Origin of the sequence: Aquimarina sp. MMG016 (assembly GCF_018100805.1) — a bacterium.
In the GTDB taxonomy this organism is placed as follows: Bacteria; Bacteroidota; Bacteroidia; order Flavobacteriales; family Flavobacteriaceae; genus Aquimarina.
In genome coordinates this window covers 115344-346029 of sequence record NZ_JAGJEA010000002.1, presented here as the reverse complement: position 1 = coordinate 346029, position 230686 = coordinate 115344, and the positions used below count along the sequence as shown (strand labels likewise).

Here is a 230686-nt window from a genome sequence, read left to right as displayed (position 1 = left end):
TTTCTAACTGCTCTTGTTTTAAAACTTAGTTGAAACTTAAATTCTGTTTCAGAAAATTCTGAAGCTTCGTCTACAGAATTAAGAGGATTATCGCTAACCGGAAAATTATTTATATACGTAGTATAATTTGCAAATAAAAAGTAAACTGGTTTGTATGGTTCAATTCTAAAACGGGTGATAGTATCACTTTGAATTTGCCATCTTTTGGATAGACTTCCTTTAGAATCTTTTAGAATAATTTGGCCATATCCTAACGAAGATGCTAAAACAGTTATCAGCGCAATAATAAATACTCTCATAAATTAATAAATTTCAATGTTTATTATTGATGGGTACTCACCAGTTATTTTTAACAAATAAAAAAGCGAGCAAAAATATAGATTCTTACTCGCTTTTATGATCGAACGATCAATTATTTATTTTTCTATACCTTCTAAATCCAGCATAAATGCATAACTTAATGCAGTACGTTTATATCGTGCGAAGCGTCCTGATGCACCTCCATGACCGGTTTCCATATCACAGTCCATGATAAGTAAGTTATCATCTGTCTTTAAATCTCTAAGTTTTGCAATCCATTTTGCCGGCTCCCAATATTGTACCTGACTATCCCAATATCCAGTAGTAATAAGAATATTTGGATAATCCTTTGCAGTTACATTATCATATGGAGAATAAGATTTCATATACTCATAATATTCTTTATCCTTTGGATTTCCCCACTCATCAAACTCAAAAGTAGTTAGTGGTATTGTTTCATCCATCATCGTAGATACCACATCTACAAAAGGTACTGCTGCTACAACTCCATTCCACAGTTCTGGTTTCATATTTAGGATAGCTCCCATCAATAAGCCACCTGCACTGCCTCCTTGGGCATACAGATGATCAGCACTTGTAAAACCTTCTTTAACCAAGTAGTCTCCACAATCAATAAAGTCAGTGAATGTATTTTTCTTTTTTAATAGTTTACCATCTTCATACCAATGTCTTCCCATTTCTTGCCCTCCTCTAATATGAGCCATTGCAAATACAAATCCACGATCCAGCAAACTCAATCTGGTAGAACTAAAATAAGGCTCTGTACTACTGCCGTAGGAACCATAAGAATATAATAATAAAGGAGTATTTGCACTTCTTTTTACTCCTTTCTTATACACTAAAGAGATAGGTATTTTTACTCCATCCCTAGCTGTTGCATATAATCTTTCGGATACATAATTATCTTTAGAGAAGTTAGGATCTATTACTTCTTGCTCTTTTAATACCTTCTGCTCTTTACTATCCATATTATAATCAATTGTACTGAATGGAGTAGTTAAAGAAGTATATGAATAACGTAAAATATTAGTATCAAAATCTAAATTTGTTGAAGTGTACGCCAAATAAGCCGGATCGTTAAACTCGATATAATGATCTTCTTCCCCATTCCATTTCATAACTCTAATGGTACTTAAACCATTAACACGTTCGCCAAGCACAAGGTTATTTTTAAAAACAGTAAAATTTTCTAATAAAATATCTTCTCTGTGTGGTATCACATCCTCCCAGTTATCTTTTGTGGTAGCAGTAATTGGTGTTTTTACCAGCTTAAAGTTTGTAGCATCGAGATTGGTTTTGATATAAAAATGATCACCAAAATGTGCAACATTATATTCTAGATCTCTTTCTCTAGGTTGAATAATCTTCCATTCGCCATCAGGAGTATCAGCATCCAGATATCTATATTCTGTAGATAGTGTTTGATAACTACCTATGATTAGATATTTATCAGATCTTGACTTATAAATAAAAGTACTAAAGGTTTCATCTTTTTCTTCAAAAACTAATTCATCTTTTGATTGATCAGTACCTAATACATGCTTATAAATTTTATTAGCCCTAAGTGTTACAGAATCTTTAGAGGTATAAAACACCGTTTTATTATCATTTGCCCAAACTGCCCCACTAGTTGTATTATCTAACTTATCAGAAAGCATTTCACCCGTTTCTAGGTTTTTGAAATATACAGTATACCGTCGTCTGGAAACCGTATCAACTCCATAAGCTAATAATTTATTATCAGGACTTACAGATCGCCCTCCTAGTCCAAAATAAGAAAGACCTTCAGCCATCTCCGGGCCATTGAGCATAATTTCCTCTTTAGCACCTTCCTCTAATTTTTTACGACAATATAACGCATAATCCATTCCTTTCTCAAATCTAGAATAGTATGAATACCCATTGTCATTATATGGAACTGAAGCATCATCTTTTTTAATTCGACCTACAATTTCATCATAGAGCTTTTTCTGAAGACTATCCGTATGTTTCATTGCGGCGTCCTTATAATCATTTTCCGCATTCAGGTAATCCAATACATCCTTAGTCTGTGTATCAGGCGTTTCAGCATTTTTTTGCTTATCGCTTAAACGCATCCAGAAATAATTATCAATACGAGTATCTCCATGTGCTTTTAATTCTTCAGCTACCTTTTTTGCCACAGGAGCTTCTATAGAATGATGTGGCCTTACTGTTGATTCTTCCTTTTCTTTTTCTTTACTACAAGCTGATAACAATACTGTAAAAGCAAAAAGTGAATAGACGATTCTTATTTTCATATGAAATTTTGATTGATGTTAATTATATTTTTAAGAATTTATATATCGCAATGTAATTTAAAAAAAATAAAAAATGATAGTTTAATCAATGTTCACTTATCATAAGTGTTCCATTAATATATAAACATAAACACTAAAAAAACAAAAAACGCTTACTAAAACTATGTAGCAAGCACTTTTGTAATAAGTTTTAATACTTTATTTATCTCAAAATTAAAACCGGAATATTTAATTTATAAATCAAATCATTTATACGACTTAATCCAAACCATGAAGCATTTTCATTTTGCTTTCTCGGAATACAAAACAATTGAGTATTTGTCCCGGTAATATAAGAAGCAAGACCATCTAACGCGTTTTCTCCTTCAGAGAAGGTATAGGAAACAGCCCATTTTTTATTTTGTTCAGTGGTAACACTCTTGTCTGAATTGTTTGGGTTACGAATTCTAAAAAACCGTATAGGGTCTTCTTCATTTGTTTTCAGGTCACTAATAATTTCTAGTCCCTCTTTATGTATTGTTTCTCCATAAACACCTAAAGAAATATCATCAAAACTATGGAATTTGTTATCTTCTCCAGAAATAAGAATATTTGCATTACACTCTTTAAGTACAAATTTGGTAATATCTGGTTCTAAGAAGTTCATCAAATTATTTTTTCTTTTCCCTAATATCACTAAATCCGGCTTTACACTATCTATTTTATCTTTAATGGCTTGTTTGGCATTACCATATGAAATCTGCAACGTAATAACAACTTTTTCTTCTTTCTCTATTTCTCTTATCAATTTCATCAATTTGGATTGCACATTACTAGTATCCTCCTGAATAGCGCGCATAGCAGAAAACTGATTCTCATATTTAGCTACATCCGCAGGAGATTTAACATGAAATACTTCTACCTTGCCATTTATTTCTTTAGCTAAATGTACCGCATTCTTTAATGCTGCTTCTGATGCCTTAGATAAGTCCATTAGAACAAGTAAATGATATTTTGATTTTTTAGAATTCATAATAATTGTTTTAAATAGGTTATACATTGTGGACTTTATCGATACCAAAACTAAACAAACTGATAGTCATATCTCTAAAATAATACTAATACTATCAGTATTGAATAGTTTAACTGTATATTAATATAAGTATAACTAAAAATTCTAATTTTTGCTCTACTAAAATCAAAAAAGTAAATATTTCAGAAGCTTATTAATACTCCCTTTTTATCTCTTCTATTGTTAAAAAAAAGTTTTGATTATTTTCAAAGATATTGGTAGGGTATTTTAGGAATTAACTGTTACTAATTCAAGAAAAACAAGTTTACTAAGCTCCGTAAAATACAGTATAATAAAGCCTTAACACTTTTTAACTAAAGTTTGTCACGTTTTAGGGTTTTATGACTTATAGAAGTGTATAAATCAATATATAAACTGTTTTTTTCTTAGTAAATTTAGTCATATCGCCATATCCTATTAGACTAAACTAACAAGAATGAAAAACAAAAATTTTGGATTAAGTGAAGCATCATTTGAAAAACTTGTAGCTGATCTAAAAAGAAATGACACTCATTTCTTTGAGCAAGTATTTCTTAAGCAATTTAGTGAAACATTAAAATATTTGCGTAGAGAATACAGAGCATCACACGAGGATGCGTATGATGCCACAATGGACACATTAATCGAGTTTAGAACTCGATTTATAGATGGAAAATTACGGTATGGAAACCTTCGCTTTCTTTTCACTAAAATGGCATCACAAATGTTATTGAGAAACAAACAAAAAGGTGCTACAGATTTAGAAGGTCAAATAACCTTAATCGATGAAGAACATAAAGAAGTTATAGATACTGATGAATTAGGCAGGCTCAAAAAAGCCTGGCAAACTCTGGGAGAATCATGCAAACAATTGCTCACCTGGCATTATTATGGAAAAATGAAGTTAACTGAAATCGCTGAAGAACAGCAGAAAAGTCCTGCAACCATAAGAAAACAGAAAGAGCGGTGTATTAAACAACTAAAGGATCAATTTGGTCTAAAAACAATGGTTAAATTATGAAAGAGAAATTAAATAAACTTTCGGATCCAAATATCTCAAAACAGGAAGAGGATCAAATCTTAGAACAGGTATTAAAAAAACAATTTGACAATGATCTAAGGAACAAGTGGAAAGAAAAGCTTGATCATGAATTCGGGATCAAAAGAAATAAAAATGGTTTTACGAATAAAAAATATTTAAAAATATTTATTGCTACGGCTGCTAGTATAGCATTAATCATTGGTTTGCAATTATTTAACACTACTCCTTCTGATCCTTATGTATTAGCACAACAATATCTTAATGACCAAGAAATAATACACCCAGGAGCTACAAAAGGTATCTCTGATGAAAATGAGAACAGAGTATTAGCAATCCAAATGTTCAATAGTAAAGATTACGAACAGGCTGCTTCGTATTTCCTAAATCTTGAAGCTCCTACCGAAGAAGACACCTATTACTATGGATTGGCATTACTGCTAAATAATCAATACAATAAAGCTATTGTAAAGTTCGAAGAAAACAGAACAAATAGTAGCAAATACATACAAGAATTGAATTGGTATCAATCTATTGCTTATCTGCTTAATAAACAACCCAATAAAGCTTCATCCTTATTAAAACAAATCAATAACACCGACTGGAATTATGAACAAGCTCAACTGCTATTGGAAAGAATAAATTCAAAATAATACAAACAAAAGACCATACTATTTAATTAAAACCAGTAACCTTACTTGAATATGAAAACGCTAAAACACATTCTATCATTCATTATTTTTATCTTTTTACTAACTCCAATTCTTGGGCAACAAATCGGGGTATCAAATTCTGAAGCAATATATAATTCTAAGCTCAATGACGATGACGATGATGACGATGATGACGATGATGACGATGATGATGATTGTGACGACAATGACTGTATTATCAAACATCCTTCGCTTTATTTTGTAAAATTAGATCCGGCCATTACCCAAAGTCAGGTTGATAACTTATTAGCTGAATTAAATTCTGAAGAAATCTGGTATCGACCTGAAATAAATTTGAGACTTTGGAATACTGCCATTTTTCCTTATACTACACAGGCAGGTCAAACAGTAACCAATATAAATGGTCAGGTCACTAGTGCACAAAAAAAAACTGAAATTGATGGTGCTAGCTTTAATATAGGACACACAGTTCCCAGAACTCCTGTAGATATAGTTGATTTCTGTTTTGAGAATATTGCCCTACAATATGCTGCAGGTACAAATCCAATAAAAATTTCAATTTTTGACACTGGTATTACCCAAACTGGAGGTAGTTTTCCTGGCTACAATTTTCATATTTCGTCATATACAGGATATGATTATATAGACGATGATCAGATACCTGATGATCAAAACGGCCATGGTACTCATATAGCAGGTAGTATTCATAATCTGTTGAGTTATGGAGTTAATCCTTCTGCTGTTTCATTTGATATAAGAAAAACACATGATAGATTTGGTCAAGGATTTGTTTCTAACCTAATTCCAGCTATTCTAGATGCGGTAAATGAAGGTTCTAATATTCTTAATTTTAGTTTTAGTTATCAGAATTATAATGTGAATCCAACAGGAAAACCTCTTAAACTGGCAATAGATTATGCTGAACAAATGGGTACCTTAATTATTGCAGCAGCAGGTAATACCAATGAAAATAATGATACGGATAATATCATCTCATTCCCTGCCTCCTACCCTAATACCAATATTTTATCTGTGGCTTCAACTTCTTGTGATAATAAGTTAAGTAACTATAGTAGTTATGGTCAATCCTCTGTTGATGTTGGTTTGTTAGGAGAAAATATTCCTGGTCCAGGTTTAAATGGAGATGTGGTTTATCAATCAGGAACTTCGTTTTCATCAGCAAATGTTACTGCATTTGCAACTATACTTGCAACTTATCAAACTACTTTTAACCCACAAAATATTAAATGCAGTCTGATAAATACATCTACTACTTCATCAGATTTATTTGAAAAAATTGCTGCAAATGGTGTTATTAACTTTCCTGAAGCATATAATCAATTGGCTAATGGTTGTAGCGCCCACAGAATAACTTCTGTTACTCCTTCAGCATCTACCACCACTTTATTTACTCCTAATCCTTTTACAGAAACTCTCCAAATGCATATACCCAATGGACCTAATAAACCAACCCATATTTCTGTGTATAATCAAAGTGGTTTATTAATGTTTCAACATCAAATAACCTCTAATGTTATAAAAAAGAGTATTATTAATTTAACACAAACTCAACGACTACAACCCGGTATCTATTTTGTAAAAATACATACCAGAAACCAAGTAGATACTCGAACTGTAATAAAGAGGTGATTTTTCCCTTGTTTTACCAAAAAGCTGTTAGAAAGTGTTCTCTAACAGCTTTTTAAGTTTTAAATAGTATTAACAATAACGTTTTAACATTTCACTATATTAGTAATTAGAAGTGTTGCTTTGACACTACAATTGCTTAACTATTAGCTATGATCTTAAAACCCCACTTCATTTTAATTATAAGTTTTTTCACTTGCCTCATTTCGGCTAAAAATCAAACGCCCAACACCACATATTTTGAAAAACACTACCAAAAAATTAATCAAAATATTAAGGAAGAAAAAATAGAAGACAATTTCAAATTGATTGAAAAACTAATAAAACAAAAGGAATATCAGGATTTAGATTGTTATTATAAAGGAAAAATACTTCATAAAATTGGAGTATCATATTATTTACTTAACCGAGAATCTGAAGCTATTGCCTATTTTAAAGATAAAGTTTTACATGTTTGGAAAGATTGTTCTATTGTTCCTCCTTCTGAAAGAGCTAATACCATTTACAACATTGGAGTTTCTTATCAATATCTTAATGAGTTAGAATCCGCCAAAGAATATATTGATCAAGCTCTTTATATTTTTGAAAATGATCCTCAGTATCCTCGTCTTAAATTAGCTAGAAAGTATCATGGTGTTGGTAAATTCTATCAAAGTCTCAATGATACTTTTAGATCTGAATTATACTATCAAAATGCTATTAACCTTTACAAAGAACAAGATGATGCAAAAGCAAAAGAATTCGAAACAATAAATGATCTTATCACCATGAGTATGGAATTCAAGGAGTTCGCTAAAGCTAAAATATATATTAAAGAAGCTTTAATAATTCACCAGAACTTTCCAGATGCTATTCCTCAACTAGATCTGGCTTTAATCTACTTAAATGCAGGAACTACATATCTGGGACTAAAAGAATATGATATTGCAAAAAGAATGGCAAAAAAATCCTTGATCTTACTGGATGAAAAAAAAGAGCCTTTCTATTATTCCATTGCCTTGGAGTTAATTGCAATGATCAATACAGATCTAAAGAATTTTAACCAGGCGGAACAGCATATGAATAAGGTCATAGAAATACGAAAAAAACTATCTCAAAAAGGAGAGTATAAAGACGCAATTTCCAGAGCTTATGAAAACCTATGTGATATTTATATCAGAAAAAAAGACATCTCTAAAGCAAATCTTAATTTGGACAAAGCGTTTGATTTCCTGCTTCCTCGAGGAAGTTTTGATACAAATCATTTACCAATTATAAGAAAATCAAAAATATTAGATGATAGACATTTAATCCGATTAATAGAACTAAAAGTAAGAATATTTAAGGCAGAATATCAAAATTCAAATGATATATTGTACCTTAAAAATGCGCTAAGAACCCAACATAAAATTGATTCTGTAATTAATCGTAGTTTAGTTTCTTTTCAATTCGAACAATCTAAATTAGGTTTTCTGGATCTAAAATTTGAGCACTATGGTAAAGCTATAGAAGATGCCTTAGAGCTATATCATATTACTGGTGATCGCTTTTATCTAGAAGAAGCATATTACTTTTCGTCAAAAACCAAGGCTATTGTGCTTCAATATGAATTAAATCAGAATAATGCCTTTAAGTCTAATGTTTCTGAAGAAATCCTAAAACGTGAAAAAGCATTGCGAGAAGAAATGAATAAACAGCAAACACTTCTATTAGAAGCTACTATAAATCAAGATTCATTATTACAAACGTTCACAAAAGCGCAATACGAATTAGATACTTACCTGACAGAGATCGAGAAAAAAGAGCCAAAATATTTTAAAGAAAAATATGCCTTTATTCGTCCACCTAAACTAAAACAAATACAGAAAGATCTCCCAAAAGATATAGCTGTAGTAGAATATTTTATTGCTGAAAATATGATATACAGTTTTTGGTTAACTCATAAATCTTTTTTCCCAATTTCCATCCCCTATACCGATGAAATCAAAAAAAAATTAGATAGCTTTATTATTCAATGTCATAACCCAAATGAAGAAGTATCAAAGCGTCAGTCCAACATAATTTTTGATACATTTCTGCGACAAGGATTAAGTACAATTCATAAGGATATTAATCGTATATGCATTATCCCGGATGGAAAACTGCATAAATTGTCCTTTGAAGCATTAACAACCATTAATAAAAATAATATTTCAAAATATCTGATCGAGGATTACACAGTATTCTATACCTATTCCATATCATTATTGTTTCGTGATCATCAACAAAATCAATTACAAAACTATGTTGGTTTTGGTTCTAAGTATAGTACTACACTTAATCAAAAACTAAAAGCTCGTAAACGTTTTTTTGGAGACAATAACTTAATGCAACTTGCCTTATCTCAGGAAGAAATAAATCGAGGAGCTGCTATTTTTGATGGTAAAATATTCACTAATAAAAATGCCTCTTTAAAAAACTTTTTGGAACATGGACCAGACGCTGATATCATCCATTTATCCTTACACGGTTTGGTTGATGTAGATGACCCCAGTAGATCGTGTATAGTCTTTGATGATCATCAAAAAGAATTTATACTTTCTCCTCAAGACCTTTATGGAAATCGATTGCAAGCTGATTTGGTATTACTGAGTGCGTGTCATTCTGCTAGTGGTAAAATTTATAATGGCGAAGGTGTACAAGGAATGAGTAAGTCTTTTCTTTTAGGCGGAGCGCATAATATTATGTCTAGTTTATGGAATGCCTCTGAAGCTAGTTCTATGGCAATTACTACTTCATTTTTAGAAAACATACACGCAGATCTTCCGGTAGATGAAGCATTACATCAATCCAAACTAGATTATCTTTCAAAAGCTGAACCTAACAAAAAACATCCATACTATTGGGGTAATTTTATTCTTCTCGGGGAAATTGATTCTTCTTCAAAATCTACAAATGTTTTAATTTGGAGTATCATTATTGGGTTATTGCTAGTTATTATCTATGTAATTAATGGTTCTAAACCAGGAGAAAAACACTAGCCTAACTTCTATCTATTTTCTTTAATCAAACAACTTTTCTATTTTTTTCAAAAAAATTAAATAAAGTTAGTCACACTATTGGTTTTTACCTCTTATAAGGAAAACAAGTATTAACCAATATAAATAGTATCGTGGCTAAACAAAAGAAAATACCGTTAAGTATTACACTCTTTATTTTTTTAATTGGGACTTCTCAAGAGGACTTAAAATTATGGACTGGCTATAGTGCACAAGCAAGGGTAACTAAAGAATGGCGAATCTCAGCAGGTCAATTACTATTGTTTAGTCCTGAGTTTGTAGAGCTATCCTCAATGCAAAATAGTGTTAATCTTACGTATAGATTGAATAGTAAGATAAGGTTTGGCACAGGATATCTCAGGTCATCAGATCCTTCAGATCCTGATCAGGAAGCTAGAAATAGAGTTACAGCACGTTTTGGACTAAATATGAGACTCGGTAAGGTTCGTTTTAACAATAACCTTAGAGGAGAATGGCATTTTCCCGAAAGAAGCAAATTTGAATATCGTTTACGACATGGATTACGTATACATAGAGGTAGCTGGGGATTACCTTGGAAAACTACCCCTTTTATAAACAACGAAGTTCACTATTATCTTTCTGGAAAACCGTTACAATACAGGGACGAAGAAGGAGAAAAAGTGGTTAAGCAATCTCCTGATGGATTACACGCCTATAGATTCACTATAGGAATACGTTTTAGACCATTCAAAAGAGCCAATGCCAGTCTAAGTTATATGAGACAAACAGAATTTAATATTGGCAGTAAATATCGCGAAATCAATGTTGTTGATCCAAGGAATGGTAGAGTACGTAGGTCTTTTAATCATTTTTCTGTATTGATGTTTCGATTTTCATATCAAATTCATTTTAACAGAAAGTCTACACGATCAGCTTCAGCATCTAATTTTCAAACATTACCCCAGCATTTACTATCAAAGGAAAAATCTGAATTCCTAGTAGATTCAGATCTTACAAAAGCAATTCATAACTGATTTTAATTTTTAACCAATTTATATATACTATGAAAACTATTAAGAAATCTAATATCTGTAAGAACGTAATCAACTACAAAGTTGATAAAACAATAGCTAAGAATTATCAACCTGTAGCTGGAGATGTAGCTATTTTTGAGGTAGTAAGTATAGGATCTCTAAATGCGATTCAAGACCATCAAGGAAGAAACTGCTATATCTTTGAAGGAGATAAAATCATGCTAACATTTGGTAATCGCTATGCCAGTAACCAATTCGAAGGATATATCCCTGAAGGATATCAGATGGAATATGATTTAATAGGTAAAGGTGGTGTTACAGGTATTGTAGTGTCTATGTATTACAAATTAGAGGTAAAAGGTCCAACAAAGCTTAGGCTGATTGGATTTGCTACAGATAAAGAAGATAAAGTAATTAATACTACTTATCATCATAGAAAGCCTATAAAATTTGACGCGCAAAAAGTCAGAAATTTTAAAACCATATTATCGATAGGTTCAAGCATGGATAGTGGAAAAACTACTACAGCAGCTTATCTATGTAGAGGATTAAAATCTTCTGGATTCAATGTAGGTTACATTAAACTTACAGGTACTGTTTTTAATAAAGATCGCATGCTTGCCTATGATTGTGGCGCTGATGTAGTGAGCGACTTTTCAGAATTTGGCTTTCCATCTACCTATTTATGCTCTCTGGAAAGCATGATGGATCTCTATGAAGGATTGCTATCAGATATGTCTAAACATAATCCTGATTATGTAGTTATAGAAGTAGCAGATGGTCTATATCAACGAGAAACAAGTATGCTAATGGAAAACCCATTATTTACAGAAACCATTGATCATGTCATTTTATCTTGTAGTGACAGTCTAGCAGTTAATACAGGTATCCAGATATTATCTCCTATTTTCAATGATCGTTTATTTGCACTTGGTGGTTTATTTACCGGTAGTCCATTATTAGTAGCAGAAGTAGAAAAACAATGTGCCATACCCATACTTACCCTAAGTAAATTGCTACAATCAAGTGAATTGACACCACTACTTTCAAGTAAGGTAGATGTTGCTGTATAATATTTAACCTAATTTTTTGATTATGAAATATTCACAACAACAGGCCATATTGATAAGTATATCTATCATCGTATTGATATTATCACCAATATTAGAAAACTGGGCTAGTAAACCAAATGATAATTTTCCCCTGTCTTACTATCCCATGTTTTCCAAAAAAAGGAATGCAACCTATGGTTTATACTATTTCGTAGGATATGATTCAAATCAGAACCGTTATAAAATCCCTTATAAATTAGCAGGGACAGGAGGATTTAATCAAGTACGGAGACAAATCAAAAAGGCAGCTAGGTCTGATAATGCAAAAGTATTTACACAGAAGGTCGCAGAGCGAATTGCTGCTAAGAAAAAATATCCTTATGCTAAACTAAAGCGTATTGAATTAGTAAAGGGGTATTATCATTTAGAAAAGTATTTTCTAAAACTAGATACACTTCCCGTACACGAAAGAATTGTGGTTCACTACAAAATTGAAAGACAATGAAGATTTTTTTAAAAACAATACGAGATTACTGGTTTATTAAAGTACCTCCACAACGACTAGCATTATTACGCATTGCCACAGGCTGCTTTAGTTTATGGTATTTGTTTTCCAGATTCGGTATGCTCCAAAAAATGGTTAAAGACAAGGAAGCTTTTGATCCTATTGGGATATTGAATTGGATGGATAAACCACTGCCTTCAGAGGTTTTCTGGTGGATTAGTTTAGGAATCCTTATCCTTAATATATTATATATCATTGGTTGGAAATTTAAAGTTACAGGACCAACATTTGCCATAGTAGCTTTATTATATTTTACATATCGCAATAGCTGGTCAATGATTTATCATAATAGGAATGCGCTTGTTTTACATATTATTATCATAGGATTAGTAGCTTCTGCAGATGCTTGGTCATGGGATTCATGGAAAAGAGAAAAAAAAGATATCAAAACCCAAAGAGCCCATTGGCAATACGGATGGCCTATACAATTAATCTGTGCGGTTACAGCAGGTTCTTACCTATTAGCAGGAATTGCTAAACTTGCAGGTGACCTTGCCTGGGAATGGGCTAATGGAAGTGCCATGCGTTCTCAGGTAGCCGTAGATGCTATACGAAAAGAAATGTTAGGCTCCGAATTCACTCCCCTATTCGACTTTTTATTTGAGCATACCTGGTTATTTCTTGGTATGGGTATTTTAACCTTTATACTGGAACTGGGATCACCACTAGCTCTGGTAAAAAGAAGATGGGGAATGGTTTGGGCTACACTTTCTTGGATGATGCACTGGGGTATATTTTTCATTATGGGAATAAGTTTCCGTTATCAAATGAGCGGATTGATATTTTTATCATTCTTTGAACCAGAAAAATTATGGAAACCGTCTAAAAATCAAGAATTAGAAATGTATTCTAATCATAATGATACGGATTCAACATCCGGGCCAATAGTTTTATTTGATGGAGTATGCAACCTCTGTAATGGATGGATTCGATTTATCCTAAAGAGAGAAAAAAATCAGTCATATCGTTTTGCTTCTTTACAATCAGAAACTGCAAAAAAATTATTACATAAAAACTATTCTTCTCAAAACCTATCATCCATCATACTCATAGATAATGGTACTGTATATCAGAAGAGTGATGCTATTTTACGTATCTGTAGAAATTTAAACTATCCTTGGAATATGATCTCTATATTATTAATAGTTCCTGTGGTTCTTAGGAATCTGGCATACGATTTTATAGCCATCAATAGATATAGATGGTTTGGTAAACAGCAACAATGTGAAGTACTAAGTCCTGAGCAAAAATTTAGATTTTTAGATTTATAAAACAGATAAAACAAAAGAGAAAAATAACCCCAAAAGAGGTTCAAAAGTTCTTTAGAGGTTTTGATCTTCTTACCTCTCAATTGTAAATAACCTGATTAAGAAAACAACTATGTTAAACAGCAAATGGAGTATCATTAGTGGTTTTACTCATAAAAATATAATCCTGATTAGTTTAGCTATACTTACAGGATTATGTTATAATTTATTAACCATTATGATACCAATTAGTATTGGTAAATTCTATGAATTGAGTTTTGGTTTTTCTTCACATAGATTAGCAGCCTTTAAGTTTGTTCCATTTATGGATGCCCCTGATTTTAATTCCTTTTTATTGTTTTTCTTCTTTCTGGTTTTATTACGATTACTATTCGAATATTTAAATCGTTATGGTATAGCTTTGGTGGGAGAGCGTTTTAGCAAATTACTGCGTGAACAACTTTTTTCTAATCAATTACAAATAGCTATGAGTGTATACGATAGTAAAGGCATTGGCAAATATCTGTTACGATATAGTGGTGATTTAAAGAGTATTCAAAATTATATAAAAAATGGATTAATACGTTTTGCTCAGGATGTGGTATTATTATCTACTGTAGTTGCAGCGATTGGATATTTTGATATACATTTAGGTATTATCATTGCAGGATGTATTCTCAGTTCTTCAGTTATGCTATGGTTAATTAACAAAGCCTTGTATAAAGCTTCGTTAGAAAGGCGTAACAAACGTTCAGGGATGCTAAGTTTTGTTAATACTCGCTTACGAGGTATTATATCTCTAAAAGCATTTAATAAATACCAACCAGAAGAAAAACGATACCAAAAACGATCTAATGATCTTTATGACATTGGAAAACGATATGCAAAAATTGTAGCTTTACTTCAGTCAATTATTCCAGCGATTACCTATGGTATGTTAGGAGTTATTATGTTTTATGTATTTTCATCTACACAAGGTTCTGATAAATTAAGTGGTTCTTCCCTACTCGTTTTGATTTTATTAATCATTTCAATACTTCCTGTACTCAGACGCAGCCTAAGAGTAAGTATTATATGGAAACTTGGAGATATTTCTTTTACAAAATTGATTGACATTTTTAATTTACCCAAAGAGAACCAACTGCCCTTTGAGGAGATATCATTAAGTACAGAAGAAATTATTTTTAAAGATGTTAGTTTTGAGTATCCTAATACCAAGAAATCCGTATTTAAAAATTTTAGATTGTGCATAATTCCACAAAGTACTACCTTATTTCAAGGAAAATCAGGCTCAGGAAAATCCACATTCATAAGATTATTACTTAAGCTAATGTCTCCGACCAAAGGGCAAATTTCTTACGGGAACCTAAAATGCAGTGAATTATCGGAAAAGACGATTAGAAAAAATATTTCTATAGTTTCTAAAGACTTTCCTTTATATGGAAGAGACGTATATGAAGCAATTGTATATAATCGAAAAGATCGTAATAAAGAAAAGGCTGAACTCCTATTGGAGCACTTACAGCAACATGAAGACACGCAAAACCAACTAAAGTTAGATAGCAAAATCGGAGATCTGGGATGTAACTTAACTTCTGGTCAACAAAAGATACTAATGTATTGTAGAGCATTACTTACAAGAAAACCTATTTTGATTATTGAAGAACCCCTAAAAGAGCTTAATAGTAAAACACAACGGTTACTTTTACAATTACTAACAAGTATACAACAACAAAGAACATTGATTCTATTAGATGATCATGAAGTAAAAGGTTTTCATATTGATAAAATATATTATTTATAATATTAATTCTAGATAGAAAGGTCCTAATCGGATAAGTAACTATGAGAAGGAAAGTGCAACGTATTATTTTTGCAACTGCTTAACACAAAGCAATTAGTTTTCTTGTACTTTTACGACCATTACAGAATTAATAATTACACATCTTATGAAAAAGACTCTTTCAGTTTTAGCAATATCAGTACTTATTGCAGCTTGTGGGACAACCAAGAATACTACAAATAAAACATCAGAAACTCCAAAAAAAACAATTAATCCAGTAACTTATGCTAGTACCATTACCGCTGAGGATTTAAAAACAGCTTTATATACTTATGCTTCCGATGATTTTGAAGGTAGAGAAACAGGGCAGCCAGGACAGAAAAAAGCAGTTAACTTCTTAAAAGATCATTATATAAAGTATGGAGTTCCAGCAGCAAAAAGTGATGGTAATTATTTTCAGGAAGTTCCTTTAGATCTTATGGAAGTTCCAGATGTAGGTTTAACAGTTAATGGTAAATCATTTACCTATATAGAAAGCATGGTATCTTTATCAGCTGGTAAAACTGCTGAGTTCTCCACAGAAGAAATAGTCTATGCAGGGTTTGGGATTGACGATGAAAAGTTTTCAAATTATACCAATATTGATGTAAAAGACAAAGTGATTCTCATAAAATCCGGAGAACCAAAAAATGAAGATAGTACTTTTAAGGTTTCTGGTACTGCAGAAGCTTCAAAATGGTCAAATATGAGACAGCAATTTGCCGCAAAACGTGATGCTGCAAAGGCAAAAGGAGCTAAAGCTGTATTGTTTTATTTCCCAGAAGTATATCAAATGGTTGCACAACGTTTTGGAAGCGCTTCCGGAGCAATGTCTTTATCAGGCAATGAAGAAGAGTCTTATTTTTTTGTTGTAAATGATGATTTAGCAAAAAGTATCGTAAAAGATATTACTACGAACAATGAGGCTAAGTTAATACCCGTGAAGTTTTCTTTGAATTTTAAAAATAATGCTCAGCAAATATCTTCAGAGAATGTTGCTGCATTTATTAAAGGATCTGAAAAACCAAATGAAATTATTGTGATTTCTGCTCATCTAGATCATGAAGGTATAAAAGATGGTAAAGTATATAATGGGGCTGATGATGATGGATCAGGTACAGTAGCTGTGGTGGAAATTGCAGAAGCTTTTGCAAAGGCTGTTAAAGATGGAAATGGACCAAAACGTTCCGTATTATTTCTAAATGTAACCGGTGAAGAAAAAGGGCTTTTAGGTTCTCGTTATTATACTGATATTGATCCTATTTTTCCACTAGAAAATACAGTTGCTAACTTAAATATTGATATGATTGGGCGTACAGATCCTAAGCGAAAAGAAGGAAGCAGTAACTATGTATACCTGATTGGTAGTGATAAATTAAGTACTGAGTTACATAATATTTCTGAAGAAGTAAATACCAAATATGCAAACGTTGAATTGGATTATACGTATAACGATGAGAACGATCCTAATCGATTTTACTATCGTTCTGATCATTATAATTTTGCAAAAAATAATATTCCGGTAATTTTCTACTTTAATGGTACTCACGATGATTATCATCAACCTAGTGATACACCAGATAAAATTCAGTATGACTTATTAGAAAATCGTGCAAGATTAGTATTCTATACAGCTTGGGAATTAGCTAATCGCGAAAATCGTATTATAGTAGATAAAGCCAAAACTAAGTAATAATTTAGTGCAATACGAGATCAAAATTAAAAGAAAAGGCTGCCTTTTGGCAGCCTTACTTATAATGTCACATCATACATTTATCGAATAGCAATTTTGTGATTCGTTTCTCCTTCCGGAGTTTTAATGCTATACATATAGATTCCTGATTTAAGATTATATTTTGCAGGATCCAAAGTAATTACTTTAGACTCTCCATCATTCATCAAACCATTAAATAAAGTTTGTACTTTTCTTCCTTGTAAATCATAAAGAATTACAGTGGCGTTTCCTCTTATTGTTGTAGAAAATACTAGTTCAGAAGTCTCTGAAATGCTCTGCGGATTAGGGTAACTATATGCTGCTACAGGAATTTTTTGATATAATTCAGCCAGCACCATATCTTCTAATGCCTTAAGATCTTGAGAGAATTCTGATTTCTGTCTGTCAGCAGAAACAGAACTTAATGCGAATGCAGTATTTACATCTGTTAGATCAATTCCTTCTACCTCGAAAAACTCTCTAAGGCTGTATATATCCCTGGCATACTCCATATTTACAGTATTTGCATCTCCAAATGCTCCTCCCGGAAATACTCCGGCTTGTGAGATAATTGGTCCGCCTTCATCCATAATAGAAAATACATTATTCTGAACAGAAGTATGGAAATTTCCTAAATAATGTCCAATTTCATGTGAAGTAATATTTCCAACTACCTCTACTATCAAATCTTCAATGGATACACCATCTGCCAGCGGAACATTGTTAAGCGATACCGCAGAATTAGGGTTGTCACTACTGATTATATCCATTAAAAATATGGCCTCATCAGTTAAGCTATAATTACCCGGATCAATTGCATTAGCGATACCAATGGTTTGAATTCCAGATTCTTCTACAGTTCCACCAATAATCATTTTTCCGTAAGGAATTCCTGCTCGTTCCAGAAAATCAGGAATACGTTCTCCTAATAAATCACTACCATAATCACTAATAATTTCTACATCAAAGTTAGGATTAAGACCCGATTCGATAAAATCCTTCTCTAAATTTTCTCGTACTACTCTGGTCGCTTCAAAGGCTAATCTAAGACGATTACCACGTGTATCTCTTATGCCCCAATTTTCAAGAAAATCACCAAAAGGAGATAAAAAACGTTCTTTATCCAATTCAGGATCACCCACTGCTACAGAGTCTGGTACATTAAAAAAATCTCTTTGCTTAAAATCTGCACCTGTAAAATCTAGATAGATATACTGTTTTTGTCCTTTGTTGATTTCTAAACCAGGTCTGGAAGAAACAATATCTGCGCTATATGGACCAAAATTACCACTTATAGAAATTGTATACGTTCCGTTTTCTGGTGCGATATATGAAAATGTAGTTTGCCCATTTAGTGGTAAAGGAGAACCTTCTATAAATCTATTTCCAAAAGCACTTGTACCAACCGCTTGCTGACCATTAGGAAAAAATAATCTAGCAGTAGAATTAGATAAAGCGGCAACAGCTACTCCAAATACATCTCCTTTTTCTAACTGAAACGAATAAAAATCTGTCTCTGTTTCTCCATAGAAACTTACTGCAAAATCATAGTTACCCTCTACTCCTACACCAGCTCCGGTTCCAGAATTGAGTGGGTCTACCAAACCACCATTAACCACAATCACTGTTTCAAAATCATATAACCCAAAGAAATAATTACCATCTACAGGTGCAATGAATCTAAGAAAAGTGGTTGGTGTTGGAGCTGCATCAAAATCAATGATCTGACCTTGCTCGTTAAATAAAACTACCAATGGATTTACCAAAGATGAGTCCGTAGCAAAAGCCCTAAACTCTACAAGCTCTGAAGCTTTTAGAGTCACTCCATAAAAATCATTATCGCCGGTTGCAGTACCTGATGATCCATGAGGTCCGTCACCAATAGCCGTAGAACCGGTAATAGTTGTAAACTTATCATCGAATGTAAGGAAATTGGCCAATGGAATTGATCCATTATCCTCAGTTGGAGTAATAGAATCAATAGTAAATTCAGGAGGGGTTAATTGAGTCAAACCTCCTTGAATGGTTACTCGATTAATTTGATCAGCACCACTACCAAAATTAGAAATCGATTGTGCGGTAGCTTGAGTATCATTACTACTTTCGTTATCACCTTCAATTTCGGTAATTACGTTAGATCTAAGATTTTTGTTTGTAGGACGGTTTTTTATAACAGCCTGAGCTTCTTTATAAAAATAATTATTCCATTCTTTATAACTACCCTTGTCGGCATTATAACTATTAAATGGATTTACCCCTCCAGGCCATACCAGAGTATTAGATGATCTTCTGGTTGCTCGTTTGTTTACATTCTTTTGGTTGTAATGCTTAGCATAAGCTTTAAGATCCTGTGCTGCTGAAGTTGAAGTCTGTAATTGTTGTGCGATACCATCTTGCACTAAGAAAGCACATAATACCGCAAACAAGAATAATTTGAGTCGTGTAGTTTTTCTAAATGACATGTGAAAAAAGTTTTAAAAGTTAATACTAAAATTTCATTAGCATTCCAATTACTTTTTTCTAAATATTCATATGTATTTCCCCAAAATGTTTTGAACAAATTCTATACCAATTTATGTTCAAAAAAAGAAAATGTTACTAGTAAAACTCTTATAATTATGTTAATTATGATTTTTTACAAGAAAACTATAAAAAAATTAAACCCTTAAAATCAGATGGTTATCAAGTTATTTTTTTAAGGCATAAAACGAAACACTATCGTTTCTAGTGTTATGAATGAAGTAATTTTCGAATTCACACAAAGATGTATATTCATAATAATCTCTTATCATATCGCCGTTTATATCTATTTCTAAACCTTTTCCATAAAAAATAGGAGTTACAATTCGTTCTCCATCTCCTCTATTCTTATAAACAATTAGGTATCTGGTTTTATCAGAACCGCAATTAATATCTGGTAGTGGAGATTGACCCATTTCATATTTTTCACACTTACTTCCAAAGGGACCATATTGATATACTGGATATGCTTGATTATCGCAATACAGAGAATCACTAGATGAAAGGACAAAAAACTTAGCGAGGTGCACGTTTGACCTGTCGTGTGGTATAAAATAACCTTTTATCAAATTATAATTAGAAATTTTGATTTTACTTAGGGGCATTCTACGTGGACTGCAATAATAGTCTGCATTAATCACATAAGATGAAAATAATACAAGAATATAAATAGTCAAAATTGATTTCATGGTGATAACTTCTTTAAATATATCGTATCCAAAGTAACTTCATTTCGATTCGAAGATGTAAAACCACGATTATTATAATTTATAGTATCAGTATTGTATCCTGATTTTTTAACCACATAATGAAATACAAATGGCTCTTGTGCTTTTTTCTTTCTTTTTTAGTTCCAGTATAAGTTTTAGATGTCTCATACTATCTGTATTACCTTCTTTTATACATATTTTATTCTCACCATCATCCAATCCATAATTGCCAATTTCTGCATCTGACAGCATTATTTTGGTTGTCGCATCAGCTGCATAAATGTCTAAGTCAATATTTTGTTGAGGCTCTGAACAATCCCGAGCTGCAAATACAAAAAGAAAATAAAGGATAAAATATTTCATTTATCCCTCCTTGTTCAACAATATTTTGTAATCCGCAGTAGTACCGGATTTACCTACAGTCTTTTTTCCTAAAAATTGTTTTACAATTATTTCTTCTCCTGTTACACCATCTAGTTTAATCACAAATCGACCTTTTATCTTTTTGTATTTTCCATTAAATTCTAATTCCCAAAAAGGAGGTGTATTTTCATCTGTATATCGAGACACTCTTATAATGTCTTTTTCTAAATCACACTCATGTTGAGTAAGATATGCCTTGATTTTATCCCAGTGGAATACAAAAGGTTGATCATAATCTACTTTTTTATCAAGTTCTCCCTGCTCATCATAATAACTCCAAGTATTACAGTCGAACTCGTTGTGGTAAAACCGCCCCTGTATTTTTAGTTTACCACTGGAGAAAAACCTAAAAAAATCTCTAAAATCATCAGCTGCTTTATATTTGATTTTTATGAACCCTCCATCATTAAGTCCTCCAGATTCTTCAACTGTATACCCATCATTTGTTGTATAAATATAATTCCCTTCTTCATCCTTGTTTTTATTAAATCTTTCTATGTCAAATGTTTCCATGGTATTTTGCTGTATTTTTGATCCATTTATCTTTTGAGACAAATGTTGATTTTGTTGTTTATTACAACTTAATAGAACTATAAAAAATGTAATAAAATAGGTTTTCATGTTATTATTCTTTGTCAAGGTTCTTATGAAGTACTCCCCATTGCCATTGCCAAGTACTTATCACTGGTATAGGAGGAGTTGCAATATCTGAATAATCCATAATATTATCAGTCTTATTTTGCTCAAAGGTAAATTCTCCATCATCATCAAAACTATGATATAATCCCATAGCATGAAAAGCCTCATGAGCCAAGGTACTATCGGTTAACCCAGGCTTTAAAACTATCACTGATCTTGATGCCTTAGGTGCAGGGATATCATAAGCTCTACCATACAAACCTCCGTCTTCTTCATTTATAAAATATATTTTATAGTAGTCACTATAGTCTTTTTTAATGCCACTTGCTAGTGCAGTATTTAAATGATCTTGAAAAGCATCAGTACCAGCATTCTTTAAAGTACTACCATTAGAAAAATTTGTATTAAAAGTGGAATCCGTTGACAAATCAAGTTCAACAGTATTATATGAGGGTTTGGCTAAAGCCTGAATCATATATTTATTTAATTCTTTATCTCTTCCACTTATAACTGTTGCTTTAGGTCTTCCCGAACCAGACAAATCAGTTTTAACTTTAACAAAAACTACATTAGTTTTATATCTATTTGTCTTATCATTAGCTATAACCTTTAACTTTCCGGCAAATTCTCCATCTGCCAATACTTCTATATACTGATCAGTAGAAAATTCTTTAATACACTTAATCTCCAAATCATCAGGTAAGGTCTTTTTTCCAACAGTTTTATGAGACACTTCTTTTTTACTAAGAGTAAACAATGTATCATCAAACTTATATTCTATCTTCTGAGCATCATAATCTTTTACTTCTACTTTTAAAGAAAATTTAGCACTTTTATTTGGATAAAGAGATAAAACAGGGACAAGATAAATATCCTTAGGTTTTATAGGGTGCGGAAGCTGTTCAAATTTTTTACCAAGCTTTACATATTCTTTATCATCCTGAACAAAACTTCCTGTTTTATTGCTACCTATGATATTTTTGTACCATGAATCACCAGGTTTTCCTGTATCTCCCATACGCATCCAATCAAATCCATACTCACCTTTATAGTTGTTATGTGTTCTAAAATTCACTAAAACTTTTGGCTTTGGAATGATTTTCAGAGAAGAACTAGTTTTACTAGATCCATTATGCTGAACCCTAGCTATCAATTTATCAATATCTGCTTTTTTAAATTCTTCCCATTGCTCTTTAATTTCAAAAGGAGATAATTCTACAATACCATCGCTGCTTATTGATTCAGTAAATGATAATTGCTTTTGGCCGCTATCGAATTCTGTTCCATCTTCTTTTTCTATGGTAATTGTAGCTGTGCTGCCTTCCGGATTTTGAATTTCTGCAATTAGTGATGCTCTTTGGGTAACCCTAATTTCAGTAATGTTTTCTTCTTGACTATCACTATTTACCCAAGCAATTCTCGTGATTTGAGTTTGAGGAGTCTCTAATGTAGTCACGGGAACCGCCTCCTCTTTAAAAGGATTATTAGGATTCCAGGCTTTTTCAAAGATTTGATCACGTACTTTTTGAATACCTGGTGATAGGGTAAGTTCCATGCGCAAAGGTTCATTGCCGGTAGCACTAAAACTTTCTGTTAACCCTACACAATGGCAATTGGCAAATTCAAAATCAAATAGTTTTCTAAATCCATCACGATCATAAAATCGCAGATATCCCTGATATGTTTGATGATCTGCAAACATCCAATCATAGAACAATTCATCATTCTTGGTAGATTCCAGGATAAAATGAAGTTGACCACCATTTACACTGGTCTTAGGACGACCGGTATGATCAATAAGTTGTCGGTATAGGAATGAGCTATTTAATACATTTCGCTCTTCGCCATTAATAAATAATTTTGCCTGAAAGGCCATAGGCTATTCATTTTTAAAGTATTCTTAAATCAATAGTGGGGATAACTACATCTCCAAATTAACTAAATATTATAATATGAATAAGAATAATACTAATAATTTTTGTTGAACATCAACACTTTATCGATCAATGACCATTGAATAAAAATGTATGTAGGAAACATTTTAAAGATTTAATTACAAGTATTCCCATTTTCTACTATACCCTCCGGAGTATCAGAATTATTATTGATACAGATGTATCGAGCAGCACCGGTAGGTTCATATACAGTATTATTCATTACTTCCACATTTTGATGGGTACCAAACAAACGGATACCATCACTTTCATTAGGTCTTATGATATTACTTACAATACGAGTATTAAATACATTACCTACTTCCATTCCCCCATCTATCTCATTACCTATAAAGGTAATGCCTCTAGAATTGGAAAAAGTAACAGCTCTACTATTTATAAAGGTATTATCCTCTAATACTACCTTTTGATCTTTGTGTTCTTCGGTATTATTAAGATTTACGAAATAGACATGAAAACCTTCTGAAGTTATTGTGTTTTGAAGAACCAAAACATCATTTGCCTCGGTATTAGTAGCCTGGACTCCATTTCCGGTAACAGAAATAGTATTATTTATGATTCTAGCTTGCCTAGCACCTCTATTAATTTGGATACCACCTCCACAATCTGTTATAGTATTGTCATGTATATACGCATCTATTGATCCTGCAGCAATACCCAAGCTATACCCAGTAATTATATTACCTGCAATTTCATTATCAAATACGGTTTCTCCACTTCCTGCGGCAAAGATCGCCCAGCTATCTGCTGCGCTTCCTGATGCAGTGAATCTATTATTACTCACTTTGGATCCCGAAACCAGAGAGTATACTACTCGTGTTCCAATATCATTATCTTCTACGGTTAGGTCTTGCCCAATAGTTAGTGTTACAAAACCTCCTCTGCTTCCGGTTTCTGTATTACCCCTGATCTGAACATCAAAAACCTTTTGGCGTTCCATCAATACTCCATTATCATCTCTAAACCGATCCGGTTCAATATTAATGGCATAACCAACTTCTCCTCCATCAGAATTGGTAGAAGGCATACCATTATTAATAAAAGTATTGCCTTCGATAAGAATATCTCGCCCATCAGTTAAGGCAATAGACATTCTTCGTGAATCCTTAAATACACAGTTACGTATAACAACACCATTGGTAGGATTATAATTAGGATTAAAAGAAAATCCAAAAGAATATATTGCAATTGACCCTACAGATCCTTCTTCAAAACGTATTCCATCTACGGTAATATTTCTTCCTGAATGAATATGAAATAAATGGCTTCCTTCCTGACCATCATCATTTGGTGAATATATACGTTGATCACGATCCCCATATAATGTTCCTCCTTTTATAGTTACATTTTCTACATCCCTTACTGCCAGAATTGTGCCTCCTCTTGTTCCTGCCTCTCCCGGAAATATACGTAGATGCGTTTTATCAGTCATTTCTAACGTAAAATTAGAAGGAATATTCACCGCTTCCAGCGAAGGATAAAAATTCTGGTCAGAGGTAGTACTGGTAACCTTGGTAACTTCGAAAAAAGCATTTAGTTTGTTGATTAAAAAGGTGGTCGCTCCAAGGTATTTGGTTAAAAACATCACTCTTTCTAATATTTCAGTATTTTGCAGTGCTATATCAGAAATTGTACTTCCTTCTACCAAATCCCATCTCAAAGCATAAAACTTAAAAGTTGGATCAATTAATTGCACATCGCCTTCCAGTGTAAGTTTTGAATTTAGTAATCGCCCATCAATCCGTCCTCCACCAGTAAAATTAAGTGTACCATTAATAATATCACCTTTATCAAACTCAAAAATCACATTTTCGGGTAACGTAACAGTTTCCCCTCTAAGATCTAATACACAATCAATAACTAATGTTTGATTAACTGTAACATCAGAGAGATCAAAATCACAAGGTGTAGTAGATGTATTCTCAGGAAGTTCAGGATCGGCAATAATCAGTGATGGTAAGTCAGTATCCAGACTTTCATTACTACACGAAACTATAACAATAGTAAAAACAATCAATAGATAAGGAAATAAGCTTTTCATTTGGGTGGTATGAGGTTAATAATTTGTGATTGTATAAAGTTTATGTCAAAAAACATATTAATGTTACCTTTTTGACACTACTTTATTCAGTAATTCCTCTCACTACAATATAGAATATGGTGGAAACTATACTTAAACTAAGGAGAAATATACCATAATTTCTGGTGTGTTTATTAAACTTATAACCTTTACCATCAGGGTATTCTTTTTTCCTCAATAAAATATATAATCCCGTAATAATACCTAACCAAGTAAGTGAAGGAATAATCAACAATATTTTAGCAAAAATGGGGATCCCATGTTCTTTTTCTTTTTGTTTGTAAAAGATCAAGTAGAACGGAAAAACAAACAATAAAACGATAATGATAACCAATAATATTATTTGCCAGGGGCCAATCATTCCAAATAGTAAATTCATTAAATACAAAATTATGGTGTAGTTATTTATATAACTTGTAATCTAAAACAATATTACAATAATTAAGGAGGATTGCAAACCTATACCATAATAGGTTAAAGTATTATATTATTTAATAATAAGGTTTTTCTTAAAAAAATAATTCAAAAATTGTGAATATCTATTTTGAATCACACTCTTCAGAAATTCCTTTAAAATTTATATTCGCATCCTAAAAAATAATTATATGAGTGCAACCTGGTATGAGTGCAAAATAAAGTATAGAAAAATGAATGATTCTGGAGTACAGAAAGTAACTACTGAGCCTTATTTGGTAGACGCTGTATCCTATACAGAAGCAGAATCAAGAATCAATGAGGAAATGTCTGCCTATATTAGTGAAGAGTTTAAAATCACAAATATAAAAGTTGCAAATTTTGCTGAGATACACCCTTTTGAAAATTCTGACCGTTGGTTTAAGTCTAAAGTCTCTTTAATTGCTTATGATGAAGAAAGTGGTAAAGAGAGGAAATCTAATATGTATTTATTGGTACAAGGTAATGATGTTAAAGAAGCTTTTGATAACACTAATATTGTAATGAATGGTACTATGGGTGATTATACAATTCCTGCGATTGCAGAATCTCCTATTATGGATGTATTTGCTTATTTCTCAGGTGAGGAAGGAGAGTTAAGTCGAATTGAAAGGTTCAATACTATAAAAAACTCTGTTCCTGAAGTCGAAGAAGAAAAAATAGAAACCGAGACATCACATTCCGAAATTGATGACACTACTGAAGTTGAAGAACAAGAAGATCCTATAACTACATTTACTCCTGTAGAAGTTCCTATGGCAGTATATGATGAATTTGGAGAGGAGGAGTAAACAACTCATCTCTCGGCTTAAGAGCCTCAACCTTTGGAATTATCTTATCTTTTAGGGTTGAGGCTTTTATAGTTATACAATAAAGATTATTTTACACCATTCCAAATATCCAGGTATATCTTCCACTCTGTATTTACCTTTTTCCATACTATTACATACTTCCCTTTCCAAGTTACTTCTTTACCATCAATCTTTTTGGTAACACCTTCATAATATCCATAATCATAGGCTGTATTATCAACTATTCTGATTTCATCAGGCATAATTTTATGATGAATGATATTAACTCCTTCCGGTAAAGTCCAATAATTTATAATGGCAGGTTTACCAGCCAAAATCTTGGTGTTATTTGGAAATATCTTGGCATCATCCGTATATGAGTTTCCAATTTTTTGGTATGATGAACTCATTACATACCTTGAAAAATCCTCTAGGTTTTGTAGAATATCTTCAATTTCATTTTTATCTCCGATATAGGTTTGGGCTGTGCTTATATTGCACGATAAGCAAATAAGCAATACACTATATAATATTTTCATATGGTTGTTTTTAGTTATTGTTATTTTCAAAAGACTTTCTATAGTAAATCTTACTTACTATCTTCCATTCCCCGTCCACTTTCAATAAATTCATATAATCTATAAACATAAAGTTCGGATATTCTATTTCTAGCTTTGCACTAGCGGTATTTCCGGATATATTAATATAATCGATACGAGTTTTTCTATTCTGTTTAGGTCCTGGTTTTATTACTTTCTTAAAGAATTCAAGCGCATTTATTTCCATATATTTTCCTCCCCTAATTCCTCTCATTATCGCATTAGGGTGAAATGCTTTTTGTACGGTTTCAAAATTGTTATTCGTTCCACCATCCAGGTAATACGATACAGTTTGTGCTACCAGTTTATAGTCATCACTTTGTGCATGTATAGAAGCTAAAGAAGTGGTAAGTAATAAAAATGTTAATACAATAGTTTTCATCATCTGTTTCGTTTTTTAAGGTTTTGTATATTAATTTGATTGTTGAATTGTTTCGATAATCTTTTGAGCCACCAATGCCGAGGCTGTGGGATCCTGTCCTGTAATCAATCTACCATCAATGGTATAATACCCATCCCAACCTTTTTCAGAGTATACAAAGGAGCCCCCATTTTTTCGAATGGTTTCTTCAATAGAAAATGGAAATTGCTGATAATACTTAGCTTCTTTATTTTCGAATTTATCCGGGAAACCATTGACTTTCTTCCCTTTATAAAGGTAACTCCCATCGATTTTTGTAATATTTACGATACCGGCTGTTCCATGACAAATAGCAGATACTACTCCATTATTTTCATAAACTTTTCTACTTATACTTTGTATAGTCTTATTTTCTGGAACGCCAAACATTGCCGCTCCTCCTCCACTATAATACACAGCTTTATAGTCTGAAGCATTTATATCTATTGGTCTCTTAGTGTTTTTAAGCAAATTCATGAATGTAGTATCATATAGGTACCTTTTTTGTATAGAATCTGAAGTTTTGATATACCCAATAGGAATAGCACCACCTTTCGGACTAACAAAATCTATCCGATACCCTTCTTTAACAAATACATCATAAGCCAAAACGATTTCCGCAAAATGATTAGCAGTATTGATATCAGTATCACCATAGGTATGCTGATTAGATGTAATAAATAAAATTTTACCTGCAGAGTTTTTATGTTGTTCGTGAAATGAAGTTTCACAACCCCATATCAGAAAAGCAATAAAAATAAATGATATTGTGTTTCGCATACTGAATTTATTTATCAGCAAATTGAAACTTCTTGATCAAAATTGATTTATGAATTATAAAATAGAAGTTCGGTTTTATAAAATAGTACTAAAAAAACTAGTGTTTTTCTTTCTTATATTGATTTGGAGTCAAACCGGTAATCTTTTTAAAAGCAGTAAAAAAAGTAGACTTAGAATTAAAACCACATTCATAACCTATAGCTTCTGTGGTAAGGTTGTCCTCTATGGTCAATAAACGTTTTGCTTCCTCAATTCGATACTTATTTATAAAAAGAGAAAAACTCTTACCCAAATTATCATTTAAAAACTGAGAAAGATAATGTGATGGTACTTTTAATCCATTAGCCACATCCTGAAGCTTTATATTTGCGTTTTTATATAACTCTTGTTCTATGATCATAGTATGAAGTCGCTCTTTAAAAGCTATAGCTTCATCCTCGCTAATTTTTTTGTTTGCATATTTAACTTGATCTTCAAAAAACATGGTGTTCTTTTTTCTCTTGAAAATCCAGAACAATACCAACAGATAAAAAACAAAAGAAAAAGAAAGAGCACCGACAATATAAGATGTATAAGAGCCAATGTTATATCCTAACCAAATCAAGGTAATCCCAATAAAAATACTAAGTACCCATATGTCTATATCTTTTAGTTTGGATTCTTTAGAAAAGAGTTTTTTTAATATTGACTTAAGAAATATGCCGGTAATAATGATATAGATAAACCATTGAAGATAGATCAATTTTATTATATATCCTGCCCATAGTCTTCGGTATTCCCAATAAGGATATAGCACACATAGCACAATTAGTACAAATGCAGCCGGTAGAATATGTAGTAGCCACGTATTGGATTTTTTATCCGAAAAAACTGCTGTACTATATAAATACAGAAAAGGACCGATAAGTACACAAGCAGAGAGGCCGATTTGAATAAATAACTCAGATAACTGAGGGTTAAAATAGAAAAAAATAGATTTAATTATTCTTACACTTAATACAAACAGCAAAGCCGAAAGAAAATAACTAGATCGTTGTTTCTGTTTAGTAAAAAAACCAAAATAAAGACTTAAAAACAACCCATTAGATGCGCCTAAAGCGCTAAACAAAAAAATCAATTGCTGCTGTACATCCATATCTGTATTTATGGAGTAAATATAAAAAGTATCTTTTAGATATTAGAGGTTCAAAAGTCTCTGGATACAATTCTTTATACAATTACTCTGCTACACTTCATTATAACTCGAAATAAATAACAATTCTTGCAAATCCCTATGAAACCTTACCCAAATACACCCAGTGACCATTTTCTTTGATAAATGAAGAATGCTCATGGATGACTTGCAAAGTGCCTTGTTCATAATAAAACGCCTTAAATTCTACTGTGCCTTCTGTATCTTTTGACATTCCCTTTGATGTATGCAACACTTCTAACTTGATCCAATTAACCGATTTGGTTCATTGTATAATAGATTTCTTTTCTTTAGACGAAGGTCTGGTAGCACTATAATGGCTTTTCATCAGATAATCACCCTTAGCTAATACAAAAGCACTATAGCGGGATCTCATTAGGTCTTCTGCAGTAGCTGCATTCATAATATCCTGATGAACTTTTCCACAACAGGCATCATACGGTTTTGTTAAGCCACAATAACAATTACTCATTAGGAGTTTCTCTATTTTTTTGTTGATGCATCTTTCGAACTAAAGCTTTTAATCGTGCTGCCCTCTCTTCTTTTTCTTTTTTGAGCTTATTCTTTTTGCGCTGCATTAGTTTAGCATGCTTTGCTTTATTATGTGTGTTTTTTTCCTTTCCTTTCTTAGGCATATTCCATTCACTTATGGATTGCAACATACAATTATTTTCAGACTTAATATAAAATATCTTATTGGCCATACATCTGTTATAAATGCTGTGAAATTGGAGATTTTGTACCCTGTTTAATAGTACTATAAACCTGATAAAGCACTACATGAAACCGCATTTATGGTAAATAATATGACTCTATTTATAAATACTCCACATTTCGCTCACCGTGTTTTCGTAAGTAGCTATGTATGATTTTGGCAGTATGGTAAGTGTGTTTTTGAGCAACCAAATAATTTTCGCATTCTTCTAAACTAGATACTTGTTCTGAAAGACTAATAAATCCATAACCTTTATAGATACCGTCTCTAATCATTACAAAACTCTGTTCATCTGCTTCCCTACCTTTTTCTCTGATTACATAGGTCTGCTTCTGCTCTTGTAATTCATGTAGTGCTTGTTGTGCACGAATGTTATATAATGCCACAGATTCTCGATCATCGCATACGCCCTTGCAGTTTTTTATTTTATAATGTGAGCAACTGCCGGTTATGTTCTGCAAATTACAATACTTAGGGCATAAACGGTGATCTTCGCATAGGCGCTCTAACCGCTCTATTGCTTCAGTTTTATGATAAAAGATCTCCGATGGATTATCATTAATCGTAGCCTTATCAATGGCTAATTGCACAATTCCTTTTCTATTGGTATAATGCATGATCCGATAGGTAGCTGCCGGTCTTTTTTGCGCTATATTATACTCTGGATAGTGTTTGCGGATTTTTTCGGCTTCAGATAATAATGCAACCAACTCATTACCTGTCACCTCATAATCAATTGCATAAGTGTTCTGACCCAAAGCATATTCTCTATTCTTTTTGTCATAAAAATGACTGGTCACTCGTTGTTTTATGTTTTTCGCCTTTCCGACATAAATAATTTTATCTTTTTGATCCTTGAATAAATAAATCCCTGTTTCCTCAGGTAATTGATCAATATAGGATCGGTTTAAATGTGGTGGTAAAGTAGCTTGTTTAGATCGAGCGTTTAAAAATGAACTAATAACCTTGTAATTCGGATCTAAGGATAAAATTCTCTGAAACAAGATTACTGTGGCATCGGTATCACCTTCTGCTCTGTGCCTACCCTCTAAAGGAATGTTCAGCGTATTGCAAAGCCTGCCTAAACTATAAGATAGTAATCCCGGAATCAGTTTTCTGGCTAGACGAACTGTACATAGTTTCTTTCGGGTAAAGGCATGCCCAAGGTTTTTAAACTCTCCACGAATTACATTGTAATCAAAATTCACATTATGTGCCACAAAAATGGCATCCTTAGTCATCTCCAGAATACGGTCTGAAATTTCCTCAAATCTTGGAGCATCGCGAACCATATCATTATCAATACCGGTAAGGCCAGTAATAAAAGACGGAATATTTTGCTCGGGATTGACCAACGAAGTGAATTTATCGATGATCTGGTTACCACGTAATACTACTATACATATTTCTGTAATGCAGTTACCGGATATTCCTTTTCCTGTAGTTTCTACATCAATTACAGCATATAGTTGGTCTTGCATAAGATGATAAATTTTGCTATCTGCAAAACTACAATAAAAAATGACAAAATGGAATTTATCCTATTAAATGGAATTTTTCCAAATACTTTAAAACTATCCCCTATTCATATACAATATATCCATAATTCCTAAACGCTAAACAACTACTAATTTCCTAATTCCAGCTGGTTCTTGACCAGATTAAAATAATCCGCTTTATGCTCGACTAGTTCCTGATGATTACCACTTTCTACTATTTCACCATTCTTTAGTACAATAATCTGATCTGCGTTTTTTACCGTACTTAATCGGTGTGCAATGATCAATACTGTTTTTTGCTTAAAAAACCCTTGTAGGTTATCGTGTATTATTTTTTCGTTTTCGGCATCCAATGCACTAGTGGCCTCATCAAAAACAATATAGTGAGGATTTTTATAGACTGCTCTGGCAATAAGAATTCGTTGACGTTGACCTCCTGATATTCCATTACCTGCTGCACCTATTTTGGTTTTTAGTCCTAGCGGTAAAGACGATATAAAATTTTCTATATTGGCTATTTTAATCGCATGATTTAGTTTATCAACATCGATATCTTCATCACCTGTCGCGATATTACGCGCTATAGTATCCGAAAAGATATATCCATCTTGCATCACGACTCCGCAATTCTCACGTATACTTTTTGGAGAAATATCCAAAATATTATCATGATTAAAATGTATCTGCCCTTCTGTAGGATCATAGAATCTAAGTAATAATTTCATCAGTGTGGTTTTGCCGCTTCCACTTGCACCTACTATGGCGGTTATCTTACCTTCAGGAATGCAAAGATCTATATCTTTTAGTACTTCTGGAGACATTGATCCACCATACCTGAAGCTTACATTATTCAGGTGGATTCCTCTCTCGATTCCGTTCTTTTTATAGGTATTAGACCTAATAATAGGTTTCTGCCCTTCTTGCTCTTCTACCGGATGATTTTGTACTTCGTTTAATCGTTCTAAACTTAATTTAGCATCTTGCAACGATCTAAAGAAAGTGATCAATTGATTGATCGGTGAATTCATCTGGCCAATAATATACGATACACTCAATAGTGCCCCTAATGTCATCTTATCCTGAACTACATAGGTCGCTGCTAAAAAAGTAACCAGAATATTCTTTAATTGATTTATAAACTCAAAACCAGAAAGCTGAATCTGATCGATTTTAAGTATTCTAATATTTAATTTAAAGAGTTTTTGTTGGATCTTCTCCCATTCTTTTCTTTTAAAATCCTCAAACTGATTGATTTTCATCTCTGTCACCCCATTAATAATTTCATAAATGGATTCCTGATCCTCACTACGCTGTTGAAAACGATAATAGTCTAATCGCTTACGTTTCTTAAGCCAGAAGAAAGACCAACCTACAGCAATAACAGTTAATAAGAGGTATACTAAAAATATTTTATGATCATAATACCAGAATACTCCGAAGAAAACAGCAAATGTTATTAAGGAAAATAATGTGGTAAGCCCTTGTGATGTTAAAAACTCTTCTATCCGCTCATTATCCTGTATACGCTGAATAAAATCTCCTTTCTTTTTGGTATCAAAAAACTTAATCGGTAACTGTAACATCTTCTTTATAAAATCTGAAATGATAGTAATACTAAGATGTGTACCCACATATAACATTAGCCAGTTACGAAAAATATCTATGGTAATCGATCCCAGGAAAACCCCTAGCTGGGCAGAAAGAATTAAAAACACAAAATCTATATCTTTAACATTCACTCCTTTATCAATCAATAATTGAGTAAGAAATGGAAAGATTAATGTTAATCCACTACCTATCAATAATAAGAAGAACATATAGGTAAGTTGTTTTCTATAAGGTTTTAGAAAACTAAACATATACTTTATAGATACTTTTTCTTTTTTCACCGATTCTTTTTCATGAAACTCTTTTGTTGGAAACAGAAACAATATAATACCTTCCTCATCTCCACATAACCAAGATTTCTTGAAGTTTTCCTCGGATAACCGAACTACTCCATGTGCCGGATCGGCCACATGATAAGTATATCCATCATTAAAAAGGTTTTTAGAGATCTTACGAAGAACTACAAAATGATTTTGGTTCCAATGTACTATACAGGGCATAAAGTCTTTATTGGCTTTGAGATCCTCAATACTAATTTTTGAAGAAACTACATCCAGGCCTATCTCTCCTGCTGCTTCTCGTATCCCACTTAAAGAGACTCCTTCGCGAGTAATCGCAGAATTATCTTTTAAATATTTTAAGGGATAGTTCTTTCCATAACTGCTGGCTACCATACTTAAGCAAGCTGGTCCGCAATCCATATTATCATGCTGGTGTGTAAATTGAAAAGACATTTTATTATTTGATTTTTGAGGTTTGGATGATCTATTGAATCATATTAAGACACATTCTTTATTTTAGAATATGTATGGTTCTCTTAAACAATTTCTATTGCTTTTTTATCATAAAGCAGACCTAGAAAATAGAGCCCCGCATCTACCGGCCAATCTTCTGAGAGCTTTTTAATTAATTCATCTACAGCGATAACTTCATGAGTATTTAATCTTTTGATAATATTTTCTAATTCAGGATGGTATTTAATTTCCATTTTATATCCTCTGGCAAAAAATGTCAATTCGTCTTCGAATTTTACAGAATAAATCTTGAAAAATTCTGGAGTTTTGATCTGCTTGCCGGCCAAAATGCCATAGTCTTCATCTAAATCAAAGGTTTCTTCCGCTTTAAGCGTTAAAGGTAGCCCGGACCATCCTCCGTTACTAAGGATAGCAAGCCTGTACTCTTTACTTACATGATCCAGAATATCCAGAAAACTAGTTTCTCGATGAAGGTTCTCGACTGCTAATAACGGATGTACATTACTGGTATCACTATCTAAAGTTAGTACCGTATCATCTTCATTAATATACTGTACCTGCAAGGATCGAAACATGGCCTTTGTATACGTATCTTTGGTCGGGTTATTAAACCATAATGTTACCGCAACCGATAAATCACCAGAATATCCTAAATGCCATTTATTCCAGGGCATATAATATACATCTCCTGTGCTGAATTCATATTTCTGAGCATGCTTTAATAATGGTTTGATATTGGTATTATTAGGTTTGGACTGTGCTAATTCTTCGTATAAATCTTCTTCCCAATTGTACATGATTTTATCTCCTGGTCCTAAATGAAAATGCATTACATTTTCTCCTCTTCTATCTTGATGAATGCCTAGTGGTGTATATCCGTAATTACCAATAAATATAGTACCGTCTAACCCTAATAATGGATATCCCATTTTCTGGATAAGTGGATCTACCATTTTGCGAAGCATTTTTGCCATTTCATTAGAATACTTTTCGGTGAAATTGAGGATAATGGCGAATTTCTGGTCTTTAAACATCCGGGCTGCATATTGTTCCATATTTTCATGCTCCAATGGAGGTGGTTTATTGAATATATGTTCCTTAACATAATCTTCATTCTGCTCTTCACTGTCCAAATAAAACCTAAAGCCTTCTATATTAACATTGTGCTTATACATATTCCTAAGAATTGTTAATACCTCAGCATTTAACTTATTTACTTGTTTATCATTTAGGGTATTACTAAAGACTTTAGTTTTAGTGAAATTTTCATTTTCAACCAGAAAATTATCCCACCATGCTTTACTAAAATGTTCCGTTTTTTTGATTATTTTTTCCATAATATTATCTTTTAATTCCTTAGAGAGAAATCAGGAGAAATAAATCCTCCCGATTCCTTCATTATGGTTCCAACTATTAAAGTGTTGTAGTGAGTCTGGTTTTGATCTTCACTTTTACTTTTACTTTAACTTTATCTCTACCCCCTACGATTTGTGTTTCTTCTAGTGGAGATAACGTTTTTACATTTAAGAACTCTCTGGCATTGAATTTTTGATTTTTCATTTTGATAAAATTTAATATTTAGATAATTGAATCACAGTTTACAGACATTAGATTCCTTGTTGGTCTCAGCTTGCAAGCATTATCTTAACTTCAATACGATCCCTGTACAACTGGTATAATCAGCTATAATTAGATGTATTAAACAGTATGTTTTTACTTAATTCACCCTCTCTTTTTCTACTTCATTCTTGGCTTCCCGATCTTCTCTATCGATCTTCTTGCCTAGATTGTAGGACATTGCAATTTTAAAATTTCGGGTATCATAATAATTTTGAAAACTGGTTCTTAGATTATTAGAAACTCCAATATATTCTGGCCTACTACTGCTCAGTATATCATTGGCAGCAATCGTAATCTGGAGGTTCTTATCCAAGAAAAACAGTTTTAGGGAGGCATCTAGTTGGGAAAACGCGGTGTTTCGATCCAAATTATCTACACCATCAGATGCTACTATATAGGTAACATTAGCTAAAATGTTATTGTCTTTTTGTAATACAATGTCACTACTAATAAAACTTTCCAGGTTCCATCCGGACAAAGATTGATTGGTGATCGGTATCTTTGATTCAGCATGACTATAATAGATATTCAATGCAGCATTAACAGATAACCAATCCCACGGTTCTATCGATACCATCTCAAACAGTCCTATGATATCAGTTTCTATAAAGTTTCTGGCCACGATCATCTGAGTATTGGTGGCTTGATCAACGTCTGTAACAAACTCGAATCCGTCAGAAAGTTTAGAATAATAAATTGAATTTATCCAATTGTCTCCATGTGCATATTCTAATTCTATATTAGTGGTGAATGAAGGCTGTAGCATTGGATTACCTTCTGAGAAAGAAAATAATGAAGAGTACCATCTGAATGGGTTTAACCACCCAAAAGTAGGCCTGTCTATTCTCCTTCCATAGTTTAATGATAGCGTATTATCATCATTAATCATATATAACAGATATGCTGTGGGAAAAAGTTCTGTGTACGAGTTTTTGTTAATTTGATTTAGTGTAATAGAATTTCCTTCTAATTGAGTGCTTTCCATCCTTAACCCTAACTGTGCTTCCCACTTTTCTCCTATCGCCTTGCTAGCAGACACATATAAAGCCTGTGTATCTTCTTTATATTCGAATTCATTACTTTGCATTGGGTCTATTATCGGAATCCCTGTGGTTAATTCATTGAATAGCACTCCATTTTTGGTATCTGTAAAGGATAGTTTACCCCCATAATTAAAATTGACATCTTTTATAGGATGCTGCATATCTATATTGACAGCATAATTAGATATATCCTGATCCCCAATATTCTGTGCTGCAAAAAATGAATTAGGAATTGTCGCTCCATTCGCAAAAAAGTTGTTGGATGAAAATATCCTTTCGTCATCACTCCTGTATTTAAAATAATCCACATCCAAGGATAATACCCTACCAATTGTATCCATCTCATAAACCATATGATAGTTTATAGAATTGTAAGCTCTTTTTCTATATGTTTTAGACCTGGTAATGATCAATGAATCGACTAATCTCGTTGCTACATTTGTGAGCGTAGTTCTATTATTTTCTTCTATATTAGGTTCATTATAACTTCCTAGAAGTTGAAATCCTGTTGTTAGTTTTTCTGAGAGTTTATAATCTACCCCTAGCTTATATCCCAAAGCATTGGTAAAATCTCGTGTTTGATGCTGTTCGAACCAAAATTGTTCCGGATAATCTATATAGTACTTTTTATCTGGTGCAATTGATCCCTTAGTATAGTTAACATCAGAAAATAAGGTAAGTTTATTCTTCTGATATGTAAACCCCATACCAAAATTTCCGGTAGGATATGAAGCCTGTTGGTATGCCGATCGAATTGCCAGGTTCCAACTATCTTGCCTACTCTTCTTAAGCTTAATGTTGATTAGCCCACTATTGCCTTCTGCTTCATACTTGGCAGGAGGATTGGTAATTACTTCTATACTCTTAATATCATCAGACTTGATAGTTTTAAGAAAATTGGTTAAATCCTCTCCTGAAAGTTGAATGAGTCTATCATCAACCAGAACTCCCATACCACTTTTACCAATCATTGAAATCTGATCATTCTGGACTCGTATTCTGGGAGTGACTTTTAGTGCATCCAAAGATGATCCTCCAGAGGCTGAGATAGATTGCTCTACATTAAATACCAATCTATCTACTTTTCTCTCGATAAGTTTCTTCTCGGCTGTAATCACTATTTCGTTTAGTTGAGAAGCATCCTCTTGTAAGGTGATTTCTCCTATAGTAAGATCTTTAGAAACTGTAATACTACTGCTATATTTTTTATACCCTATAAAAGTTATAGTTAAGACATAATCTCCTGGCTCAACCTCTAATAAAAAAGATCCTTTTTCATCCGTAATAGTACCTTTTACAAACTCATTATTACTATTGGTTAATACTACGTTAGCAAACTCTATATAGCTTAATGAGTCTTTTACAGTTCCGGTAATCTGATGCTGTGCGAAAATGCAAAAGGGAAAAAATAAAATTGTGAAAAATTGATTGCTCTTTTTCATGATGTTCTTTATTGTGATAGTTTTTCATAAAACCTGTAGCAGTTTTACGATTGTAAATTTATATGGGTAGTAATTTTCTTGAAAGAGAGCTTTGCCCTTATTTGGATAGTGAAATAGATTCTTTTGTACAGGACAAATAACTGAAGAAATACTTGGTCATACGTAGTATAGATTTAGGGATTTTTTCCTAAAAAATATTAGTCAAAACACGGTTTACTATACATAGAATTTTCAATATTTTTTAAACCCTGAATATCAATAAAAACAGAGTGAAACAAGAGGTTAACCGAAACCAAAAGGTTAACATCTCTTCACTATTTTTTTATATTTTTTGTTTCCATACAATTTTTTTTACCTAAAAACCGAACGCTTTTATACTAAAATCATAAAGCTAAGGTTATACTATACGCATAGAATTATGTTTTGAGTGTCCCCCTTGAATACTGTTTATTTTAAAAAGTAAAAACCTAAAACATTAATCTTATGAAAAGTGAACTGAAGTTCTTAGGAGCGGTATTTGTGTCATTTCTTTTATTTTATTGCTCTGATGATGACCCTTCTGGTAATCCAAACCCAGATCCGGACACAACCGATGCTACTACAACCTTAATTAGTACCTTAAGTGTGCCTTGGGAATTAACCTGGGGACCAGATAATTTTCTCTGGGTAACAGAGCGAAATGGGAAAATCAGCAGAATTAATCCGGATACAGGTGATCAAATAGATGTAATCACCATTAATAATGTAGCACAAGTTCAGGAAAGTGGACTATTAGGAATGGTGCATCATCCAAATTTTAATACTGATCCTTATGTATACACGGTATATACCTATAGACAAGGTAATGATTTGGTAGAACGATTAGTGCGTTTTACATATAGCAATAATGTCTTATCTGATGAAATAACATTGCTAGATAATATACCGGCTAATAACATTCATAGTGGTTCTCGTATACTCATCACTCCTGACCTTCACCTAATGATGACCACAGGAGATGCAGGGAATACAAATCTATCACAAGATATGAATTCATTGGGTGGTAAGGTTCTTAGACTTAACCTGGATGGCAGTATACCTAGTGATAACCCTTTTCCTAATAGTTATGTTTATAGTGTAGGCCATAGAAATGCACAGGGATTAGTACAGCTTGCCAATGGTGAAATTTATAGTTCTGAACATGGCCCTAACACCGATGATGAGATTAATCGTATTATGGCAGCTGCTAATTATGGATGGCCCAATGTAAGAGGAGTGATTGATACGCAAAGTGAACAGGATTTTAATAATACCACCCCAACGACTGAATCTATTTTTAACTGGACGCCAACTATTGCTCCGTCCGATCTGGTATATTATACTGGTAGTCGAATTCCGCAGTGGACGAATAAGTTAATAATGACTGTGTTAAAAGAACAGCAGTTAATTGCGCTGACCTTAAGTGCTGATGGAACTACTATTGTTAATGAAGAAGTATTCTTTTCAGGAGATTTTGGTCGTATTCGAGATATTGCAGTGTCTCCAACCGGGCGTGTTTTTATAGCAACTAATGGAAATTCGTATGGGGATACGAGTGCTACACATCGTATTATAGAGATTAATAAGATTGAATAAAAAAGATCTATTTATCAATAGTTACTTTATTATCTTTTTTTAATTCATTCAAAATAAGGAGAGTTGTGGGGTCTCCGTGCAATGTTAATTTATTAATAACTTCTTCTAAATGTGCGCTATCTCTTAAATGAAATTTCATAATCAAGCAATCTTTACCAGTTATCCTTGTACAGGACTCCATCTCAGGATAATCACCTAACGTATCAATAAATGGTTGAAAATTAATTCTGTTTACACTCATCATAATAATTGCAGAAAGCAGCCATCCAAGTTTTGAAGGATTAACCTGTGTTATATATCCTGTAATCACCTCAGCATCTTCTAACCTTTGTACACGTTCTGCCACTGCAGAAGGAGAAAGTGCTACTTCTCTACCAATCTGGGCAAATGATAAACGTGCATTTTTTTGTAATAATTCTAAAATTTTTCTGTCCAAATTATCTCTAAGCATATAATCGTTGGTTTTTATACTGAAATAAACATTTTTCATTTGTAAAAACAAAAATATAGCAATGATTCCTCTTCGAAGTATCCATTTTAACATATAACTTTGAATTAGTAAACTTAATAAAACAAGTCAATATGTTCGGAATTATCAACTTTAGCACTTTTTTAATTGCAGGTATTATCCTTAATCTCACTCCTGGAGCAGATACAATGTATATTCTGGGAAGGAGTATTTCTCAAGGAAAGAAATCTGGAATTATATCCGCTCTAGGAATAGCATCCGGCGCTATCTTACATTGTGTTTTTGCAGCCTTAGGCTTATCCATTTTATTAGCAAAATCTGCATTAGCCTTTGATATTGTCAAATATACCGGAGCTCTTTATCTTATCTATTTAGGAGTTATTTCTTTACTTTCAAAATCTAAAGCTAATACCCAAAAAAACGAAGAAGGAAACGATAAAAAAATAAAATATTCGAAGATTTATATTTCAGGTGTTTTTACGAATCTTCTTAACCCAAAAGTTGCTCTGTTCTTTTTAGCATTTTTACCACAGTTTATAAATCCTAACTACGCTAAAGATTCTTTACCATTTTTGATTTTGGGTATTACCTTTGTGCTTACAGGTACAATATGGTGTCTTGTATTAGCTTTATTTTCTGCTAGGTTAGCCTCTATGATTAATAGAAATCCAAAAGTTAAATTATGGTTGACAAAAACAACTGGAGGTCTTTTTATTCTATTAGGAATTCAAATGGTGTTGCAAGATTAATAAATAAGTAGAGATATCTAAATACCTGTTTTAAACAATTGGGGCAACTGCTCCATCATCTATAGGTATGGGTATAATTGTATCCATATCAGCTAATCCAATAGTTTTTAAAAAGTCATTAGAAAACAACTTTTGCATTTCTGGAGAAAGCAATTTATTTCGTTGTGCTTTCCAGGCATCTGCTTTATCACTAAACATATAGTTTACCAAACCTGGAAATCCCCAATCTGCATTTTTACCCCAATGCATAGTGAATTCTATGTTATGTTGTTGCAAGACTTGTATCATCCTACGAGAGAACTCTTTTAAACTCATTAATTTTCTACTTTTTTCCCATAATACTCCATCGATCTCAATCACACAACTAATAGGAAACTTTGTAAACGCCATAGTGGCCTCAGATTGTTTTACAAACCTCATCGCGAATATTCCAGGGATTGGCCCTTCATTTATTGTAAGATCTGTCAATATTTTTAAAACTTTTGATGAATCTTTATGGTCTACACCAAAAGAACAGGCAAAGGCGGGACCCTGATATGGAGCATCCCAAAAGGTCTCATACAGAGTGCCTAAGGTTTCTTCATTAACCTCCGGAAGAATTGTTTTTTCTAATCGTTTAATAAACCAGGGTATCGCCTTTGGAAATTTTTGACTAATATTAATCAAAAGATAAATCAAATCCCTATATACTGATTTCTCTATGGTGGTAAAAGGATCCGGATATGGTGTAGCATATGCTTTTTTATACATTGCTTCCACTACATACTCAGGATCATCTACATACTGATTAATAAACACTTTATAATGATATGGTCGGTTAGGTTTTCCATGGGCATCGGTTTCTTCGGGAATTATAAACCCAGAATTTTCGAAATCCATGGTATCAGCCATTTTCAAGGCAATATTCTTATCGATTTTTCGCACATAACGTTTCAGTAAAAAACGATCTTCGGCTTCAATAACTACTCCATGTATAAATCCAAAAGATCCTAAACTTACTAAGGCTGCATTGAACGTGTCATCATCTCTTATCACTCTTGCTTTAATTTTATAAGCATAAGCATCTGTAAGAGCAGGTTTAGTCTCTCGTTCTATATATACTATATCATCGTCATTAGGTCCAATTATCAGGTTTAATCCCACAACATAATCTTGTACAGAACCTACATCTAATGCAGAACCGTGCACCCCTGTGGAGATACATCCAGCAATAGTCTGTCCATTACTGGCCCCGGTTGTCTTTAGAGATTTTCCATGGGCACCCAAAGCTTGAGAGATTTCTTTTATAGTATTTCCACATTGAAAGAAGAACAGATTGCTTGGATCATAGGATGAATCAGAATGTACTTCATCAGATAGAATAGGAAGGTCGATATTCATATAACTATTAAAGTGCATTCTATCCGAATGATGCGCAATATTAGACATAGACCATCTAGACCCATAAGCACGAAATCCATGATTATGATCTTGTGCCTCTTTAATAAGTCTTTGTATCTCTTTTGCAGCATCATTATATCGATCTATAGAAGAAGGCATATTTGTTTTTCCTTCTAACTCTGTAATCTGTAGCATTTTTAATCTAAAAGGACCATTTCTATGTAAGGTATCCCATTCAGATTTTTGAAAAGTTGTTGTAGTTGCCATTGGTTGTTTAATTTTCAGTTTTCATACAAACATATTTTACTCTTACCTTTCGCTTATTCCCAAAAGTGACAAGGTATAATAGTGATCCACCAAAAGTATTTTTATATTCTACAGAGTGTAATTTTCCTGATGAACATCCCTCCCGTTGTGTTCGAAGACCAATAGCATCGGTAGTTGTGCCGGCTTTGATCACTGTATCTAGTATGATGACTCTTTTATTTCGATAATCATCATCGTTATCATTCATAGGATCAGGATTAGGAGTACCCATTGTACTTACTATCTTCACAGAATAGCAAGAAAAACATAACAGTACTAAGCATAATACTCCGAGTCGTTGTAACCATTTAGTAGTTATCATGATGTGTGGTTTATAATATTAGTGTCAAAAATCAGATATAAGTAAACATATGTTCTACCGGAACATATAGTATGACGACTGTAAAAAACACGGGGATTGTATTATCTAAAACACAGCTTAAAAGTACTTATAAATATCAAATCATATAAGAGGAAAAAAACCCTTTTTTCTGTAAGCTTTATCTCAAAATATATTTCAAGTATTATAAGATAGGTAATTGACTAAAAATGCACACTGTATACAATGTGCAAGTCAGGCCAACACTCGTACATGCTCATATAACATCTGTCAAAAACACCATAAAAGAATTAAAACACATCGTTAGTATACGGTAAAATTCCCCTATAAAACAGGGGTTTATACTTATATTATATCGTTATATACTTTCATAAATTGCATAGCATAAGAAACGACTTATTGTAAAGTCTAAAATTAAAACTCAGATAAAAATTAATATTAATAAACCTAAATTTTTTAAGTTATGTCAAATGCAACTTCAACACAAAATCCAGTAATTAATGAACAAGGGTCTGCTTCAATCGATTCTGGTCAATTTGCTACCTGGAACACAGCTAATGGTTCTGCCTCTACTATTACTATTACAAATCCTAGTAGAGCAAATACCTTAACTTTCACCATAACAGGAGCGCCAGATGGTGTACACTGTTTTGATAATGGGGTTTCTAAACCTATCAACAGTCTATTTAATATTCCGCCAAATTCTCCATCCTATAGTGTAGTTGGTAATGGGGATTTTAAAGGAGCGGTAGTAACTGTTTCAAATATTACAAATGCTCAGAATGATGCACCTGCACAGATCCAGGCTCAAACTACAAAAAGTTAATATGAAAAAAGGGTTGTGTATGCATTACATAACCCTACTTTTTTTATTTTTTGCATGTACCTATGTAAACGCTCAAAATTCATCAAAATCCAAACTGGATACCGTGGCACTTTCACGGAATGAATATGCAGAATTACAGACCAATAATGGATCACAATGCATCTGTTCTATTAATAATATCAGTAAAGCTCAGGAAGCTACTGTGGTCACTACAGGGGATACGCAAAACATAAAATTTAACGATAGTACCAATTTTAATGGTATTCATGTTCTGAAAACACGACAACAAATCATCGCGGTTGCTGATTTTAGAGGCAGCCAATTGATTGTATCGAATCTTTCTCCTTATGAGGTAATGGTCATTGTATCCATTTTATGTCCTAAGGGTGAATAATGCCATAAGAATTTCAAAATAGTTTCGAGCTAATCTACACCCGATCACAACCTTGAAATTCATTTTGGTATAGTATTTATTTACGTCACACACAGATTATTCTAATATTATGGGATCAACTCAACATAATACCGAGGGTACCCTTTTCAGTAATGTGAACTCAGGAAATCCGTCATTATATATTAATACCTCTCCAAATTTGGGCTCCTGGTCAGCCATTGTGTTACCTAAAAAAGCTACGTATACAGACACTACCCTTACCTTATCAAAAGCAACAACATTAAAAGTGTATTTTCTTTTTGCAGAAACTGCTCCTGAAAAAGAAAACATAATCGAATATATTGAAAAAATACGTACATATTTAGAAAAATATCGTGAGCAGTTTCAGGATAACCTGACGACTGCATGGCTTACTGAAATTAATGCTGATCCAACTAATAAAAATGTTATCGCAATTAACTTTTATGTAAATTCTCAGGGAGTTATCAAAGTTAGCCAAACATTTAATTATACGATGGGAAATGGTTTTGCTACACTTTCTATCCGTAACAATACTAAAGTATCCTTTATTCCTGAAGGTGCTGCAACACAAATACAACTGGACTATAATTCCAACAGTCCTAATATGTCTTTTAACAGCAAAGAATATGGTAGTGATACCCTATTAAATAAAAACATATCCATATCATTTACTCAGTTTGCTTGTGGTGCTTTTGGATTTCCTTTGGGATTCAACCTGAAAAATGATTTTAAAGCTTTCTTTTTGGAAACCTGTTATTATCATACAGATTCAACAGATGATAGCATCAAAAAATATAATTATCCTGTTTTCAAACCGTTATCTGATACCGAATACGCTATGACCCAAGCAGCTATAGATCCTCTCGATATCAGTAATTCGACCGGTCTACGTACTTATTTTGCATTTACCGGAATAACTTACAATACCAATAACAGTACATCAGTTCCTTGCTGTCTACCTAGTTATTTTTCTCTAAATACTGGATATCCAATAATTCTATGGCCAAAAGTAGATCTCATAGAAAACAGTAACCCTGATAATAACCAAATACCTTCTGTTCATAGTTCAATACTTATTATTTCTCCTAGAGATTATAAAGAAACTGAACGTTTCTATTTGCAACCAGAAGGAGATTTCTTTATGGAACCCGGAGCTGATCAAAAAGATTATGCAGATGAAAATGGGCAATTCGATTTTTTGCCAGGGCTATCTGGTACAGAAACTATTTCATTTACACCCTATTCTAATAAAAATGGAGTTCCAACAGGAGATACCTTAAGATTTAAAAGTAAAGAACCTGCTTACGCTCCAAATTTCCCAGCACAAGAACTCTCTCTGACGAATCCAGGCACAAATGACCCTACATTAGATAAAACCTATCTAACAGGATGGGCGAATATTATTTCTGAGATTTCAGAAAATGTACAATACGTTTCTCAACCCGAAGGAGCTTCCTTATTTGCTAAAGATCACGGAGTAAGTCAGACTTTAAATGGTAAAGCAAATGTATTAGGGTTTTATGAACCCAGTGTAGATATGCCTCAGGAAGATTTTTATGTTCCTATCGCTCCATATTTAGCAACAGAAGCTAATCCACAGTTTCCTGGAAATGAAAACCTGACTTCATTTGAGTCTCAGGTACTGAGTAAAGAGCGAAAAACACTCATCGCAAATCAATTAACAACAGCTAGAGTATCAAAAAGTGCTGCCAAAAGAGACAGGTTACTTAATAATACAGAAAGCAACTATACCAGTGCAACAACTCCACAAGGTTTAATCGCTCATGTTAACAATATTGGTTCCTGGAGTTTACTTAATCTGGGGCAAAATGATATCCACCCAGGAGCTACTCCTGAATATTTATATCCTGAGAATCAGACTCCAACAGATCCTGCACAATATCAGATGAGTTTTATCAACTTATCTAATACATTACAAAGTGCATTTATGACCAATCAGCAATTTCTAGTAGTTACACAAAACAATCACTTGGGTAAACTATTCTCCAAATACGATAAAGAAGGAGGTCAACCTACCACCGAAGCAATCTTTAATAACAAAATGTCTATTGAAGATTGGCCTTTTCATATAAATGTAGGAATAGAAAACACATATGCTGATTATAATAATGTGTTGATATTTAAATTCTGCAACGGAACATTATTAGAAAAAGTTAAAAACCCAAAAACCTGGACACAACCTAATACATTTAATACTGAAGGTGTTAAAGACCCTGCAAATGCATATCAACAACTCATAGCCATCTCCTCCTGGGTACAAAACTACATGCAAGAAGCAGAGGAAGCTTACCAATATGGATTAGATCATCCAGAAAGTAATCAAGCTATTCTATACGAGAAATTTCATAACATAATCAATAATGAGCACTGGAATGGAATATTGGTTCTTAAAGCAGATATTGATTTAAAAGAGTTTCCTCAACAATTAAAAGGGCTCATTTCTGGGATAGATCTCAATAGGTTTAATGCTCACCATTTTGGAATCGAAGTAAATAAAGTAAATGCCAAAGGCCTGGTACAAATGGAAAAGAACAGCTCTCTTTTTGGGTTGATTAACTATTTGGACACCGCATATCAACAACAACTCATGCAAGGATTGAATGCCAATAAACCAGTACCACCACTTGCGGGAGCTACCTATGATTTTAAAGTGCTTCAATTGCAAGTACTATTTGAGAACACGGCTATTAAATTCTTTCAGAGTAAGGTACAATTAACTATGAATAACCTATTCTCTGACACTGTCATTGGTACAAATAATCGATATGGGGCTAAAACTTTAAATACAATAGTATTAGATGGTACCTATCAGGATCATGATGGTACACCTGTCTACGTTTTTGAAAATACAGATGATAACTTGTTTTATTTTGACAGCAACCTACTTAAAAATGTAGAGATCACAAAAATTCAGTTCAATACCCTAACCACAGATCCGAAGGCTACTCATATAGAATCTCGATTCTCAATGTGGGGATATTTGAACTATGCAGTCATGAAAACGATTATCCCAGCAACTGTAGATAGTGAAGAGACAAGTGTTACAATGGACGCTTTTTCATTTGGTAAAGGAGATGGGACAGATACCGATATCATCGATGGATTAAACTATAGCAATTTATATATAGATATGGCATTTGATATTGCCACACCTACGGTGGTGTCATATGAATTTGATGCTTCAGAGATTGTATTTAATTCTAACTTAAGCTCCACAAGATCACTTAGCCTGTATCCAAATTTTGCATTACAAATCAATAATTTGATTAGTGGTAATGATGATACACTACCTTCTGGTATGGGATATCTCAATTTAAGCCTTCCCGGAATCAATACCACGGGACTCTCCGGGGATTGGTACGGGCTAGAAATGACCTTAAATATGGGAACTCCAGGTGAACTGGCTTCTTCCTTGGACTTTAATGCCAGTTTATTAATCGCTTGGAGTCCGGGAAACAAAGCTACAGACACTGCCTATAATGCATTTGTAGGCATTAAACTCCCTGGTACCAGTAGCAATGCTAAACTACTTAGTCTACAAGGAGTACTAAAATTATCTATAGACACACTGAAATTAGAATATGTTGAAGCCCAGCAGTCTTACTTGATGACTTTAAGTAAGATCGCATTAAAATTTCTGGGAATACTTAAACTCCCTCCGGGAGGAAGCACCAACTTTTTGCTGTTCGGCAATCCTAATCCGGGAGCCACAGCAAAAAGCCTGGGTTGGTATGCTGCATATAATAAAACTAAATCTTAGACCATGGCTAGAGTACTCTATTGGAACATACAGCAGTTTGGAATTAATAAGGTCAATAGCCCCTATTTTAACAGAAGACAGATAGGTAGTACGCTAAATATGCAACAAGCTTCTACTCAACGATTACAGTATATAATGAGTACACTTATTGCTAATGTGCCTGATATTTTTGTGGTAGTAGAGACATCAACAGGTGCTGGAGCAGAAGGGTCATTGATAACAGCTGGAGGACAACAGGGAGCACTGTATTTGTTAGGTAGAATACGAGCAAATGCAGCAATAGCAGGAAATTGGAGGTTAGTTCCTCCACTTATTTTGGGACAAGGAGGAGTAAGCGAAGGTATTTCTGTTTATTATAATAGTGCTAATCTGCACTTTAGCGGTCCCTGGGGATGGCAAGGAGCAGCAAATCCTTCTGATTCAGTAGCCAATATAGGAGCAGGAAATTTAGTTGCTTACGCCCTACCTTGGAATAATTCATTACCAGCAGTAGCCGTTCCGGCAGGATCTAATATTAATCCCGGGATTAATTCTAATAGACTAGCGGGCCAATGGCAATTTAGAGGAGCTCCACCACTTGGAGGAGGCCCAGGTCCGTTACTCAATTTTCCAGCAATAGGTAATAGGCCTCCTTTTTTAACCACATTTTGGGAACCAGCTGGTGGAAGGACTATTAAAGTTTTTGCTTATCACGCTCCACCGCATAATCCTGCTGCTAGAAATGGAACAAATACAATTTCTCAAATCCATGAAATAAATAATTTAGGCGCTAATGAAGTTGCCGTTGTTGTAGGTGATTTTAATGTAGATATCAATAGTGCAAATGCAGCAGGAGCATATAATAACTTAATAGCTGCGGGATATGCCAGACACATCAATCCATCCCCTGCTCCTGCAAACTACCCCGTTCAGGGATATGTAGCAACACATATGAAACATAGTTACAGAAATGGAGCAACTCCCTGGAACACCAATGGATACCCAGCATATGGATATGCAGTAACCCAATATATGGGAAATAATACCAGTAGTATTGATAACATACTAACAAGATATGGCGGAGGAGGAATAGGAGCGCCAGCCAATATGACCATAGTAAACCGAGTAGCAGGTTCTCCATATAACAGAGTTATGCCAATTCCTGCAGGAGCAGTTCCTGGAGCGCTAGCTTATAATTCTGCTATGGTTCTAAATGGAATGGGACAACCAGTAGCATTACCATTAGCAGGTGTTGTACCGGGAACAGTTGGGGCCTTAAGTAATTTTAGAGGTTGGAACAACTATGGACATATCAAGAGTGCCAGCGATCATATGGCTTTAGTAATAGATATATAACAGCACACACCATTGTATTATGAGTCTTTCAAATTTAGTAACCACTTTTAGAGATCAAGCAGCCGCCAATGATGGTAATATTACTATCAATGCTGCAACTTTTACGGATTCTCAATTGACTCCTCCAGAAGGCCTAAATGCACTATTGACCATAGGATACCAATTAGCAGAAGATACTTTTTTACTAGTTGATACCTCAGGTACTTCAATTCCGGATCCGGCAGAAAACACATTAATAATACAAAACGCCACCGCTGCTGTACTCAATGTAGATAAAACCAATACAGAAGTTACATTAGCTATAACCGCTAATGACAGTGGAGATGTTGAGTTTACCATACAAATCGAATTAAGCGACTGGACTTTTAAAACCAGTTGGAAATATATGACAGGTGGCGTTTTTGATGGCATCCCTTATACATCACCTGCCTTTATATTTAGCACTAAAGAAATAGCAGAATATTCTTGGCAAAAAAACAACATTGCTCTTACTACAGGGCAAAATTTTGCTTCCTTAATAACATTATCAGAATGGTTGGCAGAAACTACTAAGTTTTTAACCTCCTGGTCTATTTCTACCAAAATACCATTATACGGCACTATCGACCCTTCCAAAGTAAATAATGAGACCTATCTTTTTCCCGATATGGATATATTGGCTCCGATTGGTGTCGATCCTATATCATTGTTATTTCTAGAAGTAAGTAACCCGGCAATTGGTTTTGTGATTGAATCCGTTGTGGAAAAGGACAATCCTGAAAATAATTTGTTGCAAAGTAACGCATCTGACCCCTCAGATGACGAACCGGATGAAACCGTAGTACAAACACCTTTCCTGTTTTTTCAGTTAAAACTTCATCTTGGAGATAAAATACCTTTGGATTTTAGAGCCAGTATAGCTCCAGGTTCTTCCTTTTTTATGATTTCAGTTGCTTCAGAACCAGATAGTGCAGTTACACCACTTGATCTATTTTCTCTAATGGCAGGAAATAATTGGTATGAGAACATTCCGCCGGTACTACAACAATACCTTAGCGCTATAGGTTTTAAAGGATTCATTGCTGCTATCAACCTGAGTGATGGAGTACAATTTAATAGCGTTTCTACAACCGTTGGATCAACTAAACCCTGGGTATTGTTTAATAATTTCAGTATTGAAGAGTTTGATGTAAACTGGCTAATTACTGAACCAGAAACTATCAATGCCCAAACATTGTTTTTTACATCACGGGTTAATTTTTTCCCAACGATATTTAAAGGAGGATTTGATGTAGAAATCACTTCTGACCTCACCCTATCCGCCGCTTTTGATGGTACGGTTTCTATTAATGATCTATTGACTGCAGTAACAGGAGGGTTTATCAAAATACCTGAAAGCCTTGTTAGTATTGTATTTACAGGTTTTGGTATCAATATGGATATTAACAGTAAATATTATGCATTCTTTGCTACTGGAGATATTGCCATTAATATTATTACCAATATTTCTTTAACGGATGCATCATTACAACTTACCTCAACCTCTCCCGTGGATGGAAAAGGAAGTAATGTATATACTGCTGCCATCAGCGGTCTCTTTACTATTGGAGATTTAATGCTGCAATCTGCAGTGAATTATAATTCTTCTACAGAAGATGGTGGATGGGATTTATCTATTCATATGCCCGCTGGTTCTAAACTAGATCTGGGACAATTAATGGATGGATTATTTAAAAAAGTAGGGTTTGAATTGCCTACTAGCTTTTTGCCAGCTGATTTAGCGATTACAAGTTTTGATCTTACTGCTGATATCCCTAATGGAAAAGAAAAGGGTTCTTACGAAGTAAAAACTAGTATAGAGTGGAAATTTACTTTCCCCATCATCAACCAAAAAATAGATATCAGTGCGGCTTTGGCATTAAAATATGATGCCAAAAAAGCTGAAGGGAAGCAATATTCTGGAGGAGTAATGGGAAGCATTCTTCTTGAATACTTTAATGCCCAGGTAAATATTGGATATAATTTTGATGGTGATGATCAATTATTAATGATCGAATGGGAAGGGTTTGTTGCTACTTATGATGTTTCTGGTGAGAGTAAAGTCATCACTTTTGAAATTAAGAACTGGAGTGTAGGATCTTTACTAACATCATTTATGAAAATGTTGTTTGATCCTAATTTCGAATTAGATGCTCCCTGGGATGTACTGAATAAGATAAGCCTAGATGGATTCAAGGTGACATATGACCTGGAAAATAAAGATGTAACAGTTAATTATAAACTACCTAAAAGTCTCGATTTAGTATTTATTACCATCGATGGAATCAAACTTACTAAAAATGCACAAGGGGTTCAGATTTCTTTTACTGGTGATTCTGTAGTACCTGAAGTTAAAAATAGTGGATTATTTGATGAAAAAGGACGAGATGTAAAAGACATGCCAGAAGTTCCAGGGCAAGGAAATCAATATTTTGATCTCCGCTTACTAGCCATGGGGCAACATGTGCAATTAGAAAATGTTGCACAATACCAAACGATTAAAGAGGTAACTGATAAAATGGGAGAAGCTTTTGAAACTCCCGAGAATGGCAAGGTACCCATTGGACCGGGATCTGGTAATTCACTACTTTCTTTTAATGAAAACTCTAATTGGTTGATTGCTACCGATTTTGGTATATTGAATGCTGGTACTAAAGAAAAACCTGTCTGGACATTAGAAATGCAGGCAGTATTCAATGACCCTAATTTATATGGCCTGCGCATTGCTATGGCAGGAGATAAGGCAAAAATATTTGCCGGTTTGGATTTTGAGATTATGTATAAAAAAATCTCAGATGGTGTTGGTGTATACCAGATAGCACTTACCTTACCAGATGCATTGCGTTATCTACAGTTTGGAAGCGTAAATATTACTCTTCCATCTATTGCATTAGCTATTTATACTAATGGTGACTTTATGGTAGATATAGGGTTTCCGTATAATCTGGATTTCTCCAGGTCTTTTACCATTCAAGCTATAGTTCCTCCAGGAATTCCGGCTATGGGGTCGGGAGGATTCTATTTTGGAAAGCTAAGTAGTACTACAACCAAAAAAGTGCCGCAAACCAATTATGGAAATTTTAATCCGGTGATCGTCTTTGGAATCGGTATGCAAGTTGGTATTGGATACAGCGTTAATTATGGTGTCTTAAAAGCAGGGTTTAGTATTACCATTTTTGGTATTCTGGAAGGAGTTATCGCTACCTATCACCCATATCAGGGAGCCCTTCAGGAAAATAATAAAACCGAAGTAGCAACTTCATATTATTACTGGTTACAGGGAACATTAGGGTTAATCGGAAAACTATATGGTTCTCTGGATTTCGGAATTATTTCTGCAACGGTTAATATTACTGTAAAAGTTTATGCACAAGCAACCTTAGAAGCTTATAATAAAATGCCTTTGGCTATTGTAGCATCGGTAGATATAAAAGTTTCAGCAAAACTTAATCTTGGGCTCTTCTCTATTAAAATTAACTTTAGTTTCAAAGCTGAAATACGAACAGATCTGACTATTGGTACAGATCAAACCAGTATGGCTCCATGGAATAGACAATTGCAAAGTTCTTTTAGTGAAAAATCATTGATATACGCTGCAAAATCAAGCCAATTGACAGTTCTGCCTATAAAAGCAATGCATTATAATACTAAACTGGTAGCCAATAAAAAAGAAGAATTACCAACACTGAATATTTATTTTATTCCACACCTTACGGTAGCAGGACCTGAAAATGGTAATCTAAAAGATCAAACCGCTCAATATGTGACAACCTTATGGATTGACGCTCCTGATGCAGAAAATCCTGACAGTAGTACTATTTCATCGTTTGAATATCTAAGCCAAGATTTCTTCAGATGGTTGATACAAAATTATGTTGATGAAACCGGTACCGAAAGTACAAGAGCAACCGCAGACGAATCAGCAGTATCTATAGATGACCTTCAGGTGTTATTAGCATTATTATCAAATGAAGAAAATCCACTTCCTATCCCTACAGATAAACTATTAGCATTTCTCCAGTATACATTTAAAAAAGTTAATATTCAAAATGTTACAGAGGCTTCTAAATTAGATACCGCAGCAGTATTCCCAATGTTTTTTGATCTGGAATTATCGGTTCCGGATGCTGGGGTAGATATTGATTTCAGTAATTATAATATGGCTACAGATAAATACCTTTCTGAAGTGAAAAAATGGTTTGCACAGTTGGCGGTAAAAGTATCAGAAGAAAATAACAACGTGTCTATGAAAAAGAGTGCTGCTGTTGTTGAGCATTCTCTATCCACTTTTGTTTTCGAAGATTATTTTGTTCTTATAGGTAAACAATTAATTGGCTATGCTGAAGATGCGCTAAAAAATTACACATATCCTTTAGCTAAGGGTAATAGTCTTCACGCCATGACCGAATGGGCAAATAGCATCAGTACAGCTGATGGTGTAACCAATACTGTTAGCATTACAGATCTAGCCAAAGCAAATCAATCTCATCCGCTGCAAAGCGAAACTCCAATCCATATCACAGGAGTGATGTATACTGTTTTAGACAAAGATGATTTTATTTCGATCGGTGCTAAATACGCACTAGAAACTGCACTTCTTATCACTCAGAATGCTGTAGTTCCCGGATTACTTCAGGTTCAGGAAATTACATTTGGGTCTAACACTTATACTGTTAAAGCTACTGATACCATCACAGATGTAGCTACAGGTTTGCAAACCACAGTTTCTGATTTGGCAAATAATAAGGATTTTCAGCAAAAAACCTTATTAACTATAGACGCTGTATTAATCATCGCTGCTACAGACTATATTGCCAAAAGCGAAGACACATTCTCTTCTATAGCTAGTACGGTATACAATAATATTTCTGTTTCTGATCTGCTACTTCAGAATCAATCTGTTCCTGGATTATTTATTTCTGGCAATTCATTTGTCTACGATACTACTACTTATGAAATTGTACCCGGAGACACTCTCGTTGGTATAGCCAAAAAACTGAGTACATCTACAAACCCTGTAACAGTTAATGATCTTGCAAATGATACTACGGTGCAAAGGTTACAAGTACAACCGCTGGGTAGTTTATTAATTCAACCTTTCATCTATATAACCAGTGCATTCGATAACCCTGATGATGCAGATACTTTAGGTAAAATTGCACAAAAATACAGCACCACTGCACAAACCCTGGGAGCTAATTATAGTAATCAGCAACAGGATGTTCTATTCTATGCTTTAGGTAATCATAGTACGACAAATATCCCAGGCTTAAAGTGTCTTGATGTTCAGAGTATTCTGGATTATTTTAAAGCTAATCAATCTTATACGCAACTATCTGGTATGGTATCCCGATACCAGCTTCATGGAATGAGGTTACCTACTACCCTACCTGGATTAACTCTTCATCCAGATTCTCCTTGTACCGGAGATGATTGTGCATTATATCGCTTGACAGGACAGCAATTCGAAATTCCTGCAGATGTTAAAGAAGGATTTACTATAAATTTGATCAATACTACTTTGGATTGGTTAGAATTTAATGGTCAACCCCCTTCTCCTGTAGATCCTAAAAAACCTGACGGACCTAAAAAAGCTACCTTAGGTGTAATATTGACTAAAGAGGATATATCGCAGATTTCCACAGTTATCGACTATGCTCAAAAAACAGGTATTCAACCTGATATTCTGAAGTTATCACAGATGACTCCATACAATTTAATACCGGTACAGTATACCTTCCAAACGGTGACTCAATGGAGCACTTCAGGAGTGGTGAAATTACCATATGGTAACCAGGGAGATCAAGCAGATGTTTCCCCGTTAATATGGAATTTCCCATCTGGGCTTTTACAACAGATTGCATTACCTAAACAAGCAGGATCTGCTTTTGACATTCAGATAGGTACGTACAATGCTGCTAAAGGTGTCATGGATTACAAAAAATCGGATTATTATGGATGGTCAACATTATTAGAAATAGATATTAAAAAACAATCTAATGATAATGCTGAAGGAACTAATCCTTTTACGTATGAATTGATAGGCGCTAACGAATCAGGTACCCAAATATTAGAACGTTTATTAAGGCAATTAGATCCTAATTCGAGTAATAATAACAGAGGTATTATAGAAGATATTCAATGGTTATACGAAGGAAGCGATGGGTTATTATCCGTTGGAAATATAAACATGAAAACATTCATTGTTCAATCCAATCTCTCTACAGAAACTAATCCTGCACAATCTTCTGCTGCATTCATGAAAATGGCAGTTGAATCTCCTGAACCTAATGGCGTTCTGAACACCTTATACGATTTCATCAAATTCCTATGGGAGTGCAGTATTACACGATCCGGTGGATACTATCTGTTATATAATGAAACTGAAGGTGATTCTGGTTTCCCAGATGCAGTTTTTGATTCATCAGACAATGCAAAAATCTCATTATTAGTTACCTATAGTAATTCATACGATGACATACTCAAAGATTTTATGAATTGTGCTATAACTGGAGATAAAATTGATACATCATCATCCATTGTCTATGCAGAATCCAAAGCTCAAAAAGATCTTAGTTATACAACTACATCCCCAAATGAAACTCTGCAAAGTATAGCTGCTCAATACAATATTTTAATCAGCGAACTAGCTATACTCAATGAGACTGAGGTTCAACTCAACACGAGTTCTGATCCAATTGTATTGAAAGGTTTACAATATGAAGTTGGACTTCCTACTGATACTCCTTCTAATACCTTGACTGCAATTTCAACTTATTTTGGCATAACAGAAGATAGTATTAAGGGAGCAAATCCTGATATTACAAATTGGGATGATTTGCCAGTATGGCAATTGCTAGAAATTCCTGAAGTAATATATCAAATAACTACTGGTGATGGTACTCCAGGTAATACAATGAAAAGTATAGCCAGCTACTATTTTACCGATGTAGATACTTTATCTTTTATGATCAAAGATAGTACTGTTTTTGCAACAGGTACTGCATTTAGTATTGTAGATCAGGTGGTTCATAAAGTCTCTTCTATACAACAAGGAAGTGCTGGTTTTGAACTAAAACGTACCAATCCAGGTACTCCTTCTGATAAAAGTAGTGATCCTGGTTATGCTAATACTTACTTGAACAACCTTTATAATTTGTTGAATTACCAAGTGATAGCCAATAGATATTTTAAAAAGAGTATCGTTGGACTGCCATCCGGACCAGTTAATACTGATGAACAAGACGAAACGAATCCCGAACAACCATGGAACTACAATCAGGTTATCCCAATCGCACCATATGCTATAGATAATCCAAATATGTCTTACCCTACCGGATATCCGCAAAAGGATGGTAATCCATACCGAGGTATTGGAAATACATTACAGGTTCACTTTGATTGGGTAGATTACTATGGTAATGAGACTGTTACACCTTTTAGCAACCCAGAATTAAACACAAAATCACCTCTTAACAACCCTCCTATAAAAGTTGGATATCTGGATGAGTTAAAAGGTTTTTCTCAATGGCCGAGCCTGTTTACTACCTATGATGTAAAATTGGAAAGTGGTAATGATCCTTCATTATTATTGAATTTCTCATTTGATATTAGCAGATATCAAAATACAGATGGTAAACCATGTGTATCAGATCCTAACGACTCTGATGCTCCAGATTATCAAAAAAATGCTCTGCATGATCTAGCAATATATACCAATATCTACTATCAGATTAATCAGTATAGCCCATATGAAAAAAACAAAAACACTGTCACACTTACACTTAACACTTCTCTGGTTCCAGGTGTAGAAAACAATGTTTCGTTAGATCCAATCAATACTTTTGTAAAAGATATATATAGCTATCTATATGCTATAGCGTATTGCCATACTATACCCACAGCCCCTAAGATGAAACCTATTACTCAAACTATAGGTGCTTCTGATCTAGAAACTGCTTCCATTTTTGAGCTAACGGTAATTCTTAATATGGTAAGAGATCTATCTTTTGTTAATGATGATTTCAAAGATAGTTCATCTGTAACATCGGCTCGTACAACAATTCAGCCTAATACATATATTCCTGATGGAGGTAAGAAAAACAGTGCGGGAGAAGAGATTCAAAAACATTCGCTAACAGAATTTGCTGTTAATTTTGAAAAGACCTTCTATCAGGAAAACGAATATGTTCTCAAAATAGCAACAGGTGTTGATGACGTGCTTGCTGGAAGCCAAAACAGCCAAGCTATTTATGTGGTGAGAATGGGGCTAAAACCTGATAATGGTATCTACTGGAATGTAGAACCTTCTGGATCTTATGAGCTTACTAATAATTCTATTGCTAAACTAACCTCCTCAGGTGTTCCAACGATTATAACTGATAAAATTAAAACTCTGATAGGTACGATATATTCAAGCCGTATAAGTTTTGATACTGCATTACTAGAATTGTTAAACGAAGAAGAATTCAAAACATATCAAGTACGGATTTATACTTATAGCTTATTGAATGCAGCTTTCTATGCTCCATTGCCTATTTCTACAAGTTTAGCTTCTAAAAAGGATGTACCACTTTGTGATTATGTTACTGGAAAAGGGTTGGATTGTGAAAACGGAACTGTAAAGAATTTCACCGGAATTGATATGGATATATGGGGAAAACAATGCCTGGATGCTATTGACCTGTTTCTTAGCTCAGAATTTGCAGTTCCGGGATTCCTTGTAGATCAACTAAAATCTGAAGAAGAAAAAACTTTCTTACAACAACAAGGCATCGACGCTGACTCTTTCCTGGAAGCTATAACCGAAGCTAAATCATCATTGGCTGAAACGATCTCAACCAGAGTAGCACCAATCCTAACAGCTCCAGAAGTAAATCCATCTGGAACATTAAGTGCACAAGAAAAATTTAAGCAGCAATTACTAATTCAGCTGGGAAACACATATTCCATAAACGCAGTAGTACAAATGCAAGTTACTACAGCATCTGGAATAAAACGAGAATATAAGGATCAAATCGCTCCTCGACTATATGGAACTCCTGGTATTACTGATAGTACGAAAAAGGACAGTAAATTATACTCTATTTCAAATGCCAAAATACAGTTGGATTTTGACGAAGGACAAAAAACTTCTGACCTTTCTTTTATATTTTCAACCAAAAATGCAAAAGAATTCTCTACTGTATCTCTGGATATGGATTATCAGATCACTCACATAGAATTTGATATTACAGATGTTCCAGATGTCAAGGGGTATCAAGCATCACAATGGTTAACTTTTATTGTTCCGATTAATTTAGCCGATACTGTAGAGCCGGATTTTGATAATTCACCACTTCAACAACCATTGGGAACTGTTGATATCCCAATTGTATTACGTAATTACCCAAAACCTCCTACTTTGACTACACAAGAAGGATTAGCTGTCTCTGTTAGTGGAGATACTACTAAAGAAATTTTGGAAAAAGCATCAGAATGGAATTTTACCTATACCTATTCTGAAGATCAAGCTGCTCAGGATCAGATTTATTCTGATATTACATTCAATACTTTCGATAGCCAGCAAAATATGGTTATGGGTAAAAGTAGTTCCAGAAACTTGTTTAATGATATGGCGCAGATGATCAGTGTATGGATACCTGTGCTCAATGATATGACTAAATATCTAACACTAATATCTCCAACATCAGATGAAAATGATACAAATCTAAATAATGCATTTTTTGCAATGCAGGCTATGGTTCAACTAACTAATAACCTTGCTTTAGCTTGGGATCAACACAATAAGAATACAGCATTTTTTAAATCACAGCAAAATACAATCAGCTCGTATGATTTTATTATTCAGCAGAAGGAAGATCCACATTTTACAACTACCTGTCCTTGCGAAGGAGATGAAGAGTGCAAACGTTTGGTGGTGACAATAGTACCACCAAAGGAAATGCCTGAGTTAGATAAACAATTATTTATGAATGAGTTAAGTATTCAGGAAGCCGAAATACCTAATACTCCAGTAATTAATATTAAAGATTATACACGAGAGCCAGCAACTGATGAATCAGGAACTCATATTGAGAACTCATATTGGTATGTAAAAGATCCAAAAGCAAAAACAAAAGAGTATTTAGGGTATCCATGTTCTTTCGAAATTCCGGATCGAACTGTTGCCGTAGATGGATTAAATGTACTACAATTCCAGAATACGTGGGCAGGAATTGCCGTTATACGAAACGAAGGATTGGTAGAAGATAATCCAACAAATACCAATTTCATATACCGTACACCACTCGTTCGATTCTCGAATAAGTTAATTCCTCTACTAAGCAATAGCTCAGAAATTAATATTGCAAAAATAATTAATGAGGACGGAAGTACGTTGACATTGGCAGATCACCTAGCAACATTCTTTAAAACCTTCTTTACTTATGATGAATTAGCAGAGCAAACCATTAAAATAAGTGGCTCATGGAACTATTTTTTACAGGATATATGCGAAAGCAGTTTGCCTCCTATTCAATTACCTGTATTATTATACACACCTTTTTCATTTGAAATTCCTAAAGATTATGAAATTCCTGAAGGAGGATGCGTTGGAGAGATTACAGCCGATACAGCTTTTGTATGTCAATTGGCTGAAGCCTTGGAGAAGTGGTATCAGGAAAAAATGCCATCGACAAGAGATGCATATTTTTCATTTGACTTATCTGTATTCTCTGCGGTTACAGAAACTCAATTACCACTGATCCAGTTATCAAATCTAGTTTTACCATATAAAAATATTAAAGGGTTATGAAAAACAGATGAAACTTTATTGACTCCCGGAAATAGCACTTCTTACTATTGTCTGTAGTTTAAATATAGTATAGGAACTAATGTAACAACTCATTAACACTTGCTCTTACTAACTAAACCTATATTTGATATCTACCAATTTATAAATAAATATTTCAATGAAGACAGTTTGTATATTCCTGTGTGCTTTAATGTTTATTTCATGTCAAAAACCAATAGAGTTAAAAGTCGAAAAAGAAAAAGTTAAAGCACAGATTCAACTAGTTCAAGAAGCACATTATAATAAGAATGCTGATCAATTTTATGCTCCCAATGGAGACTCTTGGTATGATATAAGAGGTGGTCAGGTAAGTATTAAAAGTAAAGTAGACGCCATACCTGGAACACAATCCTATCTAAATGACATGGTATTTGATGAATTAAAAGAAACGCATCCTCCTGTTATTGAAATTTCTGATGATGGAACGATGGCGAGTTATATCGGTGCACTTATTGTTAAAGGTAAATACAACAGTAAGCCTGTATTCTGGGTAGTTTCATGGCAAAGTGTGCTCAAGAAAATCGACGGAGAATGGAAAATCATTAGCACTGCTAATACTGAAGCTCCTAAAGAAGATGCTTCTGTAATCCTTGATAAAGCAAAAGAGACTATCGGAAAACTTAATCAAAAAAGTACAATATACGCTATGGCCAATTGCACAGGTCCAATTGGAAGCTTTAAAACTCTAGTGGTTTCTGATACAGAAAATGGTAGAATGGAACAACGTACTAACGCCAAACATATTATATTAAAACAAGGTAAGTCTAATTCCTGGACATTTGATATTTTAAATCAAAAAATAAATAATACCCCTAATGAGCTAACCAAACAGTTTATAATAGGTCATGAGTTTCATTGGATTAGTTTAAGACCAGAAGATCGATTTAATACTCCCGTTTTTAAAGAGTTTACCGAATTTAAAGGGGAGACTGCTTTTAAAATTGAATTTAAAGATGCGATGAAACGGACAGTCCACTTCTATTATGCATTTGATGATTACACTCTCTTAGGAATAGAAAATCCAACTGATACAGAAGAAAATAAAGTTAGAGTACTCTTTGAAGATTGGAAAACAATAAAGAATATTAAAGTATTTAACAAGGTAGTTATTGAAGAAGGTGATAAAATCTGGCAATATGACTTCACTGATATTAAAATTAATACAACATTATCTAAAGATATTGAGAGTAAGGAAATGTTTATTAAATAATGAGAATCAAATGGTTTAGTTTACCCTATTACCTCACCAGCTTTTTTGACTTTTTTACCTGCTAAATTACCAAGCCCATCATAGCTGGCATATTTATACAAATCGTGTAGTGTTGGATAGTTAAAAACACTACCGATTAAGTTATCCAGCGTTTTTTTCTCTTGTACCAATTGCATTCCGTAGTGGATTAGCTCAGTAGCTATATATCCTATGATATGAACGCCAATGATGGTTTTAGATTTTTTTTCAAAAATCAACTTAAGATATCCATTATCAGTATCTCCCATAATCATTCCCCGAGCTGTATCTCGATAATAACTATATCCTACGCCATAATCAATATTCTGTTCAATCGCCTGTTCTTCAGTAACTCCTACCATAGAGACTTCTGGTACGGTATAAATTCCATAAGGAAATATGGCTGCTAGCGATTCTAAATCAGCTGTATCAAACATATGTGTTATAGCAATTCTACCTTGCTCCATACTTGTACTAGCTAATGCCGGGAAACCAATAACATCACCGACCGCATAAATATTGGAAATGTTGGTTTGAAATTTCTCATTAACTAATACAGTCTCTCGTTCTCCTGTTTTTAAACCAATACTTGCACAATTAAGCCCTTTGATACGCCCACTACGACCAGCCGCAAAAAGAAACATGTCTACATTAAGTGTCTCCCCAGTTTTTAATTGTAAATGTAACGGTTCGGCTTCATTTTCTGGAACATCAAAACCAACTATAGAATTATTAAACAAAATATTGATGTCATTTTTTTTCATCTGAGATACTAAAGCCTCAGAAATTTCATTGTCCAAAAAACCCAGAATTTTATCCCTATCATTCACCACAAATGTTTTAACTCCCATCGCGCCAAATATAGTAGCATACTCACAACCAATTACTCCCGCTCCAAGTACACAAATAGATTTCGGAAAGCGTTTAATACTAAGTATAGAGTCCGAATCCAGAACGCGTTTATTATCAAACGGTATATGCTCCGGATGATAAGGATAAGATCCTGTCGCAATAAGAATATATTTTCCTTCTATAGTTTGTTCTAATTCTCCTGATATTTTTATGTGATTTGTATCTACAAAGCTTGCAAAGCCTTCAAATACTTCTATTTCATGTTTATACAGGTTATGCTTTACAATTTTATGCATATGATTGGTCACCACATTTTTTCGATATAAGAAATCATGTACTCCTGTTTCTCTTCCTATTTCCTTATCAACACCAAATATTCCTTTTTGATATACGCCAGAGAGATATAATGCTGTCTCCTTAAGTGTTTTAGATGGTAATGTCCCTGTTTGAACTCCAGCTCCTCCATATTGATGTTCTTTTTCAATCAGAGCTACTTTATGCCCAAAATATGCAGCTTTGGCAGCCGCTTTTTCTCCTGCGGGTCCGGAACCAATAACGATAAGGTCAAAACTTTTCATATACTAGTAACTTTTATAAATTATTCATAGCTATTTGTAGGGTATCTATTCGTTAATTGAATAGTAATTATTTTGTTATCATCTGAGTAATATCATTCCAGGTTTCGGTTTTCTTATCCACAAAATTTTGACATTTCTGATAAAAAATTTGTATCGCCATATCCTTAGGATATTTTTTATATAAATCCGAAAATACCGAAGCAGCTTCGATGATTTTTTTATCTTTTATAAATTCTATGCCTTTATTATAAGCCTGAAGTGATTCTATTTTTTTTGTTTCTTTAGAAGACAAAAATTCATAGACGGATAAGGTTTTAGATTTACCTTTTACGTTAACCTGATCCAAAAACCTATATTTAAATAAACCTTTATCCTCTATCTTAGAAACTGTAGCTTCAGTAGCAATAGTTTTAGCCTGGTAATATTTGGTCAATCCTTCAATTCTAGAGGAAGTATTTACGGCATCAGAAATTACAGTCGTTTCTAGTCTTTGTGCATGACCTATTGTACCTAAAATCAATTTTCCGGTATGAATACCAGTACCTATTTGTATCTGCGGTTTATTATTTTTTTTCAGTTCTTTATTAAATTCTTCTAAAAAATCTTCAAACTCAAATACAGTCTGTATAGCTTGATCAGGAGCTTTAGGAAAAAGTGCCATTACAGAATCGCCAATAAATTTATCTATAAACCCACCATTACGTCTAATAATTGGTACAATACCACTAAGATAAGCATTGATGAAATCAAAGTTTTCCTGTGGACTCAATGCCTCTGAAATTTTGGTAAACTCGCGTATATCAGAGAAAACTATAGTCATTTCACGTGCTACTTGATCTCCAAGTTTGACCTGTTCGATACTATCTCTTCCCAGATTATTAAGAAACTCTTTAGGAACAAAACGACTATTGGCCTCACTAAGACAAAATAGCTTTTTGTTAGCATTGGCTAATTCTGCAGTACGTTCATCTACTTTTTGCTTAAAAAACTTAAGCCTGGAAATTACTTCATCTTTTAGAAAGGAAAAATTTAGAGTAAGACGACCGACCTCATCATCTGTACGTACAACAGGGTGCTCGGTCTCTAAAGTAAATTTGCTGTCTACAAAATGTGTTATATGTCTGGTTAACTCTGTTAAAGGTTCTGTAATCTTTCTGGAAATATAATTACTGATTAAAATACTTACTACAATTAATACAATAGTAATTATTATAAAATATAATGTCAGGCGATCAAATTCTTTCTTTTCCCAAAGTTTTGTCAAACTCACAATAGTACTAAAATCAGCTTCCGCTACTGTAATACGCTTATCAAGTTGTTGTTTTAAACCGGAATTATCTTTGATACCAATGGATTGATCTAATTCAGCTAGCTGTAAAAACTTTCTATGATATCCATTAAGATAATAGAGTATTCTTCTCTTTCTGGATCTAGCAATACTCTTATCCGTTTTTATGTCTTTTCGTATCGTATTTACTAGTTTTGTTAATTTAGTAACATAAACTTGTTCATTCCTAATAATATAATCTTTTTCATTTCGCCTAAGCGAAAGAATATCCTCTTTAGATATCTCATCTATTTTTTCTAACCAGTGCACATCTTTGCGCATTGAACCTTCAAGATTATAATCTTTATATCCGCGAGCTTGAATCTGGGTAATAACAAATAAAAAAACAGAATCTATTTCGGTAATATGATTTTCTAAAGTATCTACCCTATATGCCAAATCCTTTTCATCAGAAAAATCAACCTTTGATAATTGAAAACGGGTACTGTCCAAAAATGTTAAATACTGATCAAGATATTCACTGTCTCCAGTGCTAAAGAATTTTTGATTTTTGGTTTCGTAACTAAAGAAGTCTTGTTGCGCTTTCACACTTTTAAGTAACAAAACATAGGAATGTTCTATAGTTTCGGTCCTTTTTTGAATATGCTCTCTTTTTTTGAGATATGTGTACGAAAGTACAATAATCAATAAGCTAAAGCTAATGAAAACCAGAAACCAAAATAACAAACGATGGCGGAAAGTTCGAAACATCTGATTATTACCTTAAACTTCTATAATTTAAGCTTTTATTTTGGATTTTCAGATGTTTTTTCACAAACTTTTTTAATAAGAATTAGGTATTATGAAGCCTTATTAATATCTTATACAGTATGATTTTTAGTTTAATCTTAATAGCGCACTGGGGAGGTGATTTTGTATTTCAAACCTCTAAAATGGCGATAAGAAAAAGCTATAAGCTTAAATGGTTGTTATTGCATGTTCTTGCATACACCACAGTTTTATTGGTATTCAGCTTATTTTTGTTTTCGCTAAAGATTGCTATTATGTATACATTAATTAATGCTATATTACACGGAGTCACTGACTTTTTCACTAGTAAACTGACAACAAAATATCGCAAAACTCCCAGGGTGTTCTACCCTATCCTTGGTTTAGACCAATTGATACATACGATTACATTATATCTTACTTTTATTCATAAAGACTCCTTAGTCTTATTTTTATAAAGACGTTGTTTTAAGACGGATTATCTGTTACAATTGATTCAAAAATCACAAAAAGAAGGAAATAACCTTCATTAAAAAGTAGAAATATTCTTTCAAAAAGTAACATACCATATTGTTATTCAATATTTTAACACAATTACATTTGGTTAATTATGGCAAAACCGTATTTTAGCTATCCCCTTATTTATTAAAATTGATAGCTTATGCAAAAAACTACTCTCGTAGAGCAGTTCAATGCTCAACAACTTATTGAGAAATATCATGAAATCTGGAATAAAGGTATCCACCTAAAATCCATTGATGATAGAAATCGTGATTTTTACTATAGTATTTTTTATGTAGATTTTCTATTCGTAGAAGTAATATATAATAAACTTAGTGGAGATATTATGTCTATTAAAAGCTTTACAGATGTAAAGAAGTTATTGTATTATTTAAATGAAGATTTTTCATAATTTCTATATACTACAATTTTTTGATGTAATAATTTAGGATGCTCTGAAGTAATTTTTTATTTTCAGAAAATCGTTATTTCCGTCTATACCATATATTAAGTATAAGTCCCGTAATTACCAATAACGTACCAATAATACTTAGAAAAGGATATACATCCCCAAACCAGATGGCTCCTACAATCATCGTAAAGATGACTTCTACATATTTTAGAGAAACTATTTTATTGGTTGCTTGTGACTGGAAAGCTTTAGTCATAAATAATTGTCCAAAATACCCAAAAACACCTAGGCTTAACAATAACGCCCATTCTATTCCTACAGGTGTTGTCCAATAAAACATAGATAACACCCCTCCTATTATTAAAGATATCCACATAAAATAGTTAACAATAACTACAGGATGATCACCAATACCAATTTTATTAATAATCACATAAACCATACCGCTAAAAATAGCAGAGCCTATTATTAATATCAGTCCTAATGTACTAATATTGGGGTCAAACCCCTTAATCATTAATACTCCTGCAAATGCCATTAAGAAGAAAATCCACTGTAATGGTTTTACTCTTTCTCTTAAAAAAAACACTGCAAAAATGGTAGCAAATATAGGAGCCATATAACGCAATGATACTGCAGACCCTATAGGCAAGTAGTTAACTGACACGAAAAACAATCCCATAGAAGTAACACCAACCAACCCCCTTAACACTAATAATTTTCTTTGATTTCCTAGCTTAGGAATTTTATGCCAGGATAAATATCCCATAGTAAAAAACAAAGAACCAATTGCTCTAAAAAATACCAGTTGCCCTCCTCCAAAATGTGCCAAATATTTAACTAATACATTCATTAATGTAAAAGCTACGGCACTGAGTAGCATGAAATAAATCGCTTTTTTCATCCAGCTGATAAAGATACATACTTTTGAGTATTTTGATTATTATTTCTTACCGTTTAAAGCTGTCAGCGTCTTTATCGTTTCACGGCTTTGGCACGATAATAGGTATGGGTTAAATATATTTTAGTACATTAGTTTTCTATAACACCCAATCTATAATGAAAAAGCTGCTCCCTACGCTACTGCTTTTTTTAGCTCAATTTGCTTATTCACAGACGACCATAGTCGATTCTGTTAAAAAATCCCCTATATCCTATGCTACTATTTCTTTTGGCAATGGTAATGGTTTATTTGCAGATGCCGATGGTAATTTCCGATTTTCAAAAAAATGGTATTCTGATATTGATACTTTATATATTTCTGCTTTAGGGTATAAAGAATTAGCAATCAGTACTACTAATCTTCCTAAACAAATATTATTAGTTCAAGATGTTGCTGAACTTAAAGAAGTAGTAATTGTAGGAGAACGAAAAAGAAAATACAAGACCAAAAAACTATCTTCTGAAGTACATAAAGATTATTTTAGGTGTTGGTTACCAACCGTGGAATCAGAAATCGCAGTATTCTTTTCTAAGCAATCCGAAAAATCTACTAAAATTGCTTCAGTATATCTTCCGGTAAAGATGGAATCTTCTAATCGAAACTCTGGAAAAGTACAATCTTTCTCTACATTATTCAAAATGCAATTTTATCGAAATAATAAGGGGCGACCCGGTAAAAGATTGGCATATGAAGATATTATCTTCAGAGTCACAGATAAAGATAAATCTAATTTTGAACTAGATATATCAGAGTATAAAGTTTTTATTCCAAAAGAAGGAATATTTGTTTCTATACAAGTATTAGGATATTCTGATAAAGAAGGAAAGCTCCAACAAACGAGAAAATATAGTGAGATTGAAACCAGAAAAGGTATCGTCAAAGTATCCACTACTTTCAGGCCCCTACTTCCGTTTACAGATAAAATTGTTGGAAATAGAACATTCACCAGAAGAATTTTTTTTAAAAATAGAACCTGGCAACGTTTTGATAAAAAATATAGTGCTATGAACAACCTTATTCAAACCAATCATGTGAATTATGGCATGGGGTTAAAGTTGTATTTATATCAAGATTAAATACCTCATATCACCTATCTTTTACTCGATACACAAATTTTAAGCCACTCCAATCAGCATCTACGGCACAGACTTTAACATCTACTAATCCAATATCCAGTAGATATTCTCGAATGGGTTCTCTCTTAAGGTCTGTCGGGATTTTTGAACTTCCTTTAGGCCAACTTACCCATAGTAAACCATTTTTATGTAACGCAGATTTATATTTTGTAACAGTTTCTTGCAACTCATCCATGGTCGTACAAAACAAATGTATGAAGTCTGTACTTTCAGTTTTGAATTCTTTTACCTCAATAGTCTTATCCGGAAAATCCGAAAACAAATCAAAATAATGATCAGGCTTATTATAATACAAAACTGTATATCCTTCTTTGATTCCTAATTTTTTGGCCAAAGGCGTTCCGGAATATCCAGCAGGCATAATCTTATGGTTTTTAAAAGTTAAGTTTTGAGTTAAAAGTAATGATATCTAAATATAATGAAGTTTTAGTAAACATATTCCTTGCGGATATTATTAGACAAGAGATTGCTAATATTATATCTTAAAACGATTGTATAGCTACACAAAGTTTTTTACATTCGGCATCAATTTGATAACACAATACACATCTCTATATGCAAAATACTGCACTTACCGAAACTCACACAGCACTAGGTGCCAAAATGGTTCCTTTTGCCGGATTTAATATGCCTGTATCCTATGAAGGTGTTAATATAGAACACGAAACTGTACGTAATGGTGTTGGTGTTTTTGATGTATCTCATATGGGAGAGTTCTTGATTACAGGGCCAAATGCTTTGGATTTAATCCAAAAAGTAACTTCTAATGATGCATCTAAACTTATTGATGGAAAAGCACAATATAGCTGCTTACCGAATGATAAGGGAGGAATTGTTGATGATCTGATCGTATATAAGATTGCAGACGAAAAGTATTTGCTTGTAGTAAATGCCTCCAATATTAAAAAGGATTGGGATTGGATCAGCAGCCATAATACGATGAATGCCGAAATGCGCGATCTTTCTGATGATTACTCTTTGCTCGCTATTCAAGGACCAAAAGCAGCAGAAGCAATGCAATCCTTAACTTCTGTTGATCTGGAAGCGCTTAAATTCTACACTTTTGAAGTAGCTGATTTTGCAGGAATTGAACATGTAATTATTTCTGCCACAGGATATACCGGTAGTGGCGGTTTTGAGATTTATTGTAAAAACGCTGAAGTTAAGCAAGTTTGGGATAAAGTATTAGAAGCTGGTGAAGATTTTGGAATCAAACCTATTGGATTAGCAGCTAGAGATACCTTACGACTGGAGATGGGATATTGTCTATACGGAAATGATATTACGGATGAAACTTCTCCTATTGAAGCAGGATTAAGTTGGATCACTAAATTCTCCAAAGACTTTATTAATGCTGAAGCTCTTGCTAAAGAAAAAGAACGCGGTGCAGATCGTAAACTTGTTGGTTTTGAACTTGATGAACGTGGGATTCCTCGACAAGGATACGATATTGTTGATGGTAATGGCAAGACTATTGGAGTAGTAACTTCGGGAACGATGTCCCCATCATTAGGAAAAGGTATAGGACTTGGTTATGTACCAACAGTTTTTGCAAAACCGGATAGTAAAATTAATATTCAGGTACGAAAAAAGGCTATTCCAGCTACGGTTGTTAAATTACCTTTTTATAAAGGGTAGTTTATTACAATAAAAAATAGTATTGTTAAGTTTCAGGGTTACGAAAGTAAATTTGAAACTTAATTTTTTTTAAAAAATAATTCAATTGAAGAAAATCCTCATCATAGGAGCCAGTGGTTTTATAGGAAATGCAATTTATAAAGAGCTGAACTCCTACTTTGATACCTATGGAACGTATCGTACTGATAATGATTTCTTTGAAAAAAATCAAAAATTCTTTCAGTATGATATGGAGCTAGAGGATATTTCTATTCTTCTCGATAACCTTAAACCTACGGTAATTATATCTGCAATTAGAGGTAACTTTAATTCACAATTAGACATGCATCAAAGGATCATTGAGTGGATTAAAAAACATAAGTCAAAACTTATATTCATATCCAGTGCTAATGTATTTGACTCCTTTAGCAACTACCCTTCTTATGAATATGATAAAACACTAAGTGAAAGTGTTTTCGGAAGATTTAAGATCAAAATTGAAAACGCTTTAATGCGTCTTCCTACTCATAAATATGTAATTGCTCGAGTACCTATGGTTTTTGGTGCCGGAACACCTAGAATTCAAGAATTAAAAACACTACACGATCTGGAGGCACCTATAGAAATTTTTCCTAATGTGATTCTTAATGTTACTTCTATATCTAAATTAACACAACAAATGCATTATATAATTAATCGCGGAAAAAAAGGGATTTTTCATTTGGGTAGTACCGATTTGATTTATCATTTTGACCTGATTAAGGAAATATTTGACAAACTAGAGCTTAATGATCCTATCTTTAAACAAGTATATGATTCTAACAATGATCGTTATCTAGCGGTTTTACCAAAAGATAATATGTTGCCTAAAAACCTGCAAATCACAACCCAGGAAGTAATAGAATCAGTATTGGTAAAGCCTAAATAGAATTGTTTACTCATAAAAAGAGGGATTGCACCGCTAGGTACAACCCCTCCTCATAATTACAAAAAATAATCACTCTCTATTTTGTAATTTTTATGTAAAACTTTTCAAGTATTATTGACCTTGACCCAAGGAATATGCTCTATTTCCATCAAAAGTGTATAGGTTTTCAGTCTTTATAGTATCAATTTCCATCAAAATAGATTGTTGTAGTATGGAAACGATATCCTTTTTATCGATTTGTTTTTCTTTTTTTCCTGTAAACCTACAGCGCCAATGATCTGTGCAGAATGTTTCATCAAATCCATTAGGCCATACCTTAACACCTCGATTCGTAATCATTGTAAGTTCAACCGAATCATTATTAAGCATTTGTAATTTATGAGCGAGGTCACCAGGATATTCCCCTCCCCAATCCACAAATATGTCTACTCCGACTAATTCTTTTTTTGGAGCCTTCTGTCTTTGATAGTGAGGAATATGAATGAGTGTTTCGTCTCCATAAGAGACAGCAGAAAGTGTATTAGGATTTTCTCCAAGGTTATCGATAACAGCTTGGGCAAACTCTTTAGTACCTACCTTCTGTTTACTAATTCCTTCCTTGTATATATCATATGTATGAACTCCATCTTCTATAGTTTTAAGCCAAGCATTCTGTATTTTTTCTGCCACCGCAGATTGTCCTATATGATTGAGCATCATAATTGCTCCCTGGAGTAATCCTGATGGATTGGCCATATTCTGACCTGCCCTTCGAGGTGCTGATCCGTGGATAGCTTCAAACATAGCACATTCTTTTCCTATATTAGCTGATCCTGCTAAACCTACCGATCCTGCAATCTGAGCAGATACATCAGATAACACATCCCCATACAAATTAGGCATAACTACTACATCAAACGCTTCAGGGGTATCTGCAAGTTTAGCAGCTCCAATATCTACAATCCAATGTTCACTTTCAATTTGTGGGTAGTCCATAGCAATTTCATCAAAAACCTTATGAAATAGGCCGTCAGTTTGCTTCATAATGTTGTCTTTGGTAAAACAAGTTACTTTCTTTCTATCGTAGGCCGTAGCATACTCAAAAGCATAACGTATTATTTTTTTGCATCCTGGCACACTAATCAGTTTAAGACATTGCACTACTTCCTGGGTTTGCTGATGTTCTATCCCCGCATAAAGGTCTTCTTCATTTTCTCGAATAATTACTACATCCATATTAGGATGCTTAGTTGAAACAAAAGGGTGTAAGCTAGTACACGGTCGAACATTGGCAAAAAGCCCTAAAGATTTTCTTGTTGTAACATTTAAACTCTTATATCCTCCTCCTTGGGGGGTAGTAATTGGTGCCTTCAAAAAGATTTTATTCCGTCTAATAACTTCCCAGGCTTCATTAGATATACCTGCAGAATTCCCAGAGAGGTATACTTTTTCTCCTACCTCTATCTCTTCGGTTTCAATCTCTGCTCCGGCAGCTTCAAGTATTGATAAAGTGGCATCCATAATCTCCGGCCCTATTCCATCTCCTCTGGCAATGGTGATCTTCGTCATACGCTGTTGTTCTAATTGAGCATTAGTCTTCTCTTTCCTTTGTGTAGCTGTGATATCAATCATTGGTTTTAAATTTTAGAATTCATACTACAAATATCTGAAGAGCTTTTCATTTATTTTTATTTATGTTTTATATCTGAATCATAAATATTTTTAATGAATTGTAATTTTTCGAGCTGTAATCCTTTACCGTATCATTTTGTACATATGTTTTTAAACACCTGTTCAAAACACTGATTCTTAACAAATTCATAATCATTATTTATGAGTTCGTTTTTCATAGTATCTTTGTAGTATGATTCAAGAAGGGAAAAAAATTATATTATTTGATGGAGTATGTAATTTATGTAATAACGCGGTGAATTTTATTATTAAGCGTGATAAAAAAGATGTTTTCAGGTATGCTTCGTTACAAAGTGAAATTGGTCAGGAATTAATTAAAGATAGAGGTATTGATATTTCTAGGATAGATTCGATCTTATTGATTAATCCCGGAGAAGCTTATTATCATAAGTCAACAGCTGCATTACATATCGCAAAACAACTATCAGCAGGTTATCCATTACTTTTTGTTTTTATTGTGGTTCCTAAATTTTTCAGAGACTGGATTTATGATATCATTGCCAAAAATAGATATAGGTGGTTTGGAAAAAAAGAAAGCTGTATGATCCCTACCCCAGAACTTAAAGCACTGTTTATTGATCAAGCTAGTTAAGTAACTTTTTTCTAAGAAACAATTTTAGTATATGATTGATCTACCTTACTGATTTCTTTACCTAACTTGTTCATATTATCTACATGTACAAATACTAAACAAAGTATTGTAAAACATATTAATATTATGGGTAACAACAATCGTTTCATTTTATCTTGGGATCAAAATAATTCGGGAGCAAAAAAAGACCATCCTTTTATTACGGTTTAAAAGTAATATTGAATATGCTGTTTTATATCGGTAATTCTAGAATTCGTAGATATCTAATTAGAATTCGTAGTAATTATAATTTTAATAGCAATTAAATCTGATTAATAGAATCCTTTTGATAAAAATATATCTCTTTCCTGCTAAGAATATTTGATTATTAAAAGCAAAAGCCATCTTACATAGTATAGCAAGACAGCTGTCGGTAGATTATCCGTTATTTTTTGTTTTTATTGTATTTCCTAAATTTTTTAGATATTGGATCTACGAGATCATTACCAAAAAAACATATAAGTGATTTAGCAAAAAAGAAAGCGATATGATCCTAACTCCAGAACCTAAAGCATTGTTTATTGATCAACGATAATGGTATCACTATCGGTCATTCATTTAGCTACAATTTCAGTTTCTGTAGTTTTATGTTCTTTTATCAATTCTAATTGAGATTGTTGTTTCTCTCTCAATTTAATTGATTCTGCTTCTAATTTATTTACATTATCAATATGCACTATACCTAAACATATAATTGCAAAAGATATTAAAGCCAAAGGTAGAAAAAGCCGTTTCATAATGTCAAAGTTTATTAGCGTGAATTGTATAATCCAAATGTATTCATAAGGATAATGCTAAGTAAGGGGACTTACACTAAAAATACTATAGGTGTTTTCCCCTATTTCCTATAAACTTAATTTTATAATCCCACAGCTCATTCCCTCAATCAAAATATTGGTTCCCTAAATGATTATTTTATTTGGGTTGAAGGTAAAGTAGTTTCGTATAGTAACTAAAATGATACGATATGAGAATCTACACACTATTACTCCTGATGCTTTCCATAATTGCATCAGCCAACACAGGAAAGAAAGAACAATCCACTATCGAAGAAGTAACTGTATACCTAAATGGCGCACAGATAAAAAGAACAGCTTCAATCGATTTGATACCAGGTACTAATGAAATTGTATTACACGATCTCTCTCCAGGTATAGATGAGAATAGTATACAGGTTTCTGGGTTAAAGAATACCTCTATTCTATCAATTAATTTTAATATCGATTACCTCGAAAAGAAAAAAGATTCTGAAGAACTGGAATCCTTAAGAAATCAATTAGAAACTTCATTGTTGAAGAAAAACACACTTCAAAACATATTAGCTGGACTTAGTCAGGAAAAGAAAGTATTAGACAATAACCAACGTATTAGTAGTGATAATGTTGAACTTTCATTAGAAAAAGTAAAATTAATTTCTACATATTATCGTGAGCGTTCTGTAGAAATACAAAATGAAACATATCGTATAACTCACCAGATCAACGAATTAGAAGATCAAATTACAAGTATAAGTCAGGAAATTGATAAATTGGATGATCAAACCAAAGAACAACGTGGTGAAATTAAACTAAAGTTAGATGCTCCAATAGCGACAAATTTGATTTTAGAAATACGATATAACGTAGCTAATGCAGGTTGGTTTCCGATCTATGATATCAAATCCAAGGATAGCCAAACACCTCTAAATGTAGCTTATAAGGCTAATGTATACCAACACACAGGTACGGATTGGAAGAATGTAAAAGTAACTTTATCTACTGGTGATCCGAACACTAATAATATTAAACCAAGTCTGAATACAAAATACTTAAACTTTACCTATGGTAATTATAGAAAAGCCAGAGCCACCAAAAGAAATGCCTATCAATATAATCCAACTATAAGAAGGGTTACAGGTATTGTCAGAGATGATCAAGGGCGTCCTTTACCTGGAGTTAATATTATAGAAAAAGGAACTAATAATGGAGTAACGACTGATTTTGATGGTCAATATACTATCAATATCCAAAGTGGTAATGAATTATCATACTCCTATGTAGGATTCTATAATGAAAGTATTCCTATCCATTCTGCACTGATGAATGTTAAGTTAAAAGAAGATTCAAGCGTATTGGATGAAGTTGTGATTAGAGGTTATAGTTCTTCTTTAAGAGGAAAGGTCGCAGGTATCTTTGCAAACAATAAAAAAGAAAAAGAAGATTATAATCAAGTAGTAGAAACTAAAGAAGAAGGATTAACCAACACTAAATTCAAAATCAAAAAGAAATATAGTATCGATTCTAATAATGATATTACAATAATAGAAATCGACAAATTCGATATGAAAGCGGATTATAGGCATTATGTAGCACCAGAATTAAATGAAAACGTATTCTTAACCGCAAAACTGGGTAACTGGGAACAATTTAATTTACTAGCTGGTGAAGCAAATATTTATTTTGAAGGGAGCTATGCCGGGAAAACTAATATTGACCCACTGGCTACAACAGATAGCCTTACCATTTCACTAGGAGTAGATCCTAATATCATTATAAAGCGTGAGCAATTAGATAATTTTAAAAGTAAATCCTTTACCGGTAGTAATCGTATTGTTAATCGTGGGTATAAAATTAGCATTAAGAACAACAAACAAAATAAAGTTTTTGTAACACTACAAGATCGTATACCTGTATCGCAAAACAAGGAAATCAAACTTGATGAAATTAATACCACTGATGCAGAATATAATGACAAAACAGGTATCATAACATGGAAATTAGATATTTCATCCAATAAAAAGGTAGAAAAACAATTCTTTTATCAGGTAAAATATCCCAGAAAACAAAGAATAAACCTTTAACGTTCGAAGGTTATTTTAAAGCCATCTAAGGGTTGATCATCTACCGTAAAAATAAGAGGTGTGACTAAGGCAAGTGTTCCCAGGCTATTTTCATTAACAATTAGTTCTAAAGCAGAAGTATTAGCAAGAGCATTTATGGAATATGGATAGGTACCAGATGCTAAACCTGAATATACTCCTGTTATGGTAGTATTATTGGCTATTGTTACCATCTTAGTAGATTCATTAAAAGTCCAGATAATAGTTCCTTTTTCAAAATCCTGATCGACCCCGGCAAAACCACCTTGAACGTTGATAAGGTTCCATACTCCATTTATTTCAAAACTAAATGGGTTATTAGAGTTATCATCATCATTACTACAACCAAAAATTATAAAAAGAAATAATATAGGAATAAAAAAAAGACGTCTCATGTGTTTTATATTGGATGTTATCTATTACAATAGATGAAACGTTTTGCCATAGGTTGCGTTATACAAGTATAAAAAGAATGTCATTGAGGAAAAAAGATACCAAAAACACTTATCTATTCTGCTAAACCTTAATCCAATGAAATTGCTATCCGTTCTATTTCATCCAAAAGCGCAAGCAAATCCTCTTCCTTGGTCAAAGGGTTCATAATCGTAGTACGTAGATATAGCTCGTCATCTATCCTGGTTTGCACAATATAAAACTTACCTGAAGTAATCAAAGTCTGCCTGATTGCGGCATTAAGTGTACTGAGGTTTTTTCTATCAGAATTAATATATCTAAAATTAATAATGTTAGCTTCGGGTGTTAATGCCAATTCAAAATTCGTTCGCTCTTTTACCATTTGAGCAAAAACCGAAGCTAAACCATATAATGTATCAATATTTTGTTCAAATATTTCCTCTCCATATGTTTTTAGAATAGCATATACCTTAATCGACATCATTAACTTGGTGCATTCAAAAGTTCGTTTACCGGAATTGTACCATTCTTTTGTATGTTGCGAATCCCATAGATATTGTGCTTTCTGCTCAAACGTTTTATAAGCATCTTCAGCTTTCTTAAAAATCAACCCAGTATTCAACGCCGGAGTCATTAACATCTTATGAAAATCAATCACCACAGAATCTGCTCTAGAAATCCCGTCAGCCAAATGCTTATATTTTTCTGAAAATACAACACCGGCACCGTGAGCACCATCAACGTGAAACCATAGATCATTTTGTTCCGCAAAATCCGCGAGCGTATTTAAGTCATCATAAGATCCTGTTGCTGTAGAACTTGCACATCCAATGATGGCTATAATATGTAAACCTTCAGATTGAGCTTTCTGCAAATATTCATCTAATAATAATGTATTTATTTTAAAGCTTTTATCTACCGGAACTTTAATAATTCCTTCTTCTCCTAAACCAAGAATTCTTGCTGCCCGATCAATACAATAATGTGATTCTTCTGATACCATAACGGCTAGTTTTTCCTGATGTCCATTTTCCCAAACAGCTGTTGGAGCTTTTGCTTTTCGTGCAGCTAACAAAGCTGTCAGATTTGCCAGACTACCTCCAGAAGTAAGTACACCTGAAGCCTCATTAGTGTATCCAATTTTATTAGCAACCAAATCTGTAACAATCTTTTCAATCGCATTGGCTGCCATACCCATTTCATAGACACCTGTACCATTGCTCAATAAATCAGAGATCAATCCTGCTAAACTGGAAATAAAAGCAGGTACTGCAACCTGATGACCTATATATCGGGGATGGTGTACACTAATAGAGTTCTTTACTATCTTTTGAAATACATCTGCGATATCAGAATCAGAAGAAAAATCTTTTTGCCAGTACGATAACATATCCTCAGGGTCCTGATAAGGTAAAACAGGATGATCCTGATCAACTTGGACACGTTCCAGATGATCAGAAAGTAAATCAATCATCTGGTGTCCTATAGCTCTAAAATCAGATGGATCATATGCTTTTTCTAAGATATTTTTTCTTGCTACTAAATCTTTCATATTCAATCAAATTAATTCCTAAGTTCAAAATTAGTCATCTATATTTATAATAAAAAATACTTATTTTTGATAAATTAATAACAAAAATGCATTAATGAATATTCGACAACTTAAAAATATTCTAGTGTTAGCAGAAAAGCTAAATTTCACTCGTGCAGCAGAAGAATTGAATATTGTACAGCCAGCACTCAGCAGACAAATAAAACAATTAGAAGATGAAATCGATGCAATTCTATTTAAAAGAGATAAGCGCAATGTTGCACTAACTCCTGCAGGAAAGTATTTTGTGACTGAAGCTAAAAAATTGGTTGCTCAAATCGAACGAATGGCTAAACAAGCTTCTGATATACATCATGGGGAAGTTGGTGAGATCAGGATTGGATTTACACACTCTATTATGCAAACCATCTTACCAAATATCCTAAAAACGATAAAAGAAGAAATACCTGGTATAAAAACCATTCTACATGAGATGAACAACAGAGATCAGTATTTAGCTTTACAGCAAAATGAAATTGATATTGGTTTTGCTACTAACCCTATGGTTCCTGTTAACCTAAAAAGTAAAATACTACACATTGATAACTTTGTAATTCTTTTACCAGAAGAACATCCTGTAGATGCAACCAATTATAAAGATTTTTCTGTTTTCTCAAAAGAAGAATTCATTTTCCCCACTGTATCGGATGGGCCAAACTATGTACATATTTTAGAATCTATATGTGTAGAAGCCGGTTTTACACCAAAGGTTGTTCATGAAACAGATTCTGCAAGTACCAGTTTTAGGCTCGTCGAAGCCGGATTAGGGATTTCATTAGAACCCATATCTTCATTATACGGACATGAATTTCCTATCAAAAGTATAGAGCTAAAAAATATTAAACAGAAAGCTAAGCTTACTATGATGTGGAACCCTAAGCGAGAATCAGAATATCCGGAATTATTCAAGCTATTAAAAAATTGGAAAGTGGATACCTTATCCTAACTCCCCATCATAATTATCATCCCATTCCTTTACATGAGGTTCACCTAGTTTATCAACAGATTTTGCTACAATCATAGATACTGTAGCATCTCCTGTTACGTTAATTACCGTTCGCATCATATCTAAAGGCCTATCTACTGCAAAAATTAATGCCAGTCCAATTGGTAATTTATCTGACGGAAAACCAATAGCTTCTAATACAATTACCAACATTACCATACCTGCTCCAGGAACCGCAGCTGATCCTATAGAAGCTAATAAAGCAGTCAGAACTATAGTAATTTGATTAGAAAATGTCAATCCTTCAGGCCAAAGTACTTGCATAATAAAAACAGAAGCAACCGCCTGGTACAAGCTGGTTCCATCCATATTAATGGTGGCCCCAACTGGCAATACAAAACTAGAGACCTCTTTATCAACACCAATATGTTCTTCAACTCTTTCCATCGTTACAGGAAGTGTCGCTGCACTGGAACTGGTAGAAAATGCTAACAATTGTGCCGGACTAATTTGTTTTAAGAACCAAAGTGGTGATTTTTTAGTAATCATAGAAACTAAAATACAGTAAAACACGACCATTAATGATAATCCAGCCACAACAACTAAAGCGTATCTCAATAGCGCTAATAAAATGTCAGGATCATCTGAAGTGACTACCACATTGGCTAATAATGCAAATACTGCATAAGGTGCTGTAAGCATGATCAAATCAACCATTTTTAGTACCACTTCATTTAAACTATCAAAGAAATTCTTAAGAGGCTCTGATTGTGATGGTTTTACTAAAAGCATGCTAATACCTAAGAAGATAGAGAAAAAGATAACCTGAAGCATCATCTTATTATCGCTCATAGCTTTTACAGCATTCTGTGGTACCATATCTACTATAAACTGTAAAGGCCCACTTTGCTTTTGATTTCCTGCTTCAGCAATACGCTCAGCTATTTTAGCATTGCCAGCATATTCTGTGGTTAATTTTTCTATGGTCCCTGGTGTAATTCCATTACCTGGTTTAGTAGTATTTACGATCAATAAACCAATAGTAATGGCAATAACCGTAGTAATAATATAAATAACTATGGTTCTTCCACCAATAGTTTTAAATTTTGAAATATCTTTTAAATCCGAAATTCCTTTAATCAGAGAAGCCAAAATTAAAGGTACTGCAATTAACTTAAGAAGATTAACGAAAATAGTTCCAAATGGAGCTATCCAATCACCAGTAAAACCTTTTCCCCAGGATATTGTTGTCATTATAAATCCGAATACTATACCTAGTAGCATTCCGATCATAATCTTCCAATGCAGTGCTATTTTCTTCATGTGAATATTTTATTTTTTAAGCCAAACAGTGCCGAAGATATAAATTAAAAACAAAAAAACGGCAACCCGATTAAGATTACCGTAACATTAACTGTTTTTTTAGGTGTTTACTTTTTGATAGTTCGATTCATCAACCAATAGTCTACCAATACTAATGCTGCCATAGCTTCTACAATAGGTACAGCTCTAGGCACAACACAAGGGTCATGTCTTCCTTTTCCTTGCATATTCACCATATTACCTTCTTTATCGATAGTTTCCTGATCTTGCATAATAGTAGCCACAGGTTTGAATGCCACATTAAAATAGATATCCATTCCATTAGAGATGCCTCCTTGGATTCCTCCGGAAAGATTAGTTTTGGTGGTTCCATCTGCATTAAACAAATCATTATGCTGACTGCCTTTAAGCTCTGCCCCGGCAAAACCACTTCCGTATTCAAAACCTTTTACTGCATTAATAGAGAGCATTGCTTTACCCAATTCAGCATGTAATTTATCAAACACAGGTTCTCCTAATCCAACTGGTACTCCAGAGATTGCACAACTCACAATACCTCCCACCGTATCACCTTCTTTACGAATCTGCTTGATATATTGTTCCATTTCGGTAGCTTTCTCAGTATCCGGGCAACGAACAATATTACTTTCTGTTAAAGAAAAGTCAAGCTCAGTATGAGGTTTATCTAATTTAATAGCCCCAACTCCGCTTACATACGCATTGATTTTTAGATCAGACAATACTTGTTTTGCAATAGCTCCAGCTACTACTCTACTAGCTGTTTCTCTAGCTGAAGAACGTCCTCCTCCGCGATAATCACGGACACCATATTTTTGATCATAAGTATAATCTGCATGTGATGGTCTATAAGAATCTTTGATATGAGAATAATCTTTAGATTTTTGATTTGCATTTTTAATCACAAAACCAATTGGAGTTCCAGTAGTAACTCCTTCAAAAATTCCTGAGTAAAATTCTACAGTATCTGGTTCTTTACGCTGTGTTACAATGGCAGATTGCCCAGGTTTTCTACGATCCAATTCAGCTTGAATAGCTTCTAAGTCTATTTCTACTCCTGATGGGCAACCATCTATAATTCCTCCGATAGCTACTCCGTGAGATTCTCCAAAAGTTGTTAACTTAAATAAGTTCCCAAATGTATTTCCTGCCATTGACTACAAATTTTCAACAAATGTAGTTGTTAATCTCTAAAAAATTGATAGTAATATGATAGAAAAACTAGTGTTTATATGCTGAAAATTAAATCAATTTCGGATTTATCCGTCTTTTTTTAAACAAATTTAAATTTGTCCGATGTTAGATTCTTTATCAGAGAAGCTTTTGAATTAAATAAATAGAAAATGTACAATGTTTACTGACATATAGTTGTCACAAACTCCATATAAATTTACATCTAAAACGTCTTAATAAACACTCATGGCAGATCCTTTAAAAAATGTATATAACACAAGATTTTTTGAACAATTCACTACTATTCTAAAAAAAGTATATCCTCAAGTAAATATAGAAAAGTTCATGTCAGATATATACTGTAATGATTGGGAGGATAAGGAACTGAAACAAAGAATGTATCATATTTCTCAGGTTATGTATAAATACTTGCCTCAGGATTATGAGACTGCAACAAATTTAATTATACGAATGGTAAACTTACTCAAAACCAAAGAAGAAAGTACATCTTTTGAATTTATGTTCCTACCTGATTTTGTTGAAAAATATGGTTTAGAAAATTATTCAACATCTATAAAAGTCATGGAAGAGATTACACAATTTACAAGTTGCGAATTTGCTGTAAGGCCCTTTATTATTAAATACCCAGAACAAATGGTTCAACAATTAGTGATTTGGTCAACTCATAAAAATTCTATGGTAAGACGTTTGGCTTCTGAAGGGTCTCGACCTAGGTTACCCTGGGCAATAGGATTACCTAAATTTAAAAAAGACCCTACTTCGATCATTCCAATACTTGAAAACCTGAGAAATGATCCATCAGAAATGGTAAGGAGAAGTGTTGCCAATAATCTGAACGACATATCTAAAGACAATCCCGAAGTTGTAATTAATTTAGCAAAAAAGTGGAAAAGTGATTCCAAAGAAACTCATTGGATGATAAAACATGCCTGCAGAACATTATTAAAAGAAGGGAATTCAGAGGTTTTAGGATTATTTGGTTTTGGTTCTGTAGAACATATTAAAATCAAAAGCTTTAAGATACATACCCCAAAAGTAAAGATCGGTGAGTATCTGAAATTCTCTTTTACTTTACTTAACAAAAATAAAGAAGCTTCAAACATAAGATTAGAATATGGTATCTATTATCAAAAAGCAAATGGTACGCTATCCAGAAAAGTGTTTAAGATTAGTGAAAGAACCTATAATAAGCAGACCATTACAAAAATTAATAGAAGACAACCATTCAAGATTATTACCACCAGAAAATTATATAAAGGCAAACATCAATTATCTTTAATTATTAATGGAAAAGAGTTTCAAAAATTAGATTTCGAACTTATATGAACATTATGAAAATCACTTTAGAATATATACCAAAGTAATAACGACATTAAAACACCAGTAATAGCAATCAAAGTTGTCATTACTGTCCAGGAACGAAATGTTTGTTTTTCGGTTAATCCGAGATATTGACCAACAAGCCAAAAACCGCTATCATTTACATGAGATAAAATAGTAGCTCCAGAAGCAATAGAGATTACAAAAAGTGCTATCTGTGCAGCAGTAAAATCTCCTGCCAAAATAATTGGTGATGTAATTCCTGCTGCAGCAATCATTGCGGTTGTGGCAGATCCTTGCAATATTCGTATTAAGGCAGCGACGACAAAAGCAAACAATAATGGATGTATATATGAGCTTTGTAATGACGAAGCCAACATCTCTCCTGCTTTAGTATCTACCAAAATTTGCTTAAAAGCTCCACCTGCTCCGGTAAGTAAAATGATAGCTCCAGCGGGTTGAAATGATTTCATTGATAGTTTTAACAATTGATCTCTGCTTGTTCCTCTCCGAATCCCCAAAATATACCAGGCAAGGAGATTAGCAATAATTAAGGCCGTGAACGGATGACCTAACAACGATATAACATAGATAACTGATTTCGGCAATAGATATTCATTCATCCAATCTCCTAAAAAAACAGTTTTTAAAACGATCAAAAGTATCGGTAACGCTATAATTGTAATAATCGTTATCGGATTAGGGTATTCTTTATCCTTCAAAATATAAGTCTCCGTATCACTTGGTAAAGTAACCTCTATTTTTTTTGAAATATATTTTGCAAAAATTGGTCCGCTCACAATTGCAGCAGGAATTCCTGTAATGAATCCCAAAATAATTACCCAACCTAAATTGGCTTCAAGAATATCAGCTACCGCTACAGGTCCGGGTGTTGGTGGAATAAAACTATGAGTAATCGCTAAACCTGCAAGTAAAGGAATTGCATATAACAATACTGATTTTTTGGTATTTCTGGCTATGGCATATACAACCGGAACTAAGATGATAAATGCAACATCAAAAAAAACTGGAATAGCGATAATAAAACCAGTAATCATCATAGCCCAGGACGCATTTTTTTCTCCTGCAAGTTGTAATATATACTTTGCTAGTCCCTGTGCTCCACCAGAATGTTCTAACATCCCTCCAAATAAAGCTCCTAAACCAACTACAGTAGCTACAAATCCTAACGTGCCGCCCATACCGTTTTTCATACTGTTAAGAATCATTTCAGGAGATAATCCTGCAATAATACCTACAAGTATACATACAATCAGAAGTGCAATAAATGCTTGTATCTTTAATTTAAGAATCATAAAAAGTAAGGCAATAATGCCTACACCTACAGCAATTAGTAATTGATAATCCATATCATTAATCTTTCCAATTTGTATGAAAGTATTCGGTTAAAAGGGCATCAACACGTTGATAAGTATGTGCGCCAAAATAATCTCGTTGTGCTTGTATTATATTTGCAGAAGATTGTGCCGATGTATATGTCAAAAAATAATTTACAGCAGTAGACATTACAGGTAAAGAACATCCTGATGTAAGTCCAATCGAGACGATTTTACTAAGTGAATCTATATTTGATTTCATTATAGTAATGAATTCCGGAAACATTATTAATGAAGTATCATTATTCTCTTTGAATAGCGCAGATATATGTTCCATAAGATCACTACGAATGATACATCCGTTAGTCCAAACACGAGCTATTTCGGATAAATTAAGATCCCAATTATATTCTTTTGAAGCTTGCTTGATAAGTTCAAAACCTATATGATGATTAAGAATACTTGCTGCTAAAAAGGCCTTTTCTAAATCCTTTAAAAACATACTTTCATCTTCTAGAATTTCAGAACTCTCCAGCTGATATACTTCTGAAGCTTTGACTCGTTGTGATTTTATTCCTGATAGATTTCTTGCCATAACGGACTCTGAAATGGTTGATAATGGCATTCCTATTTCCAGAGCCGCTTCTGTAGACCATCCTCCTGTTCCTTTCTGTCCTGCTTTATCTAATATTTTGTCTATCAAAAAACCATCTTCCTCTTTCTTTCTGAGTATATCTGCTGTAATTTCTAATAGGTAGCTATCTTTTCCTTTTTTCCTCCACGAATCAAATATATCAGCGATCTGTTCAGGATTCTTTTTTACATAAAATCTCAACAAATGATACAGTTCTGCAATACCCTGCATTTCTGCATACTCTATACCGTTATGAACCATTTTTATATAATGCCCAGATCCCTCTATCCCTATATATGAACAACAAGGATTCCCATTTTTATCTCTTGCAGCGATAGTTTCTAAGAAATTACCACATAATTCATATCCTTTCTCTGATCCACCAGGCATAATAGATGGCCCTCTTAAAGCTCCGTCTTCACCTCCCGATATTCCTGCTCCTATAAAATGTATACCGATTTCTGAAAGTAACCTTTCTCTTCTTATCGTGTCTTTAAAATGAGAGTTGCCTCCATCAATTAAACAATCTCCTTTTTCTAGAAATGGAATTAATCCCTCGATCACCATATCTACAGATTTTCCTGCATTAACCATTAATAGTATTGATCTGGGTCGCTTTATAGAAATTACAAACGGCTGTAATTGATCAAAACCTAGTACTTTTTGAGATTCTTGTTCGGTTACAAACTTTTTAGCAATGTCTACCTCTTTCTTTTCTACTTGACGATTATATACAGAAAGACGAAAGCCTTTGGATAAAATATTTTTGGACAAACCTTTGCCCATAACTCCTAATCCTATAAGTCCCAGTTGTGACACTTGTGTTTTCAATTTTAATTCTATTTCATGTATAATTTCTTCAACCGATTTATCAATATCAATTATGACACCTTGTTCAGGTTTTTCTAGAGTATTGAATTGAGAAGTCAGCAACTCCTTTTTAAAAAAGTGATTTTCTCTAGCCTGAATTCTTTTGGATATCAAATCATAATTTCCATCCAAAAAAATCCAATTTATATATTCAGCATCAATAGACTGTAAAACCTGTCTGTACTTTTGTTTCAATGCAGAGCAAGCTAATACTGCTCCTCTATCACTATTCCATTTTTTGATTTCCTCTGCAAGCTTATGAAGCCAGGGGGTTCTATCTTCATCATTTAGAGGATATCCTTCTGACATTTTTTTTATGTTAGTTTTAGGATGGAAATCGTCTGCATCATAAAATGGAATATTAAACAATTCTGCAAGTCTTTTTCCTATTGTTGTTTTTCCACTACCGGAAACCCCACAAATGATATATATTTTTTCTAACCCCACTGTTTATGTTAAAATGATTTGTATATGCTTCTAAAAAATGCTAATTTTTTAAAACACAAGGAATTAAATTAGTCATAATTTCGGAATAAAAAAAAGTAAAACCGATAGTATTAAAGAAGAAACTAAAGAAATAAATATTAATCCAGAGACTTTAATCATAAGTATTACTTTTTAGGAAAAGTATAGATTAATCAATTAAAGCTTTTCTCAAAATGCTAACAGGATGCAAGGCTTCTCTATGTGTTCCATCTTTTATTTGATGTCTACAACTAGTACCTACTGCTACAATTATAGTGTCATCAGAAGCCTTTCTAACTGCGGGAAATAAGGTTTGCTCTCCCACTTTCATACTAATATCATAATGTTCTTTTTCATACCCAAAAGAACCAGCCATCCCGCAGCATCCGGATGGAATGATAGTTACCTTGAAATTATGTGGTAGGTTTAGGTATGCAAACGTCGTTTGAATATTAGACAATGCTTTTTGATGACAATGCCCATGTAATTTGATTGTTTTGACTTCAGTTGTAAATTGATCTGAGCTAATATTTCCTTTTTCAATTTCTGAAGCTAAAAATTCGTCAATTAAAAAGGTATGTTTCGAAAGTTCTTTTGCTCCATTTTTATCATTAGCCAGTCGCAAATATTCATCCCTAAAAGTCAAAATAGCTGAAGGTTCTATACCTATTAATGGGGTTTCATCTGAAATAATTTCTTTAAAAACTGATACATTATAATTTGCTAATGTTTTAGCTTGCTTCAATAATCCTTTGGAAATAAAACTTCGCCCACTTTCTTTATGCACGACAACTTTTACTTCGTAATTCAATCGGGTCAGTAGTTCGATAGCATCAATACCAATTTCAGTGTCTAACTGATTTGTAAACTCATCAATAAAGAAATAAAGTGTTTTAATCGGTTGTTCAGGTAATAATCTTTCAAAATTATTTTTATACCAACTACGCAATGTTTGTTTAGATAATAAAGGCAAATCACGTTCTTTAGCAATACCAAAGGAAGATTTAAGTAAACCGGATGTAAAGTTATTTTTAAATAGGAAATTGGTTAGTCCAGGAAGTATTCGCCCTAAATTATTCAGTTTATTATTGTAGGCAAAGAGCTTGGTTCTATTTGAAACTCCGTTTTCTTTTTGATATTGATATTCGAATTCTGCTTTTAATGCAGCGACATCAACATTAGAAGGACATTCACTAGAACACCCTTTGCAGCTAATACATAAGTCAAAAACTTCTTTTAACTCCTTATTATTGAACTTATTAGTTTTTTCGCTTGTTGTTAAAAATTCTCGTAATGCATTGGCTCTACCTCGAGTAGTATCCTTTTCATTTCTGGTAGCTCTATAACTGGGACACATTGTTCCTCCTGCTGCCACAGGTTTACGGCAATCACCGCTTCCATTACATTTTTCTGCAGCTCTTAGAATACCTAAAGAATCACTAAAATCTAGTAGTGTGTTTATTTCTGGTTCTTGACGATTTGTTTCATATCTCAATTTTTGATCCATAGGATATGCATCTACAATCTTACCTGGATTGAATATACATTTGGGGTCAAATACCTCTTTAATCCCCTTTACAATCCTGTAATTCTCCTCTCCTATCATAAATGGAATATAACCGGCTCTTACAATACCATCACCGTGTTCACCACTCATCGAACCGTTATATTTTTTAACCAAAGCCGCTACATCATCAGTAATTTTTTTAAAAAGCACTACATCTTTATCCTTTTTTAGATCCAAAATTGGTCGTAAATGTAATTCTCCAGCTCCTGCATGCGCATAATACACTGCGCTTTGATCATACTTCTGCATTAGTTCTGTAAACTCAGAAATGTAATTTGCTAAATCAGGAATAGCTACAGCAGTATCCTCTATACAAGCCACTGCTTTTCTGTCACCTACTATATTTCCTAAAAGACCTAAGCCTGCTTTACGAAGTTCTAATGCTTGATTTATTTCATCTCCGGTCAATACCGGGTTCGCATAGCTTGAAGTTGTACTAACTAATGTTTTTATCAAAGCCTCTTTTTGATGTTCCAGATCTCGAGGATGTTTACTTCTTAATTCCAGCATTAAAATAGCAACTGGATCTTCAACAATAAAAAAACGGTTCTTAAGCTGCTCTATATTATTTTTTGTACAATCCAAAATGGTTTTATCCATCATTTCGCAAGTGTACAAGTTATGCCTCATCAAAGGTTCTACAGCCTTCATACACTCATCAATAGTTTTAAAATGTGCCGCTACCATTAGAGATTCCTTTGGTGGTAATTCATCTAACTGTAATGTGATCTGTGTTGTAAATGCCAAAGTGCCTTCACTACCTGACAAAAGCTTACACATATTGAATGACTCTGCTCCCTTGGAGAATACTTCTGAATTGATTAATTCATCGATTGCATAACCCGTGTTACGACGATGTATTTCAGGTTTTGGAAAGCTTTCCTTTATGTTTTGTTGAACATCTTCACTGGATAGTTTTTCATAGATATTTTGATATATCTTTCCCTCCAAAGTTTCTGAATTTCTTTTTTCATGAAAAGCTTCAGAAGAAATTTTAGAAAAAACAGCTTCGCTACCATCAGAAAGTACGGCATGTAATTCTAAGGTTTTATCTCTGGTAACTCCATATTGTATAGAAGTAGTTCCACTACTATTATTACCGACCATACCTCCTATCATACATCGATTTGAGGTAGATGTATTAGGACCGAAAAACAACCCATATGGTTCTAAATATCGGTTAAGATCATCACGAATAACTCCAGGTTGTACGGTAACCGTTTTTTTATCTGTATCTACCGAAAGGATTTTAGTAAAATGTTTTGAAACATCAACTACAATCCCGTCACCAACACATTGCCCAGCTAATGAGGTTCCTGCAGTTCTGGGAATAAGTCCTATTTTGTTTTCTGAAGCAAAGGAAATCAGCTTTTTTATATCATTAGTAGATTTTGGAAAAGCTACTCCTAAAGGAATTCTACGATATACCGATGCATCTGTTGCATACAATGCTTTAGTAAGAGTATCGAATTGTAAATCTCCTTCTAACTGTTGTTGTAATTGAGATAATAGCTTTTCTTTACTCATATACTTTATCTTACTAAAATTTTGTTTTTATTGGGAATAAAGGTAGAAAAATACAACATTACTTAAGTTATCAAGGGCAATAAAAATTGAGTTGAATTCATTAACAAAACCTTATGAAGAAATAGTATATGAAATAGCCATATATGGCGTTATACTTGGAATAACAATAAAAAATACTTTATGACGAAGCGCATTTTATTTATCGCAACATTTTTATTAATTTCATTTGGTTCTATCCAAGCACAAGAGATATCAAAGCATGCTATTGGTCTAAGACTAAGTGAAAGTGAAGGATTCTGGGCTGAAGCATCATACCAAGCTTCTCTAAGTTCTAACACGCGAGCAGAGTTAGATTTAGGGATTCAGGGTAGAAATAGGTACAAAGCTTTAAAACTTACCGGGATATATCAATGGGTTTTTAATATTGACGGAGGTCTAAATTGGTATGTCGGGCCCGGTATTGGTGGTGGATTAGTAGATTTTGATAACGATGTAAGAAGAGATCGAGATGATCTAGAAACTTTTGGTTTTGTTACCGGTGATGTCGGGATTGAGTTTAATTTTGACTTTCCGTTATTGATCTCACTTGATTTTAGGCCTGAGATCTATTTTGATGACTACAATGATGATGACATCAACTTTAATTTAGGCCTTAGTGCTAGATATCAATTTTAATAATAAGACAAATTAAATACTTTGTAAACCTAATAATGTTTACATTTAATCTGGTAAATACACAAATAATAGAATTTTAAAAAATCTCTACAATTATGAAAAAAGTATTTTTAGTCTTAATCATTACAGTTATTTCTACTCTTAATACCAAAGCTCAAGATATTCCCAAAAATGCTATTGGGATAAGAATATCAGAAACCGTTTCTGGTGATTATGGGTTTGGTCCCGAAATTACTTATCAAAGACAAGTTTTAACAGAAAACAATAGAATTGATGCCAATCTAAGTTGGAGAACCAATTCTTTTGTTACTACGATAAGAGGTGGTGCTTATTTTCACTGGACATATAATATAGTAGACAATCTAAATTGGTTTGCTGGTCCTGGACTTGGTGCTGGTTACATTGATTTTGACACTATTTTTGACGGTTTGGGAATAACGGTAGACAGAGATGACGAAGTGTTTCCTTATATAGGTGCTGATTTTGGAGTAGATTATCGTTTTGATTTTCCACTACAAGTTGCATTTAGCATTCGGCCAACTTATGATTTTCATGATATAGATACTGGTAATGGTGTTTTGAACGATGTTGATCAAGTTAGTGTTAATGTTGGTGTTGCTGCACGATATACTTTTAATTAGATAAACTTATAGCTACTAAAAAAACCTCTGAATTAGATTAATTCAGAGGTTTTTTTATAAAAGATGTTAACCTTTTGATTCTTAATAATACAAAAGATAAATCCTATTACACAATAATTAAGACGTGTTGAATTTTTGATTTATTTATTTTGATAATTTACTTGATAAAAACGCTATTCATATTAATAAGAATAGTGTTTTTTTTATGAAACTGATTCTAATGCACTCTCATATAAATCAATATACAAAGGCACGATATTATGGATATCAAATTTCAAGGCTTGTTTATAAGCTCCTTCTTTAAAACTCTCTAAAACTTTATCGTCCCTAAGAATACGTATAGCATTTTCAGACATTTCCTCTACATTACCAACATCACTAAGATAACCTGAAACTCCGTGTACATTAACCTCCGGGATACCACCGGCATTACTAGATATCACGGGAACCTTATTTACCATAGCTTCTAAAGCTGCTAAACCAAAACTTTCTCGTTCAGATGGTAAAAGGAATAGATCTGAGAAGCATAAAATCTTATCTATTTCATTACTATTTCCAAAAAAGATTACTTTTTCTTTTATGCCAAGGGCTTTACATTTTTTCTCGGCCTCTCTACGCTCAGGCCCTTCTCCCACCATCAATAGCTTACTAGGAATTTCCTTTTGTATATTGTAAAAAATATCCACGATATCAGTAATACGTTTGACTGCTCTAAAGTTACTGATGTGTGTAACTATTCGTTCTTCGGGTTCTGCCATTAATTCTCTCTGACAATCCGTAAAACTTGTTTTCAAGAGGTTGACATCAATAAAGTTTGGAACGACATCAATATTTTTCTTTATATCAAATAATCGAAGGGTGTCATCCTTTAAACTTTCTGAAACCGAAGTTACAATATCACTATTATTGATGCTAAATGTAACTGCTGGCTTATAATATGGATGATTTCCTACTAAAGTAATATCAGTACCGTGCAATGTTGTAACCATAGGAATATGAATTCCTTCTTCCTCTAACATTTTCTTAGCCATATACCCTGCATAAGCATGTGGGATTGCATAGTGCACGTGCAATAAATCTATTTTATATTTTTTTATAGAATCAACAAGTTTGCTGGATAACGCTAGTTCATAAGGCTGATAATGAAAAAGTGGATACTCAGGTACTGTAACCTCATGAAAATGAATGTTAGGATTAAGAAGGTTTAATCGAACCGGTTGTTTATATGTGATAAAATGAACCTGATGATTCAGTTTTGCAAGTGCAATTCCTAATTCTGTAGCGACTACTCCACTACCTCCAAAAGTCGGATAACAAACAATAGCAATATTCATTGAGCAAATTTCTTTTGGTTGCAATGTACAAGAAAATTAGCAATGCTTTTTGTTAAAGGATTTGTAAAAAAAAGCAGATCATAAGCCGGATTCTGTTTCCACCAAAGGTGAACCCTTATCATTTATCTAGACTAATAATTACTTATTAGCTCTAACCGCCTACCCTCCAACATCGGGCGCACAACCCTCAAAAGCTGGTTTACGTGGCGTTGCACCGTATAGAGTTTACCTGATTTCACTACAGCATTACCTGTACATTCTTTCTGTTGCACTTGTCCTCATCTCGCGACGGACGGGCGTTACCCGCTATACTGTGCTACGGTGTCCGGACTTTCCTCCATCTGCCTATGGCGGATGACGATAAGGTGATCTGCTTTGGTGCAAAAGTATTACAATTCTAAATTCTGAATCTTTAATTCGTAATTATTTTTTAGATGTTAATAACTACAGCATAAAAACCGAAACACACAATTTATTATTTGAAAGCAATTTTTAACTTTGTGTCGATGGAGCATTTCATAGTATCAGCGCGTAAATATAGACCCCAGACTTTTAAAGATGTTGTGGGGCAACAAGCTATTACTAATACATTACTAAATGCTATTGACAATAACCATTTAGCTCAAGCACTTCTATTTACAGGACCTCGTGGTGTTGGTAAAACCTCTTGTGCAAGGATTCTAGCAAAAACTATTAATCAAGATGGTAATGAAAATCCAGACGAAGATTTTGCCTTTAATATTTTTGAACTGGATGCTGCATCTAACAATTCTGTCGATGACATCAGAAGCCTTATTGATCAAGTACGTATTCCTCCGCAGGTAGGAAAATACAAAGTATATATTATTGATGAGGTACATATGTTATCTCAAGCAGCTTTTAATGCTTTTTTGAAAACATTAGAAGAGCCACCTAAACATGCAATTTTTATTCTGGCTACTACAGAGAAGCATAAGATTATACCAACGATTTTATCGCGTTGTCAAATATTTGATTTCAAAAGGATTACTGTTACTGATGCCAAAAATCATTTAATGCAAGTTGCTGTACAAGAAGGTATCACAGCTGATGAAGATGCATTACAAATCATTGCTCAAAAAGCAGATGGTGCTATGCGGGATGCGTTATCTATTTTTGATCGCGTGGTAAGTTTTAGCGGAAAAAACCTTACAAGACAAGCAGTTACGGAAAACCTGAATGTTTTAGATTATGAAACATATTTTAAAACTACAGATCTTATTCTTGAGAATAATATTCCACAGCTTTTATTAGAGTTCAATGAAATTCTGGCTCATGGATTCGATGGACATCATTTTATAGCTGGTTTAGCTTCTCATTTTAGGGATTTACTAGTATGTAAAAATCCCGCTACCATAAATCTATTAGAAGTAGGAGAACAAACCAAAGCTAAGTATCACGAACAATCTCAAAAAACAAGTCATCAATTTCTGATGAAAGGAATTGAGCTAGCTAATGATTGTGATCTGAAATATAAAACTAGTCGAAACCAAAGACTACTGGTGGAACTATGCTTAATGCAGCTCGCCTCTATCAGCCTTACGGCAGATGGAGAAAAAAAAAATGACAAACCCTACATAATTCCTCCCTCATATTTTAAGGAAAAAGGTATTACCCCTATAAAGGTTTCTGCCGAAATCAAAGAAAAAGTAGAAGATAAAAGTGGGGGGATTACAAAAACAATTGTAGAGCAGGAAAAAACTGACCTTACAACTACTGAAACAACAAAAACCGATGTAGCTTTAGAACCTATTACAGAAAAAGCAGATGTTACAGAAAACACTACTACTCTTGAAGTTCACCCAATTGTTGAACAAAAAACATTAGCTATTAAGAGAGAACGAAAAACATCTGGTTTATCGCTTAGTAGTATCAAAAGGAAAAAAGAACACGAAGAAAGTAAAGTTGAAAAAGTAATAGACCCAAAAAACCTTCCAACAGAGGAATTTACAGAATCAGAAATGCAAGCTGCCTGGATTGAATATGGGAAACTGCAGGACAAAAAAGGAGAAAGAATTGTAGGTTCTATGTTTGCTATGAATATCCCTACCCTTAAAGGAATTAATATTCATCTGGAACTCCCTAATCAATCCATGAAAATTGATATGGAAAATGCTCAAGCTGGTTTATTACAGTTTTTGTACAAAAAATTAGAGAACTTCAGCATTCAACTTATTATTAATGTTAATGAAGAAGCTTCTAAAAAGTACGCCTTTACTCCACAAGATAAATACGAAAAACTTCGAGAAAAAAACCCACTAATCGACAAACTAAGATCTTCTTTTGATTTAGACATATAAAACCTTTTAAGTTTCTAGTAATCAAATTAATACCGCTAAAACTGTTTATATAAACATTTCCTTTTTTAGATTATTTAAAAAGAAAACATATATTCGTTTTACGAATCAAAAGATAACTAACCAATATAAAAAATAGTGGGTTTATTTAAAAAATACAAACAGAGAAGAAAACAAAAACAAAATAGGAAAGGCAATAAAAAGAAATGCTATATCTGTAACAATACTTTTAATGAGTTTACCAAATATAACGGTGGCACAGCTAATGCGCCTATATGGCAGATTAAACTTGATGTTATCGGTAGTGATATAGATAATTTCGGGTGTGTATTTTGTGGATCTAATGACAGAGAAAGACATCTATATATGTTTTTTGACGAATTAAATCTATGGTCTCTAATTACAAATAATGAAGTCATTCATTTTGCGCCAGAAAAAAATTTAAGCCCTAAAATAGAAGAATATTCTCCATCCAAATATGTAAAAGGAGATTTATACCCAGCTAATGATACTATTCAAAAAATAGACTTAACCAATATACCTTATGAGGATGAGACTTTTGGGTTATTTCTATGTAACCATGTATTAGAACATGTTCCTGATTATAAAAAGGCAATGCAGGAAATATTTAGAGTTTTAAGACCAGGTGGGACGGCAATTTTACAAACACCTTACTCCAAATTACTAAAGAATAACTTTGAAGATGAAGGTATAAACACAGACGAACTTAGGTTAATATTCTACGGACAAGAAGATCATGCTAGATATTTTAGCGAAACACAATTTCTACAAAGTCTTATGGAGTGCGGTTTTGAACTTCAAATCGTAAAGCATTCTGATTTGTTTGATGCCGATAAAGCAACATATTATGGTGTTAATAAAAATGAAGATTTAATAAGAGTTTTAAAACCATCAACCAAATAATAAAATGATTATTTAGGAATAATCAAAACCTGATTTTATTCAAATCACTTAAAGAGTAGGTAGTAATAAATCAATCAAAGTATTAATTTTGCAATTCATATATAAAGAATATATAAATGTTAGGCCTTAAGCTCCCCACAGATCCTAGATGGGTAAATATCGTAGAAAAGAATATAGAAGAAATCCTTACAGATCATGCGTTTTGCGAGCAAAAAGCAGCATCTACAGCAATATCATTGATAGTAAGCTTTCCGGAGTATTCTGAATTGGTAGATGAAATGACCAAATTAGTTAAAGAAGAGATCAGCCATTTTAAAATGGTTCATGACAAAATCTTGGCTCGTGGTTGGAAATTAGGAAGAGATCGCAAAGATGAATATGTAAATAAATTAATTAAATTTTTTCCTAAAGGAGGAAGTAGACAAACTCATTTAGTACATCGTTTATTATACGCTGCTTTAATTGAAGCCAGAAGTTGTGAACGATTTAAACTTCTTTCTGAAGAACTTGAAGATCAAGAGTTGGCAAAATTCTACAGAGACCTTATGGTCAGCGAAGCTAATCATTATACAATGTTCTTAAATTTTGCTAGGAAATATGGTGATCGAGAAGAAGTAGATAAAAAATGGCAAGATCTACTGACTTTTGAGGCTGAAATCATGAAAGATTTAGGTACAAAAGAGACTATGCACGGATAATAAAAAAACTCATCGAAATGATGAGTTTTTTTATTATATTTTCTAAGTTTTGGATCATAATCTGTATCCAAAACTTAGCTGAAAATAACTGCTTTTTCCTTCTAGGTTCCTTATTCTAGTATTTCTATCTGTTATCGTAATTGTAGTTGGTTGTCCATCAATAATTCTTTCAACCTGTGTATCCCGAGAAACAATTATTTCTGCTTCATCTTCAAAAAGATCGTTTAACCCAATCGCATAACGCAAATTTACATAAAAATTATCTGTTATATTGACTCCTACTCCTACCGTTCCTGAAAACAAAAAAGTACCGAAGTTTTCATTTTTTTCCCATTCCCATATTTTAAACCCTACCTCAGGACCAAGATGAACATTTATATAATCTGAAATATGGTATTTAAAAACTATAGGTAATTGAAGTGCATTTACACGAAGCTCTTCATATTTATTTCCTTGGTTAGAGAATTGAATTTCAGGTTGAATTGAGAATTTCTCATTAAAATAATAATCTGCAAAGAAACCTATTACAAATCCAATCCTATTATCTTCAAACCCATCAGGAGTTTCTGCAGTTTCATTTGGCACTTCATCTGGAGTATCCGGAGCTTCGATGTAAACTTTGTCAAAAGAAAATCCTCCTATCTGACTATAGTTTAATCCTGCTCTAACCCCATATCTAACATCTTGGGCTTGTAGGACAACCATTCCAAATAGGACAAAAATTATAGTAAAAAGTAGTGTTTTGTTCATAGTATAAGCATTTGGTTCTTAGGGCAATTTAATATAAAAAATTATCTTTTTTAAAACTCATTATGCTAGATTCGGGAATAATTTGCTTTTAAATCATTGTGTTTTTGAGTTTTTCGCTATAAAGTGATTTAATAATTCCATCTGATAATCCGATCTTAGGTACATAAATTTCTCTTGCTCCACTCCACTTCATTGCCGAAAGGTAAATTCTTGTTGCTGGAACAATAACATCTGCCCTATCCTGATTTAAGTTTAATTCCCAAATCCTTTCCTCATAAGTTAATGAGTTCAATAATTTATAGTATGAACTTAAATATAAAAATGAAAGTGGTTTACCATTACCTTTACCACTATTCTTAAAGATATTATTAATATTTCCACCGGAACCAATTAATGAAACACTTGAATATGCTTTGGTATTTTCACTTATCCAATGCTCTACATCTTTCCAAATATCATCGGTCACCAAATTATTAAGCAACCTTACAGTTCCAAGTTTAAACGATTTAGAAGTAATCGTACTACCATTGTGATAAAGTGTAAATTCTGTACTTCCTCCTCCTACATCGACATATAAATAAGTAGCGTCTGTATTAATTAATTCATGAAGGTCCGTCATTGCAATGATAGCTGCCTCATCATTACCATCAATAATATCTATCTGTATTCCTGATTTTTGTTTAATTAGTTCTACAACTTCTTTCCCATTTTCGGCTTCTCTCATGGCAGAAGTAGCACATGCTTTATATCGAACAACTTTATGGGTTCTCATTAAAAGTTGATACGCTTGCATAGTATCTATCATACGCTTAATGTTTTCTTCTGAAACATTTTTGGTCTTAAATACATCTGCTCCCAATCGTATCGGAACCCGAACCAAGCTTGTTTTTTTAAATCTAGTAGTTTTTCCTTTTTCTTCGTGAATACTACTTATCAGCAATCTTACAGCATTAGAGCCAATATCGATGGCTGCATATTTTTCTATTGTCAACAAAATATTAATTTCCTAGTTTTCTTAAATAATAGTCATAGGTGGCTATTTGAGACCTGACTTTTACTTTATCGTTTCTAATATAATCATTATCCTGATCTTTGGATAATTTTCTGGCTTTGACATTATCGCTCCAACAAATATCAAAAGTATCCATGAGTTCTTCTTTTATATCATTGTCATAAATCGGACAAGATATTTCTACTCGTCTATCTAAATTGCGAGTCATCCAATCTGCAGAAGAAATATAAACTTTAGGGTCTCCGGCATTTTTAAAAATAAATAATCGTGGATGCTCTAAATATTTATCTACTACGCTTATTGCTCTAATATTCTCACTCATACCAGGGATACCTGGTATTAAACAACATATCCCTCTAATAATCAAATCAATTTTTACGCCTGCTCTACTTGCCTCATACAATTTATCAATCATATCATAATCACTAAGACTATTAAGCTTTAATTTGATTCCAGATGGCTTACCTTCATTTTGATTCGTAATTTCCTTATCAATTAGCTTTAATAGCGAAGAGCGTGTATAGTGTGGTGACACCAATAAATGTTTATATCGATTTATTTTATAATTTATTTCAAAGAATTTAAATACTTTATTAGCTTCCTTTAGGATCGCTTCATTAGTAGTAAACAAAGTATAATCAGTATATACTTTTGCTGTAGATTCATTAAAATTTCCAGTACTAATAAATCCATATCTTTTTAGTTTACCTTTTTCTTCTCTTTCAATTATACAGGCTTTACAATGCACTTTTAAACCCGTAACCCCAAAAATAAGTTTTACACCTTCTCGCTGCATTTGCTCCGCATATCTAATATTAGCAGCTTCGTCAAAACGTGCTTGCAGTTCTATTTGTACCGTAACTTTCTTGCCATTTTTTGCGGCATTAATTAACGAACTGGCTATATGAGAAATAGTAGCTAATCGATAGATAGTAATTTTAATACTTTTTACCTTAGGATCAATTGCTGATTCTCTCAGGAATTTAACTGTATAGGCAAATGTATGATATGGTGTATATTGTAAGAAATCTTTCTTAGCTATTTTATTCAGTAAACTTCCTTGTAAACTCAATCCAGGAATAGCCAACGGTTGAATTGGTTGGTAAATTAAATCCGTTCTTCCAAGATCAGGAAAATTCATATAATCTCTTCGATTATGATATCGCCCACCTGGTATGATACTATCAGAATTATCTACACCCATCTTCTCCATCAAAAAGTTGAGCGTATCCTTATCTATGGTTTTATCATATACAAATCGAACAGGTTCTCCATCTCTTCTAGACTTTACGCTACTAGATATTTTTTGGATAAAACTTTTACTTAAGTCGTTATCAAAATCCAACTGCGCATCCCTGGTAATCTTAATCATATGTGCTGAAGCACTTAGATATTCGAAAATACTAAAATTGATATGCATACAGTATCGGATCAAATCATCTAAAATGATAATATACTGTTTACCATCTTTTTCCGGGAGTACTACGAATCTATCAGTATCCTTTGGAATTTCAATTAGAGCATATATTTTTTCTTTAGTAGTTTTTTGTAAAATTTTAGAAACACGACCTTCTTTAGGTATCTTATCCTTTAATACTAACTTAACTGCCAAATAAGCTACACTATCCTTAAGGTGAGGAAATTTGTCCAGATCATTAAGAATATACGTTACTAATGCCGGACTAACCTTATTAATAAAATAGTTTCTTATAAAACTATCTTGATCAGATGTAACCTGATTTTCATCAATGATAAAAATATTATGATGAGTTAATCTTTTTTTTATGGCATCAATAGTCTTAAGGCTTTCAGACTGTTGCTTAATAACAATTTTAGTTATTTTATCCAAAAGCTTACTAGCAGTAGTCCCTTTGAGAACATTCTTACCATCTCTTCCTGCTAAATCAATTCTTTTAATCGTGGCATATCTAACTTTAAAGAATTCATCCAGATTATTGGAAAAAATCCCAATAAAACGAAGTCTATCTAATAGCGGAACCGTTTCATCAGCAGCTTCCTGTAAAACCCTTGCATTGAATTGCAACCAGCTCAATTCTCTATTAATATATTGATTTTTAGTTGTTTCTGTCATTTTTTTAAGGATTTAGGAAAAATTGTTAATAAGTTTTTTCCTACAGTAATATCTTTCCAGTTATTCTCCTTAAACTCTATGCAAACCACACCAGCAGTAGGCAAATTATCTATAGATTCACTACCAAAAAGATTTGCGATAGAAGTAAATGCGTGATTATGTCCAAAAATCATTAATGTATCAACATCATCATCACAGTTTTTAATTACTTCGATTACTTTATGACCTCCAAAATCATAAAGATCTGGTTCTAAGCTAAATACAGAATCATCAATTTCTAGATGACTTAATATAATTTTTGCAGTACTATAAGCTCTCTCCGCTGGACTACACAAAACCTTATCTATTGGTTTTATTAGTGTTTTCAAGTGTTCACCAATTAATTCTGCATCATTCAACCCTCTATTATTAAGAGGCCTTTTATCATCTGGCAAGTCAAACTCCCAAGAAGATTTTGCGTGTCTTATAAGATATAAAGTTTTCATTACCTCTATACTATTATTGTGATTACGAAGTTATAATATACAAGTTTAAGAATTAGCATTTACAATTCTAAAAATAAAAGAAAAAAAAATAGGTATTTATAAAGCAGTATATAATATAAATTCCTTTAAAGAATAACTATAAAATTCCATAACCAACGAAATAGACATTTTGTTGATTTCACAGCTAAATCAATGAAAATGAAAGCAATATCAAAATGTTTTTAATCGGTAAAAATGATAATTATATCGAAAAAGCAAGTTTTTTCTTATATAATTAATCGTTAAAAATTAACTTTGATGTACGGTTTTCCCTCAATTCAAAATGTTTACCCCAACATTATGAACACAAATTTACCATAATTAAAGGGTTCTAAAGAATAAAGTAAAAGTGGAAAAAAATATTACTAAAAACAGAAATCATACCCGATTTCAAATTGTTAACCTACTTATAGTCATATGCATCTTTTGTTCTTCATTTGTATATGGACAGGTAGAAGTGCCTTTGAGTAAACGTTCTGAGTTTACTCTTAAAGGTGATTTTAAATTTGTGTCTAACACTATTTTAGGAAAAGTAAGCAATGATGACGGATCTGGTGTTTTTAATCCTAATAAAAGCTATAATGATGGTGGACTGAATAATCAGTTCAAAATGGGGTTTATTGATATTGATGATGATCCTACTACTTTTAATTCTAGTAGTGCGGATTTAATAACTGAATCAGAATGTAATGCCATAAAACATGTGGGACTATATTGGACTGCAGCGTATGCTGATGAGAATAGAGAACATGACATAACTTCAATTAAGATTAAGTATCCTGGCCAAAATGCATATACAACAATCACCAATGGGCAGGTAATACATGATTATTATAATGATGAAGGAGCTACTTTTAAACAATATTCTTGCTATAAAGATATTACAGATCAAGTTCTTAGTTTAGAAAACCCTAATGGCACATACACTTTAGCTAATATTCCAGCCACCACCACTGAGATAAATGACGATAAAACCTTAGGTAATGGTCTTGCTGGAGGTTGGACAATGGTTGTTATTTATGAAGATACCTCTAAACCAAGAAAACGTTTTTATGTTTATGATGGTTTTGTAAATATCGATTCTAAGGCAAAACCTGTTAAATTTTCATTTGACAACTTCCAAACTATACCTAATGGAGCTGTAAATGGAAAAATTGGTGTCATTTCCTATGAAGGAGATAAAGGTATTAGAGGAGATCGTTTTCAGGTACTATCTCATCTTACCAATAAATACAAAAGCATTACGGACAGTACCAATCCAATGAATAATTTCTTTAACGCTAATATTACGGAAAACGGAAGAAATATTAAAACCAGAGTTCCTGCAAGTGAAAATACTCTGGGTTATGATGCGGATCTTTTTAATATCAGAAATGCAAATAACAATATTATTGGTAACAATCAAACTGAAGCTGGTTTTAGGTTGTTAACCGATAATGATGGATATTCTGTAATGGCAGTGGCTTTTAGTATAGAAATATATGAACCAGCTATACATATGATTAAACGCTCAATGCATGCTGATCAGAGCTATGTATATCCTAATGATTATTTAATTCCTGGTCAAGAAATTATTTACAGCCTAAAAGTTTATAATGACGGTAACGATAATGCAAAAAATACAATAATTAAAGATATACTTCCGGAAAACGTAGTATTCTCAAAGGAATCAATAGTTCTTCCGTCAAAAAAAATCAAAGTACGTTATGATGAAGAATCAAGAGCTCTAAGTTTTGACATCCCAAATAAGATGGTCAAAACAAACAGTCAGCCTTTTGAGATTAGATACAATGTTGTCGTAAATACCTCTTGTGAATCCATTGATGGCAATGGTGAAGCTTTAATCGTTGACCAGCCTGTGAGTGCAGAATTTAATGGTTCCTTAAACGAAACAAGAAAATATACTAAAGGATTTAATCATATTAACAAGTGTAATGCTCCCGATTTCTATCGCATGAAATTAGCGGTTGATATGAGCGGAATGAATTGTCCAAATTTTATAAAATATGCATCTGCACCTAAAAAAGACTTAGATACAAAAATAAAGGAGCTTAGTGATGCTGATAAAACAAATAATACTGAAACTGCTGGTATTAATGAAGAAGATATTACACAAAACAGCATCAACCCTAATCCATCGTCTGGTTTAAAATCTGATTCAAGTATTAATAAAACGATTAGTGATTTAATCGATTTAAATGAAATTTATTTTGAGTTTGATAAATGGGATATCACTCCTCGTGCAGAGGTAGAATTAAACAAAATAGTGGAGTTAATGACAAAGGATCGCCCGAATATGGTCATTAAAATAGAAACTCATTCGGATAGTAGAGGTGATCACGATTATAACTTAAACTTATCTCATAAAAGAGCAGAATCCATATATAACTACCTTGTAAGCCAAAACATTTCAAAAAACAGAATTCTATCTTACAACGGATATGGAGAGACAAAACCAGTAAATGACTGTCTTGATGGTAAAGATTGTTCTGAGGAAGAATATCAACTAAACAGAAGATCTAATTTCGTTATTATGGAATAAGGTTAGGGAGATAATCTTTCAATCTTCCAATCTTCTTTACTATTATTACTATATCTGATTCTATCGTGCAATCTATTTGGTCTGCCTTGCCAGAATTCTAATTCTACAGGTTTTACACAATATCCACCCCAAAAATTAGGCTTAGGAATTTCTTTATTTTTAAATTGCTCTTCTAATTCATTTAGTTTTCCTTCTAAAACTTCACGAGAAGTAATTGCCTCACTTTGATCAGAAGCCCAAGCACCTAGCTGACTTCCTCTAGGTCGAGATTGAAAATAAACCGTACTTTGTTGATTAGAAATTTTCTCGGCTATACCCTTAATAATTACTTGTCGTTCTAAATTTGGCCAAAAAAACGAGATACAAACTTTATTATCATTTGATATTGCTTTTCCTTTTTCAGAAGTATAATTTGTATAAAACACAAAACCTTTATTATCAAAATGTTTTAACAGAACTATTCTAGACTTTGGAAAACCATCCAACCCAGAAGTGGTAACTGTCATTGCATTTGTTTCATCAATTCCCCCCGCCTCTTCTACTTGCTTAAACCAATTCGAAAAAAGTTCAAAAGGAGAATCAGGAAGATCTTTTTCTTCCAAATAATGTTTTTCATAAGATTTTCTATAATCTTTAAGATCTCTATTCATAGCAAATCAATTCTGATGCAATTTACTTATTTTGAGCTGTAGAAGTCAATAAAGTATTTATAATTTTCACTATGCTAAAACTCAAAGACTTTACCATCATCTCCAATCTCGACCTCATCAAAAACAGTTAATGCTTCATCCTTAAATTGTTCGATATTATCATACCTAGTAGAATAATGACCTAAAATAAGAGTACCCACATTAGCCTTTTTAGCAATAGTAGCTGCTTCTATAGCAGAACTATGACCAGTGCGTTCACATAAATATTTATGGCTTTCTAAAAAAGTAGACTCGTGATACAAAACTGTAGCTTCTGTAATTATTGGTATTTTTTGCTCATCATATTTAGTGTCACTACAAAAGGCATAGCTTTTAACCGGGTGTGGATCATCTGTCAGTTCAGCATTCTTAATTACAGTACCATCATCCAAAACTACATCTTTACCTTTTTTAATAGAACGATAATAAGCCTTATCAATATCATAGTTCATGACTTTACTCATCAACAACTTTCGATCACCTGGTTTTTCTTTAAACAAAAAACCATTACAATAAACACGATGTTGCAAAGGAATGGTGCTAACAACAACCTTTTCATCCTCAAAAATCACTTCTGATTCAGTATTCGTAAGTTCGTGGAAATGCAATGGATAATCTGTCCAGGAATTGGATAACTTTAATTGCAGTGTTATTGCCTCTTTGATTCCTTTAGGACCGTAAATATGTAAAGCTTCTTCCCTACCAAGTAACCTAAAAGTAGAAACTAATCCTATTAACCCAAAAAAATGATCGCCATGAAGATGAGAAATAAAAATATGTTTTATTCTTGAAAACTTTATCTTATTTCGTCTTAATTCTACCTGTGTTCCTTCTCCACAATCGATTAAAAAAATATGATTGTTGATTTCTAAAACTTGAGAAGTTGGATTTGTAAATGTTCTTGGAGTTGCAGAATAGCAACCTAAAATTGTAAGCTTCAAAATAATTTTCCCTCTTTTTTAAATAGAACGTGAATATAATTCAATCTTATTTATTAATCTATTTATCTTCCGAAAGAATCAAAAGAAGTCAGTAAAGATATATATCCTTCTGCATTTAATTTCCTTCTATACCCTGTTGCTCCAATTACTTCGCCTTCTTTATTCAAAACTAAAATCACAGGAAAAACCCATCGTTTATTATATCGATCTGCTAACTCCTCATTCTTTTTTTGCTGCTTCTCAGAAAGTTGATTCTTTTTACGTTTGGGAAAATCCGCTTTTACCCACACAAAGTTGCTCTTTGCAAATTTTTTGAATTTATCATCAGAAAAAATATTCTTTTGCAACCTAATACATGGTGCACACCAATCAGATCCTGTAAAATATAATACAATGTTTTGATCTTTCTGTTTTGCCAAAGTTTTTGCTTCTTCAAAATCATACTTCCAATCTTGAGCTTGTAGAAAATTGAAAAACAAAAAAAACAATACGAAAGTAACTGGGGCTAATTTATTCATAACGAATAAGACGAAAAAGGATCAAATTAATTACAAAAAAATAATATTTTCTTTAGAAATCAAGATCTCTTTCTATTTCCTCCATCTCCACCAAGTCATATGCTTCTTGTAATGTAGGAACAATAGTAATTTCATCAGGAACCTCTTCATAAGAGATCTTATCAGTAACAATAACAAAAGAGTGCCTTGATGCCTTATGTTTATTGGATAACAACAAAAATTCATTGATATCATTAATCGATATTTCTTTTAAAGAAAACAGATTAATAATAATATTATCATTTTTTAAAGTATCATATTTTTTTTCTACACGCTGAACAAATTCAATTATGGTAGTTTTTTCTTGTGTAATAATTGTGGTAGTGCCGTCTTTATTAAAAATCATAAGCTATTATCGTTTAATTTTAGAAGCTAAAAGGTAAATTACTGCCATTCTCACTGCTACTCCGTTCTGAACCTGATCCAATATAATGGCTTGATTAGAATCAGCAACATCACTCGTGATCTCCACCCCCCGATTGATTGGTCCCGGATGCATAATTACAATTTCCTTATTTAAACTTTCCAATAACTTTTTATTCACCCCAAACTGCTGTGTATATTCCCTGGTCGAAGGAAAATAACTTATTTCCATTCGTTCATTCTGTACGCGTAACATATTTGCTATATCACACCATTCCAAAGCATTCTTTAGATTAGCCTCAACCTTTACCCCTAGCTTTTCTATATATTTAGGAATAAGTGTTTTAGGGCCACATACTTTGACTTCCGCTCCTTGAAGCTTTAGAGCAAAAATATTAGAAAGCGCAACTCTAGAATGCAAAATATCTCCAACAATCACAACTTTCTTTCCGCCAACTTCTCCTAAGCGTTCTCTTATCGAATATGAATCTAATAATGCCTGAGTAGGGTGTTCGTGTGCACCATCTCCTGCATTTACGATACTAGCATCAACATGCCTTGACAAAAACACTCCAGCTCCCGGATTAGGATGCCTCATCACCACCATATCTACTTTCATAGAAAGTATATTGTTAACGGTGTCAATAAGTGTTTCCCCTTTCTTAACCGAAGAAGAAGAGGCCGAGAAATTGATTACGTCAGCCGAAAGACGTTTTTCTGCTAATTCAAAAGATAACCTGGTTCTGGTACTATTTTCAAAGAACAAATTAGCAATCGTAATATCTCTAAGCGAAGGAACTTTTTTAATGGGACGATTAATAACTTCTTTGAAATGATCTGCTGTCTCAAAGATCAGGTTAATATCATCTTTGTTTAGATATTTTATTCCTAATAAGTGATCTACACTTAATTCGCTCATTCGTTACTTTATATTTAATTATTAGCTTACCAGATATACTGCATCTTCTCCTTCATTTTCCTCCCAGTTCACTTTTACTTTTTCTTGATTTATAGCATCTACCTGACGCCCTCTATAATTAGGTTGTATAGGTAAATGCCTACTGAAACGTCGATCTATCAACGTCAAAAGTTCTATTTCCTGTGGTCTACCAAAAGATTGCACTGCAGTTAAAGCCGCTCTAATACTCCGCCCAGTATACAGAACATCATCGATAAACACTACTCTTTTATCTTCTACTACAAAATCTATATGAGTCTTGTTTGCCTCAAGAGGTTTCTCACCTCTCCTGAAATCATCTCGATAGAAAGTAATATCCAGATAACCTAATTTTACATCTTCTACCTGATATTCATTCACCAAAATCTGTCTAATACGATCTGCCAAAAACGTACCTCGAGGCTGAACACCTATTAAAACAGTATTTTCAAAATGCGTATGATTTTCTATTAATTGACAAGCCAAACGGTGCAGAATAATATCTATCTCTTTCGCACTAAGAAGTATTTTTTGACTCATAATCTCCAAATGGATATCTGGAATACAAAAGTAATGAAAATATTAGATTTTTAACATTAGAACCATCTAATATTAAAATTAAGTTTTTTAAAAAGTTGGTAATCCAAAAAGATGCTTTATCTCCAATAACCAACAACTAAATGTTTAAACAAAACCAGCAGTATTATTGTTTTAAAAAACTTACAAAAGCCTAATCAAGTAATAAAAACCAGATGTTAACGCCGATTTCTATTCCTACGAACATCAACTACGTTAAAAATCATAGCAACATCTTTTATCTGAATTTCTATATCTTCATAATAATCATTAAGAGAATGTAATACCAAAACTCCTTCTTCTACTCTATGCTCTACTATTCGTTTTAGAAGTATACCTTCTTCCTTGTGCGCAATTACAAAATCCCATTTATTAATATGTAATTTACTAGTCCAGAATGTCGAATTTACCTCTCTACAAAGAATAAGATCACCCTCTAAATAACTTTCATAACTTCCGTTATCCATAGAATCTCCTTTTACCTCAAAAAACATATAATTTCCTTTATATTGCCTATCAGCTAAATAGGGTATTTTAGGAAGTTCCCCCACATAACCTTCGTTTTCAAAACCACTTAAATATCCGGCATATGCGTACTGATTAACTAAGGGAACCATCATAACTGTATAGTCATCAGTTCCAGAAGACACCAAATTATCTTGAGCACCACTCCCATTTGGTTTAATATTTTGAACCATCGACAATAATTCTGTAGGAGAAACCTTTAAAACATCTGATATCTTAAGAAAAGCTTCTAATGTAATAGGTGTTTTCTCTTTCATATAATTGAAAAAAGTACCCTTCTTTATACCAGTTTCCTCAATCAATTCCTTGATTTGTTTCCCTTTCTTATCTGCTAACTCCTTGATTTTATGTAAATCCATAATTCAATTCTAAAAAAAATAAGCACTCATACAAATTAAAAATAAGTCTAAAATAATCAACAAAATCTTATAAAAGTTTAATATTTTAGACTACATTTGTACTTAATTCATCAAATATAAATAAAATATTAAACTTAAAAAATAAATAGGTTTAAAATATTAACACTCAATAATTTTAAAACCTGCCTACAAAGAAAGCATCAACAGTTTTATTTATAAAAAGAAAAACATCAACAACTAATCTATAAAAGTGAGATATTCTATGCAGAAAGACCAAAAAATCATTAATGGAATAAAAACAGGAAATGAAAGAATATTAAAAGCATTTTACAAAAAGAACTTTTTGAGTATTAAAATGTATATCATTAAGAATTCTGGTAATAAAGAAGATGCAGAAGATGTATTCCAGGATGCTTTGGTAGTTATATATCAAAAATTAAGATCAGATTCTTTAATTTTAAACTGCTCAATAAACACTTATTTTTATGGTGTATGCAAAAATTTATGGCGTAATCGATTACGCACAAAAAAGAAAGCAATTACAACAAACACCTTTATTGAATATCACGATACTAATACCTGTATAATATTAGATGAAATAGAAATAAAAGAAAGAGAACACCTATATCGCAAGCATTTTCTTAAGCTAAGTAGTTCTTCAAAAGAAATATTACATCTTTTTTTTGAAGGAAAAAGCATGCGAGAGATTTCAAAAATTACAGGATATTCAGAAGGATATGCGAGAAAAAAGAAGTTCGAAGCAAAAAAAGCAATACTTACTATGGTATGCCGAGATAGTATATACAAAGAATTGAATACAGTATATAAGAAAAAAGAGAATACGTCCTTAATTGCAGTATAACACGTAAACAAAAGTGAGGTATTAAAAAAGACCGCTCTTTTGAGCGGTCTTTACTTATTTTAAAAAAGTATAGAGAATTATTACTTCCCTCCTTTTTCCATTTTAGCTTTAAGATCAGCTAAAGCATCGATATCACCAAGTGTAGTTTTTTCATTTGCACTTGAAGCAGCTTTCTTAGCAGCTTGTTTTACGATTTTAGCTTCTTCTTCTTTAAACATAGCAGTATGCGAAGCAACCACTCTCTTGAATTCTTTACTGAATTCAATGATTTGGAATTCTGCTTCATCACCTTTCTTCAGTTTGCTTCCGTCTTCTTTCTCAAGATGACGAGATGGAACGAACGCTACGATATCTTCGTTGAAATCTATTGTAGCACCTTTGTCTACAATTTCAGCGATTGTTGCTGTATGCTTAGTTCCTAAACCGAATTCAGTTTCATACTTATCCCAAGGATTCTCCTCAGTTTGTTTATGTCCAAGACTTAATTTACGACCTTCTACATCTAATTCAAGAACAATAACATCAAGCTTATCACCAACATTAGTAAAGTCAGATGGATGTTTGATTTTCTTAGTCCAAGAAAGATCAGAGATATAAATTAAACCATCAATACCTTCTTCTAGCTCTACAAACACTCCGAAGTTCGTAAAGTTACGAACGATACCATTATGTTTAGAACCTACAGGATATTTAGTAGTAATATCTGTCCAAGGATCTGGAGTCAATTGCTTGATACCTAGAGACATTTTACGCTCTTCTCTATCTAAAGTAAGGATTACAGCTTCTACTTCGTCTCCTACTTTTACGAAATCTTGGGCAGAACGTAAGTGTGTAGACCAAGACATTTCTGAAACGTGAATCAATCCTTCTACTCCTTCTTCTACTTCGATAAATGCACCGTAATCAGCGATTACAACAACTTTACCTTTTACTTTATCTCCAACTTTAACTTCTTTGTCAAGAGCTTCCCACGGATGTGGTTTTAATTGCTTAAGACCTAATTGGATACGAGTCTTAGCCTCATCAAAGTCCAAGATCACAACATTCAATTTCTGATCAAGCTCAACGATCTCATTTGGATGGTTGATTCTAGACCAAGAAAGGTCAGTAATATGAATAAGTCCGTCAACACCTCCAAGATCAACAAATACACCGTAAGAAGTAACATTCTTAACAGTACCTTCTAATACTTGACCTTTTTCTAATTGACCGATAATTTCTTTCTTCTGCTCTTCGATATCCGCTTCAATAAGCGCTTTGTGAGATACAACAACGTTTTTGAATTCGTGGTTAATTTTTACCACTTTAAATTCCATTGTTTTACCAACATATGCATCATAATCACGGATTGGTTTCACATCAATCTGAGAACCTGGTAAGAACGCTTCGATACCGAATACGTCTACGATCATACCTCCTTTAGTTCTACACTTTACAAAACCATTCACGATCTCACCTGTATCGTGCGCGTTATTTACTCTATCCCAAGCTTTGATCACACGAGCTTTACGGTGAGAAAGAATCAACTGACCTGTAGCGTCTTCACGTACGTCAATTAATACTTCCACCTTATCTCCTACTTTAAGATCAGGATTATAACGGAATTCATTTAATGAAATAACACCTTCACTTTTTGCATTGATATCAATAATAGCATCACGATCAGTGATGTTAATTACCGTACCGTCTACTACTTCGTCATTTAAGGTGTCAACAAAGTTTTCTGCAACTAGCTTTTCAAACTCTTCTAATTTAGAATCTGCGATAGGGTCAATACCCTCTTCGTAATTGTGCCAGTTAAAATCTTTTAAAAATTGCTCAGGATTTTCTTGTTGCGGAGATGCAGCAGGAGCTGCTTTTGGAGCCTCCACTTCCTGAACGTCAGTGTTTTTTGTTTCTTCAGACATTGAAGATAAAATTTGTATTCTGTATCTATTTGAGAATCAAGGCGAAAATTCTACAGAAGCGTTAAAATTAAATTAAAACAGTATCCTTTTTACTCTCTTACTCGCCAAAAAGGAGTGCAAAAGTACAATTTAATTTATTAGAAAACAATTATTTAGTAAATGAGTATTTTAGTTTTTTAGTAATTAAATTGTAGGTAGCTCCAACCTCTTTAAAAAGAAAATTAATATACCCCTGAAGGTTAGGTATTCTCACCTCTCACAAACTCATCAACTAAACTTAATACTTCACTATCTCAAACTCACTTCTACGATTCGTCTGATGCTCTTCTTCTGTACAGACTTTGTTATCACAATTTATAAGCGGTTGTGACTCACCAAAGCCTTCGAATTTCATTCTTCTGGCGTTTACATATCCAACTAAAGCCAGATAGTTGCGTGTAGATTCTGCTCTTTTTTCTGACAACACTTGATTATAGGCATCGGTACCCCTGCTATCAGTATGTGAGCTAATTTTTATATAAACCGTTTTGTATTTTTCTAGCTTTAAAGCAAAGTCATCTAATACTTTTTTAGAATCTGCTCGGATATTCCATTTATCATAGTCAAAATATATAGGAGGTAAATCAAAATAAAGCTTACCATTCTTTTCCACCACTGGAGGTCCGTCTTTATCAGCCAGAAGCATTTCTTTAAGTCTGGTTTTTGTTACCTCCTCTTTCTTCGTTTCTTTATTGACTTCGGTGGTTTTAGTTTTATCGGTAATATTCTCTATATCGGTATTATTATCAGAACTTGTTGTTTCATCTTTCTCTCTTTCTAGATAAACAACGTACGTTTCTTCTTCCTTCTCTTTTATTTTTAAAGGCTTGGTTCTTGTCTTATAACCATCAGCAGAAGCCTTGAAATCATATTTACCCGGTAGTACATTCTTTTCGAAAGCTGCTATAGAATCCAGCTGACTTTCATAGACAATCTCATCTTTTTTATTATACAAAATAGCTGATGCTTTTGGAATATAATTATCGGTAGCAAAATCTTTTACTTCAAAACGAGCAACATATTCTCGCGGGAAGATTTCACCTGTCTGCTCAAAAGCATAGATATCATCACCAACATTTTTACGGTTAGATGCAAAATAACCTTTGGTTTCATTATAATACGCCAAAGAAAAATCATCAAAACTGGAGTTTATTGGTCCTCCTAAATTAATAGGCACGGATAGTTTTCCTTCTTTCTGTTCAGAAACAAATATATCCATCATACCTAATCCCAGATGACCATTAGAGGAAAAAAACAAATGTCCATTTTCAGAAATATAAGGAAATTGTTCTCTGTTTTTTGTATTAATCTCAGTCCCTAAATTAATAGGCTTTCCATAAGTACCATCTAAGTTAACATCTACATAATAAATATCAAAACCTCCATAACCACCCGGCATATTAGATGCAAAATATAATTTCTTGCCATCCACACTCAGCGAGGGATGCTCAATAGAGTAGCTAATGTTATTAAAGCTCAATTTTTCTGGTACTGACCACTCACCTTCTACTTTCTGAGATTTATATAGATGAATTGCATTATTTTTTATGCTATCAAATTTCTTCTTACCTCTTTCTGTATTACTTCTAGAGATATACATGGTATTACCATCTGCAGAAAAACAAAAATTTCCTTCATGAAGTTTTGAATTAACTTTACCTTGTATAGATTCTATTTCAGATGTTGCTGCAATTTTATAAATATTTAAAAAAGGTCTATGCGTCCATTTATAATTTTTATCCAAAATTCCGTTAGACTTCCTGTCCGAAGTAAAATAAACTACACTATCCAATTTTACCGCCCCAAATTCAGAAGCTTCAGAGTTAAAGTCTACAGCTTGTACAGTATAATCATCATCTTTTAACTTAAAAGCTTCAATAGTAGAGATCGCTTCAGATGTATCTAATTCTGATTGGTTAGTATTTTTCTGATACAAAGACAAGTAAACTAATGATTTATCATATTCTCCTAATGCCGAAAGTACTTGATACATCATAAAATTATACTGATTATCATACGACTTGTCTTTACCATAAAATTTACCGGATGTTAAAATCTTCAGGTATCGATATGCTTTTCTGAACTTAAAAGTATTATAATATGAAGTGGATATATTTTCTAAGATAGGTTTCTCATACCCTTCTCTATTTAACTCAAATTCGTATTGTATAGCAGCATTAATATAGTCTCCTTTTTCGAAGAATCGATCAGCCCTGCTTTTCTTTTGAGCAAAAGAAACCTTAACAATCAATAGCGCTAATATCAGTATCGTTTTAGTCTTCATAATTTTAGAAAAATCTTGGAGATGTATATTTTTTACTGAAGTTTAATAGGTCAAAATTATAAAGCAAGATCACTTCGTGACTTCCATTATTGTATCCACCTAAATCACCTAAACTAAAATCATAAGCGTATCCAATCTTTAGATTTTGAGTAATATTAAAGCCTGCTAATGCTACAAAAGCGTCGGTATAACGATATGAAGCTCCTAGCTCGAATTTGTCGTAAAACAAAGCATTTAAGGAAATATCAAATGTTAGCGGTGCATCAATTACTTGTTTGAAGACTAATGACGGTTTCAACTTAACTTCACTCGCAACATCAAACACAAAACCTGAAACAGCATACAGATGTGTTTTTGATTCTGAAACCCCAACACCACCAATACTTACATTACTTGGTAACAAATTGGGGGACGATATTCCTAAATAAAAATTATTACTAAATAAAAACAAACCAGCCCCAACAGTCAGATCTGTTTTAGAAGAATTATCTGAAAAAGCAGGATCATCAGCAACATCAGAACTGGCAGCATCAATTTTGAAATTATTAATTCCTGCTTTCAAACCATAAGACAGCTTAAATTGATCAGAAATTCGGGTGATGTATGCAAAATCTACATTCACGTAATTGTTATTGACAGAAATAGCATCCCCAACTCTATCATTTACATAATTAATACTTAATTCTATTTTTTCACTCATTGGCATATTACCAAAAACATTAGCTGTTTTTGGAGCTCCTTCTATCCCTGTCCATTGATTTCTATACAATAGACCAGTGGATATCATTCCACTCTGATTGGTTACATAAGCTGGATTAACCGTGCTCATATTATACATATATTGAGAATACTGTGGTTCCTGCTGCGCATATACTATTGAGCAGAAAGCGATTGTCATACTTAAAATAAATCTTGTCTTCATTACTGCTTATCTGCTTAGGTAGAAACTTCCTTGGATAGGTAAATTATTTGCGAAATTAGGTTCAAAAACATAGAAATATGTTCCTGAAGGTAGGTCATCTCCTAAAGTGAGAGAAACATTACTCTCTCCTCTAAATTCTTCAGTATTCATATTACCTTCATATACCAAACTACCATATCTGTTATAAATTTTTATAACAAAATCAGGGAAAGCTTCAGGAATATTATACTGTTGATTAGGTACATCTCTTACCATTTCGAAGGTATCGTTTTGATTATTTCCATCTGGTGAAACACCATCCTGAAAATCCAAAGTACAGAACTTATCCTTGTTAGAAAACTTTTCTCCTGTATTCAAGATATTAATGGTTACAGCTACTCTTTCAGATTCACAACCATCTACATCTACATTAGCTATATAATATATTTGTCCATCAATAAGTAAAGGGTTATCAATAATTGGCATATCACTATTTAACTCCTCATACCAATTATAATTAGCCACATCAACTTCGATATCATCTAATCTTTTAGCATCCAGAATACAAAATTCTTGATCCGGAACGATTGGTTCTGGCAGATCTACAATCTGAATTGCAACAACAAGTGATGACTCATTACAAGGCAAAGCATTTACAACTACGTATCTGAAATTATAAATACCGTTGGTTAAGGTTTCGAATTCTACTACACCTTCCGGAGTTAATGCTCCTGTACCATCCGTATCTTCAAAAACTCCAGTCCTAACAGTATCTCTATCTAACAATGAGAATAAATTTACTCTTCCGTCTATTTTACAAAATGTCTCATTAACATCATTACCTATTTCTATCGGATCTGCGATAGTTATGGTAACCGTTGCACTATCGACTACATTACAACCTGCATTAGCAGGAACGGTATATACATAATTACCAGCCCCTAAAATTGGTAATGTTTCATCATTGGCATCAAATACTCCTAAATGATCAGTAGATCGATAACCAAAAGGACCTGTCCAAGTTCCCGTAGTATCAGGGTTTCCTTCTAACAAATTAAAGAGGGTCACTGTAAGATTATCAGAACATAAAGATGCTGTAGTTCCATCTCCTGCGAAAGGAGCAGTATTAATTGTCAAATCAAGGTCAGCACTTCTAACACATCCATTACCAGTTGTTGTAGTATAAGTAAATGAAAATGTTTGCGGATTACCACTATCTGGAACATCAAAGGTATCATCAATAGTATCCCCATTTTGATCTGTCCATATTCCTGTAGTGGAAATAGTTCCTCCATTAGAATCCAATAAACTTATTAAGCTAACAGAACTTTGAGTTTCACAAATACTTGTAACGGTATCTTCTCCTGGATAATCTATAGGAAAAACTACCAATACCACTTCTGTAGATAGTGCTTCACAAGGGTGATTTAAATTTAAAGATGGTTCACAAAAGTTAGCATCAAATAAGACTTGAGTACCAAAATCAGGACATAACTGTAACGGACTTACAGTATACTTAAAAGTATAGACTCCTGGAACTGTTGCAGAACTAATATTGATAACCCCTCTATGTCTTTCGGTTGGTGGTGTTATTGTAATATCGTCAAAATTAGCTTGTAAAGCCAAATCAGAAGGGCCGCTTACAAATTCCCATAACACATAATCATCAAGCTCTCTTCCATCTATATAATCGAAAAGCACACCATTTTCTTCTGTAAATTCTAAGAAATCAAACAGATCCCGTGTAGTACCAGTAATATCTTCAGGACAGCTTTCAAAAAATGGTTCCTTTTGCCTAAAAGGTTTAAGTTCTTCAAAAATGGTAAACTTTACAGTCGAAGAATCATCATTACATACACCGGATCGTTGTTCTACAGAATATGTATATTCAAACTCCTTACAACCAAATCTTGGCTCTGATGCTATTATATCATCATATAAAGTTTTTAAATTAATTGTAGAATCATCAAGACTAGTAATCTGATCACCATCTATAGTCCAGGTTCCTTCTAGATCCTCATTTAATAGGAAACGATCATCACGTAAATTTAAATCAGCATCAAACTCACCATTTTTTATACGATTTTCGCAAATATTATATTTAGATGCATATCCAGAAAATACTGGTCTAACAACAGAAACTTTAACTTCTGTAACAGAAGGAGTAATACATTGTGGATCTATACCATTTACGGTATATCTGAATAAATAATCCGCTTGATCAACCCTATCTCCTCCAGGAACATAAGGTATGGTAGTATTAAAATCCGAAGCAATTAAAGTAATACTCGGGTTCGAAGGACCAATATACTCCCAACTACCATTAAGATGCGGTGGAGGAACACCATCTAAAGAAACTAAAGTTTCAAACAAATCCAAATCAACTGGTAGTGCCGTCGAACAAGGTGTTACTACATCACAAACTTCAATATTAACTTCATTTATTCCAGCCGGTGGTAAAGCTTCTCCAGAATATGGTCCTAAAATTAGATCTACAGTAGTAATAATTCCACTAGGGCAATTAGAGTTTCTAAGAATAAATCTATAATCACTCTCTAATACTGACGCATTATCCAAATCCCATAATCTCAATATTCCTGAAGTTGATTCCAATGCAAAATTAAAATCTGGGTCAAACCATTCATCGCCAGCTTGTGGAATAATACCTGTTTCATCATACAAGTTTATTATACCATCGGGATTACCATCCGTATCAAAATCGATACTAGTCATATCACAAATAGTAATTGTCTGCGCATTATCACACTGAGAATTAGCAATATGAAAAACTAAAAACAATATGCTAAAAAGTAATAGTAACTTTGTTTTATATTTCAAAATTGATTGATTTATTCTGCGAAAATATAAATTTTCCCCATTCTTACTCGTTTTTTTTCTGAAATCCCGTTATAAACTTCTAAAAATCAGCTCTTAACTTCTAGATTTCAAAACGTTTTCAATATCACTAAGCATATATCCTTTTGCCTGGAGTAATATTAAATAATGAAATAACAAATCTGCACTTTCATTTAAGAACAGTTCTTCATTATCATCTTTAGCCTCTATTACAACTTCTACAGCTTCTTCTCCAACCTTCTGGGCTACTTTGTTTATTCCCTTTCTAAACAAAGATGCTACATAAGACTCCTCATCTTCTTGATTTTCTTTTCTACTTCGAATTACAGATTCTAATTCTGATAGAAAACCATATGTCTGCACATTATTTTTCCCCCAACATGTATCTGTACCTGTATGACAAGTTGGCCCTACCGGATCTACAGTAATTAATAATGTATCCTTATCACAGTCTATATTAATGTCTTTAAGCTTCAAAATGTTACCACTTTCTTCACCTTTTTTCCATAACCTTTGTTTAGATCGGCTGTAAAAAGTAACTTCTTTAGTTTCTAAAGTCTTTTGATACGCTTCTTCATTCATATAACCAAGCATCAAAACATTCTTGGTAGAAGCGTCTTGTATAATGGCCGGAACTAGTCCATCGTTGTTTTTATTGAAATCTATTTTCATAATTTAAGTTTGTCATTCCGCACTTGATGCGAATCTTTTTGTATTCTACTAATTTTATGGATCATAGCCTTCGCTAGGGTGACAAGCCGACTATAATCTAACAGGAATTTTATTATTCCGTAATTCGGTTTTTAAATCTTTTATTTCTATTTCTTTAAAATGAAAAACACTTGCTGCTAATGCTGCGTCTGCCTTTCCTTCTTTAAAAGTATCTACAAAATGCTGAACATTTCCTGCTCCTCCTGAAGCTATAATCGGAATATTCAGTTCTTCAGAAAGTTTAGCTAAAGCCTGATTAGCAAAACCATCTTTAGTTCCATCATTATCCATAGAAGTAAATAGTATCTCTCCCGCTCCTCTCTCTTCAACTTCCTTAGCCCATTGGAATAAGTCTAATTCTGTAGGCACTTTTCCACCTACCAAATGAACTTTCCATACTCCACCAATTTGCTTAGCATCAATGGCAACAGTTATACACTGACTTCCAAATTTGGCTGCAAGATCATTAATCAATTGTGGATTCTTTACGGCAGAAGAGTTCACAGATACTTTATCTGCTCCGTTTTGTAACAAGACATCAACATCTTCAACAGAAGAAATTCCTCCACCAACAGTAAAAGGTATATTTACTTTTTCGGCAACTCTTAATACCAGATTCGCCAATGTTTTTCTTCTCTCTTCGGTAGCAGAAATGTCTAAAAACACCAATTCATCTGCCCCTGCTTTAGAATATAGGTCAGCTAATTCTACCGGATCTCCAGCATCCCGAAGATCTACAAAATTGACTCCTTTTACGGTTCGTCCGTTTTTAATATCCAAACACGGTATTATTCTTTTTGTTAACATTTTTCTATGCTATTTTAGTTCCGTTTTTAACCTTGCGTTCCGGCTGAATTAATATTACTTCTTTATCATCTCCCAAACCTCCCAACACCAGGCATTCGCTCATCATATTGGCAATTTGTTTCGGTGGAAAGTTTACTACTGCTACTACCTGTTTCCCTATCACTTCTTCAGGAGTATATAACTTAGTAATTTGTGCAGAAGTTTTTCTAGTTCCTAATGGTCCAAAATCAATTGTCATCTTATAGGCAGGGTTTCTAACTTCACTAAATACTTCGGCATCAATGATAGTTCCAATGCGCATTTCTACTTTAGTAAAATCATCCCAACTTAAATTATTTTCTTCCATCTCATTCAATTATTTAAGATATAATCTTCCAACTGCTTCAAACTAATTCTATTTTCATAAATCGCTTTACCGATAATAGTACCTTCACAACCTAGTTCAGCAAGTTTTGGTAATTCATCAAAAGTTGAAATTCCACCTGAAGCAATAAGTTTCAGATTATTTGTTTCCGCTAAAATCCTTTGATATAACTCAAAAGAAGGTCCTTGAAGCATACCATCTTTACTGATATCGGTACATATCACGTATGAAACCCCTTCCTTTTGATACTCATTTATAAAAGGAATTAATTCCTTATCACTTTCTTCCAACCATCCACTTACCGCAATCTTCTCATTCTGAGCATCTGCGCCCAAAATAATCTTATCACTACCAAACTTAGTTAACCAGGATTTAAAGGTTTCCGGATTTTTTACTGCGATACTTCCTCCTGTTATTTGATTGGCTCCGCTTTCGAAAGCTATTTTTAGATCTTCATCGGTTTTCAAACCTCCTCCAAAATCAATCTTTAAACTTGTTTTAGAAGCTATTTGTTCTAATACCTTATGGTTCACGATGTGTTTAGACTTCGCGCCATCTAAATCTACTAAATGTAAATATTGAATTCCATGGTCTTCGAATTCTTTGGCTACCTCTAATGGATTTTCATTGTATATCTTCTTTGTATCATAATCTCCTTTAGAGAGTCGAACACATTTTCCGTCTATGATATCTATTGCTGGTATTATTCTCATTTTTTAAATTTGAAAATTTGAAAGTTGAAAAACGAAATAACTCAACTTATTTACTTTTTGTTGTTTTAATTGATGCTACTATAATTCTTAATAATTCATCAGCCTCTTTCCACAAACGTTTTGCTTCTGTTGGATCGCCTCCATTATCTCGATCAAAACTTCTAGCCAAAAACAGGATTCATCCGCCTCTTCCTCTACTATTTTTAATTTATTAATAAAACCCGCCGTTGATTTTGGTCTTTGAGAGGCTCTCCAATTTGCTCCAACTGAACTTGAACTTTTTAACAACTGAAAAACTAAATTATTATACTCTCTACTTTTAGGAAGCTTTGCACATAATTTCCAACAATCAATAGTAATTTTTTTAGTTCTCAGTTTCATATCCTTCATAGCTATCGCAATTTCACTTTTCTAATTTCCGATTTCTAAGAAGTTTTGCAATATTTTTTCACCGACCACAGAAGATTTCTCAGGATGAAACTGAGTGCCATAGAAATTATCTTTTTGCAAAGCAGTGCTATAGGTGACTCCATAACTGGATTGTGCGATGGTTTCTTCCATAACGGGTGCATAATAACTGTGCACAAGATAGATATACTCTTTTTCTGTTACTCCTTGAAACAATGGAGACTTTAATGACTCTATCTGATTCCATCCGATCTGCGGAACTTTTACACCGTGATTAAATCGCACTACATCGGTATGAAAAATTCCTAATCCCTGAGTGTCTCCTTCTTCTGTATAATTGCACATCAATTGCATGCCTAAACAAATACCTAAAACCGGTTGTTTTAATTGTGGTACTAATGTATCTAAACCAGAAGCTTTTAGTTTATTCATAGCACTGCTTGCCTCACCCACACCGGGAAAAATCACTTTATCTGCCGCTTTAATTTCTTCAGGATCATCACTTAGAATTGCTTCATATCCTAATCGTTGAATCGCAAACTTGATAGACTGAATGTTTCCTGCTCCGTAATTTATGATTACTATTTTCATTTGACTTGTCATCCTGAACTTGATTCAGGATCTTTTTAGTTTGATCTCTTATTTTATTTATGGATTCCAGTCTACGCTGGAATGACAAAAACAATTCACTAAAGCATTCCTTTTGTACTTGGTAAAATCATTTTCTCAAAGTCTCTTTTTACTGCGACTTTAATCGCTTTTGCGAAAGCTTTAAAAATAGCTTCGATTTTATGATGTTCGTTAGTTCCTTCTGCCTTTATATTAAGATTCGCTTTTGCACCATCAGTAAATGATTTAAAGAAGTGATAAAACATCTCGGTTGGCATTTTTCCAATCATTTCACGTTTGAAATCAGCTTCCCAAACCAACCAGTTACGACCTCCAAAATCTATCGCTACTTGTGCTAAACAATCATCCATCGGTAAACAGAAACCATATCTTTCAATACCAAGTTTATTTCCTAAGGCTTCGCTAAAAACTTCTCCTAGTGCAATAGCAGTATCTTCAATAGTGTGATGCTCATCTACTTCCAGATCTCCTTTCACTTTAATATCCAAATCCATTTGCCCATGACGAGCAATCTGATCCAGCATATGATCAAAGAATTCTAAACCTGTACTGATATTACTTTTACCGGTACCATCAAGATTTAATTTGATATAAATATCAGTTTCATTGGTCTTTCTGGAAATTTCAGCAACACGATCGTTCAGTTTTAAAAATTCATATATCTTCTGCCAATCATTACTTTCTAAGGCAATGTGACCATTTAACTCATCTCGTTTAATCGTAATTTCACCTGTTCCCAGATTCGTATTATCATTAATAAAAATACCTTTGGAACCTAAATTCTTAGCTAATTCCATATCCGTAAGACGATCTCCTATCACAAAAGAATTTTCCAGATCGTATTCATCAGAAAAATACTCCGTTAACAGACCTGTTCCTGGTTTACGAGTATTAGCATTTTCATGAGGAAATGTTCTATCCAAAAACACTTTGTCAAACACCACTCCCTCATTTTCAAAAGATTTCATAATAAAATTATGTACTGGCCAGAAGGTATCTTCGGGAAAGGATTCTGTTCCTAAACCGTCCTGATTAGTAATCATCACTAGTTCATAATCCAGTTCTTGTGCAATTTTTCCTAAATAAGTAAATGATTTAGGATAAAAAATCATCTTCTCGAATGCATCTATCTGCTCGTCTGCAGTTTCTTTGATGATCGTTCCGTCTCGATCTATAAATAATACTTTCTTTTTCATTGCTTTATCATTCCATTCCAGCGAAGGCTGGAATTTATTTTAATTATACTCTTTGTTATTATTGGATTCCGGACTTGATCCGGAATAACAACTACAACTGTCTTAATACTTTTATTAATTTTCTATTTTCAACTTCTGTTCCTACAGTAAAACGCAATGTGTTTTCACAAAGCGGCTGAGTCGTTCTATTACGAATTACGATACCTTCATCAAGTAACTGTTTATACCTTTTATCAGCGTCATCTACTTTTACCAAAACGAAATTAGCATCTGTGGTATAAATTTCCTTTACAAAATTTACATTCTTTAAAGAAACAACCAATTCATCTCTTTGTTTTATAATCGCCGCAACCTCCGTTTTTACTTGATCAACATTTTTAACTCGTTCTAATGCTCTTTGTTGGGTAAGTTCATTTACATTATAAGGTGGTTTAATTTTATTAAGAATACCTATAATTTCTTTTGAAGCATAACATAATCCTAATCTGATTCCTGCCATACCATATGCTTTAGATAATGTTTGCGTGACAATAAGGTTTGGATATGTATTTAGTTTATTGATCCAAGTTTCTTTTGATGAAAAATCAATGTATGCCTCATCGATAACGACCAAGCCTTCAAGGTTTTCTAAAATTTCAATGATGCTTTCTTCTGAAAAAGAATTACCTGTTGGATTATTAGGAGAACATAGGAAGATTATTTTGGTAGTTTTATCAACCGCTTCTAAGATTTTGTACACATTAGGCTCAAAATCATTAGTCAATAACACTTCTTTTTCTTCTATATTATTAATGTTAGCCAATACCTTATACATACCATAAGTTGGAGGCAAAGTAATAATATTATCAACTTTGGGTTCACAGAATGCTCTAAACAAAAGGTCAAGTACTTCATCACTACCATTGCCTAATAATATATTTTTCGTAGAAACTCCTTTTTGTGCTGCCAACAATTCCTTAAGACTACGTTGTTTAGGATCAGGATAACGATTTACTCCATTTTCGTAAGGATTCTCATTTGCATCTAAGAAAATCATTTCAGAACCGTCACTAACATATTCATCCCTTGCAGAAGAATACGGTTTCAACCCTTTTACGTTTTCACGAACTATTTGATTTATATCGAATTGTGTTGTTTTCATCTTCTATGGTCATCCTGAACTTATTTCAGGTCTCATTGTTAATTATTTTATTTTTCCTACTTTAATTAAAAAGGTTTAATCCAAAAATTATATCTATTAAAACCAATAGAATCCCAAACAAAACAGTTATAACAATAAATGTAATTGTAAGGATTATCAGGAACTTTATAAATTTCCATAAGGTCCTAGCTAAAGTAAGATCACATAATCTTTTATAGGTAAATGAATAATAAAAAATTGCAATTAAAACACTTGATGTAAATAGGTACGGGTGAATAAATAATGCCATCAAAAACAACAAAGTTGATGTAATCATAGAAAAACCTTGTATATAGCAATTGATCACTAAATGTTCAGCATAGTTATATTGCTTTCTTCCAAAAACTACAAATGCTATAAAAGTATACATAGGAATTGATAGAAAAGCAAAAAGGTTAAAATACTTCAATATCATACCCTGTGATTTCTTTTGAACCTCTATTTGCTCCTCCACGAAATCTTCAAATGCTTCTTGATTACTTTCGTTTTCCAAATTTCCAGATGAAGCATTTTTTCCTTTTGCACTATCAAATTGCAATCGATAAAAGCTTTCGTTAAGCATACCAGATGAAAACTCTACATACTTATCTGAAAAAGCATTAAAAACCAGAGTCGCAATAGTAAGACCAATTAAAAGAAAAGTAAAAGGAGGCATAAATTTCTTCCTAATTCCACTAATATAATCTTGAGCAACCTTATCCGGCGCAACCACTATTGTTCTTAAGGTTCTTAAATAAGTATTATCCCAACCAAAAACCTTGTTAAGGAATTCTTGAAATATTTTCCTAATTGTAAGCCTATCTTTTACTACTTTGGCACCACAATCCTGACAGTAATAAGCAGTTTCTGTTAAATTATAATCACAATTTTTACAACTCATTTTTTTAAAATTCCATTCATCAAATCTTACGGGTTTTATCAAAAACAGCTAACTATTTAGACTATTCAACCTTAAAGTAACTGCATTCTTATGTGCTTGCAAACCTTCTGCTTCCGCCATGATTTCTATAGCATTACCAATAGATTTAATACCTTCTTCTGATATTTTTTGAAATGTCATAGACTTCATAAAACTGTCCAGGTTCACACCACTATACTGCTTGGCATATCCATTAGTTGGTAATGTATGATTTGTACCTGACGCATAATCCCCTGCACTTTCGGGAGTATAATTACCGATAAAAACCGAACCTGCATTCACAATATTATCAACATAGAAATCCTGATCTGCAACACAAACAATAAAATGTTCAGGACCGTATTCATTGATTAACTCTAATGCTTGTGTATCCTTTTCTACATAAATAAGTTTAGAATTAGCGATAGCTGCTTGTGCAATTTCCTTTCTTGGTAAGACCGCACATTGTTTAGTCACTTCAGATTCCACTTCTTCGATAAGTTTTTTCGAAGTAGACACTAAAATTACTTGACTGTCTTTACCGTGTTCTGCTTGACTTAATAAATCAGAAGCTACAAAAGAAGCATTAGCTGTATCATCGGCCACTACTAATAATTCACTCGGACCAGCAGGCATATCAATTGCAACTCCAAATTTTGTAGCTAATTGTTTAGCCACAGTTACAAATTGATTTCCAGGTCCAAAAATCTTATATACTTGTGGGATAGTTTCTGTTCCAAACGTCATTCCGGCAATTGCTTGAATTCCTCCGACTTTAAAAATTTTGGTTACCCCGCAAAGATTAGCCGTATACAAAATAGCCGGATTTATTTTTCCTTCTTTATCCGGTGGTGAACATAAAACAATCTCTTTACAACCGGCAATATTAGCCGGAACCGCTAACATTAGAATTGTAGAAAATAATGGTGCTGTGCCTCCTGGAATATATAATCCTACCTTCTGTATAGGTCTTTTTTCTTGCCAGCAATTAACTCCATTAACTGTTTCAATAGAAACTCTTTCAGTTTTCTGTGCAGCGTGAAAAGCTTCAATATTTGATTTGGCAAGTATAATAGCTTCTTTGAGTTCTTTGCTTACTAATTGCTTGGCGTCATCAATTTCTTCTTCAGAAACCAACATCGAATCTAGCAATACTTTATCAAATTTCTCGGTAAATTGAGTAATTGCATTATTACCATTGATATTGACTTGATTGAAGACATCTAGAACTGTGCTTTCTATATCTTCTAATGTTTGCGTAGGTCTTTTTAGAATTTCGGACCAGGTACTTCTATTTGGATTATATATCTTCTGCATCTTATCTAAATTTACTACAGTACCATTTTCTCGATAGGACACACTAAAATTCCTTCTGCTCCTTCTGCTTTTAGCTCATCAAGAATATCCCAGAACTTATTCTTTTCTACAACTGTGTGTATCGAACTCCATCCTTTTTCTGCAAGTGGTAATACCGTAGGGCTTCTCATTCCTGGTAAAATTTTCACAATGCTCTCTATTTTTTCATTTGGGGCATTTAATAATACATATTTAGAGTTCCTTGCTTTTAAAACTGCTTTGATTCTAAACTGTAATTTTTCTAGTAATTTTTTGTTCTCTTCGGAAATATTGGGAGAAACTGCTAGTACAGCCTCTGACTTAAGCATTACTTCGACTTCTTTCAAATTATTTTTGAACAAAGTACTTCCGCTAGAAACGATATCACAGATAGCATCTGCTAATCCAATATTTGGTGCAATCTCCACAGAACCTGAGATCTGGTGTAACTCTGCTGTAATTCCTTTTTTATCAAGATATTCATTTACAGTATTGGGATACGAAGTAGCTATTCGTTTTCCATTAAGATCATTTATTGAGTCATACTCAAAGTCCTTTGGTACGGCCAGTGAAACTTTACATTTAGAAAAATTAAGCCTTTCTGCTATAGAAATATCTCTTCCTTTTTCGATTAATACATTTTCCCCAATAATTGCAATATCAACCACCCCGTCTCTAAGATATTGTGGAATATCACCATTACGCAGAAACATCACTTCCATAGGAAAATTACGTGTTTCAGCCTTGAGTTGGTCTTTGCCGTTGTCTATAGAAATTCCACAATCTTTTAGAATTTTTACGGAGTCCTCATTAAGGCGGCCACTTTTTTGAATAGCAATTTTAATTTTTGACATTTTTATGATCTGTTGTTATGTTTGGTCAGTTCAGAACAAGCTCTAAATAAAAAACCCGTCTGATTTGCTCAAACGGGTTTCTATATATGGTTAATTTATACACATATCAAACTTACCACGCTTGTGCGAAGATGTAAGAATGATGATGATGTAAAAATAATTTTCTCATTGTTTTTTAAATACTTTGCGAATTTATAAAAAATATTTTTCTTCAAAATACTTTTCAGCTCAAAATTTTAAAACTCCATTACGTAAAAACCGTAATTTCCTATAATTTAGATATTTAAATAGCAAATGTTAAAACATTTTTTTAACTTTAAAAGTATAATACTAACCAATAACTTATGAAATAAGCATAATATGAATTAAAAATACCCCATAAACTATGATTATTATGTGAATTCCATCTGTTTATTGAAAAATAAATTAATACAGATGAAACATTTAATTACGCTCATCATTTTTATACTATTTGCATGGCTAGGAATGTGGTGGTACTATTCCTGTAGTTGGTGTGCAACAAGTACAAATGGGGGCCCCTCTATAGTTAAAGATCAAGTTGACCCTGAAGCAGAAGCACTAGCCAAAAAAGCATATGAAGATAGCATAGCAAATGCTAAACTTTTAGCAAAAGGACTCTTTGCTAAAGATGATAGCAATCAGGACGTTTTTCGTTATCCGGATAATTTTTGGATTAACAACACTAATAGCGATGTACATATTCCTGATGCTGTGAATGATTTTAGCGATAAAATCGCAGATTATCTTGGTGAAAATCAAAATAAAGAATTAATCATTTCGGGCTATGAAACTTCAGCAGAAAAACAAAGCGGTGTCTCATTAGGACTTTCCAGAGCAAATTTCATTAAAGATATTCTCATAAAATCCGGAATTAATGGAGATCGAATTGTAACAGAAGGAAATCAACAAAGCTATAGTTACGATGCTGAAGGGAAGTTCCACGGAGGTATATTACTGAATTTCCATCCATTTAACGAATCTAGATTAGCTGAAATCGAGAAAGGGATTGCTAACAAGACATTATACTCTGGTTTTGCCCAGAAGACATTTAATCCAGATGCTACACTTTCTAATTATGCAATAGAGCTTAAAAATTATCTTAACAAATATCCTGACAAAAAAGTTCAGATTATTGGTCATACGGATGATGTTGGTGAAGAAGAAGCTAATTTATGGTTTGGAGAACAACGTGCAGAAAATGTTAGAAAATATCTTGTCTCTCAAGGTATTAATGCAGAAAAACTCACTGCTACCTCTAAAGGAGAATCTGCTCCTATTGTACCTAATAATTCTGATGAAAATCGCGAAAAAAATAGAAGAATAGAAATTATTGTAAACTAAATAACTCACAACTATGTTAGACTTTTTAAAAGAAGCAAATTGGTGGTGCCTTTTATTATTGTTATTGTTAGCCTTTTTATTAGGCTGGATTTTATCAAGATGGGCATCAAATAATAAATATAAAGCTGCGTTAGATAAATGCGAAAGAGAAAAAAATAAACTCCGAAATACAAACTTCACTAAAGCAAAAACTACTTTTTCTTCTCATCCACCTGAAGAGGTACTGGCATCTAACAATGAAATCAAAGCTATAAAAACACGCGATAGAGATGGATCTCCGAGTGGAGAAAAACCTCAATTAAACTTTGCTAGTTTTGGAAAAGCTGATGCTTCTCAAAAAGATGATCTGAAACTGATAAGTGGCGTTGGTCCTTTTATCGAAGAGAAGCTAAATGGTATAGGTATTTATACTTTTGAGCAAATTAGTAAGTTTACTAAAGAAGACATAGAAACAGTTACTGAGCTTATACAATTCTTCCCTGGTAGGATAGAACGAGACAACTGGACCGATCAAGCTAATAAACTTAAGAATAAATAGTAAAATTGTTTCTTGAAAATCAATATAATGAAGCTGTCTAAAAAGGCAGCTTCTTTTTTGTAAAGTGACGTTACTATATGATATATTTGGCAATACTGTAATTAATTATTCTTTTTTTGATTTGCCAAAGTATCAAAAAGCCTATCTATCTGTAAAGGTTTCCACAAAAAGCCATCGAAACAACTTAAATAATCATCATTATTAACCGCAGTTACATCTGCTGTTAAGGCATATATTGGAGTATGTTGATTTTCATTAACAGAACCCTTAATCAGTTTAGCAGCGTCAAAACCATTCAAGTCCGGCATATGAATATCCATTAAAATGAAGTCTACTTTTATCTTTTTTGCGATTTCTACAGCATCAAGTCCATTTTTTACTCGTTTTATTTTAATACCCCATTTTTTAAACAATTGCCCCATCACCAGAGCATTTACTTCGTTATCTTCTGCTAAAATTGCTGTTTTATTTTTAAGTTGGTCGGTTTGCTTTTTATCAATATGAATAGTTGGTTTAGCTTGTTGCAAAACTAGCTCAAACCCAAAAGTTGAACCTTTACCTTTTTCGCTGGTTAGAATTATACTACTACCATACAACTCCACTATTTTTTTGACAATCGCCAAACCTAATCCGGTTCCACCATTATTTCTTGTTGTAATAGTAGAAGGTATATAAAAACTATCAAAAAGCTTATGTTGTTCATCTATATCAATCCCAACACCTGTATCTTGAACACTAAAGTATACTCTATCCTTATTTCCTTTTGAAGACATTAACTCAATATTTATACTTACGGTTCCTTCATTAGTATATTTTATGGCATTGCTTACAAGATTTCCTAATATTTGAAAAAGTTTAGTTTCATCAAGCATATAGAATTTACTAATTGCTACATCAATTTGAACATTTAATTCGACTCCTTTTTCTAGAGCCATTCCTAAATATGTTTCTCTAATATTATTAATAAGTTCTTCAAAATTAACTGGATGCATTTCTAATTCCATTTTATTGGAATCCAGCTTGGAAAAATCTAAAATATCATTAATAATTCTCATTAAGTTTTTTGATGAAAACTGTAGAGATGTAAGTAATTTCTGATCATCTTCATCAGCTCTATCCTTAAGCATAGAAATAATACTGGTCACAGCGTTAAGCGGGGTTCTTATCTCATGGCTCATAGCAGATAAAAAAGCTTGTCGCATATTAGCGGTTTCCTCTGCTTGTTTTTTCTTTATTATGATAGCCTCTTTCTCGCGTCTAAGGTTTTCTTCTTGTTGTTCATATTTGATTTTTGAAATACGCTCATAATTTTCGATTACTCTTAATGTCTGAGAATTAATAGAAGCGTCTTTTTCTATTAAATAATTTTCAAGATATTTTAAAGCATTTTTTTGATCATTTTCACCTCGATATATTTCATAAAGAAGATGACTGGCTTTAAATTTGGTTCTAGAGAGATTATATTTTTCGCCAAACCCTACAACTTCTTTTAACAAAGTTTTTGCTCTTTCCTGCTCTCCTACTTCCAGATATAATTGTGCTAATTTATGCTTAGTCATTCCTATACCAAAAACATCATTATATTTTTCGTGTATACCCAATGCTTTTAAATAATCACTACTAGCTTTTTCATATTTTCTATTATAAGCATAAACTTTACCACGACCATAAATAGCAAAAGCAAGACCTCTATCATCTCCGGTTTCTAATTTTAGCGCTATCGATTTATTAATCACTTCTAGTGCTTCTTTAGGCTTATGTTTTTTAAGCAAAATCCCGGACATAGGATTATACACGTTGGATTCTAGATTTTTATTTTTACATTTTTTTGCTGTTTCAATTGCAATTCTATAAGCCTCAGAAGCATTATTCTCATCTCCTAAAATCTCATAAATAGTACCGAGTGATTTTTGGGTTCTGGATTGATTATGCCAGTCACTATATTTTTGATAAATAACTAAGGCATCAATAAGATAAATCATCCCAAGATGATAATTGTTAGTTTTGTAGTGTATCCCAGCTATGCTATATTTAGCATCAGCTACCCCTCTCTCATCCTCTAATAACTCAAAATAGGTAATTGCCCTTTCTGCAAATGATAAAGCTTCACTACCTCTTCCTGAAATCATGTTAAATAATGATAACATATTCAGGCTTTTACCTATTAAAGACTTATCATTTGCTTTTTCGCTTAACTCTAATGCTTCATTGGCTAGTTTTACACTTTCTTGTAGGTTATTCACCCTATGTTTATAGGATTGCTCAAGTAAGTTGGTAATTTCAGATTTTACATCATACTTTTGAGTCATAACAATAAATATGTAGCAAAATTCATACTAACAAAAATATCAATAGCGACTAAAGGTAATAAAATAATGATAAAAACATTTTTTTATTTAGAGTTGTGGTACCTTATCACGTTGTATTATAAAAATACCGACAAGTATTCAACAGCATTACTCTATTCTTATACCTACTAACTTTTTGTCAACAAAAACTTCATAAAATAAATCATTAAGTTTTTAAACTTTATAAACACATGTAATCTCTAAAAACTGTGTATAAAACAAAACCCTGAAGCAAAATTGCCTCAGGGTCTTAATCAATGATATGGTTAAAATTATTCTTTAATAAAGCGCTGGAACTGATCGCCTACATTTAACATATACACTCCCCCTTCTAGCTCTGAAACATTTATTGTATTGGTAAATTTACCTTGTTTTACCCTTTGACCTAACATATTTAATATTAAATATGGTTTTGTTCCTGAATTAGCTGTTCTAACGTTCAAGATCCCTACTGCTGGGTTAGGATAAACACTAAACGGTACAGGAGATCCTAAAAGATCTACACTTACTTCTTGCGAAGTAGTCGTCGTTCCACAAGCACCAAGGTTATTCCATCCACTAACTGTTCTTTCATAAAGTGTACCCTGGAAGGTCACTTTATCTCCCGGTTGATAGTTTTGTGTACTGTCATATGCAGGAACACCTGCACAAATATCTGTGCTTCCTCCTCCAGTGCTTCCTCCATCAGTTAATACTACTGTATCTACAGCCATATCTCCTTGCCAACTACTACCTGATGTTCCGATAAAACGTAGCTGAACAGAGTTTCCAACATAGCTCGCTAAATCAACATTAGCACTATTCCAAGCACTCCCTTGATCTCCAGATCTGCTCCAAACTTGAGCCCAAGTACTTCCGTTATCATTACTTGCCTCTAATTTTAGCTCTCCTACTGCATTTCCTGTCATATGATATCTAAATGTAAAACTAGCAGAAGTTTGACTACTCAGATCGAAACAAGGTGAATTTAGAATTGTAGTTTTACTAGGGTTATTAGGATTAGAGGTTTCTACGTAAACATAAAAACTTCCAGCATCAGCTCCTAATGGACCTGTACTATTTGAAGGAGTACCTCCTGACTGACGAATCCAATCAAAATCATCTCCTGCCCCTTGAGTCCATCCTCCTAAACCACTTTCAAAACTTTCATTATACGGGAATGCTGCAATACCTCCTGTACATCCTGAAGAACCAGTTGTTCCTCCAGTTGTAGTAACATCTAATATACTGCTAAATCCAGACTCATTACCTGCTGCATCCTTAGCTTTAACTCTAAACTGATATGCAGTATTAGCTGTTAATGAAGTAATACTGGCACTTGTTACAGTTACTGATCCAAGATTAGTATTTCCTTGATATACATCATATCCAGTCACACCAACATTATCTGTAGAAGCTGTCCAAGATAAAGTTAAAGCGGTATCAGTAACATTAGAAGAAGCCAATCCTGTAGGAACAGTTGGTGCTTGAGTATCTGCTGTACTAGTTCCGCCGGCGTTAAGTTCGATTGTATCTACAGCCATATCCCCTTGCCAGCTACTACCTGATGTTCCAATAAAACGTAATTGAACAGAGTTTCCAACATAGCTCGCTAAATCAACATTAGCACTATTCCAAGAACCTCCCTGATCTCCAGATCTGCTCCAAACTTGAGCCCAAGTACTTCCGTTATCATTACTTACCTCTAATTTTAGCTCTCCTACTGCATTTCCTGTCATATGATATCTAAATGTAAAACTAGCAGAAGTTTGACTACTCAGATCAAAACAAGGTGAATTTAGAATTGTAGTCTTACTTGGATTGTTAGGATTGGATGTTTCTACATAAACATAAAAACTTCCAGCATCTGCTGCCGATGGACCTGTACTATTTGATGGAGTACCTCCTGATTGACGAATCCAATCAAAATCATCTCCTGATCCCTGGGTCCATCCTCCAAATCCACTCTCAAAACTTTCATTATAAGGGAATGCCACAATACCTCCTGTACAACTTGAAGAACCTGTTGTCCCTCCAGTTGTAGTAACATCTAATATACTGCTAAATCCAGACTCATTACCTGCTGCATCTTTGGCTTTAACTCTAAACTGATATGTAGTATTAGCCGTTAATGAAGTAATACTTGTACTTGTTCCTGTAACTGATCCTAAATTAGTATTTCCTTGATATACATCATACCCTGTTACTCCTACATTATCTGTAGAAGCTGTCCAAGATAAAGTCAAAGCGGTATCAGTAACATTAGAAGAAACTAATCCTGTTGGAACTGTCGGAGCTTGAGTATCTGTTGTTCCATTAGAGGTAAACGATCCTGTGAATACTCCCCTACCATAAGTCGATGCTATAATTTTATTATTATTATCATCACCATTTACTGCCCAATAATCAAATGATGTTACACTTGCATCACTCATACCATTATATGATTGACTCCAATTAGGGTTAGCAGCATTAAAGTTTTTAGTTACCCATACTCCTAATTGAGTGGCAACGATGACTTCTGTTCTATCTAAAGGATTTTGTAAGATATCTCTAACAGGAATATCAGGAAGATCTCCTTCTTTACTTACCCAAGTAGCTCCTTCATCCGAAGAAAACCATACACTGGTTACTCCATAATTATGTATGGTCACCATAATATCATTGGCTGTGGCGCCTAATCTAACAGAAGAAACAGATCCTACAAATGGTGTCGTTATTCCTGTCCAATTAGCCGATCCAACACCTACATTTGTTAGTTTTATAAGACCACCAGTTGCAGTTCCTACATACCATGTATTATTTGCAAAAGGAGACGCAATAAATGCAGTTGGTTTACTGGTTAGTAAAGCATTTGTAATATTAGCTTTAGTATTAGCTGCAACATTAATCGTCTTAATTGAAAAACTACCTCCAGAAGATGCATTAGATAATAAATAATTGGCATCACTATCATATCCCATCTGATTTACAAAATCACCTGTAGTTGCTTCACTTAATAATGTAGTAGCTCCTCCCTGGCGTCTACCTCGCCCATCCCAAGGCAGATTAAATCTATAAATACGATTATTTGTAAAAGTAGCTGTCATATATTGACCATCTTTGTCTATAAAAGTATAGAATCCATCACCATCTGATAATTCTTCAGAACCATTAATTCCTGCAACTGCATTTCTAAATGCTTGTGAACCATTATCCTGTGCTCCTGCAGAAAAAATACCATTTGTATCTCCAACTCCATTTGGTCCAATAGCCGCTTTAACATATTGAGTAACGTTATAGTTATTGTTTCTTGCTCCAAAAACACTTGTACTTGATGCGTTAGATAAATTTGACGCATAAAATACACCACCGTCATTTCCAAAAATTGCCTGATTAGAATTTCCTGGTCTAAACGTCATTGCATGTTGATCAGCGTGAGCAAAAGAAACTGGTAGCCCTGACAAACCAGAGTTATTTGACCATTTTGAAATTTGACTCCAAGAATTTCCACTGTTTGAAGATCTAAAAAGATCTATCCCACCTACATATACTATATTATCATTAGTAGGATCCGCTTCTATCATTAGGTCATAAAATGATTGTCCTCTTGTGAAATCGTTACTAGGGATTCCAGCATCAGCATCATTAGGTAGTGATGTAGCCGTAACAGTTGCAAATTTATCTGTAGTCCTATATATATATACTGGACTTGTAACACCTTGAGTTAGTGCGTACATTTTATTTGGAGAAGTAGCGGAAGTTTCTAGCTCTACTCTATTTGAATCTGGTAATGGAGAAGCAGCAGCCTCGGTCCATACACCTCCATCTGAAGTACTAAAAACTCGTCCACCACCATCTCCACCGATTCCAGGTGTAGTAATTGTTCCCATCCATAATGTATTATCTGCAGCAATCTCCAAATCATTAGGGATGTATGAATATGATGTACCACTAAAATCAAATCTCATATTTGCAGACTCAATTCTATTCCATGTATTTCCTCCATCAATAGACCTGTATAATCCAGCTGTTTGTAATCCTAGCCAATTTGATGGGTTTGAAGCATTTCCATAAACATGAGCTCCTACTCCTACAAATAATTCTGTACGATTTTGAGTAGTATTGTTCCAAGCTATAATATCATTAACATAAAAAATGCCAGATAGGAATAGATTATTTGCATTAAAATTAACATCTCCTCCTCCAGCAGGCGGTATATTAAGTGCTTGCCAACTATTCCCTCCATCTGTAGAGCGGTAAACTCCATTACCTACAACATCACCTGCGGTATACTGTTCTCCAGTTCCTATATACCATATATTTGAATTGGTTGGATCCACAGTAATTGAAGTTACAGAAAGGTTTCCTGGAACATTTTGTACCCTGCTCCACTGTGAACTTGCTGATGTAATATCATTATTCACCCATAGACCTCCACTAACGCCACCTGCATATACTCTTCTATTAGTATTATCATTGGGGTCAAATAATATCGCTCTTGTACGACCACCAACGTCATTAGGACCTCTTTCTACCCAAGGATTAGTTGATTCCCCAGGAACTCTTTTTGCAAGACCTTGTTTTAATTTTCTCTGAAGGTCATAAATTTTTTCAGGTTCAGTCTTACCAGTTGAAGGATTTATCGTCAATTCCCACATTTGTTCAAAATACTGTTTAGGAGGAAGACCCTTAGCTTTTCTCTCCTTTTTTGTAAGTCTTACAGTCTCTTTAAATGGGCTGTTTTCTAAATACTCTGCATGTTTTTGTCGTAAATTGACAATTTCTGCATTCTCTTCGATTTTTTGTGATTTCTCTTTATGTGAAAGATTTAATACTAGAAGTGTAAGTGATATCAGGCTCAAACCCAATAATACGGGGCGAATAGATTTTCTTATCATTATGAAATTTAGTTGAGTTATGGCTTAAAAGTAGTTTTTTTACTGTTGTTAGCCTAACTTTACTAAGAAAATGTAAGAATTTTAACAAAAACTATGTAAGAAACTAAATATCAAAAACATCAGATTCTTGAGTCAAATCTGCACAAAATGTAAAAAGCTGCCTATGAAATTTCATAAACAGCTTAAAATCATAATTTATACTACAATTATTTATTGATTTCCTAAAATTAAAGGCATTCCATCTTTTCCTGAACCTACAACCACAACTTTAGCGTTTGGAGATTTTGCAAGTTGAAGAGTTGCTTCAATTCCTTTTTCTTTAAGGATTTTATCGGTTAAGGAAGCACTTAGAATTTGGTTAGCCACAGCTTTACCTTCTGCATCAATTTTTTGTCTTTCAGCTTCTTTTTTAGCTTTTTCTAACCTAAACTCATACTCAAGAGCTTCTTGCTCCTGCTTAAGCTTACGTTCTATTGCCTCCTTAATAGTTGGAGGTAATGTTACATCACGAACTAAAACCTCATTAAGCTGAATGAATTGATCACCAACAATTTTTTTGGTTTCTTCATAAATTTCTTTTTGGATAGCATCTCTTTTACTAGAATACAATTGCTCTGGAGTATATCTACCTACAACACTACGTGCAGCAGATCTAATAGTAGGCAACAATACTCTAGCTACATAATTCTCTCCTTTTTGCTGATGTAATAATCCTAGTTTATTATAATCAGGCTGAAACCAAGCAGAAGCATCTAATTTGATTTCCAGTCCATTAGACGAAAGTACTTGCATTTTTTCAAAAACTTCTTGTTGTCTAACCTCATATACTATCACTTTGTTCCAAGGAGCAACAATATGAAATCCTTCTCCTAACGGAGGAGCATCTGTTACTACACCTCCTCCGAATGTTTTATATAACACTCCCGCTTCTCCTGAACCGATAGTAACTGTTGATTTTGCAACAAAGATGATTCCAATAACAATTAGAATCAGAATAGGTAATCCTATTTTTGGTAATTTTTCCATAATAATTTGTGAATTTTAAATTTTAAATAAGTCCATTATACTTTCTAGCAAACCATTCTATAGCAAGTACAAGAATCAATAACCCTAAAAGATATTTCCAGTCTATTAAAGATACTATATTTTCTTTGCTTTTCTGAATAGTTTGATATCGTTGATCTTCAATTAAATCTTTAATCATAATATCATTTTGATCTAAAAAGTATGACTTTCCTTTAGTATTAGTAGCTACTTGATTAAGTTTTGTTACATCTGCATTAAGAAATTGTTGCTCTACATCATATTCTAATATTGTAAAACTACCTGATCTAGATATGTTTTCACCAATTACTGAAACTGTAAAGTCATAATTACCAGCAGATAAACTACTGAGATCTACTTCATAAGTATTATTCTTCAATATCATTGGTATGGTTTGAGTAGCTTCAGAATCTTTATTTTTAACAACTATCCTTAAGTTTCCTCGACTATCAAACTCATAATTTTTTGTAAAATATTCTGCCCGTATTTTGATACTGGCGTTTCCGTAATAAAATGATTCTGAAATAGTATTCAATCTACTTTTTCGTTTATTGGAAGCAAGATATTGAACTAATTTTCCAAAAAAATCATCAAAAGTCTCAAAGCCTTTGGTATCCAGAAAATTCTGAGCTCTCCAACGCCATAAACCTTCTCCAAAAAGTACCGCTTCTCGAATTCCATTCTCTTCAATGGTCACCATAAGAGGTTCTTCCGTAGTAATATTGCTAACTGTACGATATAATAGAGGGTCAAACGACGTATTCACATTTATATCACCAAAAGTACCTATTAGAGGGGGATACCCATCAAATCCAATATCATCTAATAAAAAAGCTCCATAATTATTATTAAACCTTGGAATATAATATTCGGTCTGCCTTGTAATTTCTTGACGATACTTATTTTGAATTTTATTAAGAAAAACCCAATCTGTTTTGGAACCAGTTATTGTAAAAAAATTCTTTCGTTGATTTTTTAATTTTTCATAAACACCACTAAATCTTGTATTTGGTTGATACAAAATAATCAATTGAAAATCATCAAGATTCTTTACTTCAAAGGGTTTAGCAATAGTTAAACTACGCCTCTCATTACTCTCAACACTCTTTTTGATTGCTCCTAAATCTGGATGAACAATATCACTAATTAATAAAACACTTGTTTTTTGATCAATAACCTCTACTGCAAAAGCTTTAGAATTATTAATTGTATTTTTTTCATTTACCAAAGGTGATAATTTAGCCACATATTTCATAACTCCTGCCCTACCTGCAGGTAAAGTAAAATTAATTACCTGCGAGTTATTTTCTTTAGAAAAAGACACTGCTTGAGAATACTGCGTAGCGTTTCCTGATTTAACTTCAAACCTCTTATTCACTTCATTTTCTCCAGAATATGTCAAAATAACTTCTACAGGAAATTTATTTTTCAGGTATGCATAGCGATTTACATTAAGTTGTTGAATTTTCAGATCCTGAACCATAACGGTATCACCAGAAATTATAGGATAAATAGCTTGCTTATGCTTAGCACTGGTGAATTGATAATCTCTGCCGTAAGTCTGATTACCATCAGTAATCATAATTATTGGTGCAATCGATTTCTTGTAAATCTGATCAAGGCCTTCTAATGCTTTAGCGATATTAGTTTGCTTTTCATCATAACTAAAAGACAATGAATCTTTTAAATTATCAGAAAAGGAATAATATCCTATATCGAATCTATTATTAAGATCACTATTATTCCGAATTTCCTGAACAAATTGAGAAACATCTTTATCCTGAGCAAGATGCTTTATAGAAGATGAATTATCTACTGCAACAACCAAAGTAGGTTTTTGTGAATAATATATCTTTTGTTTAAAAGTTGGATTAATGAGTAAAACTAAAAGTAAAAAAATGCTTAGAAAACGTAAGAAAGCAAAGAACAGATTTTTTTTGGTTCTGTTCTTTGCTTTATATAAATACTGAAATAGAGCCACAATCAATGCGATGATAAGAGCTGCTATGATCAATAAAACTGTTTCTGTTTGCATTATAGAAAATTACGATTTACGATTTTTAAAGTACTATTTTAGACATACGATGAGTATTAATAATTCGCAGAGCCAAAAAAACCTTAATTCGTAATTTAAGTCAACATTCCTCCATCAACATTCAATACTTGTCCTGTAACGTATGCACTTAGATCACTTGCCAAGAACAAACATGCATTAGCAATATCCTCCGGGCTACCTCCTCGTTTTAAAGGAATAGCTTTTCTCCATTCGTCTACTACTTTTTCGTCTAATTGTCCGGTCATTTCTGTTTCTATAAAACCAGGTGCAACCACGTTACTTCTTATATTTCTAGATCCTAATTCAAGTGCTACAGATTTAGAAAACCCAATAATACCAGCTTTTGATGCAGCATAATTAGCTTGACCCGCATTACCTTTTACTCCAACCACAGAACTCATATTAATAATACTACCTTTTCGTTGTTTTAGCATTGTTTTCTGAGCTGCTTTGGTCATGTTAAAAACACTCTTTAGGTTTACTTCAATTACTTTATCAAAGTCTTCCTCGCTCATACGCATCAACAAATTATCTTTGGTGATCCCTGCATTATTAACCAAAACATCTATACTGCCAAAAGTCTCCAGGACATCTTTAATCAATTCCTGAGCCTGATCAAAACTTGCTGCATTGCTCTGATAGCCTTTTGCCTTAATTCCTAAATCGTTTAATTCTTTTTCTAGTTTATTCGCTGCTTCTACAGAAGAACTATATGTGAAAGCAACATTAGCACCATTCTGTGCAAAAACTTCGGCTATACCTTTACCTATTCCTCTGGTTGCCCCAGTGATAATAGCCGTTTTACCTTGTAAAAGATTCATTCGCTGTGTTTAATTTGTGAAATATGATTTCAAATATAACAATTACTAATAGCTCAACAACAATAAACCCCGTGATTTCTCACAGGGTTTATGAACAATTTAGCTAGTATAATAACATCTATTTTCTATTATTATATAAAATTAAAAAAGCCTCTTAAAGTTTTATTCAAGAGGCTCTATGTTTTTTGCTTAGTTTTTTCTTAACCAAGTACTTCAGCAACTTTCTTTCCTATTTCTGCAGGAGAATCTACAACGTGTATACCACATTCTCTCATAATTGCTTTTTTAGCAGCAGCCGTATCTTCACTACCACCCACAATTGCACCAGCATGCCCCATTGTACGACCTGCAGGAGCAGTTTCACCGGCAATAAAACCTACAACAGGCTTAGTAGTTCCGCTTTCTTTTATCCACTTGGCAGCATCAGCTTCTAACTGACCACCAATCTCACCAATCATCACCACACATTCTGTGTCCGGGTCATTAATCAATAACTCAACAGCTTCCTTGGTAGTAGTTCCAATAATTGGATCTCCACCGATACCAATTGCCGTAGTAATTCCCAATCCTTGCTTTACCACTTGGTCTGCAGCTTCATAAGTTAACGTTCCTGATTTAGAAACTATTCCTACGCTACCTTCTTTAAAGACAAAACCTGGCATAATACCTACTTTTGCTTCTCCAGGAGTAATCACCCCTGGACAGTTAGGTCCAATCAAACGACATCCTTTTTCTTTGATATAAGCATAAGCCTTAATCATATCCGCAACCGGAATTCCTTCTGTAATAGTAATAATAACTTTTATTCCAGCATCTGCAGCCTCCATAATAGCGTCTGCAGCAAAAGCTGGTGGCACAAAGATAATTGTAGTATCGGCTCCAACTTCTTTTACAGCATCTTCTACTGTATTAAAAACTGGTTTATCGAGATGCGTCTGCCCTCCTTTTCCCGGAGTAACACCACCTACTACATTAGTACCATAATCAATCATTTGACCAGCATGAAAAGTACCTTCACTACCAGTAAATCCTTGAACTATAATTTTAGAATCTTTATTTACTAAAACACTCATTGCGTTATGATTTTTAATATTTTTTTTGAAGTTCTCAAAAGTAAGCTTTTGAAGATTATTGTTAAAGCAAAAGAATAAAAAAAATCTATTTTTTATTCTTTTAGATTCCTGTCTTTACAAGAATGACATTTTTAAATGAATTCGGTTATCCGAAATACCTTTAATTAAAATTATTTTAGAATAAAAGTCTCTAAATTTTCAGAAGTATTTTCTCCTTGCTGACTAATCTGATAACCTTTATATAACTTACCATCTTTTAATTCCCAAATGGATATAAAATGAGCAATAGCTTCTTCTTTGTCAGGATTTTCGATAGTCTTAGCAAAATAAGTATATCGAACGGTAACCATATTTTCCTCTGCCAAAATATGACTAATCTCACATCTAAAAGTTTCAAAAGAAGATGCCATTTGTTCTAGCATTATCTTAATAGCACTAAAATCCTTTTTACGAAAACCAAAACTACTGTTCCAGTAAAGCTCAATTTCTGGATGTAAATATTTAGAAAAGGCTTCTTGATCATTCAGTAAATCTGTTTCATAAAAAGATCTTACCACATCCTTTGCCGTATTACTACTCATTATCTTTCAATTTTTCTATTATCCCTGGAATTTGTCTTATTGAGGCAATCTCCTTATACTTTTTTCTAAAATCATCAGCTGGAGTTCCGAAATAACTCTTATTTCCTTCTAAAGATTTACTGACTCCGGATTGTGCAGAAATCACTGCTTTGGTACCAATTGTTATTCCGCTGGTTATACCAACTTGTCCCCAAATTGTCACTTCATCCTCTATAATTACACATCCAGCAATGCCTACTTGTGAGGCTATCAAACATTTTTTACCAATTACGGTATCGTGACCAATATGTACTTGATTATCAATTTTAGTACCTTCTTTTACAGTTGTATTACCTGTTACACCTCTATCTATAGAACATAATGAACCTAAATCTACATTATCTTCTATAATTATCCTTCCTCCAGAAATCAACTTATCAAAACCTTCTGGCCTTTTTTTATAATAAAAGGCATCAGCTCCTAAAACTGTTCCTGAGTGAATAGTAACATTATTACCAATTATAGTATTATCATATATACTAACATTAGCATGGATCAGACAATTATCTCCAATAACCACATTATTACCGACAAAAGTTCCTGGTTGAATGATAGTATTATCCCCAATGCTTGAAGATGGAGAAATTAAAGAAGTAGATTTCTCAAAAGGTCTAAAATATTTAGTAAGCTTATTAAAATCTCTAAAAGGGTCATCAGATATCAATAAAGCTTTACCTTCTGGACAATCAACTTTTTTGTTTATTAACACTACGGTTGCTGCACTTTCTAATGCTTTATCATAATATTTTGGATGATCTACAAATACAATATCACCTGGTGTAACCACATGAATTTCATTCATTCCTAACACAGGAAAATCAGGATCACCAATAAATTCAGAAGATATTATCGTAGCAATTTGCTGTAAAGTATGAGCTTGAGGAAACTTCATTTCTATAATTCAGAATTCAGAATTTGGAATTCTGAATTATTCTTTAATACGTTCTTTATACGTTCCTTTTTCAGTTTCGACTTTAATTTTATCACCTTCATTGATAAAAAGAGGAACCATTACCTCTGCTCCCGTTTCTACTGTAGCAGGTTTGGTAGCATTAGTTGCTGTATTTCCTTTTACACCTGGTTCAGTAGCAGTTACTTCTAATATAACACTTGCAGGCATTTCTACAGAAAGTGGCATTTGGTCTTCAGAATTAATAATTACTGTTACTACTTCTCCTTCTTTTAACAAGCCAGGAGCATCTAAAGAAGATTTTTCTAAGGTAATCTGATTATAATCTTCTGTATTCATAAAATGATAGGTGTCACCTTCTGCATACAAAAATTGAAATTTGTGTGTTTCAACTCGCACATCGTCAATCTTATGACCTGCAGAAAACGTATTATCAATTACTTTTCCTGTAGTTACACTTTTTAATTTTGTTCTTACAAAAGCAGGACCTTTTCCTGGTTTTACGTGTAAAAACTCAATAATTTTATATATATCGTGATTGTATTTAATACACAATCCATTTCTAATATCACTAGTATTCGCCATTATTTTAAATCTTAAATTTCTATTACAATATTACTTCAAACTAAATTAATTAGAGAAGTATCCTTTCATAATACCTCTTTGAGAATTTTTAATAAACTCTAGGACTTCATCTCGTTCTGGTGTCGCTTCCATCTCTGCTTCAATAATTGCAACAGCTTGTGAGTTATTATAATTTTTTTGGTATAAAATTCTATATATATTCTGAACCTCTCTAATCTTTTCTGTACTAAAACCTCTTCTTCTTAAGCCTATTGAATTAATTCCCACATAAGAAAGAGGTTCACGAGCAGCCTTTACAAAAGGAGGTACATCTTTACGAACCAAGGATCCCCCGGTTACAAATGCATGATTACCTATACTACAAAATTGTTGTACAGCTGCCATTCCTGCCAGAACAACATAATCTCCTACATTGATATGACCTGCTAATGTACTATTATTAGAAAAAATACAATTATCACCAACTATACAATCATGTGCAATATGACAATATGCCATGATCCAACAGTTATTACCAATTTTGGTTTTCATTCTATCTGCAGTACCTCGATTAATCGTTACACATTCACGAATTGTGGTATTATCACCAATCTCAGTTATGGTATCCTCGTCATTAAACTTTTTATCCTGAGGTGTTGCAGAAATCACAGCTCCTGGAAAAATACTACAATTCTTACCTATTCGAGCCCCTTCCATAATAGTTACATTAGAGCCTATCCAGGTTCCTTCTCCAATCACTACATTATTATGAATGGTAGTAAAAGGTTCTATTACTACATTTTTTGCAATTTTTGCTCCTGGGTGAACGTATGCTAATGGTTGATTCATTAGTATTTTATTATTTTGATTTTACAATTTGCGCCATAAGTTCAGCTTCGGTAACTAACTTCCCGTTAGCATAAGCGAAAGCTTGCATATGACAAATACCTCTACGGATCGGAGTAAGTAACTCTAATTTAAAAATCAAAGTATCTCCTGGTAACACTTGTTGTTTAAATTTCACCTTATCAATCTTCATGAAATAGGTAAGATAGTTTTCTGGATCCGGGACAGTGCTTAATGCCAAAATCCCACCTGTCTGTGCCATTGCTTCTACCTGAAGTACTCCCGGCATTACTGGTGCTCCCGGAAAATGACCTACAAAGAAAGGCTCATTCATGGTCACGTTTTTCATACCAACCACATGTTTATCAGACATTTCCAGAATTCTGTCAATCAATAAAAAAGGTGACCTATGTGGCAACATTTCCATAATTTTATTGATATCCATCAATGGTTCCTTGGTAAGATCAAACTGCGGAACTTTGTTTCGCTTTTCGATCTTTATAATTTTGGAAAGCTTTTTAGCAAACTGTGTATTTACAAAATGTCCAGGTTTATTAGCTATGACTTTACCTCTAATTCTTGTGCCAATTAATGCCAAATCACCTATAACATCTAATAATTTATGGCGCGCAGCTTCGTTAGGATAATGAAGTGTTAAATTATCTAATATTCCATTAGGTTTGATCGCAATAGAATCTTTACCAAAGGCTACTTTCAGCTTTTCCATAGTATCAGGACTCAATTCCTTATCTACATAGACGATAGCATTATTGAGGTCTCCTCCTTTGATTAAACCATGTTCTAACAACATTTCTAACTCGTGTAAGAAACTAAAAGTTCTTGCATCTGCTATCTCTTTTTTAAATTCTGAGAGACTTTTTAACGAAGCATTCTGAGTACCTAAAACTTTAGTACCAAAATCTACCATAGTTGTAACCTGATATGTATCAGAAGGCATTACTATGATTTCGCTACCAGACTCTTCATCGGTATAAGAAATTACATCCTTTACAATATATTCTTCTCTATCTGCTTCTTGTTCTACAAGACCTGCTTTTTCAAGAGCTTCAATAAAAAATTTACTGGAACCATCCATTATTGGAGGTTCTGAAGCATTTAATTCAATAAGAAGATTATCGATCTCAAGTCCCACACAAGCAGCTAAAACATGTTCCGAAGTCTGAATACTCACCCCGTTTTTCTCCAAATTGGTACCTCTTTGGGTATTTACCACATAATTAGCATCAGCCTCTATAATGGGATTTCCTTCTAGATCTACTCTACAAAATGCGTAACCATGATTTACCGGAGCAGGTTTAAAAGTTAATGTAACATCTTTACCTGTATGAAGCCCAACCCCTTTAAGTTGCACTTCTTTTTCAATAGTTCTTTGTTTACTTGAAACAGCGTTACTCATTATTATTTATCTTTTTTTCAAGTTTGTATACCGTATCTACAATTTTGGGTAAATTCTTAAAATGAACATAGGATTTATTAAAATCAGAATATCCTAATGCCGGAGACCCTTGAATAGCTTCTCCATCTTTTATATTTCTTCCGATACCAGATTGGGCTTGTATCCTAACTTTATCTCCTATAACTAAATGACCAGCAATACCAACCTGACCTCCTATCAAACAATGTTTACCTATTTTAGTTGAACCTGCAATACCTGTTTGTGCAGCAATTGCGGTATGTTCGCCAATCTCTACATTATGGGCAATCTGTATCTGGTTATCAAGTTTAACTCCTCTTCGTATTACTGTTGAACCTAAAGTAGCTCTATCTATAGTAGTACCGGCACCAACATCAACATAATCCTCGATAATTACATTTCCTGTTTGTGGTACTTTACTATATTCTCCTTTTTCGTTTGGGGTAAACCCAAAACCATCGGCTCCAACTATAGCTCCACTATGAATCACACAATTATTACCAATCACAGTTTCAGAATATATTTTAGCACCCGCAAAAACAGTTACATTATCCCCTAAAGTAACATTGTCTCCGATATATACATTAGGGTATATTTTGGCGTTTTCACCTATTTTGACATTTTCACCCATATAAGAAAATGCTCCAAAATATATATTGTCTCCATAAGAAGCACTATCTGAAATAAAACAGGGTTGTTCTATCCCGGTTTTATTCATTTTTACCATATTATAATACTCCAATAGCTGAGAAAAAGCTTTATAAGCATCTTCTACCCTAATCAACGTAGTTTTTATATTAGATTCTGCTTCAAAAGATTTATCCACTATAGTGATCGATGCATCAGTAGAATATATATACTGGGTATATTTGGGATTAGATAAAAAGGTTAATGAACCTTTAGTTCCTTCTTCTATTTTGGCTAATTTAGATACTTCAACGGTTTCATCTCCTTCGATCTCACCATTAAGTATTCCGGCAATTTGTGTGGCTGTAAAAATCATTAATGGCAAAAGTATAAAAAATGTGTTAATCTTCGTGCTTTGGGTAGCATATAAAATATTTAGTTACGGGTTTTGAAAGTGCTTTGAGATTAAATTGATCTGTAGCCTTAACTATATCTACTATTTTATTTGACTTATATAATATATTTATATTTTGTTTGTTTTGATGATAAGCCTGGTTAGAAATAGCTCCTGTAAATACAAAATAACGGGCTTCTTCCTCAGAAATTTTATAATCATACATAAACTTATCTATACGAGTCTGAACTTTTTGTTCGCTAAAAGCTTTCTTTTTAACCTTTATCTTAAGAAGGTCTCTATCAATAATCATTGATGATAAACGACTAAGTACAAAATCATCACACCTTGTCCATTCCTTCATAGCCAAAACAATATCATAATCATCTAATCGAGAAAAAGTCTCTAAAACTTCTAAAGTGAAATTATCTGATGTTATTTTATGCTCTAAAAAAAAAGTCAACGCCTCACTTGCATGTAACTTAATACCTCTTTCTACTAATTCTTTGGCTCGCTTAAGAACCCTGATCAATAAACTCTCTGCAACCAGACTTGTCTTATGTAGATACACCTGCCAATACATTAATCGTCTAGCCAGTAAAAATTTTTCTACAGAATATATCCCTTTTTCTTCGACTACCAATTCATCATCAACCACTGTAAGCATAGTAATCAAACGTTCACTATTAATATTACCTTCAGCAACTCCGGTATAAAAACTATCTCGTTTCAGATAGTCTAAACGATCCATATCCAACTGACCCGAAATCAACTGATGCAAAAAATTACGGTGGTACTCTCCTTTGAATATTTGAATAGCAAGCGTTAAACTACCGTTAAATTCTTTATTAATTTTCTCCATAAACATAAGAGAAATCGATTCATGATTCACTTCATTCACTATACTATGTTCCATAGCATGAGAGAAAGGTCCGTGACCAATATCATGTAATAAAATAGCGATATATAATGCATTTTCTTCCTCATCAGATATATTAACTCCTTTAAAACGAAGGACTCGCACAGTGTTTTGCATAAGATACATGCAGCCTAGTGCATGATGAAAACGTGTATGATGTGCTCCTGGATATACTAAGTATGAAAGTCCCATCTGTGATATTCTTCGTAATCTTTGAAAATATCTATGTTCTATGAGATCAAAAATTAGTTCGTTTGGTATCGTAATAAAACCGTAAATTGGGTCGTTTAATATTTTAAGTTTATTTCTTTTTTTCAAGTTTATTTTACTTTTACAAAAACAAATATACATATATGCAGTTCATAACTTGCATTTCAATATGAATACAAGTTATTTTTTGACATAAACAGAAAATAATTACGTCTTTTAGATTAATAATAGCAAAAATTAAAATACATGAGCAATATAAAAATACTGTGGGTGGATGATGAAATTGATTTATTAAAACCGCATATATTATTTCTTGAACAGAAAAATTATGATGTAACCAAATGTCAAAGTGGTACCGAAGCTCTGGAAGTATTGGATGAAGATAATTTTGATATTGTTTTTTTAGACGAAAACATGCCTGGGTTATCAGGAATAGAGACTTTATCAGAGATTAAGGAAAAAAAAGATAGTCTACCAGTGGTAATGATTACCAAAAGTGAAGAAGAATATATTATGGAAGAAGCAATTGGCAGTAAAATTGCCGATTACCTCATTAAACCTGTTAATCCAAACCAAATATTATTAAGTCTAAAGAAAAATCTGGATAACTCTAGATTGGTTTCAGAAAAAACTACTTCTAACTATCAACAAGAATTTAGAAAAATAGCAATGGATATGGCTATGGTAAATTCTTTTGAAGAGTGGGCAGATTTATATCAAAGACTTATTTATTGGGAAATACAATTAGAAGATATTGAGGATACAGGTATGTTTGAGATTTTGGAATCACAAAAAGTTGAAGCTAATTCCCAATTCTGCAAATTTATTGATAAAAACTATCCAACATGGTTTGGTGGTAATTCTGATGCCCCAATAATGTCTCACACATTATTTAAAGAAAAAGTGTTACCAGAAATTAGCAAAGATCAACCTACACTATTTGTAGTAATCGACAATCTAAGATATGATCAGTGGAAAGCTTTTGAACCGGCAGTAAATAATTACTATAAAAAAGAATACGAAACTTCATATTATAGTATCCTTCCTACCGCCACTCAATATGCACGTAATGCAATTTTCTCTGGTTTAATGCCCTCTGAAATGAAGAAAAGACATCCTGACTTATGGTTAGATGACACTGATGAAGGCGGTAAAAACATGAATGAAAATGAGTTCCTTACTGCACAATTACAGCGATTAGGCTTAAACATAAAGCATGAGTACTACAAAATCACTAACGAAAGATCCGGAAAAACACTAGCAGCTAACTTTAAGGGATTAAAAGATAATGACCTTACTGTAGTTGTATACAATTTTGTGGATATGTTATCACATAGTAAGACCGAAATGGAAGTCATCAAAGAATTAGCTTCTAATGACAAGTCATATCGATCTCTTACACAAAGCTGGTTTAAAAACTCTCCTTTGCTAGATATGATTCAACAAGCCCAACAGCTTGGTTTCAAACTCTTAATTACCACTGATCACGGAACTATAAATGTAAAAAATCCTTCTAAGGTTATTGGTGATAAAAACACCAGTTTAAACTTGCGTTATAAAACTGGTAAAAGCCTTACGTATGAAAACAAAGAGGTTTTAGCAGCTACGGATCCAAAGACAATACATCTTCCTTCAATTAATATGAGTAGTTCCTTTATTTTTGCCAAAGGAGATTATTTCTTTGCTTACCCTAATAATTATAATCATTATGTAAGTTATTACAGAAACACTTATCAACATGGCGGTGTATCTTTAGAAGAAATGGTAATCCCTTTTATTGTATTAAATCCAAGATAGTTTTATTTGATGGTTTTAGTTTATTCTTCATATTTATGATATCATAGTATAAAACTAAAACCATCAACAATTAATATACCTAATGACGATTGAATATACCCTGGATGATCTTTCAGTAGTTGCTAATCAAGTTATTAAAAATACTAAAAGCAATATTCTTCTTTTTGATGCCGAAATGGGAGCTGGAAAAACTACCTTAATAAAAGAAATTAGTAAACAATTAGGAGTTACTGATGCTATTTCCAGCCCAACTTATGCGTTAGTCAACGAATATCATAGTGTTGATAAAATTATTTATCATTTTGACTTCTATAGAATTCAGGATGAAGAGGAAGCTTTTCAAATAGGTTTTGAAGAATATCTTGATACTGATGCTTGGATTTTTATAGAATGGCCAGAAAAAGTTGCCAATTTATTACCTCTTAATGCTCAAAAAGTTGAAATAAAAGTAATAAATAACGGTAAACGAGTATTATTTTTGAGGTAAAAAGTGTTAAAAGCTACGGTTTTACAAAAATTTAACAACACCATTCATTTTCTTACATAAAATCTTATTTATTTTTATCAAGCAATATAAAGAGTATTTTAATCGGTTAATTAGGTGTTTTATCACATTTAAAAATTCATAAATACCATTTCTAAATAGTAAAAACTTGAGCTTAGAGCTTGCAAAATTACTGTTTTTTTGAATCGGTTAGTAGTTGTTTTTTCTTATAAGTTTATGGATCAACTAATTAAAACCCTAGAACAATGAAAATCACAACAATCATCTTTACCCTGTTTTTTTTAAGTAGTTATTATTCTATTACCCAAATGGATAATGACGGACAAAAAAACAGTAACGAAATTCACACTCCTCGCACACAAAATGACAAAACTAACGCACAAAACCCTTTCGCCAAAGGAGCAATCAAAGCAAGTAAAATTAAAAAACCTAAGAGTAGCTAGTATAATTATTTTACTTATATCTACAATTCCTTTTTTATTTTACATTAATGAATTATTCCCAGATTCTGTAATTTGGGAAAATTCTTTTTTTATTTATAAGAGCAAATATTATGAAAGTGTTAATGTTTTTGTCTGGGTTGTACTTGGAAAATTAATTCCTTTATTACTTTTTTTAATCTGGTTTTTCACCTGTAAACATTGGTGGTATCTTGTAATTCTTATTCCTATTGCACTATACACATTTCAATTATCTTCTATAATTATTGAAGATTCTGAGATTATTGATTATCGAGATATATATCTTTTAATACCATTTATTGGTGTTATTTTAATAGTACTACACATCATAAGAACAAAAATATTTGACCAAATACATGGAATTGATCTTTCGGAACTAAGAAAGTTTAGAAAAAAATCCTGAAAAAACTGGATATGATAGATTATATATTAAAAAAACAAATTATATCTTAATACCTCTTATCTAAAACCAAACAACATTTGCATACTATTCATTTTTATTCGTACTTTGAGTATTGAATTTCGCACAAATGAATACACCTACATCACCTTTTACTAAAGAACAGTTACTACCACAAGAAGAAATGATTGAAGTAGCTCGTAAAAAAGGTAAGCTATTTATTGGAATCCCCAAAGAAACCAGTTATCAGGAAAAACGTGTTTGCCTAACTCCAGATGCTGTTGCAGCACTAACAGCACATGGGCATCGTGTTTTATTAGAAGCCAATGCCGGAATCGGAGCTAGTTTTTCTGATCGTGATTATAGTGAGGCGGGTGCAGAAATTACTAATGACAAAACAAAAGTATTTGGTTGTCCGATTATTCTTAAAGTAGAACCACCATCACTGGAGGAGTTAGAACATATCAATCCGCAAACTGTCCTAATCTCGGCATTACAACTCAAAACCCAATCTAAGGATTATTTCCAGAATCTTGCAAAAAAAAGAATTACTGCGCTTGGATTCGAATTTATTCGTGATGCAGACGGAGCGTATCCTGCAGTTAGAGCACTAAGCGAGATAGCAGGTACAGCTTCTGTACTTATCGCATCAGAACTTATGAGTAGTGTGACTACTAATGGTTCTGGACTAATGATGGGTAATATTAGTGGTGTGCCGCCGGTAGAAGTGGTAATTCTTGGAGCAGGAACTGTTGGCGAATTTGCCGCACGTTCTGCTATAGGGCTTGGTGCTAATGTTAAGGTGTTTGATAATTCAATTACAAAATTACGATGTATTCAGACCAATGTAGGTCGACCATTATATACTTCCACCATACAGCCCAAAAATTTATTAAAAGCCTTACGTAGGTGTGATGTAGTGATTGGAGCCGTACGTGGTAAAAACCGTGCTCCTATTATTGTTACAGAAACTATGGTAGAACGCATGAAATCCGGAGCTGTAGTGATTGATGTAAGTATTGATATGGGTGGGTGTTTTGAAACTAGTGAAGTAACTACACACGATCACCCTACATTTGAAAAACACGGAGTCCTGCACTACTGTGTTCCTAATATTCCATCTCGATATGCCAGGACATCATCATTATCCATTAGTAATATATTTACACCTTATTTATTGCAGATTGGTGATGAAGGTGGAATTGAAAATGCTGTGCGATTTGATAGAGGATTGAAAAATGGGTTATACTTCTATCACGGAATCCTTACCAGCAAACCTATAGCAGATTGGTTTGATCTTTCTTATCGAGATATTAATTTATTGATTTTGTAAAAGGTACTAAGTATCAAAAACGCTAAGAATCTAAGTAGCAAAGTGACTTGTGAACTAGAATGCAAATGTTTTTTTGGGTTCTGGATCAAACAAGAGATGACAATATAATATTATTTTGTCATTCCTGTGAAGGCAGGAATTCCACCGATTCAACCGTGTAATTCTGGTAATGGATTCCAGGTCAAGCCTGGAATGACAAAAGAATACTTAAAAGTGAGCTTTGCGAACATACTCACCTCTCAATGGCTCACTAACTATTAAAAACTTTCATTACTTTTGACTCCAAATTTATAGTACATGAAACTAGCGCAACGTTTGTTCTATTACCTTGGTGGGTTTGCCATCGGACTTATTTTATTATTCTTTTTTTTAGGAGGCAAAAAAACTTCCTGTGATTATAGCCCAACCGCCAGAGTACTTAAAAACATACGAATCAAAGAAAGAGTTTTTTCTGAGCAAGCATTAACAAACATGCAGCAATATCAGATTGATACTGCTGATATTTCTCATATGCTTTTAAAAGGAAGTGTGGATTTCTCTAAAAGTAATACGAAGTTAGATTCTTGTAAAATTTATTTTATTGAAGGAGAAATTAAAAAGCAGAATATTGGCTTAATAATCAAAAATTGTGATTCTATTGCAAAAGTAAATACTTTAGAAATTATCAAATAATCAAATCAATTTTCTACCCATAACCCAAAATTCAAAATCTTCTTTTCCTATACTATAAGGATGCTCTCCTACTATTAGATAATCATTACGCTTATAAAATGCAATTGCTCTTTCATTTTGCTTTAATGCAGACAACCATAGATATTCTTGACCTTCCTCTATAGCTTTGTCAAAAATCAATTGCTGAAGTCTACTTCCTATACCCTTTGAAGAAGTTCCTTTTAACATATATAACTTCTGTAGCTTACAAGTTTTATCATTTTTAATAAAATCGGATGGAGAATCTAATTGCAATTTAGCATAACCTATGGGACTATCATCCTCTTTAACTAACCAATATATATTATGTGATTTTTGAATACTTTGAGTGATTTTTTCCAAAGAAAATGTTTTTCTCAAATACCCTTCAATATCCTCTCGATCCCTAAACAGATAGCCAAAGGATTGATCAAATGTAGTTGCTCCCAAATAAGATATATTTTCTGCATCTTCAATTTTAGCTCGACTTAAACTTATCATTCAACTATCTTTTTCTTGGATCAATATCTTTAAATTCCTGTAATAATTTCTCAAACTTATTCTTATCAACAGGCTTATATACTGTTTTATCACTTAAGGGATACTTCTCTAATGTTCCAAAAGGTCTGGTAGGTCTTTTTTCAAAACCACCCCCACAATTAGGGCAAACATTATACAATATATTATCTACACAATCCTTACAAAATGTACACTCAAAAGTACAAATCATAGCTTCATCACTTTGATTAGGCAATGGTTTATTACAGTTTTCGCAGCTCGGGCGCATTTCTAACATAATTTGTTTCGCTTAAAATTTATTGTTTATTCTTCTTAACATAATCCAACACAGCTTCTGGTACCTTGACATTTTCTGATAAATCATCATTTGACACCGCATTATAAGCTACTTGTTTAATAGGTACTACCCCTGCCCATATTGGTAAGTTATGATCGTCCGGTTCATCCTTTACTCCTTCTGCCCTAACCTTTGCCGAAGCTGTTTCAATCTTAATTTCTAAGACTAAAGTAGCGTTAAATTCCTTATCATTGGGTTGTCGAACATTATCCCAATGCCCTGGGACCATATGGTTAAGAATACAGGCTAATGCTTCCATTTTTTCTTCTGGTTCTTCTATCTTTTTTACTTTACCAAAAACATTTACCGATCGATAGTTTGCAGAATGATGAAATGCAGATCTTGCTAATACTAAACCATCTAGATGAGTAACAGAGATACTAGCTTCACCAGCTTCTAGCAAACTAAGCATCATACGGTTTTTGAGGGAACCGTGAATATAAATTTTATCCTCTTTTCTTGCATAAGCTGTAGGGATTACAATAGCTTTCCCTTCCCAAACATAACCCACATGACATAAAAAGGCATCATCTAAAATTTTATTAATCGCATCTATATCATAATTTGCTCGTTTTGGTCCTCGAACCACTTTGTTTAGTGTAGAAACTGGATATTTTGACATCTTTTAATTTTTTAATACAACCAAAACTACTAGTTTTATGGGGTATTATATCAATCCAGTTTTTATATACTTAGTAGTCCAGTTATGTTTCCTTTTAAAAATAATATCAACTTAGATCGTAACTCCAGTCGTAACCTATATCTTCAGGTATGTGATCAAATCATTAGTTTTATTAAATCCGGAAAACTACCGCCATCTATTAAATTGCCTGGCTCTAGAAAACTTGCAAACGATTTGAATATCCATCGTAAAACTGTGATTTCGGCGTATGATGAACTTATTTCCCAAGGATGGATTGAAGCAATACCGGCAAAAGGAAGTTTTGTAACGAGCACCTTGCCCATCATTCATCCTAAAAAAATTATTGAAAACTCACCCAAAAATAAATACAACAACAAAAGTGGTTTTGAATTTATTAATCGACTTCATCTATATCGCTCACCAATATTATTACCTAATACCGAAGTATTAAAAATCGATGATGGTGTTCCTGATATTCGATTAGCTCCAATTGATGAAATCGCAAGAACTTATAGAAATATTACTAAAAAAGCACATCACAAAAAACTCCTGACATATGATTCAATTTATGGAAATCTAGAACTTAGAAAAGCACTGGTAATATACCTTAATCAAACGAGAGGCTTACACATAAACGAAGATAATATTTTGATTACCAGAGGAAGTCAAATGGGAATTTATCTTGTTAGTCAATTACTACTTAATCCAAAAAAACGAATCATTGTTGGTAATACCAACTATATGACAGCTGACAACACTTTTGAAGAAGCTGAAGGAATTATTGAACAAGTCCCTGTTGATCCTCAAGGATTAGATACAATGGCTATTGAAAAGCTTTGTAAAACCAAAGACATAACAGCCGTTTATGTTACATCGCATCATCATCATCCCACTACGGTAACGCTCTCTGCTGAACGACGAATGCATCTATTGGGTTTAGCACAGCAGTATAAGTTTGCTATTGTAGAAGATGACTATGATTATGATTTTCATTATAACAATGCCCCTATCTTACCTCTTGCTAGTAATGATACCAATGGAAATGTGATCTATATTGGTGGATTTACTAAAATTATTGCCCCAGCAATGAGAATTGGATATTTAATTGCTCCAAAAGATTTTGTAGACGAAGCCGCAAGACTTCGCCGTATTATTGACAGGCAAGGAGATACAATCTTAGAACAAACTCTTGCCAATATGATTACTGCTGGTGATATACAAAGGCATTGCAACAAGGTTTTAAAAATCTACAAATCCCGTCGTGATCTGTTTTGTAAACTTCTAAAAGAAAGACTAGGAGATTGTTTTGATTTTGAAATCCCCAAAGGAGGAATGGCTGTTTGGGTGCAACTTCACAAACAATACAATTGGGATGATGTAATCTCTGAAGCTCATAAACACAACCTAATGTTAAACCCGGAATGGCGAAGGTATGATAATGATAACTCTAACCACAATGGAATTAGGATAGGGTTTGCTGCTTTGAACGAAGATGAGATTTATAGATTCATTGATTTAATGATAAAGGCAATGAAGTCAGTCAAAAAAAAGTAAAGAATATCACAATCCATTCCTATCTCGCTAAAAACTTAATCACTTCAAATAAACTTTCATCCGGACTTTCTTCCATCGGTACATGCCCGGTATTTTCAAGAATTACCAATTCTGCGTTTGGTAACTCATTAACTAAACCTTGCCCCTGCTGTAGTGGAATCCACAGATCATCTGCCCCCCATAAAACTAAAGTTTCAGCATTTACTTTTTTTAATTTCTCTACATTGCTATTATGTTGAGTTTTTATCCTATCTATAAAAGCCTGACGATTACCCTCTCTAAGCATTAGATCATAATATCTATCCACGAGCTCATCCGTAATTTTTTGGTCATCAAAATATACTTGTTCCAAGTTTTTTCGAACCATTGATTTAGGAGTTATATACCTAACTACAGAATTAATAACCGGAGTTCTGGCTAATTTAAAAACCCAAGGCGTTTTTTTCTCAGATGAAGAAGGGTAACCACTTGCATCGATAAGAATAAGCTTTTTAACTTTATCCGGATAATCCGCCACAAAATTCCATGCGATATGACCTCCTAGTGAGTTTCCAACCATATAACAACTATCTACCTGAAGTTGAGAAAGAAATTCATTCACAAAATCAGTATATGCTTTTATACTATACTTACTACTTGGATTAGGTCCTGTTAAACCAAATGCAGGTAAATCCATTCGTATCACTCGATAGTTTTTGGTTAATCCATCTGCCCAATGATTCCAGGTGTGCAAAGATGCTCCGGTGCCATGTATCAAAACTATAGGTATTCCTTGGCCTTCATCACGATAATGTACATCCATTCCGTTTATGTTTATAAACTTTGATGTTTGATTAGCATATTTCAATTTCAACTCATCAACAGGAATATCCCATACAACTAGTGAATACAGAAAAAGTAACAGCAAAGTTATAATCAAAAGAAATATAACCTTCTTTTTTCTTAACTGCGTAATGAGATTCATCCTAGTTTTTTTTAATTCGATTTATACTACTGGGAATTATGTATAATATGTATACGTATTACAAATCTAGTTGATTTTCAGATAGTAACACAAGTTTTTAGCAATCCAATTTTAACATATTATTTCCCTTAAAAAGTAATTACAAACAATTTAATACTAGTATGTTAATTTAAAAAAAATCAATAAAAACAGGTGTAAATACGCTATTTTAAATCTCCATACTTTTCGAAATTTGAGCTATATCAAAAACAAAACATTTGAAATAGTAGCTACTCCAGTTTTTTGATTGTAAACGGCGAAATCCGAAAAGCCTATATAAAAAGAGTAGGAAATAAATAAAAATGTTATGGGATTTTATTCAAAAGAGCCGGTAGATCCGGCAAAAACGACTGCAACCTATTTATGGACAGGATTAAGAACACCCGGAATCTTTATTATAAATGTAGAAGGCGATGCGCCTAATTACTCGTATGGTTTCAGCCTAGTTCGTGACCCTCATTTTGTTGGAGGATTAAAAATAGATGCAATGGGTTGGACAGGCCCATTAGGTAAAGGTACAACACCTTATAAAGTCAATGGTTCATTTCCGGGAGAGTACAAATCTAAAATTGTTATTTCCGGTTCTAATGGTGATTTTCCTATCGATGTCAAAGAAGTACCGCACGATCAAGTTGATGATTATATAAAATCAAAAGCTGGATAATTTATCTTTTAGGGATTAACGTCTAACCAATTAAATTAATAAGGTATTAATCCTAATTACAGTAATCCATTTTACACACAGGAGGAATCTGAAAATCCAATATAAAAAAGAGTAAGAAATTAATATTAAAACATATAAAAATGTCTGGACTTGCAAATGCAAATAGTGAATTAAAATTAGGTGGTGGGGCTCAATTTTGGGTTTATCTTTCACCGCAAAATGATACTGCCAAAGTAGTTAAAGGCTGGTCAGTAACTTTATCTCAAGGAAATTGGAGTGACTCTATTACTTCAGAAAACCCAACCAAACAAATAAAGACACCAAACCTTTCTGGTACATTCGATATCAAAATAACAGAGACTGATTATTCTACTAATCCTCCTAGACAGATAGATATTCCTGCACAAGCTCCTAGTACCAATAAAATTGGTTGTAATTCTAATTGTGCTTCTATGGTAGGGATAGTTGCAAATGAAAAAGGACTACCCGGTGGAGCTAATGCAAAATTTTGGACCACATGGGATGCTATGTGCGCTAGCAAGGTATCTTGATCAATTACTATCTAAAAACTAATTGAAACCCAAAAGAAAGATCTAAATATTTGTCTTTCATATTAAAAAGACCCACTTAGTTATGGCAACTAAGTGGGTCTGCAATATCATTTTTTATATAATGAAATAGATTATTTTAGGTCAAATCGATCTAGTGTCATTACCTTGTTCCAAGCTGCTACAAAGTCTTTTACAAATTTTTCTTTTGCATCGTTACTAGCATAAACCTCTGATAATGCTCTTAACTCAGAGTGAGAACCAAAAATAAGATCTGCACGCGTTGCTGTCCATTTCAGTTCATTTGTTTTTCTGTCTCTTCCTTCATATTTTTCTTTTGCATCAGAAACTGCTTTCCAATCGGTACTCATATCCAATAAATTGACAAAGAAGTCATTGGTCAAAGTTCCGGGGCTTTTGGTAAAAACACCGTGTCTGGAATTATCATGATTCGCATTTAAAACACGCATCCCTCCAACGAGAACAGTCATTTCAGGAACTGTAAGGGTTAACAATTGAGCCTTATCAATTAGCAATTCTTCTGTGGTTAATGTATATTTTGTTTTTAAATAATTTCTAAACCCATCAGCCATCGGTTCTAGTACTTCCATACTTTTTTCATCAGTTTGCTCTTGTAAAGCATCCATTCGTCCCGGAGTAAAGGGAACTTTAATAGAATAGCCCGCTTTTTTAGCTGCTTCCTCTATAGCCGCAGCACCACCTAAGACAATCAGATCAGCCATAGAAACCTTTTTACCTTTAGCATTAAAATCGCTTTGGATTTTATCCAGAGTTGTCAATACTTTACCTAATTGTTTGGGATTATTAACCGCCCAGTTTCTCTGAGGGCTTAATCGAATACGAGCTCCATTGGCACCACCTCTCCTATCAGAATCCCGGAAGGTAGATGCAGAAGCCCAAGCTGTAGACACCAATTCACTGATAGTGAGATTAGAATTTAGTATACTTGATTTTAAATCATCAATATCATTGGTATTTACTAATTCATGATCAACTGCCGGAATTGGATCTTGCCAGATAAATTCTTCTTTTGGAATTTCTGGACCAATATATGTAGTCCGAGGCCCCATATCTCTATGTGTTAGCTTAAACCAAGCACGAGCAAAAGCAGTATTAAATTCTTCAGGGTTTTCGAGAAATCTTCTCGAAATCTTTTCATAAGCAGGGTCAAATCGTAGTGAAAGGTCTGTAGTCAACATAGTTGGTTTGTGTCTTTTTTCTGAATCAAAAGCATCTGGAAATATTTCCTCAGAATCTTTGGCTTGCCATTGATGAGCTCCACCAGGACTTTTTGTTAATTCCCATTCATTATTAAATAAATTGGCAAAAAATGTATTATTCCATCGAGTTGGTGTTGCTGTCCAGATCACTTCTAAACCAGAGGTAATAGCATCTTTTCCTTTTCCTGTCTTATAATCACTTTTCCAACCAAATCCTTGTTCTTCTATACTAGCGGCTTCCGGTGAATCACCTAAATGAGATCCGGGTGCGGCACCATGTGTTTTACCCAAAGTATGTCCTCCAGCAATAAGTGCTACTGTTTCTTCGTCATTCATTCCCATACGTCCAAAAGTCTCTCGTATATCCTTTGCAGCCAAAACTGGATCAGGATTACCATTGGGGCCTTCTGGATTAACATATATAAGACCCATCTGAACGGCCGCCAAAGGTTTTTCTAGTTCACGATCACCTGTATAGCGTTCATCATCCAGCATTTTAGATTCCGGACCCCAGTATACATTACTAGCAGGTTCCCAAACATCTTCTCTACCACCGGCAAAACCAATAGTTTTAAAACCCATAGATTCGAAAGCTACGTTTCCGGCTAATATCATTAGATCTGCCCAAGAAATCTTGCTACCATATTTTTGTTTGATTGGCCACAAGAGTCTTCTAGCCTTATCTAGATTTCCATTATCAGGCCAGCTGTTAAGTGGTGCGAAACGCTGTTGACCTTCCCTTGATCCTCCGCGACCATCTCCAGTTCTATATGTTCCTGCACTGTGCCAAGCCATACGAATAAATAACCCTCCATAATGGCCATAATCTGCCGGCCACCAATCTTGTGAATCAGTCATTAAGGCAGTTAAGTCTTTTTTTAGAGCATCATAATCCAAGCTATTAAACTTTTTTGTGTAGCTAAAACCTTCATCCATAGGGTTGGATTTAAATGAATGTTGCCGGAGTACACTTAAGTCCAATTGATTAGGCCACCAATCTCTATTGGTTTTACTATCATTACTTACATTGAGTCCTCCAGATGGGCCTTCTGAGGAGAATCCGAAAGGGCATTTTCCTTTTTCGGCTACATCTCCGTTAGTTTCTTTTTGATTACATCCAGTTAATAGAAGTATCAGGCAGGTTAAGGTTGTTAAGAGTGGTTTTTTCATTTGTGTGTTTTAAGAGTTAATAAATCATTTTATTACCATTCTTTAAATTTAAAAGTAATTTTTCGTAGATAAAAAATTGATAGGATGTATAAAATTATAGTGAAATAGATAACATCTATCACCTGCTATAAAGCAATTCTTAAGAAAAAAGCTGATAATGAATTGAGTTTACCGTATACCCGATAAACTATTAAGGAAGAAAAATTTATTTTACTATCAAGTCATATTTTTCAAGCAAACCTGATAATCCTGATGTACTAAATTTAGCTTTTTTTAGTCTATTATTTTCAGGATCAATCGTAAAGTTTTCTGCAGTTCTAAAATCTACTCTTTCTGCAATGGTATTCTTAAATACTGCATTCGATAGATTACAATTATGAAATACAGAACCTGTAAGATCAGTTTCTGTAAAATCAGCTTCTTTAAGATTACAGTTATTGAATACCGTGTTTTTTAAAACAAAACCATAAAAAGAAGCAAGGTCCAGATTACATTTACCAAATTCTACAGAAAACATAAAGTCATTGCATGTACTAAAATCTAGTCCAAGCATCTTACATTCTACAAAAACTACCTCCTGAAAAGAAGTTTCCTTCATCATCACCGAGCTAAATTTACAATTATCAAATCTACATTCTAGAAAAGTAACGACAGACATATCTGTACTCGAGAAGTCACAATTAACAAAAGTGCAATTATCATATTCTCTGGATGGTAGTTTCTGATCTGAGAAGTTTTGATTTTCAAAAGTTTTATCGATAGTTAGTTGCATGATTATTTTTTAGTTAATCCTCCAAGGTGGATTCTTTCTGTTATCCCCGGCAAAGTACAAAATGATTAGATTTCCATCAGGATCTTTGAGTCGGGCTTCTCTCCATAACCAACTTTGATCAGTGGGTAGCAATTCGAACTGAATGCCTTCAGCCATCAAACGATTTACTTCTATATCTAAGTTTTCAGTTTCAAAATACACATAAACACCATCACCATCAGGCAATTCTTCGACTTGATGAATAGAAAAAGTAGCATCACCTTCCACACATTCGAACCGAGCATAATGAGGCAGAGCTTCTACGATTAATCGTAAACCTAGTTTCTTATAAAAAGTAATAGATGTTGAAACATCTAATGATGGGACTGTGACTTGATTAAGATTCATTTATAATTTCCTGCGCTTCTTTTCTTTAGATAACAAATTCAATTCTCTGCTGGTTTGTCCAGCTACCGAGGTATTTTCTTCCGCTCGACGGATCAAATATGGCATCACATCTCGTACAGGACCAAATGGTAGATATTTAGCAACATTATACCCTTCATTGGCTATATTAAAACTAATATGATCACTCATACCATACAATTGCCCAAACCATACTCTAGAATCATTCTTATCAATATTTAGCTCAGACATTATATCCATGGCTAAATAACTACTTTCTTCATTGTGTGTTCCAATAAAAACCGAAATATCATCTAGATGTTCTAGCGTATACCTCATCGTATCATTAAAATTCTGATCGGTATGTGCTTTATCTTTACAAATTGGTGTAGGATATCCTTTTTCCTCTGCACGGTCATTCTCTTTTTCCATATAAGCACCACGAACGATCTTTACTCCTATTTTAAAATCATACACCTTAGCCTCTTCGTGGAGTTTATTTAAATATTCTAAACGGTCATGCCTGTATAATTGTAATGTATTATACACAATAGCCTTTTCTTTATTATACTTCCGCATCATTTTGGATACTAATTCATCTGCTGCATCCTGCATCCAGCTTTCTTCTCCATCAATTAGTACTGCCACATCACAATCATAGGCTTTTTTACATACAATATCAAAACGTTCTTCAATACGTTGCCATTCTGCTTCTTCCTCAGTTGTTAGCGGAGTACCTTCTGTTTTCTTTTGCCAAATTAAAAATCGTCCGAATCCAGTAGGTTTAAATACTCCAAAAGGCATTGCATCCTTCTCATCTGCGAATTCCAGAAGTTCCAGAGTTTTTTGTAATACAGCATCAAATTGAGCTTCCTCTTCCTTACCTTCTACAGAATAGTCCAGAACAGAGCAAACACCTTTGGTAAACATTTTATCCACCACAGGCATACAATCTTCTTCACTTACTCCTCCACAAAAATGATCAAATACAGTAGCTCTGATTAACCCCTGCACTGGCAAATGCGCCTTGATCGCAAAGTTTGTAACCGCAGTACCGATTCGTACCAAGGGTTCATTAGAAATCATTTTGAATAAAAAATAAGCTCTTTCCAGCTCAGAATCACTTTTTAAGGCAAAAGCATTTTGTGTATTTTCAAACAAGTTATTTTGACTCATCAAAGGTAATTTTTTAGAATTCTTCAGCTCTGAAGATGAATTAATAAAATATTGATAATTTATATGTTTCCTAAGCGATTATTTTAGGATATCTGCAAATATAGAACTTGCGAGTTTATTTTATTGCAAATTCTGCTTAATTTCGCCGATGTTAATCCACGTTATATGAAGCCTATTGTTTCGAAAGATTCTGTTGTGTATTTTAATGAAGAATGTTACTCACAACTAAACACTTATTTATCAGAAACCAACCACTCCAAAATATTCATCCTTGTTGATAGTAATACTCACGAAAACTGCTTATCGCTATTTATGAGTAAAATCGAAGGGGAATATGATATTGAAGTGATCGAAATCGAACCTGGTGAAATTCATAAAAACATAGAAACGTGTAGGGGTATCTGGAATGTTTTGTCTGAGTTGGGCGCTGACCGAAAAAGTTTGATGATCAACCTCGGAGGCGGAGTGGTAACCGATCTTGGTGGGTTTATAGCATGTACTTTTAAACGAGGGATCAATTATATTAATGTTCCTACTACGCTATTAGCTATGGTAGATGCATCTGTTGGAGGAAAAACAGGCGTAGACCTTGGTAACCTTAAAAATATGGTTGGGATCATCAGCGAATCCGAAATGGTTTTGATTGACTCAGCGTACTTAGCAACGCTACCGGTAAATCAGATGTGTAGCGGTTTTGCAGAAATGCTTAAGCATGGATTAATCCAAGATCGTGAATACTGGGAAAAGATCAGGGATCTTTCTAAGCTAGAGCTTGAAGATTTGGATCAGATGATTTATGATTCTGTGGTGATTAAAAACAATATTGTTTTTGAAGACCCTACGGAACAAAACATAAGAAAATATCTCAATTTTGGGCATACTCTGGGACATGCTATCGAGTCTTTCTATTTAACGCATCCTGAGAAACCAACTTTATTACATGGCGAGGCTATAGCCATCGGTATGATAATGGAAGCTTATCTTTCTGTAGAAACCCTTTCTTTGACCACTGAGGAATTAGAGGACATCAGTGAAGTTATTCTTGCAACATTCCCTAAAGTAGATATTGCTCCTGAAGATTATCAATCCATAACAGATTTATTGATCCACGATAAAAAGAATGAAAAAGGTAATATATACTTCGTATTACTAAATACTATTGGTGAGGCAAAATATAACTGTACAGTTTCTGATGCATTGATCATGAAATCTTTCGAATATTATGCTTCGCTTTAAGGTGTTCCTAATATTTTCATACATTTAGAATTCTAAATTCACACAAAACTCAACTGCTTTGAAAAAGAAACTCTTCAAAATCTTAAAAATATTAGTTCTTAGCATTATTGCTTTGATTATTATCGCCCTAGCAACTTTATATTTTTCATTAAACGAAAAACTTCCTGAAGGCCAATCAGGTGCTGAAGCTGATCAATTTGCCTTAAAGATTCAGGAAGCCGTTCAGCACGATAAATATATGGAAACAGATTACCTACAATGGACGTTTAGAAATAAAAATCACTATCTCTGGAATCGAAAATCTAACGTGGTTGAGGTTACTATTGGAGAGGTTATGGTCAAATTAGATTTAAATAATCCATATAAAAGTTCTATTTATGAAAATGGAGCAATGACTGTAAGTACAGAGGACAATACAATAATAGAAAACGCACTGGCTAACTTCAATAATGATTCTTTTTGGATAGTGGCTCCACACAAATTATTTGATCCTGGAGTTACTCGTAAACTAGTTACATTAGAAGATGGTTCTAAAGGGTTATTAGTTACCTATAGCTCGGGAGGAACCACTCCGGGGGATTCATATCTATGGAAAGTTGATCAGAACTACCTCCCTACAAGTTATCAAATGTGGGTGTCAATTATTCCTATCGGTGGTATAGAAGCTACCTGGGAAGGCTGGACCACTACAGAAAGTGGTGCTTATTTAGCCCCGGAACATAAACTACTAGGTTTTGGAATCCCTATTTCTAATCTTAGGGCGTGGAATGAATAGATGAGTATTAAGTACGGCAGTAGCCAGTATTCAGTAGGCAGTACTAAATAATATACATCAAAACAACAAAGACACGTAAAACTTAAACAACAAGACCAGTAGTACTACCGAAATAACATTAAGGATGAATCCTGCTTTTACCATTTCGGATACTTTTACATACCCACTGGCAAATACAATCGCATTGGGCGGTGTTGCCATCGGTAGCATAAACGCGCAACTGGCTGCCATCGTAACTGGAATTAACAGGTGCAGCATGGGTATATCCAACCCTATTGCAATTCCTGCAACTACAGGAACAAAAATGGCGACCAAGGCTACATTACTCATCAATTCTGTCATAAAAAGCATAAAAACGATCAGTAATAGTGTCACTACCAGTAAGCTTAGGCCTTTATTCTCGGCAATGGTATTGGCTACCAATTCTATCAAACCTGCGTGAGACAAACCACTTGCCAGTCCTAATCCTCCACCAAAGAGAATAAGGATTCCCCAAGGGAGTTTTTGAGTATCTTTCCAAATCAAGGTAAACTCTCCTTTGCTCAATTTAAACGGAATTACAAACAAAGCAAAGGCTCCCATCATACTAATACCGGTATCCGATAACTTAAGCCCTGGAAAGAAACTATTAATCGTAGTTCTGGAAATCCATAAGAATATCACTGCACAAAAAATAGTAAGCACTCTGCGCTCTGTACGTTTTATTTTACCAAGCTTTTTTAGCTCTTGATCTATCAGATCTTTGGATGCCGAAAAATTACCGATCCGATTCGGGTAAATCCATTTTACGATCACAGCATAAACAATACCAATCATTAAGACAGAAAAAGGCAAGGCCAGCAACATCCAGTTCAGGAATGAAATCTCGATCTGATATTCGTTTTCCAAAAAACCAACCAATACAGAGTTTGGCGGTGTTCCGATAATAGTTGCTACTCCCCCTACATTGGCAGAAAAAGCAATACCCAACATAATACTTAATGCAAAATTGCGATCATTCTTAGTAAAACCATCCTCATCATCCACCAATAGTTGTATCACGGATAAAGCAATGGGCAACATCACCACGGTACAGGCTGTATTACTAATCCACATACTCATAAAAGCTGTGGCAATCATAAACCCGAGAATGACTCGATCAGGGCTTGTTCCTGTAATTTTTATAATAGATAAAGCAATACGTTTATGCAGATTTACTTTTTCTAGGGCTAATGCCATGACAAACCCTCCAAAAAACAGGAAAACTATGGGGCTACCATAGCTTTGGGAAACCGTTTTCAAATCTAAAACACCAACCAGCGGAAACAAGATCAACGGAATCAAAGCAGTCACAGATATAGAAACCGCCTCGGTAATCCACCATACAATCATCCACACTGCAACCGAAAGTACTTTATCGGCAATTTCAGAAACTAATACAACCGGAAGGTTGATCAACAGCAAGAACAAGATAGGTCCTGCGATTAATCCAATCTTTTTGATGAGTGGATATGGAGTCATTTACTTTTTGCTACTTCCTGTGAATTGTTGAGATTTATTCTTGAACAGCACATTAAAAGTCGTTAAACTCCCATACATACGTGTAATATATTGTTGTAGATCTACTTTATCCTGATCATCTATCGTTTTAGAACTATTGATCTTTTGTTCCATCACTCGGATACGATCACGAACCATCACTATTTTATGAAAGAAGGTATCAATCGGGATTTCTTTAGATGCTAGATTCGTATCTCCTGGTTCTAAGATGAGTTTACCACCTTTCCATTTATCTGCGATAGGTACAATTTCTGAGATATCGCTATACCGCTTTAGCAGTTCTCTTAGTGTTCTTTCCACCTCATAAAAACTCACCGTATCTACCTCATCCTCTACTCCATCGATGACCTCAAAATCCTCATCTACATCAATGGTTTCTAATCCGTTTTCTATAAAGGTTACCCAATACATTTTTGCGGTTACATTGGTCACTACACCTAATCCATGTGTTGGGTGTTTAATTCTGGAGCCTATTCCTAATATCATTGATTTATGTTTTTAAGCTAAAATATAAAAGTATGCTGGTTTAAGCCAAATGATATACTATAAAATCTAATATCTAGTATTACACGATTGAGAAAACCTCCTTATATTCAGGATTAGGATATTGAAGGTATATGTACCAGAAAGTAAGGTCATCACACCTGCTTTGATAGCGTATACAAAATCCAATCGATTAGCATATATTCTTGTAATAATTTCTTACGCTTTATTAGCATTATGGTTTTCTATAAAGAACTGACTGATCAATGCTATTTACCACCATGCACGCCCATTTAGGAATAAAGATTTTAAAAAGTGTTTTGTGATTTATATCATTTTTTAAATAGTTGATAGATAGTAGATTTAGTGTATAGATCTTTAATTCTAAATCAATAAAAGCAATAACTATTTTACATATTGCGTGCCGTTCAATGATCCCTTTTTAGCTTACAGAGAATGAAAATAACTCAATCTAAAAAGCACATAATTAAAAATTAATGCCAAGAATACATTACCCTCACTATTCAAAACACACAAAAATGAAATATAATACTGTTGTTATCGGAGGCGGCTTAGCCGGATTGACAGCCGCAGCCACACTCTCAAAATTTGGAAAGAAAGTCCTTTTAATAGAGCAACACCACAAACCTGGTGGGTGTGCAACCACATTTAAGCGAGGAGATTTCATTGTAGAAGTAGGGCTGCACGAAATGAGCGGCCTGACTGAAAACGGATCGATTACACAAATTTTCAAAATGCTTGAAGTGGACAAAAATGTTCAATTCGAGCAAGTACCTGAGTTCTATGGAGTAGTTTCTGATAAGGAAGATTTTGTGATGCCACATGGATATGATGCAGCTACGAAAGCATTAATCAATAAATATCCTGAAGACGAAAAAGGTATCAAACGTTTTATCAAGTTGATTGCAGGAGTGCGAAAGGAAGCCACGAAACAACCTCGTTCACCTTTAAAACAAAAGCTAATTTATCCGCTGATGCCGTTGCTTTACCCTAATCTTGTAGAGGCAACTAAACATACCGTTGGGTCTTGGTTGGATAAGTACATTACCAATGAAAATGCAAAACTAGATCTAGTAGCACATCTTGCTTATTGGGGAGATGATCCTTATACACTATCAATGTTTTACTTTGGCACACCCTTTTCTGGCTTTATTGAAAATGGTGGTCACTTTATAAAAGGCGGTTCACAACAGCTTTCTAGTTACCTGGCCTCCTACATAGAAAAAAATGGTGGCAGTGTTCTTTTAGGTAAAAGAGTAGAGAAAATCATTACCAAGAATGGTAAAGCGACTGGAGTTACTTTCCGTGATAGTTTTAATGAGAATTCAAAACCTACTACTATTTTATGCGATAATGTTGTAGCTAATTGTGCCATTCCCACAGTACCGTCGATGCTAGATGATCCTTATTCCACTCAGCTGCAACAAAAAATCAGTTCAAAAATCAATTCATGTTCACTATTATGTATATATCTCGGTTTTAATACGGATGTAAAAAAGTTTGGTGTAAAATACTACTCAAATGTTTTTCAAGGAGATGGTGTAACTACCTTAAAAGATATTAAAAATAACCACCATGGAGATTGGTCTAAACGCAGATTTATTTTTGTAGACTATGGCAAAGTAGATTCCCAACTGGCACCACCTCATAAGTCTGAAGGTGTAATTTGTGCTGTGGATTATATTGAAGATTGGGAAAATTTAAATAAAGAAGACTACAAGGTAAAAAAAGAAGAAATAGCGCAAGTCTTGTTGCAACGATTAGAAAAGCAGTATCCAGGAATCCGAAATAGTATCGAATACTACGAAGTGTCTACATCCAAAACCATTAAACGCTATACCTCTAATCCAACTGGATCTGTTTATGGTTATGCCCAAACTAAAGACCAAATAGCACGTAAGCGATTTAGAAACAATTTCTTGATTCCTAACCTGTACTTTGCATCGGCATGGGCTTTTCCAGGAGGTGGTTTTGAAGGTTCAATTCAAGGAGGTTTTTTGGTTGCTTTGCAAATGAATCAGGATAAAATATGGTCAGCATGCGATGAGGTCAAATATGTCGATGACAGAGTTGTTGAGCTTATAGATCATAAAAGAATCGATGAGAAAAAGATCGAATTAAGTTTTGAAAAACCTACCGGATTTCAGCATCAAAAGGGACAGTACGCAATTCTTAACCTCACAAATCCAAAAGAAACCGAGCTGGATTTACCGTATCGCTGGCTTCCTGTTGTTTCTGAACCACAGGAGGATACCATAAGCTTTCAGGTAGAACTGAATAACAGCAGTTTTTCTAAAAGTTGTGAGCTTAGCGATATTGGTGATGAAGCCATTATATTGGGGCCTATGGTTTAGTTCTGCATAAATAAAAAAGCCAATGACCGCATATAAAAGTTGATGGTAATTGGCTTTATACTTGTCCAATTGTACACTTTACAAAATTGAATTATGATGAGAAAAGCAAGGATTCCTGATACTATGAAAGTCGCCGTTTTGAATTCTTATTCTGGTGTTGATGCACTAAGTATTGAGCAACGTCCCATACCAACACCGGGAAAGAACGAGGTTTTGGTCAAAGTTGCCTTCGCACCAATAAATCCCTCAGATTTGGCAACTCTAGTGGGTTATTATGGCTTAAAAAACCCAACTCCGATTGTTCCAGGTGGAGAAGGTTCTGGAGAAGTTGTTGCTGCTGGACCAGGAGTTATGGCAGGCTATTTTCTTGGTAAAAAAGTATCCTGTAGTGGTTGGGGAATAGGTGGAGGTGTTTGGTCGGAGTATGTCGTTAAAAGTGTCAAAGGTGGTGTATTGTCTTTGAACAAATCATTGAGTTTAGAGCAAGGAGCAATGTCATTAATCAACCCGCTCACCGCCAGTGCTTTTATAGATATTTCGAAAAAAGGAGGGCATAAAGCTATTTTATTGACCGCTGCGGCAAGTTCACTTGGTCAAATGGTTAACAGATTGGGGCGAAGCGAAGGAATTCAAATAATAAATGTTGTTCGCAGGGATGCACAAGTTGATCTTCTCAAGGCTCAGGGGGCTGATATTGTTTTGAACAGTACTGAAGCAGGATTCGACCAACAATTACATGACGCATGTCATCAAGCTAATAGCCGTATAGCATTTGATGCGGTAGCAGGTCAATTAACCAATCAGCTATTAAAAGCTATGCCTACAGATAGCAAGGTTATAGTGTTTAGTGCACTCTCCCGTCAAGCTATTCAAGCGAGCCCTGATCTTTTAATATTTGAAAACAAGAAGATTGACAGTTTCTGGCTGGGTCCATGGATTAGCAAACAAAATATAGGAAAAATGATGCTGTTGTGGAAACGTGCACAGAAACAAATACCAAACCATCTCAAAAGCGACATCAGAAAAATCTATCCGCTACAAGATGTGAAAGAAGCCATACGCGATTATACCAGCCAAATGACCGGAGGAAAAATTTTGTTACGAATGTGATAACAAAAACAGCTAGTGTTACCTATATGGTATTCTAAATTGTGGTAGGAGTATTCAAAAGATTAGATCATTTTAATTTACCAATAGCCAAGAAAACAAAATGAAAAATTTCATCACTAACGTATCGACCAGCAAAGCAGCAATGGTGGTAGGAGTTGCTTTTATAACCTCGATTTTTATTGTAACCTTGGTTGATGATTTTCTTTTAGCAAATTTTGTAGTACCAGGAGATACAGCAGTTTTGGCCAGGGATATTGAAACTAATGCGAGACTTTTTGTGTTTGCTGTTATTGGTTATCTACTCGTACTTGTTTTGGATTCTATAATTGGTCTTGCACTTTATGTAGTTCTTAAGCCCGCAAATAAGGATCTCGCGTTGCTAACGGCAATTCTCAGGTTGTTATATGCTTTTACGTTGATAATAGCACTCTTTGGTCTGGCATTTCAGATTATTGATGTGTATGGGTATGCATCCTTAAAACTTATGGGATACATATTTTTTGCCTTACATATACTCATACTTGGGTATTCGGCTTTTAAGGCTAAATACATCCCGAAAAGCCTTGGAGTATTATTGATAGTTGCGTCGTTTACCTATGTAGTATTCTTTATAGATTTTCATCTATCTGAAACACTTAACGCAATTATAATGTCAACCATGGCTATAGCCGAGCTTTCACTTAGTGTCTGGCTAATGATGAAAAGAAATAGGTTGCCTGAAAATAGTTTTTCATGACATAACAAACAGAGCCCTTAGATATAAGGTTTTGGCAAAAGAATAGTTTAAATATAAATACAGAAAACAGCATTAAAACTACTCGAATAAAGAATATTTAGTGTACAGTATATGGCTGATTTCATAAGCACAATGTTTTCTGAGGAAAATTCCCTATATTCACATCCCCAAAAGTAAGGTCGTCAAACCTACTTTGACAACGTAAACAACACCCAATCGATCACTACACATTCTTGTAGTGGTATCTCATATTTGTATTTATACTATAACCATTGTGGTTTTCCACAAGAGAATGTTTTGTGGTTAGTGCAGTTTAGTGTGAAGAATATTAAGAAAGTATATATAGTTGCGAAAAAGTGACTGTATTAATTATAAATAGTATATATGTGTACTGTTGCGCGTATTTTGATGTTAGTGTTAATACAAATCTATAATGGCAAAGACCCAATCAAGCATTAACCAACTGAGAACCAAAGAAACTCAGGTTACCGAAGAAGAATTTAATAGAGGAATAAACCTTTATATAAAATTTGTAGCCACATCTTTAGTGATACTTATTTTATTTATAATTAGCACTTACTGGCTGAACATAAATCTCACAAATACAATTATGTTAATTGGATATTATTTAATTGCAATTCCAGTTATATCTACAAGATATTTCAACATAAAAAACAAATCAAATTCTAATAACAAAATTATAAACTGGAATAATTTCACGAATAAGAAAAGGAAATTTAAATTCTGGTTGGGAATCGAAAATATGATTAATCTATTATGGATAATTGGAATTGTATTTAATATAATTTTTAATTGGAAGTAAAATAACGCTAACATTATATACGAAATCAGAGCAAAGTTTGGTACCAATTGAAAGGTCATTGACTTTTGCAATGGCGTTAAATTTTTATAAGTTTAATACAAAACAAAAACAAGCAGATAAATCTATTGGTCCAAGTATTTTTGCCTTGCTCCGATTCATATATTTAGCGTAGGCAAAAAGCTAAAAAACTTTATACATAATGAGAAAAACAAATTTTGATATTGCACTTTCTTTTGCAGGAGAACAAAGAGAATACGTAGATCAAGTTGCAAATATTTTAAATCAAAAAGGAATATCAACATTTTATGATAAATTCGAAGAAGCAAATTTATGGGGAAAAAACCTATATGACTATCTCTCTGATGTTTATATGAACCAAGCAAGATATACGATAATGTTCATTTCCAAAGATTATAGTAAGAAATTATGGACTAATCACGAAAGGCAATCAATGCAAGCAAGAGCTTTTCAAGAAAGTTCGGAGTATGTTCTTCCAGCTAAATTTGATGACACTGAAATAGCTGGAGTTTTGCCAACAACTGGATATATTAGCCTTCAAGATAAAACACCGGAAGAATTTGTCTTCATTATTGAAAAAAAATTAATTTATAGTGGTGGAACGATACCAAGTGAAAATTTAAGAAGTGCCTTATCAACAATTGTTACCATACCAAAAATAGATCCCAAAAATGTAGACTTAACCGTGATATCAGATGATTATCCAATCCAAGGAGCGCAAGTTTGTTTAATTGCTGATAACGGAACCACATTAAATGGAACAACCAACAATGAGGGAAAAGTTAGCTTTAATATTACAACAAGAAGACTGTATTCAGTTTTAGTAGCACATCCTGAATATTCGTCAGCAGTTTTAGAACAATTTGACACATCCGAGGATTTAAAAATAACATTAAAAACTATAGAAAATATAGGCTCTATTATTTGTATTAGTACTTGTCATATCAACGGGCTCAAAGGTAGACTAAATCCAATTCTCGATTCGCCAAGAAGATATTTTTATGCTGATAATATTGCAATACATGGAGGAAAAGAACAACCAGTTATGTTTAAGTTAAATGAACCTGTGCAAGTTGAAGATTGTAATGGAATTATAATGAATCTAATTTTTAGATTTATGCTAGGTAGAACTACATTGATAGATTATGTAAAACCAGTTTTTAAAGAATAAAGCCAATTTCCAATCAAATGAACAAAACACTAAAACTCAATAAAACCTAAAAAATGAGCGATAATAGCTGATTTAAGGTAATATTAAAAGATGAGTTTTACCTCGATAGACTTTTATAAATGTACAACACGCAAAAGGAGCAGCCAAAAATGCAATTAAACTGTTCAACGAAATAAGATTACACTTATCTTTAACCCATAAAATACCGAATATGGTATATAAATTATTGGCATAAAAACTAATTTTAAACTGTAGCCATTTTTCAGGACTAGACAGCTAAAAAAACGAATGAGAAAAATAATAACGATTACGATTATAAGTTTTATAACTTCAATTGGGTTTTGTCAAAATCAAGGAGAAAATATTCTATATATTGTTGACTCTATTCCAGTTATCGAAGAAACCTGCTCTACGAAGTTTGTAACTTCGTAGTGATCATCATAAGAAACAAAAACTATGTCGTTATTAAAGAATACTTTCTACCAACCAATAACAAAACCTTAAAAACAAGTAACATGTTTAAGTTCATATTACTTCTATATCTATCGCTTTTAACACAAACGCTATCCGCGCAACAATTCCTTTGGACTACAGCAAAAGGTACTGATCTTAATAATATACCTATAGAAAATGTCACAGATGAAGTGCTTAATTATTATGAGTTCTATGATTTTTATTCTGACGGATCAGGTTACAGTAAAAGTAATTTTTTGAAAATGCTGGAAAAATATATCGATGGTTCAGATGATGAGCATTATTTAAGAAAACTAATAAATGACACAGAAAAATTAACCGTTTTTGCTCTTAAAGATAATCTAGGCCAAGGCTCTGTGGTACTGATCATAATAATTAATTCTAGAGGTGTTGATATTGTCGCATTTACAAATAACCTTGAAGCAGATTCTATTCTCGCTACACCTTATGATAAAGAGAAATTTAAAAAATGGTTTAACTCCTTATTAAATTGATTCATTTTTTTAATTAGAAAACAAACAACCCACAACCAAAATTGGTCGCAGGTTGTGTTTAGGTAATCGCTAAGAAGAGGTAACCCTTCGCCAAGGGTATGGTTGCTACTGCAAACACCTCAGTCATTAACGCCAACGCTTAGCACTGCCCTACCTAATGTTTGCGTATCCACATCTCAAACCAGGATTAAGGTCTAGACCTAAACATTTTAAATTAAAAAATCGGTAATCTAATGAAACAAAAGATTACCGATCTATCTTAAAGAATTATATGTTAGTTACAATAATCTAGTTTTTCTGAAAACGTGAAATCAATTGTTGATCTCCCGATGTAATTTTGATAAAATAACTTCCTGAAGTAAGGTTTTCTACATTTAGAGTTGCAAAATCTTCAGAGACACTTTGATTCATAATTAGCTTACCAGTAATCGAGTATATCTTAATATTTGCTGTATTCTTAAAAAAGGTTTTGGGTATTTTAAAATTCAGATCTGTATTGGTCGGATTAGGGAACACCAATAACTTAGCGGATTCAAAATTTTCTATCGCTCCTTCTACAATATTGGTTGTAGTTGCTTCAAATGTAAAATGTTGATTCTCATTTTGATCATAACAACCCCACTGTTGTAAATTGGCTCCATTAGCAGCATTACCTCCTGCGATATCTAAACACCTACCACTATTTTTGGCTGTTATTAAAAACTTACCACCACCTACTGCAGTAATTATAAACTGTTGATTATCTCTACCATGACAATTCCATTGATGGACATTAGCACCATTATCTTCAGATACTCCGGAGATGTCTAGACATTTGTTACTATTTAAATTTCGGATTTCATAGTATCCTTGACCTTTGGCATTAAAAGTCCATTTTTGATTGGTCTGATTCACACATTGCCATTGATTGATATTGGCTCCATTTGCTGCAGATTGCTCCGAGACGGTAATGCATTTATTATTTTTTGTACGGATAAAATAAGTACCTCCATTGGCTACACCACTACCACCGCAAGATGTGTTGGTAGTGTATGTAGTTCTTCCGCAAGTGATGTTAAAACTATCCAGGTTTGATGAAGATCCTACTTTTCTCACTACCCAATTATGTCCTACAAAAGTACCTTGACTTTTTGATTGCCCTACGGCTACTTGCCCATAAGATTGTAATGAACCATTGTTGTTCCAAAAATATTCTACGGTACAATCTGTGCTGTTTCTAAAGGTAGCTGTTAATGCATCACCATTACCACAACTGCCATCATCACAGGTAGAAATACAATTAGCATTGTCTATAGTGTTTCGGATTACATTTCCCGGTTGCGTCCCAAAACCTTTATTAAAATTAATCCCTGTAGATTGTAAATGACAATAGCTCATAATAGTACCTCCTCCTGATGGAATCGTAGCGTTCGAAGAATTATAGCAAAAACTTGGACTTGTGTCTGGATCTCCATCCTCTGCTAAATATTTGTTACCGCAGTCATCGATTACTGAATTATTACCATTCCAAACACATGAGTGTGTGTGATGAGAACCAAAATTATGTCCTAATTCGTGAGAAAGCACGTATACCGACCAGGAATAAGTGGGTACATTACTAAAATTAGCACGGATTCCAGAAATCCCTTGATTATAAGAACCACAAAGACCAGGTCTGTAAGCGATTCCACCGCTATAAGAATAATTGACCAAATGTGCCAAATCTCCGTTAAAACTATTTTGATTTACATAATCTCGATAAGACCCTAAGTTATTAGCAAAGGGTTGCGAAGAGGTCCAAGTATTCATTCCGGACAATTTAATCGTTACATCCTCATTTGCATACATAACGGCAACCTGATTAAATAGTGCAGTCATATAATTAGCAGCTTGCGTAGTGCCTCCTTTATTATCTACTATATCTTTGCTCACATCAAAGAAAATTCCCGGACATTTAACAGAGGCTTTTTGAGTCCTCACATATTCTAATTGTTCTTTGGTGTATTCTTCTTTAATCTCACCATTGAAGCTACAAGAAAAGTCATTTTGATCAGCAATATCCGCATCATTATAAAAGATGTGTTCATTACTGTTGTCTAATTTTCCTAAGACTTTATTACCATTTTCTCCTCCAATACTGACCACTCCCATCACTTCGTCGTCTAACAAACTTAAGGCGACCATAGAATTGTTATTTCCTTTAACAATCCCACGATAATGGGCATCAGAAACATTGGTTACTTTCTTGCCAGAGGGCATTTCGACCACTTCAAAATCATCAGTAGTGATCTGCACTTTGACCAATTCTAAGGTCATTGGGAATTTCCCCGGGATGGTTATACTTATAGCTTCCGGAGTAGCGGTCTGCATGGATTTTAACTGACTACTCTGTAAGGATAATAAAGTGTACTCGGATAACGCTTTGGGTAATGGAACCTGTGATTTCTCTGTGGTTTCTATAAATAAGTTTACCTCCTGAAAGGGTACTCCATTTGCCTTTTGTTGAATTACAAGATTGCTGGGATCATTTTGCTGAGCATACGCAGCAGTGAGCGCCATTACCGCAGTAATGACGAGTGTGAAAACGTTTTTCATGGGTATAAGTTTTAATTCCAAAGAGCCTTATACTTGATTAGTTAGATCATAAAAAGATTTCTTTGAAGAGTTCATGTTACTTACAATTTAACCAATTTCTACCATCAAAATAGGTCTGCATATTAACCATTACTGATACTATATTACCCTCAATGACCAAAAGCAATACATAGTCTAAATTGTAGAAATTTTATTTTGTAATCACCCTTTGAGAGCACTTCGACACCTGTCCGCCTAATAAGGAAGCTCAGTGTAACAACTCAGGGTTCGGTAGCATCGTCTTCCGAGGGCTGAGGTTCTCGAAGCCCAGTTTAGATTAAAAAAGGCGAAGTCATAAACTCCGCCTTGTCTAGCCAACATAGGTAATTCTATTAATTATTCTATAAAGATTTTTTGAGTGATTACCTTTTTAGCATTTATAATCTGAACAAAATATACTCCCGCAGAAAAACTGCTTACATCTAATATCTGTTCTACATTACCCTCAGGAGATGAATTTACATCCACTGTTCTTAATGTTTTTCCGTTAATATCTTTGATCGATACTTTAGAAGAAAGGTCAGATACATTATTGATCTTTATGTTCAGAATATCTTTTACAGGATTAGGGTACACTACAATGGCTACCGGTAAAGAAGATCCATCAGAAGGTAAAGCATTTATATTAGCTCCACAAGGTCCTAAATTATCCCATCCGCTGCTAGTTCTTCTATACAGGTTACCTTGATACGTTACCAGAGATCCAACAGGGTAATTAACTCCGCTTTGCCATTCGCTAACGCCTTCGCACGGATCAGCAGTAGTTGGACAAGGCCCTAAATTATCCCATCCGCTACTAGTTCTTCTATACAGGTTACCTTGATAAGTTACCAGAGCACCAACCGGGTAACTCACACCACTCTGCCATGGGCTAACACCTTCACAAGGGTTACCTCCTGTGGCACAGGATCCATCGGTTGTATACGTACTTTGATTACATACGATCTGAAAAGTATCGTAAGCATCATTGTTTGGATCTCTTGCCTCCCAGGTAGCACCTACTATTGCATTTCTTTGAAGGCTTTGCCCTGCATTGATAGTAACCACTTCGGAGCTATTACTTAAAAAATAATTTAAGGTACAATCCGTATCATTTACAATAGTTACGTTTACATTATCTCCATTAGAGCAACCTCCAACATCACAAGTCTGAAAACAACTTTTAGAACTAATAGCATTACGAATTACATTACGTGGCTGTGAACCAAAACCTTTATTAAAATTAATTCCCACATTAGTAAGGTGACAATAACTCATGATTGTTCCTCCACCAGAAGGTAATCCTGGTCTTGCACAACCCCCTTCTGTTTGGTAACAGCCATCGATAGCGGTATTATTACCATTCCATACACAAGCTTGTGTATGCTGAGATCCTAAGTTATGCCCTAATTCATGTGCCACTACTTCTACTGACCAAGAATATGTAGGTACATTGCTAAAGGATCTTCTGATTCCTGATACAGCATATTTATAAGAGGAGCACGCACTATTAACCCAGGCTACACCTCCGGAAAAATCATAGGTTACAAAATGCCCTAAATCGCCATTAAAACTATTTTGGTTTCTATAAGAACGATAATTATTCAATCCATTAAAAGGCGCATTGGATGTCCAGGCATTAGCTCCCGACATACGAATACTAATATCATCATTAGCATATAACACAGAAACCTGGTTAAATATGGCTTCGATATAATTTGTAGCAGCCTGAGCTCCCCCTTTATCCCTTACAATATCATTTGCTATATCAAAGAAAATTCGAGGGCATTTTACCGCAGCCTTGTTTGGACCATTGTCCCGTAGTTGTTCTTCTGTATATTCTATTTTAGGGTTATCAATCATCTGACAAACAAAATCATTCAGATGTCCAATATCTTTATCTTGGTACAAAATCTGATGATCACTGTTTTTCAGTTTCCCTACCACCATATTATTAGATTGGTTCTCGGCACTTATAATTCCAGAGATCTCATTACCAAAAAAACTGATTGCCGCCAGGGAATTAGGTTGACCTTTAATAATTCCCCGATAATGTAATACAGAAGCATCTCTAGGAACAATCTTGCCTGATGGCATTTCTCTAATTTCAAAATCATCGGTAGTAACGTCTACTTTGACCAACTCCAGAGAGATGGCAGATTTTTGATTAGGAATCTGTAATTCCATGGTAGTTGGAACTTTGGATTTAAAAGAAGATAGCTTCTGTGTATCAAAAGAAAACACAGTATAATCTTTTAATTCTGAAGGAACTTGCAGTGCCGCTTTTTGATGATCAACAGCGGTAAAGAGCTGAAAGCTTTCAAAGGTTTCTCCAAAAGCTTTTTCTTGTTGGACTCTCTGACTTGGTTTTAGAGATTGAGTTTGTGCATAACTGATTACCGAGAAAAAGGCAATCAACATGGTTAAGATGTTTTTCATCGTAATAAAGTTTAGTTTTGAAGATTTCCCAGTTCATATTCTGTTGGCTAAATATGTTATCAAACTGTTAAACCTTCAATGAGTTTGTATACAATAAGTTACAAACTTCCGGATAGAACTAAACCATAAAAAAGCATATCCTCAAATAGCCCAATAATTTTCATGTAAAGTGTTAAAAAAGGTCTTATTTTAATAAAAAACACAAGTATTTTAGATTTATGTTGGATAATCAATACTAAAAAAGGAAAGAGAAATATTTTTTAATAGCCAAAAGAAAAGCGATCAAATAGCGTATCCGTACAATGATCATTTCGTAAGCAAATCTTAAAAAACAATTAAAAAAAGGATTACAAAACACCTACGAGTATATATGTTGAAAGAAAAGTATCACTAGGGATTCACCTTATTAACTCCAAGGGTTTTCCCCTATAAGATTGATAATCAAAAATTAATCTCAACAAATATTTTTGCAAACATAATTATCTTCAAAACATTTTAAATACTAGAATCCATAACATTACGATTATTATTCTGATAAAAATAATACGTATTTAACAAACACGAAACTAAACCTATTTTACTAAAAGCAATCAAATAACTACATTTGCAATCTTGGTTAAATTTTTATGGTAGTATCTGAAGAAAATATTGAAGTTTTAGGGGCAAGAGTACATAATCTAAAAAATATTGATGTTACCATACCTCGCGAAAAACTAGTTGTTATTACAGGATTATCCGGTTCGGGTAAATCTTCTTTAGCATTTGATACCATTTATGCTGAAGGGCAACGACGTTATATCGAAACTTTTTCTGCCTATGCACGTCAATTCTTAGGAGGTTTAGAGCGTCCGGATGTGGATAAAATTGATGGGCTTTCTCCAGTAATCGCCATAGAACAAAAAACAACCAGCAAGAGTCCACGTAGTACCGTAGGTACAATCACAGAAATTTATGACTTCCTGAGACTATTATTCTCTCGAGGAAGTGATGCTTATAGCTATAACACTGGTGAAAAAATGGTGAGCTATAGTGATGAACAGATCAAAGATCTTATCCTAAAAGATTTTAAAGGAAAACGAATTAACATCCTTGCGCCTATTGTTCGATCCAGAAAAGGACATTATCGAGAGCTTTTTGAGCAAATTGCCAAACAAGGATTTGTAAAAGTACGTACCGATGGTGAAATTAAAGATATCACCAAGGGTATGAAACTAGATCGATACAAAACTCATGATATAGAGATTGTAATTGACAGATTAGTTCCGGCTGAAGGGCAAGAAGACTCTAAACGTCTAATGGAAACCATTAATACTGCTATGTATCACGGTGATGATGTATTAATGGTGATAGAACAAGATGCTCAAGAAGCACGTTTCTTTAGTAGAAGTCTAATGTGCCCGTCAAGCGGAATTTCATATCCCAATCCAGAGCCTAATAACTTTTCGTTTAACTCTCCAAAGGGTGCTTGTCCAAAATGTAATGGTATCGGAAATCTTTATGAAGTAAATATTAAAAAGATTATTCCCGATGATACCAAATCAATAAAAAATGGTGGTTTAGTACCTCAGGGACCACAAAAGAACAATTGGATTTTTAAACAATTAGAATTAATAGCACAACGATTTGATTTTAAACTAAGTGATCCAATCAAAAAGATTCCGGAGGAAGCCATGGAAATCATTCTTCATGGAGGGAAAGAGAAATTTAGTATTGATAGCAAGACATTAGGAGTTACTCGTGAATATAAAATTGATTTTGAAGGCGTTGCCACATTTATAGAAAACACTTATAATAATAATGACTCTACTTCATTAAGACGTTGGGCAAGAGATTTTATGGATAACGTTCAATGCCCAGATTGTAACGGTTCTCGATTACGTAAAGAATCTCTTTATTTTAAGGTACATAAAAAAAATATTGCGGAACTATCTGCAATGGACATTGTAGAACTTGCAACATGGTTTAAAGATTTACCAAATCATTTAAACGAAAAGCAAAAACAAATATCAGGTGAAATCCTAAAAGAAATTAATGCGCGACTTCAGTTTTTAGTAGATGTCGGGCTTACTTATCTTTCATTAAACAGAAGTAGTAAATCGTTATCAGGAGGGGAAGCACAACGAATCCGTTTGGCAACACAGATTGGATCACAGCTAGTTGGAGTGCTGTACATTCTTGATGAACCTAGTATTGGTTTACACCAAAGAGATAATGAAAAACTGATTAACTCCTTGGTTCAGCTTAGGGATATTGGTAACTCGGTAATTGTTGTTGAGCACGATAAGGATATGATCGAACGTGCTGATCATGTGATAGATATAGGACCTCTGGCCGGTAAACACGGTGGAGAAATTATAAGTGAAGGTACTCCTGAAGAACTACAACAACACGATACTCTGACTGCAGATTATTTAAGCGGAAAAAAAGAAATAGAAGTTCCGGCTAAACGCAGAAAAGGAAACGGTAAAAAAATCTCATTAAAAGGAGCAACAGGAAATAACCTAAAAAATGTTTCTCTAGATATCCCTTTAGGAAAGATGATTGCGGTAACAGGAGTTTCAGGGAGCGGAAAGTCTACCTTGATTAACGAAACACTCTACCCTATTCTGAATGCGCATTATTTTAATGGTGTAAAAAAACCAATGCCATATAAAAGCATTAAAGGATTAGATAACGCAGATAAAGTTATAGATATCAACCAATCCCCTATTGGTCGAACACCAAGATCTAATCCAGCAACATATACGGGTGTATTTTCAGAAATCAGAAGTTTGTTTGCTAAAACTCCTGAAGCGATGATTCGTGGATATAAACCCGGGCGTTTTAGTTTTAATGTAGCTGGTGGAAGATGCGAAACCTGTAAAGGTGGTGGATTACGTGTTATCGAAATGAATTTCCTGCCAGACGTTTATGTAGAATGCGAAACTTGCCAGGGAAAACGATTTAATAGAGAAACTTTAGAGATCAGATATAAAGGAAAATCTATTTCTGATGTTCTGGAAATGACTATTAACGAAGCCTGTAATTTCTTTGAGCATATCCCAAAGATTTCAAGAAAACTAAAAACCATCCAAGATGTTGGACTTGGTTATATAACTTTAGGGCAGCAATCCACAACTCTATCCGGTGGCGAAGCACAGCGAATCAAATTAGCTACAGAATTATCTAAAAGAGATACCGGAAATACTTTTTATATCCTGGATGAACCTACAACCGGATTACATTTCGAAGATATTCGTGTATTGATGGAAGTACTGAACACATTGGTCGATAAAGGAAATACGGTATTGATCATAGAGCATAATATGGATGTCATCAAAATGGCAGATTATATTATTGATATTGGATATGAAGGCGGAAAAGGCGGTGGAGAAATCGTAGCCAAAGGTACGCCGGAAGAAATTATTAAAGATAAAAAAAGTTATACTGCTAAATTTTTAAAGAAAGAATTAGCATCTTAAATTAAATATATATTTATGAGAAAAGAACAACACCACAAAGGGTGGAACGAAATAAAGACTAATGACTCTTGGGCAATCTTCAAAATTATGGGAGAATTTGTCAACGGATTCGAAAAGATGAGTAAAATTGGACCTTGTGTCTCTATTTTTGGATCAGCACGTACTAAAACGGATGATAAATATTATGAACTAGCTGTGGATGTAGCCAAAGAAATTGTAAATCACGGCTATGGAGTCATCACCGGTGGTGGCCCCGGTATTATGGAAGCAGGTAATAAAGGAGCTCACTTAGGAGGAGGAACATCTGTTGGACTAAATATCGAATTACCTTTTGAGCAGCACGATAACCCTTATATAGACAGTGATAAAAGCTTGGATTTTGACTACTTCTTTGTCCGCAAAGTAATGTTTGTGAAATATTCTCAAGGTTTTGTAGTTATGCCTGGTGGTTTCGGAACATTAGATGAGTTATTCGAAGCGATGACGTTGATTCAGACTAAAAAGATTGCCAAATTCCCTATTATACTTGTAAGTACCGAGTTCTGGGGAGGACTTATTGATTGGGTTAAAAATACATTATTAGAAAAATTCGGAAATATTAGTCCAGGGGATTTAGATCTGATTCATGTAGTAGATACTCCTGCTGAAGTATTGAAGATTTTAGATAAATTCTATGGAGAATATAACTTAAGTCCAAATTTCTAATAATAATTTTGTTTACCTATTGCTTATTTTCGCATCTAATCAAAAAACAGTGTATAACCTTACAGTAAAATTTTGGATTCAAAAAAGATAGTTCATAACATTATTGCTTTATTAGCTTTTTGTGCAGTATACTCTCAGCATAGTGTTTCTATTGACGGTTTTTTGGATACTGATGCGAAAATTATTACCATTAACCAAGAGATTACGTATGTAAACTCATCTAATGATGTACTTCAGGAAATATATTTATTAGATTGGGCTAATAGTTTTAAGAGTAAAGTTACCCCTTTGGGTGAACGCTTCTCTGAAGATTTTCTCAAAAGATTCTATTATGCCAAAGATTATGAACGAGGATCTACCACAATTAAATCTATAATTGATAAAAACTCTTCTGCCAATCTTACTTGGTTCCGACCTGAAGGAAATCCCGATATTATTAAAGTTGGTTTAGAACAACCACTAAAACCAGACGCTAGTTATACATTTCAACTAAAATATCTAGTTAAAATCCCTAGTGATAAGTTTACCCGCTATGGATATCACAATAATGGAAACTTTAGTTTGCGATACTGGTATATGCTACCCGCTGTATATGATTCTAAATGGAATATTTATAGCAACAAAAATCTGGATGATATATATGCTCCTATTGCTGATTATCAGATAAACCTAACTATTCCATCAGCATACGAAATCTTTAGCGAGTTTCAGCAGGAAATTATTTCAGAATCAAAAGAAGAAAATAAAAAGGTTATCCGGCTTAATGGTAAAGATAGAAATGAAGCTAATCTATATATAGAAAGGCAAAAAACCTTTTACACTTTTCCGGCTAATGGTGTAGAATTTGTTAGTAATGTAGAAGACAATGATTTGATGCCAGAAATGAAATCTGTCGCTACAGAACGCATCATAAAATTTCTAGAATATAGGTTAGGGCCCTATCCTTTTGATAAAATTGTGGTTTCTGAAAGTGATTATAAAAACAACCCAGTATACGGATTAAACCAATTACCAGATATCTTAAGACCTTTTCCTGATGGTTTTCAATATGAAATCAAACAACTAAAAACGATTACAGAAAATTATCTCGATCGAACTTTGTTGCTCAACCCCAGATATGATGCATGGGTAAAAGATGCCATACATATTTATCTAATGATGGCTTATACAGAACAATATTACCCAAAAATGAAAATTATTGGTAATCTTAGTAAAATCATAGGTATCAGATGGTTTCATGCGGCAGACCTGGAGTTTAATGATCAATATTTTCTTGCATACAAAAATATGGCAAGACTATTTCTGGATCAACCACTAGATACGCCAAGTGACAAATTAGTAAAATTCAATGCTAATATCGCTAATGCTTATAAAGCCGGAGTAGGTTTTAAATATTTAGAAGATTACCTGGAAGATGATAATATCGTAGCTGAAAGCCTGAGAGAGTTTTATACTAAAAATCTACTAAAACTTACTAGTTCTAAGGAATATAAAAAAATACTTACTTCACTTTCTCCTAAAAGCATAGATTGGTTTTTTGAAGATTATGTTTCCACAAAGGAGCAATTGGATTTTAGAATTAAATCCGTAAAAAAACGTGAAGACTCTATCGAGGTCACTATTAAGAATGGTTGGAATAGTAAAATGCCAGTTTCTCTTTATGGAATGAGGGATAAAAATGTAATCTCTAAAACTTGGGTTTCTGACATTTCCGGGACCAAAAAAGTAACCATCGCTAATGAAGACCTGGACAAACTAGTTTTGGATTATGATCAAAATATACCTGAGGTCAACAGAAGAAATAATTACAGAAACCTAAAATGGATTCTTAACAAACCCATACAATTCAGGTTTTTACAAGATGTTGAAGATCCGAGATATAGTCAGGTATTTTTCATACCTGAATTCGAATTTAATGTGTATGATGGTTTTACGATTGGTTCTAAGTTTTATAACAAAACTATTATTAGAAGACCTTTTGACTATAAAATTACTCCTTTTTATGGTTTTAAATCCAATAAGTTATTAGGCTCAGCCGGTTTCTCATATCGACATCAAATAGCAGATTATGGTTTATACCAAATTCGTTTTGGAGCAAGTGGTAATATGTTTAGCTATGCTCCTGACCTATTGTTTAAACGATTTTCTCCTAGTGTAAGTTTTTCTTTTAGGCCAAAAGACCTAAGATCTAATGAAAGGCAACGACTCTCTCTAAGAAGCGTTAATGTATTTAGAGATCGTGATGAAGCTAACCCTGTAAGCACTCCTGATTATAGTGTATTTAATGTAAGATATAATTATTCAGATTTTAACCTTTTAGATTTAACTTCATATTTAGTTGATTATCAAATTGCGAAAAACTTTAGTAAAATATCTACCACTTTTAATTATAGAAAGATATTTTTAAACAACCGTCAACTTAATCTAAGATTATTCGCAGGAACTTTTCTATTCAATGACACTGAGAAAGATGAGGATTTCTTCAGCTTTGCATTAGATAGACCCACAGATTATCTATTTGACTTTAATTATCTTGGAAGAAGCGAAGATACAGGCTTAACCAGCCAACAAATAATTTTGGCAGAAGGAGGTTTTAAATCTAAACTAGAGTATCCTTTTGCAAACAGATGGATAACTACTTTTAATGCTAATACCAATATATGGAACTGGATTTATGCCTATGGTGATGTTGGTTTAGTTAAAAACAAAGGCATCTCTCCTAAATTTGTTTATGACAGTGGAGTAAGGCTTAGTTTAGTTGCAGATTATTTTGAGGTTTTCTTTCCTATATATTCTAATAAAGGTTGGGAAATTGCTCAGCCTAATTACGATCAGCAAATTCGATTTATTATCACCCTAAGTCCGGAAACACTAATAGGCCTCTTCACTAGAGAGTGGTATTAACCCTACTTAAACCACATATTCAATAAATGTGAAAAAATTGAATATTTGTTAATCAATCCTTAAAATACCAACCAAAAAAGATAATTTATCAATAAATTGTCTTTTTAAGTAAGATATCCTTAAAGGATTTAAGAGTTCTTCATTTGCAAATGGCTAGTTTTTTAACTAAATTTGCTCTCATTAAAAATCGTTCACATGCAGCCTGAAATAGTTACTACCCCTAATATTTCTTTCGAAGAGTATAAAAATCAAATACTTAGAGATTACAAGATAGCTTTGCTAAGTAGAGAGTGTAGTTTACTAGGCCGTCGTGAAGTACTTACCGGTAAATCAAAATTCGGAATTTTTGGAGGAGGAAAAGAATTACCACAGCTAGCAATGGCTAGAGTTTTTCGTAATGGGGATTTTAGATCAGGGTATTATCGCGATCAAACCTTTATGATGGCGATAGAGAAATATACTGTAGAACAATTTTTTGCTGGCCTGTATGCACATACTGATATCGAGAAAGAGCCTTTTGCCGCAGGAAGACAAATGGGTGGACACTTTGCAACGCATAGTCTTAATGAAGATGGAAGCTGGAAAAATCTAACACAACAGAAAAATTCTAGTTCAGACATCTCTCCTACTGCAGGACAAATGCCTAGATTACTTGGTTTAGCACAAGCCTCAAAAGTATACAGAAACGAAAAGAGTGTATCTGACCATACTAATTTTTCTATTAAAGGAAATGAAGTTGCTTGGGGAACCATTGGTAATGCAAGTACTAGTGAAGGTTTATTTTGGGAAACTGTGAATGCAGGAGGTGTTTTACAAGTACCAATGGTGATTAGTATATGGGATGACGAGTATGGAATTTCTGTACACGCAAAACACCAAACCACTAAAGAAGATATTTCTCTAATTTTAGAAGGTTTCAGAAGAGATGAAAATCATGAAGGTTATGAGATCATCAAAGTTAATGGTTGGGATTATCCTGCATTAGTAGATGCCTACCAAACTGCAGAAGACCTTGCGAGAGAACAACATATTCCGGTAATTATCCATGTTAAAGAATTAACGCAGCCTCAAGGGCATTCTACTTCAGGATCTCACGAAAGATATAAAAGTGAAGAAAGATTAAACTGGGAACGTGAACACGATTGCAACAAGAAATTTAAGGAATGGATTATTGAGCACAATATAGCTACTGCAGAAGATCTTTTAAAAATAGAAAAGAGTGCTAAAAAAGAGGTTAGACAAGGTAAAAACAGTGCGTGGAATGCATATTTGTCAGAAATTAAAGCAGAACAAAACGAAGCTCTGGAGATTCTTAGAGCTGTAGAAAATAAAAGTGCTAACAAAAACTTCATATCTCCTTTAATTCATACACTTTCTGCAAAAGAAGAGCCTATTCGTAAGGATATTCTTGAAGCTACCAGAAAGACCTTACGTTATATTACTAAAGAAAACTATCCTGAGAAAACTGCACTGCAGGATTGGATAAACAAATATATAGGTATAATTCAACCAAAGTATAGTGATCATTTATATAGTGAATTTGAATCTAAAGCCGCCAATATCCAAGAAGTACAACCAATATATGATCAAGACAGTCAAGAAGTAGACGGCCGAGTTATTCTTAGAGACAACTTTGATCAAATATTCAGCAGGATTCCCGAAACATTGATTTTTGGCGAAGATAGCGGTAAGATTGGGGATGTAAATCAAGGATTGGAAGGGTTACAAGAAAAATTCGGAGAGATTAGAATCTCTGATGCAGGTATCCGTGAAGCCACTATTATTGGACAAGGAATTGGTATGGCAATGCGTGGTTTGCGACCAATTGCAGAAATTCAATATTTAGATTATATATTATACTGTGTTCAAGGATTAAGTGATGACTTAGCCACTTTACGATACAGAACATTTGCTAAGCAAAAAGCTCCACTTATCGTAAGAACCAGAGGACACAGACTAGAGGGAATTTGGCATTCTGGATCTCAGATGGGTGGCTTAATCCACTTATTAAGAGGCATGCACATATTAGTCCCTAGAAATATGACTAAAGCGGCAGGTTTTTATAACACCTTATTAGATAGTGATGAACCTGCATTAGTTATAGAATGTCTTAACGGATATCGTCTTAAGGAAAAAATGCCTTCTAACCTTCCTGATATCAGAACACCACTAGGTGTTGTAGAAACGATCAAAGAAGGTACAGATATCACTTTAGTATCCTACGGATCAACATTAAGACTAGTAGAACAAGCAGCAAAAGAATTATTATCTGTAGGTATTAATGCAGAAGTGATTGACATACAATCGCTAATTCCTTTTGATCTAAATCACGATATCGTTAAAAGTGTTGCAAAAACCAATAGAATATTAATCATTGATGAAGATGTTTCTGGAGGAGCAACAGGCTATATCCTTCAAACACTTATAGACGAACAAAATATCTATAAACATTTGGATAGTGCGCCACAAACATTAAGTGCACAACCACATCGCCCTGCGTTTGGGACGGATGGAGATTATTTTAGTAAGCCTTCAGTGGAAGATATTTTTGAAAAGACTTATGAGATTATACACGAAGCAAATCCTACAGGTTATCCTAAATTAAGATAATCTAATTTGGGTTTTCAATTTTAATTCGCTTTCCATCTTTATAAGAAATCACGAAAATATTTTTACTAAAACCGGATTCCATTAAGGTTTTACGATATTCTTGTGCTTCAGGTAAGGTTTCAAAAACTCCAAGACTTAACTTAAAAAAGGAAGTATCACTGTACACTCTTCCATTAATGTACTTATCGGAAAGCGCAGAAACCTTATCTCCTTTACTACCTCTAAAAGAGTTTATTTGTACGGAATAAACAATATCCTTATTAATAAGATTTCTATACAGGTATAAATCCTTAATCACTTCTAAATCCGCTTTATTTTGCTCCAACTCGGTTAACTCCATTCTAAGAGAATCTAATTCCTCATGAAACCCTGTGATATTTACATTCTCAGCAATATCATTTCCCTGTAATGAATCATCAAGAAAAGAATTCATTAGTAAAAATACAGTGAACAATAATAACCCGATAGAGGTAATCCCCAAAATCTTTGCAGAACGATTACTCTTTTCTAGTTTTTTTGATTTTTTCCTAAGAAGTTCTTCTAGTTTTTGTTGTTGTACTTCTGCCTTTTCTATCTGATAATGTAATGATAAAAGGTCTTCATCTTTAATAACTTTCATGGGTATGAGGAAATTTGGGGTTATTCAAAAAAGACACACTACTAGAGTTTCTGTTCGGTTATTCTATATACAATACCATTTTTAATTTCTAAAATTAAAATAGGCTTATCCTTTATTACTTTTTGGAGTGCTTTTAATGGAAAATTATATGAAATTTTATTAATACTACTAATTTTAATCCTTGCATTGTCATCAAGTTCCAGAATTTTTATTTTAGAACTTCTATTTCGAACATAATGATTGTCATATAAAAAATACAAAGTATCTCCTTTATTATTAATATCATACTCTGCTTTGCCATTCTCCTTAGCTTTCTCTACCGCTTTTCTACCTTCATAATACTCAACATAATCTGCCTCTATAAAAACCACATCATTTTTTCTATACACTCTTTTTACATAGCAATGTCGTCTTTCTAAACTTACATTAGATTCTTCATCTTCGCCACGTTGAATATTCAGTAATGTATCTCTGAGTTTTTCATTAGCCAAGGTAACTGAATCCTGATCAGGCATCAAAGCTGTTTTATACTTTGTAATATCAGTTTTTAGTTTTAACAATTCAACTTTTAAAGAATCATTAATTTTTTGGATTTGATCTACACGAGAAGTATTAACAGCACTAGCTTCACCAGGATATAAAACGTTTTTTCTCAACAAATAGTACATTCCTCCTGCTATTAAAAACAATGCCGTGATAAAAACGATTATAAGCAAGTTTCTATTTTTCTTACTTTTCTCTAATTCATCCGAAATAGCCTCAATACTATCCTCTAAGCTTTGCTGCTTTATGTCAGATTTTTCTATTCGATATCGTATTGATAAAAGTTCTTCTTTCTCTTTATCCATGATGATAAGTTATCAAATCTGAAAGTCAATACCAAAATTAACTGATGTTACATTTTAAGTACTGAAAATTTATTGTCAAAAAACTATAAAATACCCTTAGAAAATTAAGCAAATAATCTATGGAATCCACTTAACGTCTTTAAAATTAGGTTTCCTTTTTTCTAAAAATGCATTTCTACCTTCTTTAGCCTCTTCTGTCATATAAGCTAGTCGTGTTGCTTCTCCAGCAAAAACTTGTTGTCCGACCATTCCATCATCCGTAAGATTCATAGCAAACTTGAGCATTTTTATAGAAGTAGGAGACTTTTCAAGAACTTCCTGAGCCCATTGATATGCAGTATCCTCCAGCTCCTCGTGCGGAATTACGGCATTTACCATTCCCATCTCATATGCATCCTGAGCAGAATAATTTCTTCCTAAAAAGAAAATTTCTCGAGCTTTTTTCTGACCAACCATCTTGGCTAAATACGCAGACCCATAACCTCCATCAAAACTAGTAACATCAGCATCTGTTTGTTTAAAAATTGCATGCTCTTTACTTGCCAAAGTCATATCACAAACAACATGTAAACTATGCCCCCCGCCTACAGCCCATCCTGGCACTACAGCTATAACCACCTTAGGCATAAATCGAATCAATCGCTGAACCTCTAGAATATTTAACCTATGCATTCCATCATCTCCAACATACCCTTGGTGACCTCTTGCTTTCTGATCTCCTCCACTACAAAAACTATATACTCCGTCTTTAGTCGAAGGACCTTCTGCAGAAAGAAGAATAACCCCTATAGAAGTATCTTCTTGTGCGTCATAAAAAGCATCATATAATTCACTTGTAGTTTTTGGTCTGAATGCATTACGCACATTAGGGCGGTTAAATGCAATTCTTGCTACTCCATTACATTTTTTATAGGTGATATCTTCGTATTCTTTAGCGATTTTCCAATCTATTGAACTCATTTTTCTTTGATTTGTTTAGATATCAAAAATAAGACAATATATCCTATATAGCTAGTTTTGAAAAATACATAAACATCCATCAATTACATTTTTTATATCTAATTTTGTGTAAACAAAGGTAGTTTTGCATAATTTTTTATATATTGATTATCATTTAAGATAAGATCATATGAAGTTTGTAGTAGGTTTACTTATAGGAAGCATGTGCTTCGGAGTTTTTGGACAAGAACAACGTATTAAAAAAGTTGATTGGCAAAAATTATCAGAAAACACAGTTAATTTAGTAGCAAAATATTCCATCACATATACAGAAAACAAACCTTCATTATCAATCATCAAAAGCCCAATTAAACTTTCTAAATACACTTTAACTCCGTTAGATTTTACTGTAGATTTAAGAAAACGACAATTGAGCTCTGAACCAGCAATGCTACAAATACCGAAAAACAAATTTATACAACCAGAATACAAGGTAGCCCTTCCTTCTATTTTTCCGGAAAAAACAGGATCCTTTACAATATCAAGTAATGGTAATTTTACAGGTCGACCTACAAATAGTGGAGAGTTAAAAAATACAGCTTATAAAGACGCTAGTGAATATACTGCTATTTATTGCCCAATAACTGGTGCAAGATTAAACTAGCTAGTATATTACTTACTCAGATAAACGTATTCCATCTTTTTCAATAATTATTTTACGAGCCTTGTATAATGAGCCTATTGCTTTTTTGAAGCTTTTTTTACTTAGTTGAAAAACATCTTTAATATCCTCAGGGTCTGATTTATCATTAAGATCAATAAATCCACCACTAGCCTTTAATTCATCTAATATTTGTTGGGCATTAGGTTCTATACCCCTGAATCCATGTCGCTGAAGAGTCAAATCTATTTTTCCGTCCGGGCGAACTTTTTTCACAAAACCTTTAAGCTGATCCCCAACAGTGAGTTTTTGAAAAATTTCATCAGCATAAACTAACCCCAAATGCTTTTGATTTACAATCATATTCCACCCTTGCGGTGATGGATGAGAAGCTATTAAGTCTACTTCATCATAAGAAGATAATAACACCAATGAATTATCAAGAAACCTATTTGTTTTACTAGATGCTGCCAGCCTATTGGTTTCTTCATCTACATATACATACACCAAATACCAATTCCCCTTTTTCATTTTGAAAGCCTGCTCTCTAAAAGGCACAAAAAGCTCCTTTTCTAACCCCCAATCTACAAATGCCCCAATTTCTGAAGTACTGGTACACTTTAAATACGCAAAAGTATTGGCGGTAGCAAAAGGCTCTAAAGTAGTTGCAATTATTCGCTCTGCATTATCGAGATACAAAAAGACCTTTAACTGATCTCCTATCTCAAATTCTTCAGGAACGTACTTATTTGGCAATAACACTTCATTCCCCTCTTCATCACTAAGGTAAATCCCTTGATCTCTATCTTTTACTATTTCTAAAGTGTTGTATGTTCCAAGTTTAAGCATGTTCCCATTATTTTTTTGCAAAGATAATTCTTTAGCTCTGCTAAGAGCTATATTAAACGAAAAAAGGCGTCCCAATAAGAACACCTTTTAAGTTTTTATAAAAAATCCTCTACTAGTTATAGATAGATTCTTTACCAAAATGTTTTGTCAATAAATAGTAAACTACAGCTCTGTATTTATTTCTGTTAGATTTACCATATTGCTCTATAACAGAAGCAATAGCTTCGTCTAGTTTTGGTCCATCAGAAAGCCCTAATTTTTTGATAAGAAAGTTTTTCTTTACTGTATCCAATTCGCTTTGATCACTACCAGATACTGTAGCTGCATCTGCATTATAGATAGAAGGTCCGCAACCTATAGTAACCTTTGTTAAAAGATCCATATCAGGTGTCTGTCCGATCTTGTCCTTAATATCCGCAGCGTACTTAGTGATTAATTCGTCTCTCTTGCTCATAGATGATAATGTTTTAGGTTTTTAGTTAATTTTAAATTGATATTTCAAATATAGATGAATAATAAGTAAGTATTTCACCAATAAATTGTATTAAAATGTAAATTTTAGATAAAATGCTTAAAATATCCGATTAAAGCATCATCATTTTCTTTTCTAGGGGTAAAAACTTCTAACAATTGGGGTAAGCTATTATTTTGATACAACTTACGAACTCCTTGAACTACTCCTTCCAAATCGTGGGCGGTATGATATGAAAAACCAAACATTTTGCATAAATGTTCCGCACTAAGTTGATGAGTTGTTTCAAAAAACTTACTAAAGTTACTACTTTCTTCTTTACCAGGCAAAATTCTAAAAATCCCTCCTCCACTATTATTAATTAAAATAATTTTGAAATTAGAAGGAATATACTCATTCCAAAGACCATTGCTATCATAAAAAAAGCTCAAATCACCTGTAATCAAAGTAGTAGAAACATCTGAAACTAATGCAGCACCAATAGCTGTAGATGTACTACCATCTATCCCACTGGTACCTCTATTACAGAATACCTGAAATGAAGGATTCAAAGAGAATAACTGTGCATACCTCACTGTAGAGCTATTACTTAACTGAATCATTTGATGACTTGGAATAGTGTCAAAAACAGCTTCAAAAGCTTTGAGATCTGTAAAAGAAACTTGATCTAAATACTCCTTATGCCCTATCCTTCTTTGATTTCTAACATAAAGCCAAGAAGATTTATAATCACTTTTTACGAATTTAGCTTTTGGTAAAAACTCTTCAAAAAAAGAATTAGACTGTAATTTAATATGTTCTGTTAAACAAAAATAGGTATCAAATGCTTTTTTAGAGTCTATATGCCAATGTGATTTAGGTTGGTACTTTCTTAGAAAAGCTTTAATCCTTTTAGATACTACCATTCCACCATTAGTTAAAAGAATATCTGGTCGTAGAGACTCGAATTCCTTTTTACTTAAAGTAGAAATCAATTGATCAATACAATTAATATGCGATTCGTGATGAATATTAGAAGTAGTTTCTGTTAATACCAAAACCGAAGGATCCTTTGCTAATAATTCTATCCACTTGTGATCGACCATTCCAGGTGAATTTACACCAATGAGCACCATTTTTCGTTTTGAATTACTCCATTCTTGAAGCATTTCTAATTTCAATTCTTCAGAAAATCTGTGCTGTGGATATTCTACCGGAATATTTCTCGGCTTAACCGTTGGTTCTTCAATTCTATCGTATAAAGGTTCATAAAAAGGCACATTAATATGAACAGGACCTTTTTGTTCTATAGCTCTATTGAGAGCCAAGTTAATTTCTCGTTCATTATGTTTTTGAGCTTCATGCAACTTCTGTCTAACCTTAAGATCTTCAATTTTACTTTCTGTAACAACTTCAGAATACAAATTAGCAGAATACAAAATATGATTCTCAAACACGTTTTTTTGGCGAATTGTTTGACCATCCCCAATATCGATTCGTTCAATAGGTCGATCTGCACTAAGCACTACTAAAGGAATATCACTATAATAAGCTTCAGAAATTGCTGGATAATAATTAAGCAACGCACTACCAGAAGTACAGACTAGTGCCACAGGTTTTCTAATTTGTTGTGCGATACCTAAAGCAAAAAAAGCTGCACAACGTTCATCTACAATGCTGTAACATTTCAAGTTTGGGTTTTCGGTAAATCCAATGGTAAGTGGTGCATTGCGAGAACCTGGAGAAATAACAATATGATTAATCCCTTTTGCTTCACACAAAGTGACCATGGTCTGCGCTAAAGGGATTTTGGAATATAAATGTTTCTTCATTCGAAATGCTAAATTACAATATCAGCTTAATAAAGCCAACGTTTTGAAAGTAATTTAAGACAACACCTTTTTTATAGTCTCAGTTTTTCTTACGGTTTCCCTCCATTCTTTTTCAGGAACAGAATCTTTAGTAATACCACCGCCAACATAGACAATTGCTTTATTTTCTTCTAACTCCATACAACGCAAGTTTACAAACAGATTAGACTCTACCTCTGAAGCATTAATTAAGTTAAGCTCTCCTAAAAAACCAGTATAAAACTTACGATCATAACCTTCATTATTAAGAATAAAAAACTTAGCCTCCTCTCTTGGAAGACCACAAACTGCCGGTGTTGGATGTAAAATTTCTACTACTTCTTTAATTTTAGAATTTCTACTATAATTATCATCAACAATTGCTTTTATATCAGTTCTCAAATGAAGTAAAGTTCCAGCACGATGTGTGTAGGTATTAGAAGAAATAATCTTGTTAGATATCAATGACAACCCTTTTTGTATAAAATCAACAACCATTTTTTGCTCTTCTGATTCTTTTTCTTCCCAGACAACATCTGCATTAGAATGATAAGGTAAAGTTCCTGCCAAAGCCATAGTATCAATCTCGTTCCCTTTACTCTCCAACAAAGTTTCTGGAGTTGCACCCAGCCAAGTTCCTACTCGGGGATGATACCATAAATAAACAAAAGCATTTTGATATTGACTAATCAGATCCTTAAATATCCCCAAAGCATTGACCGAATCAGAAAGAGGAACCTCTTCTTTACGAGACAATACCACTTTCTTTAAATTTCCAGAATTTATTACACGTACCCCTTTTTGAACAAGATCAATGTGTTCCTTTTTATTTATTTGGTTTTTAGCAAATAAAGTATGTTTACCTAAATCTTCAGTTTCACCTTTAATCGCATACGAAGGAAGCTTCACTTTAACAAAACTATCTTCATTATAAGGTATCAAAACGGCCTCTTTATTATGATCAAAAGGAGCAAAAACGAAACCGGATTCTAAATATTTCTTTACAGTATGTAAAGTCTTATTCTTCTGAAAAAAAAAGTTTAAATAATTCGTTTTTGATTTTCGGTAAACAACAAATGGTAATTGTTGATCTAATTGGTCTTGAACCTTAACATAAACATCATCTAGGTTCATACTATTTATGTTTAGAAAGAGCAATAGTCGTTAGCTTAACAACAGAAATTAATCGATCCTCTTCATCTCGTATCTTAATATCCCAAAGCTGTGTGGTCTTTCCTCGGTGTACTATCTCAGCTTTTGCAAACACGAAACCCTCTCGGATACTCTTTACATGATTAGCAGAAATCTCTATTCCACGAATATAGAAATCCTTAGCATTAAGAAACATAAACGAAGCTGCGCTACCAACACTCTCTGCCAATGCCACCATAGCTCCGCCATGTAAAACACCATCAGGTTGATGAACTCTTGGGGTTACGGGCATTTTTGCTACTAAATAGTCTTCACCTACTTCACAAAAGGAAATCTCTAAGGTTTCCATCAATGTGTTTTCGCACATTTTAGCACATTGCTTTAATATCTCTTCTTCGTTCGGATGCATCTTTAAAAAAATTTAAGTAAAAATAAACATTGGCAATCAAAAATTCTAAGTATATTTAATTATTATTTTAACGAACGTTCAATAAAATGCCTAAAACTAAAACATCTAAAGAAGAAGTCCTAAGCAAAGTGATACCGATACTAAGAGAACGTGGTATATCCAAAAGCAGCATGAGTGAATTAGCTAAAGCTTGCGAAATTCAGAAATCACACTTCTATTATTACTTCAATAATAAAGAGCAGTTAATTAAAGAGGTGCTGGCAACTGTAAATAGTTATTTCAAACACAACCTATTCAAAGTGATTGAAAATGATTCTCTTACTACTAAACAAAAACTTAAGAAAGTTCACGAACTCCTGGATAAAATGTTTAAAAATGCTAACAGTGGTTGCATTATGGCAAACACAGCATTAGAAACCGCACACCTAGATCCTATTTACAAAGATGAAATCAGACTTTTTTTTGGAGATTTCATCGCGGGATTACAGATCTTATTAGAACCTAATTACTCTAAGGAAGAATCATTATCGCTAGCTGAACAAATGGTTCAGGATCTAGAAGGTGGAATTTTATTGATGCGAATCTACAACGATCATAAATACATTAATAATGCTGTTTCCAGAATGGAAAAGATAATCTTGAATAAATGAAAACATATTATAAAATTGCAAAAAAGCCTTTTTTTGGGCGTTTCATGATACCTTGGAAAAACCCTTTATCACCAGAGCAAATTAAGGAATGGAACCCCATATCATTTAAAAGCAAATCAGGTGCATTGCTAAAAGGAATGCATGCTTCATCAAAAAAAGACCACTCTAAAGCAACGATAGTATTAGGCCATCCTATGGGAAAAGAAGCTAAAGCTTATTTTTTGAAAAACGGATATACCGATATCTTAAGGAACCAAGGATACAATGTATTTATTTTTGACATCAACGGTTTTGGAGAAAGTGAAGTTGGTAATTTTAATTATTATGAAGATATTATTGCCGCAGGAAGCACTGCCAATAGTATATTTCCGAATACCGCATTGGGCTATCTAGGAATTTCGTTAGGTGGGCAATGGGCTACCATTGCTTTTGCAGAAAAACATCAATATGACTTTGCCATTATAGAAAGCGCTGCAAACACATTAGATGATTTCTGGGTACAATATCCTTTCGCAAATTTTGCTTTAAAAACTCTAAATACATTAGCTCCCAAATTAAGGAAAAGAGTAAGAATGATCGACAGAATTAAAGAAGCTCATAGTCTTCAGAAAGTTCTTTTTATATATCTTGAAAAAGATGAACTAATTAAAGATGATGCGGGATATCACTTCAATAAAGCTATACCTATTGCTTCAGAATTACATATTATCTCTAATGCAGCACATGCTCAGATTCCTAAATCAAAATCCAGACATGATTATTTTAATAAAATAGTCTCTTTTTTTGACCATCAAACTGAATTACACCTTAAACAAAAAACAATTTTAAAATCTTAGTTAATGGAATCTTATACTGTTCAATCCTCTGATGGATACCCTATTTCGGTTCACGAATTCACTCCATCGACTCCCAACAACAAAACAATAGTCTTTGCTCCTGCCATGGCTGTACCACAAAAGTTTTATTTTAAGATGGCCGATTATCTTACTCAGAGAGGATGCAACGTCTTTACTTTTGATTATCGTGGGGTAGGCAGCTCTCTTTCACAAAGCCTTAAATCACTTAAAGAATACGGTTTTTTCTCCTGGACTAATGACTTTAAAGAAGTCTCTAAGCATATCAAAGAAAAATATCCAGAAAACATTCAATTTATGATTGGACATAGTTTTGGTGGAAATAGTATTGGGTTTAGTGATTCTTATCAATATTATGACAAATACCTAACCATAGGATCTCAATTTGGTTACTACAAGCACTTTACGCCAAAAATGCAGTTTTTAATTTACCTTAATTTCAAATTTTTTGTCCCCATAACCACTTCGATATTAAAATACTACCCCTCACCTTGGTTTGGCTTAGGAAATCCAATCACCTCTAGAGCTGCCAGAGATTGGGCTACTTATTTATTACACCCTGATTCTATGTTGCATTTTACACAAAGTAAAAAACTAACTCATTACGAACAGATAAAATCACCAATGCTTTTAATAAGCATAGAAGATGATCTTTTTGCACCAAAAACATCCGTAGATATATTAGGCAATAGAGTATATGAAAATGCTGAAGTTACCAGAAAACATCTAAAACCTTCAGATTACAACCTAAAAAGTATAGGGCATTTTGATTTTTTTAGAAAGAAAAATCAGGATATCTTGTGGCCGATTATTAATGATTGGTTCGAACTTAATTAAACTGTTTCATTACATGAATACCGAAGAAAAAACAATATCATACCAAGCAACAAACACCTATTCCACCTTAAACAACCTAAATCAAAACACAAAGAATGTATGGTTGGTTTTTCACGGAATTGGATACCTAAGCCGCTATTTCATAAGGCTTTTTGACAGTTTAGATAAAGAAGAGAATTACATCATTGCTCCGCAAGCTCCATCAAAATATTACAAAGGCGAAGATTACAGAAAAGTAGGCTCAGGATGGCTTACCAAAGAGAACACTAAACCCGAAACTGAAAACGTATTAAGATATATTGATTCTATTGTAGAAACAGAAAACATCCCTAAGAATTTGAATTTGATTGTTTTAGGGTATTCTCAAGGAGTAAGTATTGCAAGCCGATGGATTGCAAAACGAAAAATAAAATGCGATGCTTTTGTAATAATCTCCGGAGGGTTCCCAAAGGAATTACACAAAGAAGATTTTGAATTTTTAGGCAAAAAAACCAAAATCACACACATCTTAGGAGAAAAAGATCCTTATTTTGAAATTTCTAAAGTTGAAGCCGAAAAAGAACGAGTACAACAAATCTTACCAAAAATCGAATTCAGAGTACACAAAGGTGGTCATGAGCTAAATATTGAAACTCTAAAAAATATTGTTTAAATTTAGATAAGTCTAAACATATATCAATGATTAAAAACATATCATTACTTTTTATTAGTTTGTTTTTCTTTTTCCAAGCTTCTGCTTTTACTGGTCTGCTATCTGATATCTATATAGATCGGGTTACCGGAGAACAACTTGGGTCAGATGGCTCCGAAACAAACAATCTAAGAGTAATAGATATAAGAGAGTGGAATTATGTGATTGAAGAAAAAGGAGGGGTCAAATCCAAGGAAGGGATGTCTGAATTACACAAAAATAGCTTTGTGATTTCTATTGATGAAAATCAGATACAGAAAGAAATTCAAAAAGTTGCAGATGACACTATGGATGAGGGTTTAGAAAATCAAGTTTTTATTGTTTTAAATGTAAATACAGGTAGAATACACGCCTTAAGAGACTGGATACCTTCTCTAAAAACCAATAAAGAGATTATTATTAACACCTACGGAGTTGGTTTAAACAGCGCCCCAAGAGTAGGAGAAGGACTTATGCTTCTTGCTCAATTACACGGACACCCAAGAGCAGTGCGTAAGGACAAAAAAAATATCACAACTGTTTCAGAATTTGACATTGAAGTAGCTAAAGACTTAGGAATTACTGTTTTTGCAATTGACACCTTTGATACATTTGACACATTTAAATCGAGAACTTCTTATAAATCCTCTAGGGCCTTTCATATTCATAAAGTTTCAAAAGACGGGTCTACCAGAAATTTTATAGGTCAAACTTTTGGAGAAAACGGATTAAACACTTTCAATTTTTCTAATTATTTAGATTCGATGCTGAGAAAAGATGAATCTGTGCAGATATTATAATTGATCTTATTTACCTAATAAAACTCTCGCTTCTACAGTGTCATAAATAATTGTAAGCTTTTCAATTTTATTTTTAGAATTCAACTCAATAATATCTACTACTTTAAAATCCACATTTTCTCCATCCTTAAGCTCCCAGTGATAATCAAAAAGAAGTGAAATTCTATTAGAATCTTTTTCAAAAAACAATCCGTCAAATTTTAATTTTGAAGAATCCGTATCTTCGGAAAGCTGTTTATAAAAAGTTTTAGCAGATTGAGTACCATATAGCGGAGATACCACAATACCATCCTCCGTAAACAGGCCAATAACTTTAGCTATTTCATCTTTTTCCAGAAAAGAAAGGTAATCATGAGCAACTTCTTGTTTAGTCATAATTATAAATATCGTTCTTCAATAACCTGGAAATGATGTTTTTGGTGTCCTGACAAAATATAACCAACAGCTCTTGTACTCATTGGACTACCACTCGCCTCACCTATCTTAAGCAACATTTCATCGGTAAAACTCTTAAACAAGGTGATTGAAGCTTCACGAACAGCTTCAAAATCCGCAATCAACTCTTCTTTTGTGTAATTATTAGCATTAGAATTCGGAACATAATCATCTTGCTCAAATCCTAAAATTGGAGTTTTATCATTTCTCGCAAACCTTAGTGCCCTATACGCAAAAATACGTTCTGTATCTATTAAATGCTGTAAAACTTCTACAATAGTCCATTTCCCTTCCGCGTAAGCGTAAATCCATTTATCTATAGGAATAGAAGCGACAAAATCAACAAACTCTTTTTTACCTTTTTGCAGCCCTTCTATGATGTTAGAAGATTGTGCTTTAGAAATATAAGTCCCATAATAAGGGTTAAACTCTCCTTCTTTTAGTTGTGTGAGCATAGTTTTAAAATTAGATTTTGTTCACAATGAGATGTACAAAAACAAATGAGGTGGAATTTAACAATTTCCACCTCATTATATAATACTCTTAACAGTTCTTTATAACACTATGCTGAGTTACGACTAGCGTTAATATTACCAAATAGTGATCGAGTCACCATTTTTTCATAAACCTCCAGTTCTTTAGTATCGAGATTACCTGAACGATGAAAATCCTGAATTTTTTTTAATGCATACTGTTGTATCGTAAGTAATGGTAGTACAATTTTTTCACGAACATCGATAGATGCCTTTCCTGCCAATTCATTTTGCATTAGCTCGGAATACCCAGAAAGCTTTAGCAATAATCGTTTAGTCAACAAAAATTCATCATGAATGATATCCCAAAATGCTCCGTATTCCTCGTCCTCCTTCATATATGATGTCAGCTCAAAAAATGATTTAGTCAAACTCATCATACTATTACCTATTAAGGCTCTAAAAAATGCAGATTCCTTATACAAAGCAACAACTTTATCAAATTCTCCTCGATCTTCATATACCTTTAACGCAGTTCCCACTCCATAAAAGCCAGGAACATTTTGCTTTAGCTGACTCCAACTACCTACAAATGGTATTGCTCTAAGATCACCAAAATCAAGTGTTGCACTCTTACTTCGTTTAGAAGGTCGACTACCTATATTTGCTTTCCCGTAGTACTTTAATGTACTCATATGTTCTAAATACGGAAGAAATTTAGGATGCCCTTTAAAATCCACGTAGGTTTGATAACTAATATCTGCAAGCTCTTGCATAGTTTGCTTGTTCTCTACAGAAAAACGATTTACATCATTACTAGTCAGTTCATTTTCTACACCTGCTCCTAATAATTGTTCTAAATTATATTGACAAGAATCCAAAGTTCCGAAATTAGAGCTAATTGTTTGGCCTTGAACAGTTAACTGAATTTCTTCATCTTCTACTGTAGGTCCAAGTGATGCATAGAATTGATTGGTATTTCCACCTCCTCTGGCTGGTGGTCCTCCACGACCATCAAAGAACACCACTTTTACATCATATTTTCTAGAAATTTCAGTTAATGCTTCTTTTGCCTTAAAGATTCCCCAATTCGCCATTAGGTATCCTCCATCTTTTGTTCCATCAGAGAAACCTAACATTATTGTTTGCTTCATCCCACGGCGTTTTAGATGCTCCATATACACAGGATTACTATATAAAGATTCCATTACCTGATGAGAAACTTTCAAGTCGGGTACTGTTTCGAATAGAGGAATCACATCTACCGTAGGAACCTCCCAATCACAAAGCCTAATTAAGGCAAATGTCTCCATCACATTAAGCTCATTCCCGTTATTACTAATGATATATCGATTAGCAGCTCGCTCTCCATTCTTTTCCTGAATAGTCTTAATAGCGTAGATAGACTCCAGAGTTGCTCTTGTAATATCCTCTTCAAAAACTGATGGATCAAGTTTCCCTGAAGCTTCAGTAAGCACATTAATTTGTTCAGCTTCTGAAAGAGACTGATAATTATCTGGAAAAATCTCCAACCCTAGTTCGTTAGTTTTATTTACAACATCCGTAAGTACTTTATGATGTATTCTAGAATCCTGTCTAATATCTAAGGTTCCAAAATGAAAGCCAAAAATCTTAACTTTATTGATCAAATCCTGTAAGTCATCTAAAAATAATGACTGATGCTCAGAAACTAATTCTTCTTTTATTTCCAGCAAACCATCCATTAACGTCTCTACTGATAATGGTTCTGCCGTCTTTGCATAATAGAAATTATCATACAGAGCATTTTCTAAAACAGTAATTTTATCCTGAAGATTACCAAATGTGATTCTTCTTTTTAACTCTCGTATATCCCTGTAATAATTAATCAAAATTGTTTTACGAAGCCTTTTTGCCACTTTTAGCGTAGTTTCTGTGGTTACAAAAGGATTTCCATCTCTATCTCCTCCTGGCCAAAAGCCCAGGTTGATTAAATCATTATCAAGATCTTCTCCTTCGAATATATTTTTCTGAACATAATTATAAATAGCACTTGCAGAATGATAAAAAACATTTTCCAGATACCATATTAAACTTACCGCTTCATCATACGGCGTAGGCTTTTCTTTTTTAAAGAAAGCTGTTTTACCAAGTTGCGCTAATAGCTTTTTAATCTTAGTTAAATCATTCTCTCGTATTGCTGTATCCAGATCATTAATAATTCCTAATACTGTTCCAGGATAAAACTGAGTTGGATGAGCCGTTAGAGTTGGGCGTATTTTAAAACGTCTTAAATACTCCTTTAACTCTTCCAACTGTCCCTTTGCCTGAGCTTCTTCTTTAATACTTCTTAGCGTACCCCTACCATCCATGTTGTTTACAACAGGAAAAGCAGCGTCTTCAATTGCATCAAACAATACAACTTGTCGCTCTATATACTGAATAAACCTAAATAAAAGTTCGTGACGTTCTTTCTCTGAGGGGTTATCTTGATATAATTTAAAAAAACCTTCTACAATTTCCGTAGGGTTCTTATGTGCATCATAACCTTTTTCGCATACTTCCTGGAAAAGCGGTAATAAGACACCAGTATTAGTTATGGTATCAAAAGGTAAAGTCATAAATATACTATTGTATATCTGGTATTTGGCGAGAACATTATCGTTAAAACGTTCTAATTTTGGTTTACGTGCCATGGTGTGGTGGTAATTGTGGTTTAGTGGTTAAAAAATTCACATATAAGAAGATTATACATGAAAATAAATGTGATAAGTACTACATAAAAAAGCCCTTTGAGGGTTTCCTAAAGGGCTTTTTTATATTTTTTAACAAGACGCCCTTTACAATTCTTGAAAAATAGAATGCATTAAGCGTTTCTTATCATTAATACTTTCTTCTAAAGAAATCATTGTTTCTGTTCTGTATACTCCATCAATATCATCTAGTTTAAAGATAATGTCTTTAGCATGGTTTGTATCTTTAGCTCTTACTTTACAAAAAATATTGAATTTACCTGTCGTAATATGAGCCACAGTTACATAAGGAATTTCATTAATTCGTTGTAATACAAATTTAGTCTGTGATGTATTCTGTAGATAAATACCGACATAAGCGATAAATGAATATCCTAGTTTTTTGTAGTCTAGTGTTAACGAAGAACCTTCAATAATTCCTGCTTCTTCCATTTTTTTGACACGTACATGTACAGTTCCTGCAGAGATTAATAGTTTCTTTGCAATATCCGTAAAAGGAGTACGAGTATTTTCAATTAGCATGTCCAGAATCTGGTGATCGACTTCGTCTAATTTAAACTTTGCCATAGTTGTTTTTAATTATTTTTCCCGATTATTTACATTGCAAATTTAGCAGAAAAATAAAGTATTCGCACATTTTATTTCAACTTTTTGTTAATTCTGTTGAGAATAATTCAGAATTTAAATAGAATTTTAACAACTTAGTGTCTGGAACTATCATATTTCTAACGTTTTCGGAAGATATCGCTCTTTTATTGCCGATAATTTCCCTATGTCCATAAAATTTTCGTAAATCTTCGATTTTAACAACTTTTGGTATGAATTTCACATTATTTTCGAACAATTCTTCAGTATACTGAACGGCAATATCGACATTTTTACTATCCAAAATCACATCTCTGATAATGATATCATAAAAACATTTACCATTTTCAGGAATTAAAAAATAATCTTTATACCCTTCTCCGGTGACAGAATGATTAGCGATATAATGAACAGAAGCTAACAGCGCATAAAAAATGTATTCTCTGGTTATCTCACGATCATAGTCATCAGGATAATGCCCAGCTTCAAATAAAATTGTTGGGATCTCTAAACTAGTTAAAGTATCTCCCACACAATTAATATTAAAGCCATCATCATAACGTCCTATCTGATTCGGTATATATTTTTGCAAAATCGTATTCATCTCTACAATAACCTCCATAGCTTTTTTACGACAGGATGTTACAGAACGTTCTTTATCACCTGCAGGAGATAAAAAGGATACTGTAGCTGAGAAATTTGTTTCACCAGCACTAAAAATCGTACGTTGCCCATGAAGATTGTATGCGAAATCTGGCTTAATACTACTAATTAGATCGTTTAGAATCTTGCTTTCCTTCTGAGTCCTGTCCTGAGCATCTCGATTAAGATCTATCTGATTATAATTAAGCCTTGTATAGGCTTTGGCTCCATCAGGACTTAAAATAGGCACAATATACAAGGTACATTCTTTTAAAATAGATTCAGCGAGCTTATTAGAAGTATCAGTAAGGAAGTTTAAGAAATCAAAAATAGCTTTGGTTGTTGTGCTTTCGTTACCATGCATCTGTGACCAGAATAAAAGTTTCTTAGAACCTTCACCAAGAGTTATTAATTGTATAGAGAGATTATTTTCTGAAACACCAACTTCTTTGATGTCTAGTGTATTAGATAAACTATCCAAAAGAGGGTTAATGTGATCACTATGAATATAGCGCCCAAATAAAGCACTCTCCTTATACGTGTAGAAAAAATCCTGAAGTGTTTTAATGTCCATAAGAGTAAATATGACCACGAAATTACTACAGTTTAGCGAGTAATCATAGTAAACAACTATAATAGTTACAGATGTAAACTTACAGGTTGTTTACATCTGTAACAACAAGATTTTTACAAATGTAAACAACTCAAATTTTTACTTTTGTTTACAATTATAAACAGTCTATTTAGTAAAGTTTCCAAATGTATTAGAGTTATTAACAGTTAAAGTTATAAATAATTCTAAATATTTCTAAACATATAATAATCAGAAGTTAAAGTATTATTATTTAATGTTTTAGTTTATGCTAAAATATCTTTGTGTTACATTTGTAAACACGCTTTTTCAATACTTTTGTTTACCTTTGTAATCAATATTAAACATTAAAAAGGTTTACAATGGTAAACAGTAAGGATTTCGGGAAAAGAATTCAAAAAATAATGGATTTTTATAATGTATCTGCTTCATCCTTTGCAGATTACATGGGTGTTGGTCGTTCTTCTATTTCACATATTTTGTCAGGTAGAAATCGACCTAGTTTAGATTTTGTAATGAAAATCGTAGATGCATATACTGATGTAGAATTAGATTGGTTGCTGTATGGTAAAGGTGTTTTTCCAAAATCAGAAAACAAACCTCTGACACAAGAAACGGTTCAATCAACACCTACTACTCCTGCCTCTGAACCCTTACCTCCAACTCAGCAAACTGAGCAAGATTTATTTTCTACAACAATTACAGAAACTGAGGTTTCTAAAACACAAGGACCATTACAGGAAAATACTAAACGATCCATTACAGGAGAAAATAAAATTGATCGTGTACTTATTTTTTATACCGATGGTACTTTTGACGAGTATAGTCCGAAAAGATCTTAACAACTTTTTTTGTGGTTGTTATATATTCTCTGGAAATAGATTTATTTTCGTTTATCAGTTTTATTATGATATGTACCGAATTATTTTCCTTTTCTTTTCTATACTTTTTTTAGCTAGTTGTTATCAACAAGAACGAGATTGTTCTAATTTTCATAAAGGAACTTTTGAATTTGAAACATTATTGAATGGAGAGCTAACAAAAACCACATTTATTCGTAATGATTCTATAGAGATTGATTTTTTTCAGGGAAAAAGCGACACTGCTACCATACGCTGGATTAATGACTGTGAATATATCTTAAGAGAAGTACATCCTAAAAGTATGGCTGAGAAAAAAGCCATTCATATTAAAATCCTAACTACTGATAAAGATATTTATACTTTTGAATACGGATTAGTAGGTGCAACCAATAAACAACGTGGAACCGCAAAAAAAATAAAATAATGTTAGAAATTTTCACATCTGCAGATGCTTGGGTAGCTTTATTAACACTTACCTTTTTAGAAATTGTACTAGGAATTGACAATATTATATTTATTTCACTAGCATCTAGTAAGTTACCAGAAACTCAACAAAGAAAAGCTACTAACATAGGTTTGATACTAGCCATGTTAATGCGTATCATACTATTATTTGGTATTTCATTACTAGTAGCGATGGAAGCTCCTTTTTGGCATATTAGTTTACCTTGGATAGAAGGAGGAATCAGTGGTCAAGCTTTGATATTGTTTGGAGGCGGAATATTTCTTCTATACAAAAGTGTTCATGAAATTCATGAAAAAGTAGATGAAAAAGGAGAAGAAGAAAAGGAAATTCAAGCTAAAAGTTCTTCTTCACTATCCAATGCTATCGTGCAGATCACATTGATCAATGTTGTTTTTTCTTTTGACTCTATTCTTACAGCTGTTGGTATGACCAGTGGTTTAAGTGACAATCCTAATGATGCTTTATTGATAATGATTATAGCCGTAGTCATCTCAGTACTAATCATGATGGTATTTGCTACTCCTGTAGGTCGATTTGTAAACAAGCACCCTTCTGTTCAAATCCTAGGTCTTTCATTTTTAATTCTTATCGGGTTTATGCTTATAGCCGAAGCTGCTCACCTATCTCACCTTAAAATATTTGATAGTGAAGTTGGTGCTATTCCAAAAGGATATTTATATTTTACTATTGCTTTTTCATTGTTTGTAGAATTCTTAAATTTTAAGCTACGCAAAAAAAGTAAAGTGATTTCTTAAATTCTATTAATGAATCCAATTGAGCAATTTAATAACTGGTATGAAGAAGAGATTAAAAAAAGTAATCTTAGAATCCCCTCTGCTTGTTGTCTGACATCGATTGGGTTCGATGAATACCCTAACTCTAGATTTGTTTCTCTTAAAGAGGTTGTAGATCATAAGTTTGTTATTACTGGTCCTCTAAACTCTAGAAAAGGTGCGGAGTTGTTTCATAATCCAAAATCTTCTTTAACCTTTTGGTGGACAGAAACTGAAAGACAAGTGAGAATCCAAGGAGACGCATATCCCATAGAAGAGTCTCTGGCTAATACATATTTCGAGAGTCGAAATAGAGATTCTAAAATTGTCAGCCATATCTGTAATCAAGGAGAATCTATTGAAAGCCTTGACATTTTAGTAGAATCATTTGCAGCCAAAAAATCTAAACTTGAAAATACTGAAATCAAACGTCCTGAAAACTGGGGTGGTTTTTATTTAAACCCGAAAAGAATTGAATTCATGGAATTCAAGAAAAACAGACTACATTTTCGGGAGTTGTTTACAAAAGAAAATAATATTTGGGTAAACACTTTTTTGCAACCGTAAAATAGTTTCAAAGATTCCTTTAAATTTAAAAAGATCTGATGTGGAAAAAATAATCATTAGGAAAGTTAAAGTTGAAGAAATTGATTGGGTAAACTCTAAATATAAAAAAATAGGTTTCTTGGCTTCGGACTATGACAATGAGTATATTGTTATTGCAGAAATCAACAATAATGCTTGTGGATTGGGTCGACTTACTACAATCGATACCGATAACCTGGAATTAGGTGGAATCTATGTTTTTGACGAATTTCGTGGATTAGGTGTTGCCGATCAAATCGTAACTCATCTGATGTCTAAAGCTTCTAAAAATAAAAAAATATGGTGTTTACCTTTTAATCACCTTAAGGATTTTTATTTAAAATTTGGTTTTAAAGACCACTCTCTAAGTGATTATCAAATACCTAACAAAATTACCTCAAAATATCAATGGTGCAATAAAACTTATGATAAAGGAGTACTGTTACTCACAAAATTGCAAGTAGTTACTTAAAAATTAAATCTTAAAAATATCTTAAAACACAACAAGTTTTTTACCTTTGCCGGTTTAGAAATCTTAATAAAATGTTATTTAACTCCATTGAGTTTGCAAAGTTTTTACCAATAGTTTTTATCCTATATTGGTTAGTCTCTAAAAAAGACTTGAAAATTCAGAATACTTTGTTACTAATTGCCAGTTATATTTTTTATGGTTGGTGGGATTGGCGTTTTCTTTCTTTAATAGCTTTTAGTTCGTTCATCGACTATTTTGTAGGGATTGGATTATCAATGGCAGAAAAGAAGCGTGAAAGGAAATTACTTTTATGGATTAGTATCTGCGTTAATCTTGGATTCTTGGGATTTTTTAAATACTTCAATTTTTTTACCGAAAGTTTTGCTGATGCATTCACATTATTCGGCAAGCCCATTGAAGCTTCAAGATTAAATATCATTTTACCCGTAGGAATAAGCTTTTACACTTTCCAAACACTAAGCTATTCCATCGATGTGTATAGAAAAAAACTAGAACCCACTAGAAACTTAATTGCTTTTTTGGCATTTGTAAGTTTCTTCCCGCAACTAGTTGCCGGACCAATAGAGAGAGCATCAAATTTACTACCTCAGTTTTATAAGAAAAGAGAATTTGATTATAACAAAGCTGTTGATGGCTTAAGACAAATACTTTGGGGATTATTCAAGAAAATAGTTATAGCCGATAACTGTGCAGTTTATGCAAATGATATATTTAACAATTATGAGATACACTCTGGAAGCACTTTATTTCTAGGAGCAATATTTTTTGCATTCCAAATTTATGGAGACTTTTCAGGGTATTCAGACATCGCTATAGGAACCTCACGATTATTTGGATTTAATTTGATGAAAAACTTCTCTTTCCCATACTTTTCCAGGGATATTGCAGAGTTTTGGAGACGATGGCATATTTCGTTATCTACCTGGTTCAGAGACTATTTATACATTCCATTAGGCGGAAGTCAAGGAGGAATCTGGATGAAAGTAAGAAATACATTTATCATTTTCTTAGTAAGTGGTTTTTGGCATGGAGCAAACTGGACATTTTTAGCTTGGGGGTTTCTAAATGCTTGTTATTTTCTTCCTTTATTATTACTAAATAGAAATAGAAAAAACACTAATGCTATAGCAGAAGGAAGAGTTTTCCCTAACATGAGAGAGTTTGTAAATATTTTATCAACGTTTTTTATAACTACTATAGCCTGGGTATTCTTCAGAGCAGAAACTATATACGACGCTATAGCTTATATTTACGGCATCTTCTCACCTAGTTTATTTTCAATTCCTGATGTTTTAACGGAAAGGATGTTAGTAAAAATAGGAATCTTATGCTTTTTTATAATAGTAGAATGGATCCGTAGAAACAAAGAGCACGCATTAGAAATTAATCAAGTAATTGCTCCAAAGATATTGCGATGGAGTTTTTATTTTGTACTTATTGCTATGATTGTTGTTTTTGGAGGAGCTCCACAAGAATTTATTTATTTTCAATTTTAATTACTCATCAAATTCATGAAACGCTTTATACTAAAAATCTTATACTTTTTGATATTTGTTTTAGCACTCATGTCTATTATAGAATTATCGATCCCGCAACAGTACATAACCTATAGGTCTTGGGAGGCTTTTAAAATAGGTTCTAAAGATCTATTTACCGGCCCATTTTATCCTAATAAAAAAATTATCCGGGATGAATATGGTGATTTAGCACATCATACGGATTATAGTGTATTAAAAAAGAATATTACTTGGCAGACAGACGAATTAGGTTTCAGAAATGAAAAAGTCATAGATTCTCCAGATTTAATATTTCTCGGCACTTCTAATATAGCTGGGTGTTCTGTAAGCCAAGAGCAAAATATTTCTAGTCGAGTTTCGCAGCTAAGCGGCTTGTCATCTTATAATATGGCTCCATATAGTTTTCTGGAATTTACTCGTCTCCTGAATGCTGGAGTTATTAAAAAACCGAAAGTTTTAATATTTGGATTAATCGAGAGAGCACTCCCTTACCTTTATGTTTCTAAGATGGAAGAGGAAGAATCATGGGTAAAAAGCAATTATATTAGACTAAAGAATACAACTCCTTTCCAAAGTTGTGCGACTACAATTGATCATATTTCAAAACGAAATTTTCAGCACTTTGCGACAGCAAGAGTTAATAATAGTACTGGTAATGGTATTCAATCGACTATTAATAACAAGATGTTTTACTTTCAAGGAAAAAACGCTAAAATAGAAGCTACTGACGAAGTTGTTGGATACAATGTAGATATTATTACTAAATACCGTGATTTTTGTAAACGGGAAGGTATAGAATTTATATTTTTCCCTGTACCAAATAAAGAAACAATCTATTATGAATATGTCCCGTTTGAAAAACAACCAATATATCTAAAAAAACTACATATAGGTTTAAAGAATCAAAATATTAATGCCATTAACACTTTAGAATTATATAATAAAGAAAAGCCCAATACCCTTTTATATCATTACGATGATACACATTGGAATACAAACGGTATTCATCTGGTAGCAAAAGAAATACATCAACTCCTAAAGAAAATGAATCTAAAAAAGCTATAAATCAACCTGATAACCGTTTTATTATATTTATACTACTAAAAGACCAACCGATATGAAATTTAAGTGTAGTATAGATATCAATGTCCCAAATCAATATAGTTGTCGAGTTATTTGACAATCCGGATAACTTAAAAGAATGGCAAGACGGGTTTATTAGTTTTGAACCACTAAGCGAAATACCAGGAAAACCAGGAGCAAAATCATTGCTAAAATATAAACATATGTGCAACTCTGTAAAATGTAGCTTTACGAGACCAGATGGGAGTATCATATTAATTATATCAAGTTTAAAGGGTTCATGCTAAAATTAATGTCTTTCTTAATGCCCAATCTATCTAAAAAACACCCTCAAAAATGGCTTGATCAGTTTAAAGCTTTTGTAGAAAGGTCAGTATAGACAGATATTTAAAAATAACTTCTTTACCGCTGCAATAATTATAAATTTTAATGCATTTTTGCCAAAGTGATTATCCTATAAAACTGAATATTCTATGAACGCCGAAAAGGAATTACAAGCACGTAGCGGATCAATTTGTGAACTATGTAGTGCTTCAGAAAATCTAAAAGTATATGAAGTACCAAAATCACCAAATGTAGGCATAGATTCTAGTGTAATTGCGTGTTCAAATTGCATAGAACAATTAGAAGACCCAGAAAAAACAGATATCAACCACTGGCGTTGTCTTAATGATAGTATGTGGAGTCAAGTTCCTGGTGTACAGGTATTAGCTTGGCGTATGCTAACCAGATTACGTGCAGAAGGCTGGCCTCAGGACCTATTAGATATGTTGTATTTGGATGATGATACTTTAGCTTGGGCAAAAGCAACAGGAGAAGGAGAAGAAATAGATCCTACTCTTATACATAAAGATTCTAATGGAGCTATTTTACAAGCAGGAGATTCTGTAGTTTTAATAAAAGATCTAGATGTTAAAGGGGCTAATTTTACCGCTAAACGAGGTACTGCAGTACGAAATATCTCTTTAGTACACGACAACCCTGAGCATATAGAAGGTAGAGTCAGTGGTCAACATATTGTGATTCTGACTAAATTTGTTAAGAAATCGTAACTGTTGGTTTTTTTATGAGTGAGGAATCACTATAAAAATACCGATGTACTATGTATATAATACATCGATATCTTCTTTTTAATATTATCACTAAAATAAACTAGCCTGTTCTCCTCCTTCGGAATCCTTGTTAGCATCTGTTGAATCTGAGGATTTAGCCATTGGTTTAGTAGGCACTTTATCCGTAGCAGATACACTTTCTTCTTCTATAACTTCAATTTCTTCTGTAGGAATTGGTTCTGGTTCTTCATAAGGTAAAGGATCAAGTAGATTAACCTGTTTCACTTTATGCGTTGTCAATTGATTCCCTAACGCCTTAATACCTTTAATGGCAATAAATTCTTCAAAATTTATTTCTTCATTAGGTCGTTGATCTTTGCCTCTAATTTTACTAAAAACGATCTCTGCAACAGGTCTATAGTCGGTAGAAACAACTTCTAAAAAGGATTTAGGATTTTCAGAAATAAAGTTTTCTTCTCGTTCCGGGTTTTCTATCAGAAAACGTTTTACATAATAACGTTCTTTTTCTCCATCCCAATAAATGGCTGAAATTGGTTTTTTAGGGTTCCATTTTTCCAGAACTACCATATCAGAATTGAAATGCAATGTTATTTCCGGTATGATAGTTTTAACTAACCCTTTTTGATCAATAACCAATAAACGATCTTCTCCTCTAAATTCACCTAACAACTCTCCTCTACCATCAACATTAAGACGTTGTACAGTATCATCAAACCAAATTTTTCTAGGTTTTAGAGTAGAAACTCCTTGTTCCTTAAGTTCAATACGTTTAATATTATATTTAGTAACAATATTACCTTTTACGCCTCTTCCTTTGATCAATAAATCCGAAAAATCTAAATCAAACTTAAGTTTCTTTATACTTCCAGCTTGGCGTAAGAGTATTGTAACAACCTCTGCTTCACCGTTAGGGTTTGCTGAAAAGTAAGAGATTTTTGATGATTTTTTTCCTTGCGTCAAATCATACTCCTTATCTCTAGTAACTCCAGTTACAGCAAAACGTTTTACATAAGATGCTCCACCTCTACCATCCTGATAAATCATATTATATATAGTACGTTTATCTTTTTTCTTAAATATCGCTACATGAATTATATTTTTACCAATAAAAGTTTTTGAACCTACCTTAGTAATCATCAGTTTACCATCAGCAGTAAAACAAATAATGTCGTCAATATCAGAACAGTCCGTCACATATTCATCTCTACGTAAAGACGTCCCCACGAATCCCTCTTCTCGGTTTACATATAATTTTGTATTACGTATTACTACTTTGGTAGCTTCTATATCATCAAAAATCTTAATTTCAGTCTTACGCTCTTTTCCTTTACCATACGTAGTTTTCAATCGCTTAAAATAATCTATTGCAAATTCAATAAGATTTTCTAAGTGGTGTTTTACCTGCGCAATATCCTCTTCTAGAGCCTCAATCTTTTGTTGAGCCTTATCTATATCAAATTTAGAGATTCGCTTAATCCTAATTTCGGTTAAACGCACTATATCTTCCTCGGTAACAGCTCGCTTAAGATGCTTAATATGTGGTTGCAATCCTTTATCTATAGCTTCTATAACCCCTTCCCAAGTTTCTACCTCTTCAATATCCCTATAGATACGGTTTTCGATAAAAATTCTTTCTAGCGAAGCAAAATGCCATTGTTCCTGCAACTCATCTAACTGAATTTCGAGTTCACGCTTTAGTAATTCTACAGTATTATCTGTTGAACGACGCAACATTTCCGAAACTCCAATAAAATTTGGTTTATTATCCTCAATTACACAACCCAAAGGTGAAATAGATACTTCACAATTCGTAAATGCATATAGGGCATCAATAGTTTTATCCGGTGAAATTCCTGAAGGAAGATGTATTAATATTTCTACTTCTGCGGCAGTATTATCCTCTATTTTTTTAACCTTGATTTTACCTTTATCATTAGCCTTAAGAATAGAATCAATTAAAGATGTTGTAGTCGTAGAGAAAGGAATTTCAGTAATCACAAGAGTATTTTTATCTCGTTGAGATATTTGAGCACGAACTCTAGCTTTCCCTCCTCTATTACCATCATTGTAATTCGTAAAATCTGCTATTCCTGCTGTAGGAAAATCAGGAAGTATGGTAAATCGTTTTCCTTGAAGATGCTTAATTGAAGCATCAATTAACTCTATAAAATTATGAGGAAGAATCTTAGTACTTAACCCTACGGCGATTCCTTCTGCTCCTTGTGCCAATAACAAAGGAAACTTAACCGGAAGGTTAATTGGTTCTTTTTTACGTCCATCATAGGATAACTGCCAATCAGTTACTTTAGGGTTATATACAACATCTAATGCAAATTTGGATAAACGTGCTTCAATATATCTAGAAGCTGCAGCTCTATCTCCTGTAAGAATATTACCCCAGTTTCCCTGCATGTCAATCAGCAATTCTTTCTGCCCCACTTGTACCATTGCATCAGAGATACTCGCATCTCCATGAGGGTGATACTGCATGGTATGTCCTACAATATTTGCTACCTTATTGTATCTACCATCATCCAAATCTTTCATAGAATGAAGAATACGGCGTTGCACAGGTTTTAGACCATCCTCTATTGCAGGCACTGCTCGCTCTAGGATTACGTAAGATGCATAATCCAAAAACCAGTCCTTATACATACCGGTCACCTTAGTAATCACCTCTTGTGGTTGGTGATCTTCTGGAGTTAAATCGTGATGTAGTTCTTCGTTTTCGTTTTCCAAATCCATAAATAATTACTGGGGCTATTTTATCGGTTCCAAAATCGCTGAGTTATAAAGTTTTAAAGCAAACTTGACTTGAGCGTGCATTTTTTTAAAAAATTCGTAACTCTTAATTCCCTATATTTCTTCCTCTACTGTATCTAATTCTACTTTCAGGTTATCAATAATAAACTCTTGTCGTTGTGGTGTATTTTTTCCCATATAAAATGACAACAGTTCTTCTATCGACTTCTCCTTGTCTAACATAACTGGATCTAATCGTATATCATCTCCTATAAAATGAACAAATTCATCCGGTGAAATCTCACCTAACCCCTTAAATCGTGTTATCTCAGGCTTACCTGATAATTTTGCAATAGCATCTCGCCTTTCTTGTTCAGAATAGCAATAAATAGTTTCTTTTTTGTTCCTAACTCTGAATAAAGGTGTTTGTAAGATATATAAATGACCTTCTTTTATCACTTCAGGAAAAAATTGCAAAAAGAATGTAATCAACAATAATCGTATGTGCATTCCATCCACATCGGCATCAGTAGCAATTACTATATTGTTATATCGTAAATCTTCTAAAGATTCTTCAATATTCAGTGCAGCTTGCAAAAGATTGAATTCTTCATTTTCATATACAATCTTTTTACTCATGTTATAACTATTCAAGGGTTTTCCACGTAAACTAAATACCGCTTGTGTATTTACATCACGAGATTTGGTAATTGATCCACTTGCAGAATCACCCTCTGTTATAAACAATGTACTTTCCAAGTTACGTTCTTTCTTACTATCGGTAAGATGTATACGACAATCTCTAAGTTTCTTATTGTGTAAACTAGCCTTCTTAGCACGTTCACGAGCCAGTTTACGAATACCGGATAAATCTTTACGTTCTCGTTCGGCTTGTAATATTTTACGCTGTAAACTCTCTGCAGTAGTTGCATTTTTATGCAAAAAGTTATCTAATTTCGTTTTTACAAAATCGTTGATATATGTTCTTACGGTTGGTAAATCACCTCCCATGTCTGTAGAACCTAATTTAGTTTTTGTTTGACTCTCAAAAACGGGCTCCATTACCTTAATACTAATTGCAGAAACAATTGATTTACGAATATCACTGGCTTCATAATTTTTACCGTAATATTCTCTAACTGTCTTTACTATTGCTTCACGAAATGCTGCTTGGTGTGTTCCTCCCTGAGTTGTATGCTGACCATTAACAAAAGAATGGTATTCCTCACTATACTGTGTTTTACTATGTGTTATAGCTATTTCAATATCATCTCCTTTAAGATGAATAATATCATATAAACGATCATCATCTTTAATATTATCAGAAAGCAAGTCTTTTAATCCATTTTCTGAAAAATATTTTTCGCCATTAAAAATTATGGTTAGTCCGGGATTAAGATATACATAATTCTTAAGCATTTTCGCAACATATTCAGAACGATATTTATAATGCTTAAAAATCGTCTCATCAGGAACGAAGGATACTTTAGTTCCCCTTCTACGAGAAGTTTCTTCTAAAGTTTCTTCATTAGTTAAGTTCCCTTTTTCAAATTCTGCTGCAGCTGATTTGCCATCACGAGTAGATTCTACACGAAAATAAGTAGATAATGCATTTACTGCTTTGGTACCTACACCATTTAGTCCTACCGATTTCTTAAATGCACGAGAATCATACTTACCTCCGGTATTCATTTTAGAAACCACGTCTACTACCTTCCCCAACGGAATTCCTCGACCATAATCTCTAACAATTACTTTATCTCCTTGTATTGAGATTTCGATAGTTTTTCCAGCACCCATGACATATTCATCGATAGAATTATCGAGTACCTCTTTCAATAAAATGTAGATTCCGTCATCTGCAGATGATCCATCGCCTAACTTACCAATATACATCCCTGGTCGCATACGAATATGCTCTTTCCAATCGAGGGATCGTATATTATCTTCGGTATATTTGGTTTCCTTGCTCATAAAATTTTGGGTAGAATGCCTGCTAATATAATATTTCAACTACAGAATAAAAACAGGTATAGCACAAAGTAATTAACAAATAAATAACGGTTTTTGTTGATTATTGGTGTAGAGGAACATACCTTTTTTTATTACTAACTATTTCATAGAATAATCATTAAAAATTTTTCTTAGATGCTATGAGCTAAACATATCTATAAATAAAAACAGTTTTAAAACACCTAATAAACTATAATTTTCGAACAGATCTTGGAAGGTGCTAAAAAAAGAAAAGCGGATCAAAAAGACCCGCTTTTATATATTTTAGTTTTTACACCTAACCTTTTAACCAAGCATTCCTAAGATCTGTCTGTTCCTTACTTGAGTTCTTTGCTGTCGTTAACTTTTTTCCTTGGGTATAAGACTTAGCTATTTTGGTTTTAATAGTAACCTCTTCTCCTGCTCTATTTAGTTTAACTTCTACATCATCACCTTCTTTCCATTGAAAAGTAGCACCCAGCAACATATTAGCATTCTCTAGTGTAAGTTTAGCTCCATTAACTTCTACAATTTCATCATTTGGCTTCACTCCATTTTCTGCCCAGAAACTATTAGCGGTAACCAAATCAGTAAAATAAATTGTTCCTTTTTCTTGATTACCAGCTACAATTAGTGTTCCTGCATTCTGAATATAGCTAGTCTCTACTTTTTCAGAGGAGATCGCTAAACCAACTTTATCAAAAAATTCTTGATAATTAATTGGAGTTGTACCCACTACATGTTTTTGTAAAAACTCTCCTACTGAAGGGTATGTCATTGCAGTTATCTCTTCAATTATTTTATCATCTTCAAAAGGTTTATTCTTTCCATATTTAAGTGATAATTCCTTCATTAGCGATAAAATTCCTCGATTTCCTTGACTTTCCTCTCTCATTAATATATCAATACACATTCCTATTAATGCTCCTTTTTGATATACATTCACATAATTTTTAGCATAAGGATCATCCAAAATGTTTTCACTCATAACCGTAAAACTCATCGTATCATCAAATCCGCTAGCAGACTTAATTTTATCCATCATTTTTTCATAGAACTCATCTTCTTTGACCAAATCTTGATCAATTTGGAAAATACTAGCAAAATATTCTGTCACACCTTCATACATCCATAAATGCTTAGAAAATGTAGGTGCATTGTAATCAAAATAATGGACGTCTTCAGAATGTACGCTTAATGGGGTAACAATATGAAAAAATTCGTGAGAAACCACATCAATCATAGCTTCATCAAGAGCATTTTTAGGCATTTGTTCCGGTAATACGACTACGGTAGAAGTATGATGTTCTAAAGCTCCAAAACCACCCGGTGCATCTTCTGCTCCATCTGCTAAGTACAAATAGATATCATATCTTGGAGTACTATTAACATCTCCCAAATATGTTTTCTGAGCTTTCATCATCTTAAAAACAGTTTCCTTAATACTTGCGGCTGTATGTACTTTATTAGGAGAATATACACTTAATACAATTTTGATATCTCCTACCTGAAACTCTTCTACATCCAGGTTTCCATAAAACATTGGATTATCAGTAATATCAAAATATCTTGCTGCAAGATATTTATCCGTAGTTATAGAGCCATCTTCACTTGTCTCAGATCCGGCTTTTTGCAACGCCGATGTTCTTTTCATCGATGATGGAGCCTTAACTTCCAATGCATATTGATTATTTTTAAGAATATCAAAATACCCTATGAAACCGTGAAGGTTTAATACAAAGTTATCTTCCTGAATATTTGTTCCTGAAGGAGAAAATGGTTCTCCTTTATTTTCTTTTTCTACGTCAAAAGTATCATTAACCAAGTAACTGATTTTGTCAACTTGTTTTGCACTTGTAATTAACCAGGTGTTAGTATCTATTTTTTCAGTACTGATCTCATTTCCTTGATAATCTAATGCTTTAAAATCACCTACATATTTACCAAAATCACTAACCGCATAGGTTCCCTGTACAACTTTAGGTAAATAATATCTTACCGTATCCTTTATAAATCGGCCTGGATTTATAATTACAGGCGCTTTATCATCAGTAATTTTAGTTAAATCAATTGAAGTTTTTATAGGTAAACTAGTTGCTAAATCATTGGGTTGTTTTGTTGATCCACATCCTATCAGTAAAAGACCAATAGAAATTGTAGCTAATGTATTCTTCATGTTTTTAAATTAATTATCTACCTATGCTAGACGCAAGAAATAGAAAAGCGTTACAATTTTAGCATCACAAAATATAGATTTATTACGACTTTAGGGTATTTTTAGGTTTTTATTCACCTAAATCATCATTTTGGATATAATTATTGATACTGTTCGAATTCGACTTTCTGAAAACCCTAAACTATTCGACCAACATAAACCAACAATTATTTTTCTTCACGACTCTTTAGGTTGTATTGAACTTTGGAGAGATTTTCCTAAAAAAACTGCTTTATTAACTGGATGCAATGTACTTGCTTATGATCGTCAGGGATATGGACAGTCAGATCCTTTTAGCTGTTTAAAAAGAGATAATTCTTATCTAAAAACTGAAGCAGAAGTTCTTTGTAAAATAATTGACCACCTGGATCTAAAACAAGTACTACTATTCGGACATAGTGATGGTGGATCAATTGCTTTATTAGCTGGAGCATTGTATCCTAACAAAATTCTGGGAATTATTACTGAAGGAGCTCATGTTTTTGTGGAAAAAGAAACCATCGAAGGCATTAAAAATGCAGTACAATTATACAAAAACACTAATCTCAAAGAAAAATTATATAAATATCACGGAGATAAAACTGATAGTGTTTTTAGGATGTGGACAGAAACTTGGCTCTCAAACGAATACCGATCCTGGAATATAGAAGAGTATTTATCCAAAATACTATGCCCCTCTTTAATTATCCAAGGGAAAAAGGATGAGTACGGTACTATCGATCAAGTGAACTCTATAGTAAAACAAACTTTTGGAAATTCATCAGCTTTGATCATCCCGGAAATTGGTCATACTCCACACAAAGAAGCTACAGATATCGTTTTAAAAGAAAGTAACTCATTCATTTCTAAAATATTAAACATTAAGTTAAAGAAATGATAAAATTTATATTCATAACCAATAATTTAGAAACTTGTCATCCTCCATAGTATATAGAAACTATGACTATTGGGCATTATGCCAACTGGGCTTTATTATAAACACATCATTCAAATACTCTAATTATGAAATTCATCAAATCACTTATTTTACTTCTTTTCATAGCAAATATTGGCTATGCACAAGAAAGTCTCAACTATCAGAAACCACCTAAAGAGATTTTAGACCTTGTAGATATCACCTTAGCACCATCTGTCCAAATAGATGAAAAGGGAGAAAACATGATTTTTCTGTATAGAGATAGTTATAAAACTATTGCTGAATTATCCGAAAAAGAAATGCGTCTTGCAGGATTACGTATTAATCCAAAAACTAACATCTCAAGCAGAGCTAATTATTTTAAAAACATCAAAGTAAAAAAGACAACTGATAAGGAAGCTAAACAAGTCACAGGACTGCCAAAAAATGCAAGAGTAACCAATTTCAGATGGTCTCCGGATCAGAGCAAAATTGCTTTTACTAACACTACTGTCGATGGTGTAGAATTATGGGTTCTAGATGTTCTTACAGGAAAAGCAACTAAAATTACTGATGCTACTTTAAATGCCAATATGGGAAGCCCTTTTAGATGGTTTAGAGATAATTCTGCATTATTGGTAAAGTTTCTTCCTTCTAATAGAAAGCCTCTAATCAACCCTCAGGAAGCAGTGCCTACGGGACCAACTATTACAATTAGCGAGGGAACTAAAGCGCAAAACAGAACCTATCAAGATTTGTTAAAAACCCCAAATGATGAATACAACTTCGAGCAACTGGCTATTTCAGAAATTAAAAAAATAACGCTAAATGGAAACGCTAAAGATTGGGCTCCGGCAGCTATGTATAGTAATTTTTCGTTTTCTCCAAATGGTGAATTTATAATAATTACTGAAATACAAAAACCCTTCTCTTATTTAGTGCCTTACAGACGTTTCCCTCAGGAAACCAAACTATACAAAAGTAATGGAGAAGTCATTAAAACTATAAACAAGGTTGCTCTTACAGAAGTATTACCAAAAGGGTTTATGTCGGTTAGAACAGGTAAAAGATCAATGAGATGGAGAAATGATCAGCCCGCTACATTAATTTGGGCAGAAGCCTTAGATAAAGGTGATCCAAAAATAGAGGTAAGCCATAGAGATGAAATATTTATGCTAAAAGCACCTTTTGAAGATACACCTTCTTCAATACTAAAAACAATTAACCGGTTTTATGATATCGAATGGACAAATAGAGAAATTGCAGTTGCCTATGATTATTGGTGGAACACACGTAACACCAAAACTTATGTTTTTAACCCTTCGAAACCCAATCAAAAGCCCAATATCATTAATGATAGAAATTATCAAGACAGATATAATGATCCAGGAAATATTGTAACCGTAAAAAATGAGTTTGGATATTCTGTGATTAATATCGAAAATGATAATATCTATATGGTTGGTGATGGTTATACTAAAGATGGTCAATTTCCATTCGTTGATAAATTCAATTTGAAGACCAACGAAACTAAAAGAGTTTATCAATCTGAATATACAGATAAGCTAGAAAACATCTATTCTCCTTTTGACCTAAAAAAAGGAACGTTTTTAGTAAGAATAGAATCTCCGAGTGAATATCCTAATTATTATATCAGAAACATTTACAAAAAGGATGACTTAAAACAGATTACTTCTTTTAAAAACCCTTTTGCTAGTATCCAAAATGTTCATAAAGAGGTTATCAAATATAAAAGAGAAGATGGATTAGAACTCTCTGGCACACTTTACCTCCCAGTTGATTATGACAAATCCAAAAAAGAAAAAATGCCTATGATTCTTTGGGCATATCCTAGAGAATACAAAGATAAAAGCAGTGCATCACAATCAACCTCTAATCCTAATAAGTTTACATATCCTTTTTGGGGTTCTATGTTGTATTGGGTTACCAGAGGATATGTAATTTTGGATGGTGCATCTTTTCCTATTGTTGGAGAAGGAGACGAAGAACCAAATGATTCATTCAGAAAACAATTAGTAGCTAATGGTAAGGCTGCAATTGATGCTGTTGATGCTATGGGTTACATTGATCGTAATAGAGTTGCTGTAGGAGGGCATTCTTATGGTGCTTTTATGACTGCTAATTTATTATCACATTCTAACCTTTTTGCTGCAGGAATTGCTAGAAGTGGAGCTTATAACAGAACATTAACCCCTTTTGGTTTCCAAAGCGAAGAACGAAGTTATTGGGAAGCTCCAGAAGTATATTATACTATGTCTCCATTCATGCATTCAGACAAAATGAAAACTCCTCTCTTACTAATCCATGGAGAAGCTGACAACAACTCTGGAACGTATCCGCTACAGAGTGAACGTTATTTTAATGCTTTGAAAGGGTTAGGTGCTACAGCAAGATTAGTGATGCTACCAAAAGAAAGCCACGGATATAGAGCAAAAGAATCTATTCTTCATTTATTATGGGAGCAAGATCAATGGTTAGAAAAATATGTGAAAAATAAGAAAAAAATAGAACAACAAGGTACAAACTAAAAAAACATATGTTCCAACTATAACAAAAGCTTCTTAAAAGAAGCTTTTGTTATTTTATCAAATTATGGTAACAGATTCTTAACGATTATATCGTTTAAATCATTTTTATTAAGAGGTTTGTTAATAATATCATTCATACCAATTGCCAGGCATTCTTCCTTTACTTCTCCTAATTCTGCAGCGGTTAGAGCAATTATTGGAGTTGTTTGGTCAAACTCTCGTATCCTTTTGGTTGCTTCAGTGCCATTTACATAAGGCATATTAAGGTCCATTAAAATAAGATCAAATTCTTCTTTTTTTACCATTTGGATAGCATTAAACCCATTCTCAACAATTGTACAGTCATAACCTATCAGGTTTAAAAGATTCTTAGTTACAATCTGATTAATTTTGTTGTCTTCAGCTACTAATATCTTCCTAAAGGCTTGATTAGCATTTCTATCATCCTGACCAACATTATTCTTAGCTTTTTCTTCCACTATCTCTAGCTTTAAATCAAATTGAAATTTTGTACCTCTTCCTTCTTTACTATCTAAATGAATATCACTACCCATCATCTCTAGCAGATTTTTTACAATAGATAACCCAAGCCCAGTACCCACTAACTTGTTAGATTCTCTATCTATTTGTGAAAATTGTTCAAACACATAATCCTTTTTATCATCAGGAATTCCTACTCCGTTATCTTCTATTTCATATCTAATATCAATGTATTTTTCTGCAATAGACAATATCTTAATACGTAACCAAATCTTACCGTTCTCTGTAAATTTAGAGGAATTGCCAATTAAGTTAATCAAAATTTCGGATAATCTCAGAGAATCTACATTAACAGACTCTGGTAACTCATTGGGAGTTTCTAAGATAAGTTCATTGTTCTTGCTTTTAGCTTGGTATTCAAATGAATTCAAAAGGTTTTGAGATAGTTTAAAAAGATTTGTTGGTGTATTTGTTAATTGTAGTTTATTTGATTCTATTTTACTAATCTGAAGCACATTATTAATTAAATTAAGTAGATAATCCCCAGAAAACTTAAGTGATCCTAGTAAACTATTATGCTTTTCTGAGATCTCATTATCTTCCATCAATAAAGATGTTATTCCTACTACTCCATATAAAGGTGTTCGCAGTTCATGGCTAACTGTAGATATAAACTGTGACTTTACCATAGCTAATCTTTCTGCTTCGGCCTTAGCTTCTAATAATTCTCCATTCTTTTCTTTTAATATATCGTTAAGCTTTTTCTTTGATCGATATCCCAGATAAATAAAAAAAACTGCAACTAACAGAAGTATAGTACCTCCTAATGAAATAAAGCTAATCATCTTATTATTTCTAACGATTCCCTCTTGAAAAGCTTTTTCTTTTTTAGCTACTTCTAATTGTCTTTCGTACTCATCTACATCAAAACTTATTTTTGCTATTTCTATTTGCTTCAGTTTCTCTCTATCATAAAGTTTATCTTTATACTCCTGATATGTTTTGATATCGCTGTAGGCTTTTTCAGTATTTCCAAGATTGTCATATAAACTAGCCCTGGCTTTATATATATATGAAAGTTCTAACAATAAATCGTGTCGTTCTGCAGATTCTATTGCTTCATTAAAATTTTCTTCTGCTTTATTGAATTCTTTCTTACCAAGATGATATCTCCCTTGTAGATATTTCACTTCACAAAAACCTTCAATATCTCGGGTGGCAACCACTAATTCTTCTGCCTCTTCTAAATAAGGATAAGCTTTATCAAGTTTGCCTTGATCCAAGTATGTCCAAGCGAGATTAATCACTGGAGTTAAATATTCTTCAGGGATATTAAGTTCTTTACCAAGTTTTGTAGCCTTATTATAATAGAGTAGAGATTTCCTTAAATCCTTATTGCCATCAGAATATATATTTCCAAGGCCATTATAATTCCATAGTATTAATGTAGAATCTTTAGATAATTCAGCATATTTTAATGATTTTTTGAAATTTTCTTCTGCTGCTTTATAATCTACAAGAGTATTATAATTATAAGCCATTAGATAATATGCCTGCCCTTTATAATAATTATTATCAATCTCATGAGCATAATTAGCTAGTTTTATAGCAAATTCGAGAGATTCTTTAATCTTATACTCATACGTTAAGTTATTTGATTTGTCAACTAAAACCTGAAGGCTATCCACGATTGGAAACTCTTGTTCAAGCTGACCAAAAACATTATATACAGTACAGGACAAAGCAATTAGTAATGCAAAAAGTCGCCTCAAAATGATTGTTTTTTTGTTTACTTTCCTTAATACAATTTAAAAAAAACACTTATCTAATTCTGATCTCCCTTAAGATCAGTGACACTATTAAATAATTATATTTTAAAGATAATTTAATAAAAATAATACGAAAAGTAAGGTTTTTGATTTAACTGAGAAATAAATTAAGAAAACATAAACTAGTTTTTTCGTTTTTTGGAAACCACATAAATTCCTGAAATTACGATCAAAGCACCCATCATTTGAATCCACGATAAACGTTCATTTAATATAAAAAAGGCAAGCAAAATAGTAGATATGGGTCCAAAACTAGCAATAATTGAAAAATTAGATGCTCCTAATCTGGAAATTGCACCAGAAACTAAATATGATGGTATCAATGTAGAGAATATAGCCATTGCCAAACCTAAAAGATAAACTTCAATAGGGTAGTTCATGATATCTCCTCTATCAAAAATTAAGTACTGGATAATGATGCATAGAGAAGACACTATCATTACGTAAGATGTAAATGTTACAACTCCAAATTTAGGAATCAACCAACCACTTCCAGCTATATAAGAAGCATAAGTCAACGCACTCATAAAAATCAGAAAAGCACCTAAAAGCAGATGTTCGGACTCAAACTGAAACTCTCCCCAAAATGTTATAACTACTCCTATATATGATAAAACGATTGCTAAAAGTTGTGGTCTGGTAATCTTTGTTTTAAAGAAAATTCGAGAAATTATAATAACTAATGTTGGATAAATAAATAGAATTATTCTTTCTAATCCTGCTTTGATATATTGCAAACCTAAAAAATCAAAATAGCTTGCTAAATAATACCCAACAAAACCAAAAAACAAAATCCAAGCATATGAAGAAGATGTTATTTTATTAGTACCTAAAGGCTTGTTAAACAAAGATATTACAACATAAAAAGGAAGAGAAAATAACATCCTAAAAAGTAGTAAATGTTCTGAACTTACATCATACTTGTACGCTAATTTTACTAATACTGCTTTAGCAGAAAAAAGAACAACACCAATTACAGCTAAAAGTATTCCGAAAGAAAAAGACTTAGAGTTTTGCATTAACCAAAAATACTCTCCAATTTTTATACCTTAGCTTGTCAGCTTAAAACATTACGATGTCCAACAAAAAACCTCTTGAATTATTTTTCAAGAGGTTTTTTTGTATTTTTTTAGAATAGAAGTAGTTATACGTTAAACAAGAAATGCATTACATCCCCATCATTTACGATATACGCTTTACCTTCTACTCCTAATTTTCCAGCTTCACGAACTTTGGCTTCGCTTCCGTATTGTACAAAATCATCATACTTAATTACTTCTGCACGAATGAATCCCTTTTCAAAATCTGTATGAATTACTCCTGCTGCTTGAGGAGCAGTCGCTCCTATATTTACCGTCCACGCCCTAACTTCCTTAACACCTGCCGTAAAATAAGTTTGTTGATTTAATAGCTTATAAGCTGCTCTTATTAGAACTGAAGCCCCTGGCTCTTCAAGACCTATATCCTGAAGAAACATTTGACGTTCTTCAAAATCATCAAGTTCAGTAATATCTGCTTCCGTTCCCACAGCCAGAACTATTACTTCTGCATTTTCATGAGCTACAGCTTTTTTGACACTATCCACATATTTATTTCCACTTACTGCAGATCCCTCATCAACATTACAAACATATAACACAGGCTTATCCGTTATTAATTGTAACGGCTTTATATAAGCATTACGATCATCTTCTGAAACTTCAATTCCGCGTACGGATACGCCCGCTTCTAATCCTTCTTTAACTAGTGTTAAAGCTGCTTCCTCTTTTTGAGCTTCTTTATTTCCGGTTTTTGCAGTTCGTTTTACTTTCTCCAGCTTCTTATCTACGCTTTCCAGATCTTTAAGTTGTAGTTCTATATCTATAGTTTCTTTATCTCTAATTGGATCAACAGAACCATCAACGTGTACGATATTATCATTATCAAAACAACGCAATACATGAATAATAGCATCAGTTTCACGAATATTTCCTAAAAACTGGTTTCCTAAACCTTCTCCTTTACTCGCTCCTTTTACTAATCCAGCTATATCAACTATTTCCACAGTAGCTGGAATAACACGTTCTGGATTAACTAATTCTTCAAGCTTTTCTAATCTGGAATCAGGTACATTAACTACTCCGATATTAGGTTCTATAGTACAAAATGGGAAATTAGCACTTTGCGCTTTGGCATTTGATAAACAATTAAATAAAGTCGATTTACCCACATTAGGTAATCCTACAATTCCTGCTTTCATAGTAAATAATTATCTTAAAGAAGGAAAAAATCCATCTTGTTTTAAGGTGTGCAAAGATAATAGTATTCATACATAGGAAACAAGGTAAAATTAAATAAGATTGTCATATAATACTACTTCAGAAGTATTAGAAAACAACTTCAAAAAACTCTTATAACTCTCATTTTTTTCTTTTTTTGTAATTTTACCCCAACCAATAAGAATAAAAAATGAAAACTTTTAAGATTCTAACAACTGCATTATTTGTTTCTTTTACACTAACAACTTATGCTCAAAACGAAGAAGCCACAGCCAATAAAAATGAGTCTACAGAGACTGTAACTAAGATTATTAGAATTAAAGGACCTAATGGCGAAGAAAAGGTCATTAAAAAACAAGAAGTCATCACCAAAAAAAACAAAGTAAAACTTAGTGGGGATGAAAACGATACTAATCAAACAGCTATTTATAGTGACGATGAAGTATCTGTACAAAAATCAGATTCTGCGACTTCCAATGTCGAAGGATATACTAAAGTTGCTGATGGAAAAGGTTTTGTAATCACATTTACAGACAAATCCGGAAGTAAAGTTTCTAAAGCAAGACCAGTAAGTAATGGGTATTACATTGTTAACTTCGGTAGTAAAGACAATTGTTTAGGACATTTTGATGACAAGAAAAATTTTGTTTTAGAAATGTATGATGCAAAAACGGACCAAATAACTTCTACTGTATACAAAGCCAATTGATATAAAATATTTTTTCTAACAAAATAAGAGCCGGGATATATTCCCGGCTTTTCTTATATACAACATCTTGAAAAACAGCAGCTTGTTAACATAATTTGTATATTTTATTATAAACATGTGTTAAAAAGCTTTCCTTTTAGATATATTTATGGTCACATATTAATCATCTTAAATAAATTTTAATGAAAAAACTCACACTCATTTTGTTGAGCTTATTCACCAGTTGGTGCTTTGCTCAACAAACCGTAACAGGTACTGTTACAGACTCAGACGGAACTCCATTACCAGGAGTTAACATTATCGAAAAAGGAACAGATAATGGTACTACAACAGATTTTAATGGTAAATATAGTATAGAAGCTAGCCCGGACGGGACTTTAGTGTTTAGTTATGTTGGTTTTGCATCCAAACAAGTGTCTGTGAACTCTCAAGCTACCGTAAATGTAACTCTTTCTAGCGGTGCTGAACTTGAAGAAGTTATTTTAGTAGGTTCCAGGGGATTACCAAGAAGTAATACTGCTTCTTCTCTACCCATTGATGTATTACCCGCAAAAGAGTTGACTTCTACGGGTCAGATTACATTCGATAAGGCTTTGCAATATAGAATTCCTTCGTTTAATACGGTACAAACACCGGTAAATGATGCAACTTCAACATTAGATCCTTACGAAATACGTAATATGGGGCCTAGTAGAACTCTAGTTCTTGTTAATGGTAAGCGTAAAAATTTAAGTGCACTACTATACACGCAAACTTCTCCTGGTAGAGGAGAAACAGGTGCTGATATATCAGCGATTCCAACAGATGCCATTAAAAGAGTTGAAGTGTTGAGAGATGGTGCTTCTGCCCAATATGGATCAGACGCTATTGCAGGGGTAATGAATATTATATTAAAAAACAATCCAGAAGATGGTTCGGTAACACTAAGAACCGGTATTACATCTGAAGGTGATGGTGAAACGTTGGCAGTTAGTCTAAACGACGGAAGTAAATTAGGAGAAAATGGTTTCCTAAACTATACAGTAGATTTTTCGAAAGTAAATCTAGCCAATCGTCCTGGAAATGTAGATGCTGAAGGAGAATTTGCTGATTTTGGAGGAGCTAGAGTTGGAGAAAGACTTGAAGATATTCAAAGTTTTCTAGCCAGACGCCCTGATGCAGGAAATATTAATGGATCTCCAGAAACTACTGCTATGAAATTTTTGGTAAATGGAGGTTCTCCGATAAGTGAAAATTCTGAAATATATTTTAATGCTGCTTATGTTTACAAAAAAGTGAATAGTTTCGCTAACTACCGAACTCCTTACTGGAGAGATATACAAGATTTTCCATATTTAGGTAATTTCTTTCCAGGCAATAATCCATTTACTGTAGGAACTTTTACCGATGCTTATGGAAATACGTTTGATGGTAATGGTTATGATGGTTATGTCCCTACTTTTGATGCTGATTTAAATGACTATAATGGTACTGCAGGCTTTAAAACCAAGAAAAATGGTTGGTTATATGATGGTAGTATTACAGTAGGTGGAAACAGACAAACCTATACGGTTAGAAATTCTCATAACCGAAATGAAGTCTTCGGGTTAAATTATAATCCAGCAACAGATGCTGTTGAGCCTGTTAGACTATATCAGGAGAAAAGTCAGATTAGCTTTGACCCAGGAGGTACTCAGTTCAATCATATCGTAGGAAACCTGGATATCGCAAAAGCTATAACTGATCAAGTAGCTGTTTCTTTTGGAGCTGAATTTAGAAGTGAAAATTTTACCATTATAGAAGGTGAACTATCCTCGTATGATGGAGGTGGTGCAGATTCATTTGCCGGTAATCGACCTGAAAACTCAGGTAAATTCAATCGTTATAACTTTGGTGGATATGTAAATGTCTCCTATGACATTACAGAAGATATTTTCATAGATGGAACTGCTCGAATGGAAGATTATAGTGATTTTGGAGAAGCTTTTGTATGGAAAGTAAGTGGACGATATAAATTCTTAGAAGATAAGCTTAATCTAAGAGCATCTATATCCACAGGGTTCAGAGCACCTACATTACATCAAATTTATACACAAAAAGCTCAGTTTTCTTTTGTTCCTGGTCAAGGTATACAAGTTGGTGGGTTGATAAACAATGTATCCCCTCAAGCTAGACTATTAGAAATCCCACAACTTGATGCAGAAGAATCTACAAACTTTACTGTCGGTTTTGGCGCTAAAATAAACAAGGATATTGATTTTACTATAGATTATTATAATATTCAGGTAGATGACAGAATTGTTTTAAGTACAGAGATAGGACCATCAGCCGCTGGAAATACACCGCTGGATGATGTTTTAAGTGATAATGATTTATCGGATGTAAGCTTTTTTGTAAATGCTATTGATACTAAAACTTCGGGTATTGATGTAGTAGCAAATTACAGAAATATTGAGTTAGGTCCAGGAAAACTAGATATAAGCTTATCTGGAAATTATACCATAGAAAATGAAAGAGATGGTGCCGTTAATAATCCAACATTAGTTGCACAAGCTGGTCAATCTGTTGTTAATGATACTCAAGAAGCATTATTCTTTACCTCTAGACCTGAGTTTAAAGGTATTTTAGGGTTAAACTATGGAATGGGTAAATTTAATTTCTCGCTTAATAACACACTGTTCGGCCCCACTAGATTCAGAAATCAAGGACTACAAGACTTAGAAAGTCTTGTGGGTGGTAATGCTGCCGATAGTGATGGAGGATCAGATCTAGGTGTGGAATTTATGACTAAAGTCGTTACTGATCTTGGTATCAACTATAATGCTACTGACAATATAACAATTGCATTAAATGTAAATAATATTCTCAATGTGTTACCAGAATGGGAGTTTAAAGCACTAACTCCAACTGGAACTGCAGTACTAAATGATCCAGCTGCCGAAAAAACAGCTTTCAATTTAATCACATTTAATGGTAGATATTCTCAGATGTCTTATGATGGTTATCATTTTAGCCAATTAGGAACAATGTTCAATCTATCTTTAAACTACAAGTTCTAATACAACTTTTAGGAATAAGAATTCTAAATCGTTTTGCTCTGAAAAAGAGCAAAACGATTTTATTTTTATTAGAAATCCTAACACCTGTCCAAAAAGAGTTTCATTAATAAAATTGTGAATAACATATTTTCTTACTAGCTTTTAGATCATTTTAACGTTCTAATCAATTAAAAACGCTTCACGCATGAAAAAATTTACATTCATCTTATTTGGCTTATTAACAAGCTTTTGTTTTAGTCAACAAATTGTAACAGGTACTGTAACCGACCCTTCTGGGACTCCTATTCCCTTCGTAAATATTTTAGAAAAAGGTTTAGAAAAAGGAACAGCAACAGATGATCAAGGTAATTATTCTATTGCTGTGGATGCTAATGCAACACTTATTTTTAGCTATATAGGTTTCGAAACTCAGGAAATAGAAGTAGGAACTAGGGAAAAAATTGATGTTATATTGCAAGAAGGTGAGGCTTTGAGCACAATTATAATAGTAGGATCCAGAAGTCCAAAACGAACTGCCACTAATACTCCGGTTGCTATTGACATTATCGATATGGAAGATGTGGTTACCAAAAGTGGTAAAATAGAAATCAATGAACTGCTGC

182 protein-coding genes, 1 other RNA gene and 1 pseudogene (2 of these 184 only partly in view) are annotated in these 230686 nt (G+C 33.4%); 75 read left to right on the top strand and 109 right to left on the bottom strand.

Annotation, left to right across the window (positions count from 1 at the left end):
• The 3 genes from J8M14_RS04470 to J8M14_RS04460 all read right to left on the bottom strand — a co-directional run.
• Nucleotides 1-299: the 5' portion of a phospholipase A gene (locus J8M14_RS04470; protein WP_211073379.1), read on the bottom strand. The gene continues 595 nt to the left of window position 1, outside the view; the window shows 299 of its 894 coding nt (coding positions 1-299); the start codon lies at nucleotides 297-299; the stop codon falls past the left edge of the window.
• Nucleotides 300-416: 117 nt separating this feature from the next.
• Nucleotides 417-2600: a S9 family peptidase gene (locus J8M14_RS04465; protein WP_211073378.1), complete on the bottom strand. Its 2184-nt coding sequence runs from the start codon at nucleotides 2598-2600 to the stop codon at nucleotides 417-419.
• A gap of 202 nt (nucleotides 2601-2802) precedes the next feature.
• Nucleotides 2803-3612 (bottom strand): universal stress protein, encoded by an 810-nt coding sequence (locus J8M14_RS04460; protein WP_211073377.1) that lies wholly within the window; start codon nucleotides 3610-3612, stop codon nucleotides 2803-2805.
• A gap of 475 nt (nucleotides 3613-4087) precedes the next feature.
• Here J8M14_RS04460 and J8M14_RS04455 point away from each other — a divergent pair, with 475 nt between their 5' ends.
• From J8M14_RS04455 to J8M14_RS04410, 10 genes are all read left to right on the top strand, one after another.
• Nucleotides 4088-4651: a sigma-70 family RNA polymerase sigma factor gene (locus J8M14_RS04455; RefSeq protein ID WP_211073376.1), complete on the top strand. Its 564-nt coding sequence runs from the start codon at nucleotides 4088-4090 to the stop codon at nucleotides 4649-4651.
• Complete coding sequence (locus tag J8M14_RS04450) at nucleotides 4648-5322, top strand: hypothetical protein (RefSeq protein WP_211073375.1); 675 nt, start codon at nucleotides 4648-4650, stop codon at nucleotides 5320-5322. Before J8M14_RS04455 ends, J8M14_RS04450 begins: the two co-directional genes overlap by 4 nt.
• A 51-nt stretch (nucleotides 5323-5373) precedes the next feature.
• Nucleotides 5374-6993, top strand: a complete 1620-nt coding sequence (locus J8M14_RS04445; RefSeq protein WP_211073374.1) for a S8 family serine peptidase — start codon at nucleotides 5374-5376, stop codon at nucleotides 6991-6993.
• Between the two features lie 149 nt (nucleotides 6994-7142).
• Nucleotides 7143-9989 carry a CHAT domain-containing protein gene (locus J8M14_RS04440; protein ID WP_211073373.1) on the top strand — a complete coding sequence of 949 codons (2847 nt, stop codon included), beginning with the start codon at nucleotides 7143-7145 and terminating at the stop codon, nucleotides 9987-9989.
• 131 nt (nucleotides 9990-10120) lie between these two features.
• Nucleotides 10121-11002 (top strand): DUF2490 domain-containing protein, encoded by an 882-nt coding sequence (locus J8M14_RS04435; RefSeq protein ID WP_211073372.1) that lies wholly within the window; start codon nucleotides 10121-10123, stop codon nucleotides 11000-11002.
• Nucleotides 11003-11031: 29 nt separating this feature from the next.
• Nucleotides 11032-12075 carry a hypothetical protein gene (locus J8M14_RS04430; protein ID WP_211073371.1) on the top strand — a complete coding sequence of 348 codons (1044 nt, stop codon included), beginning with the start codon at nucleotides 11032-11034 and terminating at the stop codon, nucleotides 12073-12075.
• Nucleotides 12076-12097: 22 nt separating this feature from the next.
• On the top strand, nucleotides 12098-12559 hold the full coding sequence (locus tag J8M14_RS04425; RefSeq protein WP_211073370.1) for a hypothetical protein: 462 nt from the start codon (nucleotides 12098-12100) through the stop codon (nucleotides 12557-12559).
• Nucleotides 12556-13890 carry a DCC1-like thiol-disulfide oxidoreductase family protein gene (locus tag J8M14_RS23005; protein WP_247672545.1) on the top strand — a complete coding sequence of 445 codons (1335 nt, stop codon included), beginning with the start codon at nucleotides 12556-12558 and terminating at the stop codon, nucleotides 13888-13890. Before J8M14_RS04425 ends, J8M14_RS23005 begins: the two co-directional genes overlap by 4 nt.
• A gap of 109 nt (nucleotides 13891-13999) precedes the next feature.
• Nucleotides 14000-15670: an ABC transporter ATP-binding protein gene (locus J8M14_RS04415; RefSeq protein WP_211073369.1), complete on the top strand. Its 1671-nt coding sequence runs from the start codon at nucleotides 14000-14002 to the stop codon at nucleotides 15668-15670.
• Nucleotides 15671-15815: 145 nt separating this feature from the next.
• Nucleotides 15816-17381: a M28 family peptidase gene (locus J8M14_RS04410; RefSeq protein WP_211073368.1), complete on the top strand. Its 1566-nt coding sequence runs from the start codon at nucleotides 15816-15818 to the stop codon at nucleotides 17379-17381.
• 80 nt (nucleotides 17382-17461) lie between these two features.
• On the opposite strand, the gene J8M14_RS04405 is transcribed toward J8M14_RS04410, so the two are convergent.
• From J8M14_RS04405 to J8M14_RS04375, 7 genes are all read right to left on the bottom strand, one after another.
• Entirely contained in the window at nucleotides 17462-19864 is a 2403-nt protein-coding gene (locus J8M14_RS04405; protein ID WP_211073367.1) for a T9SS type A sorting domain-containing protein, read from the bottom strand.
• Between the two features lie 225 nt (nucleotides 19865-20089).
• A complete protein-coding gene (locus J8M14_RS04400) occupies nucleotides 20090-20611 on the bottom strand; it encodes a hypothetical protein (protein WP_211073366.1) in 522 nt (173 codons plus the stop codon).
• Nucleotides 20612-20719: 108 nt separating this feature from the next.
• The gene (locus tag J8M14_RS04395; RefSeq protein ID WP_211073365.1) at nucleotides 20720-20995 is read right to left on the bottom strand and encodes a hypothetical protein; all 276 of its coding nucleotides are present in this window, start codon (nucleotides 20993-20995) and stop codon (nucleotides 20720-20722) included.
• On the bottom strand, nucleotides 20996-21568 hold the full coding sequence (locus tag J8M14_RS04390; RefSeq protein ID WP_211073364.1) for a hypothetical protein: 573 nt from the start codon (nucleotides 21566-21568) through the stop codon (nucleotides 20996-20998). It abuts the gene before it with no gap.
• Nucleotides 21569-21680: 112 nt separating this feature from the next.
• Nucleotides 21681-23570, bottom strand: a complete 1890-nt coding sequence (gene tssD, locus J8M14_RS04385) for a type VI secretion system tube protein TssD (protein ID WP_211073363.1) — start codon at nucleotides 23568-23570, stop codon at nucleotides 21681-21683.
• Nucleotides 23571-23743: 173 nt separating this feature from the next.
• On the bottom strand, nucleotides 23744-25690 hold the full coding sequence (locus tag J8M14_RS04380; RefSeq protein WP_211073362.1) for a right-handed parallel beta-helix repeat-containing protein: 1947 nt from the start codon (nucleotides 25688-25690) through the stop codon (nucleotides 23744-23746).
• Between the two features lie 82 nt (nucleotides 25691-25772).
• Nucleotides 25773-26108 carry a hypothetical protein gene (locus J8M14_RS04375; RefSeq protein ID WP_211073361.1) on the bottom strand — a complete coding sequence of 112 codons (336 nt, stop codon included), beginning with the start codon at nucleotides 26106-26108 and terminating at the stop codon, nucleotides 25773-25775.
• Between the two features lie 226 nt (nucleotides 26109-26334).
• Here J8M14_RS04375 and J8M14_RS04370 point away from each other — a divergent pair, with 226 nt between their 5' ends.
• Entirely contained in the window at nucleotides 26335-26973 is a 639-nt protein-coding gene (locus J8M14_RS04370) for a DUF4494 domain-containing protein (RefSeq protein ID WP_211073360.1), read from the top strand.
• An 86-nt stretch (nucleotides 26974-27059) separates the two neighbouring features.
• Here J8M14_RS04370 and J8M14_RS04365 read toward each other — a convergent pair whose 3' ends face one another.
• From J8M14_RS04365 to J8M14_RS04315, 11 genes and pseudogenes are all read right to left on the bottom strand, one after another.
• Nucleotides 27060-27512: a nuclear transport factor 2 family protein gene (locus J8M14_RS04365; protein ID WP_211073359.1), complete on the bottom strand. Its 453-nt coding sequence runs from the start codon at nucleotides 27510-27512 to the stop codon at nucleotides 27060-27062.
• 10 nt (nucleotides 27513-27522) lie between these two features.
• Nucleotides 27523-27957 (bottom strand): nuclear transport factor 2 family protein, encoded by a 435-nt coding sequence (locus J8M14_RS04360; protein WP_211073358.1) that lies wholly within the window; start codon nucleotides 27955-27957, stop codon nucleotides 27523-27525.
• 27 nt (nucleotides 27958-27984) lie between these two features.
• On the bottom strand, nucleotides 27985-28752 hold the full coding sequence (locus tag J8M14_RS04355; protein ID WP_211073357.1) for a type 1 glutamine amidotransferase domain-containing protein: 768 nt from the start codon (nucleotides 28750-28752) through the stop codon (nucleotides 27985-27987).
• 97 nt (nucleotides 28753-28849) lie between these two features.
• Nucleotides 28850-29887 carry a helix-turn-helix domain-containing protein gene (locus J8M14_RS04350; RefSeq protein WP_211073356.1) on the bottom strand — a complete coding sequence of 346 codons (1038 nt, stop codon included), beginning with the start codon at nucleotides 29885-29887 and terminating at the stop codon, nucleotides 28850-28852.
• Nucleotides 29888-30023: 136 nt separating this feature from the next.
• A pseudogene (locus J8M14_RS04345) lies at nucleotides 30024-30347 on the bottom strand (YchJ family metal-binding protein).
• Between the two features lie 61 nt (nucleotides 30348-30408).
• Nucleotides 30409-30648 (bottom strand): hypothetical protein, encoded by a 240-nt coding sequence (locus J8M14_RS04340; protein ID WP_211073728.1) that lies wholly within the window; start codon nucleotides 30646-30648, stop codon nucleotides 30409-30411.
• A gap of 112 nt (nucleotides 30649-30760) precedes the next feature.
• On the bottom strand, nucleotides 30761-32140 hold the full coding sequence (locus J8M14_RS04335) for an exonuclease domain-containing protein (RefSeq protein ID WP_211073355.1): 1380 nt from the start codon (nucleotides 32138-32140) through the stop codon (nucleotides 30761-30763).
• Nucleotides 32141-32286: 146 nt separating this feature from the next.
• Nucleotides 32287-34500: a peptidase domain-containing ABC transporter gene (locus J8M14_RS04330; RefSeq protein ID WP_211073354.1), complete on the bottom strand. Its 2214-nt coding sequence runs from the start codon at nucleotides 34498-34500 to the stop codon at nucleotides 32287-32289.
• 83 nt (nucleotides 34501-34583) lie between these two features.
• Nucleotides 34584-35858 carry a hypothetical protein gene (locus J8M14_RS04325; protein WP_211073353.1) on the bottom strand — a complete coding sequence of 425 codons (1275 nt, stop codon included), beginning with the start codon at nucleotides 35856-35858 and terminating at the stop codon, nucleotides 34584-34586.
• A 76-nt stretch (nucleotides 35859-35934) separates the two neighbouring features.
• Nucleotides 35935-36081: a hypothetical protein gene (locus tag J8M14_RS04320; RefSeq protein ID WP_211073352.1), complete on the bottom strand. Its 147-nt coding sequence runs from the start codon at nucleotides 36079-36081 to the stop codon at nucleotides 35935-35937.
• Nucleotides 36082-36238: 157 nt separating this feature from the next.
• Entirely contained in the window at nucleotides 36239-38626 is a 2388-nt protein-coding gene (locus tag J8M14_RS04315) for an outer membrane beta-barrel family protein (RefSeq protein ID WP_211073351.1), read from the bottom strand.
• Nucleotides 38627-39109: 483 nt separating this feature from the next.
• Here J8M14_RS04315 and J8M14_RS04310 point away from each other — a divergent pair, with 483 nt between their 5' ends.
• Nucleotides 39110-40240, top strand: coding sequence for a PQQ-dependent sugar dehydrogenase (locus tag J8M14_RS04310; protein WP_211073350.1), 1131 nt, complete (start codon nucleotides 39110-39112; stop codon nucleotides 40238-40240).
• Nucleotides 40241-40247: 7 nt separating this feature from the next.
• On the opposite strand, the gene J8M14_RS04305 is transcribed toward J8M14_RS04310, so the two are convergent.
• Nucleotides 40248-40784 (bottom strand): Lrp/AsnC family transcriptional regulator, encoded by a 537-nt coding sequence (locus J8M14_RS04305; protein ID WP_211073349.1) that lies wholly within the window; start codon nucleotides 40782-40784, stop codon nucleotides 40248-40250.
• Nucleotides 40785-40822: 38 nt separating this feature from the next.
• Between J8M14_RS04305 and J8M14_RS04300 the strand changes: the two genes are divergently transcribed.
• Nucleotides 40823-41458, top strand: coding sequence for a LysE family translocator (locus J8M14_RS04300; RefSeq protein ID WP_211073348.1), 636 nt, complete (start codon nucleotides 40823-40825; stop codon nucleotides 41456-41458).
• A 30-nt stretch (nucleotides 41459-41488) separates the two neighbouring features.
• Here J8M14_RS04300 and J8M14_RS04295 read toward each other — a convergent pair whose 3' ends face one another.
• Both J8M14_RS04295 and J8M14_RS04290 read right to left on the bottom strand, forming a co-directional pair.
• On the bottom strand, nucleotides 41489-43105 hold the full coding sequence (locus J8M14_RS04295; protein ID WP_211073347.1) for an FAD-binding protein: 1617 nt from the start codon (nucleotides 43103-43105) through the stop codon (nucleotides 41489-41491).
• A 7-nt stretch (nucleotides 43106-43112) separates the two neighbouring features.
• Nucleotides 43113-43466 (bottom strand): hypothetical protein, encoded by a 354-nt coding sequence (locus J8M14_RS04290; RefSeq protein ID WP_211073346.1) that lies wholly within the window; start codon nucleotides 43464-43466, stop codon nucleotides 43113-43115.
• Between the two features lie 481 nt (nucleotides 43467-43947).
• Here J8M14_RS04290 and J8M14_RS04285 point away from each other — a divergent pair, with 481 nt between their 5' ends.
• The 6 genes from J8M14_RS04285 to J8M14_RS04260 all read left to right on the top strand — a co-directional run bounded on the left by J8M14_RS04285 (nucleotide 43948) and on the right by J8M14_RS04260 (nucleotide 61903).
• Nucleotides 43948-44310 carry a hypothetical protein gene (locus J8M14_RS04285; protein ID WP_211073345.1) on the top strand — a complete coding sequence of 121 codons (363 nt, stop codon included), beginning with the start codon at nucleotides 43948-43950 and terminating at the stop codon, nucleotides 44308-44310.
• Between the two features lie 19 nt (nucleotides 44311-44329).
• Nucleotides 44330-44704: a hypothetical protein gene (locus tag J8M14_RS04280; protein WP_211073344.1), complete on the top strand. Its 375-nt coding sequence runs from the start codon at nucleotides 44330-44332 to the stop codon at nucleotides 44702-44704.
• Nucleotides 44705-44813: 109 nt separating this feature from the next.
• On the top strand, nucleotides 44814-48506 hold the full coding sequence (locus tag J8M14_RS04275) for a hypothetical protein (protein WP_211073343.1): 3693 nt from the start codon (nucleotides 44814-44816) through the stop codon (nucleotides 48504-48506).
• 3 nt (nucleotides 48507-48509) lie between these two features.
• Nucleotides 48510-49841 (top strand): hypothetical protein, encoded by a 1332-nt coding sequence (locus tag J8M14_RS04270; protein ID WP_211073342.1) that lies wholly within the window; start codon nucleotides 48510-48512, stop codon nucleotides 49839-49841.
• A 19-nt stretch (nucleotides 49842-49860) separates the two neighbouring features.
• Nucleotides 49861-60654: a LysM peptidoglycan-binding domain-containing protein gene (locus tag J8M14_RS04265; protein WP_211073341.1), complete on the top strand. Its 10794-nt coding sequence runs from the start codon at nucleotides 49861-49863 to the stop codon at nucleotides 60652-60654.
• Nucleotides 60655-60811: 157 nt separating this feature from the next.
• Nucleotides 60812-61903 (top strand): nuclear transport factor 2 family protein, encoded by a 1092-nt coding sequence (locus J8M14_RS04260; RefSeq protein WP_211073340.1) that lies wholly within the window; start codon nucleotides 60812-60814, stop codon nucleotides 61901-61903.
• A gap of 20 nt (nucleotides 61904-61923) precedes the next feature.
• Here the strand turns inward: J8M14_RS04260 and sthA are convergent, their stop codons facing one another.
• Nucleotides 61924-63351, bottom strand: a complete 1428-nt coding sequence (gene sthA, locus J8M14_RS04255) for a Si-specific NAD(P)(+) transhydrogenase (protein WP_211073339.1) — start codon at nucleotides 63349-63351, stop codon at nucleotides 61924-61926.
• Nucleotides 63352-63418: 67 nt separating this feature from the next.
• Nucleotides 63419-65227, bottom strand: coding sequence for an adenylate/guanylate cyclase domain-containing protein (locus J8M14_RS23360; protein WP_211073338.1), 1809 nt, complete (start codon nucleotides 65225-65227; stop codon nucleotides 63419-63421).
• Between the two features lie 281 nt (nucleotides 65228-65508).
• Between J8M14_RS23360 and J8M14_RS04245 the strand changes: the two genes are divergently transcribed.
• The gene (locus J8M14_RS04245) at nucleotides 65509-65865 is read left to right on the top strand and encodes a DUF3307 domain-containing protein (protein WP_211073337.1); all 357 of its coding nucleotides are present in this window, start codon (nucleotides 65509-65511) and stop codon (nucleotides 65863-65865) included.
• Nucleotides 65866-66068: 203 nt separating this feature from the next.
• On the top strand, nucleotides 66069-66320 hold the full coding sequence (locus J8M14_RS04240; protein ID WP_211073336.1) for a hypothetical protein: 252 nt from the start codon (nucleotides 66069-66071) through the stop codon (nucleotides 66318-66320).
• A gap of 73 nt (nucleotides 66321-66393) precedes the next feature.
• On the opposite strand, the gene J8M14_RS04235 is transcribed toward J8M14_RS04240, so the two are convergent.
• Complete coding sequence (locus J8M14_RS04235) at nucleotides 66394-67224, bottom strand: DMT family transporter (RefSeq protein WP_247672544.1); 831 nt, start codon at nucleotides 67222-67224, stop codon at nucleotides 66394-66396.
• Nucleotides 67225-67379: 155 nt separating this feature from the next.
• On the opposite strand from J8M14_RS04235, the gene J8M14_RS04230 reads away from it, so the two are divergent.
• Nucleotides 67380-68339 carry a carboxypeptidase-like regulatory domain-containing protein gene (locus tag J8M14_RS04230; RefSeq protein WP_211073335.1) on the top strand — a complete coding sequence of 320 codons (960 nt, stop codon included), beginning with the start codon at nucleotides 67380-67382 and terminating at the stop codon, nucleotides 68337-68339.
• Between the two features lie 10 nt (nucleotides 68340-68349).
• On the opposite strand, the gene J8M14_RS04225 is transcribed toward J8M14_RS04230, so the two are convergent.
• Nucleotides 68350-68760, bottom strand: coding sequence for a DUF3052 family protein (locus J8M14_RS04225; protein WP_211073334.1), 411 nt, complete (start codon nucleotides 68758-68760; stop codon nucleotides 68350-68352).
• 194 nt (nucleotides 68761-68954) lie between these two features.
• Between J8M14_RS04225 and gcvT the strand changes: the two genes are divergently transcribed.
• Together gcvT and J8M14_RS04215 are read left to right on the top strand one after the other, a co-directional pair.
• Nucleotides 68955-70037: a glycine cleavage system aminomethyltransferase GcvT gene (gene gcvT, locus J8M14_RS04220; protein WP_211073333.1), complete on the top strand. Its 1083-nt coding sequence runs from the start codon at nucleotides 68955-68957 to the stop codon at nucleotides 70035-70037.
• Nucleotides 70038-70122: 85 nt separating this feature from the next.
• Nucleotides 70123-70944, top strand: coding sequence for a sugar nucleotide-binding protein (locus tag J8M14_RS04215; RefSeq protein ID WP_211073332.1), 822 nt, complete (start codon nucleotides 70123-70125; stop codon nucleotides 70942-70944).
• Nucleotides 70945-71055: 111 nt separating this feature from the next.
• Here J8M14_RS04215 and J8M14_RS04210 read toward each other — a convergent pair whose 3' ends face one another.
• On the bottom strand, nucleotides 71056-72555 hold the full coding sequence (locus J8M14_RS04210) for an NADP-dependent isocitrate dehydrogenase (protein ID WP_247672543.1): 1500 nt from the start codon (nucleotides 72553-72555) through the stop codon (nucleotides 71056-71058).
• Nucleotides 72556-72787: 232 nt separating this feature from the next.
• Here J8M14_RS04210 and J8M14_RS04205 point away from each other — a divergent pair, with 232 nt between their 5' ends.
• Entirely contained in the window at nucleotides 72788-73207 is a 420-nt protein-coding gene (locus J8M14_RS04205; protein WP_211073331.1) for a thiol-disulfide oxidoreductase DCC family protein, read from the top strand.
• A gap of 593 nt (nucleotides 73208-73800) precedes the next feature.
• Here the strand turns inward: J8M14_RS04205 and J8M14_RS04200 are convergent.
• Entirely contained in the window at nucleotides 73801-73983 is a 183-nt protein-coding gene (locus J8M14_RS04200) for a hypothetical protein (protein WP_211073330.1), read from the bottom strand.
• A 230-nt stretch (nucleotides 73984-74213) separates the two neighbouring features.
• On the opposite strand from J8M14_RS04200, the gene J8M14_RS04195 reads away from it, so the two are divergent.
• Entirely contained in the window at nucleotides 74214-76085 is a 1872-nt protein-coding gene (locus J8M14_RS04195; RefSeq protein WP_211073329.1) for a mucoidy inhibitor MuiA family protein, read from the top strand.
• Here the strand turns inward: J8M14_RS04195 and J8M14_RS04190 are convergent.
• Together J8M14_RS04190 and J8M14_RS04185 are read right to left on the bottom strand one after the other, a co-directional pair.
• Nucleotides 76082-76498: a hypothetical protein gene (locus tag J8M14_RS04190; protein ID WP_211073328.1), complete on the bottom strand. Its 417-nt coding sequence runs from the start codon at nucleotides 76496-76498 to the stop codon at nucleotides 76082-76084. The genes J8M14_RS04195 and J8M14_RS04190 overlap by 4 nt on opposite strands.
• A 128-nt stretch (nucleotides 76499-76626) precedes the next feature.
• Nucleotides 76627-78069 (bottom strand): aminotransferase class I/II-fold pyridoxal phosphate-dependent enzyme, encoded by a 1443-nt coding sequence (locus J8M14_RS04185; protein ID WP_211073327.1) that lies wholly within the window; start codon nucleotides 78067-78069, stop codon nucleotides 76627-76629.
• 94 nt (nucleotides 78070-78163) lie between these two features.
• Here J8M14_RS04185 and J8M14_RS04180 point away from each other — a divergent pair, with 94 nt between their 5' ends.
• The gene (locus J8M14_RS04180) at nucleotides 78164-79054 is read left to right on the top strand and encodes a LysR substrate-binding domain-containing protein (RefSeq protein ID WP_211073326.1); all 891 of its coding nucleotides are present in this window, start codon (nucleotides 78164-78166) and stop codon (nucleotides 79052-79054) included.
• Here the strand turns inward: J8M14_RS04180 and J8M14_RS04175 are convergent.
• A complete protein-coding gene (locus tag J8M14_RS04175; protein WP_211073324.1) occupies nucleotides 79046-80377 on the bottom strand; it encodes a dicarboxylate/amino acid:cation symporter in 1332 nt (443 codons plus the stop codon). The genes J8M14_RS04180 and J8M14_RS04175 overlap by 9 nt on opposite strands.
• 107 nt (nucleotides 80378-80484) lie before the next feature.
• Entirely contained in the window at nucleotides 80485-81549 is a 1065-nt protein-coding gene (gene aroC, locus J8M14_RS04170) for a chorismate synthase (protein ID WP_211073322.1), read from the bottom strand.
• 265 nt (nucleotides 81550-81814) lie between these two features.
• Here aroC and J8M14_RS04165 point away from each other — a divergent pair, with 265 nt between their 5' ends.
• Nucleotides 81815-82915, top strand: coding sequence for a DNA alkylation repair protein (locus tag J8M14_RS04165; RefSeq protein WP_211073321.1), 1101 nt, complete (start codon nucleotides 81815-81817; stop codon nucleotides 82913-82915).
• Nucleotides 82916-82932: 17 nt separating this feature from the next.
• On the opposite strand, the gene J8M14_RS04160 is transcribed toward J8M14_RS04165, so the two are convergent.
• The 3 genes from J8M14_RS04160 to J8M14_RS04150 all read right to left on the bottom strand — a co-directional run bounded on the left by J8M14_RS04160 (nucleotide 82933) and on the right by J8M14_RS04150 (nucleotide 89309).
• Nucleotides 82933-84279, bottom strand: a complete 1347-nt coding sequence (locus J8M14_RS04160; protein ID WP_211073320.1) for a gluconate:H+ symporter — start codon at nucleotides 84277-84279, stop codon at nucleotides 82933-82935.
• A gap of 4 nt (nucleotides 84280-84283) precedes the next feature.
• The gene (gndA, locus tag J8M14_RS04155; RefSeq protein ID WP_211073319.1) at nucleotides 84284-86197 is read right to left on the bottom strand and encodes an NADP-dependent phosphogluconate dehydrogenase; all 1914 of its coding nucleotides are present in this window, start codon (nucleotides 86195-86197) and stop codon (nucleotides 84284-84286) included.
• A gap of 187 nt (nucleotides 86198-86384) precedes the next feature.
• Complete coding sequence (locus J8M14_RS04150; RefSeq protein WP_211073318.1) at nucleotides 86385-89309, bottom strand: FAD-binding and (Fe-S)-binding domain-containing protein; 2925 nt, start codon at nucleotides 89307-89309, stop codon at nucleotides 86385-86387.
• Nucleotides 89310-89489: 180 nt separating this feature from the next.
• Between J8M14_RS04150 and J8M14_RS04145 the strand changes: the two genes are divergently transcribed.
• Together J8M14_RS04145 and J8M14_RS04140 are read left to right on the top strand one after the other, a co-directional pair.
• The gene (locus tag J8M14_RS04145; protein ID WP_211073317.1) at nucleotides 89490-89984 is read left to right on the top strand and encodes a hypothetical protein; all 495 of its coding nucleotides are present in this window, start codon (nucleotides 89490-89492) and stop codon (nucleotides 89982-89984) included.
• Between the two features lie 95 nt (nucleotides 89985-90079).
• Entirely contained in the window at nucleotides 90080-90625 is a 546-nt protein-coding gene (locus tag J8M14_RS04140) for a hypothetical protein (RefSeq protein ID WP_211073316.1), read from the top strand.
• 203 nt (nucleotides 90626-90828) lie between these two features.
• Here J8M14_RS04140 and bshA read toward each other — a convergent pair whose 3' ends face one another.
• Nucleotides 90829-91959: an N-acetyl-alpha-D-glucosaminyl L-malate synthase BshA gene (gene bshA, locus J8M14_RS04135; RefSeq protein WP_211073314.1), complete on the bottom strand. Its 1131-nt coding sequence runs from the start codon at nucleotides 91957-91959 to the stop codon at nucleotides 90829-90831.
• Nucleotides 91960-92025: 66 nt separating this feature from the next.
• Nucleotides 92026-92336, bottom strand: an RNA gene (rnpB, locus tag J8M14_RS04130) — RNase P RNA component class A.
• 129 nt (nucleotides 92337-92465) lie between these two features.
• On the opposite strand from rnpB, the gene J8M14_RS04125 reads away from it, so the two are divergent.
• The 3 genes from J8M14_RS04125 (at nucleotide 92466) to J8M14_RS04115 (ending at nucleotide 95896) form a co-directional block, all read left to right on the top strand.
• Complete coding sequence (locus J8M14_RS04125; RefSeq protein ID WP_211073312.1) at nucleotides 92466-94277, top strand: DNA polymerase III subunit gamma/tau; 1812 nt, start codon at nucleotides 92466-92468, stop codon at nucleotides 94275-94277.
• Between the two features lie 135 nt (nucleotides 94278-94412).
• On the top strand, nucleotides 94413-95198 hold the full coding sequence (locus J8M14_RS04120; protein ID WP_348772823.1) for a class I SAM-dependent methyltransferase: 786 nt from the start codon (nucleotides 94413-94415) through the stop codon (nucleotides 95196-95198).
• A 116-nt stretch (nucleotides 95199-95314) separates the two neighbouring features.
• Complete coding sequence (locus J8M14_RS04115) at nucleotides 95315-95896, top strand: tRNA-(ms[2]io[6]A)-hydroxylase (protein WP_211073310.1); 582 nt, start codon at nucleotides 95315-95317, stop codon at nucleotides 95894-95896.
• A gap of 54 nt (nucleotides 95897-95950) precedes the next feature.
• Here the strand turns inward: J8M14_RS04115 and J8M14_RS04110 are convergent, their stop codons facing one another.
• The 4 genes from J8M14_RS04110 to J8M14_RS04095 form a co-directional block, all read right to left on the bottom strand.
• On the bottom strand, nucleotides 95951-96646 hold the full coding sequence (locus tag J8M14_RS04110; RefSeq protein WP_211073308.1) for a porin family protein: 696 nt from the start codon (nucleotides 96644-96646) through the stop codon (nucleotides 95951-95953).
• Between the two features lie 88 nt (nucleotides 96647-96734).
• Complete coding sequence (locus tag J8M14_RS04105; protein WP_211073306.1) at nucleotides 96735-97640, bottom strand: rod shape-determining protein; 906 nt, start codon at nucleotides 97638-97640, stop codon at nucleotides 96735-96737.
• Nucleotides 97641-97644: 4 nt separating this feature from the next.
• Nucleotides 97645-99750, bottom strand: a complete 2106-nt coding sequence (gene ppk1, locus J8M14_RS04100; RefSeq protein ID WP_211073304.1) for a polyphosphate kinase 1 — start codon at nucleotides 99748-99750, stop codon at nucleotides 97645-97647.
• Complete coding sequence (locus J8M14_RS04095; protein ID WP_211073303.1) at nucleotides 99747-100235, bottom strand: histidine phosphatase family protein; 489 nt, start codon at nucleotides 100233-100235, stop codon at nucleotides 99747-99749. The genes ppk1 and J8M14_RS04095 overlap by 4 nt, the downstream gene beginning before the upstream one ends.
• Nucleotides 100236-100623: 388 nt before the next feature.
• Between J8M14_RS04095 and J8M14_RS23355 the strand changes: the two genes are divergently transcribed.
• On the top strand, nucleotides 100624-102816 hold the full coding sequence (locus J8M14_RS23355) for an OmpA family protein (protein ID WP_211073302.1): 2193 nt from the start codon (nucleotides 100624-100626) through the stop codon (nucleotides 102814-102816).
• 2 nt (nucleotides 102817-102818) lie between these two features.
• Here J8M14_RS23355 and pdxH read toward each other — a convergent pair whose 3' ends face one another.
• The 7 genes from pdxH to J8M14_RS04055 form a co-directional block, all read right to left on the bottom strand.
• Nucleotides 102819-103466 carry a pyridoxamine 5'-phosphate oxidase gene (gene pdxH, locus J8M14_RS04085; RefSeq protein ID WP_211073301.1) on the bottom strand — a complete coding sequence of 216 codons (648 nt, stop codon included), beginning with the start codon at nucleotides 103464-103466 and terminating at the stop codon, nucleotides 102819-102821.
• A gap of 74 nt (nucleotides 103467-103540) precedes the next feature.
• On the bottom strand, nucleotides 103541-104446 hold the full coding sequence (locus tag J8M14_RS04080; RefSeq protein ID WP_211073300.1) for a ribonuclease Z: 906 nt from the start codon (nucleotides 104444-104446) through the stop codon (nucleotides 103541-103543).
• 62 nt (nucleotides 104447-104508) lie between these two features.
• A complete protein-coding gene (locus J8M14_RS04075) occupies nucleotides 104509-104964 on the bottom strand; it encodes a thioredoxin family protein (protein ID WP_211073299.1) in 456 nt (151 codons plus the stop codon).
• 52 nt (nucleotides 104965-105016) lie between these two features.
• Entirely contained in the window at nucleotides 105017-105349 is a 333-nt protein-coding gene (locus tag J8M14_RS04070; protein WP_211073298.1) for a ribonuclease Z, read from the bottom strand.
• 6 nt (nucleotides 105350-105355) lie between these two features.
• Nucleotides 105356-106285, bottom strand: a complete 930-nt coding sequence (locus J8M14_RS04065; RefSeq protein ID WP_211073297.1) for an aspartate carbamoyltransferase catalytic subunit — start codon at nucleotides 106283-106285, stop codon at nucleotides 105356-105358.
• Nucleotides 106286-106306: 21 nt separating this feature from the next.
• Nucleotides 106307-106843 carry a bifunctional pyr operon transcriptional regulator/uracil phosphoribosyltransferase PyrR gene (gene pyrR / locus J8M14_RS04060; RefSeq protein WP_211073295.1) on the bottom strand — a complete coding sequence of 179 codons (537 nt, stop codon included), beginning with the start codon at nucleotides 106841-106843 and terminating at the stop codon, nucleotides 106307-106309.
• A gap of 215 nt (nucleotides 106844-107058) precedes the next feature.
• A complete protein-coding gene (locus J8M14_RS04055) occupies nucleotides 107059-107763 on the bottom strand; it encodes an XRE family transcriptional regulator (protein WP_211073293.1) in 705 nt (234 codons plus the stop codon).
• Between the two features lie 262 nt (nucleotides 107764-108025).
• On the opposite strand from J8M14_RS04055, the gene J8M14_RS04050 reads away from it, so the two are divergent.
• Nucleotides 108026-108625, top strand: a complete 600-nt coding sequence (locus J8M14_RS04050) for a sigma-70 family RNA polymerase sigma factor (protein WP_211073291.1) — start codon at nucleotides 108026-108028, stop codon at nucleotides 108623-108625.
• An 80-nt stretch (nucleotides 108626-108705) separates the two neighbouring features.
• Here the strand turns inward: J8M14_RS04050 and rpsA are convergent, their stop codons facing one another.
• The 15 genes from rpsA to hisG form a co-directional block, all read right to left on the bottom strand.
• Entirely contained in the window at nucleotides 108706-110532 is a 1827-nt protein-coding gene (gene rpsA, locus J8M14_RS04045) for a 30S ribosomal protein S1 (RefSeq protein WP_211073290.1), read from the bottom strand.
• Between the two features lie 277 nt (nucleotides 110533-110809).
• Nucleotides 110810-112855 carry an OmpA family protein gene (locus J8M14_RS04040; protein ID WP_211073289.1) on the bottom strand — a complete coding sequence of 682 codons (2046 nt, stop codon included), beginning with the start codon at nucleotides 112853-112855 and terminating at the stop codon, nucleotides 110810-110812.
• Between the two features lie 4 nt (nucleotides 112856-112859).
• A complete protein-coding gene (locus J8M14_RS04035; protein ID WP_211073288.1) occupies nucleotides 112860-113777 on the bottom strand; it encodes a type IX secretion system membrane protein PorP/SprF in 918 nt (305 codons plus the stop codon).
• A 6-nt stretch (nucleotides 113778-113783) separates the two neighbouring features.
• A complete protein-coding gene (locus J8M14_RS04030) occupies nucleotides 113784-116594 on the bottom strand; it encodes a gliding motility-associated C-terminal domain-containing protein (RefSeq protein ID WP_211073287.1) in 2811 nt (936 codons plus the stop codon).
• Nucleotides 116595-116687: 93 nt separating this feature from the next.
• On the bottom strand, nucleotides 116688-117284 hold the full coding sequence (gene hisIE, locus J8M14_RS04025) for a bifunctional phosphoribosyl-AMP cyclohydrolase/phosphoribosyl-ATP diphosphatase HisIE (RefSeq protein ID WP_211073286.1): 597 nt from the start codon (nucleotides 117282-117284) through the stop codon (nucleotides 116688-116690).
• 90 nt (nucleotides 117285-117374) lie between these two features.
• Nucleotides 117375-118130: an imidazole glycerol phosphate synthase subunit HisF gene (gene hisF / locus J8M14_RS04020; RefSeq protein WP_211073284.1), complete on the bottom strand. Its 756-nt coding sequence runs from the start codon at nucleotides 118128-118130 to the stop codon at nucleotides 117375-117377.
• Nucleotides 118131-118134: 4 nt separating this feature from the next.
• Entirely contained in the window at nucleotides 118135-118476 is a 342-nt protein-coding gene (locus tag J8M14_RS04015) for a tRNA-binding protein (RefSeq protein ID WP_211073283.1), read from the bottom strand.
• A 5-nt stretch (nucleotides 118477-118481) separates the two neighbouring features.
• Nucleotides 118482-119207, bottom strand: a complete 726-nt coding sequence (gene hisA / locus J8M14_RS04010; RefSeq protein ID WP_211073280.1) for a 1-(5-phosphoribosyl)-5-[(5-phosphoribosylamino)methylideneamino]imidazole-4-carboxamide isomerase — start codon at nucleotides 119205-119207, stop codon at nucleotides 118482-118484.
• A gap of 87 nt (nucleotides 119208-119294) precedes the next feature.
• Nucleotides 119295-119597 carry a four helix bundle protein gene (locus tag J8M14_RS04005; protein WP_211073279.1) on the bottom strand — a complete coding sequence of 101 codons (303 nt, stop codon included), beginning with the start codon at nucleotides 119595-119597 and terminating at the stop codon, nucleotides 119295-119297.
• Nucleotides 119598-119618: 21 nt separating this feature from the next.
• The gene (gene hisH, locus J8M14_RS04000; RefSeq protein ID WP_211073278.1) at nucleotides 119619-120206 is read right to left on the bottom strand and encodes an imidazole glycerol phosphate synthase subunit HisH; all 588 of its coding nucleotides are present in this window, start codon (nucleotides 120204-120206) and stop codon (nucleotides 119619-119621) included.
• A gap of 98 nt (nucleotides 120207-120304) precedes the next feature.
• The gene (gene hisB / locus J8M14_RS03995) at nucleotides 120305-121441 is read right to left on the bottom strand and encodes a bifunctional histidinol-phosphatase/imidazoleglycerol-phosphate dehydratase HisB (protein ID WP_211073277.1); all 1137 of its coding nucleotides are present in this window, start codon (nucleotides 121439-121441) and stop codon (nucleotides 120305-120307) included.
• A 91-nt stretch (nucleotides 121442-121532) separates the two neighbouring features.
• A complete protein-coding gene (hisC, locus tag J8M14_RS03990; protein ID WP_211073276.1) occupies nucleotides 121533-122582 on the bottom strand; it encodes a histidinol-phosphate transaminase in 1050 nt (349 codons plus the stop codon).
• A 61-nt stretch (nucleotides 122583-122643) separates the two neighbouring features.
• Nucleotides 122644-123501, bottom strand: coding sequence for a DUF3667 domain-containing protein (locus J8M14_RS03985; protein WP_211073275.1), 858 nt, complete (start codon nucleotides 123499-123501; stop codon nucleotides 122644-122646).
• Between the two features lie 48 nt (nucleotides 123502-123549).
• Nucleotides 123550-124836, bottom strand: coding sequence for a histidinol dehydrogenase (gene hisD / locus J8M14_RS03980; RefSeq protein WP_211073274.1), 1287 nt, complete (start codon nucleotides 124834-124836; stop codon nucleotides 123550-123552).
• Nucleotides 124837-124850: 14 nt separating this feature from the next.
• Entirely contained in the window at nucleotides 124851-125708 is an 858-nt protein-coding gene (gene hisG, locus J8M14_RS03975) for an ATP phosphoribosyltransferase (protein ID WP_211073273.1), read from the bottom strand.
• 435 nt (nucleotides 125709-126143) lie between these two features.
• Here hisG and J8M14_RS03970 point away from each other — a divergent pair, with 435 nt between their 5' ends.
• On the top strand, nucleotides 126144-127070 hold the full coding sequence (locus tag J8M14_RS03970) for an OmpA family protein (RefSeq protein ID WP_211073270.1): 927 nt from the start codon (nucleotides 126144-126146) through the stop codon (nucleotides 127068-127070).
• 13 nt (nucleotides 127071-127083) lie between these two features.
• Nucleotides 127084-127608, top strand: a complete 525-nt coding sequence (locus J8M14_RS03965; RefSeq protein ID WP_211073269.1) for a hypothetical protein — start codon at nucleotides 127084-127086, stop codon at nucleotides 127606-127608.
• Nucleotides 127609-127709: 101 nt separating this feature from the next.
• On the opposite strand, the gene J8M14_RS03960 is transcribed toward J8M14_RS03965, so the two are convergent.
• From J8M14_RS03960 to J8M14_RS03890, 13 genes are all read right to left on the bottom strand, one after another.
• Nucleotides 127710-129917, bottom strand: a complete 2208-nt coding sequence (locus tag J8M14_RS03960) for an ATP-binding protein (RefSeq protein WP_211073266.1) — start codon at nucleotides 129915-129917, stop codon at nucleotides 127710-127712.
• A 311-nt stretch (nucleotides 129918-130228) separates the two neighbouring features.
• Nucleotides 130229-134815, bottom strand: a complete 4587-nt coding sequence (locus J8M14_RS22990) for a fibronectin type III domain-containing protein (RefSeq protein WP_247672542.1) — start codon at nucleotides 134813-134815, stop codon at nucleotides 130229-130231.
• Nucleotides 134816-135025: 210 nt separating this feature from the next.
• Nucleotides 135026-135841, bottom strand: coding sequence for a prohibitin family protein (locus J8M14_RS03940; RefSeq protein ID WP_211073264.1), 816 nt, complete (start codon nucleotides 135839-135841; stop codon nucleotides 135026-135028).
• A 22-nt stretch (nucleotides 135842-135863) separates the two neighbouring features.
• Nucleotides 135864-137894 carry a VWA domain-containing protein gene (locus tag J8M14_RS03935; RefSeq protein WP_211073262.1) on the bottom strand — a complete coding sequence of 677 codons (2031 nt, stop codon included), beginning with the start codon at nucleotides 137892-137894 and terminating at the stop codon, nucleotides 135864-135866.
• A gap of 95 nt (nucleotides 137895-137989) precedes the next feature.
• Nucleotides 137990-138736, bottom strand: a complete 747-nt coding sequence (gene fabG, locus J8M14_RS03930) for a 3-oxoacyl-[acyl-carrier-protein] reductase (RefSeq protein WP_211073260.1) — start codon at nucleotides 138734-138736, stop codon at nucleotides 137990-137992.
• A 200-nt stretch (nucleotides 138737-138936) separates the two neighbouring features.
• Nucleotides 138937-139809, bottom strand: a complete 873-nt coding sequence (sucD, locus tag J8M14_RS03925; protein ID WP_211073258.1) for a succinate--CoA ligase subunit alpha — start codon at nucleotides 139807-139809, stop codon at nucleotides 138937-138939.
• Nucleotides 139810-139979: 170 nt separating this feature from the next.
• Nucleotides 139980-140390 (bottom strand): nuclear transport factor 2 family protein, encoded by a 411-nt coding sequence (locus J8M14_RS03920; RefSeq protein WP_211073256.1) that lies wholly within the window; start codon nucleotides 140388-140390, stop codon nucleotides 139980-139982.
• A complete protein-coding gene (locus J8M14_RS03915) occupies nucleotides 140383-141321 on the bottom strand; it encodes a UDP-3-O-(3-hydroxymyristoyl)glucosamine N-acyltransferase (protein WP_211073254.1) in 939 nt (312 codons plus the stop codon). Before J8M14_RS03915 ends, J8M14_RS03920 begins: the two co-directional genes overlap by 8 nt.
• A gap of 36 nt (nucleotides 141322-141357) precedes the next feature.
• The gene (gene efp / locus J8M14_RS03910) at nucleotides 141358-141924 is read right to left on the bottom strand and encodes an elongation factor P (RefSeq protein WP_211073252.1); all 567 of its coding nucleotides are present in this window, start codon (nucleotides 141922-141924) and stop codon (nucleotides 141358-141360) included.
• 45 nt (nucleotides 141925-141969) lie between these two features.
• Nucleotides 141970-142752, bottom strand: a complete 783-nt coding sequence (gene lpxA / locus J8M14_RS03905; RefSeq protein ID WP_211073250.1) for an acyl-ACP--UDP-N-acetylglucosamine O-acyltransferase — start codon at nucleotides 142750-142752, stop codon at nucleotides 141970-141972.
• Between the two features lie 10 nt (nucleotides 142753-142762).
• On the bottom strand, nucleotides 142763-144166 hold the full coding sequence (locus tag J8M14_RS03900) for a bifunctional UDP-3-O-[3-hydroxymyristoyl] N-acetylglucosamine deacetylase/3-hydroxyacyl-ACP dehydratase (protein WP_211073248.1): 1404 nt from the start codon (nucleotides 144164-144166) through the stop codon (nucleotides 142763-142765).
• Entirely contained in the window at nucleotides 144159-145187 is a 1029-nt protein-coding gene (lpxD, locus tag J8M14_RS03895; RefSeq protein ID WP_211073247.1) for a UDP-3-O-(3-hydroxymyristoyl)glucosamine N-acyltransferase, read from the bottom strand. The genes J8M14_RS03900 and lpxD overlap by 8 nt, the downstream gene beginning before the upstream one ends.
• Nucleotides 145188-145212: 25 nt before the next feature.
• A complete protein-coding gene (locus J8M14_RS03890) occupies nucleotides 145213-146442 on the bottom strand; it encodes an HD domain-containing protein (protein ID WP_211073245.1) in 1230 nt (409 codons plus the stop codon).
• A gap of 138 nt (nucleotides 146443-146580) precedes the next feature.
• Between J8M14_RS03890 and J8M14_RS03885 the strand changes: the two genes are divergently transcribed.
• The 5 genes from J8M14_RS03885 (at nucleotide 146581) to J8M14_RS03865 (ending at nucleotide 151502) form a co-directional block, all read left to right on the top strand.
• Nucleotides 146581-148131, top strand: coding sequence for a PglZ domain-containing protein (locus J8M14_RS03885; RefSeq protein WP_211073244.1), 1551 nt, complete (start codon nucleotides 146581-146583; stop codon nucleotides 148129-148131).
• Nucleotides 148132-148213: 82 nt separating this feature from the next.
• On the top strand, nucleotides 148214-148618 hold the full coding sequence (tsaE, locus tag J8M14_RS03880) for a tRNA (adenosine(37)-N6)-threonylcarbamoyltransferase complex ATPase subunit type 1 TsaE (protein WP_211073243.1): 405 nt from the start codon (nucleotides 148214-148216) through the stop codon (nucleotides 148616-148618).
• Between the two features lie 263 nt (nucleotides 148619-148881).
• A complete protein-coding gene (locus J8M14_RS03875) occupies nucleotides 148882-149079 on the top strand; it encodes a hypothetical protein (RefSeq protein WP_211073242.1) in 198 nt (65 codons plus the stop codon).
• Nucleotides 149080-149627: 548 nt separating this feature from the next.
• A complete protein-coding gene (locus J8M14_RS03870) occupies nucleotides 149628-150830 on the top strand; it encodes an alanine dehydrogenase (RefSeq protein ID WP_211073241.1) in 1203 nt (400 codons plus the stop codon).
• Nucleotides 150831-151127: 297 nt separating this feature from the next.
• Complete coding sequence (locus tag J8M14_RS03865; RefSeq protein WP_211073240.1) at nucleotides 151128-151502, top strand: DUF4258 domain-containing protein; 375 nt, start codon at nucleotides 151128-151130, stop codon at nucleotides 151500-151502.
• Here the strand turns inward: J8M14_RS03865 and J8M14_RS03860 are convergent, their stop codons facing one another.
• Genes J8M14_RS03860 through J8M14_RS03850 form a run of 3 tightly spaced genes read right to left on the bottom strand, consistent with a single transcriptional unit; the run spans nucleotide 151503 to nucleotide 152998 of the window.
• Nucleotides 151503-152021, bottom strand: coding sequence for a GNAT family N-acetyltransferase (locus J8M14_RS03860; RefSeq protein ID WP_211073239.1), 519 nt, complete (start codon nucleotides 152019-152021; stop codon nucleotides 151503-151505).
• Nucleotides 152022-152025: 4 nt separating this feature from the next.
• Complete coding sequence (locus tag J8M14_RS03855) at nucleotides 152026-152307, bottom strand: DUF1272 domain-containing protein (protein ID WP_348772822.1); 282 nt, start codon at nucleotides 152305-152307, stop codon at nucleotides 152026-152028.
• 28 nt (nucleotides 152308-152335) lie between these two features.
• The gene (locus J8M14_RS03850; protein ID WP_211073235.1) at nucleotides 152336-152998 is read right to left on the bottom strand and encodes a pyridoxamine 5'-phosphate oxidase family protein; all 663 of its coding nucleotides are present in this window, start codon (nucleotides 152996-152998) and stop codon (nucleotides 152336-152338) included.
• 84 nt (nucleotides 152999-153082) lie between these two features.
• Between J8M14_RS03850 and J8M14_RS03845 the strand changes: the two genes are divergently transcribed.
• The gene (locus J8M14_RS03845) at nucleotides 153083-154573 is read left to right on the top strand and encodes a PLP-dependent aminotransferase family protein (RefSeq protein WP_211073233.1); all 1491 of its coding nucleotides are present in this window, start codon (nucleotides 153083-153085) and stop codon (nucleotides 154571-154573) included.
• A gap of 19 nt (nucleotides 154574-154592) precedes the next feature.
• On the opposite strand, the gene J8M14_RS03840 is transcribed toward J8M14_RS03845, so the two are convergent.
• The gene (locus tag J8M14_RS03840) at nucleotides 154593-155537 is read right to left on the bottom strand and encodes an alpha/beta hydrolase (protein ID WP_211073231.1); all 945 of its coding nucleotides are present in this window, start codon (nucleotides 155535-155537) and stop codon (nucleotides 154593-154595) included.
• A gap of 346 nt (nucleotides 155538-155883) precedes the next feature.
• Between J8M14_RS03840 and J8M14_RS03835 the strand changes: the two genes are divergently transcribed.
• Both J8M14_RS03835 and J8M14_RS03830 read left to right on the top strand, forming a co-directional pair.
• On the top strand, nucleotides 155884-156240 hold the full coding sequence (locus J8M14_RS03835) for a hypothetical protein (RefSeq protein WP_211073229.1): 357 nt from the start codon (nucleotides 155884-155886) through the stop codon (nucleotides 156238-156240).
• A 140-nt stretch (nucleotides 156241-156380) separates the two neighbouring features.
• Nucleotides 156381-156791, top strand: coding sequence for a hypothetical protein (locus tag J8M14_RS03830; RefSeq protein WP_211073228.1), 411 nt, complete (start codon nucleotides 156381-156383; stop codon nucleotides 156789-156791).
• 131 nt (nucleotides 156792-156922) lie between these two features.
• Here J8M14_RS03830 and katG read toward each other — a convergent pair whose 3' ends face one another.
• The 4 genes from katG to J8M14_RS03810 all read right to left on the bottom strand — a co-directional run bounded on the left by katG (nucleotide 156923) and on the right by J8M14_RS03810 (nucleotide 161531).
• Entirely contained in the window at nucleotides 156923-159199 is a 2277-nt protein-coding gene (gene katG / locus J8M14_RS03825; protein ID WP_211073227.1) for a catalase/peroxidase HPI, read from the bottom strand.
• 205 nt (nucleotides 159200-159404) lie between these two features.
• Nucleotides 159405-159971 (bottom strand): pentapeptide repeat-containing protein, encoded by a 567-nt coding sequence (locus tag J8M14_RS03820; protein WP_211073226.1) that lies wholly within the window; start codon nucleotides 159969-159971, stop codon nucleotides 159405-159407.
• Nucleotides 159972-159980: 9 nt separating this feature from the next.
• Nucleotides 159981-160358 carry a VOC family protein gene (locus J8M14_RS03815; protein WP_211073225.1) on the bottom strand — a complete coding sequence of 126 codons (378 nt, stop codon included), beginning with the start codon at nucleotides 160356-160358 and terminating at the stop codon, nucleotides 159981-159983.
• Nucleotides 160359-161531, bottom strand: coding sequence for a proline dehydrogenase family protein (locus J8M14_RS03810; RefSeq protein ID WP_211073224.1), 1173 nt, complete (start codon nucleotides 161529-161531; stop codon nucleotides 160359-160361). It abuts the gene before it with no gap.
• Between the two features lie 165 nt (nucleotides 161532-161696).
• On the opposite strand from J8M14_RS03810, the gene aroB reads away from it, so the two are divergent.
• Both aroB and J8M14_RS03800 read left to right on the top strand, forming a co-directional pair.
• Nucleotides 161697-162767: a 3-dehydroquinate synthase gene (aroB, locus tag J8M14_RS03805; RefSeq protein ID WP_211073223.1), complete on the top strand. Its 1071-nt coding sequence runs from the start codon at nucleotides 161697-161699 to the stop codon at nucleotides 162765-162767.
• 58 nt (nucleotides 162768-162825) lie between these two features.
• The gene (locus tag J8M14_RS03800; RefSeq protein ID WP_211073222.1) at nucleotides 162826-163542 is read left to right on the top strand and encodes a hypothetical protein; all 717 of its coding nucleotides are present in this window, start codon (nucleotides 162826-162828) and stop codon (nucleotides 163540-163542) included.
• A gap of 57 nt (nucleotides 163543-163599) precedes the next feature.
• Here the strand turns inward: J8M14_RS03800 and J8M14_RS03795 are convergent, their stop codons facing one another.
• Both J8M14_RS03795 and J8M14_RS03790 read right to left on the bottom strand, forming a co-directional pair.
• On the bottom strand, nucleotides 163600-165042 hold the full coding sequence (locus J8M14_RS03795) for a DASS family sodium-coupled anion symporter (RefSeq protein ID WP_211073219.1): 1443 nt from the start codon (nucleotides 165040-165042) through the stop codon (nucleotides 163600-163602).
• On the bottom strand, nucleotides 165043-165567 hold the full coding sequence (locus tag J8M14_RS03790) for a hypothetical protein (RefSeq protein WP_211073217.1): 525 nt from the start codon (nucleotides 165565-165567) through the stop codon (nucleotides 165043-165045).
• A 536-nt stretch (nucleotides 165568-166103) separates the two neighbouring features.
• On the opposite strand from J8M14_RS03790, the gene J8M14_RS03785 reads away from it, so the two are divergent.
• The 5 genes from J8M14_RS03785 to J8M14_RS03765 all read left to right on the top strand — a co-directional run bounded on the left by J8M14_RS03785 (nucleotide 166104) and on the right by J8M14_RS03765 (nucleotide 172765).
• Nucleotides 166104-167939 (top strand): NAD(P)/FAD-dependent oxidoreductase, encoded by a 1836-nt coding sequence (locus tag J8M14_RS03785; protein ID WP_211073215.1) that lies wholly within the window; start codon nucleotides 166104-166106, stop codon nucleotides 167937-167939.
• A 93-nt stretch (nucleotides 167940-168032) separates the two neighbouring features.
• Entirely contained in the window at nucleotides 168033-169049 is a 1017-nt protein-coding gene (locus tag J8M14_RS03780; protein WP_211073213.1) for a zinc-binding dehydrogenase, read from the top strand.
• A 100-nt stretch (nucleotides 169050-169149) separates the two neighbouring features.
• The gene (locus J8M14_RS03775) at nucleotides 169150-169785 is read left to right on the top strand and encodes a DUF4386 domain-containing protein (protein ID WP_211073211.1); all 636 of its coding nucleotides are present in this window, start codon (nucleotides 169150-169152) and stop codon (nucleotides 169783-169785) included.
• Between the two features lie 1022 nt (nucleotides 169786-170807).
• The gene (locus J8M14_RS03770; RefSeq protein ID WP_211073210.1) at nucleotides 170808-171797 is read left to right on the top strand and encodes a TIR domain-containing protein; all 990 of its coding nucleotides are present in this window, start codon (nucleotides 170808-170810) and stop codon (nucleotides 171795-171797) included.
• A 515-nt stretch (nucleotides 171798-172312) separates the two neighbouring features.
• A complete protein-coding gene (locus J8M14_RS03765; protein ID WP_211073208.1) occupies nucleotides 172313-172765 on the top strand; it encodes a hypothetical protein in 453 nt (150 codons plus the stop codon).
• Between the two features lie 288 nt (nucleotides 172766-173053).
• On the opposite strand, the gene J8M14_RS03760 is transcribed toward J8M14_RS03765, so the two are convergent.
• The gene (locus tag J8M14_RS03760) at nucleotides 173054-175339 is read right to left on the bottom strand and encodes an RICIN domain-containing protein (protein ID WP_211073206.1); all 2286 of its coding nucleotides are present in this window, start codon (nucleotides 175337-175339) and stop codon (nucleotides 173054-173056) included.
• Nucleotides 175340-175714: 375 nt separating this feature from the next.
• A complete protein-coding gene (locus tag J8M14_RS03755) occupies nucleotides 175715-177796 on the bottom strand; it encodes a M12 family metallo-peptidase (RefSeq protein WP_211073204.1) in 2082 nt (693 codons plus the stop codon).
• A 626-nt stretch (nucleotides 177797-178422) separates the two neighbouring features.
• Here J8M14_RS03755 and uvrA point away from each other — a divergent pair.
• The 4 genes from uvrA (at nucleotide 178423) to J8M14_RS03735 (ending at nucleotide 187476) form a co-directional block, all read left to right on the top strand.
• Complete coding sequence (uvrA, locus tag J8M14_RS03750) at nucleotides 178423-181257, top strand: excinuclease ABC subunit UvrA (RefSeq protein ID WP_211073202.1); 2835 nt, start codon at nucleotides 178423-178425, stop codon at nucleotides 181255-181257.
• A 15-nt stretch (nucleotides 181258-181272) separates the two neighbouring features.
• The gene (locus J8M14_RS03745) at nucleotides 181273-181962 is read left to right on the top strand and encodes a TIGR00730 family Rossman fold protein (protein ID WP_211073200.1); all 690 of its coding nucleotides are present in this window, start codon (nucleotides 181273-181275) and stop codon (nucleotides 181960-181962) included.
• 72 nt (nucleotides 181963-182034) lie between these two features.
• Nucleotides 182035-184866 carry a metalloprotease gene (locus tag J8M14_RS03740; protein WP_211073198.1) on the top strand — a complete coding sequence of 944 codons (2832 nt, stop codon included), beginning with the start codon at nucleotides 182035-182037 and terminating at the stop codon, nucleotides 184864-184866.
• 195 nt (nucleotides 184867-185061) lie between these two features.
• A complete protein-coding gene (locus J8M14_RS03735) occupies nucleotides 185062-187476 on the top strand; it encodes an alpha-ketoacid dehydrogenase subunit alpha/beta (protein WP_211073196.1) in 2415 nt (804 codons plus the stop codon).
• A gap of 1 nt (nucleotide 187477) precedes the next feature.
• On the opposite strand, the gene J8M14_RS03730 is transcribed toward J8M14_RS03735, so the two are convergent.
• The 3 genes from J8M14_RS03730 to J8M14_RS03720 form a co-directional block, all read right to left on the bottom strand.
• Nucleotides 187478-188095, bottom strand: a complete 618-nt coding sequence (locus J8M14_RS03730) for an SPOR domain-containing protein (RefSeq protein WP_211073194.1) — start codon at nucleotides 188093-188095, stop codon at nucleotides 187478-187480.
• Between the two features lie 41 nt (nucleotides 188096-188136).
• Nucleotides 188137-188943, bottom strand: a complete 807-nt coding sequence (locus J8M14_RS03725; RefSeq protein WP_211073192.1) for a hypothetical protein — start codon at nucleotides 188941-188943, stop codon at nucleotides 188137-188139.
• Between the two features lie 117 nt (nucleotides 188944-189060).
• Nucleotides 189061-189903: a 1,4-dihydroxy-2-naphthoyl-CoA synthase gene (locus J8M14_RS03720; protein WP_211073190.1), complete on the bottom strand. Its 843-nt coding sequence runs from the start codon at nucleotides 189901-189903 to the stop codon at nucleotides 189061-189063.
• Nucleotides 189904-190072: 169 nt separating this feature from the next.
• On the opposite strand from J8M14_RS03720, the gene J8M14_RS03715 reads away from it, so the two are divergent.
• Nucleotides 190073-190546: a hypothetical protein gene (locus tag J8M14_RS03715; RefSeq protein WP_211073187.1), complete on the top strand. Its 474-nt coding sequence runs from the start codon at nucleotides 190073-190075 to the stop codon at nucleotides 190544-190546.
• A gap of 12 nt (nucleotides 190547-190558) precedes the next feature.
• Here J8M14_RS03715 and J8M14_RS03710 read toward each other — a convergent pair whose 3' ends face one another.
• From J8M14_RS03710 to J8M14_RS03690, 5 genes are all read right to left on the bottom strand, one after another.
• Entirely contained in the window at nucleotides 190559-191392 is an 834-nt protein-coding gene (locus tag J8M14_RS03710) for a S1-like domain-containing RNA-binding protein (protein WP_211073185.1), read from the bottom strand.
• A gap of 112 nt (nucleotides 191393-191504) precedes the next feature.
• A complete protein-coding gene (locus J8M14_RS03705; RefSeq protein WP_211073182.1) occupies nucleotides 191505-191846 on the bottom strand; it encodes a DUF2853 family protein in 342 nt (113 codons plus the stop codon).
• A 104-nt stretch (nucleotides 191847-191950) separates the two neighbouring features.
• Nucleotides 191951-193675, bottom strand: coding sequence for a 2-succinyl-5-enolpyruvyl-6-hydroxy-3-cyclohexene-1-carboxylic-acid synthase (gene menD / locus J8M14_RS03700; RefSeq protein ID WP_211073180.1), 1725 nt, complete (start codon nucleotides 193673-193675; stop codon nucleotides 191951-191953).
• 54 nt (nucleotides 193676-193729) lie between these two features.
• Nucleotides 193730-194827 carry an isochorismate synthase gene (locus tag J8M14_RS03695; protein WP_211073178.1) on the bottom strand — a complete coding sequence of 366 codons (1098 nt, stop codon included), beginning with the start codon at nucleotides 194825-194827 and terminating at the stop codon, nucleotides 193730-193732.
• Nucleotide 194828: 1 nt separating this feature from the next.
• Nucleotides 194829-195254, bottom strand: a complete 426-nt coding sequence (locus tag J8M14_RS03690) for a hotdog fold thioesterase (protein ID WP_211073176.1) — start codon at nucleotides 195252-195254, stop codon at nucleotides 194829-194831.
• 86 nt (nucleotides 195255-195340) lie between these two features.
• On the opposite strand from J8M14_RS03690, the gene J8M14_RS03685 reads away from it, so the two are divergent.
• The 5 genes from J8M14_RS03685 to J8M14_RS03665 are packed head-to-tail and all read left to right on the top strand — an operon-like array spanning nucleotide 195341 to nucleotide 199065.
• Nucleotides 195341-195904 (top strand): TetR/AcrR family transcriptional regulator, encoded by a 564-nt coding sequence (locus tag J8M14_RS03685; RefSeq protein ID WP_211073174.1) that lies wholly within the window; start codon nucleotides 195341-195343, stop codon nucleotides 195902-195904.
• Complete coding sequence (locus J8M14_RS03680) at nucleotides 195901-196740, top strand: alpha/beta hydrolase (RefSeq protein ID WP_211073173.1); 840 nt, start codon at nucleotides 195901-195903, stop codon at nucleotides 196738-196740. The genes J8M14_RS03685 and J8M14_RS03680 overlap by 4 nt, the downstream gene beginning before the upstream one ends.
• Before the next feature lie 3 nt (nucleotides 196741-196743).
• Nucleotides 196744-197595, top strand: coding sequence for an alpha/beta fold hydrolase (locus J8M14_RS03675; protein ID WP_211073171.1), 852 nt, complete (start codon nucleotides 196744-196746; stop codon nucleotides 197593-197595).
• Nucleotides 197596-197608: 13 nt separating this feature from the next.
• Nucleotides 197609-198247 (top strand): esterase, encoded by a 639-nt coding sequence (locus tag J8M14_RS03670; RefSeq protein WP_211073170.1) that lies wholly within the window; start codon nucleotides 197609-197611, stop codon nucleotides 198245-198247.
• A gap of 26 nt (nucleotides 198248-198273) precedes the next feature.
• On the top strand, nucleotides 198274-199065 hold the full coding sequence (locus J8M14_RS03665) for a hypothetical protein (protein WP_211073168.1): 792 nt from the start codon (nucleotides 198274-198276) through the stop codon (nucleotides 199063-199065).
• Nucleotides 199066-199071: 6 nt separating this feature from the next.
• Here J8M14_RS03665 and J8M14_RS03660 read toward each other — a convergent pair whose 3' ends face one another.
• The 5 genes from J8M14_RS03660 to J8M14_RS03640 all read right to left on the bottom strand — a co-directional run bounded on the left by J8M14_RS03660 (nucleotide 199072) and on the right by J8M14_RS03640 (nucleotide 204506).
• Nucleotides 199072-199440, bottom strand: coding sequence for a nuclear transport factor 2 family protein (locus J8M14_RS03660; protein WP_211073167.1), 369 nt, complete (start codon nucleotides 199438-199440; stop codon nucleotides 199072-199074).
• A gap of 2 nt (nucleotides 199441-199442) precedes the next feature.
• Nucleotides 199443-199955, bottom strand: coding sequence for a DinB family protein (locus J8M14_RS03655; RefSeq protein WP_211073166.1), 513 nt, complete (start codon nucleotides 199953-199955; stop codon nucleotides 199443-199445).
• Between the two features lie 107 nt (nucleotides 199956-200062).
• Nucleotides 200063-202648, bottom strand: coding sequence for a phosphoenolpyruvate carboxylase (locus J8M14_RS03650; protein WP_211073165.1), 2586 nt, complete (start codon nucleotides 202646-202648; stop codon nucleotides 200063-200065).
• 144 nt (nucleotides 202649-202792) lie between these two features.
• Nucleotides 202793-203272, bottom strand: coding sequence for a winged helix-turn-helix transcriptional regulator (locus J8M14_RS03645; protein WP_211073164.1), 480 nt, complete (start codon nucleotides 203270-203272; stop codon nucleotides 202793-202795).
• A 76-nt stretch (nucleotides 203273-203348) separates the two neighbouring features.
• Complete coding sequence (locus tag J8M14_RS03640; RefSeq protein ID WP_211073163.1) at nucleotides 203349-204506, bottom strand: M14 family zinc carboxypeptidase; 1158 nt, start codon at nucleotides 204504-204506, stop codon at nucleotides 203349-203351.
• 380 nt (nucleotides 204507-204886) lie between these two features.
• Between J8M14_RS03640 and J8M14_RS03635 the strand changes: the two genes are divergently transcribed.
• The 8 genes from J8M14_RS03635 (at nucleotide 204887) to J8M14_RS03600 (ending at nucleotide 211356) form a co-directional block, all read left to right on the top strand.
• On the top strand, nucleotides 204887-205366 hold the full coding sequence (locus tag J8M14_RS03635; RefSeq protein ID WP_211073162.1) for a helix-turn-helix transcriptional regulator: 480 nt from the start codon (nucleotides 204887-204889) through the stop codon (nucleotides 205364-205366).
• A gap of 70 nt (nucleotides 205367-205436) precedes the next feature.
• On the top strand, nucleotides 205437-205811 hold the full coding sequence (locus J8M14_RS03630; RefSeq protein ID WP_211073160.1) for a DNA topoisomerase IV: 375 nt from the start codon (nucleotides 205437-205439) through the stop codon (nucleotides 205809-205811).
• Nucleotides 205811-206608 (top strand): TerC family protein, encoded by a 798-nt coding sequence (locus J8M14_RS03625; RefSeq protein ID WP_211073158.1) that lies wholly within the window; start codon nucleotides 205811-205813, stop codon nucleotides 206606-206608. Before J8M14_RS03630 ends, J8M14_RS03625 begins: the two co-directional genes overlap by 1 nt.
• Nucleotides 206609-206617: 9 nt before the next feature.
• Nucleotides 206618-207193 (top strand): pyridoxal 5'-phosphate synthase, encoded by a 576-nt coding sequence (locus tag J8M14_RS03620; RefSeq protein WP_211073156.1) that lies wholly within the window; start codon nucleotides 206618-206620, stop codon nucleotides 207191-207193.
• A 40-nt stretch (nucleotides 207194-207233) separates the two neighbouring features.
• Complete coding sequence (locus J8M14_RS03615; protein WP_211073155.1) at nucleotides 207234-207683, top strand: GNAT family N-acetyltransferase; 450 nt, start codon at nucleotides 207234-207236, stop codon at nucleotides 207681-207683.
• Between the two features lie 71 nt (nucleotides 207684-207754).
• Nucleotides 207755-209200, top strand: coding sequence for an MBOAT family protein (locus J8M14_RS03610; protein ID WP_211073154.1), 1446 nt, complete (start codon nucleotides 207755-207757; stop codon nucleotides 209198-209200).
• 15 nt (nucleotides 209201-209215) lie between these two features.
• Nucleotides 209216-210286: a hypothetical protein gene (locus J8M14_RS03605; protein ID WP_211073153.1), complete on the top strand. Its 1071-nt coding sequence runs from the start codon at nucleotides 209216-209218 to the stop codon at nucleotides 210284-210286.
• Nucleotides 210287-210777: 491 nt separating this feature from the next.
• Nucleotides 210778-211356 (top strand): alkylphosphonate utilization protein, encoded by a 579-nt coding sequence (locus tag J8M14_RS03600; RefSeq protein ID WP_211073152.1) that lies wholly within the window; start codon nucleotides 210778-210780, stop codon nucleotides 211354-211356.
• 90 nt (nucleotides 211357-211446) lie between these two features.
• Here J8M14_RS03600 and J8M14_RS03595 read toward each other — a convergent pair whose 3' ends face one another.
• The 3 genes from J8M14_RS03595 to J8M14_RS03585 all read right to left on the bottom strand — a co-directional run bounded on the left by J8M14_RS03595 (nucleotide 211447) and on the right by J8M14_RS03585 (nucleotide 218287).
• Nucleotides 211447-214122, bottom strand: a complete 2676-nt coding sequence (locus tag J8M14_RS03595; protein ID WP_211073151.1) for a DNA gyrase/topoisomerase IV subunit A — start codon at nucleotides 214120-214122, stop codon at nucleotides 211447-211449.
• Nucleotides 214123-214233: 111 nt separating this feature from the next.
• The gene (locus tag J8M14_RS03590) at nucleotides 214234-216093 is read right to left on the bottom strand and encodes a DNA topoisomerase IV subunit B (protein ID WP_211073150.1); all 1860 of its coding nucleotides are present in this window, start codon (nucleotides 216091-216093) and stop codon (nucleotides 214234-214236) included.
• 316 nt (nucleotides 216094-216409) lie between these two features.
• The gene (locus tag J8M14_RS03585; protein ID WP_211073149.1) at nucleotides 216410-218287 is read right to left on the bottom strand and encodes a peptidase M61; all 1878 of its coding nucleotides are present in this window, start codon (nucleotides 218285-218287) and stop codon (nucleotides 216410-216412) included.
• Nucleotides 218288-218417: 130 nt separating this feature from the next.
• On the opposite strand from J8M14_RS03585, the gene J8M14_RS03580 reads away from it, so the two are divergent.
• Together J8M14_RS03580 and J8M14_RS03575 are read left to right on the top strand one after the other, a co-directional pair.
• Nucleotides 218418-219203, top strand: coding sequence for an alpha/beta hydrolase (locus J8M14_RS03580; protein WP_247672541.1), 786 nt, complete (start codon nucleotides 218418-218420; stop codon nucleotides 219201-219203).
• A 125-nt stretch (nucleotides 219204-219328) separates the two neighbouring features.
• Nucleotides 219329-221770 carry a prolyl oligopeptidase family serine peptidase gene (locus J8M14_RS03575; protein ID WP_211073147.1) on the top strand — a complete coding sequence of 814 codons (2442 nt, stop codon included), beginning with the start codon at nucleotides 219329-219331 and terminating at the stop codon, nucleotides 221768-221770.
• Nucleotides 221771-221832: 62 nt separating this feature from the next.
• Here J8M14_RS03575 and J8M14_RS03570 read toward each other — a convergent pair whose 3' ends face one another.
• The 3 genes from J8M14_RS03570 to ychF form a co-directional block, all read right to left on the bottom strand.
• A complete protein-coding gene (locus J8M14_RS03570; RefSeq protein ID WP_211073145.1) occupies nucleotides 221833-224022 on the bottom strand; it encodes a response regulator in 2190 nt (729 codons plus the stop codon).
• 179 nt (nucleotides 224023-224201) lie between these two features.
• The gene (locus tag J8M14_RS03565; RefSeq protein WP_211073143.1) at nucleotides 224202-225098 is read right to left on the bottom strand and encodes a DMT family transporter; all 897 of its coding nucleotides are present in this window, start codon (nucleotides 225096-225098) and stop codon (nucleotides 224202-224204) included.
• A gap of 125 nt (nucleotides 225099-225223) precedes the next feature.
• Entirely contained in the window at nucleotides 225224-226318 is a 1095-nt protein-coding gene (ychF, locus tag J8M14_RS03560; protein WP_211073140.1) for a redox-regulated ATPase YchF, read from the bottom strand.
• Nucleotides 226319-226527: 209 nt separating this feature from the next.
• Between ychF and J8M14_RS03555 the strand changes: the two genes are divergently transcribed.
• The 3 genes from J8M14_RS03555 to J8M14_RS03545 all read left to right on the top strand — a co-directional run.
• The gene (locus J8M14_RS03555) at nucleotides 226528-227046 is read left to right on the top strand and encodes a hypothetical protein (RefSeq protein WP_211073138.1); all 519 of its coding nucleotides are present in this window, start codon (nucleotides 226528-226530) and stop codon (nucleotides 227044-227046) included.
• Between the two features lie 182 nt (nucleotides 227047-227228).
• On the top strand, nucleotides 227229-230084 hold the full coding sequence (locus tag J8M14_RS03550; protein WP_211073136.1) for a TonB-dependent receptor: 2856 nt from the start codon (nucleotides 227229-227231) through the stop codon (nucleotides 230082-230084).
• A gap of 184 nt (nucleotides 230085-230268) precedes the next feature.
• Nucleotides 230269-230686, top strand: partial view of a TonB-dependent receptor gene (locus J8M14_RS03545; RefSeq protein ID WP_211073135.1) — the 5' end (the start) only. 2210 nt of this gene lie beyond the right edge of the window; 418 of the gene's 2628 nt are visible here — the first part of the coding sequence; it begins with the start codon at nucleotides 230269-230271; its stop codon lies off the right edge, out of view.

Bases quoted from the DNA above. Each gene is read 5' to 3' on its own strand.
- J8M14_RS03585 (WP_211073149.1), bottom strand. From the start codon at position 218,287: ATGAAGAATACATTAGCTACAATTTCTATTGGTCTTTTACTGATAGGA.
- J8M14_RS04370 (WP_211073360.1), top strand. From the start codon at position 26,335: ATGAGTGCAACCTGGTATGAGTGCAAAATAAAGTATAGAAAAATGAAT.
- hisC (WP_211073276.1), bottom strand. From the start codon at position 122,582: ATGAAAACAACACAATTCGATATAAATCAAATAGTTCGTGAAAACGTA.
- J8M14_RS04260 (WP_211073340.1), top strand. From the start codon at position 60,812: ATGAAGACAGTTTGTATATTCCTGTGTGCTTTAATGTTTATTTCATGT.
- J8M14_RS03555 (WP_211073138.1), top strand. From the start codon at position 226,528: ATGAAAACTTTTAAGATTCTAACAACTGCATTATTTGTTTCTTTTACA.
- J8M14_RS03735 (WP_211073196.1), top strand. From the start codon at position 185,062: ATGCAGCCTGAAATAGTTACTACCCCTAATATTTCTTTCGAAGAGTAT.
- J8M14_RS03565 (WP_211073143.1), bottom strand. From the start codon at position 225,098: ATGCAAAACTCTAAGTCTTTTTCTTTCGGAATACTTTTAGCTGTAATT.
- J8M14_RS03965 (WP_211073269.1), top strand. From the start codon at position 127,084: ATGTTAGACTTTTTAAAAGAAGCAAATTGGTGGTGCCTTTTATTATTG.
- J8M14_RS04350 (WP_211073356.1), bottom strand. From the start codon at position 29,887: ATGGATGTACAGCAGCAATTGATTTTTTTGTTTAGCGCTTTAGGCGCA.
- J8M14_RS03785 (WP_211073215.1), top strand. From the start codon at position 166,104: ATGAAATATAATACTGTTGTTATCGGAGGCGGCTTAGCCGGATTGACA.
- J8M14_RS03725 (WP_211073192.1), bottom strand. From the start codon at position 188,943: ATGGATAAAGAGAAAGAAGAACTTTTATCAATACGATATCGAATAGAA.
- J8M14_RS03830 (WP_211073228.1), top strand. From the start codon at position 156,381: ATGTCTGGACTTGCAAATGCAAATAGTGAATTAAAATTAGGTGGTGGG.
- J8M14_RS04035 (WP_211073288.1), bottom strand. From the start codon at position 113,777: ATGAAGACAAGATTTATTTTAAGTATGACAATCGCTTTCTGCTCAATA.
- J8M14_RS03985 (WP_211073275.1), bottom strand. From the start codon at position 123,501: ATGAGTTGTAAAAATTGTGATTATAATTTAACAGAAACTGCTTATTAC.
- J8M14_RS04095 (WP_211073303.1), bottom strand. From the start codon at position 100,235: ATGAAAACTTTATATCTTATAAGACACGCAAAATCTTCTTGGGAGTTT.
- J8M14_RS04415 (WP_211073369.1), top strand. From the start codon at position 14,000: ATGTTAAACAGCAAATGGAGTATCATTAGTGGTTTTACTCATAAAAAT.
- J8M14_RS03900 (WP_211073248.1), bottom strand. From the start codon at position 144,166: ATGAGTAACGCTGTTTCAAGTAAACAAAGAACTATTGAAAAAGAAGTG.
- J8M14_RS03635 (WP_211073162.1), top strand. From the start codon at position 204,887: ATGGTAAACAGTAAGGATTTCGGGAAAAGAATTCAAAAAATAATGGAT.
- J8M14_RS03670 (WP_211073170.1), top strand. From the start codon at position 197,609: ATGAATACCGAAGAAAAAACAATATCATACCAAGCAACAAACACCTAT.
- J8M14_RS04055 (WP_211073293.1), bottom strand. From the start codon at position 107,763: ATGGATTTACATAAAATCAAGGAGTTAGCAGATAAGAAAGGGAAACAA.
- J8M14_RS04240 (WP_211073336.1), top strand. From the start codon at position 66,069: ATGCAAAAAACTACTCTCGTAGAGCAGTTCAATGCTCAACAACTTATT.
- J8M14_RS03630 (WP_211073160.1), top strand. From the start codon at position 205,437: ATGTACCGAATTATTTTCCTTTTCTTTTCTATACTTTTTTTAGCTAGT.
- J8M14_RS22990 (WP_247672542.1), bottom strand. From the start codon at position 134,815: ATGATAAGAAAATCTATTCGCCCCGTATTATTGGGTTTGAGCCTGATA.
- J8M14_RS04015 (WP_211073283.1), bottom strand. From the start codon at position 118,476: ATGGAAGAAAATAATTTAAGTTGGGATGATTTTACTAAAGTAGAAATG.
- tsaE (WP_211073243.1), top strand. From the start codon at position 148,214: ATGACGATTGAATATACCCTGGATGATCTTTCAGTAGTTGCTAATCAA.
- uvrA (WP_211073202.1), top strand. From the start codon at position 178,423: ATGGTAGTATCTGAAGAAAATATTGAAGTTTTAGGGGCAAGAGTACAT.
- J8M14_RS03885 (WP_211073244.1), top strand. From the start codon at position 146,581: ATGAGCAATATAAAAATACTGTGGGTGGATGATGAAATTGATTTATTA.
- J8M14_RS04050 (WP_211073291.1), top strand. From the start codon at position 108,026: ATGCAGAAAGACCAAAAAATCATTAATGGAATAAAAACAGGAAATGAA.
- J8M14_RS03660 (WP_211073167.1), bottom strand. From the start codon at position 199,440: ATGACTAAACAAGAAGTTGCTCATGATTACCTTTCTTTTCTGGAAAAA.
- J8M14_RS03960 (WP_211073266.1), bottom strand. From the start codon at position 129,917: ATGACTCAAAAGTATGATGTAAAATCTGAAATTACCAACTTACTTGAG.
- menD (WP_211073180.1), bottom strand. From the start codon at position 193,675: ATGAAGAAACATTTATATTCCAAAATCCCTTTAGCGCAGACCATGGTC.
- J8M14_RS04065 (WP_211073297.1), bottom strand. From the start codon at position 106,285: ATGAGCGAATTAAGTGTAGATCACTTATTAGGAATAAAATATCTAAAC.
- J8M14_RS04355 (WP_211073357.1), bottom strand. From the start codon at position 28,752: ATGCGAAACACAATATCATTTATTTTTATTGCTTTTCTGATATGGGGT.
- J8M14_RS03970 (WP_211073270.1), top strand. From the start codon at position 126,144: ATGAAACATTTAATTACGCTCATCATTTTTATACTATTTGCATGGCTA.
- J8M14_RS04365 (WP_211073359.1), bottom strand. From the start codon at position 27,512: ATGAAAATATTATATAGTGTATTGCTTATTTGCTTATCGTGCAATATA.
- J8M14_RS03610 (WP_211073154.1), top strand. From the start codon at position 207,755: ATGTTATTTAACTCCATTGAGTTTGCAAAGTTTTTACCAATAGTTTTT.
- J8M14_RS04070 (WP_211073298.1), bottom strand. From the start codon at position 105,349: ATGATTTTTAATAAAGACGGCACTACCACAATTATTACACAAGAAAAA.
- hisD (WP_211073274.1), bottom strand. From the start codon at position 124,836: ATGCAGAAGATATATAATCCAAATAGAAGTACCTGGTCCGAAATTCTA.
- J8M14_RS04445 (WP_211073374.1), top strand. From the start codon at position 5,374: ATGAAAACGCTAAAACACATTCTATCATTCATTATTTTTATCTTTTTA.
- J8M14_RS04185 (WP_211073327.1), bottom strand. From the start codon at position 78,069: ATGAAAGATTTAGTAGCAAGAAAAAATATCTTAGAAAAAGCATATGAT.
- J8M14_RS03915 (WP_211073254.1), bottom strand. From the start codon at position 141,321: ATGAAGTTTCCTCAAGCTCATACTTTACAGCAAATTGCTACGATAATA.
- J8M14_RS03775 (WP_211073211.1), top strand. From the start codon at position 169,150: ATGAAAAATTTCATCACTAACGTATCGACCAGCAAAGCAGCAATGGTG.
- J8M14_RS03760 (WP_211073206.1), bottom strand. From the start codon at position 175,339: ATGAAAAACGTTTTCACACTCGTCATTACTGCGGTAATGGCGCTCACT.
- J8M14_RS04380 (WP_211073362.1), bottom strand. From the start codon at position 25,690: ATGAAAAGCTTATTTCCTTATCTATTGATTGTTTTTACTATTGTTATA.
- J8M14_RS04340 (WP_211073728.1), bottom strand. From the start codon at position 30,648: ATGGCCAATAAGATATTTTATATTAAGTCTGAAAATAATTGTATGTTG.
- J8M14_RS04005 (WP_211073279.1), bottom strand. From the start codon at position 119,597: ATGAAGGATATGAAACTGAGAACTAAAAAAATTACTATTGATTGTTGG.
- J8M14_RS04075 (WP_211073299.1), bottom strand. From the start codon at position 104,964: ATGAATAAATTAGCCCCAGTTACTTTCGTATTGTTTTTTTTGTTTTTC.
- J8M14_RS04210 (WP_247672543.1), bottom strand. From the start codon at position 72,555: ATGATTGATATCACAGCTACACAAAGGAAAGAGAAGACTAATGCTCAA.
- J8M14_RS04205 (WP_211073331.1), top strand. From the start codon at position 72,788: ATGATTCAAGAAGGGAAAAAAATTATATTATTTGATGGAGTATGTAAT.
- J8M14_RS04265 (WP_211073341.1), top strand. From the start codon at position 49,861: ATGAGTCTTTCAAATTTAGTAACCACTTTTAGAGATCAAGCAGCCGCC.
- J8M14_RS23005 (WP_247672545.1), top strand. From the start codon at position 12,556: ATGAAGATTTTTTTAAAAACAATACGAGATTACTGGTTTATTAAAGTA.
- J8M14_RS03730 (WP_211073194.1), bottom strand. From the start codon at position 188,095: ATGAAAGTTATTAAAGATGAAGACCTTTTATCATTACATTATCAGATA.
- J8M14_RS04335 (WP_211073355.1), bottom strand. From the start codon at position 32,140: ATGCAAGACCAACTATATGCTGTAATTGATGTAGAAACTACAGGAAAA.
- J8M14_RS04305 (WP_211073349.1), bottom strand. From the start codon at position 40,784: ATGTTAAAATGGATACTTCGAAGAGGAATCATTGCTATATTTTTGTTT.
- lpxD (WP_211073247.1), bottom strand. From the start codon at position 145,187: ATGATTTTTACAGCCACACAAATTGCCGGAATACTTAATGGTGAGATC.
- pdxH (WP_211073301.1), bottom strand. From the start codon at position 103,466: ATGAATAGAGATCTTAAAGATTATAGAAAATCTTATGAAAAACATTAT.
- J8M14_RS03625 (WP_211073158.1), top strand. From the start codon at position 205,811: ATGTTAGAAATTTTCACATCTGCAGATGCTTGGGTAGCTTTATTAACA.
- hisA (WP_211073280.1), bottom strand. From the start codon at position 119,207: ATGAGAATAATACCAGCAATAGATATCATAGACGGAAAATGTGTTCGA.
- J8M14_RS03865 (WP_211073240.1), top strand. From the start codon at position 151,128: ATGAAACTAGCGCAACGTTTGTTCTATTACCTTGGTGGGTTTGCCATC.
- J8M14_RS04160 (WP_211073320.1), bottom strand. From the start codon at position 84,279: ATGGATTATCAATTACTAATTGCTGTAGGTGTAGGCATTATTGCCTTA.
- J8M14_RS03870 (WP_211073241.1), top strand. From the start codon at position 149,628: ATGAATACACCTACATCACCTTTTACTAAAGAACAGTTACTACCACAA.
- J8M14_RS03590 (WP_211073150.1), bottom strand. From the start codon at position 216,093: ATGAGCAAGGAAACCAAATATACCGAAGATAATATACGATCCCTCGAT.
- J8M14_RS03645 (WP_211073164.1), bottom strand. From the start codon at position 203,272: ATGGCAAAGTTTAAATTAGACGAAGTCGATCACCAGATTCTGGACATG.
- J8M14_RS04125 (WP_211073312.1), top strand. From the start codon at position 92,466: ATGGAGCATTTCATAGTATCAGCGCGTAAATATAGACCCCAGACTTTT.
- J8M14_RS04190 (WP_211073328.1), bottom strand. From the start codon at position 76,498: ATGAGACGTCTTTTTTTTATTCCTATATTATTTCTTTTTATAATTTTT.
- J8M14_RS03935 (WP_211073262.1), bottom strand. From the start codon at position 137,894: ATGCAAACAGAAACAGTTTTATTGATCATAGCAGCTCTTATCATCGCA.
- J8M14_RS03680 (WP_211073173.1), top strand. From the start codon at position 195,901: ATGAAAACATATTATAAAATTGCAAAAAAGCCTTTTTTTGGGCGTTTC.
- J8M14_RS03720 (WP_211073190.1), bottom strand. From the start codon at position 189,903: ATGAGTTCAATAGATTGGAAAATCGCTAAAGAATACGAAGATATCACC.
- J8M14_RS04460 (WP_211073377.1), bottom strand. From the start codon at position 3,612: ATGAATTCTAAAAAATCAAAATATCATTTACTTGTTCTAATGGACTTA.
- J8M14_RS04235 (WP_247672544.1), bottom strand. From the start codon at position 67,224: ATGAAAAAAGCGATTTATTTCATGCTACTCAGTGCCGTAGCTTTTACA.
- J8M14_RS04145 (WP_211073317.1), top strand. From the start codon at position 89,490: ATGACGAAGCGCATTTTATTTATCGCAACATTTTTATTAATTTCATTT.
- aroB (WP_211073223.1), top strand. From the start codon at position 161,697: ATGAAGCCTATTGTTTCGAAAGATTCTGTTGTGTATTTTAATGAAGAA.
- J8M14_RS04280 (WP_211073344.1), top strand. From the start codon at position 44,330: ATGCATTACATAACCCTACTTTTTTTATTTTTTGCATGTACCTATGTA.
- J8M14_RS04465 (WP_211073378.1), bottom strand. From the start codon at position 2,600: ATGAAAATAAGAATCGTCTATTCACTTTTTGCTTTTACAGTATTGTTA.
- J8M14_RS03605 (WP_211073153.1), top strand. From the start codon at position 209,216: ATGAAACGCTTTATACTAAAAATCTTATACTTTTTGATATTTGTTTTA.
- J8M14_RS03940 (WP_211073264.1), bottom strand. From the start codon at position 135,841: ATGGAAAAATTACCAAAAATAGGATTACCTATTCTGATTCTAATTGTT.
- J8M14_RS04115 (WP_211073310.1), top strand. From the start codon at position 95,315: ATGTTAGGCCTTAAGCTCCCCACAGATCCTAGATGGGTAAATATCGTA.
- J8M14_RS03790 (WP_211073217.1), bottom strand. From the start codon at position 165,567: ATGATATTAGGAATAGGCTCCAGAATTAAACACCCAACACATGGATTA.
- hisIE (WP_211073286.1), bottom strand. From the start codon at position 117,284: ATGAAAATAGATTTCAATAAAAACAACGATGGACTAGTTCCGGCCATT.
- J8M14_RS03550 (WP_211073136.1), top strand. From the start codon at position 227,229: ATGAAAAAACTCACACTCATTTTGTTGAGCTTATTCACCAGTTGGTGC.
- J8M14_RS03595 (WP_211073151.1), bottom strand. From the start codon at position 214,122: ATGGATTTGGAAAACGAAAACGAAGAACTACATCACGATTTAACTCCA.
- J8M14_RS04200 (WP_211073330.1), bottom strand. From the start codon at position 73,983: ATGAAACGGCTTTTTCTACCTTTGGCTTTAATATCTTTTGCAATTATA.
- J8M14_RS03845 (WP_211073233.1), top strand. From the start codon at position 153,083: ATGTTTCCTTTTAAAAATAATATCAACTTAGATCGTAACTCCAGTCGT.
- J8M14_RS03705 (WP_211073182.1), bottom strand. From the start codon at position 191,846: ATGAGCAAGAGAGACGAATTAATCACTAAGTACGCTGCGGATATTAAG.
- J8M14_RS03600 (WP_211073152.1), top strand. From the start codon at position 210,778: ATGAACGCCGAAAAGGAATTACAAGCACGTAGCGGATCAATTTGTGAA.
- J8M14_RS03835 (WP_211073229.1), top strand. From the start codon at position 155,884: ATGGGATTTTATTCAAAAGAGCCGGTAGATCCGGCAAAAACGACTGCA.
- J8M14_RS04430 (WP_211073371.1), top strand. From the start codon at position 11,032: ATGAAAACTATTAAGAAATCTAATATCTGTAAGAACGTAATCAACTAC.
- J8M14_RS04315 (WP_211073351.1), bottom strand. From the start codon at position 38,626: ATGAAAAAGAGCAATCAATTTTTCACAATTTTATTTTTTCCCTTTTGC.
- J8M14_RS03755 (WP_211073204.1), bottom strand. From the start codon at position 177,796: ATGAAAAACATCTTAACCATGTTGATTGCCTTTTTCTCGGTAATCAGT.
- J8M14_RS04040 (WP_211073289.1), bottom strand. From the start codon at position 112,855: ATGAAGACTAAAACGATACTGATATTAGCGCTATTGATTGTTAAGGTT.
- hisF (WP_211073284.1), bottom strand. From the start codon at position 118,130: ATGTTAACAAAAAGAATAATACCGTGTTTGGATATTAAAAACGGACGA.
- J8M14_RS04310 (WP_211073350.1), top strand. From the start codon at position 39,110: ATGAAAAGTGAACTGAAGTTCTTAGGAGCGGTATTTGTGTCATTTCTT.
- J8M14_RS04440 (WP_211073373.1), top strand. From the start codon at position 7,143: ATGATCTTAAAACCCCACTTCATTTTAATTATAAGTTTTTTCACTTGC.
- J8M14_RS03780 (WP_211073213.1), top strand. From the start codon at position 168,033: ATGATGAGAAAAGCAAGGATTCCTGATACTATGAAAGTCGCCGTTTTG.
- fabG (WP_211073260.1), bottom strand. From the start codon at position 138,736: ATGAATCTTTTACAAGGTAAAACGGCTATTATCACTGGGGCAACCAGA.
- J8M14_RS04165 (WP_211073321.1), top strand. From the start codon at position 81,815: ATGGCAGATCCTTTAAAAAATGTATATAACACAAGATTTTTTGAACAA.
- J8M14_RS04400 (WP_211073366.1), bottom strand. From the start codon at position 20,611: ATGAAATCAATTTTGACTATTTATATTCTTGTATTATTTTCATCTTAT.
- J8M14_RS03770 (WP_211073210.1), top strand. From the start codon at position 170,808: ATGAGAAAAACAAATTTTGATATTGCACTTTCTTTTGCAGGAGAACAA.
- J8M14_RS04180 (WP_211073326.1), top strand. From the start codon at position 78,164: ATGAATATTCGACAACTTAAAAATATTCTAGTGTTAGCAGAAAAGCTA.
- J8M14_RS03695 (WP_211073178.1), bottom strand. From the start codon at position 194,827: ATGAACCTAGATGATGTTTATGTTAAGGTTCAAGACCAATTAGATCAA.
- gcvT (WP_211073333.1), top strand. From the start codon at position 68,955: ATGCAAAATACTGCACTTACCGAAACTCACACAGCACTAGGTGCCAAA.
- J8M14_RS03685 (WP_211073174.1), top strand. From the start codon at position 195,341: ATGCCTAAAACTAAAACATCTAAAGAAGAAGTCCTAAGCAAAGTGATA.
- J8M14_RS04390 (WP_211073364.1), bottom strand. From the start codon at position 21,568: ATGGAAACATTTGACATAGAAAGATTTAATAAAAACAAGGATGAAGAA.
- J8M14_RS04375 (WP_211073361.1), bottom strand. From the start codon at position 26,108: ATGAATTTACTATTTGGAATGATTGGCCCCTGGCAAATAATATTATTG.
- J8M14_RS04275 (WP_211073343.1), top strand. From the start codon at position 44,814: ATGGGATCAACTCAACATAATACCGAGGGTACCCTTTTCAGTAATGTG.
- ppk1 (WP_211073304.1), bottom strand. From the start codon at position 99,750: ATGACAGAAACAACTAAAAATCAATATATTAATAGAGAATTGAGCTGG.
- tssD (WP_211073363.1), bottom strand. From the start codon at position 23,570: ATGGCCTTTCAGGCAAAATTATTTATTAATGGCGAAGAGCGAAATGTA.
- J8M14_RS03820 (WP_211073226.1), bottom strand. From the start codon at position 159,971: ATGCAACTAACTATCGATAAAACTTTTGAAAATCAAAACTTCTCAGAT.
- J8M14_RS04320 (WP_211073352.1), bottom strand. From the start codon at position 36,081: ATGAAAAATCAAAAATTCAATGCCAGAGAGTTCTTAAATGTAAAAACG.
- J8M14_RS03810 (WP_211073224.1), bottom strand. From the start codon at position 161,531: ATGAGTCAAAATAACTTGTTTGAAAATACACAAAATGCTTTTGCCTTA.
- J8M14_RS03650 (WP_211073165.1), bottom strand. From the start codon at position 202,648: ATGGCACGTAAACCAAAATTAGAACGTTTTAACGATAATGTTCTCGCC.
- pyrR (WP_211073295.1), bottom strand. From the start codon at position 106,843: ATGAGTCAAAAAATACTTCTTAGTGCGAAAGAGATAGATATTATTCTG.
- J8M14_RS04290 (WP_211073346.1), bottom strand. From the start codon at position 43,466: ATGATAACTACTAAATGGTTACAACGACTCGGAGTATTATGCTTAGTA.
- J8M14_RS04330 (WP_211073354.1), bottom strand. From the start codon at position 34,500: ATGTCTTTTCAATTTACACACCAGCATGATAATATGGATTGCGGACCA.
- sucD (WP_211073258.1), bottom strand. From the start codon at position 139,809: ATGAGTGTTTTAGTAAATAAAGATTCTAAAATTATAGTTCAAGGATTT.
- J8M14_RS03765 (WP_211073208.1), top strand. From the start codon at position 172,313: ATGTTTAAGTTCATATTACTTCTATATCTATCGCTTTTAACACAAACG.
- hisB (WP_211073277.1), bottom strand. From the start codon at position 121,441: ATGAAAAAGAAAGTATTATTTATAGATCGAGACGGAACGATCATCAAA.
- J8M14_RS04175 (WP_211073324.1), bottom strand. From the start codon at position 80,377: ATGAAGAAAATAGCACTGCATTGGAAGATTATGATCGGAATGCTACTA.
- J8M14_RS04425 (WP_211073370.1), top strand. From the start codon at position 12,098: ATGAAATATTCACAACAACAGGCCATATTGATAAGTATATCTATCATC.
- J8M14_RS03640 (WP_211073163.1), bottom strand. From the start codon at position 204,506: ATGGACATTAAAACACTTCAGGATTTTTTCTACACGTATAAGGAGAGT.
- J8M14_RS04360 (WP_211073358.1), bottom strand. From the start codon at position 27,957: ATGATGAAAACTATTGTATTAACATTTTTATTACTTACCACTTCTTTA.
- J8M14_RS03715 (WP_211073187.1), top strand. From the start codon at position 190,073: ATGAAGTTTGTAGTAGGTTTACTTATAGGAAGCATGTGCTTCGGAGTT.
- J8M14_RS04405 (WP_211073367.1), bottom strand. From the start codon at position 19,864: ATGTCATTTAGAAAAACTACACGACTCAAATTATTCTTGTTTGCGGTA.
- J8M14_RS04140 (WP_211073316.1), top strand. From the start codon at position 90,080: ATGAAAAAAGTATTTTTAGTCTTAATCATTACAGTTATTTCTACTCTT.
- J8M14_RS04195 (WP_211073329.1), top strand. From the start codon at position 74,214: ATGAGAATCTACACACTATTACTCCTGATGCTTTCCATAATTGCATCA.
- J8M14_RS03620 (WP_211073156.1), top strand. From the start codon at position 206,618: ATGAATCCAATTGAGCAATTTAATAACTGGTATGAAGAAGAGATTAAA.
- J8M14_RS04450 (WP_211073375.1), top strand. From the start codon at position 4,648: ATGAAAGAGAAATTAAATAAACTTTCGGATCCAAATATCTCAAAACAG.
- J8M14_RS04230 (WP_211073335.1), top strand. From the start codon at position 67,380: ATGAAAAAGCTGCTCCCTACGCTACTGCTTTTTTTAGCTCAATTTGCT.
- J8M14_RS04150 (WP_211073318.1), bottom strand. From the start codon at position 89,309: ATGAGTAAAGAAAAGCTATTATCTCAATTACAACAACAGTTAGAAGGA.
- sthA (WP_211073339.1), bottom strand. From the start codon at position 63,351: ATGAAAAGTTTTGACCTTATCGTTATTGGTTCCGGACCCGCAGGAGAA.
- J8M14_RS03840 (WP_211073231.1), bottom strand. From the start codon at position 155,537: ATGAATCTCATTACGCAGTTAAGAAAAAAGAAGGTTATATTTCTTTTG.
- J8M14_RS03710 (WP_211073185.1), bottom strand. From the start codon at position 191,392: ATGCTTAAACTTGGAACATACAACACTTTAGAAATAGTAAAAGATAGA.
- J8M14_RS04270 (WP_211073342.1), top strand. From the start codon at position 48,510: ATGGCTAGAGTACTCTATTGGAACATACAGCAGTTTGGAATTAATAAG.
- J8M14_RS03860 (WP_211073239.1), bottom strand. From the start codon at position 152,021: ATGATAAGTTTAAGTCGAGCTAAAATTGAAGATGCAGAAAATATATCT.
- J8M14_RS04295 (WP_211073347.1), bottom strand. From the start codon at position 43,105: ATGGCAACTACAACAACTTTTCAAAAATCTGAATGGGATACCTTACAT.
- katG (WP_211073227.1), bottom strand. From the start codon at position 159,199: ATGAAAAAACCACTCTTAACAACCTTAACCTGCCTGATACTTCTATTA.
- hisG (WP_211073273.1), bottom strand. From the start codon at position 125,708: ATGTCAAAAATTAAAATTGCTATTCAAAAAAGTGGCCGCCTTAATGAG.
- J8M14_RS04300 (WP_211073348.1), top strand. From the start codon at position 40,823: ATGTTCGGAATTATCAACTTTAGCACTTTTTTAATTGCAGGTATTATC.
- J8M14_RS04395 (WP_211073365.1), bottom strand. From the start codon at position 20,995: ATGAAATATTTTATCCTTTATTTTCTTTTTGTATTTGCAGCTCGGGAT.
- J8M14_RS04110 (WP_211073308.1), bottom strand. From the start codon at position 96,646: ATGAACAAAACACTACTTTTTACTATAATTTTTGTCCTATTTGGAATG.
- J8M14_RS03795 (WP_211073219.1), bottom strand. From the start codon at position 165,042: ATGACTCCATATCCACTCATCAAAAAGATTGGATTAATCGCAGGACCT.
- J8M14_RS03875 (WP_211073242.1), top strand. From the start codon at position 148,882: ATGAAAATCACAACAATCATCTTTACCCTGTTTTTTTTAAGTAGTTAT.
- J8M14_RS04325 (WP_211073353.1), bottom strand. From the start codon at position 35,858: ATGGAAAAAATAATCAAAAAAACGGAACATTTTAGTAAAGCATGGTGG.
- J8M14_RS03655 (WP_211073166.1), bottom strand. From the start codon at position 199,955: ATGCTCACACAACTAAAAGAAGGAGAGTTTAACCCTTATTATGGGACT.
- J8M14_RS04410 (WP_211073368.1), top strand. From the start codon at position 15,816: ATGAAAAAGACTCTTTCAGTTTTAGCAATATCAGTACTTATTGCAGCT.
- J8M14_RS03855 (WP_348772822.1), bottom strand. From the start codon at position 152,307: ATGCGCCCGAGCTGCGAAAACTGTAATAAACCATTGCCTAATCAAAGT.
- lpxA (WP_211073250.1), bottom strand. From the start codon at position 142,752: ATGAATCAACCATTAGCATACGTTCACCCAGGAGCAAAAATTGCAAAA.
- J8M14_RS03690 (WP_211073176.1), bottom strand. From the start codon at position 195,254: ATGCATCCGAACGAAGAAGAGATATTAAAGCAATGTGCTAAAATGTGC.
- bshA (WP_211073314.1), bottom strand. From the start codon at position 91,959: ATGAATATTGCTATTGTTTGTTATCCGACTTTTGGAGGTAGTGGAGTA.
- J8M14_RS03675 (WP_211073171.1), top strand. From the start codon at position 196,744: ATGGAATCTTATACTGTTCAATCCTCTGATGGATACCCTATTTCGGTT.
- J8M14_RS03665 (WP_211073168.1), top strand. From the start codon at position 198,274: ATGATTAAAAACATATCATTACTTTTTATTAGTTTGTTTTTCTTTTTC.
- J8M14_RS04455 (WP_211073376.1), top strand. From the start codon at position 4,088: ATGAAAAACAAAAATTTTGGATTAAGTGAAGCATCATTTGAAAAACTT.
- efp (WP_211073252.1), bottom strand. From the start codon at position 141,924: ATGGCGAATACTAGTGATATTAGAAATGGATTGTGTATTAAATACAAT.
- J8M14_RS03850 (WP_211073235.1), bottom strand. From the start codon at position 152,998: ATGTCAAAATATCCAGTTTCTACACTAAACAAAGTGGTTCGAGGACCA.
- J8M14_RS03815 (WP_211073225.1), bottom strand. From the start codon at position 160,358: ATGAATCTTAATCAAGTCACAGTCCCATCATTAGATGTTTCAACATCT.
- aroC (WP_211073322.1), bottom strand. From the start codon at position 81,549: ATGGCAGGAAATACATTTGGGAACTTATTTAAGTTAACAACTTTTGGA.
- J8M14_RS03745 (WP_211073200.1), top strand. From the start codon at position 181,273: ATGAGAAAAGAACAACACCACAAAGGGTGGAACGAAATAAAGACTAAT.
- J8M14_RS04285 (WP_211073345.1), top strand. From the start codon at position 43,948: ATGTCAAATGCAACTTCAACACAAAATCCAGTAATTAATGAACAAGGG.
- hisH (WP_211073278.1), bottom strand. From the start codon at position 120,206: ATGAAAATAGTAATCATAAATTACGGAGCAGGAAACATTCAGTCTATC.
- J8M14_RS04245 (WP_211073337.1), top strand. From the start codon at position 65,509: ATGATTTTTAGTTTAATCTTAATAGCGCACTGGGGAGGTGATTTTGTA.
- ychF (WP_211073140.1), bottom strand. From the start codon at position 226,318: ATGAAAGCAGGAATTGTAGGATTACCTAATGTGGGTAAATCGACTTTA.
- J8M14_RS03920 (WP_211073256.1), bottom strand. From the start codon at position 140,390: ATGAGTAGTAATACGGCAAAGGATGTGGTAAGATCTTTTTATGAAACA.
- J8M14_RS03575 (WP_211073147.1), top strand. From the start codon at position 219,329: ATGAAATTCATCAAATCACTTATTTTACTTCTTTTCATAGCAAATATT.
- J8M14_RS04225 (WP_211073334.1), bottom strand. From the start codon at position 68,760: ATGCCTGCTGGATATTCCGGAACGCCTTTGGCCAAAAAATTAGGAATC.
- rpsA (WP_211073290.1), bottom strand. From the start codon at position 110,532: ATGTCTGAAGAAACAAAAAACACTGACGTTCAGGAAGTGGAGGCTCCA.